Here is a 220,069-nt window from a genome sequence, read left to right on the forward strand (position 1 = left end):
GGATTCCAGCTTCGACCGCCTATCGATTGATTTCCGTCTTCGAGAGCCGAGGCCTTCTTGCGAGGATTGGTTCGGGGAAATACGCCGCCGGCGGAGCGGTGGCACAGGTCGCGGGGCTGACGGATTTCAACAGCCTAGTAGCGGCGATGAGCCGACCGATCCTGCGCAAGTTGGCGTCTCAATTAGCTCGCACCATCCATCTTGGCGTACTTGAGGAGGATATGGTGACATACTTGGTCAAGGAGGGCGTGCATTCAGAACTCCTGTTCACACGGGAAGGTATGCAACTCGAAGCGTATTGCTCTGGTATTGGAAAGATCCTCCTGGCCGATCTACATGAGCAACGCTTATCCCAGTATCTGGGTAGTGGAGAATTTGTGGCTTTAACCAAGCATACGATAACATCGCCTGATCAGATACGTGAAGAACTTGAGACGGTTCGCGCATTGGGCTATGCCTTTGACAATGCCGAAGTGGACGAGGATTTGTACTGCGCCGCCGTGCCCGTGCGAGATGGCAATGGGCGTGTCGTAGCGGCAATCTCGGCTTCCGGTAAGAACACGCGCTGTGATGATCTTGATTTGATCGAGGCGCTTAAGCAGAGCGCCGGAGAAGTTTCGGCGCGCCTGTTGGCGCTAGGCGCGGTTTTTTCACGACACATCGACGATCGAAATGGTTCTGTGGCCGCTGAGTGAACTGATAGATTCCCGCGAGGACCCCGACCGTTGGTCCCGTCTCTTGAGCCCTTGCATGGCTCGTTGAGGGTGAAGATGCGTCGCCGGTCCACCCAGTAGTCCGCGAGCGTCAACGAGGTGATCGCCCACCTTCATTCCATGTGTGTCGCACTCATCGGCTACATGCTTCCAAGGCCCCTTGGCTGCCAATCGGCGCGGCGATCCGGCGAAGCCCGACCGTTGCCGCCCGACGGGTGGACGCAGCCAGCGCACATAGATCGTGGCCGTGGCTCAAGGCGTCCGGCAGGTGAACCACCAGTTGAAGACTGCCAGCCGCAAGCTGCCACCCTCGTGAAACAGCTTGGCCGACCCGAAGCGATGCCGTCCGAGCAGCATCACGCGGGCGATGCCGTGCCTGGAGATGTGTGTCATGCCTGTTGGCGCCATTTGCCATCGACCGGCTATCCCTGGTCCCGCCTCGCCGTGCACCTCCACACGCACGCCAACTTCGCCTGGGGGCAGGCGATCGGCGTCCGGGCTCAGCGGCCCGGTGGGATAGACCTGAACTAGGGGCAGCTTCACAGTGAATCGCGCCGCCGCCTCGAAAAACGCCCGCTGAACGGAACACCGGAAGCAGGAGCGCCGCTCGCCAGGGAGCGACGCCCCTGCGGATCGAAGCCCTAGAATGTCTTTCTGATGCCGACCTCGACCACACGGCCAAGCGGGTTTCCCGAGGTGTAGTCGTAGTTGTACTGGCTCGGAACGTACGGCGGGTCCTTGTCGAAGACGTTCTGGATGCTCGCCGTCACCACCGAGTCCCACGGCGCTTCCCAGCGCACGATCAGGTCGTGCTGCCAGAAGGCCTTTGACTTGCCGACGGGCAGGAGGTCGCGCCCAGCGCACGACGTGGAAGCGCCCGCGCAGGCCGCCGCGCCCGTTGTCGCGGCCGAATTTGGGACGGTGACGAACAGCGGCGATCCGAAGGCAGGCGATGTGCCTTCCGAGAACCGCGTCTGCCAGCGCACCGAAAGCGGCCCCTTCACGAACGCCGCGAAGGCGTTGGCCTTGAGCTCGGGGTAGGAGAAGAAGTCGTTGATCAGGTCGGACAGACCTGCGCGGTCCTCCTCAGGCGAGATAGGGATGTCTGCGCCGAGCATGGTCACTTCGCCGCGCTTATATTCGATGAGGTAGGTGGCCTCGCCTCCAACAGCCCAATGGCCATCGAACCAGCCGTCCCAGTCGTACTGCGCGCGGAACTCCACCCCGGAAGTATCCGTCGTCGGGCCGTTGACCACAAAGCTGCGGAGGCGGGCCACGTTCGCCGCGCCGCAAGCGCCGGCGAACGTAAAGCGGGCTTGCAGCGCTGCGAAGGCCGGATTTCCGCAGTTCACGTTGGACGCGCCCGGGAACATTGTGGCGTACAGGCGAGCGCCACTTTCCTCGATGATCTCGTCCTTGAACTTGAAATTAAAGTAATCGACGGTGGCGGAGAAGCCGCCGATATCCAGGATGGCGCCGACATTGAAGGTGTCGGCCTTCTCGGGCTTCAGGTCGGGATTGCCACAGCTCTGGAAGGCGCGGTAGGCGCTTCCGAGCACGCGCACGCCATTATTGCAGTTGTTGCCAACCAGGCCCGGCCCGGGCGCCCGGAAGGTGGTGCTAGCCGTGCCGCGCAGCGCAAGCCAGTCGACCACCTGCCATTTCAGGGCCACCTTGGGGTTGGTGGTGGAGCCGACGGCGCCTTGGTAGTCCTCGTGGCGGATCGCGAAGTTGACGTTGATGGCGGCCGTGACGGGGAACTGCAACTCAGCGAAGATCGCCTTCACATTCGCGTCGTCGTCGCGGTCGGAATCGGACCCGAAGAACTGTAGGGGCCCACTTTCATCGGCGCACGCCGGGCGGTCCGGGCATGGCGTCTCCGCCGAATTGAAGAGGGCGCCGTACTTCCGAATCTCCTGGGTGTAGCGGTATTGCGCGCCGGCCGCCCAGGCTACGGGGCCGCCGGGAAGCTCGATGCCGCTTTCGCCCGAGAAGACGACGTCGGCCACGAGCAGCCGGTTCGTCAAGACATTGGTGTAGTTTCCGTACAGCCAGGCGACCACCTGCGGGTCGTTCGCCACCGACGGGTTGAAGAACGGATTGGCCGCGCCATTCACCACGCTTGTGGCGACGCCGTTGGTGAACGGATTGAAGTAGTAGCACCCCAACGCGGCGTTGCCGGCGCCGGTCGTGAAGTTGGCGGTCTCGGCCGCGCTACAGCCGCCCGGATCGTCTGCCTTGGCCCCGAAGCCGCGCAGGGCCAGCTGGATATTGCGGACCAGGAGGTCGTTCGTGTTCGAGGTGTTCTTCTGCTCCATATAGGTGAGCGCCGTGTCGTAGTTGACGCTTCCGAACACCTTGCCCTGGAAGCCGCCCGAGACACGGAAGCCGTCGTTCTGGATCGACTGGTGGTCGGCCTTGTCGGGGTTGAGCGGATGGCCGGCGAAGGCGATCGCGCGCCAGCCGAGCTGAACGATATCCACCCCCCGGGCGCCCAGGGGCGCGCCAGGCTGGGCGCCGACGCTGCTGTTGGCGGTGGCGCGGATCGCCGCGCATTGCGCGGCGGTCAACGGCGCGGCGCAGCTGTTCAGCAAGGCCACGAGGCCCGGGTGGTTGGCTGGAATGTTGTACGGAACTGAGAAGTTAGGGCCGTTGGGAGCTGTCGGCGAGAATGAAGTGCCGCCCGCCGAAACTGGCGACGGATATTGGGCAGTCAGGTTCGCAGGCGAAATCCGCTGGACCGGCGTGTCGTTCTTCGTCCAGGCGACTTCCCCGTGGAAGGACATGGTCTCCGAAAGATCGAAGTTCACCTCACCGTAGAGTTGGTAGTGGTCCTCCTCATTGACCAGGTCGTTGAAGTTGGAGAACTGGAACCGGCACGTGGAACTGGATGTCGCTGGATTCTGCGGCCCCGTCGGCACCGCGACCGTGGCTGTGGCGCCCTGTCCTAGCGTGCCGTTCAGCGGATTCTGGTAGGTCACGTTGTTGGTGAGGACGCCGCCCAACTCCTCGCAGCCGTTATCGCGGAAGAGGTTCGCTCCGGCGAGGAACAGGCCGGGGTTCGACGCCCCGGTCCAGCCCCCTGCGCCTGCATAGCCGCCGAAATCAAACGACCGGAGCGCCCAGTCGCGGTCATGGATGTCAAGCCGCGAACGGTGGCGGTACCCGCCAGTGAGCAAGACGTTGCCGTTGTCGAACTGCTTGCCCCACGCCGCGTCGAGCCGGTAGTCGCCGTCCGAGCCGTCGATGAAGGCGTATTCGGCGCTGACCTCGAGGTTGTCGAGATCCTTGCGGGTGATGAAATTCACCACGCCCCCGATGGCGTCGGAGCCATAGGTGGCCGCCGCCCCGTCCTTGAGGATCTCGATCCGCCCGACGGCGGCGGTCGGGATGAAGTTGAGGTTGGCGCCGCCGCCTTGGAAGGCGGCTACGGGGCTGTCAGCGAGCCGACGGCCATTCATCAGGGTCAGCGTCCGTGCCGCACCGAAGCCCCGCAGGTTGATCGTCGCCGTCCCCGCGCCGCCGTTGTAGCGGTTGCTCTCGCCCAGCGCCGATTGCGACGAGGTCACGTTCTTGACGAGCTGGACGACCGTCGGCGAGCCCTGCTCCTCCAGGTCCTCTGCGCTGAGCACGTCGACGGGCAGGGCCGCGTCCTCGGGCGTGCCGGCGATAAAGGAGCCGGTCACGACGACTTCCTCCACTTCGGCCGGTTGGCTGGTCTGGGCCTGGGCGTCCGCCAAGCCCGCGCCCCCGAAGGAGATGGCGATGGAAAGTATCGAACCACCGAATAGGTGACTACGCCTGGTCAAGATAGACTCCTCCCTGTTTTTTCTCACTTCTTTGATTGTGTCTTCTGAGACCGTGCGGCATGGAAGCCGCCGAAATACGAACTGAGTACGATGAAAGGCCGGAGGCTGCGCATTGCAGCGCCCCGAAGGTCCGTGTCCGAAGCCAAGGTACGCGCGAAACGCTCGACACCTTCGCGTCCTCCAGTCGCGACGATGCTGCATCTTCGGCGCAGCAGACGGGACATGTAATCTTCGTTGCTTTAGCTTCGCCGCACTTTCCGGGTCACGCAATGAGAAAAGCGGGGCTGTGAGCTGCGCCGTCGGTGCGGCGGCGAACAAGCGCCCGCGACCAAGGGAGACACGAAGGGGACCGGCGCCGCCAAAGCTGACCTTCCGCACCTCGAGTTTGCGCTGTATGTTACAATCATACTCAGCGTCCTGAGCTGCGGCGTCGGAAATGGAGGGTACAGGGTGAGGTTTCTGAAAGCATCTGTCGGAGGGCTCCTGGCGACGCTCGCAATCGTTGCCGCGGGCCAGGCCGCTGAGCCGGTTGTGGCGCAGTTAGAAACCGCGCTCAAAGAGCCCTTAAAGATCGTCGCTGGCGGCGCTGTGTTCAATTGTCAGGACGCCCGCTGCGTGGCTCGGGCTCGGACCAACCAGACACTGAGCGTAAGCGCCTGCAAGCAACTCGCGAAGCGGGTCGGGGTGATCACTGAGTTCGGCGACTCCCGCGACAAGCTTCCCGCAGAGAAGCTGGCCGCCTGCAGACCCAACCGCTAGCCAAGGCTTCAGACCTCACCCGGACGCTGACGGCTGCTATCCTCTGCCGGCGCTTAGTCCGGCATAGATGCTGATCGGTCGCCCACGCACTGCGGACGGTGCGGCCGGGCGACCGCCGGTCATCTGCTGAAGCCCCTCGGGCGGCGGCGGGTGCGCTGGCCTTTGGGTCCCGCTATTCGCCCGTGAGATAGACGCCGCGGCCGCTGGCGTATAGGTCACCGCCAGCGCTTCGCACCATGCTTTCGGCCACTGACAGCCGCCGCCCAACCTTCACGATCCTTGAGGATGTGAGAATGGGCCCAGCGGTCGCCGGACGGTGATAGTCCACCGAGAGTGTAGCGGTCGCGGTGACCCGATGGCCGTGAACCAGCAGGACGTAGAACCCGGCGAGATCGATCAACGAGGCCAGAACGCCCCCATGGACGGAACCGATGCGGGGGTTGGAGACAATCTCGTCCCGCCAGGGCATCGCGAGTTCGAGGCCGTCGTCCGAGAGTGCCACGATGTCCAGGTCCAGCCAGTTGTGAAAGGGGGCGGCCCGCAATGCCGCCTGCCAGGCCTTGACAGGGGCAGCGCCAGGCAGCTCAGCGTCATCGGTCACCGCACGTCTCCCCAGCCCATCGCCCACTCAACAGAACTGACCGGCTCGCGTGAGGCTCTCCTCCGCGCTCCTGACGAGATCCTCCAGCACTTCACGCGCCGGACGTATCTGCCGGATCAAGCCGAGCCCCTGGCCAGCAAAGCCAGGCGCGATATCCTTGCGTTCCGCCTGGGTGGCGGCTGCGAGAACCGGTCCGGAGATCATCGACTGATAGGGCATCGGGAGGGGCTCCTTGCCGGCGTCGACCCAGGCCTGCGCCCACTTGTTCCGCACAAGCCTCGCGGGCTTGCCGGTCACGGACTTCGACACCACGGTGTCCGTGTCGCCGGATTCCACAAGGGCTTCCTTCTGGAACTGATGGATGCCGGCTTCCTCGGTCGCGAGAAAGGCCGTTCCAATCCAGGCGCCTTCGGCGCCAAGCATCAGCGCAGCGGCGACCCCCCGCCCGTCGGCGATACCGCCCGCACCAAGGACCGGCACGCGGCCCGCGAGCGCATCCACGACCTGCGGGATGAGCGCCATGGTGCCGACCGGGGAGTTATGGCCGCCGCCGTCATGACCTTGTGCGACAACCACATCCACCCCGGAAGCCGCCACCTGCAGAGCGTGCTTCACTGAACCGATGACCGCCATGACCTTGGTGCCGTTCTCGCGCATCCGCTCCATCCACGGGCCCGGATTGCCAAGCCCGGCGGCATAGACGGGGACCCTCTCCTCGACGACCACCTCCATCTGCTCCTCGAAGAATTCCTTCGAGAAGAACATCGGCCCGCCTTGCCCGTCGGCGTTGGACCGCCGTGGCGGCCGCGCCACTTTCGTCAAGCCCTCCTGGCGCATGAACTCGTCCGCGAAGGATTGGTATTCGCTCGCGAGGTCCAGGGGCGACGGCTTCCCCGGCCCCGCGGTGTCCCTCCCATCGCGCCGCACCGACGCCGGCAGAAGGGTGTCGACACCGAATGGCTTATCGGTGAGGGATCGAACCTCGCGGATCCACTCGCGCAGTTCCTCGCGCGAGCAGGCCGCCGCGCCCAGCACGCCAAGCCCGCCTGCATTCGAAACCGCCGCCGCCAGCCGCGGGACGCTGGCGCCGCCCATCCCGGCGAGCACGATCGGATACTGAATGCCGAAGATATCGCAGATGCGGCTATGAAGGGGCATGGGTGACTCCTGTCTGCGAGGGGGCAGTCGACGAACCCTGCGTTCGCCGATCCAACCGGGTCATGTCCGCACCACCCGCCTTGAGGCGCGGTCCGCCGATCCCGAGAGACGGAACCCGCGGTATCCGTCCGCCGCCACGGTGTTGCAGATCTGTCGGTAGTGGCCGCCGACGTAGGGCATGAAGACCCGCGGCTTTCCGGGGATGTTCGCCCCGATGTACCAGCTGTTGGCCTTCGGGAAGAGGGTCTGGTCGGCGGCCTCGTTGACCTTGCGGACCCAGTCCTCTTGGGCCTGCGGGTCGGCCGCGATGGCATCGACTCCGTTGGCGTCCAGCCACGCCAAGCAATCGGTGATCCATTCGACGTGCTGCTCGCAGCTGCTGATCATGTTGGACAGCACCGAGGGGCTGCCCGGACCGGTGATGGTGAAGAAGTTGGGGAAGCCGGCGACTTGCAGTCCCAGGTATGTCTTGGGCCCGTCCCGCCACCCCTCGGACAAGCTGAACCCGCCCTCCCCGCGGATGTCGATGTTCAGTAGCGCCCCCGTCATGGCGTCGAAGCCGGTGGCGTAGACGACGGCGTCGACCGGATACTCCTGCGCCTGCGCCTGCAGCCGCACCCCGGCCCGCGTGATCGCCTCGATGGGCGCCTTGCGCAGGTTCACCAGGGTGACGTTCTCCTGGTTGAACACCTCGTAATAGCCGGTGTCGACGCAAATGCGCTTGGCCCCGATTGGATGATCGTCCGGCAGCAGGGCCTCGGCCACGTCCGGGTCCTTCACGATGTCGCGGATCTTCTCGCGCACAAAGTTCGCCGCCGCGTCGTTCGCGATCGGGTTGGTCAGTAGGTCCGCCAGCGCGCCGAGGTAGCCGGCGCCGCCGATGTTCCAAAGCTCTTCGAACCTGGCGCGCTGCTGTTCGGCTGTTAGGCTGCGAAACGGGCTGCCGCCGGCGATCCCCGCCGTGCCCTCCAGCACCATCTGCCGGTAGGCCGGGTACTGCTCCCAAAACGCGGCGTAATCCTGCTCGGTCAGCGGCGCGTTTCGGGCCGGGACGCTGAAGTTCGGCGTGCGCTGGAAGACGTAGACGTGGTGTGCGGTCTTGGCGATTTCGGTAATCGACTGGATGGCTGATGAGCCGGTGCCGATCACCGCCACCTTCTGCCCCTCAAAGGTGACCGGCTCGTGCGGCCACGTGCCGGTGTGGAAGGTCCGGCCCTCGAAGTTGTCCTCGCCGGGGATGCCCGGCGCGCGAGGCATCGACAGGCAACCCGTCGCCATGATGCAGAAGCGGGCGGAGACGCGATGACCGCGGTCCGTGGTCACCGTCCAATGGCGGGCAGCCTCGTCCCAGACCGCCGACGTCACCTTGGTTTCGAAGGCGAAGGCCCGCTTCAGGTCGTATTTTTCCGCCACGAACTCGGCGTAAGCCAGGATTTCGGGCTGGGCGGCGTACTTCTCGCTCCAGCGCCATTCCTGCTGCACCTCGGCAGACCAGGTGTAGGAGTAGAAGAGGCTCGGGATGTCGCAGCGCGCGCCGGGATAGCGGTTCCAGTACCAGGTGCCGCCAACGCCGCCCGCGGCATCGAAGCCCTGGACGGTCATGCCGAGCTGCCGCAGCCGATGGACCATGTAGAGGCCGCCGAAGCCAGCTCCAACCACCACCGCGTCCACCGCGTCAGTGCTCACAGGCCTTCCTCCCCCGGCCCTGGCGCGCGCACGGGCAAGGTTTTGGCGCCCACGCCCGCGAGAACGACCTCGACGATCGAGTCGATGAAGCCCTCGATCTTCGCCAGCATCGCCTGACGAAGACGGCGGGGCGTCGTCCGGACGTGGTTGGTGACGCCCCCGACCACCAGATCCATGATCAGACCCGGGTTGACTGATGCGGCGAGCTCGCCCCTGGCGATCGCTCGCCGGATGATGTGCCGTCCCTGCGCGATGGTGGCCTCCGCATAGGGACGCAGGAACGCCAGGAGCTCGGGATGTTCGGCCAAGTCCAGGCTGATCCGTGGATGCGCACCGCTGAACGGACCCGTGAGGGTTTGAGCCACCATGCGAGCGAGGGCCCGCAGATCTCCCTGCAGGTTCCCGGTGTCGATTTTCGTGACGGCGAGCCAGCGCGCCTCGAAGGTCTGCCTCAACAGTTCGCCACGGCCAGGCCACCGGCGGTAAAGGGACGCTTTGCCCACCCCCGAGCGACGGGCCACCGCCTCGAACGAGAAGGCGGCCCAGCCGCCCTCCGCATAGACGGCCATCGCCGCGTCGAAGACCCGCGCCTCAATCGAAACGTCTCTTGGCCGTCCGCGGGCGGGCGAATCTGCACTCGACGCCAAAAGGCTCAAAACGTCCGCTCCGGATCGCCCATTCCTGTTTTAGACGAGAACCGTCCGATAATTCCGGCGCCACGTCAACGCGCCCCTCCAATAGCGTCGCCATGTCGCGGCGCATGGGTGCAGCCGAGGACATCAAGCTTGCCGAGCAGTCCTCAATGCTATTTTGTGACGACGGTCGTCTATAAATCAGGCGTGAGCTATGCCGGCTTTGACCATCGAGGAACGCTCGGCCCTGAGGGCGGCCATTGGCAGGCTCCTGGATGACAGGAGCACGCTCGCGGATGTTCGGCGGGTCATGGATAGCCGCGAGGGCTATGATGCCGCTCTGTGGCGTGAGCTGGCCGCTTTCGGCCTGCTCGGATTGGTGATCGACGAGGAATACGGCGGCGCAGGCGCCGGACCCGTGGAACTCGAGTTCATCATGGAGGAAGCTGGCGCGGCGCTGCTTTGCGCGCCCTTCCTGTCGAGCGCGGTTCTGTGCGCGGAGCTTCTACGCCGGCTGGACGACGCCGAAGCGTCGGGCCGACTTCTTCCCGAGATTGCCGCGGGCTCTGTCATCGCCGCAGCCGCCCTGACGGGGCCCCGGGGGTGCTGGACACCTGATGGGGTCGCCGTGATCGCCAGCCCTGACGCCGAAGCCTGGCAACTGGACGGTGAGGCAGCCTTCGTCATCCACGGACACAGCGCAAACGTGCTGCTCGTGGCGGCGCGATCCGCCGGCGGGATCGATGTCTTCGAAGTGGATCCCGGCGCAAGCGGGGTCAGCCTGAAGTTGCTTCCGACTTTCGATAGGACCCTGCGGCTCGCGAATCTGACTTTTGACGGCGCCGCAGCCAGACGGATCGGCGAGAGCGGCAGGGGCTGGCAAGCCATCGAGGCAGCGCTCGATCTCGCCCGCGTGGCGATCACCGGCGAGCAGGCCGGCGCAGGTCAGCACGTCCTTGCTTTCACGGTCGACTACGCCAGGACACGTATCCAGTTCGGACGGCCGATCGGCAGCTTCCAGGCCATCAAACATATGGCTGCGGATCTTCTCCTGGAGTCGGAAAGCGCCATCTCGGCGGCCCGCTATGCCGCCACCCAACTCGCGGCAGCGGCGCCCGACGCCAAGGCGGCCGTGGAGCTGGCGGCCTTCGCCTGTTCCGAGGCCTTCGTGAAGATCTGCGCCGATGCGATCCAGATGCACGGCGGAATCGCCTTCACTTGGGACCACCCGGCTCACCTCTACCTGCGCCGGGCTCGGGCCGACGCGCAGCTGTTCGGCGCGCCGACCCTCCACCGCGACCGCTACCTGCGAGAACTGGAGGCCGCCGATGGCTGACGACGCCGCGCGCTCCGTTGCGGAGGACAACCTGCGGGAGGAAGTCCGCGCGTGGCTGGCGGCCAACTGGACAGGCCCACTGCAAAGCGAGGCAGAGCGCCAGGCCTGGTTGGCCAAGGTCGTCCAGGCTCGCTGGGCCGTCCCCCGATGGCCGGCCGAATGGATGGGCCGGAGCCTGAAGGACGCCCAGGCGCGCATCGTCGAGCAGGAGTTCGCCGCGGTCGGCGCGCCCGGCACGGGTCAGGACCGCACCAACCTATGGGCCAACACCCTGCTCGCGGGCGGAACTCAGGCTCTGAAGGAGAAGCTGATCGTCCCGCTGCTGCGCGGCCAAGTCGGCATGTGCCTGCTCTATTCCGAGCCGGGCGCGGGCTCGGACCTGGCGGGCGTCCGCACCCGCGCCGACCGCGTTGGCGACCACTTCGTGGTCAACGGCCAGAAGGTCTGGACCAGCTACGCCGCCACGGCCGACTACGGCATGCTGATCGCCCGCACGAACTGGGATGTGCCTAAGCACGGTGGGATCAGCTTTTTCTTCCTGCCCATGAAGCAGCTGGGGGTGGAGGTGCGGCCGCTCCGCCAGGTCACCGGGGAAAGCCAGTTCAACGAGGTGTTCATCACGGACGCCGTCTGTCCTGAGGAAAACCTGCTCGGCGAACTCGGCGAGGGCTGGGGCGTGCTGCAAACTGCCCTCGCCTACGAGCGTTCAGCGATGGGCGAAGCCGCGCGCGGCCCTCGCAGCGGCGTGCCCGAAGGCTCAGGCGAGCCGCTTATCGCGCTGGCGCGGGAGGCGGGCATGCTCGGTGATCCGCTGATCCGTCAGGAGATCGCCAGGGTGATCGGCCTCAAAAAACTCAACGCGCTCAACGCCTCCCGGGCGAAGGCGGACTTGAAGCAGGGCACATCCTCTCCGCTCATGAGTCTCGGGAAGCTGGCGATGAGCCGCATCCTCCACGAGGAGGCGCGTGTCCGGACGCTGATTCTCGGCGCCGGCAGCCTCCTGGAGGGGCCCGAGCACCCAAGGGCCGACGACGCCAACTTCCTGACGCTGAACGCCTACTTCACGTCCATCGGCGGCGGCACGGACCAGATCCAGCGCAACATCATCGGCGAGCGGGTCCTCGGCCTGCCGAAGGAGCCGGAGGTCGATCGGCATATTCCGTTCCGCGAGGTTCGCACGAGCTAGGGCCGCCAAGCCCCGGCGGTGACAAAGACACTGGGAGAAGAGAGCGTGGGTTGGAATTTCGGCGACATTCTCGAAGCCGTCGAGCCGGTTTTGCCGGTGGACGCACCAGCCTTCGTTCACGGCGAGCGAACCATCCCCTGGAGCGAGGCAAGCCGGCTCTCCAACAATCTGGCCCGCGCCCTGATCGCCCGCGGCGCGACTCCAGGCGACAAGATCGCCGTCTACATGCGCAACCGGCCGGAATACATGCTGACGGTCGCGGCGGGCTTCAAAGCGCGTCTGACCCACGTCAACGTCAACTACCGCTACACGCCCGACGAGGTCTGGTACATTTTCGACAACTCCGACGCCCAGACCGTGGTCTACGCGCCCGAGTTCCGCGAGGCGGTCGCCCAGATCCGCGAGCGCCTGCCCAAGGTGAAGACCTGGGTCGAGGTCGCGACGAGCGGGCAGACCGCACCCTTCGCCGAAAGCTTCGACGCACTTGCCGGCGAAGGCGAAGGCTCGCCCCTGAACATCGAGCGCTCCGGGGACGATCTGTTCTTCATCTACACCGGCGGCACCACCGGCATGCCCAAGGGCGTGATGTGGCCGCACCACGACCTGCGCGAAATCACCCTCGGCGCCGCTCGCAAGATGGGCCCCGTGCCCGAGACGCTGGAAGCGCTCGCCGAGCACACCCGCAAGGTAGGCCCCGGCGGGCGGGCGCTGATTGCTCCGCCTCTGATGCACGGCACGGGCCTGCTTACCGCCATGGGCGCGCACCTGTCCGGCGGCTGCGTAATCACCCTGACGGGCGAGAGCTTCGATGCGGTCGAGACGCTGGAGGCCATCGACCGCCAGCGCCCACAATCGCTGACCATCGTCGGCGACAGCTTCGCCCGCCCTCTCCTGAACGCCCTCAACGCCAACCCAGGCCGCTGGGACGTCTCCAGCTTGGCGACCGTGGTCTCGTCGGGAGTGATGTGGAGCCTCGAGGTCAAGCGCGGCCTATTAGAGCACATGCCACAGGCGACGCTCAGCGACGCCTTCTCCTCGTCCGAGGCGCTCGGCATGGGCAGCTCGATCATGACCAAAGCCGGCGAGGTGCAGACCGCCAAGTTCATGATCAGCGAGCGCTGCCGCGTGTTCGACGAGAATGACCAGCCGGTGACGCCAGGATCGGGCGTACGTGGACTCGTGGCGCTCGGGCCGCCCAACCCGGTCGGCTACTACAAGGACGAGGAGAAGACGGCGCGCACATTCCGGGTGATCGACGGCGTCCGCTATTCCATGCCCGGCGACTGGTGCATCGTCGAGCCCGATGGCGCGCTTACTCTGCTGGGCCGCGGCAACGCCTGCATCAACACGGCTGGCGAAAAGGTCTTCCCGGAGGAGGTCGAGGAGGTCCTGAAGACCCATCCCAGCATCGAGGACGCCCTGGTGGTGGGCTTGCCTGATGAAAAGTGGGGTCAGGCGGTCACCGCTGTCGTCGACCTCGCCCCTGGCCAGGCGCTGGACGAGGCCGCCCTGAAGGCGCACGTGCGAAGGTCGCTGGCAGGCTACAAGACGCCAAAGCGAATTTTCGTCGCCGACCGATCCCTCCGCGTCAGCAACGGCAAGGCCGACTACGGAGCGGCCAAGGTCTGCGCCGAAGCCGGAGCCCGCGAGGCGGTGAGCGCATGAGCGAAGCCGTCCTCGTCGAGCGTCGTGAAAAGGTGATGATCGTCACCCTCAACCGGCCCGAGGCCCGTAACGCCGTAAACCGCGCAGTCACCGTCGGGGTAGGTGAGGCGCTGGAGGAGGCCGGCCGCAACCCGGAGATCTGGGCGGTGATCATCACGGGCGCCGGGGATCAGTCCTTCTGCGCCGGCGCCGACCTCAAGGCCCTGGCCAACCGAGAGCCGTTCGCCGTGGGCGAGCGCGAGCGGGCCTGGGGCTTCGCCGGCTATGTAGAGCACCACATCTCCAAGCCGACCATCGCGGCGGTGAACGGGACCGCGCTCGGCGGAGGCACCGAGCTGACCCTGGCTAGCGATCTGGCCGTCGCCTCGGAGACCGCCACCTTTTGGTCTGCCAGAGGTCAAGCGCGGCATCCTCGCGGCCGCCGGCGGCGCCTTCCGCCTGGGCCAGCAGCTGCCGCGCAAGATCGCCATGGAGATGATGCTGACCGGCGAGCCGATCTCGGCCCCACGGGCGCTGGAGCTCGGCCTGGTCAACGCCGTCGTGCCGCAGGCGCAAGTGATGGACGCAGCCCTGAAGATGGCGGCGCGGATCACCGCCAACGCGCCGCTGGCGGTGCAGGCCTCGAAGCGGATCGCGCTCGGAATCCAGCACGGCGAGATCGCCTCCGAGGCGGCCGCCTGGGCGCAGACCCGCGCCGAGATCGGGACCGTGATGCGCTCCGAAGACGGTCGCGAGGGCCCGCGCGCTTTCGCCGAGAAGCGCGCGCCGGTTTGGCAGGGCCGCTGAGAATTCAGTTCGAGGTGAGGGACGCAAGATGAGGGACGACGCCGCGCGCATTCCGGTGATCGTGGGGGTGGGCCAGCTCAACGACCGGCCAACGGACCCGCGGCAGGGCCTGGACCCCATCGGCCTGATGGAGGCGGCTCTGCGCGAGGCCGACCGCGACGCCGGGACCGGGTGGATCGCCCGGCTGGACTCCCTGGCCGTTGTCGACCAGCTGTCTTTCCGCGAGCTTGGCGACGTCTCGAGCCCACTCGCGGCCAAGCTCGGGGCGAAGCCGAGGCTCTGCTACAAGAGCTCCTACCCCGGCGGCGACACGCCCATTCTAATGCTCAATGAGGCGGCACGCCGGATCGCCGAAGGCGAGATCCAGGTCGCCGCCGTGGCCGGCGGCGAGGCGCTGCGCACCGCCGCCCAGCTGGCCGCTCTCAGGACCGGAGATGATCCCTCTGCCCACAATCCGCTACGCCAGGCGACCAGCGGCGCCGGCCAGCCCTCCCTGCGCCAGCGTTACGGTCTGACGGCGCCGGTGGACGTCTATCCACTCTACGAGAACGCCGGCCGCGCTGCCTACGGCCAGACCTTCGCGGAAGCCCAGGCCGAGAGCGGCGCGATCTGGTCGCGGTTCTCCGAGGTCGCCGCGGAGAATCCCGGCGCCTGGATCCGCAAGCCGACAACGCCGGAGGCGATCGTGACCCCCTCCGCGGAGAACCGGCCCATCGCCTTCCCCTACAACAAGCTGATGGTCGCCAACTCCTCGGTGAACCAGGGCGCCGGCTTCATCGTCGCCAGCCTGGCCGCCGCCCGCCAAGCGGGCATTCCGGAGGACCGGCTAGTGTACGTCGGCGCAGGCGCAGCAGCCCACGAACCGGGGGACTACCTGAAGCGCGACCGCTACGATCGGTCGGTCAGCATGGCCGTCTCGCTCAGCCGGGCGCTGGACCTGAACGGCGTCACCCCCTCGGACCTGGACCTGGTCGAGCTCTACAGCTGCTTCCCGTGCGTGCCGAAGATGGCGAGGCGGGTGATCGGCTGGCCGGTGGAGAAGCCGGCCACCGTCGTCGGCGGCCTGACCTTCGGCGGCGGGCCGATCGGCAACTACATGAGCCACGCCGTCGTCAGCATGGTGCTGAAGCTGCGTGAGAGGGGCGGCAACGGCCTCCTCTTCGCCAACGGCGGGTACGCGACGAACAATCACACTATCGTCTTGGGGAGAGAGACCTTCCCGCTCGACGTCGTCCGCCGGGACTTCGACTTTCAAGCGGAGGCCGACGCCGCCCGCGGATCGGTCCCCGAGCTCGACGAGACTTACGCCGGTCCCGGGATCATCGAGACCTACACCGTTCTCTATGAACGCGACGGCCGGCCCAAGTTCGGCGTCATCGTCGGGCGGGGGCCGGAGGAACAGCGGTTCCTGGCGAAGGTCCCGCCCTCGGACGAGGCGGGCATCGCCTTCCTCACAGACGGCAAGTTCGAGCCGGTGGGATCCCAGGGCGATGCGGCTCTCGAGCCGGACGGCGACTGCATCTGGAGCATCAGAAGCGCGGCGACTGGGCTTGGCGCCCCGCCCGCGGCCGCGTCGGGAACCGAAGCATGAACGCTCGCCCCCCGGATCCCAGTCAACGACTGATCGACCTCCCCGGCCGGGGCGGGGCCATGGGCGCCCTCGATTTTGGCGACCCGAACCGTCCGGTCGACGTGGTCTTCTCCCACGCCAATGGATTCAACGCCCGCACGTATCGCACCATCCTTGCGCCACTGGCGCTCCGCCACCGGGTTTTGGCGCTGGATTTGCGCGGGCACGGCCGCAGCACGCTTGCGACGCATGCGGAGGGGCGCTCGACTTGGACCGACATCGCCGAGGATCTGCTCGCACTTACGGAGGCCATCGACGCCCGCAACATCGTGCTTTCGGGGCATTCGATGGGGGGGACGGCCAGCCTCCTGGCCACCCACATGGCGTCTGAGCGAATCCGGGCTCTCGTGCTCTTCGAACCCGTCATCCTGTCCCGCGAAGCCGCCGAGCTGGCCCGCAAGGGCCCCGTCAACTCGCCGCTTGCGGACGGCGCGCGCCGACGACGAGCGACATTCGCCTCCCGGCAAGAGGCGCTCGAGGCCTACCGCGGACGGGGAGCGTTCAAGTCGCTCAACGAGGCACAGCTGGAGGATTACGTGGCCGACGCCTTCCGCGACCGGCCGGCTGGTGGTGTTGAGCTCGCCTGTTCGCCGGAATGGGAGGTGAGCAACTTCGTCTCCCACGGGCATGACGCCTGGTCGGCCCTGCTCGCTCCGGGGCCTCCGGTGCGCATCCTGCGGGCCGAGCACGGATCGACCTGCGCGTCACTCGCGGCGGCTGACACAGAGCTGAGCGCGGCCGGCAGAATTTCGATGGACCAGGTGAATGGCGCCACTCACCTGCTTCCCATGGAACATCCCGAGCTTGTTCGGTTCGAGCTCGAACGGGCTGTCGAGACCAGGTGAGCGGCGACAAGCCGCCGACCACTGAAGGGAGGCGCCGACCAGTATCGGCGCAGGGGAGATTCGATCTATGGAAACAACGACCGTCCTGAAGCCAAGACGCATCGACTTCGAGCTCGGAGCGGGGGTCACCCTCGCAGCTGATGTGTTCGGCGCGGATCGGCTCGGCGTGGTCATTCTTGCGCACGGCGGAGGCCAGACCCGCCATTCGTGGGCCGGCGCTGCGCAGAAGCTCGCGGCGGAGGGCTGGGAAGTCATCGCGCTCGATCTCCGCGGTCACGGCGACAGCAGTTGGGCGCCAGGTGGCGACTACGGCATCGAACGGTTCGCCGCCGATCTTGTCGAGGTGGCGAGGCGTCAAAGGAGGGGAGCCCACCTGGTCGGAGCCTCGCTCGGAGGACTTGCCGGACTGGTGGCCGAGACGCAGGTCGCCCCCGGCGTCTTCCGCTCCCTGACGCTGGTCGACATCGTGCCCCGCATGGAGCCCACCGGCGTGGCCAGGATCATGGGGTTCATGGCCGCCAACTTGGAGCAGGGATTCGAGAGCCTCGAGGCCGCGGCTGAGGCCATCGCCGCCTATGTTCCACACAGGCCGCGCCCTACCGACCTTTCCGGTCTGCGCAAGAACCTGCGCCTCGGCGATGACGGCCGATATCGATGGCACTGGGACCCGAGCTTCGCCAGCGGGGTTCGGCGTGATCGGACAGAAGAAGGAATGGCTGCGCTCGAGGAGCGTGCCGCTCGGATCCAGATTCCGGTGCATCTCATCCGGGGCAGGTTGAGCGAGCTGGTGTCCAGCGAGGCTGCCAGAGCGTTTATCGAGCGCATTCCCGGAGGCGTTCTCACCGACGTGGCCGGCGCTGCGCATATGATCGCGGGGGATCGTAACGACCGCTTCACCGACGCTGTGCTGAGCTTTCTCAGCAGGGTGGCGGAGCTCGCCGAGTGAGCGATAGCTCAATGGCGCCGAAGGGACACGGGGCGCCGCCAGCGCGCCCCCGGACAATCGAGGAAGCGCTGCATCAGGCTTCCGCGGCGCTGCTGGAGGGGCGCTTCGAACCGGCCGAACGCCTGGCGGCCGCGGTCGTCCGATCGGCGCCGGGAAACGGGACCGCCGTCCGCCTGCTCGCCCACGCGCTTCTGCTGCAAGGGCGCTACGCTGACGCCATTCCCGCCCTGCAACGCGCGACCCGGCGCAATCCTGACCCGGAGCTCGAGGCGCTGCTGGCGCGGGCGTTCAACGGCGTCGGCCGGGAGGATGAAGCGCTGACCCAACTGCAGCGCGCCGTCACCCGGCGGCCTCCGTTCCCGCTGGCGTTCCTGCAACTGGGTGAGATGCTTGGCGAACGAGGTCGCTTCACCGAGGCGACCGCGGCTTTCGAGGCCGGGCTTGCCGCGATGCCCGGCGAGCCGAGCCTCAGGGTGGGTCTAGCCTACCTCCACCTCAGACGTCAGGACCACGCTGGGGCACGTGCGATCCTCGAAGATCTGCTGGCCGAAACGCCAGACCGACACGACGTCCACCTCGCTCTTGCCCGAACCCTGGCGCTCGAAGGCGACCAAGCCGCCGCGAGCGATCTCTACGAGCGGGCCCTGACCATTGGGCCCGACGATCCCCTCACCCGCCTCGCGTTGGCCAAAAGCCTGCTCGAACAAGGCAGGCGCGCGGCAGGCGAGGCTCATCTTCGTGCGGTCGTTCGAGCCGCGCCCCAGCTGTTGGGCGCTGCGATCACGACTCTATCCAGCGCGCCGCACGGGCGACTCTTCCTGAATGCCAGCACGGCAGCGGCCTTCTTGACGAGCAGGGGCTGATCTCAGGCCCGGAAGCGGCGGCGATAGACCCCGCGCGCGCGCCGAATTGCATCGAGGGTGGCTTGAGCATCGTGGCTTTGCGCCTCGTCCAACGTCGCCATTTCCACATCCCAGCTCTCTCGTTTGACCGGAATGCAGTGCGCGATCGGCGTCCCCTTGGGCAGAACGCCCTTGAACTTCGGGTCACGCCAAAGGGCGGGAAAATGAGTCCCCAGGTTCGAAAAGCGATCGCAGTCCACCAACCCGGTGAGCGTCACGAACGGGAGATCGTGGCGGTTCAGCGGGTGGGTGAACAGCACGGAGTAGCCGGCCGGGACTTCGATGGCCCAGGGGTTGTGGAACTTCACGATGAACTGGTCTTGTTCCGCAAAGGGGGCCCCGGAGATCTGGACAGGGTCGTGGAACAACATCGGCGAGCGCGGGAACTCGACGCTCCGGCCCGCGGGAAGCTCCATATCCCAGGTGAACTCTCCGTCCTCCACCCGCACGTCACACATCAGTGGCATCAGGAACCCCGTGGTCATCGCATCGAGGAGCGGGGGACATCGCTTCGCCGTGTCTTCGTTCCTTCCGAGAAGGGCGCTGAACGCCTCGGCTGGCATAGACTTCAACCAACCGGGAAGACCCTCCGCGGCCGGCACGGGCAACGGGAGCAGATCCTTGAGCTCGCTTGGGCACCGGAAGATCAACCGCACGCACTCAAGTCCTTGCATCTGGGCGCGCCAGGCGCGCGGCGATATCAGCCCAACGCAGTCTGCCCCGCGACGGCGCCCCCCTCAAGGCCTGGATGACGTCCACTGGCTCATCGTGCGGACAAGCCCCGCCCGACGCGTCCGCCAGGGACCCTATTGCCTGTCGTGTTCGAGCACGGCTTGGAAGATTCCCTCAGGGGTCCGACACGGTAGGCCGGCGGCAACTCGCCGATGGTAGACCGCGTGCCCGCCGCGGCGATGCCGATCATCACCGGGTTCTTCAGCGAGCGCTTGCCGACCCGAACCACGGCCTGCAGCACGATGGCCAGGACGGCGGCCTTCAGCCCGAAGAATAGGGCTGAGACCATGCCGACGCCGCCCAGCAGGGCGTGGAGGATGCTCAGGCCCATGATGGCCAGGAAGCCTGGCAGCATGAAGAGGACGCCAGCCAGCAGGCCGCCCGCTGTGCCGTGCATCAGCCAGCCGATGTAGATGGCGAGCTGCTGCGCCTCGGGCCCGGGCAGCAGCATGCAGTAATTCAGGGCGTGCAGGAACCGACGCTCGCCCAGCCAGCGTTTCTCCTCCACCAGGATGCGATGCATCATGGCGATCTGGCCGGCGGGACCGCCGAAACTCAAGGCGGCGACGCGGGCCCAGACCTTCATCGCCTCGCCAAAAGAGACGCCGTGGTGGGTGACCGTAGGCTGCGCCGGGTCGGTCGCGATGCTCATGCGCACTCAGTCCTTCGATGACGGGGGAACACCGACGGGGGCGATGACGCCGGCCTGCCGATAGAACTGCGTGAGATCGGCTGCGAAGCGCCGCCAGTCCCAGGGGACGTCGTGGTCGACGCCCGGATAGCTGATCAGCGTCACATCGCCGGCGGCCTGCCGCGCCAGAGCCTGGACGTGGGTGTGCGGGATGATCTCGTTGCCTTCCCCATGCACAAGCGGGATGGGGCCTGGGTAGCGCTTGACCGCGGCCATGTTGTCGAAGCGGCTGCGGGCCAAAATAGGCGGGATCAGGTAGCGCCCGAACAGGTCGGGGCTCTTGAACGCCGATACCATGACCAGCGCCCGGACGGGCCGCCGGTTGGCGAGGCCGGCGGCGACCGCAGCGCCCAGCGAGTGGCCGTGAGTCGCGATGCGCGCACGGTCGACCTGCGGCTGAGCCGCCAGCCAGTCGAAGAAGGCGTCGGCGTCCTGCGCCAGGGCCGTCTCGCTGGGCTTGCCCGAGGAGCGGCGATAGCCGCGATACTTGACCAGCAGGATCGCCCCCCTGGCCGGTGTAGAAGTCAGCGTACTCGAGCTTGTTCTCGATGAAGTCGGAGTTGCCGTGGAAGAAGAAGACAGCGGGCGACGGCCCCGCCGCGCTCGCGCCAGGCGGCAGGGCGAGCCAGCTCTCGACCCGTGATCCATCAGCCGTCGTCAGCCAGTGCTGGATGGCGTTGGCCGGCGGCGGTCGGTCCATCGCGCCTTCGGCGGCATTGGGGAGACGAACTCGTCTTGGAAGGCGCCGACGGCGGCGCAGCCCGCCAACGCGATGGCCGCCAGAGCAGCGCCCGCGATGAGGCCGAGCCGCCGCACCGTCAGACGACGACCTTGGCGAAGCGGGCGTTGGCCCCCTTCCAGGCGAACGCCTTCATGTAGGCGTCAACGTAGGCGGCGGCCTTGGCGCCGTAGTCCATGTGATAGGCGTGCTCGTACATGTCGAGCGCCAGCAGCGGGCGACCATCGGCCAGGGTCTGGGTGTGGTCGGAAGCCCACTGGTTGACGAGCCGCTGGTCGCGTTCGCTCCAGGTGAGCAGCACCCAACCGGACCCGCCGCCCAGCGCCTTGCCCATGCCGGCAAACTCCGCCGCCCAGCGGTCATGGCTGCCGAAATCCCGCTCGAGCGCGCGCCCCAGCGGGGCCGAAGGCGCGTCGCGTTCGCCAAACCCCTCGAAGTGCACCTCGTGCAGGACCATCGAGTTCCAGGCCAGCAGCTCCTCGCGCTTCAGCCCATTCACCAGGAAGGTGGGCGCCGTCGCCATGTCGAGCTTCGCGAAGTCGGCCTTGATCGCTCCCAGCCGCTTCACCGCGCCGCCGTAGTTGTTGTCGTAGTGGCTGCGGATGAGCTTCTCCGACAGGCCCGGTACTTTGGCCGGGTCGAAGGGCAGCGGCTTGGGGGTGAAGGCCGCCGGAGCAGGCGCTCCACGCTCCCCTTGAGCCGCGGCAAGCGAAGGCGCGGCGGTCGCAAGGCCGGCGGCGGCGGCCAGCAGGGTGCGGCGATCCGGATCGGTCATCATGTCTCTCCTTCAGAGGTCTCGGGGCGCCAGGCATGGCGTTGAGTCTCGGCGGCTGCGGCCGGCGCCGACCGGGTCGGGTCTTGATGAGGAAAGAGTTCAGAAAGGCGACCGTCGGTCCAGCACACGGCGGACTCTGAAGGAGCGGATTTTGGACGGGCGCGCCCCTCTGGCCGGGCGATCCGCGAAGCCCGATCACTTTGGAACGCTTGCCGCAAAATCACCGCACGAGCGCAGGCGTCCTAGAAGGCGCTCGACATCCTCAACGAGCCCTACCGGAGCTTGACCTTACCTCAGGTTTGAGAGGACTCGCTGCCCATCGACCTGGCGGACCGCTCGTAGACTGAGCTCAAGAACGAGCCTTGCCCAAATCGCTTCCTCACGTTGAGTGACCAATCGCGGGGCACACTGGGTTTGGTTTCCAGCCCCCGCGCCCCACGTGGACGGTCTGAAGGTTGCCTTTGCGCTAGGGGACCCCAATTCGCGCGCGAACAGCACCGTTCTTACTACGCGCGCGCGGGCGGCGCGCCTTTGGACACTGGAGCGCCACGCGATGCGCTGTGAGAATTCTACGCTATCCACCTGAACAGACAGGCAAATTCGCAGCCACAGCAAGGCGTGCAGGCTTGGCCACGCACCCGCCTCCGATCCGTCCTCTCAGCCGCTCGTGCTGTCACCCGAACGCTTCGTGCGGGTGAAGGCGCGATCGGTATTCATGAACCTGGACAGCATCGGCACGATCAGCTTTGCGGGTTCGAGCGCGCGACCGCCCTGCGCCGCGAGCGCCTCACCGTAGGCGACCAGGTCACGGTGCACGGCTCCAGGCAATTCGACGGTAAGCTTCACGGGCGTGTCGTCCTGCAGCTCGGCGAGTTTCAGCTTGGCCATTTGCACACCTCTCAGCCTTTGTAGGGTTCAAGAACCAGATCTCGCGTGAGCATGATCCGGATCTCGCTGGGTGATAGCGAGCGATCCTTTGGGGCGAAGGTTGCGATGGAGGCGGGTCCTACCTCGTCGGCAGGGTTTTTGACCTTTTCGCCGTGGAGAATGGCAAAGCCGTAGATCTGCTTGAGGATGTCGCGAACGTGCACCGCCGTCGCCGGTGCGCCTCGTTCCTTCACCTTGGCGCAGACCGCTCGCAGGTCGTCCGGCGTGATCTCCGTAAGCAGCCGGTTCCTGAACACCGGAAGCAGGTCCCGCTCATAGATTGTTCGCCGCATGGCTCGCGTGCTGTCGGCCATCGGCGCTTCCGAGAACCAACGCTCTCCGAATTGGCCGAAGCTCTTGGCCTCCAACAGCCGTCGCTTCTCGCGCTGCTTCTCCTGGGCGGGTGAAAGGCCTTCGGCGACTGCTCGCCTGGCGTCGATACACTTCTCTCGAGCCCGAGCGAGAGAGAGGCCGGATGGGCCATAGCGACCGATCGTCAGTGTCTCTCGGCGGCCGTTCAGGCGATAGTCGTAGCGGAACGTGATCACGCCTGACGGCGCCACGTTGACGTACATGCCGTCACGATCGGCGACCTTGTAGGCCTTGTCCTTGCCCTTGAGGTTGCGAAGCGTGGTGTCGGTCAGCACAGCAGAAACCCTCGATACCGTCACCCCTTTTTCGGGGGTTCGCGGGAGGCATTTCTTTTGTTTTTTCTGAACGTTAGCTTTCAGAAAATACCGTCATCACCGCGAACAGCGATGACGGTATCGTGGGTACCGGCCGCGGACAAGCGCAGCCGATACCGGCAGCGGTGCCGTCAGAACGAAACGCTGCTCACCGATAGTTGGCGATAGACCTCACGAACATTCACGTTTTCGTTCAGTGACTTAGGTCGGAAAAAGGGGGCTCCACGATAGTCCCTGAAGCCTACCGGATCATTCCCACTCGATCGTGCCGGGCGGCTTGGACGTCACGTCGTAGACCACCCGGTTCACGCCGCGGACCTCGTTGATGATCCGGGTGGCGCAGCGGCCCAGGACCTCCCACGGGAACTCGAAGAAGTCGGCGGTCATGCCGTCGGTGGAGGTGACGGCGCGAAGGGCCAGCACGTGCTCATAGGTGCGGGCGTCGCCCATGACGCCCACCGTCTTCACCGGCAGCAGCACGGCGAAGGCCTGCCAGATGCTGTCGTAGAGCCCGGCCTTGCGGATCTCGTCGAGGTAGATGGCGTCGGCCTGCTGGAGGACGGCGACCTTCTCGCGGGTGATCTCGCCGGGGATGCGGATGGCGAGGCCAGGGCCCGGGAACGGGTGGCGGCCGACGAACTGCGGCGGCAGGCCGAGCTCGACGCCAAGCGCCCGGACCTCGTCCTTGAACAGCTCGCGCAGGGGCTCGACCAGCTTGAGCTTCATGTAGTCCGGCAGGCCGCCGACGTTGTGGTGGCTCTTGATGACGACCGAGGGGCCGCCGCTGGCCGAGACGCTCTCGATCACGTCGGGATAGAGGGTGCCCTGGGCCAGGAACTCGGCGCCCTCGATCTTGGCGCTCTCCTTGTCGAACACGTCGATGAAGAGCTTGCCGATCGTCTTGCGCTTGGTCTCCGGGTCGGTGACGCCTTCCAGTTCGCCGAGGAAAAGATCAGACGCATCAACGTGTACGAGCGGGATGTTGTAGTGATCCCGGAACATGGTGACGACCTGGGTCGCCTCGTCCTTGCGCAGCAGGCCGGTGTCGACGAAGACGCAGGTGAGCTGGTCGCCGATGGCTTCGTGGATCAGGACGGCGGCGACCGAGCTGTCCACGCCGCCCGAGAGGCCGCAGATCACCTTGGCGTCGCCCACCTGGGCGCGGATCTTGGCGATCTGCTCCTGGCGGTAGGAGGCCATGGTCCAGTCGCCCTTCAGGCCGGCGATCCGGTGCGTGAAGTTGCGCAGGATCAGCGCGCCGCGCGGCGTATGCGCCACCTCCGGGTGGAACTGGATGCCGTAGAAACGGCGGCCCTCGTCGGCGATCACTGCATACGGCGAGCCTTCCGAGGTGGCGACGACGTCGAAACCCTGGGGGATGGCGGTGATCTTGTCGCCGTGGCTCATCCACACCGTCTCGGAGTGGCCGAGCTCACCCAGGCCTTCGAGCAGCGGGGACTGGTGCTGGATCTGGATCTCGGCGCGGCCGAACTCGCGGTCGTGGCCGCCCTCAACCGAGCCGCCGAGCTGGGCGCACATGGTCATCTCGCCGTAGCAGATGCCCAGCACCGGCACGCCCATCTCGAAGACCTTCTGCGGCGCCCGGGGGCTCTCGTCCTCGTGCACGCTGGCGGGGCCGCCAGAGAGAATGATCGCCTTGGGGCCGAAGGCCTCCAGCCGAGCGTCGTCCACCTTGTCGTAGGGATGGATCTCGCAATAGACGCCGCTCTCGCGCAGCCGGCGGGCGATGAGCTGGGTCACCTGGCTGCCGAAGTCGACGATGAGGACCTTTTCGTGAGCGGCGGTGCTGGTCATGGGGCTCCGTTAGCGGGTCTTCTCCAGCACCGAGACGTAGAAGCCGTCGGTGGCGGAGGTGCGGGGGGTCAGGCGCAGGTCGCCGTCGGCAGTGAGGTGTTCCGCGAGCTTGGGATCGCCGGTCGCGGGGCGGCGCTCGAATTCAGGATGGCGCTCCAGGAAGGCCGCGACGCGGTCCTCGTCCTCTTCGGGCAGCACCGAGCAGGTGACGTAGACGATCCGGCCGCGCGGCTTCACGAAGCCCGCGCCGTCGTCCAGCACCTGGTCCTGGTCGGCCTGGCGCTTGGCCAGCGCCTCCGGCGTAAGCCGCCACTTGGTGTCGGGATGGCGCCGCCACGACCCCGTGCCGGTGCAGGGCGCGTCGATGAAGACGACGTCCATCTTGCCTTCCAGGCCCTTCAGCGGCTCAGGATTCACCGGCGAGCGGACCTGCAGGTTACGGGCGCCGGCGCGATCGCCGCGGCGGATGGTGTCGGTCAGCCGGCGGGCGTCGCTGTCGTAGGCGTAGATCTGGCCGGTGTTGCCCATGGCGGCGGCCAGCGCGAGGGTCTTGCCGCCGCCCCCGGCGCAGAGGTCGAGGACCTGCTTGCCCTTGACCTCGCCGGCCACAGCCGCCGCGAGCTGAGAGCCCAGGTCCTGGACCTCGAACCAACCCTTGGAGAACTGAGGGATGGCCTCGACGGCGCCGCTGCGGGCGCTGGGATCGGGCGCGGCGATGCGGACGGCGTTGGGAAGAAGGCCCGCGGGGCGCGCGTCCACCGAGGCCAGGGCCTTCAGCCCGCGCTCGGGGTCGGTCTTGAGCGTGTTGATGCGCAGGTCGACCGGCGCGCGCTCGGCGAGCGCCGCGCCCTCGTCCGCCCTCGCCTCGCCGAATACGCGGGCGAGCGAGGGGTCCAGCCAGTCGGGGTAGTCGCCGCGGACCGCATCCGGCGCATCGGCAAGGTCGCGCGGATGCTCCAGCGCGCGCCGTTCGTCGTCGGTGAGCGGCCCCGGGCCGTGGGGCTCCTCGGCCGCCGCGTCGGCGATGCGCTCCAGCGGCCAGTCCCACAGGAAGCGCAGCGCGCCTAGCGCGGCGGCGCGCGGCCCCTCCGCGCCCATACGCCAGGCCAGCGACCGCTTGCGGCGCAGCACGTCGAGCACCAGGCCGGAGACGAAGGCGCGGTCCTTGGCGCCCGCGAAGCGCGAGGCGTCGCCCCAGGCCTTCAGGGCCAGGCGGGCCGGACGGTGGCGGCCTTCGATCTCACCGAGGATTTCAATGGCCGCCGAGAGCCGCCCGCCGTCGCGCATGATGGGCCTAGACGGCGCTCGGGTAGTTCGGCGCTTCCCGCGTGATCATCACGTCGTGGACGTGGCTCTCGCGCAGGCCGGCGTTGGTGATGCGGATGAACCGCGCGCGCTGACGGAACTGCTCGAGGTCCCCCGCGCCGACGTAGCCCATGGCCGCGCGGAGGCCGCCGATCATCTGGTGCAGGATGGGCGCGATCGGGCCCTTGTAGGGGACCTGGCCCTCGATGCCCTCGGGGACCAGCTTCAGCGCGTCCTTCACGTCCTTCTGGAAGTAACGGTCGGCCGAGCCCTGCCCCATGGCCCCCAGCGAGCCCATGCCGCGGTAGGCCTTGTACGAGCGGCCCTGGTACAGGAACACCTCGCCAGGCGCCTCGTCGACCCCGGCGAAGACCGAACCCATCATGGCCACCGAAGCGCCCATGGCGAGCGCCTTGGCCAGATCGCCCGAATACTTGATGCCGCCGTCGGCGACGACCGGCACGTCCGACCCCGCCGCCGCGCGCACCGCATCGGCGATGGCGGTGAGCTGGGGCACGCCGACGCCGGCCACGATGCGGGTCGTGCAGATGGAGCCGGGGCCGATGCCGACCTTCACCGCATCGGCGCCCGCATCGATCAGGGCGCGCGCCCCGTCGTAGGTGGCGACGTTGCCGGCGACCACCTGGACGCGGTTGCTCTCGCGCTTCACGCGCTGGACGGCCTTGGCGACCTCGGCGTTGTGACCGTGGGCGGTGTCGATCACCACCACGTCGACGCCGGCGTCCACGAGGGCCATGGACCGCTCGTAGCCGGCGTCGCCCACCGTCGAGGCGGCGGCGACCAGCAGGCGCCCCTGGGCGTCCTTAGCGGCGTGGGGATGGGCCTCAGCCTTCTCCATGTCCTTGACGGTGATGAGGCCCACGGCGCGGTAGTCGTCGTCGACGACGATCAGGCGCTCGATCTTGTGCTTGCGGACCAGCTCGCGGGCCTCGGCCTGGCTGACGCCTTCCTTGACCGTGACCAGGTTCTCCTTGGTCATCAGCACATGGGCCGGCGTGTCGTCGCGGCCCTCGAAACGCATGTCGCGGTTCGTCAGGATGCCGCAGAGCTTGCCGGCCGAGTCCACGACCGGGAAGCCGCTGATCTTGCGCCGCGCCTTGATCTGGCGGATTTCGCCGAGCGTCGTCTCGGGGCCGATGGTCAGCGGGTTGATGACCATGCCGCTTTCGTAGCGCTTCACCTCGCGGACCTGATCGGCCTGTTCCTCGACCGTCAGGTTGCGGTGCAGCACCCCGATGCCGCCCGACTGGGCCATGGCGATGGCCAGCCGGCTTTCGGTGACCGTGTCCATGGCGGCGGACACGAGCGGGATGTTCAGTCTGATCTCTCGCGTGAACCGGGTGGAAACATCCACCTGCGTGGGCATCACATCGGATGCGCCGGGTTCGAGCAAAACATCGTCGAAGGTGAGCCCTTCGCGAATCTCCATGGAGACACCTCGTTTTGCGGCGCGGGTATACGCGGCGCGGTGTGGACTAAGCAAGGCCCGTGACCCTCAGTCGCGGGCGAAAACCAGATAGTCGCCGGTGGTCGGCTTCGGCTGGAGGGTCCCGGCAGATAGGGCCGAGTCCAGCGCGGCGAAACCCTGATCGAGCTCGGCCTCGGTCATATGTTCGAACACCGAGACGGCCCGGAGCTTCAGCTTGGCCACCGCCTCCTCCAGGTCGCCCTCGAAGGGGATCGTCGGCGTCTCCCAGGCGACCGTGGAGAAGCCGCGGTCCTCGAAATAGAGCCTGGCCTCCGCCACCGTCGGGAACATCGCCTCCTCGATCTGCTGGCTGCGCGGGAAGTAGCTGCGCCACCAGTGGTCCGGGATGCGCTCCTTGAAGGTGCTGCGCAGGATGGCCCGGCCGCCGGGCTTCAGGACCCGGGCGATCTCGCGGACCGCCGCCTCCCGATCCGGATAGTGATGGAAGGAGAGGAACATCAGGACGAAGTCCGCCGCGGCGTCGGGCAGCGGGATCGCCGCCGCGTGGCCGGCGAGGTAGCGGACGTTCGGGTGCGCGGCCTGGGCCTCCGCCGTCTCGCGCATCCGGGTCGAGGGTTCGACGCCATACACCGGACCGCCGAACGCCTCGGCGAGGGCCGGCGTGAAGCGGCCCGTGCCGGAGCCGAGGTCGACGCCGACCAGCGGGCGTTTCGGAGGCAGATGGCGGGCGAAGGCGTCCATGTACCACTGGACCGCCTCGGGTCGGAGCGCACGGCCCTTGGCGTAGGCGGCGTGCTGGGCATGGTCGTAGTCGACCCGCTTCAGGAGGGTGGGCTGGGCTTCCATGACCAGCAGATGCCGAGATTGCCGCGCGACGTAAATTGAAATAGCCGCAGGCGTATGTTCGAAAAACTCATAGCGGGACCGCTGCCGTCGCTGAACGCCCTTCGCGCCTTCGAGGCCACCGCGCGGACCGGCAAGGTGACGCTGGCGGCCGAGGAGCTGAGCGTCACGCCGTCGGCCGTGAGCCGCCAGGTCAAGGCGCTGGAGGCGGCGCTGGGCGTGCGGCTGCTGTCGGGACCGAAGCACCGCCTGGAGCTCACCGCTGCGGGCCGGGAGCTGGCGCCGCAGCTCACCGAGGCCTTCCATCGCATCGAGGCGGCGGTGCGCGGCCTGCGCCAGGGCGGCGAGGACCTGCACGTGGCGGTGAACGCCAGCATCTCGGTGAAATGGCTGATCCCGCGCCTCGCCGACTTCCAGGCCAAACACCCCGACATCCGTCTGCACCTGACCGAGCTTGCGTCGCATGCCACCTCCCATCGCGGCGCGGAGGCGGTCGTGCGGATCGTGCCGCTGAGCCGGGTCGCTGATCCGAACTGCACGGCGTTCATCCGCAATGCGCTGGGCGCGGTGATGTCGCCCGAATGCGCCGAGCGCGCCGGCGGCGACCTCATCAAGGCCCCTCGCCTCGCCGCCGTCACCCACCCGGAGGCCTGGCCGGTGTTCGCGGAGCTGGCCGGGCTGGAGTTGCCCAATGTGGCCGAGCGGCCGTTCGCCCACGTCCACTTCGCCATGGACGCAGCCCTGGCCGGGCTGGGCGCGGCGGTGCTGTCCTGGCCGCTGTGCGTGGATGAGGTCCGGTCCGGGCGGCTGGTCGCGCCGCTGGGCTTCCATCGCTCGGCAAGCGCGTTTGCGATGCTGACCCAGCCGGGCGCCGAGAGCCGGGCGCTGCGCCGATTCCGCGACTGGCTGCTGGAAGAAGGCGCGAAGACGCCGGAGCCGGTGGCTAAGGCGCCTGGCGTCCCTTGAACCCGGTGGCGACGAGGAAGACCTCGGAGCTGTCCTGACGGCTGGCCTTGGGTTTCACGTTGCGGACGTCGGTGAAGTGCTGCTTGAGGCGGGCGATGAGCTGGTCGGTGCCGCCGCCCTGGAAAGCCTTGGCCACGAACGATCCGCCGGGCTTCAGCACGTCGACGGCGAAATCCATGGCGGCTTCGATCAGGCCGATGATGCGGAGGTGATCGGTCTCGCGGTGGCCGATGGTGTTGGGCGCCATGTCGGAGAGCACCACGTCCGGCGCGCCGCCCAGCAGTTCGATCAGCTTCGGCCCGCAGGCCGGATCGGTGAAGTCCATCTGCAGGATGTGGGCGGGCGGCAGGGGCTCGACCGGCAGCAGGTCGACGCCTGCGATGTCGGTCACGCCCTTCTGGATGGCGTATTGAGTCCAGCCGCCCGGCGCGAGGCCAAGGTCCACCACCCGTACCCCCTTGCGGAACAGGTGGAAGCGGTCGTCGATCTCGCTGATCTTGAACGTCGCGCGGCTGCGGTAGCCCAAGGCGCGCGCCTTGGCCGCGAAGGGGTCGTTCACCTGGCGCTCGAGCCAGGCCTGCTGGGACGGCGTGCGCTGCTTGGCGGTCTTGAGACGCGCGGGCTTGCCGCGGCCGCCTTCCAGCCCGCCGGTCGGCGGCTTCACCATACGTTTGCGGGGCGGTTCGGTCATTGGGGGCTCCGGCCGTTGCGGCCACGACGACGCTTCCGCCGGCGGCGCGGCCCGCGATCGGACATGAGGGAGAGCAGGATGCCTTCGCGCAGGCCCCGGTCGGCGACCCGGACGCGGGTGCACGGCCACTGTTCCTGCACAGCCTGGAGAATGGCGGCGCCCGCCAGGACGAGGTCTGCGCGGTCGGGACCGATGCAAGGCTCCTCCGCCCGCTCCCGCGCATTCAGCGCGAGCAGCCGGCCGGCGGCGGCGTCGCACTGGTCGCGGGTCATCCAGATGCCGTCGACGCGGTTGCGATCGTAGCGCGGGAGCTTGAGATGCAACCCGGCCAGGCTGGTGATCGCTCCGGACGTGCCGATGAGGTGCGCGCGGTCGGCCTCGAAGATCGGGCGCATCGGCTCGGCGCGGGTGAAGGCGGCGAGCTCGGCCTTCACGGTGTCGACCATTGCCCGGAACCAGGCCTCGGTGGCCGTTTCGCCCTCCGGGAAACGCTCGGCCAGGGTGACGACGCCCATCGGGATCGACAGCCAGGCGCGGATCGGCGGCATGCCGGTGGCCGGCGCGTCCCTGAGATCGACCCAGGAGAGCTCGGTCGAGCCGCCGCCGACATCGACCACCAGCGCCGCGTCGGTGCTGCGGTCCAGCAGGTTGAGGCAGCCGGTGACCGACAGGCGGGCCTCTTCCTGGGGGCTGATCACCTGCAGGCGCACGCCGGTCTCGGCGGCGACGCGATCGACGAAGGCCTGGCCGTTGTCGGCGATGCGGCACGCCTGGGTGGCGATGGCGCGGAAGCGGACCACCCGCCTGCGGCGCACCTTCTCGGCGCTGACCTTCAGGGCGGCGAGCGCGCGATCCATGGCGGCTTCCGAAAGCTGACCGCTCTGGGTCAAACCCTCCCCCAGACGGACGATCCTCGAGTAGGCCTCGACGACGCGGAAGCCGGAGTTCGCGGGGGTGGCGATCAGCAGGCGGCAGTTGTTGGTGCCGAGGTCGAGGGCGGCGTAGCAGGCGTCGCCGCCCTTCTCGCCCCCGGGAGCCCTGGGGAGTTTATCCCCCTCGCGCCCCCGCATCGCGGCTCGGGCGCGAGGCGCACGCGGCGCCTCATCCATGGACCATGTCCGTCCTTGCGCAGGCGGCCCCGCGGGCGGCCTCATTTCCCGGCGACTGTAGCAAGGCCGGGCTGGCGCCGGAAGCAGACCTTTGACCGCCGTGGGCGGAGAGGTACGTTCACCTTCCAGTCAGCAGATGGGATCTAGATTCGACGGCATGGACCCGCGCACCGCCAAATTCACGATCGGCCAGGTCGTCCGGCACCGCGTCTATCCGTTCCGCGGCGTGATCTTCGACGTCGACCCGACGTTCAGCAACACCGAGGAATACTGGCTGTCGATCCCGGAGCACATCCGGCCCCACAAGGACCAGCCGTTCTACCACCTGCTCGCCGAGAACGACGAGAGCGCCTACGTGGCCTACGTCTCCGAGCAGAACCTGCTGCCCGACGACACCGGCCAGCCGGTCGGCCATCCGCAGGCCTCGCTGCTGTTCGAATCCTTCCGCGAAGGCCAGTACACGCTGCGTCCCCGCATCAGCCACTAGGGCGCAAGGTTTTTCCGCCGAACCCTGGAAACGCGGCTCATTCAGAACGGAACTTCCGCGCAAACGGGGCCATTCTGCTCGACATGAGCGCCGACGGCTTTGGAAGCGGCCCGCCGCCCGGCGCGCGGGCCGACTGGACGATCGACCAGAACTGGGAAGGCTATTCCCAGGCCGAGCACGACGTCTGGATCACGCTGTACGAGCGCCAGGCGAAGCTTCTGCCCGGCCGCGCCGCCGACCCGTTCCTGAAGGGCCTCGAGGCGCTGGACCTGCACCGGACCGGCATTCCCGACTTCGCGCGGATCAACGAGGAGCTGAAGCGCCTGACCGGCTGGACGGTGGTGGCCGTGCCGGGCCTCGTGCCGGACGACGTCTTCTTCGACCATCTGGCGAACCGGAGGTTCCCCGCAGGCCAGTTCATCCGCAAGCCGGAGGAGTTGGACTACCTCCAGGAGCCGGACATCTTCCACGACGTGTTCGGCCACGTGCCGATGCTGACCGATGCGGTGTTCGCCGATTACATGCAGGCCTATGGCGAGGGCGGGCGGCGGGCGCTGGGCCTGGGCCGTCTGCACAACCTGGCGCGCCTCTACTGGTACACAGTGGAGTTCGGCCTGCTGGACACGCCCGAGGGCCTCAGGATCTACGGAGCCGGCATCGTCTCCAGCTTCGCGGAGTCGGTCTTCGCCCTGGACGATCCGTCGCCAAACCGCCTGGGCTTCGATCTGGAGCGGGTGATGCGCACGCCCTACCGGATCGACGACTTCCAGCAGGTCTATTTCGTGATCCCGTCGCTGCGGAGCCTGCTGGACGCGACCCTGCAGGACTTCGCGCCGATCTATGAACGCATGGCCCAGGCGACGGACGTGCCGATCGAGGCGGTGCTGCCGCAGGATCGCGTCTTCACCCGCGGCACCCAGGCCTATGCGCTGAAGGGCGGGCGCACCGCCGCCTAGTAGTCGCGCCGCCAGCGCACCGCCAGGCGGTTGTCGCCCTGGCCGGTGATGCGCGAGATGATCGCCAGGTTGCGGCGGATGCGCCATTCGACCTGGGCCGCGCCGCCTTCCCGCCCGCCGCCGGTGAGCTCCAGATAGACGTCGTCGGTGAGGTACTTGCCGCCCGAGACGGTGACGCCCGCCTCGTCGCCGCCGCCGAAGGCCAGGCGGTCGAGGCCCGCGAAGGTGCGCAGGTTGCCGATGACGTCCAGGCCGCCGCCGCCGGTCAGCGATGACAGGGCCGAGGCGAGCTGGGCGGCCTCCACGGGCGAGAGCTGCGAGGCCGAGCGGCCGAACAGCACCTGTGACAGCACCTCGTCGTTGGGCAGGGTCGGCGACGAGGCCAGCGTCACCTCCGGCTCGGCCGCCGTGCCGCGGATGCGGACGGTGACGCGCAGGGTGGGATCGTCGCGGACGGCGTCGAGCTGCAGCCGGATGTTCTGCGGCCGGGTGGCCAGGTAGACCACGCTGGCGTCGTCGAACTCGAAGCGCTTGCCGGCGAACTCGTAGTCGCCGCGGACGACGCGGGCGACGCCTGAGAGGTCCGGTCGCGTGGTGGTGCCGCCGACGTGAGCGTCCAGCGACAGCTCCACGTCGAGGCCGCGGCCGCGCAGGAAGACGCGCCGGGGCGCCCTCAGGTTGACGTCCAGCAGCCAGCCCTGGCCGCGGGTGCGCGGCGGCGGCAGGCCGGTGTCGAGCGTCTGCGGCCGGTTGATCTCCTTCACGTCGAGGGCGACGACGCCGGAGGGCGTCGGCAGGTCGGCGGCCACGTCGGCGCGGTCGATGGCGAGGTCGCCCGACAAGCGCACCTTCCCGTCGGCGGCGCGGGCGATGGTGGCCTGCCCGGTGGCTGCGGCCGTCGCGATCTCATTGTCGATGAGGCGGAAGCCCTGCAGGTCGAGGCGGAAACTGGAGACGCCGTTGCGCGCCAGGCTGATGCGCCCCGCGCCCGAGACCCGGCCGCCGTGGCCGTCGACGCCGGACGCCTGGGTCACGTCCACGCCGTTGCGGGTGAAGTCGGCGTTGAGGCTGACGTCGCGCAGCGACAGGCCGGTGCCGCCATCGTCGAAGCGGCCGCGCTCGACGCTGATCTGGCCTACGGCGCTGGGGTCGGCCAGCGTGCCGCCTAGCGTGCCCTGGGTGCGCACGAAACCGGCCAGCGCGCGCTCGCCGCCGAACAGCAGGTCCCAGAGCGGCCGCACCTCGCCCTCGGCCGAGAAGCGGCCCCGCATCGGGCGCTGGCGGGCAATGGCGACGCGGAACGGGGCGGCCGAGGCCTCGGCCGGCAGCATCACGTCGGCGTCGGCGCGCAGGCCCTGCTCGTTGCGGGTCTGGGCCTGGAGGCGGAGGCTGTCGCCCGCCAGCCGCCCAGTGACCACGCCGTCCATGCCCTGGACCTCGGGCGCGCCGCGGCCGCGCGCATCGGCGAGACGGGCCTCGAAGCCGCCGGACAGCGCGCGGCCGCGGCCCGCGAGATTCAGGGTGGCGTCGATGCGGCCTGCGAGGTCGGGGTCGAACATTTCCAGCGTGACGCCGGCCACTCGGGCCTGGACGTCGGCGGCCTCCCCGCGCAAGGCGCCGTCGAAGTCGATGCGCCCCCCGTCCGAACTCGCCAGCCGCAGCCGCGCGGCGCGCTCGCCCCCGCCGAAACGGAAGACCGCGGTCTCCACTGTCCGCACGTCGCGACGACCCAGGCGGCCCATGCCGTCGAAGCCCAAGGCGTAGCCGGCGTTCGCCTCCGACAGCGTCCCTCGGCCGTCCAGACGCCACGCGCCGCGGCGCGACCCGCCCTCGGCGAGGACCGTGTACGGCAGCCGGTTCAAGGGACCGTCGGCCGTGACCCGCGCGCTGCGGATCGCCAGCGCCGTACCCGCCGGGCGGGCGTTCTCGGCGCGGAGGTCGAGCATGGCGCGGGGCCCGCCGGCGTCGACGATGCGGACGTCGCCCGTGACGCGTCCGGCGTCGAGGAAGGCGCCCTGGGTCACCAGAAGGTCGAGGTCGGCGGCGGAGGGGCTGCGGCGGCGCAGCGACAGGGCGCCCGTCGCCTTGAGGCCGCCGGCGTCCACGGCGAGCTCGGTCAGGTCGACGCCCCCCTCCGGGAAGCGGAAGGCGGACTTGGCGCGGGCGGGACCGTAGGCGCTGTCTGCGGCGATCGCGACGAGCCCGTTCGATCCGTCGGCGCGTCGCAGGAAGCTCAGGGTGACCTTGGCGTTCTTGAGCGGCAGGCGCGGCACGTCGATGGCGTCGACGTCGGCGATGAGGTCGAGGCGCGGCTCGGCCAGGGCTCCGGTCACTGCGCCGGTTCCCTTGGCGCGGCCCGAGATCTCGACGGGACCCGCCCGGAAAGGCCCCTGGGCGCTCCAGTCGGCCTTGAAGGCCAGAGTCCGGTCGCGGCGCAGCGCGCCGGCCACCGTGGCGTCCAAGGCGGCGCCGTCCAGGCTGGCCTTGGCCACGGCCAAGGCGCCGCGGTCCCAGTTGGCCTGGGCCTGAAGGCGGGGCTCGGGCCCGAGCAGGCGGTCCAGCTCGTCCATGCCTGTGGCGAGCCGGCGCCCGCGCGCGTCCACGCTTACGGTCCAGGGCCGGGCGATCCCGCCCTGGGAAGCCTGGAACGTGAGCGCCGCCCCGCCGCCCGCCCCCGGTCTAGCCGCCGCGAGGTTGGAGATGTCGGCGCGACCCTTGAAGGTCAGCGCGCCCAGGATGCTTCGGCCGCCGCTGGCTTCGACCTTCAGACCCTGGCCGGCGACATCCAGGTCCCGCAGCAGCAGACGCCCGTCGGCGAGGCGGGCGCCGTCCAGGCTGGCGACGGGGGTCCCGCCCAGCATGGCGGCCAGGAAGCCCTGCCCTCGCCCGCCGGCGCCCTGGAGCGTGGCCTTGACGGACAGCGCACCCTTGTCGCGGGCGACCTGCAGCGGGCCGGAGATGCGGGCGAGGCCGTAGGCGCCGAGCGCCACGTCCGAGAGCTGGCCGTCGCCTGCGAAGCGCCAGGCCTGCAGCGTCCCGGTCAAGGCGCCCGCTACGCGGGCCGGACCGGCCTGCGGGCCGCCCGCCAGGCGATGGAGGTCGCGGGTGGAGGCATCGACCCTCACGCCCTGCGGACCGAGCCGTCGCTCACCCAGGTTCCCGCGACCCGAGAGGACGACGGCGAGGTTGTCGGCGTAGATCCGGCCTTCCAGCGCATGGAATTCGCGGTCGACGCGACGGCCCGCGAGGCCGAAGCGCAGCTCGGGACCGAACCTGGCCATGTAGGGACTGGTGAGCGACGAGGCGTTCAGCAGGATCCGCCCGCCCGCCGAGCCGCCGTCGGGCCGCCAGGCGCCGCGAGCGATCACCGGCGTGACGCTCCCGGAGCGCGCGACGGCGTTGAACTGGCCCTCGGACGCCTTGCCGGCGGCGCGAACCGTCAGCTCGAAGGGTTGGTCGACCGGCAGCCCGAGGGCTCCGGCCATTGCTCCGCCCTGGGCTTCGATCGCGTCGGCGGTGAGCCGCAGCGGCGTGACCGGGCCGAACGCGAAGTCGACGTTCAGCCGGTCGCCCGGGTGCAGGACGCTGGTGGCCGCCACCTTGCCGCTGCGGCCGCCCGCACGCTCGATGTCCAGATTGGCCGCGAGGTCATAGACGCCCTGCCGGTAACTGAAGCCCTCCTCGAAGATCACCCGCGCCCGCAAGGCGTCGATGTGGAACGAGACCGGAAGGCCGCGGTCCTTGCCCTTGGGTCCCAACGTGGGGCGGCGGACGAGGCGCACGCTCTGGGCTTCGATCACGTCAGCGTCGAAGCGACGCCTCAGGAGTTCGAGGTAGCGCCATTGAACATGAACGTCTTTTGCCTCCAGCCAGACGCCCTTCTCGTCGCGAATGGTCAGCCGGCGAACGCGGACGTCGCGCCAGATGTCGCCGGTGAGGCCCTCCAGCTTCAGGCGACCGATCCGGCCGAGCTTGAGCCCATCGGTGCGCGCCTCGATCAAGAGGCGGGCCTGCGGCGTCAGCACGCCCCAGCGGCCGGTGGCGAAGACGATCGCCAGAACGGCGAGGATCGCCAGGCCGACGGCCGCGATGGCCTTCGGTATCGCCGAGCGCCTGACGACGACCGGCGGTGACGTATCGCCGGCTTCGCTCAAAAGCTCTGTCCGATGCTGATGTAGACCTGGATCGGCGACTCGCCGCGGCGGCGGGTGACCGGGGTCGCGATATCGACCCGGATGGGCGCGAAGCCGAGGTTATAGCGCACGCCGACGCCGGCCCCGACGGCCAGATCGCCGAAGTCGACGGCGCCGCTGGAGCCGACCGAGCCCGCGTCCACGAACAGGGCGAAACCCCACCGGCTGGAGATGTCCCGGCGCAGCTCGGCGGACGCCTCGAACAGCGACGTGCCGCCCCGAGGCGTGCCGTCCGCCAGACGCGGACCCACGCCCTGATAGGGGAAGCCGCGCACCGAGCCGCCGCCTCCGGCGTAGAAGCGTCGTGAGGCGGGCACCTCGGGGATCGTGCCGTTGACGATGCGCCCCACCCGCACACGACCCGCAGCCACGGTGCGGGCGGCCTTGTCGAGCGGCAGGTAGGCGGTCCCCTGCACCTGTACGCGCAGGTACGGCAGGTTCTCCTCGCCCAGGATGACCGTCGGCTCGGCGCGGGCCGACAGCTTCCAGCCCCGACGGGGGTCGAGCGGATCGTTGGAGCGGTCCAGCAGCAGGTCGGCGAGCAACGCGGCCGTAATCAAGTCGCGGCCAAGGCCCGAGAGATCGTCCTCGTCCGTCTCGCGGTTGCGGCTGGCGTCGAGGCTGGCGCCCGCCGTTACGTACGAGGTCTTGCCATAGCGTCGGGTCACGTCACCGCGTACGCCGAAGCCGGTCTCGTCGAAGGCGTCGGTGGTGATGTCGTAGGCCGCCGCGCCCAGGCGCAGGGTCTGCTGGGCCCGGCGCCAGTGCGGCAGGGTCAGCTCGGGCTCGATCCGGCTGTCCTTGTCGGAGAACCGGCCCAGCACCGAGAGCGTGTCGGCCCGACCGAGGACGTTGTAGCGGGTCCAGCGAGCCTCCACCCCGGGCCCGTCGGTCGTCGAATAGCTGGCGCCCGCCTCGATGCTGTGACGCTTGCGCTCGGCCAGGCTGACCACGACCGGCCGCAGGCCCTCGGCCGTCGCCCTGGCGGGCGGGGCGAGCGCCACGGTCACGGAATCATAGACGCCGGTATCCAGAAGACGGCGCTCCAGCTCGGCCACGTCGGCGGGAGCGTAGGTTTCGCCCGCGGTCCAGGGCGCCAGGGCGCGCACCCAGGCGGGACGCGTACGGCCGTCCGTGGTGATCTCCAGGCCGTCCAGCTTCACGAGCGCGCCAGACTGGATCCGGTAGGTGGGCGTGAGCGTCGAGTCGGCGTGGTCGACGATCACCTCCCGCGGCTGCGGCGCAGCGTCCGGATAGCCACGATCCTGCAGCAGGGCGATGACCCGCCCCTCGGCGGCGACCACGTCGGCGGCGCGGCCCGGCCCGCCGGGGCTGAGCTCAATAGCGCTGCGCGCGGCGGCTTCGGTGTCGGGATCGGGCGCCGGGTCCTGCCACTGGATGGCGGGCGCGCCGAGACGAAACCGGACGCCGGGCGTGATCTTCACCAGCGGCCTGGGCGGGTCGGCCTCGCTGACGTCCGGCTCGACCTGATAGGCGTAGTAGCCTTCGGACCGCAGCACGGCGATGGCGTCCTCGGCCGCGGCGCGCGCGCGCCGACGCGCCTCGAAGCGATTCTCGATCTTGTCGTCGGTGTCGCCGATCGCGCGCTGGATGGCCGCGCGCAGATCGCCATCGAGCTCGCCCTCAACGACGGCGCGCGGTTCGGCGGCGACGGCCACACCGTGAACGCACAAGGCCGCGGTTGCGGCGAAGGCGTGGAGCAATCGACCCAAAGCTCGAATCCCCGCGAGCCCCCCCGGGTCGGTGTAGCTGGGCCGCCGAGCCGTGTCACGTGGCCAAGCAATCGTTTTGCGAGTAGACGTTACAGGTTCTCGCTTGCGGCGATTTGCTCCAGCGCCAGCGGCCACGGGAAGACTAGAAAGAGAATACAGAAGTAAACAAGCTCGACCGTTGGAGCGTATTGAGCGTTCCGAATGCGGCAGTAATGCGACGCAACTCTCCACATGCGGCGGCGTGCCGCATGCGTTTCAGATGATCACCAATAACCTTCCAGCTTCACAACAGTATTACGTTGCGAGCCTCGGGCGACGCATCTAAGGCGCTTTATGTCGCGGGGGGACGCCGCGCGGTCGCACGACCGCTCGCCGATCCACCAACAACCCACATCCAAGCGTCGGAGTTCCTTCGATGGGCTATCGCAACGCGTCGGGCGCCATGCTGCCCGATACGAACCAGTACGGCGTCCGCTATGTGAAAGGGACGTGGGCCAGCGAGACGGTCTGGGGCTCGGACGGGCCAGACGAGTTCGAAGGCGGCGGCGGCCGCGACACCCTGGTCGGCGGCGGCGGCGACGACTTCTACTGGGTGCGCGACACCAACGACGTCGTGCAGGAGAACGCCGGCGGCGGCGTGGATACCGTGAAGATCTGGTCGTCCTTCACCCTGCCGGCCAACGTCGAGAACCTGATCGTCTTCGGCGGCGGCAGCTACGCGGCGGGCAACGACCAGGCCAACATCATCCAGGGCCAGGACGGCGACCAGTTCATCTACGGCGGGCGCGGCGAGGACGTCCTTCTGGGCGGCGGCGGCAACGACACCTTCATCGTCGTGAAGGGCGAAGGCTCGAAGGTCATCCAGGACTTCCAGTCCTGGGGCGACAAGGTCCGGCTGGTGGGCGGGAACCTCTACACATTCGACCAGGTGAAGGCGGCCATGAGCCAGGTCGGCTCGGACGTCGTGCTGAACGACGGCGGCATGCAGATCGTGTTTCGCAACGCGACGATCGGCCAGTTCGCCGCCCGCGACTTCCAACTCCCCCTGAACTACGGGAGCCTCGGCTCACAGACCTTCGTCGACAACTTCGACACCCTCCAGACCGGCTCCGTCTGGAAGACGAACTTCGGCTATGCGGGCGACGGGCTGAACAGCTTCACCCTGCCCCGGAACGGCGAGCAGCAGATCTACGTCAGCCCGGAGTTCAAGGGCACGACGGGCGCGCCCCTCGGGCTCAACCCCTACAGCGTGCAGAACGGCGTGCTGACCATCACGGCCCAGCCGGCCGGGTGGCAGTCCCAAAACATGTGGGGCTACCAGTACACGTCCGGGATGCTGGATTCGCACCACGCCCAGACCTACGGCTACTTCGAGATGCGGGCTGACCTGCCGAACGGCCAGGGCCTGTGGCCGGCGTTCTGGCTGTTGGGCGAGAACAACAACGAGATCGACGTCCTGGAGGGGCTCGGCTCGAACACCGCCGTGCCGTACACGGCGATCCACTCCAACTCCGTGCCGGCGCTGGGCCTGCAGAACTACACGCCCAACAGCGAGGGCTTCCACACCTACGGCGCGATGTGGAACCCCTCGGAGATCATCTTCTACGTCGACGGCACGGAAATCTGGCGCACGGCGATGCCCGGCGACATGACCAAGCCGATGCACATGATCGTCAACCTGGCGGTCGGCGGGCATTGGCCCGGATCGCCCGACGCGACGACGCCCTGGCCGGCGGAGCTGAAGGTCGACTACGTCAAGGCGTGGAACCTGCCCGGCGTGGGCGCGCCCCCGCCGGTCACCCCCACGACGCCGCCTCCCCCGCCCCCGCCAAGCAGCGGCGCGGGCGTGGCGCTGACGTCCAAAGGGTTCGGAGACGTGCTGGCCGGCGGCTCGGGCGCCGACACCCTGACGGCGGGCAACGGCGGCGAGCAGATGACTGGGGCCGGCGGCGCAGACGTCTTCGTGTTCGGCCGCGTCCCCTGGTCCCCGACCGAGATCAAGGATTTCCAGCTCGGCAGCGACAAGCTGGACGTTTCAGCCCTTCTGAAAGGCGCCGCGGCGGCGGATCGCGTCATCCTCATGGACGACGGCGCCGGCGGCACGAAGGTGGTGATCGACCCCGACGGGGCGGGCGGAGCCTGGCCCGACTACGTGGCCCATCTGCAGGGCGTGCGCGTGACCAACGTGGCGGACCTGATCGGCGGCGGATCCGCGCCCACGCCCACGCCCACGCCGCCTCCGGCGACCGGCGGCGGCTCGGCCGGCGTGGTCCTCACTTCGGGCTATCCGGGCGACACGCTCCGGGGCGGCGCGGGCGCGGACACCCTGAACGCCAGCCGCGGGTCGGACAGCCTGACCGGTGGCGACGGCGCCGACCGCTTCGTCTTCGCCGACACGCCCTGGAGCCCGGCCACGATCACGGACTTCAAGGATGGCGACGTCCTGGACCTGCGCGGCGTGCTCGACGCGGGCGGAGCCTGGAGCGCCGACCCGGTCCGTGACGGCTACCTGAAGCTGTACGACGACGGCGCAGGCGGGACCAAGATGATCTACGACAGCGACGGTCATGGCGGCGCCGATCCCTGGGGAACCTATTTCCTGCATCTGCCGGGGGTCTCGCCGTCCAGCCTGAACGGCGCCGACTGGATCATCCGCTAGGCGCGAGGGGCCTGCCCAATCGCTGGGCAGGCCCGCCTTCCTCATCGGTCGCGCACGGAATTCGTCTCGCCACCTTCCGGTAAACCCCTAACCGTCCTAGAGGATTGGCGGCAGTGGACTGGAGCGCGTGGTAGCGGACGTGGGGCAACTGGAGAGGGCCGACCAGGCCGAGGCGTCCTTGGCGGCGCGGCCCTATGACGAGGCGCGGGGCGCCGACGGCCAGGTGCGCCCGCACTACGCCGCCCTGCAGGCGAGGCTGGCCACTCTGTCGGCCGACGAGCTCGCCGATCGGCAGAAGACCCAGGAGCGGTTCTTCCTGCTCCAGGGGATCACCTTCACGGTCTACGGCGCGGAAAGCTCCACCGAACGCATCATCCCGACCGACATCCTGCCGCGGATCATCCCGGCCCAGGAATGGGCGAGGATCGAAAGCGGCCTGATCCAGCGCCTGCAGGCGCTGAACATGTTCCTGGCCGACATCTACTCCGAACAGCAGATCCTGATGGACGGGGTCGTGCCGCGCGAACTGGTGCTGACCGCGCCCTCGTACCGGCGCGAGATGCAGAACCTGTACGTACCGCACAAGGCCTACGCCAACGTCTGCGGCTCGGACCTGATCCGCCAGCCCGACGGCAGCTTCGCGGTGCTGGAGGATAACCTGCGGGTCCCCTCGGGCGTGTCGTACATGCTGGCCAACCGCGAGGCGTCGAAGCGGGTGTTCCCGGGCACCTTCCGCGGCGCCGGCGTGCGCTCCATCGACCGCTACCCCGACATGCTGCTGTCGACGCTGAAGAGCATGGCGGCGGACTGGCGGCCGAACCCGCAGGTCGTGGTGCTGACGCCCGGCGTCTACAACTCGGCCTACTACGAGCACGCCTATCTGGCGCGGCTCATGGGCGTGCCGCTGGTCGAGGGCCGCGACCTCGTGGTCCACGACAACCACGTCTACATGCGCACGACGACGGGCCTGCGGCGGGTGGACGTGATCTACCGGCGGGTCGACGACGACTTCATCGACCCCCTCACCTTCCGGCGGGACTCGGCGCTGGGCGCGGCAGGCCTGTTCAATGCCTATCGGGCCGGCAACATCGTGATCTGCAACGCGCCGGGAACGGGCGTGGCGGACGACAAGGCCGTCTATGCCTACGTGCCCGAGATCATCCGCTACTACCTGGGCGAGGAGCCGATCCTGCCCAATATCGAGACCTACCTGTGCCGCGAGCCGGCGCAGCTCAGCCACGTGCTGGCCAACCTCGACAAGCTGGTGGTCAAGGCCGTCGGCGCCTCCGGCGGCTACGGGATGCTCGTGGGGCCCCATTCCACGAAGGCCCAGCAGGCCGAGTTCGCCGAGGCGCTGAAGGCCAGCCCCGACAACTACATCGCCCAGCCGACCATTCAGCTCTCCACCGCGCCCTGCCTCATCGACCACGGGGTCGAGCCCCGGCACGTGGACCTGCGCCCCTTCATCCTGTGCGGCGAGAAGATCGTCGTGACGCCGGGCGCGCTGACCCGCGTCGCCCTGAAGAAGGGCTCGCTGGTGGTGAACTCCAGCCAGGGCGGCGGCTCGAAGGACACCTGGGTGCTGACCGAGCCCAAGGAGGCGCGGCCATGATGCTCGCGCGCGTCGCCGACAGCCTCTACTGGATCGGACGCTACGTGGAGCGGGCCGAGCACATGTGCCGGCTGTCGGACGTGATGCTCTCGGCCTCGCTCGACCGGTCGGAAGGCGCAGGCCAGGTGGCGCGCATCGCCCTGGCGGCCGTGGGCGATGCCGACGAGGCGCGGACCAAGGATCCCTACGAGGCGTCCTATCGCCTCGTGTTCGACCGCGAGGACGCGGGCTCGATCGTCTCCTCCATCAGCCGGGCGCGCGAGAACGCCCGCCAGGTGCGCGACCAGATCACCACCGAGACGTGGGAGCGGCTCAATCTCATCTACCTGCGGATGACCGGACCGGACGCGGCCGCGGCCTACACCGAGGGCTCGCAGGCCTATCTCCACGACATCATCGCCGACCTGCACCTGTTCCGCGGCGCCGCCGACGCCACCATGAGCCACGGCGAGGGCTGGCGGTTCCTGCTGCTGGGCATGTACCTGGAGCGGGCGCAGCTCATCGGCTCCCTGCTGGAGGTCTGCTTCGGCGAGGGCCGGAGGCGCCCGATCAGCGACCACTTCGCGCTGACGAACGTGCTGCGGATGAGCTGTGCGCTGGAGCCCTACCTGCGCGTCTACACCGCCGAGATGCAGCCGCGGTACATCCTGCAGTTCCTGATGCTGGACGAGGACTTCCCGCGTTCGATGCGGTTCTGCACGGCCCAGATCGAGTCGCACCTTGTGGCGATCAGCCGGCATGCCGGGATGTCGTCGGCCGCCGACCCCGAGCGGCTTGCGGGCCGGCTGAAGGCCCGCCTGCAGTACGCCGACCTCAACGAGCTCGAGACCCAGGGGCCGAGCGCCTTCCTGAAGACCGTCCTCGACGAATGCGCCGCGATCCACCGGACCGCATGGGAGACGTTCGTCGCCTATCCCCTGGAAGAACGGCTGCCCGCCTGATGCTGCTCGAGATCCGCCACATCACCCAGTACCATTACGCCGCCCCCGTGCGGGAGAGCGTCATGGAGCTGTGGATGCAGCCGCAGAAGAGCGGCCGCCAGCGCCTCGTCAGCTTCGACCTAGAACTCGATCCGCCGGCCCAGGTGTTCTCGTATGCCGACAGCTTCGGCAACGCGGTCTATCACTTCGACGTGCCCCAGCCGCACGACCGGCTGACCATCACCGCCCGCTCGGCGGTGGAGACCTCCCCGCCCGCCGCCCTGCCCGAGGCCCTGGACATGGGCGAGTGGGACCGGCTGCGGTCGGACTTCGTGTGCGGCGAGCACTTCGACTACCTGCGCCCGCACGGCTTCGCCCGGGAAACCGAGGCGCTGCATGCCTTCATGGCCGAGACGGGCCTCGACGCGCTTCGACGCAGCGACCCGCTGACGGCCGTGCGCGAGCTGTCGCGGGCGATCTACGGCGCCTTCGGCTACGAGGCGGGCGTGACGCGGGCGGATTCGCCCATCGACGACGTGCTGGCGGCCGGCAAGGGCGTCTGCCAGGACTTCGCCCACCTGATGATCGCCATCTGTCGCGCCTGGGGCGTGCCGGCGCGCTACGTGTCTGGCTATCTGTTCACCGACCGCAAGGGCGGCGACCGTTCGGACCCCGATGCGACCCACGCCTGGGCCGAGGTGTTCCTGCCGTCCACCCGCTGGATCGGCTTCGATCCGACCAACAACATCGAGGCGGGCGAGCGGCACGTGACCTGCGCGGTCGGCCGTGACTACTCCGACGTGCCGCCGTCGCGGGGCGTCTACAAGGGCGAGGCCGAGAGCGAACTGTCGGTGGGCGTATCGGTGCGCCGGGCGCGGGCGGCGGTCAGCGAGCCCGAGTTCCTGCGCATCTCGGGTCCTTCGGGACGCAGCGGCCCGCGGCGCCCGTCGAGCTCGGCGCTAGCCGAGCAGCAGCGGCTGCACCACATGCAGCAACAACAGCAGCAGTAGGGGCGCTGCGGCGGGAAAGCGTCCTTGCGGAGCGCTTTGACCCACCGTCCTTGCTGGGGCCCGGAAGCGGGCGCGCCAGTGGGCCGTCGTAGCCCGCCGCAGCTTCTGGAAAGGTAGGCGGTCCGACCGTGTTCGTCATCCCGCCGGGAACGGGGCGACGCCGAGCCGCCGCGGACGCAAATGCCAAAACCTCAGCTTGCGCCCACCCGGAGCGGCGCCTATGGTCCGCGCCGCTTCGCGACCCGCGTGCGGGCCGGTAGCTCAGTGGTAGAGCATTCGACTTTTAATCGAATGGTCCTGGGTTCGAATCCCAGCCGGCCTACCACCGCGAAGCCTTCCGTTCCGCCTTACGCCCGCCGCAAGTCGAGGTATGTTCCTGGCGCCATGCGCGCCACGACCGCCCTCGCCCTGATCCTCGCCGGCCTCGCCTCGACGGCCGCCGCCCAGCCGCAACCCACCAGGCCCCCGGCGAGCGAGCCCCAGGAGCGGGTGAAGACCGCGGACGAGATCAAGCGCGAGAGCGTCCAGGGCGCCGCCACCGCGCCGCTGCGCGACCTGAACGTCATGCGCGCGAAGATCCCGCCGGTGCTGCTGGAAGCCATGGCTGATCCCTACGCCCGGCCGCCGAAGGGCTACTCCTGCCGGGCGCTGATCGCCCTGGTGCAGCCGCTGGAGGACGCGATGGGGCCGGACCTCGACCGGATCGCGGTGGAGGACCAGGACGTGATGGAGCGCAGCCGGGAGACCGCCCTCGGCGCCGCCGCGGACCTGGCGTCCGACGCCATCCCCTTCCGCGGCTGGGTGCGCAAGCTGTCGGGGGCCGAGCGGCATGACCGGCTGGTGCGCGACGCCATCTACGCCGGCGGGGTGCGCCGTGCCTATCTGAAGGGCCTCGGCGAAGCCAAGGGCTGCAACCCGCCCGCGACACCGAGCCACGAGAAGGCGGGTACGCCGCCGCCGGACCCCAGCCGGCGGTTCATTCCGCGCTTCCCGACCCGCCAGCCTGCTGCCGCGCCGCAAAGTCCCGCCGGAACTGCTCCATCCGCCCCTCGGCGATAGCGGCCCGCATCTCGCCCATCAGGGCCTGGAAGAAGGCCACGTTGTGCCAGGAGAGCAGCACCTGGCCGAGAATCTCGCCTGCCTTCACGAGGTGGTGCAGGTAGGCCTTGGAATAGTCGCGGCTGGCGGAGACCGGGATCGTGGGATCGAGCGGGCTCTCGTCCTCGGCGAAGCGGGCGTTCTTCAGGTTCAGCGGCCCGTCCCAGGTCCAGGCCTGGCCGTGGCGGCCGGAGCGGGTGGGCAGGACGCAGTCGAACATGTCCACGCCCCGATAGACCGCCTCGACGATGTCGATCGGCTTGCCCACGCCCATCAGATAGCGGGGCCGTTCGGCCGGCAGCATCCCCGGCGCGAAATCCAGCACCTCGCACATGGCCTGGTGCCCCTCGCCCACCGCCAGCCCGCCGATGGCGTAGCCGTCGAAGCCGATCTCCCGCAGCCGCTCGGCCGATTCCCCCCGCAGAGCCTCGTCCGTGCCGCCCTGCTGGATGCCGAACAGCGCCTGGCTCTCGCGTTCGCCGAAGAACTCCTTGCAGCGCTGGCCCCAGCGGGCCGAGCGGCGCATGGCGGCGGCGGCCGTCTCAGGCGTGGCGGGCAGCGCCACCAGCTCGTCGAGCTGCATGACGATGTCCGAGCCCAGGAGGTCGGCCTGGATCTCGATGGAGCGTTCGGGCGTCAGGACGTGGCGGCTGCCGTCCAGGTGGCTCTGGAAGGTGACGCTGTCCTCGGTGACCTTGGAGATCTGCGAAAGCGACATGACCTGGAAGCCGCCCGAATCCGTCAGGATCGGCTTCTCCCAGCGCATGAACCTGTGCAGCCCGCCCAGGCGGCGCACGCGCTCGGCGGTGGGCCGCAGCATCAGGTGGTAGGTGTTGCCCAGCAGGATGTCGGCGCCGGTCTCGGCCACCTGCTCCACGGTGAGCGCCTTCACCGTGCCGGCAGTGCCGACGGGCATGAAGGCCGGCGTGCGGATATCGCCCCGCGGGGTGGCCAGCACGCCGGTGCGCGCCTTGCCGTCCGTGGCCGAGATCGTGAAGGGGAACGCGGCCATCAGGCTCTCCAGAGCAGCGAGCTGTCGCCGTAGGAATAGAAGCGGTAGCCGGTCTCGATGGCATGCCGATAGGCCGCGCGCATCGTGTCCAGCCCCGCGAAGGCCGAGACCAGCATGAACAGCGTCGACTTCGGCAGGTGGAAATTGGTCATCAGGCCGTCGGCGGCGCGGAAGCGGTAGCCGGGCGTTATGAAGATCGCCGTCTCGTCGCGGAAAGGCCGGACCACGCCGTCCTCGCCCGTTGCGCTCTCCAGCAGGCGCAGAGAGGTGGTCCCGACGCAGACGATCCGGCCGCCGGCCGCGCGCGCCACATTGAGGCGATCGGCCGTGGCCTCGTCCACCTCGCCCCATTCGGCGTGCATCCGATGCTCGGCGACCTCTTCGGTCTTCACCGGCAGGAAGGTGCCGGCGCCGACGTGCAGGGTGACCTTCTCGATGGTCACGCCGGCCTCGGCCAGGCGGGCGAACAGGTCGGGGGTGAAGTGCAGGCCCGCGGTCGGCGCGGCGACCGAGCCGTCCTCCTCGGCGTAGACCGTCTGGTAGTCCGTCAGGTCCTGCTCGTCCTCTCCACGCTTCGCGGCGATGTAAGGGGGCAGCGGCATGGCGCCCCGCTCGGCGATGGCCGCGTCCAGGTCGGGGCCCGAGAGATCGAAGCTGAGCGTCACCTCGCCGCCCTCGCCCTTCGCCTTCACCGTCGCATCCAGGGCGCCCAGCAGGCAGGCGCGATCGTCCATGGCCCCGAAGCTGATGCGGTCGCCCGGCTGCAACCGCTTGCCCGGCCGCATGAAGGCGGTCCAGACGGCGGGCGACTTGCGCTGGTGCAGGGTGGCCTCGACGGCGACGTGGCTCGCGTCCCGCACGCGCACGCCCTTCAGCCGCGCCGGGATCACCCGCGTGTCGTTGAGGACGAGCACGTCGCCCGCCCGCAACAGGCCCGGCAGGTCACGGACGTGCAGATCCTGGAACGGCTGTTCCGACTGGACAAACAGCAGGCGGGCCGAATCCCGGGGATTGGCGGGCCGGAGCGCGATGCGCTCCTCGGGCAGATCGAAGTCGAAATCGGCAAGACGCATGGGCCGCGCTCAAGGCCACGGGGCCGCAGGCGCGTCAAGCTCCGCGCCATGCTAGCCAGATCTGCATGCGTGCCTTGCGAGTCGCCCGGACGGTGCTTCTGGTCCCACCGCTGTTCATCGGAGCGAGTCTCTGCGCGGCGGCGGCGGCGGCCTCGCACCTGGGCCGCGAGAGCCTCAGGTTTGACATCCTGACCCACTTCGCGCCGATCTGGCTGGCCGGCGGGCTGCTGGCCCTGGCCGGCGCCTTCGCCTGCCGCGGCTATACGCGGGCGCTGATCCTGGGCGCCGGAGCAATCGCGGTGCTGTGCAGCGCGGCGCTCATGGTTCCGGAATACCTGCGCGACACCGGGCCAAGGGCGCCCGCCGAGGCCCCAGACCAGCTGAAGATCGTCCAGATCAACGTCTGGCACAGCAGTGCAAATCCGAACCAGACCCTCGATTGGCTCGCCGCCCAGAACGCCGACATCGTCGTCGCCGAGGAGACGACGCCGCCGTTCCGCGCAGCGGCCCGGCGCCTGCGGCTGCACGCCACGTGCGGGCGGTGTGAAGTCGTGATCTACAGCCGCGCGCGGCCGCTGCCCGGCTACTCGCCCCGACCGGCCGGCGAGGACACCGGACCGATCGCCCGGGCGGTTTTCCGCGACGCCCGCGGTCCGTTCCAGGTCATTGGCGTCCATAACGCCTGGCCCACGGACGCCGCGGACCAGCAGACCCAGGAGGCGCGGCTGGCGCGCGCGATCGGTCGGATGCCCCGCGAGCGGACCATCGTCGCAGGGGATTTCAACTCCACCCCGTGGAGCTTCTCGCGGCGGCGCTGGGATGCGGAGTTCGGGCTGATCCGGCGGGACCGGGCGATCTTCTCCTGGCCTGCCCGGCCGTACAAGCGCATGGCCTGGCTAGGTCTGTTCCCGTTCCTGCCGATCGATCACGTGTACGCCGGATCCGCCTGGGCGACGGTCAAGGTCGAGCGCGGCCCGAGGCTGGGTTCGGACCATTACCCGGTGCTCATGACCTTAAGTCCCGTCGCGCGGCGCTGAGCTGGTCGTTCAGGCGGGCGAGCTCAGTTGCGCCCTTCGCCTCGATGTCCCGGCGCTTGCGTTCGAGGTCCTCGAGAGCCTTGGCCTGGGCGGCCTGGGCGGCGGCCAGCCGCTTCTCCAGGTCCGCGACCTTCTTGAGGGCCGCCTTGGACGGGCCCGGCGGCTTCCTGGGCGCGGATTTCTTCGCAGGCTTCAGCCTGGCCAGTTCGCCCCGCGTGCCGGCGGGCCGGCGCAGCACCTCGTCGGGCTGAGCCGTGGCGGCCTTCACCAGTTCCGGATCTTCGGTCTGGTGCGCCAGGCCGGTCTTGAACAGGTCCTGATGGCTGCCCCAGGCGGCGAGCGCCTTCACCTTGGACGATGTGGCGACGATGTAGTCGGTCAAACCGTCCGAGGTGACGAAGACCTTGAGCCTGGCTGCCATCTGCACACCCACCTTTGCTGTGGGTGAAGCGCTCGTTCCGGCGGGCTGTTCCGACGGCCATCCCGGACAGCCGCCCAGGCGGCTGCCGGGATCACGCCGGCTTAGGCGTCGGCGGCGACCTTCATCGACACGATCTTGCCGGGCTCGCGCGGCGGCTCGCCCTTCGGCAGGGCGTCGATGTGCTCCATGCCCTCGGTCACCTCGCCCCAGACGGTGTACTGGCCGTCGAGGAAGGTGGCGTCGTCGAAGCAGATGAAGAACTGGCTGTTGGCCGAGTTGGGGTTCGGCGTGCGCGCCATCGAGCAAACGCCGCGCACGTGCGGCTCGCGGCTGAATTCGGCCTGCAGGTTCGGCTTCTTCGAGCCGCCCGAGCCGGTGCCGGTGGGATCGCCGCCCTGGGCCATGAAGCCCGGGATGACCCGGTGGAAGACGACGCCGTCGTAGAAGCCCTCGCGGGCCAGCTCCTTGATGCGCTCCACATGCTTGGGCGCAAGGTCCGGCCGGAGCTTGATGGTCACCGGACCGCTCTCCAGCGTCATGATCAGGGTGTTTTCGGCGTCCATCACTTCACCTCGACAGGAATGTTCACGTCACAGGCCGAGAAGTTCGACCCTTGCGCCGCCTTGGCGCGGGCCACCTCGGCCTTGAACCACGCGCCGGCGGGGTCGATCACACGGATCTTCGGCCGCTCGGCCTCGGGGATGTCGGAGAGAACGCGCACGCGGTCCATGCGGTCCTGCGGGTCGGGCACGGGCTCGCCGACCTTGATGGCGTTGATCACGTCCTGGCCGACCAGGGCGCGGCCGAACGCCGTGTAGCGCTTCTCCAGCTTCGGGTATCGGTCGCGCATCAGGAAGAACTGGCTGTTGGCCGAGTTCGGCTCCTCGCCACGGGCCATCCCCAGAACGCCCGGGCAATAGAGGCCCCAGCCCTGGACCTTACCGTCGGCCGTGAGCGGGGCCAGCATCATGCTCTGGCTGGTGATCGGCAGGGCCTTCAGGAAGCCGATCTCGGCCACCTGCTGGTTGTCCGCCAGCGCCACGGGCATATCCGGGCCGCGGCGGAAGAAGAACTCGGCGCGGATGTCGGGCAGTTCGGAGCCGCCCGTGCCGTTGTTCTGGGGATCGCCGGTCTGGGCCATGAAGCCTTCGATCACGCGGAAGAACGTCAGGCCGTTGTAGAAGCCGCGCCGGGCAAGGTCGCGCACCCGTCCGGCGGTCTCGGGCGCCACCTCGGGGACGAGCTCGACGATGATGCGGCCCTTGTTGGTGTCGATCACCAGGACGTCGTCGGGATTGGGCGTCCGCCAATCGGCGGCAGTCGGCTTGCCGGAGTTCGAAGGCGGAGCGGCGACGGGCTTGGGCTGGGCCACGGCGGTGGCGGCGCACGCCGCGAGCGTCGCGGCGATGAGAGCGATCTTGCGGTTCATCGGAAGTCCTCGTAGCGGGAGCGCCCGCGCGAGGCCAGCCCCGTTCGTCGCAGCCGGTTCGCCTAGGCCCGACCCACCTTGGCGAGCAGCCGCTGCTGCACGGCGGGGCTCACGAACTTGGACACGTCGCCGCCGAGCTGGGCGATTTCCTTCACCAGCTTGGACGCGATCGCTTGGTGCCGCGGGTCGGCCATGAAGAACACCGTCTCGATCTCGCGGTCGAGCTGCTGGTTCATGGCGGTCATCTGGAATTCGAACTCGAAATCGGCGACGGCGCGGAGGCCGCGGACGATGACGCTGGCGCCCACGTCGCGGGCGAAGTGCATCGTCAGGCCCTCGAAAGGCTGGACGATGATCTCGGCGCGATTGCGGAGGCCGTCGATGGCCTCCTCGACGATGGCGACCCGCTCCTCGAGCTGGAACAGCGGCCCCTTGCCGGCGTTGATGGCCACCCCGATGACCAGACGGTCCACCAGCTTCACGGCGCGGCCGATGATGTCGGTGTGGCCGTTGTGGATCGGGTCGAAGGTGCCCGGATAGAGGCCGACGCGGGTCATTTGGCTCGGGGCTCCCCCTTACTCAACCACCTTCGCCTTTCGCCGCAGCGCAGCAATCTGGCAAGCGAAACTTGCCGAAGGTTACGCTTCGTCAGCCTCGGGAGGCGCTTCGCCGCCGCCGGCCACGTCGCCCGCGTCGGCGTCCAGCTCATCGTCCTCGCCGGTGTCGGCCAGGCGCTCGACCGAGACGACGTGCTCGTCCTTGGCCGTGCGGAAGATGATCACGCCCGAGGTGTTGCGGCCGACCATGCGGACCTGGCTCACCGGCGTGCGGATGAGCTGGCCCTGGTCGGTGACGAGCAGGATCTGGTCGCCGTCGTCCACCGGGAACGAGGCCGCCAGCTTGCCGCCGCGCTTGGTGAGGTCCTGGGCCAGCAGGCCTTGGCCGCCCCGCCCGGTGCGGCGGAACTCATAGGCCGAGGTCCGCTTGCCGTAGCCTTCGGTGGAGACGGTGAGCAGGATCTCCTCGGCGGCGCCGAGCTCGGCGATCCGCTCCGGGGAAAGCGCGGCGTCGCCGGCGGCTTCCTCCTCGTCCTCCGCCCCTGCGACGTCCTCGATGTCCTCGCCTTCGCCGCTGGCGGCGCGGCGCATGGCGTTGGCGTGCTTGACGTAGGCGGCGCGCTCGTCGGCCGTAGCCGCGACGGAGCGCAGGATGGCCATGGAGATGACGCTGTCGCCATCGGCCAGGCGGATGCCGCGGACGCCCGTGGAGTCACGGCCGGCGAACACCCGGACCTCGTCGACGGCGAAGCGGATGCAGCGGCCGAGAGCCGTGGTCAGCAGGATATCGTTCTGCTCGGCGTTGCAGACGCCGACGCCGACGATAGCGTCGCCCTCGTCCAGCTTCATGGCGATCTTGCCGTTGCGCTTGATGCCGATGAAGTCGCTGAGCTTGTTGCGGCGGACGTTGCCCGACTTGGTGGCGAACATCACGTCGTACTGGCCCCAGGTCGCCTCGTCCTCGGGCAGCGGCAGGATCGAGGTGATGCTCTCGCCGGGCTCGATGGGCAGCAGGTTCACGAAAGCCTTGCCGCGCGACGTCGGCGTGCCGACCGGCAGGCGCCACACCTTGAGCTGGTAGGCCTTGCCGCCGCTGGAGAAGAACAGCATCGGCGTATGGGTGTTGGCGGAGAAGACCCGGGTGACGGCGTCCTCTTCCTTGGTCGCCATGCCCGAGCGGCCCTTCCCGCCCCGGTGCTGGGTCCGGTAGAGGCTGAGCGGCGTGCGCTTCACATAGCCGCCGTGGGTGACGGTGATCACCATCTCCTCACGGGCGATGAGGTCCTCGTCCTCGACGTCGGCGTCGCCTTCGACGATGTCGGTGCGGCGCGGCACCGCGAACTGCTCGCGAACCTCGACCAGTTCCTCCCGGACGATGGCCATGACCCGCTCGCGCGAGGCCAGGATCTCGAGGTGGCCGCGGATGACGTCCGCCAGTTCGCGGGCCTCACCGAAGATCTCGTCACGGCCCAGCCCGGTAAGGCGCGACAGCGTCAGCGCCAGGATGGCGCGGGCCTGCTCGTCGGTGAGCCGGATCTTGTCGCCGTCGATCACGCGGGTGCGCGGGTCGGCGATTAGCTCGACCAGGGGCAGCATGTCGCCGGCGGGCCAGTCGCGCGCCACCAGACGCTCGCGCGCCTCGGTCGGGTCTTTCGACGACCGGATGATGTGGATGAACTCGTCGATGTTGGCGACGGCGATGGCCAGGCCCACTAAGACGTGGCCGCGGTCGCGCGCCTTGCCGAGTTCGAACTTGGTGCGGCGGACGACGACCTCTTCGCGGAAGTCCACGAAGGCGGTGACCATCTCCTTCAGGCCCATCTGCTCGGGCCGGCCACGGTTCAGCGCCAGCATGTTGACGCCGAACGACGTCTGCAGGGGCGTGAAGCGGTAGAGCTGGTTGAGGATCACCTCGGCCGAGGCGTCGCGCTTCATCTCGACGACGACGCGCATGCCGTCACGGTCGGATTCGTCGCGCAGGTCGCCCACGCCCTCGATCCGCTTCTCGCGGACCAGCTCGGCGATGCGCTCGACGAGGGCGGCCTTGTTCACCTGGTACGGGATCGCCGTGATGACGATCGCCTCGCGATCCTTGCGGATCTCCTCGATGGTCGCCTTGCCGCGGATGACCACCGAGCCGCGGCCGGTCATCAGCGCCTGACGCGCGCCCGTGCGGCCGATGATCTCGCCGCCGGTCGGGAAGTCCGGGCCCGGCACGATGTCCAGCAGCTCGTCGAGGCCGATCTCGGGATTGTCGACATAGGCCAGACAGGCGTCGACCACTTCGCCCAGGTTGTGCGGCGGGATGTTAGTGGCCATGCCGACCGCGATGCCGCCGGCGCCGTTCACCAGCAGGTTGGGAATCCGCGACGGCAGGACCACCGGCTCCTGCTCGGAGCCGTCGTAGTTGTCCTTGAAGTCGACCGTGTCCTTGTCGAGGTCCGCCAGGATCGCCATGGCGGCCCGGGTCATGCGGCTTTCCGTGTAGCGCATGGCCGCCGGCGGGTCGTTGTCGACCGAGCCGAAGTTGCCCTGGCCGTCGATGAGCAGCAGGCTCATGGAGAACGGCTGCGCCAGGCGCACCAGGGTGTCGTAGATCGCGACGTCGCCGTGCGGGTGATACTTACCCATCACGTCACCGACGATGCGCGCGGACTTCACATAGCCGCGGTCGGGGGTGTGACCCTGCTCGCCCATCGAGAACAGGATGCGCCGGTGCACGGGCTTGAGGCCGTCGCGCACGTCGGGCAGCGCCCGGCTCACGATCACGCTCATGGCGTAATCGAGGTAGGAGCGCTTCAGCTCGTCTTCGATCGCGATAGGGGCGACGCCCCCGCGACGGTCGTCCGGAGGCGGTTGGGTTTCGTCGGTCAAGGGGGATTTGCCGTGAGAATCGGACTGGTTACGTAAGCATTCTCGTTAGCATTTGCACGGGCCCAGCGCCACTTTGCTCGCGCGTACGCGCGCTACGCGCGCATGGGGGCAACAGAGCATCCTGATGACGCCGTGACCGAGGCGGCTTAGGTTGGTCCCATGCCGCTCCAGTTCGGCGAGCCGGCGCCGTGGTTCACGGCGCCCACCGCCTCCAGTCCCGAGTTCCTGTTCGACAGCGCCGCCGGCCGCTACGTGCTGATGCTGTTCCTCCCCGCCGAGCCGCAGGCCGCCGGCGGGGCCCTGAAGGCGCTGGCCCAGCGGCAGCAGCAGTTCGACGACGCCCGCTGCTCCGCCTTCGTGGTCGCCGCCGACCCTGCCCTGCTCGGCGGCCTGCAGGACCTGCACGGCATCCGCTGGATGCCCGACGCCGAGGGCCGCATCGCCGGCGCGTTCCAGGCCGAGGCGCCGCACTGGCTGCTGCTCGACCCGGCGCTGAGGGTGATGGACGTTGCGCCGTTGGCCGACGCCGAACGGATTCTGGCCAGGGTAACGGCGCTCGGGCCGCCCGGCCTGCACGCGGGCGCGGCGGTCCACGCGCCGGTGCTGACGGCGCCGCGCATCTTCGAGCCCGAGCTTTGCGAGGCGCTGATCGGCCTGCATGCCGACACCGGCGGGACCTTCACGGGCGTGATGCGCGACGACGACGACCGCACGGTCCACGTGATGGACGAGCTGAAGAAGCGGCGCGACGTGATGGTCCGCGATCCCGGGCTGGTCGCGGCGCTCCGCGAGCGGCTGGAACGGCGGCTGTTCCCGTTCATCGGGCGGGCCTTCGGCTTCCAGCCCACCCGGATCGAGCGCTACCTGGTGAGCTGTTATGACGAGGCCGACGGCGGCGTCTTCCGGCCCCATCGGGACAATACCACCCAGGGCACCGCCCATCGGGTCTTCGCCTGCTCCATCAACCTGAACGACGACTTCGAAGGCGGCGACCTCAGGTTCCCGGAGTTCGGCCCGGCGACCTACCGGCCGCCGGTGGGCGGAGCGGTGGTGTTCGCCTGCGGGCTGATGCACGAGGCCCTGCCGGTCACGAAGGGACGGCGCTACGCCTTCCTGCCGTTCCTCTACGACGAGGCGGGCGCGGACGTGCTGGCCGCCTACCAGGCGCGAACCGGCGAGACGCCGCGATGACGGTCGGCGCGGCGTGCGCCTATATGCGGTAAGCCGCGGTTCATCCGGCCAACGCCACGATGCCGCCCGACACCTGAGCCAGACCTGACCGCATGACCCGCCCGATCGCCGCCGCCCTGCTCCTCGCCGCCCTGCCCGTCCTCGCGACGTCGGCGGCGCATGCCGCTCCCCAGGCCATCCAGCCCGGTTACTGGGAGTCGACCAACAAGCTTCTCTCCCCGATCCGGCAGACCAAGGTGGAGCGCCGCTGCATCACCCCGGCCGAGGTGGACAAGTTCATGGCCGGGCCTTCGAACCGCCACTACAAGTGCACCTATCCGCACAAGGTAATTGAGGGCGGCAGGATCAGCCTGAAGGGCACCTGCGTCAGCAAGAAGGGCCGCAAGGTCGCCGTCGAGGGTTCGGGGGCCTACACCCAGACGAGCTTCAATCTCACCGCCAGCATCGCCACCGAGTTCCTGGGCCTGGACATCGCCGGCAAGGCCTCGACCGAGGCGCGGCGGATCGGCGACGTCTGCCCCGCGCCCGAGACGCCGCCCGCCGCCAACTAGGCTAGGTTCGACGAAGCGTTAACCGTACGCACCCGATCCTGCCGCCCTCGCTACGGGAAGGATTCGATGGGGCGGCTGGACGTCAGGGAAGGCTCGGCCGCGCTGCTCCGCCGGGCCGCGGACGCCGACCGTCGCAAGGATTTCGCCGCCGCCGCGCAGCTCGCGGGCAAGGCGGCCGCCGTCGATCCGCGGAACGTCGAGGCCTGGCGCATCGCCGGCGCATTCCGGGAGAAGCAGGGCGATCTCGCCGGCGCGCTGGAGGCCTATGAGCAGGCGCTGTCGCTTTCGCCGCAGGACGCCGGCCTGGCGCGGGCCATGGCTCGCCTAGCCAGCTTCCTGGACATCCCGGCGCTGGCCGAACAGTTCCTGCTGCACGCCCGGACGCTGGACCCCGGATCGGTGGAGATCGCCAACGACCTGGCGGTCGCCTGGTGCGCGCAGATGCGCTTCTCCGACGCCGTCGAACTGCTGCGCGAGAGTCTGACCGCCAATCCGGGCGCGGCGCTGCTGTGGAACACGCTGGGCTGTGTGCTCTTCGAGCAGGGCCAGGCCGGCCAGTCGCTGGTGTTCTTCGACGAGGCGATCCGGCTCGAGCCCGGCATGCACACGGCCCACTTCAACCGGGCGAACGCCCGCAAGGCGGCAGGCGACATCGGGGGCGCCTTGGCCGACTGCGAGCGGGCGATCGCGCTCGGCGCCGACAGTCCCGGCCAGGCGGCGATGTATCGCTACGCCCGCGCCTTGCTGCTCCTGAACGCCGGCGAAATCGGCGCCGGCTGGGATGCGTACGCGGTACGACGAGAGGAAGCCTACGCCGAATACGTCCATCATCGCCTGAGCGGTCGTGAGTGGAAGCCGGGGACGCCCCTGGCCGGCAAGCGCCTGCTGGTGATGGGCGAACAGGGCCTGGGGGACGAGGTGCTGTTCGCCAACGTGCTGCCTGACGTCGGCCGCGCGATCGGCGATGAGGGAAAGCTGATCGTGGCGGTCGAGCCGCGGCTCGTCAGCCTGTTCCAACGCTCGTTTCCCGCGGCCCAGGTGCTGCCCTACGAGACGCGCCGCGAGGACGGTCGCACCATCCGCGCGATCCCTGGCCTTGCGGCCGAGGACTACGACGCCTGGGCGCGGATGGGCGATCTCTTGACCGACCGTCGCCGCAGCCTCGGCGACTTCCCGAACGCGGCGGGCTTCCTGAAGGCGGATTCGGCCCGGGTCGCGCACTGGAGCGCCCTGCTGGACGGCTTCGGTCCTGGCCCGAAGGTCGGCGTGATCTGGCGCAGCCTGCTGATCACCTCGCAGCGGCAGAAGTTCTATCCGCCGCTGGAGCACTGGGACGCGCTGTTCCGGACGCCGGGCGTGACCTTCGTCAACCTGCAGCTCGGCGATTGCGCGGGCGAGCTTCGGGCGATCGCCCAGGCCACGGGCGCCGCCATCCGCACCCTCCCCAGCCTGGACCTGCGCGACGACCTGGACGAGATCGCCGCCCTGAGCCTGGCGCTGGACCTGGTGATCGGGCCGGCGACGGCCACCACCAACATCGCCGCCGCCGTGGGCGCGCCGACGTGGTTCGCGACCACGCCGGATGCCTGGCCGAGGTTGGGGACGGCCGCCTTCCCCTGGTATCCGCAGGCCCGCGCCTTCTCGGGCGAGACGGGCTACGACTGGGCCGGCGTGATGGCGGCCATCGCCGAGGCGCTGGCCGCCGAATTCGGCCGAAAGGCCTAGAACGGGATCTCGTCGTCGAGGTCGGCCGAGAACTCCTCGCGCGGACCCGAGCTCTGGGCGCGCGGACCGCCGCCGAAGCCGCCGCCGCCGTAGCCGCCCTCATCCCGGTCGCTCATGCCGCCGCCGGCGCTGTCGCCGCGACCGCCCAGCATGGTCAGTTCGCCGCGGAACTTCTGCAGGACGATCTCGGTGGAGTACTTCTCCTGGCCGGACTGGTCGGTCCACTTGCGGGTCTGCAGCGCGCCCTCGATGTAGACCGTCGAGCCCTTGCGCAGGTAATTCTCGCAGACCTTCACGATGTTCTCGTTGAACACGACCACGCGATGCCACTCGGTCTTTTCCTTGCGCTCGCCGCTGCTGCGGTCGCGCCAGGTCTCGGAGGTGGCGATGCGGAGGTTGGCGACCCGGTCGCCCGACGTGAGGCTGCGGATCTCGGGATCGGCCCCGAGGTTGCCCACCAGAATGACTTTGTTGACGCTGCCCGCCATGTGGATGTCCTAGCTTTACGTGCTCGCGGGCCTTCTCGCCCCGCGCGAAGCTAGCCCGCCGTTAACGGAACATCAAACATTATGTTCCGCTTCCGTTCCGGTCCGTGAGGACCTTTCCACAGCTATTCCGCTACTGCGGCATCGCGCCGGGGATGGCCAGGCGGCCGTCGCCCGTCCGCACCAGGGCCGTGTAGCGCGGGCCCTCCAGCGAGGTGGAGGTGTGGATGCCGTAGCGGTCGATGAAGAGGAAATTGGCCTGGTAGGCCCCCACCAGCTCCTGCTGGTTGCCGCCGAGCGTCAGGAACTTCACGCGCATGGCCTCAAGGTTGGCCGCGCAGACCTCCAGGCTCTTGGCGTTGACCAGCTTGTTGTACTTCAGCGAGCCGTCCTTCTGGAACACCACGTGGTAGCAGACGCCCATGTCGCCCGGCGGCTCAGTGCGCTTCGCGCAGCCGAAGAGCGACAGCGCCGCGACGGCGGCGATCATCGGGACGAGGAACGGCTTCATCGACATGGGCCTCAGCCTAGCAGCGGATCTTACAGCCGTCACCCGAGCGGCGGCACGCTGCAGTTCGGCGCCTGGGTGACCAGCGTGCGGAACGTCTGATTGTCGGAAGAGATCTCCACCCGCCCCGTGACGAGCCGCAGGGTCTGCTGGCCGAAGCGGCCGTAGGTCGCCTGCCCGGGCCGCTCGCAGCGGCCGGCGAACAGCGCCTGGACGCAGCCGTTCAGGTCGGTGTCGACGAGGCGGCGCCACTGTCCGCCCGAGTGGCGGAGGCAGGCGGCCACGGGCCCGACCGCCTCGGGCGGAGCCAGCGTGGGATCGTTCTCCTCGGGGGCCGGTTCGGCGCCCTCCTCCGGCGGCAGCGGCGTCAGCACCACGCCGGCCTGGTCGGCGGCGGCGAGCGCGCCGGTCTCGTCGATGCCGACGTCGAGGGCGTCGGTGGCCACGCCGTTGCGCTGGGCGCATTCGGCCAGGCTGAGTTCGCCCACGAACTGGCCGGCCACGAAGCAGCGCAGGGGACCTGCCGGGTCGAGCCGACCGTCGTCCGGTCCGCTTTCGATGACGAGGCCGGCCTGCGAGGCCGGCGGTGCTTCGGTAGGCGCATCGCCCGAGCGCAGCAGCATCCAGGCGATCACCGCCCCGGCCAGGAGCGCCAGGAGCGCCCCGGCGATCACGAGGCCGGTGCGCCGCGGCGCCGGAGGATGGTCGGGCTCGGTCTCGGGATGCATGGCGCCTCGCTAGACTGCGGCGGGGCGCCTTTCAAGCCGCGTCAGCCGCCGAGACGAGCGAGCGCAGCCTGATAGTTGGCAAGCTGGTTCTGCAGGTAGGCCGGAGCCTGGCCGGCGGCGAGCTCGGCCTTCGCCAGCGGATCCTTGGGCGTCGCGGCGGCGACCAGATCCCGGTAGATCGTGCGGATCGCGGTCTGCGCCTTGGCGAGGTTGGCCAGCGCGTGGGTCACCTGGCTCGCGTCGTCGAGGTTGAGGTGGCTTTCCAGCCCGAGGCCGTAGAACATCGGCTTGCCGTCTGCGGCGACGGTCTTGTCGTTCTTGTCGACCGTGGTCTTGCGGACGACGCCTTCGGGGATCCCAAGGAACTCGAGGGCGTCCTTGTCGGTCTTGCCGGCCGAGAACTCGATGACCGAGCGGTCGCTCACGGGCGTTATGGTCAGCACCTTCGACGCGCCGCTGGACGAGACCTGCACCTTGGCCTGGAAGCCCGCCGCGCGGCGGATCTTGGCCGCGAGGGTATCGAGCGTGTCCTTCGCTTCGATCGTGACGGTGTTCCAGCGCCCCGCCCCCGAGCGGACCTGGAAGGTGTCACCAGGCCGGATCGCTGTCTGGTCGATCACCCGGAGCGAGTCCGTCATGTCGAGCGTGCCCTTGGGCAGGCCAAGCTTGTCCAGCACGCTGGCCCCCTGGGGATCGACGGCGATCGAGGTCGGCGCGGCGAAGCCGTCCTTGCCGGTGAAGCGCCGCTGCCAGTCCACCGCGCCCGTGTCGATGTCGAGGCGGGTGAGGAAGGCGTCCTTCTTGCCGACCGCGGCCGGGCCGGCGCCCGGCGCGCCCACCGCGCCGTCCGGCGGGAGGTCGCTCCCGACCGAGCCCGCGATATAGACCTCGCCTCCAGAGACGGTGAGCGCCGTGGCGCGATCGTCCCCTGCCCCGCCGTAATAGGCGATGCGGTCGCCGGCGCCGGCGGAGAGGTCCGCCGACAGCTTGGCGGCGAAGGCGTCGGTCCCGCCGGCATGGGCCCGACTGACCGTCCCGGCCGACAGGGCGCCGTTGGCGGTGGTCCCGGCGATGACGATCTGCCCGCCGTCGATGGCCAGGCCGGTGATTTCGCCGCCCTGCAGGTCGCCGAGGTCGCGCGTGGAGGTCAAGACCGGCGAGCCGCCCGAGATGTCGAAGCGGCGCAGGATGGCCCGGCCGTTCTCGACGCTGGCGGTGACGACGTTGGTCCCATCGACGACCAGGCCGGCCGGCCTGTCGGCGCCGGCCGTCCCGAAGCTGTAGGTGAAGTTCGCCGCCACCTTCCCCACGCGGTCCTGCGCGGTCGTCACCAGATTGGGCTTGAAGGATTCCAGGTAGCTGTCCCAGTCGCCGACGGCGGTGGCGCCCGGCATGGTCGTCTGGGCTCGCCCCGCCACCAGGACCGAACCGTCCGCCCCGAAGGCGATGTGGGTGGCCTCGTCCTGCTGCCGGGCGCCGCGGCGGGCCGTCCAGACCTCCTCGCCGTCGGCGTTGAACAGCGTGACGAAGCTGTCGGACTGGCCGGCGTAGGCACCGCTCGTCCCGGAATTCAGCGGCCCCTCGGTGGCGCCGCTAAGGGTCCCTTTCACCGAGCCCGCGATCGCGATCTTGCCATCGGCGGAGACCGCCAGCGCGAGGCCGCTCGCCTCGTCGGAAGCCCCGAGGGTGCGCGAGTACACCAGCTGGCCGGCGGCGTCGTACTTGAGCAGCGCGACGTCCTGTTCGCCCTTGATCTCCTGGCCAGCCGTCTTGGCGGTGATGTCGGCCAGCATGTAGACCGACCCGTCCGGTCCGACCTGGGTGGCGCGGACGGTCTTCACCTCGGCGCCGAGCGTCTTGGCGAACTGGCGCCCCTCGACCCAGTAGGACTCGCCGTCCGCCTTGGGCGCATACGGCACGTCGGTGGCGTCGGTCTGGAACTTGAGCAGCTGCTGGCGCAGGACGCCATCGTTCGTCGAGGCCTTGCCGTCCGGGTTCGGGTCGCCGGCGGTCTGCGCCATGTAGACGGCGCTCTCGGTCGTCGGCGCATCGAAGGTGACGAGCTCCCCGACCGAGACCTTCACCTTGAGCGCCCACTGGTCGGGCCCGGTCCCGATGTTGATGGTCTTGCCCCCCGACTCGATCGTCTTCGGCTGGCCCGGGAGACGCTGGGTCGCGAAGCGCGTGTCGACGCCGGCGGCTTGGAGCTGGTCGTTGATGTAGGTGACGACGTTGGCCATCGAGCGGGTGTCCGAGCCCATCCCGGCGAGGTCGACGTTGATGGTGTGGACCACGCCCGCCCGCTTCACCTTGATGTCGAACTTCACGTCGCCCTGGAAGGCGGGCACGGCGTCGGCGCTCGTTCCGGCGAAAATGGGCGGGGTGGCGTATTCCGTCTTGGTCCGCGGCACCGGCGCCGCGGTCTTGGCCCGCTCGGCCGCCGCGCCCTGCGTCAGCCGCAGCTTCTCGAACGCGGCCGCGTCGACGTACTCGCTCATTTCGGACATGCCGCGGGCGAAGGCCCGCTGGATCTGCATCTTGTCGGTGCTGGTCAGGCCCTTGGCCTGCATCCGCTCGGCCAATCCCGAGAGCGTGGAGAGGCCCTGGTACATGGCGAACAGCTTCTTGTAGTCGGCGCTGGCGCCCTGCAGGTCGAGCTGGGCGGCGTTCTCGTCGATGAACTTCTTGCCGCGCAGGGCCGACTTCACCAGCTCGCTGGCCGGCGTCGGCGTGGCCTGGGTGCTCCAGGGCGCGGTCGGCGCGACCTTGGCCCGCGACGCGGCGCTGCCCGTCGAGCCGCCGGCGGCCGTTCCCAGCAACCCCGACGAGCGGGACTGGTAGAGGCCCAGAAGCAGACTGCTATCGACCGAAAGGACCATCGACTCGCACCGCGGGCGAAATCCCGCCCGTCCCTCTTAGTCCGCCAGAGTCTCCAGGCCGTTAACAGGTCGAAAGAAAAGCCCGGAAGCGCGCGCCTCCGGGCCCTTCCCTACGCCCCAACGGAAACCGTCATTCCTAGCCGCCGCGGAACAGCGACAGGATGATCTGCGGCGCCGAGTTGGCGATCGACAGGGCCTGCGCGCCCAACTGCTGTTGCACCTGCAGGGCCTGGAGCCTCGCGCTCTCCTTCGCGAGATCGGCGTCCACGAGGTTGCCAACGCCGCCTTCCAGCACGTCGGTCAGCTTCGAGACGAAGTCGAGGTGGGCGTCGATCTGCTTGCCTTGCGAGCCCAGATTGCCCAGCGCCTGGTTCACCGAGGAGATCGCCAGGGTGAGCTGGGCGAGCGCCGCCGAGGCGGTGGCGACCGTCAGGATGCTGGCGTTGGCGGTGATCGAGATGTTCGGACCGCCCAGCGTCAGGTTCTGGTTCGACAGGGTGATCCGCGAGTTGGCGTCGGCGTTGGCCAGGAACTGGATGTTGCCGCCCGCCAGGCCGTTCAGGAGGTTGGCGCCGTCGAATTCGGCGTTCTGCACAACCTGGCTGATCTGGCGCAGGAGCGCCTTGAAGTCCGAGTTGAGCGCGGTGCGCGAGGAGGCGTCGAGGGAGGAATCCATCGCCGCGACGACCTTCTCCTTCAGCTCTACGAGCAGGTCGGAGACGGTCTGGCCCGCTGTCATCGAGACCTCGGCGATCGAGTGCGCCCGCTCCAGGCTCATCCGCACCGCGCCCAGGGCGCCGATGTCGGCCCGCTGCCCTTGGGCGATGGCCCAGATGGCGGCGTTGTCCTTGGCGTCGGAGATCTTCAGGCCCGTGTTCACACGGTTCTGGACCTCGCTCAGCTCGTCGTTGGTCTTGTTCAGGTTCTGCAGCGCAATCAGGGCGGACTTGTTCGTATGCACGCTGATCGACATGGCGCTCTCCACACTCCGGACGGGCCGCGACTCGCCGTCCGCCCTCGCTCGTGAAGGTGAAGAAACGTGGTGATCAGATCGTTAACGAGCCAAACGGATCGCGCCGCCTCCGGAGGGCTCCGGGGCGGTTGAACGTTCAGGCCCGCGCGTGTGCGGGGGATCAGGCCTTGGTGCGGATGACCGCGCCGGCGACGTAACCGGCTTCTTCCCTCAGCCGCAGGACATCGGCCCTGGGGAGCTGGAGGACGACCTCGCCCGTGCGGCGGTCGACGGTCTTGTACACGTAGCTTCCGCTGGCTTGATCCTCTTCGATGACCAGTCGCAGATCGACCGGATCCGAGTTCGGCGGTCCCGCCTTCGCCTGACCGGCGGGCCGGTTCAGCGTGGACTTGGGCTGGCTGAGGGTCGGATCGGGCGTGGCTGCGAACGGCGCAACCTTGCTTTGCATGTCTCCTGTCGCCGTCGCTTGGGGCGGCGCTCCGATGAAATGCGGAACGGCGGACCGGTCGCCCGGCCCGCCGCAACGCGACGGCCGCGGGGCAGAAACCCCGCAGCCTCAAGGCCTTAGCGGAACAGACCCAGCAGGATCGACGAGGACTGGTTCGCGATCGAAAGGGCCTGGACCCCGAGCTGCTGCTTGGTCTGCAGAGCCTGGAGCTTGGCGCTTTCCTTCGCGAGGTCGGCGTCGACCAGATTGCCGATACCGGCGTCGATGGAGTCCTGCAGCTTGTTCACGAAGTCGATGTGCGATTGCAGCGACTTCGAGCCCGTGCCCAGCTTGGACAGCGCGGTCGAGACGTTGGTGATCGACGTGTTGATCGTGGTGATCAGGGTCGTGGCCTGAGCGGCCGTCGTGAAGGTGGCGGTGGCGCCGACGGTCACGTTGGAGCCGCCGAGCGACAGGTTCTGGGCCGCAACCGTGATCTTTTCAGAGCCGTTCGCGTTCGCGATCGCGGCGATCGTGGTGCCGCCCGACTTGACCATGTTGATGCCGTTGAATTCGGCGTTCTTCACGGCCTTCGACAGCTGGTCGCGCAGCGCCGTGAAATCGGCGGCGAGAGCGACGCGGCTGGTGGTGTCGAGCGACGTATCCGAAGCCGCCAGCGCCTTTTCCTTCATCTGAAGGAGCAGGTCCGAAACGGTTTCGCCGGCCGAGATGGCCACGTCCACGGTCGACTGCGAACGTTGCAGCGACTCACGAACCGCATCCAGCGAACGACTGTTGTTGCGCTGGTTCTGAGCAATAGCCCAGATGGCGCCGTTGTCCTTCGCCGAAGCGACCCGCTTGCCCGTGTTGATGCGGGCCTGGGTCGTCATCAGGTCGTTGTTGGTGGCGTTGAGGTTCTGGAGCGCGATCATCGCGCCCACGTTGGTATTGACGCTATTCGGCATCACTTAGGTCCTTCTTTCGAGGAACCGGCGCCGTTCTGGCGGCCGGGGGCGTTTTGCCCGAAGGACCAGGCAGCAAGGGGCGGGCCAAGCCTAATCACCGCGTCGCGACGCGCAAGCTATTGAAATAGCGTCGTTATAGCCTCGTTAGGCATGCTGACGCCCGGCAATTTCTGCCGAGTGGCGGCCTCGATGGGCAAGGTTTGCCGGGCGCGGGTCGGCAGTTTTCGCCGAGCGCCTCGAAAGGTCACCCGGGCGGGACGAACCCGCCCGGGGATCACGACTTAGCGGAACAGTCCCAGGACCATCGAGGACGACTGGTTTGCGATGCCAAGGGCCTGGACCCCGAGCTGCTGCTTGGTCTGCAGAGCCTGGAGCTTGGCGCTTTCCTTCGCGAGGTCGGCGTCCACGAGGTTGCCGATACCGGCGTCGATCGAGTCCTGCAGCTTGTTCACGAAGTCGATGTGCGATTGCAGCGACTTCGAGCCCGTGCCCAGCTTGGACAGCGCGGTCGACACGTTGGTGATCGACGTGTTGATCGTGGTGATCAGGGTCGTGGCCTGAGCCGCCGTGGTGAACGTGGCGGTGGCGCTGACGGTCACGTTGGAGCCGCCGAGCGACAGGTTCTGGGCCGCAACCGTGATCTTTTCAGAGCCGTTCGCGTTCGCGATCGCGGCGATCGTGGTGCCGCCCGACTTGACCATGTTGATGCCGTTGAATTCGGCGTTCTTCACGGCCTTCGACAGCTGGTCGCGCAGCGCCGTGAAGTCGGCGGCGAGAGCGACGCGGCTGGTGGTGTCGAGCGACGTATCCGAAGCCGCCAGCGCCTTTTCCTTCATCTGAAGGAGCAGGTCCGAAACGGTTTCGCCGGCCGAGATGGCCACGTCCACGGTCGACTGCGAACGTTGCAGCGACTCACGAACCGCATCCAGCGAACGACTGTTGTTGCGCTGGTTCTGAGCAATAGCCCAGATGGCGCCGTTGTCCTTCGCCGAAGCGACCCGCTTGCCCGTGTTGATCCTGGTCTGGGTGGTGTTCAGCTCCGCATTGGTCGCGTTGAGGTTCTGGAGCGCGATCATCGCGCCCACGTTGGTGTTGACCGAGTTCATCGGCATCGTTGAGACCTTCCGTTCTGGAGGTAAGCGCCCGGCTTTTGCCGGGTGAGCGATTTTTCGCCCGCGGAAGGCCACGCAAGCGCCGGGCCAGGCTTAACCATGCGGCCAAGCTGTAGGGCCTTTGTTTTTATTCGGGTTTCCGGGCGATTCGGTGCGATTCGCACACATCGACGCGGGCCAAACCTGCCGGGCGGCAGGAACTGCCGGATCGGCATTGCGCCAACGAAAAAAGGCCGCGGCGAACCGCGGCCTCTGCAAACTGCGAAGCGTGTCCGGTCAGGCGGCTTCGGCCGCGCCCCCGTTACCGGCCAGGCCCTGCATGATCATGCGGTTGATCTCGATGAGCGGCTCGATCTCGTCCTGCTTCCGGATCACCAGGGTGGTGTGCTTGGACACCCAGATGCTGAGGGAAATAATCGAGGCGCGGAGCTGCGGCGGCAGCTTGTTCTCCGGGTTCTGGCAGTCCGACCCGAGCACCGCCCACATGCGGCGGTTCCAGTCCAGGGCGTCCACACGGCCGCGAAGGTCGTCGGGATCGCACCTGGCGGCTTCCATCAGGGCGCGGGTCACCTGCGCGAACAGCCGATATTCCATGTCGCGCGGGCTCTCTGACCGCGCAGCCGCCTGCTGATAGGCGTTAAGGGACATTCCCCAACCTCTCGTCTTCGTACTCGATAAGCCGGCGGCACAGCATCAGCGCCTTGTAGTACTCGCGCGCCATGCAGTGCTTGGAGATGCTCACGCAGTCGGCGAGGACCGTCGGATTGGCGATCACGCCCATGAACTCGGTCATCCGACGGACGAACTCGTCGTAGTAGCGATCGGCGCTGGGCTCATCGAGGTACATCATCATCACGGGGAAATAGATCCGCCGTGCGGGCGTGTTCGCCTCTTCCGCCTGCATGATGTCCTTCTCCCGAAGGACCGACGCCTTGTTCTGGAGGACGAGGACCGACCGGCGGTCGCCGTTCTGCACGACGGCTCCATTGAGGACGAACCTCTCTCCGGGCCTCAGCGACAATTTCAGCGGCAACGACGCCCCCCGAGTCTCACGCGTGCGAACCGGCTTTGCGATTCGAATGGACCATTGTCGCCTTCGGTCGGGCCCAGCGCACGCAAAGCGATAGCCGGGCCGAAGTTAACGGGCCCTTGCCGGAGCGCCTGGAGGGTCGCGCTTAAGTCGCCATTAAGCATATCCGCGCGAGCTACCTCCCTGTCCTCAGGAGCTTTCCCGTATGCCGCGTCAGGCCAGGCCCAGCGCCGATTCCGGACAGGCGCTTCAGATCGCCGCACCGCCGAAGACCGACCTGCTGGGGGGCGTCACGCCGGACGGCTCGCGCCGGACGCTGGAGAGCCTCAACGCCGCCATGGGCGAGCTGAAGGCCATGGCCGTACAGCCGTTCATCCAGCGCGCGGTCGCCGCGATCCAGGCCGAGGACGCCCAAGGCGCCGCCGAATGGGCCCTGAAGGCGCTGGCGACGGACGAGCGCAACGGCTTCGCCTGGTGCCTGCTGGGCATGGCGCGCGAGCGGGCCGGCGACTTCGTCTCCTCGATCACGGCCTATGAATCGGCCCTGCAGCTCCTTCCCGAGCAGGCCGAGATCGCCAATGACCTGGGCCGGCTCGCCATGCGCATGGGTATGCCGCAGCAGGCGGAGGGCTTCTTCCGGCACTTCCTGGCGCATCGCCCCGGTCACGCCGAGGCGGCCAACAACCTGGCCTGCGCGCTGCGCGTGTTGGGCCGCCGGGCCGAGGCGATCGACGTGCTGCGTCCGGCGATCCAGGAAGCGCCCGCCAACGCCATGCTCTGGAACAGCCTGGCCGCCGTGGTCGCAGAAGACGGCGACACGGGCAACGCCGAGCTCTTCTATGCCGAGGCGCTGCGGCTCGATCCCAGGTTCGCCAAAGCCCGCTACAACCTCGCCAACCTCCTGGCCGACCGCGGCGCCGTGGCCGAGGCCCTGCCCCACGTCGAGAAGGCGCTGAAGGCCACCAAGGCCGAGGACGAGCGGCAGATGATGCTGCTGGCGCGCTCCACTCTGCTCGTCGCGCTCGGACGCCTGGCCGAGGGCTGGGACGGCTACGAGGCCCGCCACCACCCGCAGTTCGCCGACACCCTGCAGTTCGCCGTCGAGCGCCCGCTGTGGGGTCCCGGCATGGACATCGCCGGCAAGTCGATGCTGGTCATCGGAGAGCAGGGCCTGGGCGACGAGATCCTGTTCGCCAATGTCTTCCCCGATCTCATCGAACGGCTGGGACCCGAGGGCCGGCTGACGATCGCGGTGGAGCCGCGCCTGGTCCCGCTGTTCGCCCGCAGTTTCCCGCAGGCCGACGTCGGCGCGCACGTGACCATCCAGCACGGGGGCCGCTCGGTGCGCCTGCTGCCGTTCCTGGAGGACGCCTCCGAGACCGATCTCTGGACGCCGATGGGCTCGCTGCTCCGTGAGTTCCGGCGCAGCGTCGCGGCCTACCCCGACCGGCCCCGGTTCCTTACCGCCGATCCCGAACGGGTCGCCCATTGGCGCGGCGTCCTCGAGGCCGCCCCGGCCGGCAAGAAGGTCGGCCTGCTCTGGAAGAGCGGCACGGCCCGCGGCGCGCGCCACCGCTACTTCTCGGCCTTCGAGCAGTGGGCGCCGGTGCTGCGGCAGAGCGGGATCGCCTTCGTGAACCTGCAGTACGGCGACTGCGCCGAAGAGCTCGCCCTGGCCAAGGCCGAGTTCGGCGTCGAGATCTGGGATCCGCCGGGGATCGACCTGAAGCAGGACCTGGACGACGTGGCCGCCCTCGCCTGCGCGCTGGACCTGGTGGCCGGCTTCTCGAACGCGACGTTCAACATCGCCGCCGCGTGCGGCGCGCCCGCCTGGCTGATCACCACGCCGGGCGCCTGGCCGCGGCTCGGCTGCACGGACCGCTATCCCTGGTATCCTCAGGCCAAGGTTTTCGCGCCGGAGACCTACGGCGACTGGGACACGGCGATGGCCCAGTTGGCGGACGCGCTGGGGGCCTGGGCCACCGCCTGAGGAACGGCCGGTTTTCCAAGGGGTTCTGCTTCAGGACGGCGCCGCACGGCGCCCAGCCTGAAGGAGACCCCCATGCCCGGCACGAGCTTCGAATCCGACGCCGACTTCGATCCCCAGGACCAGGCGGAAGCCTTCGACGAGAGCATGACCGTCGGCGGCGAAGGTTCGGTGGCGCTCGGCGGCGACAGCCCGCTGGCCGTCGGCGAGGAGATGCGCACCTTCGAAGAGCTGCCGGACGTCGAGGACCTCACCCAGCTCATGGGCGACCGTGACGACGACGAAGCCGTGGCCCTCGACGCCGACGAGTTCGATCCCGACGCGGTGGACGACCGCGACTTCGAAGAGGACAACGAGCTCGACTATCACGCCGCCACCGAGGAGCACGAGGACGACCTCGACGGCCTTGGCCCGGACGACGGCTTCAACGATCACCGGGTGCTCCGCAGCGAGATCGATGGTCTCGACGAAGTGCGCGATGCGGACGAGGCGGAGGGCGGCGAGGACGACTTCACCGACTTCCAGGCCCGTGACGTCTCCGACGCCGACCTGAAGGACATGGGATACTCGGAAGACCGCGGCGGGGAGACGCGCGCCAAGCCCGACGACTAGCGGCGGCTCCGCCGGACGCTGCGTAAGGCGCGGAACCGGCTTGAATGTCGCGCCGCGCCCTATAGGCTGCCCCCAGGCAAACAAACGTTCGAATGCGGGCCCCGCCCGCCTGGGGACCCTGAATGAGCCAGCGTTTCGAAGGCACCGAGAACTACGTCGCGACCGAGGACCTGAAGGTGGCGGTGAACGCCGCCATCGCCCTCGAGCGCCCGCTCCTGATCAAGGGCGAACCCGGCACGGGCAAGACGGTGCTGGCTTACGAGATCGCCAACGCCCTGGGGTCCGACCTGATCACCTGGCACATCAAGTCGACGACCAAGGCGGTCCAGGGCCTGTACGAATACGACGCCGTCTCGCGCCTGCGCGACAGCCAGCTCGGCGACGAGCGGGTGAAGGACGTCAAGAACTACATCAAGAAGGGCAAGCTCTGGGAAGCCTTCGAGCACGAGGGCCGGCCGGTGCTGCTGATCGACGAGATCGACAAGGCCGACATCGAATTCCCGAACGACCTCCTGCAGGAGCTCGATCGGATGGAGTTCTACGTCTACGAGACGAACGAAACGATCAAGGCCAAGGTCCGCCCGATCGTCATCATCACCTCGAACAACGAGAAGGAGCTGCCCGACGCCTTCCTGCGCCGCTGCTTCTTCCACTACATCCGCTTCCCCGACGCCGAGACGATGAACGAGATCGTCGAGGTGCACTATCCGGGCATCAAGCAGAAGCTGGTCGCCGAGGCGCTGCGCATCTTCTACGACATGCGCAAGGTGCCGGGCCTGAAGAAGAAGCCGTCGACGTCCGAGCTGCTGGACTGGCTGAAGCTCCTGATGGTCGAGGACATCGGCGAGGACGCGCTGAAGGAAAAGGATCCGACCAAGCTGATCCCGCCCCTGCACGGCGCGCTGCTCAAGAACGAGCAGGACGTCCACCTCTTCGAACGCCTGGCCTTCCTGGCCCGTCGCGAAGGGGCGGCGCGTCCGGGGCAATAGCCCCCGTCTTACCGCGAATTCACTCGCCTTTTTCGAGGGCTCCGGCCACGTTCTCACACGAACGGACTGGAGCCCTCGTCACATGAAGCCGCTGCTTCTCCTCGCCGCCGCCTCGGTCATCCCCCTCGCCGCCTGCACGGGCGCCAACCCCCCGCGCGCGGCGCTGGAATGCCCCGCCACCCAGGGCCAGCTCACCCGCACCGCTGCGGCCGCCGACGGCAAGACCTGCACCTACGTCTCCGCGGACGGCGCGGAGGTGACGCTGCGACTGATGCCGGTGTCGGGCGGCGCGTTCGCGACGCTGGACCGCCTGGAAGCCGAACTGCTCGCCCAGGCGGAAACCCAATCGACCGCCGTCGCCAAGGCCGGGGGCGCCATGTCCGACACCCAGCCGTCCGCGCAGAGCGCCGGAGACGCCCGCCGCGTGGCGAGCGAGGCGGCCAAGGACGCCGCCGGCGCCGAACCGGCCTCCGACGAACCTTCCGAGGATGGCGTCGACGTGCACATGGAGGACGGCAAGGTGGTGGTGGCCGAGGGCGGCAGCACGACCCGCGTGAACCTGCCGGGCATCCACATCGAGGCCGACGAGAACGACGACTCGGCGAGCGTCCGCATCGGGCCGCTGCACGTGGACGCCAACGGCGACGAGGCGGTCATGCGGGTGCGCCGTGACGTCCGGCTGAAGGGCGAGGCCCTGTCGCGCGAGAAGCGCGGCGTCCGCGCCACCTACATCGTCGGCGGCCGGAAGGGTGAAGAGCGCTCGGTGATCGGCTACGAGGCGGGCGGACCCAAGACGGGCCCGCTCGCCGTCGCCGTCGTCCGCGCCGACCAGAGCCTGGACCAGAGCGACGACATCTTCGACGACGTGAAGCGGCTGGTCCGGAAGAACGGCGGGGTCTAGCCGGCCGGCTGGACCTCCACGACCTTGTAAGTCAACGGACGGCCGTCCTCGTCGGTGACGGTCACGTACTCGCCCACCGCGAAGCGGTGTTCGCCCAGACGATGGACCGGCTCGTCGTCGGCCGCGTCGTCCTCGTCGTAGTCGAAGAACCAGCGCTGGCCCTTGCGGGCCAGCCGGCCGTCCACGGGATCCTCGTCGGGCGCGAACCGTCGAACGGTGCAGGCGTCCTTCGCCTTGGCGTAGGCGCTTTCGTCGAGCATGCCGTCGGCGGTCAGAGGCGCCGTCAGCGCATAGCCGCGGTGATCGTCGCCGCCGGCGAACTCGGTGCCGGGATTGCGAGCAAGCCGCATCACGATGCGCGACAGGGACATGAGGTCACCTCCAACCTAGTGGGAAAGAAATAGGGACGGCTGATCGGAATTCAGCAAGGTGCGGGTCGTTCCGCCGAAGATGAATTCCTGCAGACGCGGATGGCCGAAGGCGCCGGCCACCAGAAGATCGGCCTGCACCGCGGCCGCGGCATGCAGGAGCGCCGGGGCGGCGTCGCCGCTGTCGGGCAGCACCTGCAGTTCGGATTTCACGGCCCGGGCGGCGTAATAGTCCTGCAGCCGGGCGGGATCGAAGGTGCGCGAACTGGCCTTGGGCGCCGCCAGGATCACGACGCGGCTCGCCTTCTCCAGAAGCGGCAGAGCCAATCGGGCGGCCCGGGACGCCTCCTTGCCGCCGTCCCACGCCACGGCCACGACGCCGCCCACCCTGAGGCCGGCCCGAGCGACCACCACAGGGCGCTGCTCGTCGGCGACCATCTGCTGGAAGGCTTCGGCGAGGGGCCCCCGGCCACGCGCGGGGTCGTCGCCGAACACGATCACGTCGGACAGCCGGCTCTCGGCGGACAGTCCCGCCCACACCGGCGTCTGCAGGGCGATGAAGCGGGCCTTGGCGTAGCCCACGGCCTCGAGCGCGGCGCGCGCGCTCTTCTCGCCGGCGGTCGCGGCCTCCTTCAGGGATTCCAGAGCCGTCGTCTGCACCCCGCCCAGGAAGCCTTCGCCCATCCAGGGCATCACATCGGCCACGTCCGCCGGCGTATAGACGCCGGCCACTTCCGCGCCGAAGGGCTCCGCCAGGATGGCGGCCGCAGCCACCGTCGCGCGGTCGCCCTGCCCGCCCGAGAGCGGCGCCATGACACGGGCCCAGCTCATCCGTTCATCCTTCATCCACGACCGTTTGGACCCTCGCCCGCCGCCCCGGCATTGATCTTTCTCAGGTCCTGGGTCAGTTCACGGCCTGACTGTGGAGGTAATGCGCCGGTGAGAAAAGGGCTGCGCCGAACGGCTCAGGCGCCGAGGGCCTGGCAGCGCATGCTGTCGGGGCGGCGGCTGGACCTGCTCGACCCCTCGCCGCTCGACATCGAGATCGAGGACATTGCCCACGGCCTGGCGCGGGTGGCGCGCTGGAACGGTCAGACGGTGGGCCAACACGCGTTCTCCGTGGCGCAGCATTCCGTCGTGGTCGAGGAGATCGTCGCCCACATCCAGCCCGACATCGAGCCGCGCTGGCGTCTCGCCGCCCTGTTGCACGATGCCTCGGAGTACGTGATCGGGGACATGATCAGCCCGTTCAAGGCGGCGCTGGGCATGGACTACAAGCTGTTCGAGGAGCGGCTCGAGAACGCGATCCACGTCCGCTTCGGCCTGCCGGCCAAGACTCCGCTCGCCGTCAAGAAGCTGATCAAGCAGGCCGACCGCGCCTGCGCCTTCTTCGAGGCGACCCAACTCGCCGGCTTCACCCATGAGGAGGCGCTGGATTTCTTCGGTGCGCCGCCTGCCGGCTATGCGCTGAAGATCGACCCCCAGGCCCCGTTCGACGCCCAGGCGCGCTACCTGCACCGGTTCGAGGTGCTGTCCGAGGCGGCCGGCTATCGCCCGCACGCCCAGGCCTTCGATACGGAATGACGATGGGCGCCAGCATGGTGGTCATCGGGCTCTCGGCGGTGGTCGTCGCCATCCGCGAGGGCGAGGCCGTGGTGCTGACCGTGCGCGATCGGGCCGGCGGCACGGACGCCTGTGGCCTTCCCTTCGGTCCGTTCGATCCCGAAGGCCACCGCACCTTCGAGCTCGCGATGCGGGCCTTCGTCACCGAGCAGACGCGGTTCAACCTGGGCTACGTCGAACAACTGTACACCTTCGGCGACAAGGGCCGCGACGCGCCCCTGGCCGACGTCGGCGTGCCCGAAGGCGCGGGCGGACGAGCGCGGGTCATCTCGGTCGGCTACCTGGCGCTCGCGCCGGCCGCCGTCGACACCCATTTCCAGGGGAGCGAGTGGCGCGCCTGGGCGCGCTTCTTTCCCTGGGAAGACTGGCGGCAGGGACGACCCGCCGCGCTGCAGGCGCTCGAGCCGGCGCTGCGGGCCTGGGCCGCGGGCGGAGGCCAGCGACTGGCGCGCGCGCGCCTGCTCTTCGCCCTCGACGATGCGCCCTGGAACGAGGAGCGGGTGCTGGAGCGCTACGAGCTGCTTTACGAGGCTGGCCTCGTGCAGGAGGCCGCCCGCGACCGGGGCGAGGTCCCGCCGGCCCAGAGCGACGCCCTGAAGGCCGCCATGGGCGAGCCGATGATCTCGGACCACCGCCGGATCCTGGCCACGGCGCTGGGCCGCCTCCGTGGCAAGCTGAAGTACCGCCCCGTGATCTTCGAATTGATGCCGGAGGCGTTCACGCTGTCGGCTCTGCAGCGCACGGTGGAGGCCATCGCCGGCGTGCCGCTGCACAAGCAGAACTTCCGGCGCGCGTTGGAACGGGCGGAGCTGGTGGAGGGTCTTGGCCGCCTGGACGCCGAAACGGGCGGCCGGCCCGCCGAGCTCTTCCGCTTCCGGCGCGAGGTGCTGGACGCCCGCCCCGTCTCGGGCCTGAGCCTGCCGCTGCTGCGGGACTAGGCCGCCTCATCCAGCTTGGGGGCCGGCGTCGCGCGCCGCGCCTCCCACTCGGCCTTGAGCTGGGCGCTCGTCTCGCGGCTGCCGTCAGGGCTCCAGCCGGGCGGACCGAACAGCCAGCCGAGCGCGTGCCGCGGCTGGCGTACGATGTCCTGGGCGATGCCGATCCACTCGTGGAAGGCGACGCGCACGATGTTGAACGTGCCGAGGTTCTTCACCAGGCCGTAGCGGCACGGCTCCTCGTCCAGCTCCGGCTGGAAGGTGCCGAACAGGCGGTCCCAGACGATCAGGATGCCGGCGTAGTTCCGGTCGAGGTAGCGTGGATTACGGGCGTGGTGCACCCGGTGATGCGAGGGCGTGTTGAACACGGCCTCGAACCAGGCCGGCAGGCGGCGGATGGCCTCGGTGTGGATCCAGTACTGGTAGACGAGACTGATGCCCTTCTGGATGGCGATCATCGCCGGCGGGAAGCCGATGAAGGCGAGCGGAAGCCACAGGAGCCAGGTGCCCGCCACGCCGCCGGTCCAGGTCTGCCGCAGCGCCGTCGACAGGTTGTAGTGCTGGCTGGAGTGGTGGTTCACGTGGCTCGCCCACCAGAACCGCCGCTCGTGCGCGAGGCGGTGGAACCAGTAGTAGGTCATGTCCTCGAGGAGGAAGATGGCGACCCAGGCCCAGACCGCCGTCATTGGGATGTCGAACAGGCGATACTGATAGACCCAGAGGCTGGCAGCCGCCGTCGCCCCGCCGATCAGCACGCCGGCGACGGTGGAGCCGAGGCCCATGCCCAGCGAGACGGCGGTGTCCTTGGCCTCGTAGTTGGCGCGCAGCTTGCCGAGGCGGGTCAGCACGATCTCGAGGATGATGGTCAGGATGAAGAACGGGGTCGCGAGCGTGACCGGGTCGAAGGTCTTCATGCGGCTAGGTCCTTCGGCGGCCAGGCCGGCAGATTGAGGAAGGCCTTCGGCGCGGCGACGTCGGCCAGGTCGACGCAGAGGCGGCCGTGCCGGAAGCTGGCCTGCAAGGCCTGGGCCCAGGGGATCTGGCGGGCCACGTAGCCGTCGCCCAGCCGGCAGATCACCAGCGCCAGGCCGCCCGACTTGGCCAGAGCCCCCTGCCCGTCCGAAGCCACCCAAATCGCGTCCAGCCGGCGGCCGGGGAATTCATCCTCCAGCAGCGCGCGGGCCCTGGCGTCGTCCAGCGGGCCTGTCGGCCGGGCGATCCTGGCCCACGCCGCGAGACCGACGAGCAGCGCCACCGCCACGCCCGAGGCGAAGAGCTGGATGAAGAACGCCTGGCCCAAGGGCCTTTCCTCCGTACCCGTTTTCGGAGGAGCGTGGTCGCCGCGGACCGTCCGGTCAAGAAGAAGCCCCCCCGTCGCCGGGAGGGCTTCCATGTGTCACAGCGATCGAAGGCGCCGTTAGAACTTGCGCGTGTAGGCGACCGACCAGACGTCGGCGTTGCCGCCGTCGAAGTCATGGCGGGTCCAGTCGATGCGGACGCCGTTGACGCCGTCGAAGTGGTGCTGGGCGCCGACGCCGTAGTTCCAGGACGAGCCGTCGTCCGAGGCGGAGACGCCGCCGGCGGAGCCCTTGATCTTGGTGGTGCCGTAGCCGAAGCGGGCAAAGACGTCGGTGTTGGCGCCCACGGGCGCGAAGCCCACGACATAGGCGGCGAGCTGGTGCTTCAGTTCGACGTTCACATTCGTGCCGCCGAAGTCGATGTCATCGTCCTTGACGCCAATGGCGGCCTCGCCTTCGACGCCGAGCCAGCTGTTGGCGCGATAGCCGAGGCGGCCCTGCAGGGCGCCCAGGTTCACGCCGTCGCCGTCGACATGGGCATAGCCGGCCGTCGCATAGACGTTGCTCACCGGCGCGCTCTGCGCCTGGGCGATGGCGGGCACGGTGAACGCGAGGGCGGCAGCCGAGGCGGCGGCAAAGAGAGCTTTCATGTCAGGAACTCCACTCAGTTTGGTCTCAGCTCCCCCGAGCCGGGGTTAGGTCGGCGTCAAACGCGGCCCGGTCCGGCCGGTTCTGTGGCGAAGCTTTGTTCCCGGCCCACCTGTGGCCCTGCGGCCACATGGCGGATGCGCGCCCCGATGACCTGAGCGCCCGGCGTGCTATCAGTCGCGCCGCAAGTATCGGGGAAGACTCATGACCGCCGCCGTGATCGCCGCCACCGGCCTCCACACGCCTTCGGAAAGCCTGTCGAACGCCGAACTGGTCGAGACCTTCAACACCTATGTCGAGCGCTTCAATGCGGCGAACGCGGAGGCGATCGCCGCGGGCGAGGTCCAGGCGCTGACGCCCTCGTCCGCCGAGTTCATCGAGAAGGCCTCGGGCATCAAGTCGCGCTACGTCGTGAACAAGGCCGGGCTGGTCGACCCGGAGCTGATGCGCCCGATCATCCCCGAACGCTCCAACGAGGAGCTGTCGATCCTGGCCGAGATCGCCGTCGAGGCGGCCAAGGACGCCCTCGCCCGCTGGGGCAAGCCGGCGTCCGAGATCGACGCGGTGATCTGCGCCGCCTCCAACATGCAGCGGGCCTATCCCGCCATGGCCATCGAGGTGCAGCAGGCCCTGGGCATCGAGGGCTTCGCCTTCGACATGAACGTGGCCTGCTCGTCCGCCACCTTCGGCATCAAGACGGCGGCGGACTTCGTGGCGTCGGGCTCGGCGCGGGCCGTCCTGATGGTCAATCCGGAAATCTGTTCGGGCCACCTGAACTTCCGCGACCGCGACAGCCATTTCATCTTCGGAGACGTGGCGACCGCGGTGATCGTCGAGCGCGCCGATCAGGCCAAGGACGGCTGGGAGATCCTCGGCACGCGGCTGAAGACCCAGTTCTCGAACAACATCCGCAACAACTTCGGCTTCCTGAACCGTGCGGCGCCCGAGGGCGTGGGCCAGCCCGACAAGCTGTTCGTGCAGGAAGGCCGCAAGGTGTTCCGCGAGGTCGTCCCGATGGTCTCGGAGATGATCGTCGACCACGCCACCGACCTGGGGATCGATCCCACGGGGCTGAAGCGCCTGTGGCTCCACCAGGCGAACATCAACATGAACGAGCTGATCGGGAAGCGCGTCCTCGGCCGCGAACCGCAGCCGGGCGAGAACGTCATCATCCTCGACGAATACGCCAACACCTCCTCGGCCGGTTCGATCATCGCCTTCCACAAGGCCAACGACGACTTCCAGGCAGGCGAAACCGGCCTGATCTGCTCGTTCGGCGCCGGCTATTCCGCGGGCACGGTGTTCGTCCGCAAGCGGTGAGGCTAGGCTCCCTCGGTTCGAGAGAGTCTGTTCCACATGCGCAAATTCATCGCCGCCGCCGCCGCCCTGCTGACCGGGGCCGCCGCGTCGCCGTCCTATGATGTCCTCATCCGCGGCGGCGAGATCTACGACGGCACGGGCGCAGGTCCCCTGCGCGGCGACGTGGGCGTGAAGGGCGACCGGATCGTCTGCGTCGGGAGCTGTCCTGCCGGCGCGGCGAAGAAGACCATCGATGCGGCAGGCCAGGCTGTCTCGCCGGGCTTCATCAACATGCTCTCCTGGTCAAACGACAGCCTCATCGCCGACGGCCGCGGCCTGTCCGAGCTGAAGCAGGGCGTGACGCTCGAGGTGATGGGCGAAGGCTCCTCGATGGGGCCCTGGAGCGCGGCCCAGAAGGCCGACGACCTCCGCCGCCAGGGCGACATCAAGTACGACGTCACCTGGACGACCCTCGACGAATACCTCCGCCACCTGGAGGCGCGCGGCGTGTCGCTGAACGTCGCCTCGTTCGTGGGCGCCGAGACGGTGCGGGTGAACGTGCTGGGCGAGGACGACGTCGACCCGACGCCCGAGCAGCTCGCGAGGATGCGCACCCTAGTCGTCCAGGCGATGGAGGACGGCGCCATGGGCGTCGGCACCTCGCTGATCTACGCCTCCGGCAATTACGCCGAGACGGACGAACTGGTGGCGCTGACCACAGAGGCCGGGCGCTGCGGCGGCATGTACATCAGCCACATGCGCTCGGAGGGGAACCGCCTGCTGGAGGCCATCGACGAGCTGATCGAGATTTCCCGCCGTTCGGGCGCGCCCGCCGAGATCTACCACCTCAAGGCCAGCGGCCAGGCCAACTGGGGCAAGCTCGACCAGGCGATCGCCAAGGTCGAGGCCGCGCGCGGCCAGGGCCTGCGGATCACCGCCGACATGTACACCTATCCGGCGGGCTCCACGGGGCTCGACGCGGCGATGCCGGTGTGGGTTCAGGCCGGCGGCGTCGAGAAGTGGATCGAGCGCCTGAAGGACCCCGCCACCCGCGCCAAGGTGAAGGCCGAGATGCTGGCCGACGGCACGAGCTGGGAGAACCTCATGCGGCACGCGGGGCCGGAGGGCACGCTGCTGGTCGGCTTCAAGAACCCGAAGCTCAAGCCGCTCACCGGCAAGACCCTGGCCCAGGTGGCGAAGGATCGCGGAGTCAGCCCGCAGGACGCGGCCATCGATCTCGTCATCGAGGACGGCAGCCGGGTGCAGGTGGTCTATTTCCTGATGAGCGAGGAGAACGTCGCCCGGCAGACCACCCTGCCCTGGATGAGCTTCGGCTCCGACGCCGAGGCCCAGGCGCCCGAAGGGCCGTTCCTGCTCTCCTCCACCCACCCGCGCGCCTACGGCAACTTCGTCCGCGTGCTGGCGAAGTACGTCCGCGACGAGAAGCGGCTGACGCTGGCCGACGCGGTCCGCAAGCTGTCGGGCCAGCCGGCGCACAACCTCGGCCTTCGCGAGCGGGGCCTGCTGAAGCCCGGCTACTTCGCCGACGTCGTGGTGTTCGACCCCGCCAAGGTTCAGGACCACGCCACCTTCGAGAAGCCGCAGCAGCTCGCCACTGGGGTGAACTACGTCGTGGTCAACGGCCAGCTCGCCCTGGAGGACGGCGAGGCCACGAAGGCGCGGCCGGGCCGCGTCGTGCGCGGCCGCGGCTGGAAGGGATGGCCGGACGGCGGCTGTCGCGCCAAGGCCTCCGACTGGAGCTGGTGACAGCGGATTAACTTGGCTTCGGCCCAGGCGGCCGGTTCTCTAGCGCCCATGCGCTCGATTCTGCTCGCCCTCGCCCTTTTCGTCGCCGGCCCGGCGCTGGCGGAAGTCCCGACCCAGCTGCCCCGGACCGCCGATCCGGTCGCCTACGACCTGACGCTGACGCCGGACCTGGCGAAGCTGACGTTCAAGGGCAAGGTGGCGGTGACCTATGAAGCCAAAGCGGCCGGCGACCGGGTCGTGCTGAACGCCGCCGATCTCGACATCGCTTCGGCCGCCATCGACGGCGCGCCGGCCAAGGTCACGCTGGACGCCGCGGCGCAGACGGCGACCTTCGTGGCGGCAAGGCCCCTGTCCGCCGGACGCCACGTGCTCACCGTCGACTATGCCGGCAAGATCCAGGATCGCCCGAGCGGCCTGTTCCACGTGGACTACGAGGGCGGCCGGATGCTGGCCACCCAGTTCGAGCCGGCCGACGCGCGCCGCCTGCTGCCCCTGTTCGACGAGCCCGCCAAGAAGGCGGTGTTCACCGTCTCGGCCGTGGTGCCGCAGACGCTGACGGCGGTCTCCAACATGCCGGAAACCTCCAGCCAGCCGGTGGCCGGCGGGCTGAAGCACGTCCGCTTCGCGCCCTCGCCCAAGATGAGCTCCTACCTGCTGTTCTTCGGCCTGGGAGACTTCGAGCGCATCTCCAGCGACGTCGACGGGACGAAGGTCAGCGTCCTGATGCGGCGCGGCGACGCCGAGAAGGGCCGTTTCGCCCTGAACGCCGCCGCCGAGCTGGTCCGCTACTACAACGACTATTTCGGCGTGAAGTACCCGCTGCCCAAGCTCGATCTGGTGGGCGCGCCCGGCGAGGCGGCCGGCGCCATGGAGAACTGGGGCGCGATCCTCTTCACCCAGACGTACCTCACCGTGGACCCGAAGCTCTCGACCGCGGCCGACCGGCAGACGGTCTACATGGTCGTCGCCCACGAGATCGCGCACATGTGGTTCGGCGACATCGTCACCATGGCCTGGTGGGACGACCTGTGGCTGAACGAGGGCTTCGCGAGCTGGATGGCCTCCAAGGCCACCGACCACTTCCACCCCGAGTGGAAGTACCTGCTGACCGCGCTGGCCGATAAGGACCAGGCCCTGCGGCTCGACGCCCGGAGCGCGACGCACCCGGTGGTCCAGCCGGTCGAGACCGTGGCCCAGGCCGAACAGGCCTTCGACGACATCACCTACATGAAGGGCGAGGCGGTGATCCGGATGCTGGAAGGCTATGCCGGGGCCGACGCCTGGCGCGAGGGCGTGCGGGCGCACATTCGCGACCACGCCTACGGCAATGCCACGAGCGCCGACCTCTGGCGCGCCATCGACAAGGCGGCCGGCAAGCCGGTCTCCGCCATCGCTCACGACTTCACGTTCCAGCCCGGCGTACCGCTGATTTCGGTGTCCGGCGGCACGGCCGCCACCCTTGCCCAGGGCCGGTTCGGCGCGGATGAGGCCTCCAAGACCCCGCAGACCTGGCGCACGCCGGTGCGGCTGCGCCGCCTCGCCGGCGGGGCTGTCCAGGAGCTCGTCGTTTCCGGCGACCGGCCGCAGCCGTCGCCCTTGCCCGGACCCGTCGTCGCGAACGCCGGCCAGACGGGCTACTTCCGGACCCTCTACGACGAGGCCGCTTTCGCGCCCATCGCCGCCCGGCTGGGCGCGCTGCCGGCGGCCGACCAGTTCGGGCTGCTGAACGACGGCTATGCCCTCGGCATGGCCGGCTATGGCCCGATCTCCAACTATCTGCGCCTCGTCGGCGCCCTGCCGGTCGAGGCCGACCCGCTGGTCTGGCGCGAGCAGGCCCGGGTCGTCGCGGGCATCGACGACTACTACGACGCCGGCCCGCGTCGGGACGCCTACCGCGCCTGGGCCACGGGCGTGCTGCACAAGGCTCTGGACCGCGTCGGGCTCGACGCCAGGGCTGGCGAGCCCGACAACGATGCGGTGGCCCGCGAGCGGCTGCTGGAGGCGCTGAGCCAGCTTGGCGACCGCGCCGTCATCGCGGAAGCGCGTCGGCGCTACGAGGCCGTCGGCGGCGAGCTCGGCAGGCTCTCGTCGGCCGTGGAACGCCGCTGGGTGCAGGCGACGGTCGCCCGGGCCGCCACGCCCGCCGAGTTCGACGCCCTGTTGGCCCTCGCCCGCCGCACGTCCGACCCGCTGGAGCGGCAGCGCATCTGGACCGACCTGGCCGCGGTGAACGACCCAGCGCTCGCCCAGCGCATGCTCGAGCTCGCCATCACCGACCAGCCGCCATCGAACACCGGCTCTCGGCTGGTGCAGGCGGTCGCCGCCGGTCATCCAGACCTGGCCTGGCGCTTCAGCCTCGCCAACCTTCCGCAGATCACCCGGAGCACCGACGCCCTGACCCGGTCCAGCTTCGCGCCCAACATCGCCGGCTATTCCCACGATCCGAAGCGCGCCGAGGAGCTGGAAGCCTACGCCAGGCAGAACATCCCAGAGGACGCCTGGGGCGAGGTGCGCGTCGCGCTCTCGCGGATCCGCACGGCCGCCGAAATCCGCGAAAAGCGGCTGCCGGGCGTCGACGCCTGGCTGACCGGGCGCCGCCGCCCGTAGCCTAAGGGCGCCTTCGCGCGTTGAGGCCTCCATGGCTGACGCGCCGAAGGATCTAGAAGGCCTGCTCGACGATCTGAACGAGGTCGCCCGGAGGGCCGGCCCGAAGGTCTCGGTCGAGGAAATCTACTGCGCCGTCGGCGAGCGCTCGTTCGGACCGCTCCTGCTGCTGGCGGGGCTGCTCGGCATGACGCCTGTCTCGGCCATTCCCGGCGCACCCACCGCGCTCGCGATCATGACCCTTCTGATCGCGGGTCAGCTCCTCTTCGGCCGCAAGACGCTCTGGCTGCCCCGCCGCCTGCTGCGGCTCTCGGTTCCGGCGGGCAAGCTGCAGTCCACGGTGAAGGTCGCCCGGCGACCCGCCCGGGTGGTCGACCGGATCGTCCGGCCCAGGCTCGCCTTCCTCACCGGCGGGCTCGCCGACAGGATCGTGGCGGCCGCCTGCATGGTGGTGGCCCTGGCCGTGCCGCCGCTGGAGCTGTTGCCTTTCGTGGCCTTCGTGCCCGCCACCGCCATCGCCGCGTTCGGCCTGGGCCTCGTGGCGCGCGACGGTCTCCTGATCCTCGTCGCGTTCATGGCCAGCGCCGGAACCCTCCTCCTGATCGCCCGGCAGCTGTTCTTCTAGCTCCAGTTGGCGTCCGGGCGCATCTTCATCGCCCGCGCGGCCTCGACGATATCCGCCAGGTCCACCGGATCGCTCAGCGGGTCCTCATCGAGCCGGGTGACGCGGTTCAGCCGCTTCTGCCAGCGACGCAGCTCGTCGCAGTAGGCGACGACAGGCACGCGCCGGAGATCGCCGTCGTCCTCGATGAGGTCGCACAGGCCGTTGTGGACCCAGGTCCCCTTGTGCCAGTCCGGCATGTCCACGGCGGGGAACAGGCAGACGCCGTGCAGATCGATGCCCATGTCGACGGCGGCGAGCGCCTCCTGCACCACGTCGCGCAGCCAGTGGTGGCGGCCCTCCTCGAGCCCGCTGGTCTCGGCCACGATCATCGGCCGGCGGTAGCGCTCGTAGGCGAACTTCAGCAGGTCGCAGAGCGGGACGATCCGGTCGTCGTAGCGCGGCAGGGCGGCGTGAGGGCCGTGCTCGCGATACTCCATCTGACCGAACGAGTAGCAATTGACGCCGACGATATCGAGGATGTCCGGCGTCCCGCCGAGTTCGGGGTGGCGCTTGCCGGCCAGAATGTCCCAGGCCACGAACGTGTCGTCGTAAGTCTCCTTCCACGCCGCCGGCGCCAGGTCGGGCCGATCCCGCGGCGCGACCACGTTGACGAGGGGATCGATGTGGACCATCCGCGCCTCAGGACAGACCTCGCGGATGGCTTTCACCGCCGCGATGTCGGCCGCGCACAGTCGCTTGCGGAATTCGAAGCGCCGTTCGCGGGTCCTGCCCCACGGCGCGGTCCAGGCCCATTCGCCGCCGCAGAAGGCGAAGAACGTGATCTCGTTCACCGGCGTGAAGAAGTGGGGTCCCGGCAGGCGCGGGATCACGTGCTCGGCCACGGCGCGGGCATAGTCGGCGAAGCGCAGGGCGAAGTCGGGCCCGAAGGGATCCGCGTCGTCGGGGTAGCCGTAATGGCAAAGGTCCCAGATGGGCAGCACGTGCTGGGCGTGCATCGCCTCGATCAGCGGCTCGATGGATGAGAAGTCGTAGCGGCCGGCGCCCTTGTCGATGAGCGGCCACGCCGCGCCCTCACGGGCGACGCCGATCCCCAGGTGGCGAAGGAAGGCGTAGTCCTCCTGGGCGTGTTCCCGATGGCGCGTCTCCGCGACGAGATCGCGGCGGCCCTGGTCCTTCCAGACGAAGGTCGAGCATTCGAAGCCGGACAGGAAGAAGGTCGGGAAGATGCCCTCGGAAGCGCCCATGGACGCCTAACCGGCGTGGAGCTTCGCCGTTCCCGGCGATCCGTGCCTTACCTGAAGAGGAGCAGCGCACCGCCTGCCAGCAGGGCCCAGAGCAAGGCCGATCCGAACACCGCGATGGCCAGGCCCGCGACCCGCATCCAGCGGACCCGCACCCGCCGGCGGCGGGGCAGCTCGACGATCGGAACGGGCGGCGGAAGGGCCGCCGGTCGCGGGACGTAGACCATTCGGCGAACCTAGCGGGCGGGCGCGCCAGGCTCTACCGAGCGGCTATCCATTCGTCGCACGCGCGACATCGCCCGTCGCAGCAGGGCGGCCGGCGGCGCGCCGGCCGCGCCCGAGCGCGTCAGCGATCCTTCTCGCGCTCGCCGATGGCCGCCTGGGCGGCCGCAAGGCGTGCGATCGGCACGCGGTAGGGCGAGCAGCTCACGTAATCCAGGCCGACCTTCTCGCAGAACTGGATCGAGGCCGGGTCGCCGCCATGCTCGCCGCAGATGCCCAGCTTCACACCTGGCCGCGCCGCGCGGCCGCGTTCGGCGGCGATCCGGATGAGATCGCCGACGCCTTCCTGGTCGAGGCTGACGAAGGGATCCTTCTCGAAGATGCCCTTCTCGATGTAGTGGCCCAGGAACCGGCCGCTGTCGTCCCGGCTGATGCCGAACGTCGTCTGGGTCAGGTCGTTGGTGCCGAACGAGAAGAACTCCGCGTTCTCGGCGAGATCGGCCGCGCGGATGGCCGCCCGCGGAAGCTCGATCATGGTGCCGACCATGTACTCGATCTGGCGACCCTTCTCGTCCATGACGGTTTTCGCCGTCCGGTCCGTGAGTTCGCGCAGGAACTTCATCTCCTCGCCCTTGGCGACGAGGGGGTGCATGATTTCCGGGATCGGCGCCGGGCGGCCCTCGCCGGCCACCTCGATGGCGGCTTCGAGGATGGCGCGGACCTGCATCTCGTAGATCTCGGGGTAGGCCACGCCCAGGCGGCAGCCGCGGTGGCCCAGCATCGGGTTCACCTCGTGCAGCTCCTGCGCACGGCGCATCAGCTTTTTCGGATCGAGACCGGTCGCCTCGGCCACGGCGGCTAGGTCTTCCTCGGTGTGAGGCAGGAACTCGTGGAGCGGCGGATCCAGCAGCCGGATGGTGACCGGCAGGCCTTCCATGATCTTGAACAGCTCGACGAAGTCCTGCCGTTGCATGGGCAGGATCTTGGCCAGGGCGGTCCGGCGGCCCGCTTCGTCGTCAGCCAGGATCATCTCGCGCACGGCGGCGATCCGGGCGGGATCGAAGAACATGTGCTCGGTGCGGCAGAGGCCGATGCCCTCCGCGCCGAACTGGCGCGCGGCCCCAGCGTCCATCGCGGTTTCGGCGTTCGCCCGCACCTTCAGCCGGCGGAAGCCGTCCGCCCAGCCCATCAGGGCGCCGAAGTCGCCCGACAGCTCGGGCTCGATCATCTTCACGGCGCCCGCCAGCACCTCGCCCGTCGAGCCGTCGATCGTGATGATGTCGTACGTCTTGAACGTCCGGCCGCGGCAGTGGAACTCCTGGGCCTTCTGGTCGATGCGGATCTCGCCGGCGCCCGAGACACAGGGGCGGCCCATGCCACGGGCGACCACGGCGGCGTGGCTGGTCATGCCGCCGCGGGCGGTGACGATCCCGCGGGCGGCGTCCATGCCGCGGATGTCCTCGGGGCTCGTCTCCTCGCGCAGCAGGATCACCGCCTCGCCGGCGCCGCCCAGCTTCTCGGCCTCCTCGGCAGTGAAGACAACCTTGCCGGTCGCCGCGCCGGGCGAAGCCGGAAGGCCCGTGGCGATAACGTCGCGGGGGCTGCCCGGATCGATCGTCGGGTGCAGCAGCTGGTCGAGGCTCTGCGGCTCGACCCGCATCACCGCCTCTTCCTTGGAGATGAGACCCTCTGAGGCGAGATCGACGGCGACCTTGAGGGCGGCCTTGGCGGTCCGCTTCCCGTTGCGCGTCTGCAGCATGTACAGACGGCCCTTCTCCACCGTGAACTCGATGTCCTGCATGTCGCGGTAGTGCTTCTCGAGCTTCTCCACGACGGCCTTGAACTGGGTGAAGACCTCCGGCAGCGCCTCCTCCATGGACGGCGACACGTCGCCCATTTCCTCGCGCGCGGCGCGGGTCAGGGGCTGGGGCGTGCGGATGCCGGCCACGACGTCCTCACCCTGGGCGTTGATCAGGAACTCGCCGTACAGCTTGTTCTCGCCGGTGGACGGATTGCGAGTGAAGGCCACGCCCGTGGCGCTGCTCTCGCCCATGTTGCCGAACACCATCGACTGGACGTTGACCGCGGTGCCCCAGCTTTCGGGGATGTCGTGCATGCGGCGGTAGAACTTCGCCCGGTCGTTCATCCAGCTCGCGAACACAGCGCCGATGGCGCCCCAGAGCTGCTCATGCGGGTCCTGCGGGAACGGCCGGCCCAGCTCGCCTTCCACGGCGCGCTTGTAGTCGGCGACGACGGCTTCCCAGTCCTTGGCGGTCAGGTCCGTGTCGACCCGGGCGTCCAGCCGGTCCTTATGCTCGTCGAGGATCTCCTCGAACATGTGGTGGTCGAGATCGAGCACCACGTTCGAGTACATCTGGATGAAGCGGCGGTAGCTGTCGAAGGCGAAGCGGCGGTCGCCGGAGAGCTTCGCAAGGCCGTCCACCGTCTCGTCGTTGAGGCCGAGATTCAGGACCGTGTCCATCATCCCCGGCATCGAGGCTCGGGCGCCGGAGCGCACCGAGACCAGCAGCGGATTGCCGGCGTCGCCGAAGGTCTTGCTGGTGAGCTCTTCGACCTTCTTGAGGCCCTGGGCGACCTGGTCCTTCAGGTCCGCCGGATAGCTCTTGCCGTTGGCGTAGTAGAAGACGCAGGCCTCGGTCGTGATGGTGAAGCCCGGCGGGACCGGCAGGCCCAGCGACGACATCTCGGCCAGGTTCGCGCCCTTGCCGCCCAGCAGGTTCTTCATCGAGGCGTCGCCATCCGCGCCGCCGCCGCCGAAGGCATAGACCCACCGCGTCTTCACCATCGTGTCGGCCATAACGTCTTCACCTCCACCCGACCGGCTTCAAGCGCCGGAGAAATCAGCCCGTGACCTGCGAGAAGTCCGCGACCCGCCCCATGGCGTCGCGAACCTTGGCCAAAAGACGCAACCGGTTGTCCCGTTCCGCCGGATTATCCGAGTTCACGAGCACCTTGTCGAAGAATGCGTCCACGGGGCCGCGCAGCGTCGCGAGTTCCGCCATGGCGGCCGCGAAGTCTTCAGCCTCGATCAGGCCGTCCAGCATGCCGTCCAGCGCCTCGACAGCGGCGACCAGCGCGACTTCCTCGGCCGGAGCACCGCCCATCTGAGCGGGCTCGCCGGTCGGCAGCGGGCCCTTCTTCTCCTCGGCCTTGAGGATGTTCACCGCACGCTTGTAGCCGGCCAGCAGGTTCGCCCCGTCCTCGGTCCTGAGGAAGGCGTCCAGCGCCTCGACCTTGGCCACGATGCGCACGAGGTCGTCATCGCCCAGGGCGAACACCGCCGCCACGAGGTCATGACGCTTGCCCTGTTCACGCAGGGAGACGGCCAGTCGGTCGGCGAAGAATTCGAGGACTCCGCCAGGGTCGGCGGCCGGCATCCGTGACAGCCACTCTGACTGCCATGCATCGAAAGGCTTTCCGAGCTCGCCGGCGAGCGCACCCCGAAGATCTGATGTGTGCTGTAAGATGCTCTTGAGATGCTCAAGATGATCGGCCTCAGCGTTAATGATGTCTCGGGCTGGGACATCGGGATGCTGATCTGCCAGATGCAAGAGCTGGTCGCGGGTCGCCCGCATGAACTGGCGACCAACGATGGCGCGCAAAGGCAACCGGATTTCGCTCGTGAGTACAATTCGGATAGCCCCGAGCGCGGCGCGACGAAGCGCAAAGGGATCGCGCGAGCCGGTGGGCTTCTCTCCGATGGCGAAGAAGCTCGTCAGCGTGTCCAGCTTGTCCGCCAAGGCCACCGTCGCGGCCACCCTCTCGGTCGGCACAGCGTCATTCGGCCCCTGCGGTCGATAGTGCGAGCGGATGGCCTCGACCACCGCAGCGTCTAGACCTTCGGCCTCGGCGTAGTAGCCGCCCACGATCCCCTGCAGCTCGGGGAACTCGCCCACCACGCCCGAGACCAGGTCTGCCTTGGCGAGCCGCGCGGCCTGCACCGCCTTGTCCTTGTCGGCGCCGACGATGGGCGCCAGCTCGCCGGCGAGCGCCGCAATGCGCTCCACCCGCTCGTACATCGTCCCGAGCTTGGCGTGGAAGGTGACGCCCTTCAGCTTTTCCAGCCGGTCCTCAAGCCGGGTCTTCCGATCCTCGTTCCAGAAGAACCGGGCGTCCGACAGGCGGGCCGAGAGCACCTTGGCGTTGCCCTTGGCGATCACCTGGCCGCCGTCGCGGGCCTGGATGTTGGCCACCGTCAGGAAGTGCGGCGCGAGCTTGCCCGTCTTGGGATCGCGGACGGCGAAGTAGCGCTGGTGGACGCGCATCGAGGTGCGGATCACCTCGGGCGGCAGGTCCAGGAACTCGGGGTCCATGTCGCCCAACACCGGCACGGGCCACTCGACCAGGCCCGCGACCTCGTCCAGCAGGCCGGCGTCCTCGACGAGTTCGAGGTTGCGGGCGAAGCACAGCGTCTTGGCGGCTTCGACGATCCTCTCCTTCCGCTCTTCGACATCGAGCACGACGGAGCGGTGGGAGAGCCCGTGGGCGTAGCCTTCGAAGTCCTTCACGAGGAACGGCTGCCCGTCGCTCATGAAACGGTGGCCTTCGGCGAGATTGCCGCTCGGGATGCCGTCGATCTCGAACGGCACGACCTCGCCGTCGAAGACGCAGAGGATGCGCCTGAGCGGCCGGACCCAGCGCAGCTTGCTGGTCCCGGAGACCATCGACTTCGGCCAGGGGAAGGCGCGGACGATCTGCTCGACCATCTCGGCGACGATCTCGGGCGTCGGGCGGCCGGGCTTGTGGACGTGGGCGAAGAAGACGCCGTCCCGCTCGGTCAGCTGGTCCTGGGTGAGGCCCGTCTTGCGCAGGAAGCCTTCGAGCGCCTGCGGCGGCGCGCCGACCTTGGGCCCCTTCAACTCCTCGTGGCGGTCCTTCTGGGCCGGCGGCAGGCCCTCGGCGACCAGGGTCAGGCGGCGCGCGCCGGCGAAGGTCTTCAGCGCCTCGGGCAGCAGGCCTTCCGCGGCCAGCTTCTCACGCGCCAGGCGTTCCAGGTCACGCGCGGCGGCAGCCTGCATGCGGGCGGGAATCTCTTCCGAGAACAGTTCGAGCAGGAGCTGGGGCATGGCCTAGACGTTCGCCCCTTGGCTTTCGACCCAGGCTTCCGCGCAGAGTTTGCACAGGTCCCGGATGCGGCCGATGTAGCTCTGCCGCTCCGCCACGGCGATGGCGCCGCGGGCGTCCATGATGTTGAACAGGTGGCTGGCCTTCAGCACGTGATCATAGGCCGGAAGCACCAGCGCCTGGCCCTGGCGCCCCCTGGAGCCGACGATCCGGCGGACCTCGGACTCCATCTCCTCGAACTGCTTCTTCAGGATGTCGACGTTGGCCACTTCCAGCTCGAAGGCCGAGAACTGCTGCTCGTTGGCCAGGTAGACGTCGCCGTACTTGAACTCGTCGTTGAACTGGAGGTCGTACACGCTGTCCTTGTTCTGCAGGTACAGCGACAGGCGCTCCAGCCCGTAGGTCAGCTCGCCGGCGACCGGGAACACGTCCAGTCCACCCACCTGCTGGAAGTAGGTGTACTGGGTGATCTCCATCCCGTCACACCAGACCTCCCAGCCCAGGCCCCAGGCCCCAACCGTGGGGTTCTCCCAGTCGTCCTCGACGAAGCGGATGTCGTGCAGCAGCGGATCGATGCCGATGGCTTCCAGCGATCCGAGGTAAAGCTCCTGCAGGTTGGGCGGGTTCGGCTTCAGGATCACCTGATACTGGTGGTGCTGGTGCAGCCGGTTCGGGTTCTCGCCATAGCGGCCATCCGCCGGACGGCGCGAGGGCTGCACATAGGCGACCTTCCAAGGCTTCGGCCCCAGCGTCCGGATCACGGTCATCGGCGAGAGGGTGCCGGCGCCCACTTCGACGTCGTACGGCTGCAGGATCATGCAGCCCTGGCGGGACCAATAGTCGTGCAGTTTCAGGATCAGGCCCTGAAACGTGAGGGGCTCGTCGGACATCGAAAAAGGGGCCGTTCGCAGGCGCAAAAAAAGTCGGCGGACCATAGGGCCCGCCGACCTTCGCTTCAAGCCACGCCCACCGGGTTTCCGGGGGCGCGGAATTCCGGGCGATCAGTTGCCCCGGGCGGCCGTACGCTTGCCGGCCCGCGACATCGGCTGGCCGTACTTCGCGCGGTTCTCGGCGGTGTCCGGAACCGGGCCGTTGGTGACCATCGTGGTCGTCACGCTCGCGCCCTGGCCGAAGCTGGTGGCCGAGGTGGCCGTCGCGCCGGTCGAGGCGGTCGTGTCCGTCGACGTGGACGACGAAACGCTCGCGTCGGTCGACGTGCTGGTGGAACCGACGGTGGAGCCGGTCTCCGTGCCAGTCGCCGAACCGGTGCTGGTCGTGTCGCTCGTCGGGGTCGACGGGCTGGTCGTGGTCGACTGGTCCGGCGTGGCGGACGAAGTCGACTGGGCCATGGCGGCGCCGGCCATGAGGGCCGAGGCCGCCGCGGCGGTAGCAAGGATCTTGAGGTTCATAGCTAGGAACTCCTGTTGCCTGGACGTCCGTCGCCCCACCCCGTTGTGGCGTAAGCTTTACTGCTGAGCCGGCGATTTGGTTCCCGCGGCAGTTGCAGAACTGGCCGAAGCTGCGCCCGTCGCAGCCGCGGGAGCGGCGTCGCCCTGCCCGGCCATCAACACCTTGTCGACCACGTGCAGCAGGCCCGAACCCGTGCGGATGTCGCTCTGCACGATGGTCGCGCCGTCGGCCTTCAGGGCCGCCTCGTCGCTGCCGTCGAGCAGCACCTGGTCGCCCGCGCCCGACGGCACCGGCCCCTTGGCGCCCTTGATCTTAGCCGAGTCCACCGGCGCGTTGATCACGTGGTGCAGGACCAGCTTCTGCATCGCCGTCTTGTCCGCCTGCAGGCGCGACAGCTCGGACGGCGGCAAGGCCGCGAACGCCGCGTCCGTTGGCGCGAAGACGGTCAGATTCTTGTTGGTCTTGAGAAGGCTCGTGAGGTTGGTCGCGTCCGTCGCCTTGATGAACGTCGTGAACTGGCCCGAGGCCTTGAGCGTGTCGATCAGGTCGCCGGCGGGGCTGACCTGCGCGGCCGAGCCCGCCGCCGGGGCGGCCTGGCCCGTCACGGCGGGGGCGGCCTGGCTCACGGCGGCCGCGGTCCCCTGCGTCTGAGTCTTGGCGGGCGCATCGCTGGTCGCCTTGCCGGTCGCGGCCTTCGCCTCCGCCTCGGTCTTGGCGGTGGCGGGCGTCTGAGCCAGCGCCGGAGCGGCGATCAGCGCGGCCGCGGCGGCGGCGGTCAGCAGGCGGGTCATCGACATGCGGTAGAGTCCTCGTATTCAAGAATGCAGGCAGCACAGCGGGCCCGCGCCTCGCGGAGCAGCCCGCCGTGACTACGCACGGAGATTGCGACGGGTTTCTGACCCTCACGGGGTCGTGAACCGCGCCGTACAAGCGTGGACGCCCGCGCGGTCCCCCATGCAGGGCGCCGCCGACGGCCCCTCGGCGGCCCAATCTGCACAATATTGCGGCACCCGACCAAAGCGGCGCCCACCGATCGGGCGCATCCCGCCTTCTTGCGCCGTTCGCCGCCCCGACAGTCCGGTCACCGGGGTCCCGCGGCCTAGCGTCTGGCCGACCGCTGCGAAGGGGATGGGTTCAAGAACGTCCGCAGCGGTCCCGAACCAACAAGAGGGGCAGGCCCGCCCACGAGGGCCGGACGCGGGAGCGAGCGGATGAAACTCATCATGGCGATCGTCAAACCCTTCAAGCTGGACGACGTGCGCGAAGCGCTCGTGGCCGCCGGCGTCGAGGGACTGACGGTTTCGGAGGTCAAGGGCTACGGCCGGCAGAAGGGGCAGACCGAGATCTATCGGGGCGCCGAGTACCAGATCAACTTCCTGCCGAAGGTGAAGCTCGAGGCCGTGGTCGACGACGCCGCGGCCGGCAAGGCGGTGGAAGCCATCAAGGCCGCCGCGTCCACCGGCAAGATCGGCGACGGCAAGATCTTCGTCCTCGACGTCTCGGAAGCCGTGCGCATCCGGACGGGCGAGACCGGCGCGGCCGCGCTCTAAATCGGGATGTGAGGGGAATAATCCGATGAAACTGTTGGGAACGAACAGGCTGGCCGGGCTCGCGCTCGCCGCCCTGATCGCCGGGGCGCCGCTCGCGGCTCCCGCCTTCGCGCAGGAGGCCGCGCCTGCCGCCGCCGCCGCGCCGACCGAAGCCGCGCCGGCCCCGGAGGCCGCCGCTCCTGCCGAGGCCGCGCCCGCCGCGGCCCCGGCCGAAGCCGCCGCCGCGCCGACGCCCGACAAGGGCGACACCACCTGGATGCTGGTCTCCACCATCCTCGTGCTGCTGATGATCCTGCCGGGCCTGGCCCTCTTCTACGGCGGCCTCGTGCGCCAGAAGAACATGCTGTCCATGCTGATGCAGGTGTCGATCGTCACCGTGATCGGCATGATGGCGTGGGCGTTCTGGGGCTACAGCCTGGCGTTCACGGACGGCGGCGGCCTCAACAAGTTCGTCGGCGGCTTCAGCAAGCTGTTCCTGAACGGGGCGCTCTACAACGCCGACGGGGCCTTCACGAACGTCGAGACCTTCTCGCGCGACGTGGTGATCCCCGAGATCGTCTTCGTCTGCTTCCAGATGACCTTCGCCTGCATCACCGCCGCCCTCGTGCTGGGCGGCGTGGCCGAGCGGATGAAGTTCTCCGCAGTGGTCGTGTTCGCCGTGCTCTGGCCGCTGCTCTCCTACTATCCGATGGCGCACATGACCTGGTGGTGGGCCGGGGCGACCTCGGCCTTCGGCCAGACGGCCGACGACCTGGTGGCCGGCGCTGGCCAGATCTGGGCCTTCGGCGCACTGGATTTCGCGGGCGGCACCGTGGTGCACATCAACGCCGGCGTCGCCGCCCTCGTCGGAGCCCTCATCCTTGGGCCGCGCAAGGGCTACCGGTCCGAGCCGATGCCGCCGCACTCGCTGACGCTGACGCTCGTCGGCGCGGGCCTCCTGTGGGTGGGCTGGTTCGGCTTCAACGCCGGCTCCAACCTGGAAGCCAACGGCTATGCGGGCCTGGCCATGGTCAACACCCTGCTGGCCACCGCCGCGGCGGGCTTCTCCTGGGCGGTCACCGAGTGGGTGACGCGCAAGAAGGCGTCGATGCTGGGTCTGGCCTCGGGTCTCGTCGCGGGCCTCGTGGCGGTCACCCCGGCCGCCGGCTTCGCCGGTCCCGTGGGCTCGATCGTGCTGGGTCTGATCGTGTCGCCGATCTGCGTGATCTTCTGCTCGGCCGTGAAGAACGCGCTGAAGTACGACGACAGCCTGGACGCCTTCGGCATCCACGCGGTCGGCGGGATCGTGGGCGCCATCGCCACCGGCATCCTGGTCAACCCGGCCCTCGGCGGCGCCGGCGTGGTGGACTTCACCAACGGCGCGGTCGGCTACGACGCCGGCGTGCAGATCATGGCCCAGGTGAAGGCCGTGCTGCTGGCCATCGTCTGGTCGGCGGTCGCCTCGGGCATCGTCTTCACCCTCATCAAGTTCACCCTGGGCCTGCGGGTCTCGGCGGACACCGAAGAGGAAGGCCTCGACATCGTCGAGCACGGGGAACGGGCCTACCACTCCTGACCTCGGGGGAGAGCTCAGGTCCGGCTTCGCGCCTGACTTGGGATGGAGTGGATGCGGGAGCCCTTCGGGGCTCCCGCTTTCGTTTGGGCTCAGGCCCAGGGACCGCCGAGGCGGCAGCGCCGCACCCACCAGTCCGGCGCCATGGCTTCCAGGCGCTCAGCAAGGCCCTCGGCTTCGATGTCCGACGCGCAAAGGGCGAAGCAGGTGCCGCCCGAGCCCGAGACCCGAGCCAGAAGCGTCTCGGGTTCGGCGCGCAGCGTTTCCAGTACAGCGCCGACCGCGGGCGCGACGGCCACCGCCGGCGCTTCCAGATCATTGCGAAGCACCGATAGCCAGGCCGCCGCCTCCTGCGGCGTCTCGATCGCCTCGGGCATCGGCGGACGTTCTACCGACCCGAACGCGCCCGAGGCGTCCAGCCGGCGGTAGACTTCCGGAGTCGAGACGGCGACGCCGGGGTTGACCAGCACCGCATCCAGCACGGGCAGCGCGGGCGCCGGCGAAAGCCGCTCGCCGTAGCCCTCCGCCAGCGTCGGTCGAGCCCACAGGCAGGCGGCCCCGTCGGCGCCGAGGCTGGCGGCCACCGCCTCAAGGCGTGCGTCGTCGATCGGCAGCCGAAGCGTCTCCCGCATCAGGCGAAGGGCCGCGCCCGCGTCGCCGGATCCGCCGCCCAGGCCGCTGGCCACCGGCAGCCGCTTCTCGAGCCGAAAGCCGACGACGGGCACAGGGCGCCGGGCTTCGGCGATCAGGGCGCGAGCCGCGCGGAGCACGAGGTTGTCGTCGTCACTCGACAGTTCAGCCGCGAAGGGGCCATCGATCACCAGGTCCACCGCCTCGGCCTCGGCGATCGTCACCACATCGCCGTAGTCGGCGAAGGTCATGAGGCTGCAGAGCGGATGGTAGCCGCTGGCGTCCGGCGCGCCGACATGCAGGAACAGGTTGACCTTGGCCGGCGCCAGCGTCGACGCCATGGGCTATTGCGTCGCCAGCTTCGGCGCCAGCGGCCCCTGCCCCGACGCCAGCTTGCGCTCGGCGTCGGCCTTGATCTTGGCGTCGGGCTTGAGCGTCAGGACGCGGCGCCACTGGAACACGGCCTCGTCCTTCCGTCCCACCATCCAGTAGGCGTCGCCGAGGTGGTTGTTGATCTCGGGGTCGCCCGCTTCCAGCTCGACGGCCTGCTCCAGCTTCTCGACAGCGGCCTTGTAGTCGCCGAGCCGATAGTGCGCCCAGCCCAGGCTGTCGATCATGGCGCCCGAACGCGGATTGGAGGCCACCGCCTTCTCGACCATGGCCATGGCTTCCTTCAGCCGCTCGCCACGGTCGATCCAGGTATAGCCGAGGAAGTTCAGCAGTTCCGGCTCGTCGGGCCGCAGCTTCAGCGCCGCCTCGAGATCGGCCTCGGCCTCGCTCCACCGCCCCATCTGCGAAAGCGCGGCGCCCCGGGCGTAGTACAGCCGCCAGTCGGGCGTGCGAGCCTCGCCGATCAGCTCGCCCAGCAGGCGGACGGATTCCTCGTAGTCCTCATTGGCCCGCAGCAGGTCCGAGAGGGTCAGCCGCGCGTCGGCGTCGCCGGTGGCGGCGGCTGCGCGCGCCAGCTTCACGGCCGTCGCCTTGTCCCCTTCCTGCTGATAACTCCAGGCGAGCTTGGCCTGGGCGGCGCCGTACTCAGGCGAACCCGGCTTCGGCCGCGCGTAGGCCGCCCGCGCGCCGGAAACGTCGCCCGCGCCCTGCAGGAAGTCGCCCACCATCAGCCAGGCGTCGTTCCGCTGGGGATCGAGCCGCAGCGCCAGCCGCAGATAGGCCAGGCCGATCTGCCCCTGCTTGGCGGCGATCATCGTCGCGGCCGGGGCCAGCATGGCTAGCGCCGCCCCCTCCTTCACGCTGGGCGCGGCCGGCGCGCTCTTGCCGGCGGCCGCCCGCGCCCGGGCGGCCTTCAGACCGACGCTGGACGGGCTGCGTCCCAGGCCGGCGTCGTAGAGCTTGATCGCGTCGGCGCGGCGGCCGCGCCGCTCCAGGAACCCGCCGTAGGCGAGGACGGTCAGTTCGGAGGGCGACTCGCTGCCGGTGATCGCCTTGAAGTCCGTCTCGGCCTCGTCGTACCGCCTGGCCCGTTCGTACAGGAAAGCCTGACCCAGCTGGCCGAAGTAGTCGACGGTCGGGTCGCCTCGGACTTGCGGGCGAACCAGCGAGGCCTCGACGTCGCCCGCCTGGGCCGCGGCCCAGGGCGCCAGGAGCGCGGCGGCCGAGCGGTGCGGGAAGCCGATCGCGTCGCCGGCCAGCTGCTCCTGGGCGATCTTGCCCTTGCCGGTGGCGATCGATTCCACGGCCTTCGTGAGCCGCCCCATGCGCTTGCCCGGCTCCGAGGCGGCGGGGCCGTCGGGCGCCAGCTGGGCGGCCTTGGAGATCTCTCCGGCCAGAAGCGCGGCGGTGAACGCCCGCTCTGCGACGGTGGACTCGTCGCCGCTTTGGGCCCGCGCCATGTCGAGGAACCGGGCCGCCTCGTCGCTGCGGCCCTCGGCCAGGGCGGCGTTGCCTGCCAGGAACATGCCGTAGGCGGTGTCGGCCGCAGCCGTCGCCACGCCGGGATCGGCCGGCCCTTCGGAGGTGGTGGCGCATGCAGCCAGCAGGACCATGGGGGCGGCGAAGGCGAGGAGACGAAGACGCATGCGCTGAGCTTGGGCGCTCGCGCGGCTCGCCGCAAGGCGGCCGCGCGGCAAAACGGCGCCCTTCGTCTACATGTTCGGGTAGTTCGGCCCGTCCCCGCCCTGCGGTGTTGTCCAGTCGATGTTCTGCGACGGATCCTTGATGTCGCACGTCTTGCAGTGGACGCAGTTCTGGAAGTTGATCTGGAACTTCGGGTTCTGGCCCGCGTCGTCGTACAGCACCTCGTAGACGCCCGCAGGGCAGTAGAGGCGGGCGGGCTCCCCGAACTTCGGCAGGTTCACCGCGATCGGCACGGACGGATCCCGGAGCTTCAGGTGCGCCGGCTGGTTCTCGTCGTGGTTGGTGTTGGACAGGAACACGCTGGAGAGCTTGTCGAAGCTCAGCACGCCGTCCGGCTTCGGATAGACGATCGGCTTGAAGTCCTTCGCCAGGCCGGTGGACTCCGCATCGCCCTTGGTGTGCGGCAAGGTTCCGAAGATCGAGAACCCGCCCAGCAGGTGGGTGGTCCACATGTCGAAGCCGGAGAAGGCGGTGCCCAGGGCCGTGCCGAACTTCGACAGCAGCGGCTTGGCGTTGCGGACGACCTTGAGCTCCTTCTTCACCCAGGACGCGTCGAAGGCCTGCTTGTACTCGACAAGCTCGTCGCCGGACCGGCCGGCGGCGATCGCGGCCGCCGCGGCCTCGGCCGCCATTATGCCGCTCTTGATGGCGTTGTGGCTGCCCTTGATCCGCGGCACGTTCACAAAGCCCGCGCTGTCGCCCATCAGCAGGCCGCCGGGGAAGTAGAGCTGCGGAATCGACTGCAGGCCGCCCTCGCTGATCGCCCGCGCGCCGTAGGCAATGCGCTTGCCGCCCGTGAAGTACTTGGCGACGTCCGGATGGTGCTTCCAGCGCTGGAACTCGTCGAAGGGCGACAGCCAGGGGTTCTGGTAGTTCAGGTGCACCACGAAGCCCACGGCCACGTAGTTGTCGCCGAAGTGGTACATGAAGCTGCCGCCGCCGGTCTTGTCGTCCAGCGGCCAGCCCAGGGTGTGCACCGCCAGGCCCGGCTGGAACACATCGTCCGGGACCTGCCACAGCTCCTTGATCCCGATGCCGTACTTCTCGGGATTGCTGTCCTTGCACAGGCCGTACTTGTGCTTGAGCACCTTGGCGATCGAGCCGCGCACGCCCTCCCCGATGAAGACGTATTTGCCGTGCAGCTCCACGCCGGGCTGGTAGTCCGGACCGGGGCCGTCCTTGGTCATGCCGAAGACGCCGGCGACCACGCCCTTCACCTCGCCGTTCGGGCCGAACACGGCTTCCGAGGCCGCCATGCCCGGATAGATCTCGACGCCCAGACCCTCGGCCTGCTGTCCAAGCCACCGGCAGACGTTGCCGAGGCTGGCGATGTAGTTGCCGTGGTTGTTCATGAAGGGCGGCATCGCCCAGACGGGCAGATCCACGCTGCCCTGCGGGCCCAGGACGGTGAACTTGTCCTTGGTGACAGGCGTCTCCAGCGGAGCACCGAGTTCCTTCCAGTTCGGGAAGAGCTCGCCGATGCCCTTCGGGTCGATCACGGCGCCGGAAAGGATGTGGGCGCCGACCTCCGAGCCCTTCTCAAGCACGGCGACGGTCAGGTCCGGATTGATCTGCTTCAGCCGGATCGCGGCGGCCAGGCCCGAGGGACCGGCTCCGACGATGACGACGTCGTATTCCATGCTCTCGCGTTCGACGCCTTCGCTCATGGCGGCCTGGCTCCTCAATCCCCTTCGCGGCAGGTCCCCTCGCCTGCCGTCTCGTCGCGGGTCTTATCGGGATGTCACGCGGGGGTGGTCAAGCCGGAAGCCGCAGAAAGGCTGGCGCTTTCCCGGCGGACGGACGCCGGCGGCCGAACCGCCGGCGTCGGCTTCAGTAGTAGTCGCTGAGGGTCAGCGGCACAGTCTGGCCGCCCTGCAGCGTAAGCATCAGCGTCTGACCCGCGGGCGCCGTCCGCAAGGCCGTGAAGCCCGCCATGCCCAGCTCGGCGGCCGGCCGCCCGTTCACCGCTTCGATCACCTGACCCGGCTTCAGCCCGGCGGCCTCCGCGGGCGAGCCCGGCGCCACCACCGCAATCTTGAAGGCGCCGTCCACAAAGCGGGCCAGCGCGCCGGTGCGATCCTTGGCGAACGGCGCAGCCGCGGCGTCGAGACGCGGCTTCAGCAGGATCCGGTTGCGGGCATAGTCGGTAGTCAGCTCGAACCGGCTGAGGATCGGCATACCGACGTTGCCGCTTGAGTTGCCGACATTGAACGAGCTGTTGTCCTCGTCGCCGAAGGTGGCGGGAATGTCGTGGAACTCGACGCCTGCCAACGTCAGGCTGCGGACGGTGGCGACGCTCCGGGGCCGCTGTCCGCCGACCCCGCCCGACATGCCCTTCGAGACCTTTCGGTCCGACAGCATGCCGGCCGGCTTCCACAGCCGCGGATAGACCAGCAGGGCCTGGCCGTTGCCGAGGTCGAAGTCCATGAGCACCGGTTCGCCGCCCTCGATTGAGACCGGGATGGCGTGAAGGCCCGCCACGTTCGTTACCGGCACCGGCACGACTCCGGCCGGGGCCCGATAGCGCACCGGATCGTGGAAGGTGATCGTCTGGCCCTGGAAGTCGAGCTGCACCGTCAGGGCGTTAAGCACCTCCTTGCCCAGGATCACCGGCAGCGGCCGGCCGATGACCGCCGCAATCGGCTTGAGGTCCATCAGGGCGACGGTGAGGTCCCTGAGCTCGACGTCCCCCAACCGGATGTCGACCCCGCTGGCCAGTTCGGCGACATCGCGTCCGCCCGTGCCGACCGCAGCGACCATGCCAGAGGGCTTGATGCCGAGGCTCTCGGCATAGGCCTTGTCCAGGACGGTCGCCTCGGCGCCGCTGTCGAGCAGGACGTGCGTCGCCGCGCCGTTCACCGTCGCAGGGATGTTGATGCGCGTGCCGGCGAACAGCTCGAAGGCGAGCGGATCGGTCTGCACGCGGCCTGCAGGGAAGCTGTAGAGCTTCCGCGAAGCCGGCCTCGCGAACGCCGCGGGGTCCGGCTTGGGATTGATGTCGACCTTGGTGAGCACCGTCGTCGTCACGATCGGCTCGCCCTCGGTGCGCTGCACCTGACGGAACGGCATGCGGACGCCCTCCACCATCCGCCAGTCGTCAAAGCGGGTCGTGGTCGTCACGCCCTCCTCGGTCGTGCGGTCGGCGATCAGCGCGCCGTCCGTCGGGTCGAGCAGCAGGTCGTAGCCGCTCTCGCCGGTGAAGCGGATGCGCAGGACTTGCACGGTCCGGCCGTCGAACACCTCGTCCTTCTCGAGCGAGACCTTGCCGTGGCGACCGTCCAGCGCGTCGTCAAAGGCCGTGAGGCGGCGACGCGCGGCCTCTTCGGCGGACGCCTTGCCCGCGTCCTCGACCTGACCGCTGAGGGTCACCGTCCAGCCGCTGTCGCCGACCAAGGCGCGCCGGATGTCGGCCGAGCCCAGGACGATACGTTCAGCCAGGCGACCGGGCTCGATGCGGCGGTCCAGGGTTCCCTTGAAGCGGCCGTTGTCCAGCGTTCCCTGCACCACCACGCCGGCAGCCTTCTCGAAGGCCGGGCCGCCCCGCCAAGCGACATAGCGGCCGACCGCATCGCTTGTCGGATCGGCCCAGGCCAAGCCGGGAGCGGCCAGCGCCAGCGCGGCCGCGGCGAAGAGGGTCTTCATCTATGGTCTCCGGATAAGGGACTGGTCAGGCTCGCGAGGCCCGGCGGCCGCGAACCGAACAGCGAAGGGTCGAAGGGAAGGTCGAAGCCGGTCGCCCTCGCGCCCAGCACGATCTCCGCGGCAAGGCCGCTGTGCTGGAGGCACGCGAGATAGGCGCTGTCGGTCCACACGCCGTGCAGGCGCTGGGCGCCGTCGTGCGACAGGAGCGCGGTGAGATGCTCCTGCCCGTCGCAAACAAGGGTGATCTGCTGGCCCGGCCAGTTGGCAAGCTGCGCCGGGGCGGTGGGCTGGCGGATGCTCGCCAGCGGGGTCTCGACCGCATCGTAGATCTGGCCGGCGACGCGCACGCCGCGGGCCTGGGCCTTGCGTAGCTCCGGCTCGAGCTCGGCGAACGGAAGCGGGAAGAGATCGAACAGCAGGACGTCCGTGGCCGCCTCGATCATCGCGCGCGCTCGGCCGAGGACCTGATCGGCGTCCTTCAGCGCGTACAGACGCGGTTCGCCGGCCCCGGGCTTCAGCGCCTCCAGACCGTCGAGGGCGGCCCGGCTACGCTGGGCGAACCGGCTCTGGAGCGTGGCCATCAGCTCGCGGGCGGGCACGGCGCGCCAGGCGCGGCCATCGACGTCATCGACCAGCACGGCGCCCTTCGCCGAGAGGGACTCCAGCGCCGCATAGGTGTTGGCCGACGCCTTGCCCACCGCCTTCGCCAGGCGGTACCCGGTGCCGGAGCCCATCCGCACCAGTTCGCAGTAGATCAAGGCCTCGGTTTCGGTGAAGCCGAGGTCGAGCAATGCGCCGACAGGTGTCGTAGTAGTCATAGCTGCTACTAGTATCCAGCCGCAGCGCCCGTCCAGTTAAGCTCGCGTAATGTGCGACGCGCTCGAGCGCCGGCTTTCGCGAGCAGGCCGGGCGCCGTAAGCATCGAAAACCGATGCCCGACGCTTCGACCTATGCCGTCGCCGAAAGCCTGCTCGCCTTCTGGGCCGAAGCCGGGGTCGACGCCGTGCTGCTGGACGAACCCCTCGACCGCATCGAGGCCGGCAAGATCCTGCCGCCGCGCCCGGCGCCCTCGCCGCTGGCCGTCGCGACGCCGCCGCCGCGACCCGGCTCCGTCGTCGCCGCTGCGCCGGATGTCTCCGCCGCGGTCGCCCAGGCCCAGGCGCTCGCCGCCGCCGCGCACGACATGGAGGCGCTCGCCGCGGCCATCGCCGGCTTCGAAGGCTGCGGCCTTCGGTTCGAAGGCGCGTCGACTAAGGCGGTCTGCTGGCGCGGGCTCCAGGGCGCGCCGGTAATGGTGATCGGCGAGGGTCCCGGCGCGGAGGAAGACCAGCAGGGCCTGCCCTTCGTCGGCCGCGCGGGCAAGCTGCTGGACAAGATGCTGGCGGCGGCGGGCCTCAGCGACCGGGTCCTGATCACTAATACCGTCTTCTGGCGGCCGCCGGGCAACCGGACCCCCGCGCCGCATGAGCAGGCGATCTGCCAGCCCTTCCTCGAACGGGCCATCCAGCTGACGGCTCCGAAGATGCTGCTGCTCGCCGGCGGCGCGTCGGCCAAGAGCCTGCTGAAGAAGGACGAGGGCATCCTGTCGCTGCGCGGCCGCTGGTTCGAGTGGCGCTCCAGCGACGGCGCGATCGAGCTGCCTGCGATGCCGACGCTGCACCCCGCCTTCCTGCTGCGCCAGCCCGGCGCCAAGAAACGTGCGTGGAGCGACCTTTTGACCTTCACGGAACGACTTGATCGTCCCGAGCGCCCTGCCTAGCCTGAGTGCTTCGATTTTCGGGAAAAAGGGTTCGCGTTTAGGCGACGTTAGACACGCCGGCGCGAATAGGGTCCGCATGACGCTCGCAAAGCGCCTGTGCGTGGGGGCAGCCGCCCTCCTCATGTCCGGCTGGGCCGGACAGGCTCTGGCCGATTCCGCGCGCCCGTTGTCCGATCGCGACGCCCGTGCGTATCGCGCCGCCTTCGCCGCCGCAGACCAGGGCGACTTCGTCGGGGCCCAGCTGGAGCTCGCCGAAGTGAGGGACTCGTCCCTGCTCGGCTACCTCTCGTTCCGCCAGCTCATGCACCCGACCGCCCACAAGGCGAGCTTCGAGGAGCTTTCGGGCTGGCTCGGACGCTTCCGCGATCTGCCGCTGGCCGACCGAGTCTTCTCGCTGGCCAAGCAGCGCAAGCCGGCCGATGCGCCGCCGCCGCCGGTTCCCGCGGTCTCGGGCATCGACAGCAAGCGCAGCGAAGCGACCTTCGCCGCGCGCGACGCCTTCTACTCGGGCGACGCCAGGCGCGCCTACGCCCTCGCCGTCGACTGCGCCGATCGCTGGATCGCCGGGCTCGCCGCCTTCCGCCTGCGCGATTACGCCACCGCCCAGGACTATTTCGCTCAGGTCTCCAGCGACGAGGACGAGGACGTCTGGCAGCGCTCGGCCGCCGCCTATTGGGCCTTCCGCGCCGCCACCGCCGTGGGAGACCCCGCGGCGGGCCAGGCGTTCCTGCGTCGCGCGGCCCTGAACCCGCAGACCTTCTACGGCATGCTGGCGGCGCGCCAGGTGCAGCTCACCACGGCGGCCACCGGCGATATCGTGCTGGCCAGCTTCCGCACGCCGGCCCCGCCATCCGCGCCCCGGACCCACGCCCGGACGACCTCCCCCGAGATGCTGCGCTTCATGGAAGGCCAGCCGCGCGCGCACCGCGCCGCCGCCCTCGTGCAGATCGGCCGGATGGAAGATGCCCGGCAGGAGCTGCGCGTCGGGCTGGCGCTCGCCAAGACGCCGGTCGAGCGCGACAACTGGAAGGCCTTGATGGCCGAGCTGACCCCTGGCTCCGGAGAGAACGTCGGGCCCGGCTACCTGACGCTCGGCGACTATCCGCTCCCGTCGCTGGAGCCGCGGGACGGCTTCACGGTCGACAAGGCGCTGGTCTACGCGATCGTCCGCCAGGAAAGCCGCTTCAACCCGGCCGCCATTTCACCGGTCGGCGCCATCGGCCTGATGCAGGTGATGCCGTCTTCGGCCGCCCTCGCGACGGGGGACGACAAGCTGAAGAGCGACTACAAGCTCCTGCTCGACCCGGCGACGAACCTCAGCGTCGGCCAGGCCTATATCGGGTGGCTCACGGATCGCGGCGTCGGCTACGACCTGCTCCGCATCGTGGCGGCCTACAACGGCGGCCCTGGGGCGGTTCTGAAGACCCTGCGCAACGTGGGCGATGACGATCCGCTGATGATGATCGAGTCCCTCCCCGCGCTGGAGACCCGTGACTACGTCGAGAAGGTGGTCGCCGGCTACTGGGCCTACAAGCGCATGTTCGGCGAGGACACCCGTTCGCTCGACGCCCTGGCGACCGGCGCGCGCACCGTCGACCTGCGCCTCGACCTATCCAACCCGCAGGGGCCGCAGCCCCAGCTGACGGCGAAGACGCTTCAGGTCGGGGTCCTCAAGACGGGCCACGCGGCCGCGCTCGACTAGGACGCCGTAAGGCGGCCGTTTTCCGAACAGCCCGCCGCCGCCCACGCCCTCGACGAGGGCCGAGCCGCCGCCGGACGCGAGGTGTTCGCCCAACGCCTCCACCCAGCCGTCGCGCAACCGAAGCTCGGGCGCGGCCACCAGCACGAGTTCGCTCTTCGCCCAGGCCAACGCCTGCTCGATCGTGTCGGCCGGCTCCGCACCCATCTCCTCGCAGATGGCAGCGACGGCGTCGGAGTGCGGCGCGACGAGGAACACCTCCTTGATCAAGCCCTCCACCGCGGCGGCCGTGAGCTGCGCCAGCAGCGCGGGCAGTCTGCGGGCCTCGCCCCGCGCATCGACGATCACTGAAAGCATGGCCAGACAAGCGCCGCGGATTGGCCGGCCGTCAACTCAGTTCTTGTTATGTTCTAAGCGCGCGGATACATTCGTTCCGTGTCGACCTTCACCCAGCAGATCCGCGGCCGTGGCGCGCGGTCCAACGCCACCGGGCGCTACGAGTCCCAGCTCCGCGAGGCGTTCGACGACGGCTGGACCTCCGACGACGAGGCCTGCGCGCCGCTGAAGACGACCGTCACGCCCGAGAAGGCCAAGGTCATCATCACCCACAACGACAGCCCCGACGTGGGCTTCTCGGCCTCGATCAATCCCTACCGGGGCTGCGAGCATGGCTGCATCTACTGCTATGCCCGCCCCGCCCACGCCTACATGGGCCTCTCGCCGGGCCTCGACTTCGAGTCCAAGCTCTTCTTCAAGCCTGAGGCGGCCCGTCTTCTCGAGCGCGAGCTCTCGAAGCCGAAGTACCGCCCCGAGCTGATCCACATCGGCGGGAACACCGATCCCTACCAGCCCCAGGAACGCCTGCTGCAGGTCACCCGATCGGTGATGGAAGTCCTGGTGCGCTTCCGCCATCCGTTCTCGGTGATCACGAAGTCCGCGCTGATCGTCCGCGATGTCGACCTTCTGGCCAAAGCGGCCAGCCTCAACTTGGTGAGGGCGGCGCTGTCGATCACCAGCCTGGACCGCAAACTCGCCCGTTCCATGGAGCCCCGATGCGCGACGCCCGAGAAGCGGCTGGACGCGGTCAGGCGGCTGTCGGACGCGGGCGTGCCGGTCACAGTGCTGTTCGCCCCCTGCATCCCCGGCCTCAACGACCACGAGATGGAGGCTGTCCTGGAACGCGCCGCCGGGGCCGGTGCGACGGGCGCCGCCTATGTCGCGCTGCGCCTGCCCCTCGAGATCAAGGACCTGTTCCGCGAGTGGCTCGAGAGCGACCATCCGGATCGCGCCCGGCGGGTGATGTCGCTCGTCCGGCAGATGCGCGACGGCAAGGACTATGACTCGCAGTGGGGCAGCCGCATGAAGGGCGAAGGGCCTATAGCCGAGCTCATGGCCAAGCGTTTCGAAGCCGCCAAGAAGCGTTACGGCCTGCACGGCCGATGGGGCGACCTCGACACCTCGCTGTTCCGCGCGCCGCCCAAGCCCGGCGATCAGATCGACCTCTTCGGCGCTTAGACCGCCTCGGCGACGAAGCGCCGCCGCGACGGCTCCAGCCGCCCTTGCCCCGCCAGGCGAACGATGCGGAGGAAGTGCGGGCATTCCATAGGGCTCGACGCCGGACAGGCGGCCGCGTGGCGGAGGCCGTCACGCATGGCGCTGAGGCGGCGGATGGTTCCGTCCAGGTCGTCGGCCTTGGCGAGCAGGCGCCGCCGTTCGATCCGCGGCGCGCCGTCGGGCGCGAACATCTCGGCGATCTCGTCGAGCGAGAAGCCGGCCGCGCGGCCCAGCGCGATCAGCGCCAGCCGCTCCAGAACCTGGGGCTCGAACAGGCGCTTCAGCCCTCGACGCCCGACAGAGGCGATGAGCCCCTTCTCCTCGTAGAAGCGCAGGGTCGAGGCCGGCACGCCGGACCGCTTCGCCACGACGCTGATGTCGAGCTCACTCACCGCTTGACCTCAAGTGCACTTGAACTTGCACACTGCCTGGAACGCCTGCGCCATGCAATGCGAGGAACCCAAGATGTCCGAGACCATCCAGCCCAATCGCGACCAAGCCGCCCAGTGGAACGAGGCCAGCGGGCCCGCGTGGGTCGAGCTCCAGGCGGTGCTCGACCGCATGCTGGCGCCGTTCGTCGACGTGCTGACCGACGAAGCCTTTCCGGGCCCGGGCGGACAGGTCCTCGATATCGGCTGCGGCGCGGGCGCGACCACGCTGGCCATGGCCGGGCGCCTGGGGCCGAACGGCCGGGCGCTGGGCGTCGACATCTCGGGCCCGCTGGTGACCGCCGCCCGCGCGCGAGCCGAGGCCGAGGGCGTCGGCAACGCCGCCTTCGTAGAGGCCGACGCCCAGACCTATCCCTTCGAGGCGGAGGGCTTCGACGCCGTGATCTCCCGCTTCGGCGTCATGTTCTTCGAGGACCCGGAAGCCGCCTTCGCCAACATCCGGCGGGCGGCCCGCAGGGACGCAACGCTCGCCTTCGTCGCCTGGCGCAGTCCGGCCGACAATCCCTTCATGACCGCCGCCTGGCGCGCCGCCGCCCCGTTCCTGTCCGCGCTTCCGACGCCCGAACCGAACGCGCCGGGTCAGTTCGGCTTCGCCGACGGCGAGCGCACCGCAGGCATCCTTCGCGCCGCGGGATGGCGCGACGTGGAGGTTCGGCCGCTGGATGCGGCGGCCGTGGTGGCGGTCGAGGATCTGCGCCGGTATCTCCAGCGCATGGGACCGGTCGGCGCGGCCCTGCGGCTGGCGGACGAGGCGACGCGGACCCGTGTGACGGACGCCGTGGAGGCCGCCTACGCGCCTTTCATCGTGGACGGCGCCGCCCGCTACGTCGCCGCCTGCTGGAAGGTGACCGCCCGCGCCTAGGCGGGCTCCGCCGCCAGGCTCTTCGCCGCCTCCGCCGTGATCTCGAACGAGCGCAGGCGGGCCTGGTGGTCGTAGATCTGGGCGGTCACGATCACTTCGTCCGGTCGGTAGGTCTCGACGAACGTGCGCAACCCGTTCCGCACCGTCTCGGGTCCGCCCACGACCGCCTTGGCGAGCGCGCCCTGCTCGGCGGGCGAGATCCCGACGGCGGCGAGGCGCTGGTCCATGTCGTCGACAGGCGGCGGCAGCGGTGACGGCCTGCCGGTCCTGAGGTTCAGGAAGGCCTGCTGCAGGGACGTGAACAGCCGCCGGGCCTCGGTGTCCGTCTCGGCGGCCACCACGTTGAGGGCCAGCATCAGGTGGGGCTCGGCGAGCTGGGCCGAAGGCTTGAAGCTGGTGCGGTAGATATGGATCGCCTCCTCCATCTGCGCCGGAGCGAAGTGGGACGCGAAGGCGTAGGGCATCCCCAGGAGCGCGGCGAGTTGGGCGCCGAAGGTGCTGGAGCCCAGCATCCAGACCGGCACGTCGAGGCCTGCGCCGGGCACGGCGCGGACGAGCTGGTTCGGCTGGGCCGGCTGGAAGTAGGCCATCAGCTCGACGACGTCCTGCGGGAAACGGTCGACGTCGCCCACCAGCGTGCGGCGCAACGCCCGGGCGGTCATCTGGTCGGTGCCGGGGGCGCGACCGACGCCCAGATCGATGCGGCCTGGGTATAGGCTGGCCAGCGTGCCGAACTGCTCGGCGATCACCAGAGGTGCATGGTTGGGCAGCATGATGCCGCCGGCGCCGACGCGGATGGTGCTGGTTCCGCCCGCCACGTACCCGATGACGACCGCCGTCGCCGCCGACGCGACGCCCGGCATGTTGTGGTGCTCGGCGAGCCAGAACCGCCGGTAGCCCAGCCGCTCGGCGTGCTGCGCCAGGTCGAGGCTGTTGCGGAAGGACTGGGCGGCGTCGGAGCCTTCCAGGATCGGGGACAGGTCGAGGACCGAGAGAGGAACCATGCGCTTGAATATGGGTCCCGCTCAGCGCTGGAACACCCCCACCAATTCTATGTGCGGGGACCAGAGGAACTGATCCACGGGCATCACGGCCTCCAGCCGGAAGCCCGCATCGATGAGGGTTCGTGCATCCCGGGCGAAGGTCGCGGGATTGCAGGAGACGCCGATCACCCGCGGGACGGCGGACCGGGCGAGTTGCGCCGTCTGCTCGGCCGCGCCCGCGCGCGGCGGGTCGAACACGACGACGTCGGTCTTCTTGAGCTCCTCCGCCAGCATCGGGCGTCGCACCAGGTCCCGGGCTTCCGGCGTCACGGCATGCAGCCCCGGCAGGCTGGCCAGCACCGCGCCCAGCGCGGCCACCGCCTCGGGCGCGAAGTCGGCGGCATGGACCGGCGCGATCTCGGCGAGGCGGAAGGTGAAGGTGCCCACGCCGCAGTAGAGGTCGGCGATGCGCGTCGCGCCCGCCGCCGACTTGGCGACGAACTCGGTCATGGCCGCCTCGGCCCCGCGGGTGGCCTGCAAGAAGGCGCCCGGCGGCAGGGCGACGGTGGCGGGCCCGAGGCGCACCAGCGCACTGCGGGCCTGGTAGGCGACCTCCCCCGCCAGGGTGACGCGCGCGAAGTCCGCCTCGGCCGCGCGCTCGGCGACCTGCATGCGGGCGTCCGCCGACAGGCCGCCGCTCTTCGCCTCGACGCCGGTGATGTCGATATCGAGACCGGTGTCGGTGAGCGTCACGTGCAGGGAGGGCGCCGACTTCGGGTGCTCGAACAGCGGCGCGGCGAGGCGCTTCAGCGCCGGGATCGCCGCCTGGATCGCAGGGGCGGAGATCGGGCAGACGGCGATGTCCACCAGGTCCCACGATTTCCGGGCCTTGTAGCCCAGGCGGGCGGCCTCGCGGCTTCCGCGGCGCGCATGCAGCGTGACCCGTCGGCGCGTGCCAGGCTCGGTGGCGTAGGGCGGCAGGAACTCGGTGTCGATATGCTGGCGCGCCAGGGTCGTGCGCAGGCGCTCGACCTTCCAGGCCAGGTACGGCGCATGCGCCCAGTGTTGCAGGGCGCAGCCGCCGCAGGCGAAGAAGTGCGGGCATGGCGGCTCCACGCGCTCGGCGCTGGGCCGGAGCACCTCCAGCAGCTCGCGCCGCTCGCCGCTGCCCTGGACGCGCACGCGCTCGCCCGGGAGGACGAACGGCACGAACACCGGGCCTTCCGCAAGCCCGTCGCCCTCGCCGCCGACGGCCTGGATCTCGAGCTCGACCGGCGGGCCCGGCGGCGGCCTGGGATTGGGTCGGCGTGGACGGGGCTTCATGCGCAGGCCTTGGCGGGCGCCACGGTTAAGTCCCAATGAACGAACATGAACGACATTCTCAACATCCGTTCAGCTTGCGTAGCCCAGCTTCGGTTCCGACATGGCCAAGAGGCCTGCGCAAGATTCGAGAGAGGGATTTCCGGAATGTCCAAGCGTGTCACCATCAGGGCTGGCCTGGCCGCGGTCGCCGGCCTGATGGCCCTGGGCGCGGGTGCGGCCCAGGCCCAGCCCTACGGCTACTACGGCATGGGCTCGGGCGGGTACAGCTACGACGCCTGCAAGCGCGAGAAGACGAGCCGCGGCACGGTGGGCGCGCTGATCGGCGGCACCATCGGCGCGGTGATCGGCTCGAACGCCGCCGCCCGGGGCGTGCGCACGGAAGGTTCGCTGCTGGGCGGCGCCCTGGGCGCAGCCGTGGGCGCCGGCGTCGGCAACTCCAGCGCCGCCTGCACCTCCGGGCAGTACACCGCCCCGCCGCCCCCGCCGCCGCCGATCGAGTCCAGCTACTACGGCCCGCGCGGCGGCTACTACGACCGCGACGACTACGCCTCGTACCGGGACGACTATGCCTACGGCCGCCGCGGCGAACGCTACCGGCTGTCGGGCAACTCGCCGGACGCGGACGGCTGCACCCTGGCGGAGAGCCCGATCTACATGCCCGACGGCCGCACCCAGACCCGCTTCGTGCGCGTCTGCCGCGACAGCTCCGGCCGCTACGCCGTCGTCGACTGATTTCGTCCCAGCATCTGTCCTTCGGGCCGCCCGCCACCCGCGGGCGGCCTATTTTTTTGCCCAGAGCAGGAATTCGCGGTTGCCGTCGCCGCCGGCAATGGGGCTGTCGGCGCTCGCCTGAACCCGCCAGCCGCTGGCCGTCAGGAACCCTTTCACGCCGTCCAGCGCCGCTTCCCGCGCGGCGGCGTCGGTGACGAGACCGCCCTTCCCCACCCGTTCGGGCCCAACCTCGAACTGCGGCTTCACGAGCGCAACGAGATCTGCGCCCTCAGCCGCCAGCGCCAACGCCGCCGGCAAAGCCTTCGCCAGGCCGATGAAGCTTACATCGGTGACGATCAGGTCCGGCGGCTCCGGGATCAGGACCGCCGTAAGGTCCCGCGCGTCCACGCCTTCGAGACTCACGACCCGTGCTTCGTCCCTCAGCCTGGGATGAAGCTGCCCGTGGCCGACGTCCACGGCATAGACCCGCAGCGCGCCGCGGGTCACGCAGACCTCGGTGAAGCCGCCCGTGGACGCGCCGACGTCCAAGACGATCCGGCCTTCGACCGCCACGGGCCACAAATCCAGCGCATGCACCAGCTTCAGCGCGCCCCGGCCGACCCAGGGATGCGCCGCCTTGGCGACGAGCTCCGCACCTTCGTCCAGCAGTTCGGACGCCTTGGCCACCGGCCGGCCGTCGGCGGTGACGCCGCCGGCCTCGATCGCGGCTCGGGCCTTTGCGCGGCTCTCGAAGGCCCCGCGCTCGACCAGCAGGACGTCGGCCCGCTTCTTCAGGCGGCCGCCTCGCCCTCGAAAAGCTTCTTGAGCTCGTTCTTGAGGATCTTGCCGTTGGGATTGCGCGGCAGGGTCTCGCGCCAGAACTTGATCGCCACCGGCACCTTGAAGGCGGCCAGGCGCTCGGCGACGTGGGCCCGGAGCTCGTCCTCGCTGGCTTCGGCGCCCGGCTTGAGCGTCACCACGGCGGCCGGCTCCTCGCCCAGCGTCCGGTGCGGCACGCCAACCACGGCCGCGTCCATAATCGCGGGGTGGTCGTAGAGGACGTTCTCCACCTCGACGCAGTAGATGTTCTCGCCGCCGCGGATCAGCATGTCCTTCGCGCGGTCGATGATGAAGCAGAAGCCCTCTTCATCGATGCGCGCCAGGTCGCCCGTCCGCACCCAGCCATCGACGAAGGTGGTCGCCGTCGCCTCGGGCTTGTTCCAGTAGAGCTTGCAGTTCATCGGGCCGAACGACCACAGCTCGCCGACCTCGCCCGGCGCCAGCACGGTCTTGCCGTCGTTCGGGTCGCGGATCTGGATCTCGGCGACGGCGGCGGCGGGGCCACAGCTGTCCGGGCGGTTGACGTAGTCCTCGGCGCCGTTCGACGTAACCGTGGCGCAGGTCTCCGTCATGCCCCAGCCCTGGCCGGGCTGGGACTTCGGGAACGTCTCGCGCAGGCGCCGGACCAGCTCGGGAGCCGACGGCGCGCCGCCGTAGGAGACGCTCTCCAGCGAAGAGAGATCGAAGTCCTTGCGCGCGGGGTGCTCGATGAGCTGCCAGGCGATGGTCGGCACGCCGCCCGCCAGCATGATCTTCTCACGCTCGATCAGCTCGAAGGCGCGGATCACGTCCCACTTGTACATCATCACCAGCTTGCCGCCGGCGAACAGCGTCGGGTTCAGCACGGCGAAACAGCCGGTGACGTGGAAGAACGGCACCGAGATCAGGGCCGAGCGCTGCGGCGCGTCGGGGTCGGGCGCAGGCGGCGCCTCGCCGCGACGCAGGAACTGCCGGGCCGAGGCGGCCGCGGCCGTCATGATGTTGGTGTTGACGCCACGCTGGGTCGCGAGAGCGCCCTTCGGACGCCCGGTGGTGCCCGACGTGTAGAAGATGGTCGCGTCGTCCTCCGGGCCCACGCCGACGTCCGGCAGCGCCTGGTCAGGCAGCTTCGCCCAGTCGTTGGCGCCGCCGAGCACGCTCTCCAGCGGCGTGACGTAGGGATGCGCCACCTCTTCGTCGCCCAGTCGACTGACGTAGACGCGCACGAGCTCGGGACAATTGGCGAAATGCTCCTTCATCCGCTCGTAGCGCTCGGCGTCCATGACCGCGGCCTTGGTGCCGGAATCTGTGAGGCCGTACTCCAGCTCGGGGCCCGTCCACCAGGCGTTCAGCGGGGTGACGATCGCGCCGATCGAGGCCGCTGCGTAGAAGGCCATCACCCATTCGGGCAGGTTGCGCATGATGATGGCGACTCGGTCGCCCTTCTTCACGCCCTGGCCCTGCAGCTCGCGGGCGAAGACGGAAACCGCGCGGTAGAACGCCTCGAAGCTGACCCGCTCGTCCTCGTACACGAGGAAGATCTTTTCGCCGTGCGCCCGGCTCGCCTCCACCACCGCCCGCAGCGACGGCGGCAGGTTCTTCCACACCTTGGTGCGGACGCCGCGGATGTCGATCTCTTCCACTTCCAGCGGCGTGCCCGGCTGGGTCAGCAGGGCGTGGGCTTGCTGGATCGACATGGCGGGCCAACCGGCGGGCAGCACGGGGTCGGACATACGGCGTTTCTCCTGGCGCGCACGGGTCATGGCTGCCCATGCGTCATGCCAGGTGAACAACCATAACCCAGCGCCGGAGGCAAACCGGCGACGCTGTTACGCGACCGAAGTCAGTCGCGCGAGCGCTCCCTCGAGCTTGGCCTTGGCCGCCTCGGCGTCGGCGAGCCGCTCGCGGTTCTCCTCGACGACCTCCTCCGGCGCTCGGGCCACGAAGTCCGGATTGCTCAGCTTCTTCGAGGTCTTGTCGATTTCGGCGGCGAGGTTGGCGACCTCCTTGGACAGGCGCGCGCGCTCGGCCGCGAGGTCGATGAACTCGGCCACGGGCAGGGCCAGGGTCGCGCCCTCGACCACGTAAGGGATGGCCCCCTCGGGAGCCGCATCGACGAATCGGACCTCGGAGACGCGCAGCAGCTGCGCGACCAGGGGCGCCGAACTTTCGAGCACCTTGCGCTGAGCTTCGGTCGTCTCGACCACCAGCAGCGGCGGCCGGGCCGAGGGCGGCACATTCAGCTCGGAGCGGACGGACCGGCCCTCGGAGATGGTCTCGATGATCAGGCCGATCTCGGCGTCGGCCGCCGGATCGATGAGGCTGTCGGGCAGCTCGGGCCAGCGAGCGGTCATCAGGAAGCCCTCGTGTGCGCGCGCCGCCCCGAGGTCGGCCGTCTGGCCCCACAGCTCCTCGGTGATGAACGGCATGACCGGGTGCAGCAGGGTCAGGATCACGTCCAGGACCCACGCGGCCGTCGCCTGGGTTTCCGCCTTGGCCGCGGCGTCGTCGCCGTTCAGCAGCGGCTTGGCGAGCTCCACGTACCAGTCGCAGAAGCGGTTCCAGATGAAGCGGTAGAGCGCGTTCGCCGTCTCGTCGAAACCGCAGTCTGCCAGGGCCGCCGTCACGGCCCGGGCCGTACGAACCGTCTCGCCGACGATCCAGCGATTCAGCGGCGCCTTCACGTGGGCGGGGTCGAACCCTTCGGCCCGGGCGCACCCGTTCATCTGGCAGAAGCGCGTCGCGTTCCACAGCTTGGTGCCGAAATTCCTATACCCTTCAATGCGCTGGCGCGCCAGCTTGATGTCGCGCGCCTGGCCCGACATGGCGGTCAGGGTGAAGCGCAGGGCGTCGGCGCCGAAGTCGTCGACCAGCTCCAGGGGGTCCATGACGTTCCCCTTGGACTTCGACATCTTGGCCCCGCTGGCGTCGCGCACCAGGGCGTTGATGAACACCCGCTTGAACGGGACCTCACCCGTGAAGTGGATGCCCTGCATCATCATCCGGGCGACCCAGAAGAAGATGATGTCGAAGCCGGTGATCAGCGTGTGGGTCGGATAGAACCGCTCCAGGTCGCGGGTCTTCTCGGGCCAGCCGAGGGTCGAGAACGGCCACAGGCCCGACGAGAACCAGGTGTCGAGGACGTCCTCGTCCTGCTTCAGGTCGACGTCGCGGCCATAGACCTCTCGGGCCTCCCGCTGCGCCTCGTCCGCGGTCTCGGCGACGAAGCACTTGCCGTCCGGCCCGTACCACGCGGGGATGCGGTGGCCCCACCAGAGCTGGCGCGAGACGCACCAGGGCTGGATGTTCCGCATCCACTCGAAGTAGGTCTTCTCCCAGACCTTCGGCACGAAGACGGTGTCGCCCTCCTCCACCGCCTTGATGGCGGGTTTGGCCAGCACATCGGCGGCGACGTACCACTGGTCGGTCAGGTAGGGCTCGACGACGACCCCTGAACGGTCGCCGTGCGGGACGACGTGACGCGTCTTCTCGATGCCGCGCAGCAGGCCCAGGGCCTCGAACTCGGCGACCACCTTCTCGCGGGCCTTGAAGCGGTCGAGGCCGCGGTACTCCGGCGGGACGTTGTCGTTCAGCCGCGCGAAGTCGTCGAAGATGTTGATCATCGGCAGGTTGTGGCGCTTGCCGACGGCGAAGTCGTTGAAGTCGTGCGCCGGCGTGATCTTCACCGCGCCCGAGCCCTTCTCAGGGTCCGGGTACTCGTCCGCGATGATCGGGATCGGGCGGTTGACGATCGGCAGGCGCACGGCCTTGCCGATCAGGTGGGTGTAGCGCTCATCGCTGGGGTGCACCGCGACGGCGGTGTCGCCCAGCATCGTCTCCGGACGGGTGGTTGCGACGACGATCTCGCCGGAGCCGTCCTCCAGCGGATAGGCGAAGTGCCAGTAATGGCCGTCCACCTCGCGCTGCTCGACCTCAAGGTCGGAGATCGCGGTCTGGAAATGCGGATCCCAATTCACCAGCCGCTTGTCGCGGTAGATGAGCTTCTGCCTGTAGAGCGTGACGAACACCTTGCGGACAGCGGCGCTCAGGCCCTCGTCCAGAGTGAAGCGCTCGCGGCTCCAGTCGCAGCTCGCGCCCAGCCTACGGAGCTGGTGGACGATCGTGCCGCCCGATTCCGCCTTCCATTCCCACACCTTCTCGACGAAGGCCTCTCGGCCGAGCTCGCGCCGGCCGGCGTTGCCCTGCTGGGCGAGCTGGCGCTCCACGACCATCTGGGTGGCGATGCCGGCGTGATCGGTGCCGGGCAGCCACAGCGCCGCCTTGCCGCGCATCCGCTCGAAGCGGATCAGCACGTCCTGCAGCGTATTGTTCAGCGCGTGCCCGATGTGCAGGGAGCCTGTCACGTTCGGCGGCGGGATCACGATGGAGAACGGCTCGGCGATCGGGTCATCGATCGGCGCGAACGCGCCCGAGTTCTCCCAGGCCTCGTAGAGGCGCGGTTCGACGGTCTTGGGATCGAAGGTTTTTTCAAGCATGGCGATAAGCGGCAAAGCGCGCCCGATATGGGCGCGCCGCCGGCGTCTTACAGGGGTTGAGACCGAACGCGAAGCGGCTGGCGCAGGCCGGGCCCGCGCTATGACCGCTAGCCTACTCGGCCGCGAGCGATGCGGGAGACCTCGGCCTCCACCGACTCCTGGACGATGCGGGGCAGGTTCTCGTCCAGCCACTGCTGCAGCAGCGGCGTGAGCAACTCGCGCACCACGTCCTCGAGGGTGCGGCCTTCGCGCGGCATGGCGATGGCGGCCGAGAGCTGTCCGAACGCGGAGGCGGCGGCGGTAGCGGCGCGTTCGCTCACGAGACTGGCGACCGGGGCCGCGGCCGCGACCGCGGCGACCGGCGGCGGTTCCGGCGCTTCAGGCGGAGTGAAGACGTCGAGATCGCCGACGCTTTCCACCTTCTGGGTCAGCTCGAGCGCATCGTCGTCGTCGGCCTCCACCGCCTGCGCCGCGGGCTCGGGAGCCGGAGGCGGCGGAGCCTCGGCTTGGACGGGCTCGGGTTCAGGAGCCGGCGCGGGCGCCGGCGGAGCCTCGGCGGCGGGCGCAGCGCCTTCGGCCGGCGCCTCGTCCTCGGAGATGATCCGCCGGATGGAGGCGAGGATCTCCTCCATCGTGGGTTCCTGGGACGTCTGCTCGGACATGGACCTGCCGCCAAAGAGGAATCTTCGAAGCGCAGCCTAAGCGCACCTCGGCGATCCTGCAATTTCCGCTCGCGGAGAGGCCTGCGCTTCCCCTGGCGGGCGAGCCGCAGGCCTTTGGCGAGCTACCGCGGCGCGCCCTGGACCGGAACGGCCGGCGGCGGCTGCAGGCCGGGGGAGATCGGCGCCTCGGCCGGCTTGGCGTCGGGGGTCGGAGCCGGCCACGGCGTGAGGAAGTGATCCACGATGCCGATCGGCTCTTCCCACGGCACCCAGCCCCAGGTCATCCGCAGCTTCCGGAAGTTACGGGTCGGATCGTACTGCGGCACGGATGGGGTCAGGTTCTTCGCTTCCAGGCGTCCCATCTGGGTCAGGACGGTGGCGGCGGCCACGTATTCGTCGCGACGGGCCGTCACCTGATTGAGTTCGGCCTGACGGAGCTCCTGCTCGGCGTTCAGGACGTCGATGGTGGTGCGCAGGCCGACCTGCTGCTCCTGGCGCGTGCCTTCGGCGGCGATGCGCGCCGCCCTCACCTGCTCTTCGCTGGACGCGATGTTGGCGCGCGCGGCGATGAGCTGGCTCCAGGCGCCGGTGATGCTCTGCAGCACGCTGCGGCGGACGATCTCGGTCGTCAGCCGGTCGGTGTTGTTGCGCTCCACCGCCTGGCGGATACGGGAGCTGACCAGGCCGCCGGAGAACAGCGGAACGGTTACGTTGACCGTCGCCGTGAACTCCCGGTCGTAGAGATCGCGCTCATAGGGTTCGTCCCGCGCGCTGTTGAAGCGCAGCGAGCTCTGGGCCGAGACGTTCGGCAGACGCTCGGCACGGGCGCCGGCGACACGGGCTCGGCTGGCCTGCTCGGTGAACTGCTGGGCCCGGAGCTGCGGATTGTTCTGGTCGGCGATCGCGAACGCCTGATCCGGATCGGCCGGCATCATGTAGGCCAGCGACGGCTCGGGGGCGAGGTCGCCGGGGTTCTGGCCGACGACCTGGGCGTAGGTCGCCCGGCTGATGGCGAGCTGGGCCTGCGACTGCTGGAACAGCGCCCGGGCCTGGGCCAGACGGGCCTGCGACTGCGCCACGTCGGTACGGGTCACCTCGCCCACGTCGAAGCGGGCCTGGGATTCCTCGAGCTGCCGGGTCAGGACCTTGACGTTCTCCTCACGGATCGCGAGCGCCGCCTGGTCGCGACGCACATCGGCGTAGGACTGCACGACCTGTCCGAGGATCTGGGCCTCCAGGCGCCGCAGGTTCTCGCGACCCGCCAGGATGTCGGCCTGCGCGGCCGAGACCTGGGCGGCGACGCGGCCGCCAGTCCACAGCGGTTGCGAGAAGGTCAGGCCCGCGCCGGCGCCGTTGCCGTTCACGATCGTGGGTTCCACCGGACGCCCGAGCACGTCGCGCTGGATCGCCGCCAGCGGCGTGCGGTTCTCCTGCCAGGTGGCCGAGCCGCTCAGCGACAGCGTCGGACGCCAACCGCTCCGGGCCTGAACGTAGTTCTCGTCAAGCGCGCGCTGGGTCGCCCGCTGCGCCAGGATCGTCGGGTTGTTCTGATAGGCCAGCGCAATGGCGTCGGCGAGGGTTTCGGCGGCCGCCGGCCCCGCGACCAGCGCCCCGCCCAGGGTTGCGCTGAAGATCGCGGCCAGAAGCCGGCCACGGGCAGTCATCGACATTCGTTATCCCCGATCGTGCGAGAGACGTCGCGCCTTATATGCGGTGGTGTGCCGCCAGGGCCAAGCTGCGTCACCTTAAGCTTTTTTCACCCCTACCGTTTCGCTCCGGTTTCAGGGCCGTTTCAAGGCCTCGTCAGAAGGCGAAGCCGCGCTCGGCCTCGAAGCCGGCCAGCACCGGCGGCGTGGCGTCGAACAGCTCGCGGCGGCCGACACCGTCCTCGGCGCGGAGGTAGAGCACGGCTTTGCCCACCGGCCCGTCCCGCTCGATCACGGCCAGACGGCCCCCGAGGGCGAGCGCGGTCACCCACGCATCCGGCGCACGCGACACCGCGCCCTCGCAGATGATCAGATCGAACTCGCCGCCGGGCGCCTGCTTGAGGTCCTCGTCCAGACGCGTGACCGTAACGTCGAGAGCCTCCAGGACCGCCGCTGCGTACGGCGCGGCGATCGCGAGGGCCCGCTCGCCCGGCATGGCGCGCGCCGCTTGCAGCAGCTTGGCCACGTCGCGCGGCTTCAGCAGCCAGCGGCCCGGGGCGTACTCCACCTCGACGTCGGCATAGGCCAGATAGGCCTTGCCTTCGGGGACGAACCGCTCGCGGGGCAGCTCACGCATCGCGTCGTGCAGACGGACATCGGTGACGTCCTGGGTCCGCACCTGGCTTTCCACCATGTTCAGGCGGGCGGCGGCGAAGTCGGCCATAGAATCCCTCGGGTACGCGAGAAGGTGAGCTCAGAGCCGCGGCTTATAGGCCGACCCTTACGAAACGCAATTGCGGCGCCTCACGGCCGTTGCCCCCGACAAAGCGTTCTGGTAGCCCTCGCGCCCTCCACACGGGGCCCAACTGCCCCGCCGGCGGCCTGATGGCGGAGTGGTGACGCAGCGGACTGCAAATCCGTGCACCCGGGTTCGATTCCCGGTCAGGCCTCCAACTTTCCCAGGATGATGCGCAGCGCAGCCTCGAGAACGGGCCGCTGGCCCTTGTGCAGCTTCCAACGCGCGGTCTCGGCGTCGAACCACCCTGCCCGGTCCACTTCCGGGAAGCTGGCGCGGCGGCCGGACCTGGGCGGCCACTCCATCTCGAAGGTGTTGCTGCGGATCCCCGAAACGTCGATCTCGGCTTCGACGAGCCAGGCGTGGATCACCTTCCCGCCGGGCGTCTTCACGGCGGGCAGTTCGACCGCCTGCCCGACCATCGGCGCGCCCAGCTCCTCCTCGAACTCGCGGCGGGCGGCGGTCCAGCCGTCCTCCTCGGGCTCTACCAGACCCTTGGGGATCGACCAGGCGGCCTCGTCCTTGTTCGCCCAGAAGGGGCCGCCAGGGTGGACCAGCAGGAACTCAGGCCCCTCAGCGCCGGCGCGCCACGCGAGCACTCCGGCGCTGATCTCGGGCATCAGTCCATCAGCCGCTGCATCAGGTAGGTGTATTCCAGCGCCTGGCGCAGGGCCCGCTCGTTGAGATTGGCGGCGGCCGCGTGACCGCCGTCGATGTTCTCGTAATACAGGTAGTCGTAGCCGTACTCCTTGAGCCGCGCGGCCGCCTTGCGAGCGTGAGCCGGGTGCACGCGGTCGTCCTTGGTGGAGGTCTCGAGGAACACCAGCGGGTACTTCTGGCCGGGCTTCAGGTTCTGATACGGCGAATAGCTCTCCAGCATCGTCCGCTCGGCCGGGATCGCCGGATCGCCATACTCGCCGACCCACGACGCGCCGGCGCCGATGTGCGTGTAGCCGATCATGTCGAACAGCGGCACCTGGATGACGACGGCGTTGTAGAGGTCGGGCCGCTTCGTCAGGGCCACGCCCATCAGAAGGCCCCCGTTGGAGCCGCCCATGATGCCGAGACGGCGCGGGGTGGTGATCTTGCGGCGGATCAGGTCCTCGGAGACGGCGAAGAAGTCGTCATAGACCCGCATGCGGTTCAGCTTTAGCCCGGCGTTGTGCCAGCGCGGGCCGAACTCGCCGCCGCCGCGGATGTTGGCGATCACGTAGACGCCGCCCTTCTCCAGCCACAGCTTGCCGACCGTCTGGGCGTAGGCCGGCGTCTGGCTCACCTGGAAGCCGCCGTAGGCGTAGAGCAGCGTCGGGTTCGAACCGTCGAGCTTCAGGTCCTTCTTCGAGACCACGAAATACGGAACCTTGGTTCCGTCCTTCGAGGTCGCCCAGAACTGGTCCACCTTCATGCCGGAGGCGTCGAAGCGCTCGGGCATGACGGCGAGGCGCTCCGGCGCGCCCGTCGCGGCGTCGGCGAGCCATTGGCTGGAAGGCGTCAGGAAGCTGGTGACGTTCAGGATCAGCCGGTCGTCACGGTCCGACGCCGAGCTGACGCCGATGCTGGAATCCTTCGGCAGGTCGAGCTTGGTCGACGTCCAGCCGTCGCCCTTGCGCGCGAAGCTCAGCACCTGGCCCTTCACGTTGTCATAAAGCGCGACCACCAAGCGATTCTTCGTCGTCGCCACCTGCTCGACGGCCTGGCTCTGCGTGGGCCGGAGGACCAGCGAACCGGCGAGCGCCGTAGGCTTGGCCTTCACCGCCGCGAGGTCGAAGTCGACGAGGTCTCCCTCCTTGAAGCCGCCGGCGGGCCAGTCCTGCTCGAGGCTGACGATGAGGCGCCCGGCCACATAGCCCTGGATGGTCGACTTGGTCGGCAGGTCCAGCTTCACGGCCCCCTGAGGCGTGAGCAGGTGATACTCGCTGTTGAAGAAATCGAGGCCGCGGGCCGCCAGTACCGCGGCCACCCGGCCGTCCGCTTCGCGCAGGACGATCGGCGAGACCGAGACGTCCGCCTTCTGACCGCGGAAGACCTCCTGCGCCTGGCCAAGTTGCTGACCACGCTTCAGGGTCTTGAGAATGTACGGATAGCTCGAGGCGGTGAGGTCGCCGGGCGTCCACTCCGTGGCCACGACCAGGGTGTCCCGGTCGATCCAGGCGTAGTTGGCTTTCGCCTCGGGGAGGTGGAAGCCGCCCTCGACGAACTTGCCGGCGACGGAGTCGAACTCCCGCACGACGGCCGCGTCCTTGCCCCCGTTCGACAGCTCGACGAGGCAGAGCCGCTCCTCGGGCGGCAGGCAGGTGGCGCTATGCCAGACCCAGTTGGCGTTCTCGGCCCTCGCCAGCGCGTCGAGGTCGAGGATGGTCCGCCACTCCGGCTTGCCTGACCCATAGCTGTCGATGCTGGTCCGCCGCCAGATTCCACGGACATGGTCGGCGTCCTGCCAGAAGTCCCAGAGCTCGCCTTCCGCTCCGAAATGGACGCTCGGAATACGATCCTTGGCCGTCGCGATCTTCAGGGCGTCCGCGTAGAGGCCGGCGTAGCGTGGATCGTTCTGCAGCTTGGGCAGCGACCGGGCGTTCTCGGCCTTGGCCCATTCCAGGGCGCGCGTACCCTCGATCTCCTCCATCCAAGCGTAGGGATCGTTGTCGGCGGGCGCGGCCCCCATAAGGAAAACTCCGGCGAAAAGCGTGGCGAGCAGGCGCGACTTCATGTGGCGAAACCCCAACTTGAGCGGTCGATAGTCCCTGCCGCGGACGGAACCTCAAGGTATTTCGTCGTTCGACGAACGCGCGCGCCTGGGTTGTTATCAGGTACAGTTCGTGCTGAGGTACACATGGAAACCGGGGGGTTTTGCCATGAAATCGACAGTACTCGCCGCGTGCGTGGCGTTGGCCACCAGCGGCTGCGCGGCCATCAACGGGGCCCGTCTCGACAGCGCCGGCGTGCCCGTGAAGAGCGAAGACGGGTTCCAGTCCGTCGACCTGGCGCTGGCGCTCAACCCTCTCAACCACGACGGCGCGAGCGAGCAGGTAAGAACGTGCATCGAGAACGGCGGCGTGGCGACGCAGTGCAAGGGACTCGCGCGGCTCGACAGCAGTTCCCTCGGCGTGACCAACCGGCGTGTCGATGTGCGCGGCGAAGCCGAAAGGGCCGAAGAGGTGGTCGAGCGACTCCGGCTCGAGACGGCCTACTATCACTTCTACAGCTCGCCCGTTCCCGGCCAGAAACTGGAGGACCGCCGCAATCGGGTGCAGCAGCGCCTGATGGGCGCTTCGGACATGAACTGCGGGATATTCACGCAGCGCGTCTACGGCATCCAGGCGAGCGGCAACTTCGCCCTGGGGTCCTTCGCTACCGCCGTGGGAGGCGCAGGCGCCATCGTCACCGATGTGAATTCGGCCCGCCTTCTTTCAGGGCTCTCGGCGATTACCTCCGGCATCCGCGCGGAAATGAACGAGGACTTCTTCCGCAAGCAGTGGATCGAGGCCCTGGTCAAGGCGATCGAGAACGAGCGCAACCGTCTGCGCGCGGCGATCGAGACGCGGACCACCAAGACGATCTCCGAGTATCCGGTGGAAGCCGCGGTTGCGGACGCCATCCGATACAACGACGCCTGCAGCCTGGTTTCGGGCCTCAAGGAAGTGAACCGGGCTGTGGCGATCGCGGACGATCCCGCGGGCTTGCGCGCCTTCCGCGAGACCTACGCCCGAGCCGGCTTCGACGCCAAGTTCAGCGCCACCGTCACGTCCTCGGACGACGAGACCAGCAACCGGCTGCGGCCCTCAACGCACGCGACGGCCAGCGTGGCGCTGGGAGAAATTGCCGGCGATGTGGCGGAGTTGCGGGTGGTCGTCTCCAAGACCAAGGCGCGGCTCGACTTGCTCGAGCTGCCGGCAGCGGACCTTGCGGCCGCCAATCAGGAAATCGACGGTCTGCTGGCCGAGATCTACAATGGGCAGACGAAGGCGTATGGCGACGATCTCAAGCCGCTGACGGACAAGTTGGCGTCCTACGCCACCGACCACGCGGCGCTTCGCGACTCGCTCGCCCAGGCGGCGGACGAGAACAAGCAGCGGCAGATCGCCGACCTGATGAATGCGAATGACTCGGCGTCGGAAATCCTGCGCCGCGCAGCGCGCTCCATCGTGAGCGATGTCCAGAGCCGGATCGTGACGGTGGCGAACAAGCGCCAGCCTTTGCCGGTCAATGCCGCCGGCAACTAACGGTCTCGCCAGATCGAGAGCGCCAGGCCTGGGCGGATGACGAACAGGCCAGCCAGCAGCACGCGTGCGACGGCGCGGCGGAGGCGCCGGCGGGGCCGAAATTCGCTTTCGAACAGGTTTGCGTAGTCGAGGGTCGCGGTCATCAGGTGTCTCCTTGCAGAGAGACCCTCGGGCGCCTATGCGTCAGTTCCGGACGTGGGCTCGGCTGGCGGCTTCGAGTTCGCCCAGCATCATCTCGTGCAAGGCCTGAGGCTCGACGATCTCGACCTTCTCGCCCCAGGTGAAGAGGTGCCAGGCGAGTTCGCGCATGCCGCTGGCGCGGAAGCGGACGAGCACCGTTCCGTCCTCCTGTGGCTCGATGGACTGGCGGGCATGAAAGCGCCAGCGCAGCGCGTCCTCGCGGCCCGGGGGCAGGATACGAAGGACCACATCGTGGATGTCGTCCTGGTAGATGCCGAAGCTCTCATCGGCATAAGCCTGCAGCGAGAAGCCTTCGGGCCGTTCCCCGGGGCGGCCGGTGACCTCCACGTCGAAGATGCGGTCCAGGCGCCAATTGCGCGGGCCCGTCTCGGCGCTCTCGGCGGCGACCAGGTAGTTCGACCGGCCGAAGAGGATGCCGTAGGGCGTAACCTCGCGCGTGCGGCCGGGGCTCGAGCCGCCCTCGTAGCGGAACCGCAGCGTGGACAGGCCCTTCAGAGCGTCGCGGATCGCCTGCAGCACCTCTTCGTCTTCAAACGGGCGCGGCCCGGCGCTGACGCCGATGGTCTCGGCCTGAAGCAGCGCCTCGAGGTCGGGGGCGAGCTTGCGGCGGGCGGCGGCGCGGGTCGCCGAGAGCACCTTGGTTTCGAGGGAGCGGAGCGCGGCCGCCCGCGCCTGTGCGCCCTGCTGCTCGAAGGCGGCTCCAGCAGCGGTGAGCGCGGCGAGCTCTTCCGCGGTCGGGGCCTGGAAGAGACCGTCGAGACCGGACGGGATGCGGAAGCGCTTGGTCGGCGGGTCGTCCACAGCCTCCAGCTGGGGAAAAACCTCCCAGATGGCGTCGCGCATGCGCTCGGCCGTGCGACGACCGACGCCGATACGCTCGGCCATCTCGTCCAGCGTCAGCCCTTCGGCCGAACTCGCCAGCAGGCGCGCCAGCTCCAGAAGCCGACCGGCTTTTTCGTGGCGCATTTCTTACGTCCGTTTTTGTCGCACCTCCGATCCATAACGGGAACATCAAGAACCGACAACACGGAGATGGTCGATGGCCTCTCAGTTCCGCGCCCGCCGCAACCGCTTCAGCCCCCGCCCCGCGAAGGCGCCTCGTCCGGCCGCGCGGTCCGCGCAGCCCTCCGGCGATCTGATCAACGGCATCCTGCGCTACCACGACGTGGTGCGCGAACAGGGGTCGGACATCGCCCTTCTGCGGGTGTCGGAAGACCGCCTGCGCGAGCCCGAGGTCCGCGCCTGGTTCGGCGAACACGCCGCGACCGCCGCCGGCGTGTCGATCCTCTACAACCAGCGCGAGGACGAGATCATCCGCGTCCTGGCCGCCTAGGCGATCTCGGGCTTGTACTTGGGCTGGTCGATGGCGAGCTGGTCGTGGGCCATGGTCCCGAGGGCTTCGAGCAGGCCCGGCGTCTCAACGGTGAGTTCGCCAGAGCGGATCTTGGCGCACAGCTCGGCATTGAGGGCCGCGAAGTCGCCCTCGTGGCCCAGCAGGCCGGCCATGGCGGCCCGGGCCCGGGCCTCGGCGGCCGGGCCTTGCGCCAGCTCCCGCTCCACCACCGACAGGACGTTGACCGCCACGCGGGCCAGGAAGGCGCTGCGCGGATCCAGGCTGGGCCGGATCTGATCGATCCAGAGAGCGACCGCCTGGACCAGTTCTTCGGTTCTGGGATGGGTGATCAAAGGCCCTGCTCCAAAAGGACGATCAGGTCGGCTTCGGTCTCGGACACGCGCCGGCCGATCATCGGCCGCTCGACCGACGTCTCGATGCCGGTCTGCCAGCTCATGTACATGGTCAGGCACATGACGCCCCAGCGGAGCGAGCCCAGCACCTGCCAGAAGCGCACGCGCTCCAAGGGAATCGCTCGCCCACCGGCCGCCTCGTAGCCGGCCAGGAGGTCGGCGTATTCACCAAAGCCGCCGACGGGCTTTTCCGGCCGCCCGAAGCGCCAGGAATTGGTGCAGATCCAGCCCATGTCCTCCGCCGGATCGCCGATGTGGGCGAGTTCCCAGTCCAGGACGGCGGCGACCCCGCTCTGCGGGTCGAACATGATGTTCCCGTTCCGGAAGTCGCCGTGCAGCAGCACCGCCTCCACCGGCTCGGGCGTGCGCTGGCGCAAGTACTGGAAGGCGAGCTCCAGGATCGGCCGCTGGGCGCCCGTGGCGCGATAGACCTCCTCGTACCGGTCGAGTTCCTGCACGGCGTCGACGGTCTTCAGGCCGAGTTCGGGCGGCGGCGGCGTGGCATGGATCCTCGCCAGCACCTCGCCGCACTGGCGGGCAAGCGTCGGGCGGACGGCGTCGAAGCCCGGGTCGGAGACAATTTTGCGCCCCAGGGTTTCACCCGGCACCGCGCCCATGATGTAGGCCTCGCCGAGGCCGTCCTCGTCGTCGCAGACGTGCAGCACCGGCGGCGCGAGGGCCCCGTTGGCGCGGGCGGCCTTGATCAGGGCGGCCTCGGTGGCGAGCGGCACGGAGCGGGCGTTGTCCGGATCGAACGGCGCCGTCCGGCGGCGCATGATCATCCGGTCCGTGGCCCGAGGCCCTTCGACCTCGAAAGCCCAGGTCTCCATGCTGGCGCCGCCCGACAGCCGGCCGGCCTGGACGACGCGCGCGCCCTTCCCTTCCAGCCGTACGGCCAGGCGATCCAGGGCCGCGCGAACATCCACTTCCATGACCCGACGGCATATCCCGATTGATCTAAGGTGACGCCGATCTGGCGGGGCCGCGGGCGGCTTGTAAATGCCTCCGCAACGTCACCCTCGCCCAGGAACCGGTAAGAGTGTCTGCGAGGGAACGCCGCCATGGACTTCGATCTGCCCCAGGATCTCGTCGACTATCTGAAGGAGCTGGACGACTTCATCGAGCGCGAGATCAAGCCGCTTCAGGCGCAGGACGACAACGAGCGCTTCTTCGACCACCGGCGCGAATACGCCCGAACCGACTTCGAGAACGGCGGCCTGCCCCGCCCTGAGTGGGAGGAGCTGCTGGCCAAGGCGCGGAAGCTGGCGGACGACGCCGGCCACTACCGCTACGCCTGGCCCAAGGAGATGGGCGGCAAGGGCGGCAGCCAGCTCGCCATGGCGGTCATCCGCGAGCACCTGGCGGCGAAAGGCCTGGGCCTCTTCAACGACCTGCAGACCGAGCACTCGATCGTCGGCAACAACCCCTTCGTGCTGATGTTCAAGGAGTTCGCCACGAACTGGCAGTACGAGCGCTACGCGGACAAGCTGCTGAACGGCCAGATGCGCACGGGCTTCGGCCTAACCGAGCCCAACCACGGCTCGGACGCCACCCACATGGAGACACGCGCGGTCCGCGAGACCCGCGACGGCAAGCCCGGCTGGCGGATCGACGGCGCCAAGATGTGGACGACCGGCATGCACGTAGCCAGCCACTGCATGGTCTTCGCGAGGACCTCGGGCAAGGACGGCGACGCCGCCGGCATCACCTGCTTCATCGTGCCGAAGGAGACGCCGGGGTTCGTGATCGAGGAGTACCTGTGGACGTTCAACATGCCCACGGACCACCCGCGGATCTCGATCACCAACTGCTGGGTTCCCGAGGACAGCTACTGGGGTGAGATCGACAAGGGCCTCGGCCTCGGCCAGTCGTTCGTCCACCAGAACCGCATCCGCCAGGCCGCCTCGTCGCTGGGCGCGGCCACGTTCTGCATCGAGGAGAGCGTGAAGTACGCCCGCGAGCGCAAGCCGTTCGGCAAGGCGCTCTCCGAGAACCAGGCGATCCAGTGGCCGCTGATCGAGCTGCACACCCAGTGCGAGATGCTGCGCCAGCTCATCCGCAAGACCGCCTGGGAAATGGACAAGATGGACCACAAGACCATCGAGAAGACGATCTCGGACAAGGTCTCCATGTGCAACTACTGGGCGAACCGGCTGGTCTGCGAAGCCGCCGACCGGGCGATGCAGGTGCACGGCGGCATCGGCTATTCACGGCACAAGCCGTTCGAGCATATCTACCGCCATCACCGCCGCTACCGCATCACCGAGGGCTCGGAGGAAATCCAGATGCGGAAGGTCGGGGCGTATCTGTTCGGCTATCTCGGCCCCCGCAAACAGATGTTCAAGGATCGCGAGAGCCAGGGCGACCAGTACGTCCAGCCGATCCCAGCGCCCCGGTAGGCGGCGTTCAGGCGGCCGCAGCCTTGGCGTAGAGGCGGTCGAACACCGGCGGCAGGCTGTCCGGGAGGCCCAGCAACGGGCCCGAGGACAGCAGGAGCACCACTTCGTCGCCGGCGAGGCCGCTGAGCGCGGCGGTCGCTTCGTCGGCCGTGCGGACGCCCTCGACCGGCACGCCGGCGGCGGCGATACGGGCGGCGATCTCCTCGAAGGTGGACTGCTGGTGGCTGGCCGCCCCGTGGCTGGGCGGCGGCACGAGCAACACGCGGGCCACGCCTTCGAACACCGTGTCGTACCAGGGCAGCGCCTCGCGGTTGCGCCACGAGAAGGTGTGCGGCTCGAACACCACCGTCAGCGGCCGCGTCGGATAGTGCAGCTGCATCGCCTCGATCGCCGAGCGCGCCTTTTCGTAGGACGAGCCGAAACCTTCGATCACCGGCACGCGGCTGGCCTTGGTCAGGCGGTCGAGCCGGCGGCGGATGCCCTGGAAGCTCTCGATGGCGGCGGCGAGCTGGCTCTCGCTGACCATGCCGCGCTCCAGGACGTAGGCGCTGACGCCCACGATGTTCTCGATGTTGTGCTCGCCCAACAGGGTGGTGGCGAGGCGCAGGCGCCGGCCGTTCGGACCCGTCAGCACGAAGCGCGTGACGTCGCCGAACACCACCTCCTCAGCGCTCCAGTCGCCCTGCTCCACGTCGTACCAGACGATGCGGCAAGCCGCCTCGCCGGCGATGGCGCGGATGGCCGGATGCTCGCGCGCGACCAGCAGGCCGTCGGCCGGCAGCAGCCGAAGCAGCTCGCGGAACGGCGCCTCGTAGTCGGCGAAGGTCGGGAAGACGTTGACGTGGTCGTGGACCAGCGAGGTCAGCATGACATCGCGCGGGTGGTAGAGCACGAACTTCGAGCGCCGGTCGGCGGGGCCGACGATGTACTCGTCGCCCTCCAGGATCACCTCGGCGGCCCGCCCCCAGTGGCCGGTGTCGCGCAGCGATGGCGAGATCGCCCCGATCATCCAGCCCGCGTCCCGCCCGGCCTCCCGGAGCACGTGGGCGAGCAGCGCCGTGCAGGTGGACTTGCCGAACGAGCCGGCGACGACGGTGTTCAGCCGGCCTTCCGTCGCCTCGCCCACCATTTCGGGAAAGGTGGTCACGCGCACGCCGCGGGCCCGCGCCGCCTGCACCTCCGGATTGGCCTCGCCGCCCAGCTTGGCCGAGGCGCCCAGAACCAGCACGTCCAGGTTGGCCGGCAGGTTGGCGGCGTCGAAGCGGCGGAAGAACGGGAAGCCCAGGCCTTCGACATAGGTCGACATCGGTGGGAAGACGTCCTCGTCCGAGCCGGAGACCTGGTGGCCGGCCTCGCGCATCATCAGAGCGGCTGCGCTCATGCCGGCGCCGGCGATGCCGGTGAAGTGGATGCGCATGGGGCCTTCCGCGTCGGGAGAATCTCAACCTGCTGGTTAGCTCATCCGCGGCGTTCGTCCAGCCCGCTGCGGCCCTGCGCCCTCGCCCGCGACGATGCGGCGCTGGCCGCTCGCGAATTCGTCAAATGAGCAGCCGGGCGCCGAATGGCCTAGCCGTGCGTTGGCAGGAGGTGACGGCGGCGAGTGGCCGCCATCCGAGGAGAGTTGAAAGTCATGAGCAGCGCCTTCGTGCGTGAGCCTGACGACCTGCGGCCCGAGAGCCCGCCCGAGCGCGTCGTCAGCCAGCATCCCAATTTCGTCACCTCGCGCGGCTTGAAGCTGATCGAGCGGACCCTGGCCGAGCTGGACGGCCGGATCGGAGCTTGTGAGGACGAGGCGGAACTCGCCTGGCTGCGGCGGGACCTGCGCTACTGGTCGGCCCGGCACGCGAGCGCCCAGATCCTCGAATCGCCCGACGCGCCCGAGGAAGTGGCGTTCGGAACCCGCGTGACCTTCCGCCGCGAAGGCGGACAGGCAGAGACCGTCGAACTGGTCGGCGAGGACGAAGCCGATCCCGCAGAAGGGAAGCTGAGCTGGGTCTGTCCGCTGGCGCACGCGATGATGGGCGCCATGGCCGGCGAGACGGTGGAGCTGGAGGCGCGGGGCGCCGCGGTGGAGATTCACATCCTCGCCGTGGAGCCGATCCGACTGCTCAACTGAGGCCTGATAACGGTCGGAAATCCGTTTACCCGCGCTTAACCAACGCAGCCGACGTTCCCCTTGTCTTCCTTGAAGACACCCCACCATCACCGACTATTTTTCAGCCCGGCGCGCATGCGCCGGGCTCTTTTTTCGTCCGCCGCCCCGCCTCAGGCGTTTGGTCCCCATGGACGACGATCTCGAAGGCCTGAGCCGCGAAGAACTGCTCGCCGAAGTGAGGCGGCTGCGCGCCGGCATCCGGGCGCACCGCGATTCCAGCGGCCACGAGCTGTGCTGGCATCACCCGCAACTCTGGGGTCTGCTTCCGGAAAAGGTTGACCCGGCCATCGCCGTTCCGCCCTGGCCCAAGTTCCTGCGCGGCTGCGTCGCCTATCGGGAATCGCTGGAGCGCCAGGCGCCCGAGGCTCCCACGCATGACGCCGAATATGACGGCGGGCGGGGCTGATCTCCGGGACTTCGTCTCGACGGCGCGGGAGTTTCGCGAAGTTCGCGATGGCTCCCCGGGCAGGACTCGAACCTGCGACCCGGCGGTTAACAGCCGCCTGCTCTACCAACTGAGCTACCGAGGATCAGGCCGTCGAGGGCCGGCGATATACGCGGCGTCGTTCGGCGGCGCAAGCGGTACGGCCGGCTGGCGCGTCAAAATGCAAAAGCGGCTGTGGACACTCTTCCCCGCCGAAGCGGAAAGCCGTTCGATCACGGAGGCTTGCGGCAACGGCCGGAGAGGATCAGAGTTGAGTTCCAGAGCCCGCCAGAGGCTCGGGAGGAGACTAGAGATGATCGACATGTCCCGGCCGCCCGAGCGGCTGCATTCCCAGTGCGCCGTGATCCTGGCGCCCTTCGTGGCCATCGGCGCGGGCTTCGTCGCCTTGGCGTTCGTCCTGGACAAGATCTTCGGCTGACGCCGCCCCCGCGCGGGTCGCCACTGAGTCGCACGGGAACGGAGGTCCCGTCCCGGCCGTTCGGGCGCCAAGCTCGACCGTCGGGAGACCGCTATGCGCGCCCTTGTGCTCAACTGCACCCTGAAGCCGTCCCCGGAGACTTCGAGCACCGAGGCCCTCGCCCGGGTGCTGATGGCCGAATGGGAAGAGGAGGGTGTCGAGGCCGAGCTGGTCCGGCTCGTCGACCTCGACATCAAACCCGGCGTGAAGTCCGACATGGGCGGCGGCGACGACTGGCCCAAGGTGCGGGAGAAGATCCTCGCCGCCGATATCCTGCTCATGGCGACGCCCACCTGGATGGGCCAGATGTCCAGCGTGTGCCAGCGGGCGCTGGAGCGGATGGACGCCCTCTTCGGCGAAACCGACGACCAGGGCCGCAGCCCTGCCATGGGCAAGGTCGCCGGCGTCGTCGTCACCGGCAACGAGGACGGGGCCCACCACATCGTCGCCACGGTGTGCCAGCCGCTGATCGACCTCGGCTTCACCGTGCCGGGCCAGTCATGGACCTACTGGCACCTGGGCCCCGGCCCGGGGCCGGACTACGTCGACACCCAGCAGGCGCACGACTATTCCGACCGTGTGGGCCGCAACGCCGCGCGCAACCTGCTGTTCATCGCCAACCTGCTGTCGGGCCGGACCTTCCCTCCCCAGGAGAGCGGCGGGTAGCCGCTACCAGACCCCGACGTTGGGCATCGACGCCCAGGGTTCCGCCGGCGGCTTGGCGTCGCCGGCCTGCAGCAGCTCGATGGAGATGTTGTCCGGCGAGCGGACGAAGGCCATGCGCCCGTCGCGCGGCGGCCTGTTGATGACCACCCCGCCGTCCTTCAGTCGCTGACAGGCGGCATAGATGTCGTCGACCTGATAAGCCAGGTGGCCGAAGTTGCGGCCGCCCTCGTAGGCCTCCGGATCCCAGTTGAAGGTGAGTTCGACGAGCGGCGCCTTCCGCTGCTGGGCCAGCTCCTCGTCGCCCGGCGCACAGAGGAACACCAGCGTGAAGCGACCGGCCTCATGCTCGCTCCGGTACAGTTCCTTAAGCCCGAGCTTGTTCACATAGAAGTCGAGCGAGGCGTCCAGGTCGGCGACCCGGACCATGGTGTGAAGGTAGCGCACGCGAGGTCTTTCCTATACTCTGTAAATCGTTGGAGCACGTTCGCGCTCTGCGAGTGTTGCGGCAGGACCACAATCCAGCGGCGGTCCTGCGACCAATAGTTCAATGTGCTCGGCGTGACCGCAAATTCATTTGCGCTCGCATAACGGCGGCATCACAAGCGGCAGGTCGGAGAACGGCCGCCGAACAAGAGGGGCGGCCCGCGGGGCCCGGGGAGACGACGTGCTAGGACGCCTGAAGCCGCAGTACCTTTTCATCCTGGTCGTCATCGGGCTGCTCGCCCTGTACTTCCTCTTCGGATCGCTCTTTGGCGGCAAGAAGGCGCACAACGTCGCCGAGGCCAAGACCACCGCCGACACCCAGCCCAGCGTCCAGGTGAAGCTCGCGCCCGAGACCGTGCGCCAGGTGGACGTCGTGCTGCGCGGCCGCACAGAGGCGGCACGCGCGGTGGTGGTGCGCTCCGAAACTGCCGGCGTGGTGGCGGCCACCCCCGCTGCGGAAGGCTCGTTCGTCCGCCGCGGCCATGTGCTGTGCCGACTGGCGGTCGACGCCCGCCAGGCCAGCGTCGACCAGGCCCGCGCGATGCTGCGCTCGCGCCAGCTCCAGCGGCAGGCCGCGGCCCAGCTCGCGGAAAAGGGTTACCGCTCGCAGACCCAGGTGCTCGAGGCCCAGGCGGCCCTGGACGCCGCCCAGGCCCAGGTGCGCCAAGCCGAGATCGCGCTGGCGCAGGTGAATATTCGCGCTCCCTTCGACGGCGTGTTCGATAAGCGCGACGCCGAGATCGGGACCTACCTCGCGCCGGGCCAGGCCTGCGGCACGATGATCGAGCTCAATCCGCTGCTGGTGGTGGGCGACGTGCCCGAGACGGACGCAGCGCGCCTGCGCGTCGGAGCGCCGGCCACCGCCAAGCTGGTGGGCGGCCAACTCCTGAACGGACGGGTCCGCTATGTGGCCCAGGACGCAGATCCGCAGACGCGCACCTATCACCTGGAGGTCGCGGTGCAGAACCCGGCCAATGTCGTCCGGTCGGGCCTGTCGGCCGAGCTGCGCATCGGCGCGGGCGCCGGCGCGGCCCACCTGGTGCCGGTCTCGGCGCTGGTGCTGGACGCCGCGGGCCGCCAAGGCGTGCGCTACGTGCTCGCCGACAATCGCGTCGCCTTCGCGCCGGTGACGGTGCTGGAGGAGACCGGCGACGGCATGTGGGTGACCGGGCTGGCTGGCGCTGTGCGCGTGATCACGGTCGGCCAGTCGTTCGTCGCCGACGGCCAGAAGGTTCGGGTGGCCGCCGCGCGCTAGCGCAACGGCCCCCGGGGAGAGCTGAAGCATGGTCGGCGCGCTGATCGAGGGAGCCCTGAAGCGGCGCAAGGTGGTGCTGGGCGTGACGCTCATCGCCGCCCTGTTCGGGTTCTTCGCCTACCTGGGCATGCCTCGCGAGAGCGAGCCCGACATCGACCTGCCCTACATCTCGGTGGTGGTCCCCTACCCCGGCGTCTCGCCCGAGGACGCCGAGCGGCTGCTGGTGAAGCCCCTGGAGGTGGAGCTGCAGACCATCCAGGGCATCAAGTCGATGAACGCGGTGGCGCGCGAGAGCGTGGCCGTGGTGACGCTGGAATTCGAGGCCGACTTCGACAAGGACAAGGCGCTGGAGGACGTCCGCGCCAAGGTCGACCTGGCCCGCGGCGAGTTCCCGCCCGACGCCGAGGAGCCGATCATCGAGGAGATGAACTTCTCGGGCGAGCCGGTCATCGGGATCGTCATCTCGGGGGCCGCCCCCGAGCGCGAGCTGCATCGGGTCGCGCGCGGCCTGAAGGAGCGCCTGGAAGGCACAGAGGGCGTGCTCGAGGTCTTCATGAGCGGCGCCCGCGAGGAGGTGCTCGAGGTCGTCATCGATCCGCTCCGGATGGAGGCCTACAACGTCACCACGGGCGAGCTGGCCCAGGTGATCGGGCGCAACAACCAGCTGGTGCCCGCAGGCTCCCTGCGCTCAGGCGCGGGGCAGTTCGCGGTGAAGGTGCCGGGCGTCGTCGAGGATCCGTCCGACATCCTGGCCCTGCCGATCAAGAAGAACGGCGACAGGCTGGTCACCGTCGGCGACATCGGCGACGTGCGCCGGACCTTCAAGGATCCCAGCTCGATCAGCCGCTACAACGGCCATCAGGCCTTCATCCTGGAAGTCTCCAAGCGCGGCGGCTCGAACATCCTGGAGACCGTCCAGACCATCAAGAAGGTCACCGAGGCCGAAGCCAAGCGGTGGCCGTCGACGGTGCAGCTCAACTACATCTACGACGAGAGCGAGTTCATCGGCCGGACGCTGGTGGTGCTGGAGAGCGGGCTGCTCTCGGCGAGCCTTCTCGTCATGCTGATCATCGTCGCCAGCCTCGGCATACGCCAGGGCCTGATGGTCGGCGCCTCGATCCCGATCTGCTTCATGCTGGCCTTCCTGATGCTGAACGGCATGGGCATCACGCTGAACCAGATGGTGATGTTCGGCATGGTGCTGGCGGTCGGCATCCTGGTCGACGGCGGCATCGTGGTAGTCGAATACGCCGACCGGAAGATGGCCGAGGGGCTGTCAAAGGCCGAAGCCTTCGCCGCCGCCGGCAAGCGGATGTTCTGGCCGGTGGTCAACGGCACGCTGACGACGCTCTGCGCCTTCGTGCCGTTCATGTTCTGGAACTCGATCAGCGGGAAGTTCATGAGCTTCCTGCCGCTCACGCTCTTCTTCGTCTTGGGCGCCTCGATCTTCGTGGCCCTGATCTTCACCCCGGCCTTGGGCTCGATCTTCGGTCGCGCCGCGGCGGTCGACCAGGAGCACCTGGCCGAGATCATGAAGTCCGAGCACGGCGACCCGCGCGAGATGAAGGGCTTCATGGGCTGGTACGCCCGGGCGCTTACGACCCTTGGACGGCATCCCACCCGGGCCATGGCCCTGGGCGTGGTGATCGTGGTCGCCATCTTCATGTGGTTTGGCAAGACGCCGCACCGCACCGAGTTCTTCATCGAGGAAGACCCGGAATTCACCCAGGTCTACGTCAAGGCGCGCGGCAACCTCTCGCCCGAGGCGCAGAACGCCCTGGTGGCGCAGGTGGAGCGGCGGCTGGACGGCCTGAAGGGCGTGGAGTCGCTCTACGTGCGCTCGGGCGGCTTCACCTCGAACGGCGGGCCGAACTCGGCGCCGAACGACACCATCGGCCGCATCCGCGTCGACTTCCTCGACTTCGAGGGCCGACAGGCGCTGGGGATCCGGGGCCGCGACATCGAGGCCGAGGTGCGCAAGCGCGTCTCCGACATCCCGGGCATGCAGATCGAGGTGCGCGGGCCGCAGAACGGCCCCCCGATCGGCAAGGACGTGCAGGTCCAGCTCCGCAGCCATGACCCCGCCGCCCTGAACGCCGCGGCCGAGATGGTGAAGGCCAAGCTGGCGTCCGACCCGCAGCTCATCGAGCTCGAGGACAACCGCACCTCGCCCGGCATCGAGTGGAACCTCGCGGTCGACCGCGAGGCCGCCGGCCGCTACGGCGTCGACGTGCTGTCGGTGGGCCAGACGATCCAGTTCCTGACCGGCGGCGTGCTGATGGGCCGCTTCCGGCCGGACGACGCCGAGGACGAGCTGGACATCCGCGTCCGCTTCCCGCCCGAGGCGCGGAACGTGGCGGCCTTCAACCAGCTCAAGATCACCACCCCGCAGGGGCCGGTGCCGGTCAGCTACTTCATCAAGCGCGTGCCGACCCAGCAGGTCACCCAGATCCAGCGCCGCGACGGCCAGCGTCTGGTGATGGTGCAGGCCAACGCCGCCGAGGGGGTGGCGGCGAACCTGAAGATCACCGAGATCCGCAAGTGGCTTGAAACCTCGCCGCTGGATCCCGCCGTGACCTGGAAGTTCACGGGCGCCGACGAGGAAGGCCAGGAGGCGGCGCAGTTCTTCGCCGCGGCGATGGCGGCGTCGATCTTCATGATGTTCGTGATCCTGCTGTGGCAGTTCAACAGCTTCTACGGCGTGGTGGTGACGCTCTCCGCGGTGATCCTGTCGACCGTCGGCGTGCTGCTGGGCATCCAGGTCAACCTCGCGGGCACGTTCGACTACATCTCGGTGATCATGGTGGGCACCGGCGTGGTCGCGCTGTTCGGCGTGGTGGTGGGCCACAACATCGTGCTGGTGGATACGTTCTATCACCTGCGCCACGAGGGCTACGCGGCCGACGAGGCGGCGGTGCGGGCGGCGGCCCAGCGGTTCCGGCCGGTGCTGCTGACCACGCTCGTGACGGTCGTCGGCCTTCTGCCCCTGATGTTCCAGGTGCACCCGAACTTCCGGGCCGGACATATCGAGTTCGCCGCGCCGGGCTCGGAGTGGTGGGTGCAGCTCTCGGCCGCGGTGGTCTGGGGCCTGTCGTTCGCCACCTTGCTGACCCTGGTGCTGACGCCGGTGATGCTGGCCGCTCCGAAGGTCTATTCCGCCCGCTTCGTGCGGCTGCGCGACTGGCTCTACGAGCGAACCGGCTGGCCGCCCTTGCGGCGGGCTCGGCGCCAGATCGCCGAGCCGCCCTACCCGAAGGCTGCGGAGTAGCGTGCCGCTGACGCACCGGGTCGCTCAGGCCGCGGACATCCCGACGCTGGAGGCGGTGATGGACGCGGCGATCGGCGAGCTCCAGCGGGGCTTCCTGACGCCGGAGCAGATCGCATCCAGCCGGATGATCATGGGCCTGGATCGGCAGCTCATCGCCGACGGGACCTATTTCGTCGTCGAAGAGGACGGCCAGGTGGCGGGCTGCGGCGGCTGGAGCCGGCGCGCGACCCTCTACGGCGGCGATCATACGCCTGGCCGCGACGCGGCCCTGCTGGACCCCGCGACCGAAGCCGCCCGGGTTCGGGCGATGTACACGAGCCCGGCCTTTGCGCGGCGCGGCGTGGGGCGGCTGATCCTGCGGCTGTGCGAGGACGCCGCCCGCGCCGAGGGGTTCACCAGGCTGGAGCTGATGGCCACGCTATCGGGGCAGCCGCTCTATGCAGCGGCGGGCTTCGAGCCGGTCGAACAGATCTCAGACGACCGAGGCGGCGTGGCGGTGCCGCTGGTGCGGATGCGCAAGGCGATCTGACCTCCCCGCTCGATGGGCAGGAAATCAGCCGCGGGTCTGCCGCCGCCAGAGCGCCGCGTATTCCGCCCCCTTGGCCAGCAGCTCGTCATGCGCGCCGCGTTCGACGATCCGGCCTCGGCGCAGCACCAGGATCTGGTCGGCGTCGGCGATCGTCGACAGCCGGTGGGCGACCACGAGCGTCGTGCGCCCCGCCCTCACCTTGCGCAGGGTCTCCTGGATCGCAGCTTCCGTCGGGCCGTCGAGGGCGCTGGTGGCTTCATCCAGGATCAGCACGCGGGGATCGGCCAGCAGGGCGCGGGCGATGCCAACGCGCTGGCGCTCGCCACCCGAGAGCTTCAGGCCGCGCTCGCCGACCCGGGTCGCCATCCCATCGGGCAGACCGTCGATGAAGGGACCGAGCTCGGCCGCGTCGGCGGCGGCGCGGACCTCGGCCGGCGTGGCGTCGGGCCGCGAGAAGGCGATGTTGGCGTAGAGGCTGTCGTTGAAGAGCGCCACGTCTTGCGGCACCAGGGCGACGGCGCGGCGGATGTCGGCCAGCTTCACCCCGCGCATGTCCAGGCCGTCGATGGTGACCCGCCCCTCCTGCGGATCGATCAGGCGCATGGCCAGCCGGATGGCGGTGGTCTTGCCGGCGCCGGAGGGGCCGACGAGGGCGACGGTCTGGCCGGGCCGGGCCTCGAAGCTCACGTCCAGCAGCCCCGTCGAACGGGCGTCGTGCCGGAAGCTGACCCCTTCGAAGGCGATGGCGGCGCCTTCCGCCCGGGCCGGCGGCAGGCTCACCGCGTCCGGGGCGTCGGTGATCTCGGGGCGGATGTCGCGCAGGGCGACCATCTGCTCCATGTCGATCAGCCCCTGGCGGATCTCGCGATACTGGAAGCCCAGCATGCCCAGCGGCGCGTAGAGGCCGGACAGCAGGAAGATGGCCGTGGTGATGTCGCCGATCCGCAGCTCGCCGCCGGCCACCTGCATGCCGGCCATCACGGTCAGGGCGGCGAGGCCTACGTTGAGGATCAGGGCCTGGGCGGCGTTCAGCAGGTTGAGCGAGCCGTTGGCGCGGGCGCTGGCGTCCACGTAGTCTCCCATCGCCCCCGCGTAGGAGTCGACCAGCCGCGGCTCGGCCCCGAAGGCCTTCAGCGTCTCGTAGTTGATCAGGGCGTCGGACGAGAGGCCCGCCGCGCGTGTCTCGGCCTCGTTCAGCTCGCGCCGATGGGACAGCCGCCAGTCGGTGATCTTGAAGGTGATGACGGCGTAGAGGACCAGGGTCGCGAACGCCGTGAGCGCGAACCGCCAATCCAGGCGCAGGGCCATCACGATCATGGCCAGCACCAGCTCGACCGCGGTCGGGCCCAGGCTGAAGATCAGGCTGCGGATCAGGAAGTCGGTGGCGCGCGCGCCGCGGTCGATCACCCGCGACAGCGCCCCGCTCTGCTTGGTCTGGTGGAAGTCGAGCGACAGCGACAGCGCATGGCCGAAGCTCTCCACCGCCGCCCGCGCCATGGTGGACTGCGAGACCCGGGTGAAGATCGCGTCGCGGGCATAGGGCGCGACAGCCGCCACGAGCCGCAGGGCGGCGAACCCGATCGCGAGGCCCACGAAGGTCGTCCCCACAAGCACCGCGCCCTGGCCGACCGGGCTCAGGGTGTTGATGGCGTCGCCCAGCAGGACGGGGGCGAGCACGCCCGCCAGCTTGCCCGCGAAGACCAGCACGAGGGCAGCGGCGATCCGCAGGCGAAGCTGCGGCGCGCCCGAGCGCATCACGAGCCGGCCGAGGCCGGTCATCGAACCCCAGAAGTCGAACTTCGCGTCGGCGGGGGCGACCGCGCCGACGCCGCCGCCGTGGCGGACGCGGGCCATGTGGGCGTGGACCAAGGCGGCTACGCCTCGCCTGCGACGCTAAAGGACACTTCCGGGAACACGGCTTGCTTGAATCTCCTTAACCCTGGCCATAGCTACTTGGGGCCTCGGTGCGCGCGAGCCAAGCGCGAGTCGTCGATGGCTCTTCCTTCTGGAGTGGATGTTCATGGGGCGTGACAACGGACGCCTGCAATCCGTCTGCGTCTTCTGCGGCTCGTCCGAGGCGGCCGATCCGGCCTTCCTGCGAGCGGCCGGCGATCTCGGCCGCGCACTGGCCGACGCCAGGCTGCGCCTGATCTACGGCGGCGGCGGCGTCGGGCTGATGGGCGCCACCGCGCGCGGCGCGCACGACGCCGGCGGCGACGTTCTGGGCATCATCCCCGACTTCCTGGTGGGCCGCGAACGCGCCCTCGACAGCGTCGAGCACGTGGTGGTCACCTCGATGCACGAGCGCAAGTCGATGATGTTCGAGGAGTCGGACGCTTTCGTCATCCTGCCCGGCGGCATCGGCACTCTGGAAGAGGTGGTGGAGCTGCTGTCCTGGCGCAGGCTGGACCTGCACAAGAAGCCGGTCGTCTTCTACAACCCCGGCGACTTCTGGAAGACGCTTTTCGACCTCTTCCAGCACACGGTCGACGCCAAGCTCACCCCGCCCGAGTTCATGGACGCCTGGCGCGCCGTCGAAACGGTGCAGGAGATCGTCCCGGCGCTCTACGCCCAGGCCGGCGAGCCGATGCCGAACATCGACGAACAGCGAATGCTGAAGGTCACCTAGGCGGCTTCGGCGCCAAGTCTGGCCAGCACCTTCTGGGCGAAGGGGTCGTTCGCGACCTCTTCCAGCAGCCACTCGCGGAAGGCGGCGATCTTGCCGGCCCGCCGGCGGTCCTGCGGATAGACGAGCCAGTAGCTGCTCTCTCCGAAGTAGATCTCGAACGGCTGGACGAGCCGCCCGGCGGCGAGGTCGCGCCCGAACATCACTGGCGAGCCAATGGCCACGCCGTCGTTGGCGAGCGCCGCGGCCACCTCCAGCGTCTGGGTGTCGGCGGTGATGCGCGGCGCCGCCGGGCGCTCGACTCCATCGGCGATCACGCCCGCGGCCTGGAACCAGGCCGTCCACTCCAGGTCCGAGCCGATGCGGGGCACGTCCATGAGCCGGGCGGGCGTCGGGCTGTCGCCGAGGCTGGCCATGGCGGCGGGCGTGCACAGCACCGTCTGGGCCGCCGGGAACAGGCGCAGCGCCTCCATGCCCGGCCACACGCCGCGGCCGGTGCGGATCGCCACGTCGAAGTCCTCGCGGTTGAGGTCGACCATGCGGTTGCCGGTGTCGAGGCGCACCGCGATCTTCGGGTGCGCCACCTGGAAGGCGCCCAGCCGGCCCGCCAGCCAGTGGGTGGCGAAGGTCTGCAGGGTGGTGATGCACAGCACGCCCTCGCCCGTCTCGGAGAGATCGGTGATGGCGCTGCGAAGCCCCGCCATGGCCTCGCCGGCGGCCCGGGCGAGCCGCTCGCCGGCGGGCGTGAGGATCACTTCGCGCGGGCGCCGCACGAACAGCTTGCGATCCAGCCGCTCCTCCAGCGCCTTCACCTGCCAGCTCACCGCCGCCTGGGTGATGCCGAGTTCCTCGGCCGCGCGCGTGAAGCTGCCGAGCCGCGCGGCGGCCTCGAACACGCGGATGGCGCTGAGCGGAATCCTGGCGAGAACGTCAGACATAAGTTGCGCTTATAGGTACAGCAGGAGGCCGCGTTTGTCGACCGACGTTCGCGGAGGCACTTTCTCTCGTGACGGACAACCTTCGCTACGGGAGACGGACATGGAAGAGCTGCACAAGATCCATAAGGATGTTCCCTTCGGCTACTGGGTGCTGTGGGTGCGGCCCGCGCTGAAGGCGTGGTCGCGGCGCCGGCACGCGGCCCAGGATGCGCGGGCGGCGCTTCCCCGCGGTCTGCGGGCCTCTCGGTGACGGCCCGGCCTCCCCCGCGGGAGACGGGCGGCTCAGGGCACGTTCGCGTCCAGCTCTTCCAGCCATACCTTGGCCGTGCCGTCCGAGGGCGCACGCCAATCGCCGCGGGGGCTGAGATTGCCGCCCGAGATCACCTTCGGTCCGTTCGGCATGGCCGAGCGCTTGAACTGGCTGATCTCGAAGAAGCGGAAGAGGAAGACCTGCAGCCAGCTCTTGATGGTCGCCAGGTCGTAGGCGTTCCGCGCCTCCTCCGGGAAGTGCGGCGGCCATGCGCCGGCGGCCGCGTCCTTCCAGGCGTGCCAGGCCATGAAGGCCACCTTCGACGGCGGCAGGCCATAGCGGGTGATCCAGTAGAGATTGAAGTCCTGGAGCTCGTAGGGCCCGACCTTGGCCTGGGTGCTCTGGATCGCGCCTGAGGCGTCGGCCGGCACCAGCTCGGGCGAGATCTCGGTGCCGAGCACCGACAGCAACACCTCGGACGCGGCGGTGTCGAACTGCCCCGTCTTCGCCACCCAGCGGATCAGATGCTGGATCAGCGTCTTCGCCACCGAGCCGTTGACGTTGTAGTGGCTCATCTGGTCGCCGACGCCGTAGGTGCACCAGCCCAGTGCGAGCTCGGAGAGGTCGCCGGTGCCCAGCACGAAGCCGTGCCGCTGGTTGGCCAGCCGGAACAGGTAATCGGTGCGCAGACCGGCCTGCACGTTCTCGAAGGTGACGTCATAGACCGGCTCGCCGCGGCCGAACGGATGGCCCATGTCCTTCAGCAGCTGGGTCGCGGCCGGACGGATGTCGATCTCCTCGCCCGTCACGCCCAGGGCGTTCATCAGCTTCCAGGCGTTGGACTTGGTGCCCTCGCTCGTGGCGAAGCCCGGCATGGTGAAGCCCAGGATGTCGGACCGCGGCTTGCCCAGCAGGTCGAAGGCCTTGGCCGCCACGATCAGGGCGTGGGTCGAGTCCAGGCCGCCTGAAACGCCGATGACGAGGTGCTGGGATTTCGTCGATTGCAGCCTTTTTACAAGGCCTTGCACCTGGATGTTGAAGGCCTCGTAGCAGTCCTGATCCAGGCGCGCCGCATCGTCGGGCACGAACGGGAAGCGGTCCACCGCGCGCTGCAGGCCCACGTCCTTGAAGTGGGGCTGGTGCTCGAAGCGCACGCGCCGGAAGAACTGCTCGGGATGGCTGTTGGCCACCGCCGCGTCGTTGAAGGTGGGCGAACGCATCCGTTCCAGGCGCAGCTTCTGGACGTCGATGTCGGCGACCGCCATCTGGGCCTGCGTCGGGAAGCGGTCGGTGCAGGCAAGTTCGCGGCCGAGCTCGTGGATGGAGGCCTGTCCGTCCCAGGCAAGATCCGTGGTGCTCTCGCCGGGTCCGGCGGCCGAATAGAGGTAGGCCGCCTGGCAGCGGCTGGACTGGGAAGCGCAGAGCAGCGCCCGCTCGTCGGCCTTGCCCACGACGATGTTCGAGGCCGATAGGTTGCAGAGGATCAGCGCGCCGGCGAGCGCCCCCTGCGTCGACGGCGGAGCCGGCGCCCAGAAGTCCTCGCAGATCTCGGCGTGGAAGACGAAGTCCGGCAGGTCGGCGGCCTCGAACAGGAGGTCCGTGCCGAACGGGGCGACCTGACCCGCCAGCGCGACCTCCAGGCCCTCGACGCCGTGCCCCGGCGCGAACCAGCGTTTCTCGTAGTACTCACGGTAGTTGGGCAGGTAGCTCTTCGGGACCACGCCCAGGACGCGGCCGCGGGCGATGACGACGGCGCAGTTGTAGAGGCGGCCGTTGTGGGCGACGGGCGCGCCGACCAGCAGAACGGGACTGAGCTTGGCGCTGGCCTCCACCAGGCCGGCGATCTCGGCCTCCACCCGCTTCAGCAGCGCCTCCTGCAGGAACAGGTCGTCGATGGCGTAGGCGCTGATGCCGAGCTCCGGGAACAGCATCAGGTCGCACCCGGCGGCGTCGCCCTCCCGGGCCATGCGCAGAGTCTCGGCGGCGTTGAAACCCGGATCGCCCACCGCGACGCGAGGCGTGCAGGCGGCGACGCGGACGAATCCGTGGGCGTGGATGGCGTAGAACGACTTCGACACGACAGCTCCCGTTTCCCGCGCCCCAGATCGACCAGGGAAATGCTCACTTTGAGCATATATAGCGTCGCCCGCGGGGTACGGCAAAGCCGCTGGGCCGCCGATCCCGTCGGGCCCGTTGTGAACGCGGCAGAAACGAAAACGGCCCCGTTTCCGGGGCCGTGTCAGCTATTCGTCGCGGTGGACACGTTCGCGGCGCTCGTGCCGCTCTTGAGCCTCGAGACTGAGGGTGGCGATCGGCCGGGCCTCCAGCCGGGAAACGCCGATCGGCTCGCCGGTCTCCTCGCAGTAGCCGTAAGAGCCATCCTCGATGCGGCGCAGCGCCTCGTCGATCTTGGAGATCAGCTTGCGCTGACGGTCCCGCGTGCGGAGTTCGAGAGCCCGATCGGTTTCGGAAGACGCTCGATCGGCAACGTCGGCGTGGTTCTCGGTTTCCGTCTGCAGGTGGGACAGCGTCTCACGAGATTCGCGAAGGATGTCCTCTTTCCACTTCAGAAGCTTCTGCTTGAAATACTCAAGCTGACGCTCGTTCATGAACTCCTCGTCCTCGGCAGGACGATACTGAGGACTGTCAGCCAGAACTGCGGCTGTTTTCATGGATACCTCACGCCCCCTGGACGCCCTGAGACACGCGGTGGGTGTATAGCAAATCGAACCGTGGTTTCAACGCACTCAGATTCGAGGCGCGATTACGCCGCACGCGCCCCGACCTCAAGCTTCGCAAGCTCTACCGCGGCGCGAGTCTCGATCTCGTCGAGCACGCCTTCAAGCTTCGGGTCGTCGGTCGCCTGCCGCTCGTCCTGAATGGCGCGGCGCAGACGGTCCAGGTCGCCCGCCCCAAGGTCGCCGCCGAGCAGCGCCACCTTGAGGCCGTCAAGGACATCGAGAATCTGACCGGCCCGGCGGACCGAGCGGCGTTTTCGCTCCAACGGCCCGCCCACGTCCTGCAGCGCCAGGAGGGCTTCAACGCCCATGACCGCTGAAACGCCGCCGACCGCCGCCGGCCGCTCCACGGCCGCGCCCGGCGCAGGCCCAGCCAGGCGAAAGCCCTCGCCACCGCTGCGCGAGGCGGTCTTGCCCGCCCCTTGCGCCTGGGAAACGCCGCCTGTCCCGCTGACCTTCATGGCGCTCACGCCGCCCCCTCTGCACTCGAGGGTAAGCTTCGCCGGCCAAACTTGCAGCATGGTTAACGGGCGGCAATTCCTGCCGGGAAAAAGGCGCCGCATTAACCATGCCTAGCTTTGTAATCATTGCGCTTTCTCGACGCTTACGGTCTGGCACGCTCCTCGCATGCGATGTGCGCGAAGCAGCTAGTGAGCGCCTATGCGTCCGGTCCGAGCCATCACCGCCCTCCTCTTCGCCGCGCCGCTGGCCTTCGGCGCGCTTGCGGCGGAGCCCGTGGCGGCCAAGTCGCGCATCAAGGACATCGTCGAGTTCGAAGGCGTCCGCGAGAACATGCTGGTCGGATACGGGATCGTGGTCGGCCTGAACGGCACGGGCGATGCGCTGCGCAACGCGCCTTTCACCAAGCAGAGCCTGGAGGCGATGCTGGAGCGCCTGGGCGTCAACACCCGCGACGCCCAGCTCAACACCAAGAACGTCGCCGCAGTCATGGTGACGGCCAAGCTGCCGCCGTTCGCCGCCCCGGGCTCCCAGATCGATGTCAGTGTCTCGGCCCTGGGCGACGCCAAGAGCCTGCAGGGCGGCTCGCTGCTGGTGACCCCGCTGCTGGGCGCCGACGGGCGCGCCTACGCCCTGGCTCAGGGCACTGTGCAGACCGGCTCGATCAGCGCCTCGGGCGCCTCGGGCTCGTCGGTATCGAAGGGCGTGCCGACCGCCGGCCGCATCGCCGGCGGCGCCTCGGTGGAGTTGGAGACCGGCTTCCAGCTCGCCAGCATGGGCCAGATGCGCATGACCCTGCGCAATCCCGACTTCACCACCGCACGCCGGATCGCCGAGGTGATCAACCAGCGCTACCCCGGCGCGGCGATCGCCGAGAACCCGACCATCGTCACGGTGCGGCCGAGCGGCGGCGACATGATGGGCTTCCTGGCGCAGGTCGAGAACCTCGCCGTCGAGCCCGACGCCCCGGCCAAGGTGGTGATCGACGAGGTCGCCGGCGTGATCGTCATGGGCGAGGCGGTGCGCGTCTCCACGGTGGCGATCCAGCAGGGCAACCTGACGATCACCGTGCGCGAGCAGCCGGCCGTCAGCCAGCCGGCGCCCTTCGCCCGCACCGGCGAGACCGCTGTCGTGCCGCAGACCGACATCTCGGTGGACGAGGAGCGCGGCCGGCAGTTCCTGACCGTGAAGTCGGGCGCCTCGCTAGCGACCCTGGTGGCAGGACTGAATGCGCTCGGCGTCACGCCGCGAGACATGATCTCCATCCTGCAGACGATCCGCGCGGCGGGCGCCCTGCAGGCCGAAATCGAGGTGATGTGATGGTCGACTTCGCGATCACCCCGGCCCTTCTCGCCCAGCCCGCGACACCGTCGGCCGCTGAGCTCGCCAAGCGCACCAAGATCCGCGAGGCCGCCGAGCAGTTCGAGGCCCAGTTCCTGTCGGTGATGCTGCAGCCGATGTTCGAGGGCACGGATGTCGAGGGCCCGTTCGGCGGCGGCGCCGGCGAGACCATGTTCCGCTCGCTCATGACCGAGGCCATGGGCAAGCAGATGGTGAAGTCGGGCGGGGTCGGCCTGGCCGACACCGTTCAGCGTGAAATCCTCAAGATGCAGGGGCTCCAGTAATGGCCATCGCGGCGCAGAACCCGCAGGACCGGGTCGAGCAGCTCATCCTGCTGACCGAGCGGCTGACCGAGCTGATGGCCGAGCAGGCCGTTGCCTTCGAGAGCCGCCGGCCGCAGGACGCCGCCGCCAAGCTGGAGGAGACCAGCCGTCTGGCCAACCTCTACCGTCACGAGTCCGCCCGGGTGCGCGCCCAGCCGGACCTGGTGTCCAGCGCGCCGTTGGATCTGCGCACGCGCCTGGTGCGGGCGACCGAAGCGTTCGACGCGGTGTTGGCCCGCCAGGGCCGGGCGCTGAACGCCGCGCGCACCGTGACCGAAGGCCTGGTCAAGGCCATCGCCGACGAGGTCGCCAATCAGCGCGGCAAGGGCGTCTCCTACGGCGCGACCGGCCGAGCCTCCACGAACGGCACGGCGACCGCGATCACCCTGAACCGGCGGGCCTGATTCAAACGCTTGTTTGACGTTGCGGAACCCGCCTAGCTTGATCGACGCCGCCTGAGTCTCAGGCGGTCTACGTTCTCAGGGCGGGGTGAAATTCCCCACCGGCGGTAATGCCTTCCAAAGCCTCTGGCGAGGAGGGACGAGCCCGCGGGCGCCCTGCGAAGCTCTCGCGAGCCAAGCAGGGGACGAGCAGACACCGGTGCGATCCCGGGGCCGACGGTTAGAGTCCGGTTATGAGAACGGTCGTGTCGTGGACGGGCGGGATTCCGCCCTGCCCGCGTGCGCGGCCTCTCCCTGAGTCGTGGTTCCTTCAGGCCCGGTCAGGGAGAAGACCATGACCCAAACTGCTTCCATCCAGGAATACCGCACCGCCAACGGCGCCTTCCGCGCCGCGCGGATCGCCTTCATCCACGCGCTCTGGCACGAGGAGATCGTCCGCGAAGCCTACGTCGGCTTCCTCGACGAGATCGTCAGCCTCGGCTTCGAGGAGAGCGCGATCGAGCGCTTCGAGACCCCCGGCTCGTTCGAGATCCCGCTGCACGCCCAGACCCTCGCCCGCTCCGGCCGCTACGCCGCGATCGTGGCGGCAGGCTTCGTCGTCGACGGCGGCATCTATCGCCACGAGTTCGTCGCCGAGACGGTGATCCGGGCGCTGATGCAGGTGCAGCTCGAGACCGAGACGCCGGTGTTCTCGGTGGTGCTGATGCCGCATCACTTCCACGAGCACGAGACGCACCAGCGCTTCTTCCAGGGCCATTTCCGGCTGAAGGGCGCCGAGGCGGCGCGCGCCTGCCACGGCACGCTGCAGAGCCTGGCCCGCATCGCGGAGGCGGCGTGATGACCGTGCTCGACATACCCGCCGGCTTTGCGCCGCACTTCCGGTCGAGCCCGCTGACCAAGCCCTGGGAGCCGCTCTACAGCCGCGCGGCGGGCGAGACCGTGGTGATCGGCCTGCGGGCCGGCGAGGCCCACACCAACAGCCGCGGCTTCGTGCACGGCGGCCTCATCACGGCGCTGGCCGACGTGGCCATGGGGCTCTCATGCTCGCGGCGGCTGGGCGACATGCCGAGCCTGGTGACGGTGAACCTCAACGTCGACTTCCTGGGTTCGGCGCTGACCGGGCAGTGGCTGGAGTTCGACACGGTCTTCGTGCGGCCGGGCTCCACGCTGTGCTTCGCCCAGGCGTTCGTCACCGCAGACGGCCAGCCGTGCGCGCGCGCCAACGCCGTGTTCCGCGTCGTGAAGCGGAGGCCGCAATGACCTGCTACCTCGTTGGCCGGATCGCCATACACGACCGCGAGCGCTACGGCCGGTACGCCGCCGCGTTCATGCCTGTGCTCAAGCAGTATGGCGGCCGCCTGCTGCTCTCCGAGGAGAACCCGGAGCCGCTCGAGGGCGACTGGGACGGCCGCAAGCTGGTGGTCCTGGCCTTCGACAGTCGTGAGGCGGCGCTGACCTGGGCAAACTCACCCGAGTACCGGAAGATCGCCGTCGACCGCGACGCCGGGGCCGACGTGATCGCCGTGCTGACGGAGGGCTTCGGTTAGAGGCCGACGGTCCGGCCCACGCCGACGGCCTGCAGGAAGTCGGCGTCGTGGCTCACCATCAGCAAGGCGCCGTCGTAGCCGGAGAGTGCGGCTTCGACGGCGCCGATGCTGTCGAGATCCAGGTGGTTGGTCGGCTCGTCGAGGATCAGCAGGCCCGGCGGGCGGTCGCCCATCAGCACGCAGGCCAGCGCGGCCCGCAGGCGCTCGCCGCCGCTCAGCGCCGAGAGCGGCTTGTCGGCGGCGGTGTTGCGGAACAGGAAGCGGGCGAGCGCCGCGCGCGCCGCATTGGGCGTCGCCTTGGGGTTCAGGCGTACGAAGGCGTCGACGAGGCTGCCCTGCTCGCCGAGCAGCGCCGTCTGCTGGTCGAGGAAGGCGGGCGCCACGCCCCGGATGACGCGGCCCGCGGTCGGCTCCAGTTCGCCGGCGGCGAGCTTCAGGATCGTCGTCTTGCCCGCGCCGTTCGGGCCCACGAGGGCGACCCGCTCGCGTCCGGCAAGACGCAGCGAGAGGCTGCGCACGACCGGCGGTGCGCCAGGATAGGCGAAGGTCACATCCTCCAGGCTCAGCACCGGCTTGCCCGCGGCGACGCCGGACGGCGGAAGCTCGAAGGCCAGGCGGCGCACGCGCTCCACGCGGGCTTCGGCCTTGGCCAGAGTCTCGGCGGCGTCGGCCTTCAACCGCTCGGCCAAGACCTGCCCGCGGCCGGCGCTCTCCTCGGCGCGGCGCTTCAGGCCGCCGGCGACGATGCGCGGCATCGACCCCGAGGCGCCGTGGCGCTTGCCGGCGGCGTCACGGCGGGCCTTCCGCTCGGCGGCCGTCTGGGCGTCGCGGGCGACACGGGCGCTCTCCTTCTGGGCGTCGGACAGCGCCCGCTCCGCGGCCGCCTCGGCCTCGGCCTTGCGCTCGATGTAGACGTCATAGCCGCCGCCATGGACCTCCGCGCCCAAGGCGCTCAGTTCGACGATGCGGTCCATGCGCCGCAGCAGCGCGCGGTCGTGGCTGACCACAATGGCCCCGCCTTTCCAGCGGCCGAGCGTCTCGGCCACCAGCTCGCGCGCCTCGACATCGAGGTTGTTGGTCGGCTCGTCCAGGATCAGCAGGTCGGGTTGGGCGGCAATGAGGCCCGCCAGCGCCGCGCGCGTCGTCTGCCCACCGCTCAACGCCGCGGCGGGACGCTCGAGGTCCAGCCCCTCCAGGCCGACGCCGGCCAGCGCTTCCGCAAGGCGCGCCTCCAGCGTCCAGTCGGCCTCGGCCAGGTCGTCGGGCGTCCCCTCGCCCGCCTCGATCCGGCGCAGGCGGGCGAGCATCTCCGAGACGCCCAGGAGATCTCCGACACTCGCGCCCGGCGGCGGCCGGAGCGCCTGGCGGAGCACGCCGACGCGGCCCTGCACGCTGACCGAGCCCGCGAACGGCGAAAGCTCGCCCAGGATCAGCCGGACAAGCGTCGTCTTGCCCACGCCGTTGCGGCCGACGAGACCGGTGCGCTCGGCGCCGAAGCTGAGGGTCAGATGGTCGAGGAGGACGCGCCCGTCAGGGGCGGCGAAGCTCAGGGAGTCGAGGGTGACGAAGGAAGGCATGGGGGACCGTGTGCGCGGGGACGTGGCGGGCGGAGCGGTTGTCCGTCGTCAGGCGCATGGTCGTGGCACTCCTTCGCTAGAGCTCCTGATCTAGGGGCCGCGTCGGCGGAGGCCAAGGGTTGGCGTGTTTCGGACCCGCCATCCAGGCTGCATCTTGAGGCGGCGCACGGCATCGCCGACTTGCGGCGCATGAAATCGCCCGACACCCTCGACTGGACCGCGCTGGCGGCCGAGCTCGACGCCCACGGCTGCGCCGTCGTCCCAGACCTGCTGGACTCCGCCGAATGCTCGCAGGTCGCCGGCTGGTATGACGAACCCGATCGCTTCCGCAGCACCGTGGTGATGGCTCGGCACGGCTTCGGACGGGGCGAGTACCGCTATTTCCGCTACGACCTGCCGCCGCTCGTGCAGACGCTGAGGGCCGAGCTGTATCCGCGACTGGCGGCCATCGCCAACGCCTGGAACGGCGCCCTGGGCGAGGACGTCCGCTTCCCGCCGGATCACGCGGCCTATCTCGCCCGCTGCCATGCGGCCGGCCAGACGCGGCCGACCCCGCTGCTGCTGCGGTACGGCGTGGGCGACTACAACTGCCTGCACCAGGACCTCTACGGCGAGCACGTCTTCCCGCTGCAGGTCGCGGTGCTGCTTTCGGAGCCCGGGCGTGACTTCGAAGGCGGCGAGTTCGTCCTGACGGAGCAGCGGCCACGGATGCAGTCTCGGGCCGAGGTCGTGCCGCTGCGCCAGGGCGACGCCGTGATCTTCCCCGTCCATCATCGGCCGGTGCGGGGCGCCCGCGGCCTTTACCGCGTGAACCTGCGTCACGGGGTGAGCCGGCTGCGCAGCGGCCGACGCCACACGCTCGGAATCATCTTCCACGACGCGGCGTGAGCTCGGGCGCGAGGCGGGCTTGCAGGCCCAGGGCGTTGGCCATGGCCGCGCCGGACGTGGTGTTGTCGAACACGCACCAGGCCTCCGCCGCGCCGGACGCCTCGATGGCCCGCGCCAAGGCGTCGAGCGCAGCACCTTCGTAGGCGGAGTAGTACATCCGGGGCGAGCCGTGCAGCCGCCAGTAGGCCAGTTCCGGCCAGCCGCCGGGCGCCGCCGCCAGCGGGTGGCGGGCCGGGTCGGCGGCGACGCGGGCGATGCGGTGCGCCTTGAGCCGTTCATCGGCGTCGGCTGCGAACCATGTCGGGTGCCGGGGCTCGCAGACTGCCGCACCCGGCCACACGTCGCGAAGCGCGACGAAGAACGCCTCCGCGACCTCCACCTCGTAGGCCAGGCTGGGCGGCAGCTGGACCAGCAAGGGCCCGAGCTTGTCGCCAAGCTGTTCCGTCTCCGCGCGGAACGCGGCGAGCGGCTCCGCGGCGTCCTTCAGGCGCGCCTCGTGGGTGATCCGGCGCGGCAGCTTCACGGCGAACCGGAAGTCCGCCGGCGTCGTCTCGACCCAGCGAGCGTAGGTGGCCGGCCGATGGCTGCGATAGAAGGTGCTGTTGATCTCCACCGCGTCGAAGCGGGCCGCGTAGCGTTGCAGACCGCTGCCGTCCGTGGGGAACGCCTGCGCCACCGCGCGCGGGATCGTCCAGCCGGCGGTGGCGATGTGCAGCCTCGTCATGGCGGCGCCAACGCGCGGCGCAGGTCTCGGTTCGCGACTTTCGGACTTGTGTTGCGGAAGCAGCATTGGCCCGCGATCGGGCTCCGACGATGTTCCGGCCACGCAAAAGGAGCCCGATCATGTCCTTCATCGTGTCCGGCCTCGACGCCGGCGAGTTCCAGCCGCTGTTCGGCCTGTCCGACGTCGAGCTCGCCGCTCGCGGCGTGAAGCGGATGACCGTGACCGCACCGCTGGGTTTCCCCTGCCGCATCAGCCTTGAGGACCGTCCCGTCGGCGATACGGTGCTGCTGCTGAACTACGAGCACCAGCCGGCGGACACGCCTTTCCGCTCTCGGCACGCGGTGTTCGTCGGCGAGCAGGCCGGCCCGACGAGGCAGTATGTGGACGAGCTGCCGCCGGTGCTGGCGGCGCGGCCGTTCAGCTCGCTGCGTGCGTTCGACGCCGCAGGGATGATGACCGACGGCGTTCTCGTGCCGGTGCGCGAGCTGCCCGACGCCATCCGGCGGATGCTGGAGACGCCCGGGACGGCCTATCTGCACGCGCACTATCCGGGCCGCGGCTGCTACGCCGCTCGCATCGACCGGGGCTGAGCGGCGCACGGGCGTGTGATGCCCGGCCGCGCAACCATCTATTCGCAAACGGGTTTCCGCCTCCGACCGATACGGAGGAGACGAAGAAGCCTTGCGCCATCCGCTGAAGCTGCTGGGGGTGATGACGATCGTGGGCGCCGGCCTGAGCGCAGCCCCTGCCCTCGCCCAACCCGGCTGGACCACCGTCGCCAACGGTGTCGCGGGTCAGGTGGCGATGCAGACGCCGGCGCGCGCCGAACCGGTCAGTCTGGCCGCCAGGCAGGCGGTGCAGGCAGCACCGTTCGAGAAGCCCGGCCCCCGGAAGCTCGATCTCACCGTCCGTGGCGACGACAAGCTGCGCGGCGACGTTGAGCTCCGCCAGAAGGACGCATGGAACGAGGCCGATGGCTTCCAGTTCAGGATGACGAAGGTCGCCTACACGCGGCGCTTCTGACCCGCATCTCGCCCAGAGGCCGCATGATCCGCTCGTTCCTCATCGGTTTCGCCACGGGACAACGCTCGCTCACGCCGCTCGCCATCGTCAGCGAGGCCGCCCGTCGCGGCCGGCTGGATGATGGCGGCGCCCCTCGCCTGCTGGCCTCGCCGTGGGTGACGGCCGCCGTCGGCGCGCTGGCCGCCGGCGAGATCGTCGGCGACAAGCTGCCCTCGGCCCCGGACCGGATCGTGCCCGCCGGCATGGCCGTTCGCCTGGTGACCGGCGGCCTGGTCGGCGCGGCGCTGGCCGACCGCGAGCAGCGCTACCTCGGCGCGGCGCTCGGCGTCGCCGGCGCGGTGATCGGCGCGCATCTGGGATGGCGGGCGCGGATGTGGGCTCTCCGCCGCTGGGGTCAGACCCCGACCGGCCTGGTCGAGGATGCGCTGACGGCTGGAGCCGCCGGCTGGCTGGTCGCGGGCCGCGCGCGCGCCGCCTGATCGATCCCCGCGCGCGGAGCCAGCCTCCTGCTGACAGCGTGGTGTCAGCAGCGCTGCGGCCTGCCGTCGCGGACGGGCTATGTTCGCCTTGCGTTCCCGTGTTATCGATGACTCGCGTTACCTACATTCAGCGGTCTCGCCGCCGGGCTTCTGCATCAGGACCTTCCGCGGCGCTTTGCGTGTTTCCGGGACAGAATGGCCGACAACCAGAACTTCATCCGCGTGCGTGGCGCGCGCGAGCACAATCTCAAGGACGTCAACGTCGACATCCCGCGCGGCGAGCTGGTGGTGATCACCGGCCTGTCAGGCTCGGGCAAGAGTTCGCTCGCCTTCGACACCATCTACGCCGAGGGCCAGCGCCGCTACGTCGAGAGCCTATCGGCCTACGCACGCCAATTCCTGGAACTGATGAGCAAGCCGGACGTGGACCTCATTGAGGGCCTGTCGCCGGCGATCTCCATCGAGCAGAAGACCACCAGCCGCAATCCGCGCTCGACGGTCGGCACGGTCACCGAGATCCATGACTACATGCGCCTGCTGTGGGCGCGGGTCGGCGTTCCCTATTCACCCGCAACCGGTCTGCCGATCGAGAGCCAGACCGTCAGCCAGATGGTCGACAAGCTGGCCGCCGTCGACGAAGGCACGCGCCTCTATCTGCTGGCCCCCGTCGTCCGCGGCCGCAAGGGCGAGTACCGCAAGGAGATCGCCGAGTGGCAGAAGGCCGGCTTCCAGCGGCTGAAGATCGACGGCGAGTTCTATCCGATCGAGGACGCGCCCACGCTCGACAAGAAGTTCAAGCACGACATCGACGTCGTCGTGGACCGGCTGGTGACGAAGCCCGGTCTCGAGAGCCGCTACGCCGACAGCCTCGAGACGGCGCTGCGCCTGGCCGACGGCATCGCGGTGGCCGAATGGGCTGACGTCGCCGAGGGCGAGAAGGAGCCCCGGCGGCTGATCTTCTCGGAGAAGTTCGCCTGCCCGGTCTCAGGCTTCACGATCAGCGAGATCGAGCCGCGGCTGTTCTCGTTCAACAATCCCTACGGCGCCTGCCCGGTCTGCGACGGCCTGGGCGCGAAGCTCGCCTTCGACGCCGACATGGTCGTGCCGGACAAGGACAAGAGCCTGCACAAGGGCGCGATCTCGCCCTGGGCCAAGGGCCCCTCGCCGCTCTACATCCAGACGCTGCAGGCGCTCAGCCGCCACTACGACTTCTCGATGGACGAGCCGTGGTGGAAGCTGCCGGAGAAGGCCCGTCAGGTCGTGATGCACGGCTCGGGCGACGAGAAGATCCGCTTCGTCTACGACGACAACGCCCGCAAGTACGAGGTCAACAAGACATTCGAGGGCGTGCTGCCGAACCTTGAGCGCCGCTGGCGCGAGACCGACAGCTCGTGGGTGCGCGAGGAGCTGGGCCGCTACCAGTCGGAGACGCCCTGCGAGGCCTGCAAAGGCTATCGCCTGAAGCCGGAAGCGCTCGCCGTGAAGATCGGCGGCAAGCACATCGGCGAGGTGTCGACGCTCTCGATCCGCCACGCGGGCGAGTGGTTCCAGGCGCTGGAGGGCGAGCTCACCGACAAGCAGATGGAGATCGCCCGGCGCATCCTGAAGGAGATCAACGACCGCCTGCGGTTCCTGGTGAACGTCGGGCTCGACTATCTGAACCTGTCGCGCGGCTCGGGCACGCTGTCGGGCGGCGAAAGCCAGCGGATCCGCCTGGCCAGCCAGATCGGCTCGGGCCTCACGGGCGTGCTCTATGTGCTGGACGAGCCGTCGATCGGCCTGCACCAGCGGGACAACACCCGCCTGCTGACCTCGCTGAAGGGCCTGCGCGACCTCGGCAATTCGGTGCTGGTGGTCGAGCACGACGAGGAGGCGATCCTCACCGCCGACTACGTTATCGACATGGGACCGGCGGCTGGCGTCCACGGCGGCGAGATCATCGCCCAGGGGCGGCCCGAGGAGATCCAGGCCAACCCCAAGAGCATCACCGGCCAGTACCTGTCGGGCGCCCGCGAGATCACGGTGCCGGACGAGCGGCGGCCGTTCTCGAAGAAGAAGATGCTCCGCGTGATCGGCGCCCAGGGCAACAACCTGAAGAACATCACCGGCGAGATCCCGGTGGGCACCTTCACCTGCATCACGGGCGTGTCCGGCGGGGGCAAGTCCACCTTCACCATCGAGACGCTGTACAAGGCGGCGGCGCGCCGGCTGCACAACGCCTCGGACGCGCCGGCGCCGCACGAACGGATCGAGGGGCTGGAGAACTTCGACAAGGTCATCGACATCGACCAGTCGCCGATCGGGCGCACGCCGCGATCGAACCCGGCCACCTACACCGGCGCCTTCCAGCCGATCCGCGACTGGTTCGCCGGCTTGCCCGAGGCCAAGGCCCGCGGCTATGGCCCGGGACGGTTCTCGTTCAACGTGAAGGGCGGCCGCTGCGAGGCCTGCCAGGGCGATGGGCTGATCAAGATCGAGATGCACTTCCTGCCGGACGTGTACGTCACCTGCGACGTCTGCCACGGCCGCCGGTACAATCGCGAGACGCTGGAGGTGATGTTCAAGGGCAAGAACATCGCCGACGTCCTCGACATGACCGTCGAGGAGGCGGCCGACTTCTTCAAGGCGGTGCCGCCGATCCGCGAGAAGATGGAAACGCTGAAGCGTGTCGGGCTCGGCTACGTGAAGGTCGGCCAACAGGCGACGACGCTATCGGGCGGCGAGGCCCAGCGCGTGAAGCTGTCGAAGGAGCTTAGCCGCCGAGCGACCGGCAAGACGCTCTACATCCTCGACGAGCCGACCACTGGCCTGCACTTCGAAGACGTGAAGAAGCTGCTCGAGGTGCTCCACGAACTGGCCGACCAGGGCAACACGGTCGTGGTCATCGAGCATAATCTCGACGTCGTGAAGACCGCCGACTGGATCGTCGACTTCGGCCCCGAAGGCGGCGACGGCGGCGGCGAGATCGTGGCCCAGGGTAGTCCGGAGGCCGTCGCGGCGAACGAGCGCAGCTGGACCGGGCGCTACCTCGCCGAACTGCTCGAGCGTCACCGCGAACGGAAGGGCGCGCGCAAGAAGAAGCTGGTGGGGGCGTAGGCCGACGGCCTACCCTTCCCTTCAAAGAGGGGGAAACTCATGAAGCTCTATGGCGCGCCGATGCCGGCGCCGAACCCCAGGCGCGTCCGGATCTTCCTCGCGGAGAAGGGCATCGATCTGCCCGAGACGCCCGTGAACATGATGCAGCGGGAGCACAAGAGTCCCGACCACAAGGCGCGCAACAGCCTGGGCCAAGTTCCGACGCTGGAGCTGGACGATGGGACCTGCATCTCCGAGACGGTCGCGATCTGCCGCTACTTCGAGGAAACCCAGCCGGACCCGCCGCTGTTCGGCCGCACGCCGGTGGAGAAGGCGCTGGTGGACATGTGGGTGCGGCGGACCGAGTTCACGGTGATGATGCCGGTGGGCGCTTTCTGGCGGCACGCGCATCCGTTCACGGCGAAGCTGCTGACCCAGTTCAAGGACTACGGCGAGAGCAACCGCGAGACCTATGCGGGCGCACAGCGCTGGCTGGACCGGGAGCTTGCGGGCCGGTCGTACGTCGTGGGCGGCGACTACACGGTGGCCGACATCTGCCTGCTGACGACGGTGGATTTCGCCGATTGGATCGGCCTGCCGCTGCTGGACGACGTCCAGAACCTCCGCGCTTGGCACGGAAGGGTCTCCGAGCGGCCGAGCTCCAAAGCTTAGGCCTGGCCGTGCGTCAGCGCGCGGTAGGCGTAGGCCCCGGGCGCGGCGATGACGGCGTACCAGAAGGCGCTGAACAGGCTGGACACCACCATGTACGCGACGCGCAGCGGCTGGAAGTAAGCTGCCAGGGTGGGCTCGTCCGGGACCGCGAAGATCTGGAAGATCTCGCCGAAGCTGCCGCCGGTTATGACCACGGCGATCCCGGCGGCCGGCAGGAACAACAGGATCGTGACGACGAACGCCAGGATGACCAGGGCTATCATCAGCACGTAAGCGCCCGTGAGCCGCCAGAACTGGCCCCGGGTGACGTTCCAGGAATCGAACAGCGCCAGCTTGTCCCGGTCGAACGTGATCACAGGGGCCAGCGACAGGCGAACGCCCAGGACGATCACCAGGGCGACGGCGCCCACCCAGCAAAGGAAACTGACGAGGACCAGGACGCCCTCGCCCAGCCCCGAGGCCACCGCCGCAAGGACGAAGCCCACCACGGTGATCGCGGCCATCAGCAGGGCGAAGAGCACGACGTAGATCAGCGCCAACGCCATGAGGCGGAACTCGGCCGGCCCGACGCGGAAGAGCCGGATGGAGCCGGTCTGGCCCCGCAGCAGGATGCGGTAGATGGCGGCCGCCATCATCGACTGGATCAGCAGGCCCAGGAGCAGCAGAGGCGACAGGATGGCCAGTGCTTCCAGCAGGGCGCCGGTCGCAAGCGTATCCTCACTGCCGAGCGCGGCGAGCGCAGCGCGCGCCTCGTCCGGCATGCTCACCTCGATGAACACCTGCAGGACGCTGACCAGGAACATGAAGATGGCCGCAGCCAGCAGCTTGCGCGGCCGCTCCTTGGTGATGCGGAATCCCTCGAGCGCCGCGTCAGTCGGCGAAAACCCAGCCATTCTCGTCCCTTGGCCCGAGGGCTTCATGCCGATTCGGACCGCCCCTTCGTCAACGCGCAAAGTGCCGTGTCGGAGGCAGGCGATGCAAGGCCCCGCTCGCGGTCGGCGCGGTTCGTTGCTAATCAGCCGCCATGACGATGACCCCTATTCACGTCGTGGGCGGCGGCCTGGCCGGCTCCGAGGCCACGTGGCAGATCGCCGAGGCCGGCGTCCCCGTGGTCCTGCACGAGATGCGTCCCGTCCGCGGCACCGACGCCCACCAGACCGACAAGCTCGCCGAGCTGGTCTGCTCCAACTCCTTCCGCGCCGACGACTGGGCCGGAAACGCCGTGGGGCTGCTGCACCATGAGATGCGGCGGCTGGGCTCGATCATCATGGCCTGCGGCGACGCCCACCAGGTTCCGGCCGGCGGGGCGCTGGCGGTCGACCGCGAGGGCTTCTCGGAGGCCGTCACCGCCAGGCTGGAGGCGCACCCGCTCGTCACCATCTCCCGCGAGGAGGTCGCCGGCCTGCCGCCGGCCGAGTGGGACAGCGTGATCCTGGCGACCGGCCCCCTCACCTCGCCGGCGCTGGCCGAGGCGATCCTGAAGCTGACGGGCGAGGACCAGCTGTCGTTCTTCGACGCCATCGCCCCGATCGTGAACTTCGATTCGATCGACCTGGACGTGGCCTGGCGCCAGTCGCGCTACGACAAGGTCGGCCCGGGCGGCGATGCGGCCGCCTACATCAACTGCCCGATGGATCAGCCTCAGTACGAGGCCTTCATCGACGCCCTGCTCTCCTCGCCAAAGTTCGAATTCAAGGATTGGGAGCACGTTCCCTACTTCGACGGCTGCCTGCCGATCGAGGTGATGGCCGAGCGCGGCCGGGAGACTCTCCGGCATGGTCCGATGAAGCCGGTCGGCCTGACCAACGCTCACAATCCCGAGGTGAAGCCCTACGCCGTCGTCCAGCTCCGCCAGGACAATGCGCTGGGCACGCTCTGGAACATGGTGGGCTTCCAGACCAAGCTGAAGCACGGCGCCCAGACCGAGGTCTTCCGCATGATCCCGGGCCTGGAGAAGGCGGTGTTCGCAAGGCTTGGCGGCCTGCACCGCAACACCTTCATCAACAGCCCCCGGCTGCTGGACCGCACGCTGCGGCTGAAGGCGGAGCCGCGCCTGCGGTTCGCCGGCCAGGTGACGGGCGTGGAAGGCTATGTGGAGAGCGCCGCGGTGGGCCTGATGGCCGGCCGTTTCGCCGCGGCCGAGCGCCTGGGCCGGGCCGCCGTCCCGCCGCCGGAGACGACCGCCCTGGGCGGCCTGATCGGCCACATCACGGGCGGCCACCTGGAAGGCGGAGCAGGCTCGTTCCAGCCCATGAACATCAACTATGGCCTCATCCCGCCGATCGCCCCGCCCAAGCGCGACGCCGAGGGCCGCCGGCTGGGGGCCAAGGAGAAGACGCGCCTGAAGAAGCAGCTGGTGGGCGAGCGCGCACTGGCCGACCTGGAGGCATGGCGGGACCGGGCGCCGGCGCTCGCGGCGGAATAGCTAGATCCGGCCGCAGGCGACGGCCCAGATCAGGCGCAGGCGGTCCAGTACGGGCGCGCCGCGCCGGGCGGCCAGAGCCGCGTGCGCGACGGCCGGAAAGGCGCGGGCGTCCAGCGACCGCACCGCCTTGCGCGCGCCCCCCAGCGTCTTCTCGGCCATCGGCGCGAGCGCCGGCGCGGTCTCAGCCCGGCGCGACATCGACCACGCGGTCCCGGCGGCCCTGGCCGGGCCGGCCTCGGCCCCCGGCGCCAGGATCATGGCGGCGAGCTCGGCCGCTCGGCCGCCCGTGTCGCGAGCCCAGGCCAGGGCCTCCGACGGATCCATAGGGGCGGCATCCAACTCGCGGTATCGCGCGTCGATCATCGCCTCCAGCGGCTCCCGCGGCAGGCCATGGCGGCGCACGACGTCGGCCAGCGCCTGGGCCGTCGGATGGCGGCGGACAGGTCGGCCTTCGAACACCTCATCCAGAACCTCACGCCACCACGTCAGGCGGATCTCGCCCAGCAGCGAGTTGGAGGCGACCTTGGGCGCGCGGGCCAGTTCGTAGTCGTAGGCGTAGAGCGCGATCACGTCGGCGCGGGCGGCCGCGTCCCCGATGAACCGGCTGGAGAGCCAGCGGTCCGGGTCGGTACGGCGGATGAGGTCGTCGAGGTCTTCGGTCATCGGAAAACAAAAAGGCCCGCCGCTCGGGCGGGCCTTCTCGCAGAGATACCCTCCGGCGTCAGCCGAAGATCGTCTGGTTCATGGTCATGGTCACCAGCATCGGCACCGACAGCAGGGTGTTGGTGCGCGAGAACAGCATGGCCTTGCGACCCGCCGCGGCCTTGGCGTCGGCGTCGCCCTCGACGATGCCCAGCGCGATCTTCTGCGCCGGCCAGATGAAGGCCCAGACGTTGATGAACATGATCGTGGCCAGCCACATGCCCAGGCCGATGAAGGTGTGCTGCGGTACTTGGAAGCCATCGAGGGCGCCCAAGGTGATCGCCTGCGGCAGGTAGCCCCGGCTCCAGGCCAGGATCAGGCCCATGATCCAGGTGGCGAGCGCCGCCCAGCGGAACCAGAACAGCGCCTCGGGCGCGATGTACTTCGACACGCCCGGCTTCAGCTCGGCGGGGATCTCCGGCATTTTCCGGATCTGGACGAAGTTGAAATAGTACAGCAGCCCGATCCACAGGATGCCGAACAGCGTGTGCAGCCAGCGGAACACGCCCTGCCAGAAGATCTGGTCCCAGGCGGCGTTGTGCATGCCGTAGCCGGCCACGATGACCAGCGCGAGCAGGAAGCTCAAGATCAGCGTGTTCCGGAGATTGGCGAGAAGTCCAGCCATCGTAAGCCCCTCAGATGTCCTACCCTGGGACTCGGTATAGGGCGTTTTGCCGCAGGCCGAAAGGTGACCCTTCGAGAGCTCAGACCGCGATGAAGGCGGCCGCCAGGCGGCGGCCTTCGGCGGTGAGCACGTTGTAGAGCCGCGCCGCCGCGGGCGTGTCCATGAACTCCAGCCCGATGCCGGCGCCCCGCAGGGCTTCTCGCACCTCACGCGGCGGCTGGGCGTTCCGGAAACCCACGCCCAGCAGCAGGAACTCCACCTCGGCGCGGCCGGCCTGCAGTACGGGAGCCAGGCTCTCGACCGTCAGCTCCGCGAGGCTGGCGACGGGCCAGGTCCGGGGCTCGTCGCCGAGGATCAGCACCGATCCGTCATGCCGGACGCCGCCCAGGCGGAAGCCGCCGTCGCCGTAGGCGTCCACCGAAGGGGCGTTGCGAGCCACCGACTCAGGTCCGAGCGGACGCCGGCGGCTTCAGCGGCTCGGCCTCTTCCTGGCCGCGCTTGACGCCGAACAGCAGCAGCACCGGGGCGGCCACGTAGATCGACGAATAGGTGCCGATGACGATGCCGAAGATCAGCACGAGCGACATGTCGAGCAGGGTGGAGCCGCCGAACACCGCAAGCCCCGTCAGCGCCAGCACGGCGGTCAGGCCGGTGATGACCGTCCGCGACAACGTCTCGTTGATCGACAGGTCGATCAGCTCGCGCAGCGGCATCCGCTTGTACTTCCGGAGGTTCTCCCGCAGGCGGTCGAAGACCACGACCGTGTCGTTCATCGAGTAGCCGATCACCGTCAGCACGGCGGCCACGGTGTTCAGGCTGAACTCGAGCTGGAAGAAGGCGATGATGCCGAATGTCAGGATCACGTCGTGGAACAGGGCCACGACGGCGCCGATGCCGAACTGCAGTTCGAACCGGAACCAGATGTAGACCATCATCAGCAGGATCGCGAGGCCGAGCGCCATCAGACCGCTCTGGAAGAGCTCGCCGGAGACCTTGGCCCCGATCACGTTCGGCGATTCGAAGCTCACCTGTCCCAGCGCCTTCGTCAGCGCGGCGCGCACCTCGTCGCCCACCTTGTCGGCGCTGGCGCCGGCCGGCGGCTGGTAGCGGACCATGGCCTTCGTGCCGTCGCCCACGCCCTGCACCTGCGGATCGCCGACATTCAGGGCGTTCACCGCCGCGCGCGCCGCGGCAAGGTCGACCTGCTTCGGGGCCGTGGACAGCTCGATCATGGTGCCGCCGGTGAAGTCGATGCCGCAGTTCAGGCCGCCGCACGGGGGCTCGAACGGGAACATGGCGCGTCCCAGCGAGGCGAGGATGCCCACGATGGAGATCACGGCGGCGAGCTTGGCGAAGCGGACGAACTGGAAGTTCGTCTTCATCGGAAGCAGCTTGATGAGGGGCCACATCGCTTAAGGCCCTCCTTAGACGATCGGCAGGGTCTTCGGGCGGGCGGCGCGGAGCCAGACGGCCAGAAGAACCTGGGTGATGAGGACGGCGGTGAACACCGAGGTGACCACGCCGATGGAGAGCGTCCAGGCGAAACCCTTCACGGGCCCCGCGCCGAACTGGAACATCAGGAGCGCCGCGAGCAGCGTCGTGAGGTTTGCGTCGATGATGGTGCTCATGGCGCGGGAGAACCCCGCATCCATCGAGGCGATCACCGAGCGGCCCGCCCGGATCTCGTCGCGCATGCGCTCGTAGATCAGCACGTTGGCGTCGACGGCCACGGCCAGCGTCAGGATCAGGCCGGCGATGCCCGGGAGGGTCAGGGTGGCCTGGGTGACGCTCATGGCCGCGATGATCAGCAAGCCGTTGACGACCAGCGCGACCACCGAGATGCCCCCGAAGAGGAAGCCGTAGGCCAGCACCATGAACACCACGATCGCGACGAAGGCGACGATGGTCGAGATCTGGCCGGCCTTGATGGCGTCCGCGCCCAGTTCTGCGCTGACCGTCTGCTGCTGCTCGACGTTCAGGCGGGTCGGCAGGGCGCCGCCACGCAGCAGCACGGCGAGATCGTTGGCGCTTTCGGTCGTGAAGTTGCCCTCGATGTAGCCCGAACCGCCGGTGATGGCGGAATTGATCACCGGCGCCGAGATCACCTTCTCGTCGAGCACGATCGCGAAGCGCTTGCCGATGTTCTGGGTGGTGGCGTCACCGAAGCGGCGGGCCCCCTGACCGTTGAAGCGGAATTCGACGATCGGGGTGCCGTTCTGCGGATGGAAGCCCGCGTTGGCGGTGGTCAGCATCTCGCCGGTGACCACCGCGCGGCGCTTCACCACGATCGGCTGGCCGTTCTCGTCCGGCAGCACCATCGAGCCGGGCGGCACGCGACCGGCGGCGGCCTCGGCCGGGGCGACGCTGTCGTCGACCATCTGGAAGGTCAGTTTGGCGGTCTGGCCGATGACGTTCTTCAGGCGCTCCGGATCGCTCTCGCCCGGCGCCTGGACCACGATGCGGTCCACGCCCTGGCGGACGATGGTGGGTTCGCGGGTGCCGAGCTCGTCGATCCGGCGGCGGATGATCTCGATCGACTGCTCCACCGCCCGCCGGGCCTCCGCCTCCATGGCGTCGGCCACGAAGCCGATGCGGATGCGCTGGTCCGGCTGGGTGGTGATGGTCACGTCCCGCCCGCCGGCGGCGCCCTGCAACGGCGCGCCCAGGGTGTTGCGCAGCAGGCGGGTGGCCTCCTGCACCTGGCCCGGATTGGTGATCCGGACGTTGACCGCCTCGCCCACGGCGCCGAGGTCGGTGAAGGCGATCTGCGCCTCACGTAGCGTCGTACGGGTGTCCTCGACAGTGTTGGTCACGCGCTGAGCGCGCAGGGCGGGAAGATCCACCTCGAGCAGGAGGTAGGAGCCCCCCTGGAGGTCGAGGCCGAGGTTCAGGGTCTGCTTCGGGAAGAAGCCCGGCAGGCCGTTCCGCGTCTGCTCCGGAATCACGTTCGGCAGCGTGAACAGCACGCCGAAGATCACCGTAAGGACGACGAGGAGGACCTTCCAGCGGGAGAGGTTCAGCATCGAGGTGGGGCTTTTCCGATCAGGCCTTGGCGTCGTTGGCGGCCGCGGGCTCGCCGCGCGCGCGGACGTCGGCGATCATCGACTTCACCACCTTCGCGGTGACGCCCGGGGCGATCTCCAGGCCCACTTCCTTGTCCTCGACGCGGACGATCTTGCCGATCACGCCCGAGGACAGGACGACGGTGTCGCCGCGCTTCAGGGCGCCCAGCATCTGCTGGTGCTGCTTCATGCGCTTCTGCTGCGGCCGGATCATCAGGAAGTAGAACAGCACGACCAAGGCGATCAGCGGCAGAAACTGGACCAGCATGCCCATGGGCTCGGCGGAAGCGCCGGCGGCGGTCTGGGCGTAGGCAGGGGTGGCGAACATGGCCTCTCCGGATTGCGGGCGCGCCGTCTCGAGGCCGCCCCGTGCGTAAAGTCGGCGGAAGCTATGCGCAGCGTCCCGCTTTTGCAATGGAACCTGGGGGCGGCTAAGGCTCCGCCCCATGGACGCCGAGCTGAAGCCCCTGTTGCAGCGCATCGCCGAGGCGCTTGAGCGCCTCGCCCCGCCCGCCCTTGCCGCGGCGAGGTTCGAAGGCGCACGCCTCTTCCGGCACGATCCGGAGAGCGGCGGGTTCCATCCGGCCCCCGACTATCCCCTAACCCTTGAGAGCCTGGTCGGCGTAGATCGCCAGAAGGCGAAGGTGCTGGAGAACCTGCGCCGTTTCGCCGCCGGCCTGCCCTACAACCACGTTCTGCTGTGGGGCGTGCGCGGCACGGGCAAGAGCTCCATCGCCAAGGCGGCGTTTATGGCGGTCGCCGCCGACTGCGCCGATTTGAAGCTGGTGGAGGTGGACCGCGACCAGGTGACCGCCCTGCCCGCGCTGTTCGACGACCTGCGGGTTCGGGCCGAGCGGTTCGTGGTGCTGTGCGACGACCTCTCGTTCGAGGAAGGCGCGGCGGCCGCCAAGGCGCTGAAGTCGGCCCTGGAGGGCGGCGTCTCGGGTCCACCCGCCAATGTGCTGTTCACCGCCACCTCCAACCGACGCCACCTGATGCCCCGCGGCCATCAGGAGGACCGCGGCCTGGTGGCCGCCCACGAGGACGCCGAGGAGGAAGTCAGCGTCTCGGACCGCTTCGGCCTGTGGATCGGCTTCCCGCCCATGGACCAGGCGACCTATCTGGCGGCGGTCCAGGGCTATGCGGAACGATATGGCCTCGCGATCGAGGACCTGGATCGCCGCGCGCTGCAGTGGGCGCAGATGCGCGGCGGCCGCTCGGGCCGCGTGGCCTGGCAGTTCATCCGCGACCTGGCGGGGGAGCTGGGCAAGCCGCTCCCCCTCTGAACTAGCGCGGCAGGACGAGCGCCGGATCGATCGGGCGGGCCCGCTCCTCCGGCGTGGGCGCGTAGCGCACCTCGAAGTGGAGCTGCGGCGCGGCGACGCCGCCGGTGGTCCCCACCTGACCGATCTGCTGCCCCTGGGCGACCTTCTGCTGCATCTTCACGTCGACGCGGCCGAGGTGGCCGTAGGCCGTGACCCAGCCGTCGGCATGCTTGATCAGCACCAGGTTGCCGAAGCCGGGCACCTGGTCGCCGGCGTAGACGACATCCCCGGCCGCGGCGGCCCGGACCGCCTCGCCCGCCGGAGCGCCGATGTTGACCCCGTCGTTGCGCTGGCTGGTGCCCTTCGGGCCGAAGCTGGAGAGCAGGTCGCCGCGCACCGGCCAGACGAACCGGCCGCGGCCGAGGCTCGAGACCTGGCTGTCGCTGACCGGCGGCGATGCGACGGGTGCGCCCGGGATCACCGGACGGCTGGCCGAGGGCGCGACGCTGGAGGCCGGCGGCGGGCTGCTGGGCCGCGGCGTGGAGCCGCTGGGCCGATAGGGCTGGGGCCGCGAGGGAAGCGGTGGCGGCGTCTCCTCGCGAACCGGTGGCGGGCTGGTCCGCACCGGCGCCTCGGGCGCGGGCGTGGCGGTCCGCGGCGGCTGGCTGCCGATGGCCGGCAGGGTCGAGCGCGGCGGCGGAGCGGCCGGACGCGTCGGCTGGGGCGCGGGCGCCTCGACCTGCACGCGGCTGGTCGTCACCGTCGGGCCCTTGTCCTTGTAGCCCTTGGGCAGGCGCAGCTTCTGGCCGGGGCGCAGGCTGGCGTTCTTCTTGAGATCGTTCTCTTCGCGCAGCGCGTCCGCGGTGACGCTGAACCGGCGCGCGATGGAGAACAGCGTGTCGCCCGAGCCCACGGTATAGGCTTTGGCCGTCGTCTTCGGCCCCTTCAGGTCGTCGCCCGGATGGATGACGTAGGGCTTCTTGAGCTTGTTGTCCTTGGCGAGCTGCTCGACCGTGGTGTCGAGCTTCTTGGCGATCTCCTCGAGATTGTCGCCCTTCTTGACCGTGTAGCTCTTGGCCGGCCCTTCCACCTCCACGACCTTGCCGGTCACCGACCGGGTGGTGACGGTGCGATAGGTCGGCGCGGGCGGCGGGACATAGGCCGGCCGGATCGGCGGCTCGGCGGCGCGCGGCGCGGCCGGCGGCGCGCTGTCGAGCGGGCGGGACTCCACGCTTTGCGTCGGGCGCGGGACTTCCGGTGCGGGTTCGGCCTCGCGGACGGGCGGCGCCTCGACGGGCGCCTGCGGGCGGGCCGCGGGCGGCGGATCGATGACCGTCGGCTCGATCGGGAAGTTCGGGCTCGCGCAGGCCGCCAGGCTCGCGGCGAGCGCGCTCGTCGCCAGCAGGGTCAGGATGGGGCGCGTGGGGGAATGCGTCATCGCCGCTCCGGGTCGGTGCAAAGAATCATCGGGGCGTGGGGGGAGATCATGGCGGCGGGCCGACGCCCCCGCCAACCCGCAATCCGCCGCAGCCTGTGGACGGCCTCAGAGTTCCTTGGCCACGCCGTCCAGGAGCGGCACGAAGCGGACGTCGATGAGGTCTTCGACCTCGAAGCCGCCCTTCCCGTCGCCGACATAGCGGCGAAGGCTCTGCACCGGTCCCTTGCCCACGGGCGCGACCAGGATCCCGTTCGGCTTGAGCTGCGAGAGCAGAGCCTTGGGCTCGCCCGGCGCCGCCGCCGTGACCATAATGCGGTCGAAAGGCGCCTGCTCGGGCCAGCCCTCCCCGCCGTCGCCGAAGCGCGTGATGACGTTGGTCAGGCCCAGTTGCTTGAAGCGGCCCTCCGCTTCGCGCATCAGCGTGCGGTAGCGCTCCACGGTGTAGACCAGCCGCGCCACCTTCGAGAGGATGGCGGTCTGGTAGCCGCTGCCGGTGCCGATCTCCAGGACGCGGTCGCGGCGATCGACCTTCAGCGCCTGGGTCATCAGGCCGACGATGAACGGCTGGCTGATCGTCTGGCCGCAGGCGATCGGCAGGGCCGAATCCTCGAAGGCGCGCTCCTTGAACAGCTCGGGCGTGAACAGTTCGCGCGGCGTGGTCTCGATGGCGTTCAGCACCTTGGCGTCGCTCACGCCCTGCGAGCGGAGCGCGAGGATCAGCCGGGCCATGCGGGTCTCGGCGGTGTCTTCAGGCTCGGCCATCGCTCAGACCTTGGGCGGGGCCCCGCCCAGCTTGCCCTTCAGGTCGTGGACCGCGGACATGTGGGAGAGGTCGATGTGCAGCGGGGTCACCGAGATCTTGCCCTCGTAGAGCGCGCGCAGGTCGGTGCCCTCGGGCGGGCTGGAGCGCTCCTGGCGAAAGCCGATCCAGTAGTAGTCCTTGCCCCGCAGGTCGGTGCGCTTCTCGGCATGGCGCACGTGCACGTCGCGGAAGCCCTGCTTGGTGACTTCCACCTCCGTGATCTGATCGACCGGGGTGTTCGGGAAGTTGATGTTGATCACCACGTCCGACGGCCAGCCGATCTCCACGAGGCGCTTGATGATCCCCGGACCATAGGCCTCGGCGGGCTCGAAGCTGTTGCCGGGCTCGTAGAAGCCCATCTGGCTCAGGGCGATGGACGGCACGCCCAGGGCCATCCCCTCGATAGCGCCGGCCACCGTGCCGGACATGGTCACGTCCTCGGCCAGGTTGGCGCCGCGGTTCACGCCGGACAGCACGAGGTCCGGCTTGCCGCCTTTCACCAGCTCATGGACGCCTAGCATGACGCAGTCCGTCGGCGTGCCCGTGGTGGCGAAGCGGCGCTCGCCCAGCGTCCTCACCCGGATCGGCTCGGCCAGCGTCAGGGCGCGGCTGGCGCCCGATTGCTCGTACTCCGGCGCGCAGATCCAGATGTCGTCGGTGAGCTCGGCGGCGATCCGCTCCAGAGCGGCCAGGCCGTCGGCGTGAATCCCGTCGTCGTTGGTGATCAGGATCCTCATTGCGCGCCGCCGATGTGGGTGATGCCTGGCAGGTAGGGCTTCAGCGCGTCAGGCATCGCGATGCGGCCGCCCTCGTCCTGGTAGTTCTCAAGGATGGCCACCAGCGTGCGGCCGACGGCCAGCCCGGATCCGTTCAGCGTGTGGACGAACCGGGTGCCCTTCTCTCCCGCCTTCTTGGCGCGGGCGTTCATCCGACGCGCCTGGAAATCGCCGGTGTTCGAGCAGGAGCTGATCTCGCGGTACTTTTCCTGCGACGGCAGCCAGACCTCGAGGTCGTAGGTCTTGCGCGCCCCGAAACCCATGTCGCCCGTGCACAGCAGCATGGTGCGGAACGGCAGCTCCAGGCGCTTCAGCACGGCCTCGGCGCACTCGGTCATACGCTCGTGCTCGGCCTCGGACTGCTCGGGCGCCGTCACGGAGACCAGCTCGCACTTGATGAACTGGTGCTGGCGGATCATGCCACGGGTGTCGCGGCCGGACGCGCCCGCCTCCGACCGGAAGCAAGGCGTCAGCGCGGCGAAGCGCAGCGGCAGTTCCTCCTCCGCGATGATCTGGTCCATGACGAGGCTCGTCAGCGGGACCTCCGCCGTCGGGATCAGCCAGCGGCCGTCGGTCGTCTGGAACAGGTCCTCGGCGAACTTCGGCAGCTTGTCGGTGCCGTACGCGGCCGCATCGTTGACCAGCAGCGGCGGGGCGACCTCGGTGTAGCCGTGCTCCCCCGTCTGCAGGTCCAGCATGAACTGGCCCAGCGCCCGTTCGAGCCGGGCGAGCTGGCCCTTCAGCACGACGAAGCGGGCGCCGCTCATGCGGGCGGCGGCCTCGAAGTCCATCAGGCCCAGGCCCTCGCCCAGGTCGACGTGATCCTTCGGCGCGGCGATGGCCCGGGGGTGGCCCCAGCGGCGGACCTCGACGTTGTCGTGCTCGTCGCCGCCTTTCGGCACGTCGGGGAACGGGATGTTCGGCAGGGACGACAGGATGGCCTTCAGGGCCTCTGAAGTCTCGCGCTCGACCTCGGCCTGCTCTTCCAGCGTCCTTTTCAGGCCTTCCACCTGCGCCATCAGGCGCTGGGCTTCCGCCTCGTTCTTCTGGGCCTTGGCCTGGCCGATCTTCTTGGACGCGTCGTTGCGCTCGGCCTGGGCGGTCTGCAGCGTCGTCTGGGCGGCGCGCAGCCGCGCGTCCAGTTCGAGGATCTCGGCGACCTTGCCCGACGAGCCTTTCTGCGCCCACGCGGCTTCGTAGAGCTCGGGGTTTTCGCGGATGGCTTTCAGGTCGTGCATGGGGCCCGCTTGTCGCTTGAGCGGCCCTGTCTAGAGCGCGTCGATACGGGCGCCAAGTTTAGGTGGCGACGATGTCGCGGCTTTCGTCGTCCCTGGCGCGGCGCAGCTCGATCAGCTTCACGCAACCGATGGACACGAAGTAGAGGGCGACGATCGGTAGGGCGAGCAGGAGCTGGCTGATCGGATCGGGAGGCGTGACGATCGCCGCCACGACGACGACGGCGAAGACGGCGTAGCGCCAGCCCTTCCACAGCATCGAGGAGTTCACCAGCCCCGCCATACCCAGGAGGGTGAGCACCACGGGCAGCTGGAAGCACAGGCCGAAGGCCAGGAGCAGCGTGGTCACCAGCGTCAGGTAGTCCGACACCTTGGGCAGCAGCTCCACCGCCACGCCCGCCGCGCCGACGATCTGCTGGCTCAGGGAGAACCACAGGACGAACGGCAGGATGATGAAATAGACGAGCGCCGCCCCCATCAGGAACAGCAGGGGCGCAGCCAGCAGGAACGGCAGGAAGGCGCGACGCTCACGCTTGTAGAGACCCGGCGCGACGAAGGCGTACACCTGCCAGGCCAGCACCGGGAACGTCAGCACCACCGCGCCGAAGCCGGCCAGCTTCAGCTTGGTGAAGAAGAACTCCAGCGGGGCGGTGAACACCAGGCGCAGGTTCTCGCCGTCGACAGCGGGCGCGTCCTTCAGGCCCACGAGCACGAACAGCAGGTCGAACGGCCCCGCCGAATGGCCGCCCTTGGACGCCGCGAACATCTCGGCCGCGACCTGGAAGGGGTGCAGAAGCACCGTGTAGATCTGGGTCGAGAAGCCGAAGCAGATCGCGAAGCCCGCCACGACGGCCAGCACGCAGATGATCAGGCGCTTGCGCAGCTCGATCAGGTGGTCGAGCAGCGGGGCGCGCGAGGCCTCGATTTCGGACTCGTCGTCGTAGCTCATTCGACGATCTTCTTGGCGCGCGGGCGGGCCTTGGCCTTCGGCTTGGCCGGAGCCTTCGCGACGGCGGCCGCGCCCTTGGGCTTCGCGGGCGCACGCTTGCGCGTCGGCTTGGCCGGCTCAGGGGGCGCGTCGGGCTCGGGCAGCGGCGGCTCGGAGGTCTGAGCGTACTGGTAGCTCATGGGCGGGTGCATCTGCACGCCGACGTCCGACAGACTGTTCTCGATGTCGCTGACGGTTTCCCGATAGCTGTTGTCGCTGATCGACAGATCGGCGAACTGGCCCCGCCGCATCGCTTCGACTTCCTTGCGCAGGTCGTCCAGCTCCGACTGCCGGGCCATCTCGTCGAAGCTGGCGCGGAACTCGTTCGCCATGCCGCGCACCTTGGCCATGAACTGGCCGAAGCGGCGAAGCAGGACCGGCAGGTCCTTCGGCCCGACCACGATCAGCGCCACGATGGCGATGACCAGCAGCTCGGAGGCGCCAATCTCGGGAAGCATGCGGGTGGCCTAAACGGATGCGCCGGCCGCGATCAAGCGGGCCGGCGCGGAAAAGTCGAGAACCGCGTCAGCGTCAGCCTGCCGCGCTGTCCTTCTTGCGGGTCTTCGGCAGCGGCTTTGCCTCGGCCTCTTCGGTCTCGTCAGCCTCGCCTTTCAGGCCCTCCCGGAAGGCGCGGATGCCCTTGGCGGTGTCGCCCATGAGCCCGGAGATCTTGCCGCGGCCGCCGAACAGCAGCGCAGCGACGACCACGATCAGAAGGATGTGCCAGATGCTAAGGGCGCCCATGCGCGAAAACTCCCTGAACGGCTCCGCGGCCCCGACGCCGCCCGTTCGCCAATCTCAGGCGGGTATATAGTCCGAGGCGGCCCGCCACGCCAACGGCGACGAAAGCGCCTATGTCTCTTCCTCGTCCTCGCCCACGAAGTCCACGTGGAATTCGGGCGGCTCGCCCAGGTCCAGCAGGTCCTCGTCGGGCGCCGGATCGGCCGGGTTCGGCACGGTGAAGTCCGCCGGGATGTCGAGACTGAGGAGCCCGGCGGCCTTCATCTCGGCCATGCCGGGAAGATCGGCGAGGTTCGCCAGTCCGTAGTGCTCCAGGAAGGCGTCCGTCGTGCCGTAAGTCACCGGCCGGCCCGGCGTGCGCCGGCGACCGCGCATCCGCACCAGCCCGAGCTCCAGCAGCACGTCGAGGGTGCCCTTGCTCGCCTGGACGCCGCGGACCGCTTCGATCTCGGCCCTCGTCACCGGCTGGTGGTAGGCGATGATGGCCAGCGTCTCCTGGGCGGCCTTGGAGAGACGGCGCGGCTCGTCCCGCTCCTCGGTCATCAGCCAGGCGAGGTCTTCCGCCGTCTGGAAGCGCCAGCCGCCGGCGATGTTGGCCAGCACGACGCCGCGGCCGTCGTAGAGGGTCGCCAGCGCCTCCAGCGCGCCGGCTACATCGGCGCCCTCAGGCAGCCGACCGGACAGATCCTCCAGCGTCAGCGGGCCGGCGGCGGCGAACAGCAGCGCCTCGACCTCGCGCGCGGTCTCGCGGCGGTCGGTCATGCGCGCGCCTCCGCCCCGCCCTGCCGGGCCCGGAGGTAGATGTCGGCAAAGGCTTCGAGCTGCTTGGCCTCCAGCGCGCCCTCCTTCACGAGCTCGAGGCTCGCCGACAGCGTCGACGCGACGTAGGAGGCGCGGCTCGGCATGTTCTCGATCGCCGGCCCGAACGGCGCCACGCCCGTCAGCGGCGTCCAGCGCTCCAGGTCGGGCAGCAGGCGGCGCAGGCGCTCGCGGGCGTCTTCCAGCGGATACGCCTTGGGGACCATGGGCGTGTAGTGCCGCTGGGTCTCCTTCTTCCGCTGCTCGATATAGGCGCTCATCAGCGAGTAGAGGTCGCCCTCGATCTTGCCGGACGGAATCACCTTGATGGCGTCGGGATCCCCACGCGCGAAGACCTGCTGGCCGAGCTGCGGCCGCATCTTCAGCGCCTCGGCGGCGTTGCGCATGGCCTCCAGCTTGGCCAGGCGGAAGGCGAGCCGCGCGGCCATCTCCTCGGCCGGCGGCTCCTCGGCCTTAGGCCGGTCCGGCTTGGGCAGCAGCAGGCGCGATTTCAGGTAGGCCAGCCACGCCGCCATCACGAGATAGTCCGCGGCGAGGCTGAAGCGACGCCGGCGGGCCTCCTGCACGAACGCCAGGTACTGTTCGGCGAGCTTGGTCACCGACAGCTTCAGCAGGTCGACCTTCTGGCTTCGCGCCAGCGCCAGCAGGACGTGCAGGGGGCCTTCATAGCCCTCGATGTCGACGATCAGGGCCTCGCCGTCCTCCACCGCCTGGTTGACGGCCGCGAAGTCCAGGCTCGGCTGGAAGCCCTTGGCGCTCACCGGAACGCGTCCTCGAAGCGGGCGACGGCTTCGGCGTGGTCCAGCGGCTCGGGCGCGCCGGGGATGCGCGACAGCGCCGCCCTCGCCCGCTCGGCCGCCCGGCCTGAAAGCTCGCTGGTCCCGTCGATCACCGCCCGCATCTCGGCCATATCGCCGTTGCAGTGGAGCACGACGTCGCAGCCGGCCGCCAGCGCCTGGGCGGCGCGGTCCTCCAGCGGCCCCGACAGCGCCTTCATCGAGAGGTCGTCGCACATGACTAGGCCGTCGAAGCCGATGGCGCCGCGGATCACCGCCTCGAACACCGCCTCGGACGTGGTCGCCGACTGGCTGGCGTCGACCGCCGCGTAGATGACGTGCGCCGTCATCGCCATCGGCATGTCCGAGAGCGCCCGGAACGGGGCGAAGTCGCGGGCGTCCAGCTCGGCGAACGAGGCCTCAACCACCGGCAGCTCCAGATGGCTGTCCGCCCTGGCGCGGCCGTGGCCGGGTATGTGCTTGACGATCGGCAAGACGCCGCCGGCGATCAGGCCTTCGCAGGCCGCGCGGCCCAGCAGGGCCACGTCTTCGGGCGTGTCGCCGTAGGCCCGGTCGCCGATGATCTCGTGGCCGTGCGGATCCGGCACGTCCAGCACCGGCACGCAGTCGACATTGATGCCGAGCGCCGCCAGGTCGTGGGCGATCAGGCGGGCGCCGAGGCGGGTCATCTCGCGCCGCTGCGGATGCGGCAGCGCGCCATAGGCGCGGCCGGTGGGATAGGCGCGCCAGTGCGGTGGTCCCAGACGCTGGATGCGGCCGCCCTCCTGGTCGATCAGGATCGGAGCGTCGGCGCGCCCGACCGTCTCGCGCAGAGCTGCGGTGAGCCGCTTCACCTGGGCCGGCGTGTCGATGTTGCGCGCGAAGAGGATGAAGCCCCAAGGCCGTACGTCGCGGAAGAAGGCGACCTCCTCCGCGGTCAGCTCCAGGCCCGAACAGCCGAGGATCGCGGCCGAGACGCTCACCGGACGAAGCAGCTCTTCCCGGCGGCCTTCAGGCGGTTGCAGAAGGCCGCGGCGTCCTCGCGGCTGGCGAAGCCGGTCACGGCGGTGCGGTACAGCGTGCCGCCGTTGCGCTCGATCTTCTCGACGCTCTTGCCCTTGCCCGAGCCGCCCGCGATGCCGACGGCCTCGCTCCAGGCCTTGTCGGCCAGGGCGATGGACGACACCGCGCCGATCTGGACGACGGCCCCGCCCGACTTCGCGGCCGGCGCGGCGGCGGCCTTCGTCTCCGGAGCCTTGGGCGCCGGAGCCTTGGCCACCGGCGCGGGCGCGGCAGGCGTCGGCGTGGGCGCGGCCTTCTGGGCCGGCGGCGGCGCAGGCTGCTGCGCCGGGATCGTCGGGCGCATGGCCGGCGGCGGCGCGGCCTGCTCCGTCACCACCACCGGCGTCGTCGGCGCGGGACGCGGCTGGGGCTCCTCGGGCGGCGGCGTGAAGGTCGGCGGCGCCGCCTCGGCGGGGCCGGACCCGTCCGAACGGTAGATTTGGAGGCCGGCCGCGGGATCGGTCGGCTGGGCGCCGGCAGGCGCGGCCTCCTTCATTCCGGCGACGGGCACGCCCACCGTCTGCGGCGCATCGCCGGCCTGGCGCACGCCCGAGCGGTAGAAGACGAAGATCGCCGCGACGAGGCCCGCGAGGACCAGGACGCTGATGATCAGCGTGAGCGGAACCGGCCGCGCGCCGCGCACCGGCTGGCGGGCGTCGAACGACAGGGGCGCGTCGGTGGGAGGCGTATAGGCGCCGCGCTCGTGGTCGGACATCGCGTGAGGCTCCGAGAATCTTGGCGCGACCCGAATCGCGCGGAATCAACGGCAGTCTAGCGAAGCCTGGGCTCCGCAAGCGCCTGCGGGAGCCATTTTCTGTGGGCGATGCGCGGCGGGAATGCGGCGGCTAGCCCCAGACCTCCAGGTGGAAGAGCTTGCGGTGCTCCTCGATGGCGAAGCGGTCCGTCATGCCGGCGATGTAGTCGCAGACCACCCGGGCGCGTCCGGCCTCGTCGCGGCCCTCGGTCTTGGCCTGCCATTCGGTGGGCAGGACATCGGGCTCGGCCATGAAGAGCTGGAACATTTCGGCCAGGATGCGGCGCGCCTGGCTGCGCGTGCGGTTGACGCGCCAGTGGCGGTACATGCGGTCCATCAGGAAGGCCCGCAGCACCGCCAGGTCCTCGACCATGTCGCGCGAGAAGGCGACCGTGGCCTGGCCGAGGTTGCGGACGTCCTCGGCCGACCTGATGCCGCCCTCCTCCACCCGGCGCCGGGTTTCGACCATCACGTCGTCGACCATGGCTCCGATCATCCGGCGGACGGCTTCCAGGCGAATGATCGACTGGTCGCAGTCGGGATAGTCTTCCATCGCCGAGCGGACGTGCGGTCCGATGAGCGGCACGTCCAGGAGTTCCTTCAGGAAGAACAGGCCGGCCGAGACCCCGTCGTCCACGTCGTGGTTGTTGTAGGCGATGTCGTCGGCGAGCGCCGCGACCTGGGCCTCCGCCGACGCCCAGCCCGAGAGGCGCAGATCGTACTCGCCGTCGAACTCGGCGATGGCCCGCCAGGACGGCTTCTCCAGCTTATCGGTCACCGGACCGTTGTGCTTGATGACGCCTTCCAGGGTCTCCCAGGTCAGGTTCAGGCCGTCGAAGCGCGGGTAACGCCGCTCCAGCTTGGTGACGACACGGAAGGTCTGAACATTGTGGTCGAAACCGCCGAAGCCGCGCATCTGGATCTGCAGTTCGTCCTCGCCGGCGTGGCCGAACGGCGGGTGGCCCAGGTCGTGGGCCAGCGCGATCGTCTCCGCCAGGTCCGCATCGAGCCCCAGAGCCGTGGCGATCGAGCGGGCGATCTGCGCCACCTCCAGGCTGTGGGTCAGCCGAGTGCGGAAGTGATCGCCCTCATGGGCCACGAAGACCTGGGTCTTCTCCTTCAGGCGACGGAAGGCCGTGGCGTGGATGATCCGGTCCCGGTCGCGGGCGAAGGGCGTGCGCGTGCGGCTCTCCGCCTCCGGGACCTTCCGGCCGCGGGAGCGCGTCGGATCTTCGGCGAAAGGAGCCGTCGGGGGATTTGTGGCGGCCATCAAACCGTTCTTGAAACTCTGGCCTCTTGGTCGAGACCGCACGAAACCTCATATAGTCCAGGCCGCTATATCGTTTAACAGGCGATGACCACGAGGCTCATGACCACCCAGGACGTCACGCTCTCCCCCGCCGCCGCCGAGCGGATCCGCGCGATCGGCCAGGCCGAGGGCCGGCCTCTGATGCTGCGCGTGGCCGTGGAAGGCGGCGGCTGCTCAGGCTTCCAGTACCAGTTCGAACTGACCGAACAGCCGCAGGAAGACGACCTGAAGGTCGAGCGGGACGGGGCCGCCGCCCTTGTGGACGTAGTCTCGATGGCCCTGCTGAAGGGCTCGGAGATCGACTTCGTCGACGAACTCGCCGGCGCGGAGTTCCGCATCCGCAACCCCAACGCCAAGTCGAGCTGCGGCTGCGGCGTGAGCTTCTCGATCTAGACCAGCACGGCCCCGAGCTTCTCCATCAGCCAGCGGGTGCCCTCCTCGCGGCTGCCGGCGTCGTCGTAGCCGTCGAGGAACGCGCCCTGCTCCGTCATGACGAGCCGCGTCCCTTTCCCGTCCGGGTGGAACTCGATGGTGGCGAGCGAGACCGACAGCTTCACGCCATTCATCCACATGTCGTAGGCGTAGATGATCCGTTCGTCCGGGATCACTTCGAAGTAGCGGGCCTGGAAGTCCGAGACCTTACCGCCGGGGTGCTTGCCCCACAGGCGTTCCGAGCCGCCCGCACGGAAGTCCATCGAGCGCTCATAGATCTCCGTGCCCTCAGGTCCATCGAACCATTGGGCCTTGGCCTCGGGCGTGGCCCAGGCTGCGAAGACGCGCTTCGGCGCCGCCGGATAGCGGCGCTCGATGCAGAAGGTCGCGTGGACGACGTTGCGTTGGCTCATGAGGGCTCCTCCGGCATGTCGGGGTTGGCGGCCAGATATCCGCCGAGGCGGTCCAGCCGCTGCTCCCAGGCGGTGCGGCGCGCGTGGATCCATTGCTCGGCGCGACTGAGCGCGGTGGGCTCGATGCGGCAGGTCCGCACACGGCCGACCTTCTCCGAGGCGACGACGCCCGCGGCTTCGAGCACGCCCAGGTGCTGCACGACGGCCGGCAGGCTCATGTCGAACGGCCGAGCCAGGTCGCTGACCGAGGCCGGCCCGCGGCTCAGGCGCTCGACGATGGCCCGCCGCGTGGGATCGGCCAGCGCCTGGAACAGGGTGTCGAGGTTCGGGGTCACGCCGCCTTCCGGCCCGGGAACATGTGCCAGACGGGTTGGGCCTCCTCCAGCGTGCGGGCGAAGGACGGCCGCGCCTCCAGACGGTCGAGATAGGCCGCTAGCGTCGGATGGGTGGCGCGGAACGGCAGAACCTTGTCGGCATAGAACAGGGAGGGCGCGGCGGCGCAGTCGGCCAGGGTGAAGCCATCGCCCGCAGCCCAGGTCCGGCCGGCGAGCTCGCCTTCCAGCCAGTCGTAGCTCTTGGCCAGCAGCGCGTCGGCCTGGGCGACGCCCACCGGATCCTCGCCCCCGCGGAAGTTCTCGGCCACAATCCGGGACATCGGCTCCATGACGTAGCTGTCGAACACGCGATCCAGAAGCCGCACGCTCAGCGCCGCCTCCGGGTCCGCCGGAATGAAGCCGGCCTCCGGCGCGTGGAAGGTCTGCAGGTATTCAATGATGACGCTGGTCTCGGCGACCACCCGGTCGCGACTCGTGTCCTCCAGCACCGGGATCTTGCCCAGCGGCCAGCGGGCGTAGTGCGCCGCCCGCGAGGCCTCCTCGTAGAACGCGACCAGCTTCGCCTCGAATGGCAGGCCCGTCTCGTAGAGGGCCACCTTGGCCTTCCAGCAGAACGACGACAGCGGGTGCTCGTGCAGGATCAGGGTCATGGCGGCTCTTTCACTTAAGTCATTGCTTAAGTATCAGCGGACGGCGGGCCGCGCAAGCCATTGAGCCGAAGCGCCCGCGCCACTAGCTTCCGCTCCACCTGAGCCGGAGCCCCTGATGCGCATCGCCACCTGGAACGTGAACTCGGTCAACGCGCGCCTGGAGACGGTGCTGCGCTGGTTCGAGGAGGCGAAGCCGGACGTCGCCTGCCTGCAGGAGATCAAGTGCGTCGACGAGAAGTTCCCCGCCGAAGCCTTTGAACGGCTTGGCTATAACATCGCCGTCCATGGCCAGAAGAGCTACAACGGCGTGGCCATCCTCTCGAAGCAGCCGCTGGAGGACGTGACCCGCGGCCTCCCCCATTTTCCCGACCTGGGTGAAGAGACCGACGAACAGGCCCGCTATCTGGAAGCTGTCGTGTCGGGACCCCAGCCGGTTCGGGTGGCGTCGATCTACCTTCCGAACGGCAATCCCGTGGGGACCGAGAAGTACGCCTACAAGTTGGCCTGGATGGCCCGCCTGCACCGCCACGCCCAGCACCTTCTGGCGCTGGAGGAGCCGTTCGCCCTGGTCGGCGACTACAACGTCATCCCCGAACCGCGCGACGCCGAGTTCCCGAAGAACTGGGTCGACGACGCTCTCTTCCAGCCTGAGAGCCGCTCAGCATTCCGGGCGCTCAAGAACCTGGGCCTGACCGAAGCCTACATGCAGGCCGACGGGGCGCCGGGCGCCTACACGTTCTGGGACTATCAGGCCGGCGCCTGGCAGCGGAACAACGGCATCCGCATCGACCATGCCCTGCTCTCGCCCCAGGCCGCCGACCTGCTGCGGGGCGCATCGATCCATCGGGACGTCCGGAGTTGGGACAAGCCCTCGGACCACGTGCCTCTGGTCATCGAACTGGACGTCTGAAGCTCGGCCATAGGCCGACTCGCCCGTTCGGGCTTACGCTGTCGCCATGGACGACATCGGGCGGCTCATCGCGCTGATGGCGATCGCGGGCGCAGCCTTCACGGTGCTGGGCGCCGCGTTCGTCTGGTACCTGGAGGACGGCCGCCGGATTCGCCGCAGCCTCAAGAAGGTCCTGCGCGCCGAGCCGCACGCCCTGCTGATCGGAGGCGGAAAAGGCGTCGGTTTCGACTTCGGCGCGAACGTCGTGGCTGTCACCTGGGATACCGGCGCCTGGTGCCTGGAGTATCGGATCGACGAGCTGATGGGGGCCGAGCTGATCGTCGACGGCCAGGTGGCCGCCCGCACCCATCGCGGCGAGCAGCGCCGCCCGCTGGACCAGTTCTCTGGCGCGCAGGAGCACGTCCGCCTGCGCTTCGTCTTCGACGACACCGCCTATCCCGACTTCATCCTCGACCTCTGGACGGCGGCCGATCAGAGCCGGCGCAAGGCGGCGACCGCTGCCGAGACGGTCCAGGAGGGAAATCGGTGGATCGCCCGCATGGAGTCCCTGCTCCGCCGCCCCGCCCCGCGCCGCGGTTCGACGCTCGCGGTCGAGACGCCGAAGGTCCAGGCCGCCGCGCCGCCGCCGACCGCGGACGCCGCCTTCGATGACGACGTGGATGACGAAACGCCGGACCACGCTGCATAAGTTGACAGTGTAAATTTAAGACGTCACCTTCCGGCCGAAACGGGAAATCGCCATGACCAGCCTGATCGCCGCCGCTGTCGTCTTCGTGCTTATCCACCTCCTGATCTCAGGCACGCGGGTCCGCGACGCGCTGGTGCTGAGGATGGGCGCCGGCCCCTACATGGGCCTCTTCTCCCTCGCCTCGGCGGCGGTGCTGGTCTGGCTGGGCTTCGCGTTCGGCGAGGCCCGCGTCTCGCCGGTGAACGAGGCGCTGTGGGGGGTGACGCCCGCGACGCGGCACATCCAGCTCCTGATCCAGCTCGTCGCCGTGCTGTTCATCGTGGTCGGCCTCACCACGCCCAATCCCACGAGCGTCCGGCAGGAGGGCGCTCTGGATCGCCCCGACGTCGTGCGCGGCATGCTGCGCGTCACCCGCCATCCCTTCCTTTGGGGCGTGGCCATCTGGGCGCTTGGCCATCTGCTGGTGAACGGCGACGCCGCGAGCCTCGTGCTGTTCGGCTCCATGCTGGCGCTGGCGCTGTTCGGCACGGCTAGCATCGACGCCAAGCGCAGGCGGGTGCTGGGCGCCAAGTGGGACGCGTTCGCCGTGCAGACCTCGAACGCGCCGTTCCTGGCCATCGTCCAAGGCCGTCAGCGGCTGAGCCTTGGCGAGATCGGCTGGTGGCGGATCGCGCTGGGCGTCGTCATCTGGGCCGCCCTGCTTTGGGGCCACCCGTACATCACCGGCGTCGCCGCCCTGCCCTAGCTCAGCGCGAAGTCCACGGCGGTTTCGCAGTGGACGAGGGTCGTATCGACCGTGGGCACGTCCAGATCGTCCTGGCTGAGCAGCAGGCCCACCTCGGTGCAGCCGAAGATGACGCCGTCGGCGCCCGCGGCGCGGCCCTTGGCGACCATGGCGAGCGCCTCGGCCTTCGACTCCGGTCGGATCACCCCCTGGCAGAGCTCGTCGTAGATGATGGCGTGCAGCCGCGCGCGGTCGGCCTCGTCGGGCGTCAGGGGCTCGAGGCCCGCGGCGACCAGGCGGTCCTTGTAGAACGCCTGCTCCATGGTGAAGCGCGTGGCCAGCAGCAGCGGGCGGCGCACGCCCCTCGCCTTCAGCGCCTGGGCCGTCGCGTCGCCGATATGCAGGAACGGGACCGAAACCGCGCCCGCGATCACCGGCGCGTTCAGGTGCATGGTGTTCGTGCAAAGCACGATGGCGGCGGCTCCCGCCTGCTCCAGGCGCCGCGCGCCGTCGGCGAGGATGCGGCCGGTCTCGTCCCACTGACCGTCGGCCTGCAAGGCCGCGATCGGCGCGAAGTCGACCGACCAGATCAGCAGGTCGGCCGAGTGCAGCCCGCCCAGCCGTTCCCGGACAAGGCGGTTGAGCTCGCGGTAGTAGATCGCCGTGCTCTCGGCGCTCATCCCGCCGAGCAGACCCAGCGTCTTCATCCGGCAGATCCTAGGACAGCTTGCTCACGTCGCGCACGGCGCCCTTGGCGGCGCTGGTGGCGAAGGCGGCATAGGCCTTCAGCGCCGTGGACACCTTCCGCGGCCGCGGATTGGCGGGCTGGAAGCCCTTCGCCGCTTGCGCCGCGTGGCGTCGGTCCAGCTCGTCCTGCGGCACGGCCAGATGGATCGTGCGCCTGGGGATGTCGATCTGGATCCGGTCGCCGTCCTGCACCAGCGCGATCAGCCCGCCCTCGGCGGCTTCCGGCGAGACGTGGCCGATGGAGAGGCCCGAGGTGCCGCCCGAGAACCGGCCGTCGGTGATCAGCGCGCAGGCTTTGCCGAGACCCTTCGATTTCAGATAGCTGGTCGGATACAGCATCTCCTGCATCCCCGGCCCGCCGCGCGGCCCCTCGTAGCGGATCACCACCACGTCGCCCGCGACCACCTTGCCCGTGAGGATCGCCGAGACGGCGTCGTCCTGGCTCTCATAGACCTTGGCCGGGCCTTCGAAGACCAGGATGGATTCGTCGACGCCCGCCGTCTTCACGATGCAGCCGTCGAGGGCGATGTTGCCGCTGAGGACGGCCAGGCCGCCGTCCTGCGAGAAGGCGTGCTCGGCGTCGCGGATGACGCCGGCCTCCCGGTCAAGGTCCAGGTCTTCCCACCGGCGCGACTGGCTGAACGCCGTCTGGGTGGGCACCCCGCCCGGCGCGGCCTTGAAGAAGGTTGCGACCGTCTCGCTGTTGGTCTGGCGGATGTCCCAGCGGGCGATCGCCTCGGCCAGGCTCGGCGTGTGCACGGTCGGCACGTCGGTCTGCAGCAGGCCAGCGCGGTCCAGTTCGCCCAGGATGGCCATGATGCCGCCGGCGCGATGGACGTCCTCCATGTGGACGTCGTTCTTGGCGGGAGCCACCTTGCAGAGGCAGGGCACGCGCCGCGAAAGCCGGTCGATGTCCTCCATCGTGAAGGGCACTCCGCCCTCAGCCGCGGCGGCCAGCAGGTGCAGCACGGTGTTGGTGGAGCCGCCCATGGCGATGTCCAGGCTCATGGCGTTCTCGAACGCCTTGAAGCTGGCGATGGAGCGCGGCAGCACGCTCTCGTCGCCCTGCTCGTAGTAGCGGCGGGTGATGTCGACGATCAGGTGGCCGGCCTCGAGGAACAGGCGCTCGCGGTCGGCGTGGGTGGCCAGGACCGAGCCGTTGCCAGGCAGCGACAGGCCCAGCGCCTCGGTCAGGCAGTTCATCGAATTGGCCGTGAACATGCCCGAGCAGGAACCGCAGGTCGGGCAGGCCGACCGCTCGATGGTCTTCACCTCCTCGTCCGAGACGCTCTCGTCGGCGGCGGCGACCATGGCGTCGATCAGGTCGAGGGCGACCTCCTTGCCCTTGATCACCACCTTGCCGGCCTCCATCGGCCCGCCCGAGACGAACACCGAGGGGATGTTCACCCGCATCGAGGCCATCAGCATGCCGGGGGTGATCTTGTCGCAGTTGGAGATACAGACCATGGCGTCGGCGCAGTGCGCGTTGACCATGTACTCGACGCTGTCGGCGATCAGTTCACGGGACGGCAGGCTGTAGAGCATCCCGTCGTGGCCCATGGCGATGCCGTCGTCGACGGCGATGGTGTTGAACTCCTTGGCGACGCCGCCGGCCCGCTCGATCTCGCGGGCGACGAGTTGGCCCAGGTCCTTCAGGTGGACGTGGCCCGGGACGAACTGGGTGAAGGAGTTCACCACCGCGATGATCGGCTTGCCGAAGTCCGCGTCCTTCATGCCCGTGGCGCGCCACAGGCCGCGGGCGCCGGCCATGTTCCGGCCGTGGGTGGAGGTGCGGGAGCGGTACGCGGGCATGCTTAGTCCTGGCGGCGACGTGTCGAAGCTGGGTTCCCATACGCCGACCGGCCGGCGGTGGCCAGTCGACGGCCCCGCCCCGCGACGCATTCGTTGCGCGTGCGAGCCGGGAGGGCGGACCTAATAGCGCCGACCGCGACAGGAAAGGGGCCGCTTTGGAAAATCATGCCCCTTTTGCGATCAAAGCGTCGATGCGCCGCAAGCGCTCGTCCCACGCCGCCTGGGTTTCCGCCGTCCAGCCGTCAGCCAGGATCTCCCGGCAGGTCTCCATCACGACGGGGAAGAACCGGCCGAACGCCTCGGGCGGCACGTCGAAGCCCTCGTGGCTCACGCGCTCGGCGCGGATGAAGTTCTCGGCGTAGGCCCCGTCGAGGTCGAGCAGGCACTGGATCGCCACCGCCAGCATCTCGCCACGGATGGAGCCGTTGGCGTCCCGCCAGAACAGCGGCTCCACCTCCGGGAAGGCCGCGAACAGGCGGGCGTAGATCTGGGGCGCGGGATCGCCGACCCGCTCCGCCACCTGCTCCAGAGACTCGGCGACCGGGTCGCTCAGAGGGATTTCTCGATGGCGTCGGCGCCCTGCGAGTCCAGCGGATCGGTGCGCACGATGGTGTTGTGAGCGCGGGACACGGCGGCTTCCTCCGGATGCGAACGCTAACGCCCTTACGCCGCGTCTTCCAACGCCTGTTCCACGGCGATGGCGAGATCCAAGGCGCGGATCGCGTCCTCGGCCGTGACCACCGGGCGGGGCGCCTCGCCACGCACCGCCTGAAGGAACGCCTCGACGCTGGCGCCCAGCGGGTCGGCCGCGGCAGGCGTGTCGGCGAAATCCGGATTCAGGGCGAAGGGCGTGGTGTTGCGGAAGGTGCGGGCCACGAAGTCGATCTCGACCTCGCCCGAGGGATAGACCACCCGCATCGTACGCTTGCGGGCCCCGGCCACGCGCGAGACGTCGAACAGGGCCGTAAGGCCGCTGTCGAAGCTGACCTCGGCCCGGGCCTGGTCCCAGACGCCGCTTGCGCCCAGGCGCCCCTCGCCTTCCGCAGTCACCGGCTCGGCCGTGGTGATGGCGAGCGCCAGATCGATGTCGTGGACCATCAGGTCGAGGATCGCCGAGACGTCGCGGCTGCGGTCGGACGGCGGCCCGTGGCGGAGGGCTTCAAGCAACACCGGCTGTTCCGGCACGTCCAGCAGGCCCATGGCGCGGAACACCACCCGCTCCTGGTGGCCGCAGGCGACGACGAGGCCCTGCTTCGCCGCCGCCGCGCGGACCTTCTCCGCCTCGGCGACGCTGACGGCGATCGGCTTCTCGATATAGACCGGCTTGCCCGCCGCCAGCACCGCCAGCGCCTGCTCGGCGTGGAACGTGGCCGGCGACGCCAGCGTGACCACGTCCACCGCATCGAGGAAGGCTTCCAGCTCGTGAAAGGCGCGTCCGCCCAAGGGAACGGCGACCTGGGCCGCCCGCTCCGGGTGCGAGTCCAGCACCGCCGACAGCGTCACGCCCGGCAGGCGCGCGTACTGGCGGGCGTGGTAGCCGCCGAACACGCCGGCGCCGATCACGCCGCCTCTCAGGGTCTCAGTCATGGACTCCCCTTCGTCTGGGCGCGGCGGGCCTAGCATGCTCCGGCGGCTCGACGCCACCCGGCCGCCCGGCTAAACAAGCGTTTGAACCAGACGGATGGGAGGAAACCATGACCGCCGCACGCGAGATCCGGCTGAAGAGCCGCCCCAAGGGCCTGCCCACTCACGACAACTTCGAACTGGTCAGCGTCGACCTGCCGCCGCCGGGGCCCGGCCAGGCGCAGGTGCGGAACCTCTGGATGACGGTCGACCCGTACATGCGCGGCCGCATGAACGACGTGAAGAGCTACGTCCCGCCGTTCGCCCTGGGCGAGGCGCTGCAGGGCGGCGCGGTCGGCGAGGTGGTGGAATCCAACGATCCCAGCCTGAAGCCGGGCGACCTGGTGCAGTCCATGCTGGGCTGGCGCGAAGCGTTCAACGCCCCGGTCGGCGCGCTGCAGAAGCTGGATCCCCAAGGCCTGCCGGTGCAGGCGTTCCTGGGCGTGGCGGGCATGCCGGGGCTGACCGCCTACGCCGGCCTGCTACGGGTCGCCAGTCTGAAGGACGACGACGTGGTGTTCGTCTCGGGCGCCGCCGGCGCCGTGGGCTCGCTGGTCTGCCAGATCGCCAAGGCCAAGGGGAACACGGTGATCGGCTCGGCCGGCGGACCTGAGAAGGTGGCGTTCCTGAAGTCGATCGGGGTGGACCATGCCATCGACTACAAGGCCGAGCCCGACCTGACGGCGGCTCTGGCCCGCGTGGCGCCGCAGGGCATCGACGTCTATTTCGACAACGTCGGCGGCGATCACCTGGAAGCCGCCCTGAACGCCGCCCGGCCGTTCGCCCGCTTCGCCGAATGCGGGATGATCTCGATGTACAACGCCAAGGAGCTGCCGCCCGGGCCGCCGAACCTGGCGCTGATCGTCGGCAAGCAGATCCGCATCCAGGGCTTCATCGTCTCTACCCACGCCGATCTGCAAGGCGACTTCCAGCGCGACCTCGTGGGCTGGATCCGCGATGGCAAGGTGACGTGGAAGGAGACGGTGTTCGAAGGGATCGAGCGCGCGCCCGACGCTTTCCTCGGTCTCTTCACCGGCGAGAACCTCGGGAAGATGCTGGTCAAGCTCGCGTAAGGACGGCGGACGGCGTAGAACGGCGGCTCCAGCTTCCAACCGGAGTCCGCCGTGCCGCGCCTGTTCAGCGCCTATGTGATCGTCGACTGGAGCGCGGCGGCCAAACCGACCACCGGGGCGGACTCCATCTGGATCGGCGTGCTCAAGCGCGACGTGCGGTTCCGGCTGGCCTTCGAGAGCTACAACCCGCCGACCCGGGCCGAGGCCGAGAAGCGGCTGACCGCCATCCTCGACGACCGCAAGAAGCACGGCGAGCGCGTGCTGCTGGGCTTCGACTTCCCCCTGGGCTTCCCGCGCGGCTTCGCGGCGGCGCTGAACCTGCCGGGCGACCAGCCCTGGCGCGCGGCCTGGGACCAGCTCGACAAGATGGTCAAGGACAAGGCCGACAACACCAACAACCGTTTCGGCGTCGGCTCCGAGATCAACCGCCGCCTGACCGGCGGCCCCTTCCCGTTCTGGGGCTGCCCGCCCAAGGACGCGCTCACCACCCTGCAACCCAAGCGCACCCGGGCTCACGGTCCCGACGACCTGCCGGAGTTCCGGCATGCGGACTTGGCGGCCAAGGGCGCGGCCTCGATCTGGAAGCTCTACTACAACGGCTCCGTCGGCGGTCAGGCGATCCTGGGCATCCCCTTCGTGCGGCGGCTGAAGCTCGCGCGCGGCGAGGCCGTCCGCGTCTGGCCGTTCGAGACCGGCTTCAAGGCGCTCACCGAGGCCGATCTTGCAGGCGTCGACGTGGTGGCGGCCGAGGTCTATCCCTCGCTGCTGAAGGTCCAGCCTGGGCCCGGCGAGGTGAAGGACCTGGCGCAGGTGCGGGCGACCGCCGAGCACTTCGCGAGACTGGACGAGCAGAACAAGCTGGCTGCCCTCTTCGGCCCGCCGAAGGATGCCGCCGCCGACGTCGTCCTGGACGCCGAACGCGAGGAAGGCTGGATCCTGGGCGCCGGAGCCTAGCGGCCCCTCAAAGGCCGCGGCGGCTCAGCAGCCAGAAGCGGCCGAGCAGCAGGCCGCCCGAGACGAAGCTCGCCACGATCACCGCCCAGACGATGCCGTTGATGCCCAACTTCAGCGGGATGGCCAGCCAGTAGGCCAGCGGCATCATGATCAAAATATAGCTGGCGAGGTGCGTGAACGTCGGCAGCCAGACGTCGCCCCGCGCCCGCAGCGCCTGGGCGGCCACCACCTGCAGGGCGTCCGGGAAGAAGAACAGGCACGACAGCACCAGCGCCGGCGCCGCCATGGCGATCGTCGCCGCATCCTTGGTGTAGCCGTGGCTGATCAGGTCCGCAGTCGGCCAGATGACCAGCGAGACGATCAGGCCGAAGACGGCGGTGACGGCGAACGAGACCGCCCCGCCCCGGGTCACGGCCGCGGGATCGCGCGCGCCATAGGCCTTGCCCACCAGCACCGCCGCGCCGGTCGCCAGGCCCAGCGGGACCATGAAGACGATGGCCGCGACGTTCAGCACGATGGCCCAGGCGGCGACCGCCAGGCCGCCGATCCAGCCGGCGATGACGTTCATGCTGGCGAAGGCCGAGACCTCGAGGAAGTTGGACGCTCCCGCGCCATAGCCGATGCGCCGCTGCTCCGCCTCCGCCGCCCGGTCGCGCTCGGGCTTGGCGAAGACGCCGAGCGCCCTCGCTTCGGGCAGGGTGGCGATGAAGGCCAGCATGGCGAGCGCCAGGAAGGTCCGCGCGCCGAAGGTGCCCCACGCCGCGCCGACCGCGCCCATGGCGGGCAGGCCGAAGGTCCCCGGCACGAACAGCAGCACGAGACCGAGGTTCACGACGTTGGCCGCCCACATGGCCCAGGCGGCGGGGCCCGGCCGCTGCAGGCCCTCCAGCCAGAAGCTGGCGGCCACGCTCACGGCGTAGGGCGTCAGCGACAGCGAGAAGACCATCAGGGCGCGGGTGGCGCCGTCGGCCAGGTCCTTCTCCAGGCCGATCACGTGCAGGAACGGCGGGCCGACGATCGCCAGGAGCACGGTCGAGGCGACGCCAAGCCAGAAGCTGTAGGCGAGACCCCGGCGCAGCACTGCGCCGGTGCGCTCGCGACGTCCCTCGCCGATGGCGCGCGCGGTCATCACCTGCACGCCGATCAGCAGGCCCACCAGTGCGGTCAGCACGACGCTGGTCGGCGCCCAGCCGAGCGCGTGGTAGCCGAGCTGCCGCGCCGAGAACCGGCCGACGACCACGGCGTCGGTCAATCCCATCGTCATGATGCCCAGGCGCGCGAGCACCACCGGCCCCGACAGCTTCAGGAGCTGGGTCAGGTCGGCGCGGACGAGCGAAGGGTTCTGGGCCGCGGCGCGGTCCATGACGAGGTTCCGGGATGTCAAAGAGGCGCGGACACTGCGCCGCCCTGCCCGGCTGGGCAAGAGCGGCGGCAGCGCCGTTAACCGTCTGTGCGCAAGCGTGGCCGTGGGGCCACGGCCCTAGATGTTGACCGCCGCTCGCTTCGAGAGGTCGACCCGGTCTTCCTTCAGCTTCTCGGCCACCAGGAAGGCCAGCTCCAGCGCCTGCTCGCCGTTCAGCCGCGGGTCGCAGTGCGTGTGGTAGCGGTCGGCTAGGTCGCCTTCGGTGAGCGCGCGGGCGCCGCCCAGGCACTCGGTGACGTTCTGGCCGGTCATCTCCAGGTGCACGCCGCCGGGGTGGACGCCCTCGGCCTTGCAGGTGTCCACGAAGCTGCGGACTTCCGACAGGATGCGGTCGAACGGCCGGGTCTTGTAGCCGGTCGCCGCCGTCAGCGTGTTGCCGTGCATCGGGTCGATCGCCCAGACCACGTTGCGGCCGCCCGACTTGGTGGCGCGCAGAAGGCGCGGCAGGCGGTCCTCGATCTTGTCGTAGCCGAAGCGGCCGTAGAGCGTCAGCCGGCCGGCCTCGTTCTTCGGATTGAGCACGTCGATCAGGCGCAGCAGCTCGTCCGGTTCCAGCGTCGGGCCGACCTTCAGGCCGATCGGGTTCTTGATGCCGCGGAAGAACTCGATGTGGGCATGGTCGAGCTGGCGCGTGCGCTCGCCGATCCACAGCAGGTGGGCCGAGGTGTCGTACCATTCGCCCGAGGTGCTATCGACCCGGGTCATGGCCTCCTCGTAGCCCAGCAACAGGCCCTCGTGGCTGGTGAAGAACTCCACCCGGTGCATCTCGGGATGGGTCTCGGGCGTGACGCCGATCGCCGCCATGAAGGTCAGCGACTCCGAGATCTTCTCGGAAAGCTCGCGGTAGCGCGCGCCCTGCGGGCTGTCGTTCACGAAGCCCAGGGTCCAGCGGTGGATGTTGTAGAGGTCGGCGTAGCCGCCGCCCGCAAAGGCGCGCAGCAGGTTCAGGGTCGCCGACGACTGGCCGTAGGCCTGGATCAGCCGCTGCGGGTCCGGCATCCGGGCCTCAGGCGTGAACTCCATGCCGTTGATGTTGTCGCCGCGGTAGCTCGGCAGCTCGACGTCGCCGATCTTCTCCACCGGCGAGGAACGCGGTTTGCCGAACTGGCCGGCCATGCGACCCACCTTCACCACCGGCTTTCCGCCGGCGAAGGTCAGCACCACCGCCATCTGCAGGATCAGGCGGAAAAGGTCGCGGATGTTGTCCGCGTGGAATTCCTTGAAGCTCTCAGCGCAGTCGCCGCCCTGCAGCAGGAAGGCGCGGCCCTCGGCCACGTCGCCGAGAAGGCTCTTCAGTCGCCGCGCCTCGCCCGCAAACACCAGCGGCGGCATCTTGCGAAGGGTCTGCTCGACACGCGAAAGCTCGGCCGCATCCGGATAATCGGTCGGCACGTGCTTGGCGGGTTTCCCTCTCCAGGATGCGGGCGTCCAGTGTTCGGTCATGGCTCCTACTCCGCGCCGCGGAACATCAGGCGCGCTCGCCCCCGCGACGGAAGCGGGCTTCTACCCTGAGAAGGCGGGCCGGGTCGACGTTTTTGCTGCGGTGCGGCGAATTTCACCGGTCTGCGGGGCAGGATTCACCCCGCTCGCGAGCCCTACGACGGCGCAGGCCAAGGCGCCGAGGCCCAGCCACCACTCCTGCCAGACCCCGAAGTTCACCGCCCCGAACAGCAGGTAGACGGCGGCCGTCGCGCATCCCGCCGTCGCCACGAGGTCGGCGCGCTCGCGGCTGAGGCGGCGAAGCAGGAAGGCCCAGAACAGCGCCGCCGTCGCGCCGCCCAGCAGGCCGAGCTCCAGCCAGAGCTGCAGCGCCCCGCTGTGGGGGTGCAGCACGATGCCCGGGCTGAAGGCGCGGCTGGCGTCCAGGCCCCACCCGCGGATCGGATGCCAGGCGATGGCGTCGAGCGCATGGCTCCAGTAGCCCAGGCGCTGGGCCCAGGACTCCGGTGGCGCGATGTCGAGCTTCAGGCTCCGCGTGAGGCTGCGAACTCCCAGAGCGATCGCCGGGAACAGGATGAAGAATGCGGCGGCGATCAGGGCGAGGCCCTTGGGCGTCGAGTGCGGCAGGAGCCAGGCGGCGACGCCGACGAGCAGGACCAGGCCCAGCGCCAGCACCGGCGCGTCAGAGAGGAAGAGATAGGCGAGCAGCGCCGAGCCGGCCGCCATCGGCACGGCCAGCCACCACGGCTGGCCCGCCCGCACGCCGCCCGCGGCGACCACCGGCCACAGCAAGGCCACTGCGAAACTCCCCTGGGCCAGGTTCTTGCGTGCGAGATCGGCCCGCGTCGGGTCGCCGATCGCCGCGCGCAGAGCCTGGTAGATGGCGCCGCCGGTCACCGCCTCCACCAGCAGGATCGCGCCCACGATCCCGAAACCCCAGGCGAGGATCGTCAGCGCCAGGCGCTGCAGCGCCGGGTCCGCCCGCCGGGCGCCGCACCATGCGGCCCAATAGAGCGGGAGTTGCAAGGCGAGCTTCAGCGCCACGCTGCCCTCCAGGTCGTCCGGCCGGTAGGGGCTCCACGACGCGCTCATTCCGGCCCAGACCAGGGCGAACAGCAGCGGCACGGCGACCGGCCGGTCCTCCTCCGAGATCCGCAGCGCAGGCAGGCAGAAGAGCCCGACGAGGCCCATCAGCGGCGCGAAGGCCAGCGGTCCCACCCAGGCGATCAGCGGCGCCAGTACGGCCGCGCCGACGAAGGCCCAGCCTGCTATGCGACCTGCGAGGCCGCTTCGACGATCATGTCCTGCGGAGCCTTGGCGAAGCAGGATCAAGCGACCTGGCCCAGGGCGGGCGGCGTATGCTTCTCCCGCATGGTCACCAGCTCTTCGGCCAGCGTCGGGTGCACGGCGCAGGTGGAGTCCCACTGCGGCTTCGTCACGCCCATCTTCAGCGCGATGGCGGCCATCTGGATGATCTCAGGCGCATCCGGACCGACCACGTGGCAGCCGAGGATCTTCTCGGTCCCCTGCTCCACCACCAGCTTGATCAGGCACCGTTCGTCGCTGCCGACGAACGTGTATTTCATCGGCCTGAAGCGCGAGAGGTAGATGTCGACCTTGCCGCCAAGCCGATGGCGGGCGTCGGCCTCGGAGAGGCCCACCGAGCCGATCGGCGGCTGCGAGAACACGGCCGAGGCCACGGTGTCGTGGTCGAACTTCGACGGCCGCTTGTTGAACTCGGTATCGGCGAAGGCGTGGCCCTCGCGGATCGCCACGGGCGTCAGGTTTATGCGGTCGGTGACGTCGCCCACCGCCCAGATGTTGTCGACGTTGGTCCGGGAATACTCGTCGACCTTCACCGCGCCGCGCTCGTCCAGCGCCACGCCGGCGGCGTCCAGGCCCAGGTTCTGGACGTAGGGGATGCGGCCGAGGGCGAACAAGACCACATCGCTTTCGCAAGGCGAGATCCCGTTCGACAGCCGGCTGACGAGCCCCGCCTCGGTCTTCTCGATCGCAGTGTGCTGGGCGCCCAGCAGCACCTTGATGCCGCGCTTCTCCATTTCCTCGGCGACGTGGGCGCGCACGTCGTCGTCGAAGCCGCGCAGGATGTTGGGGCCGCGGTGCACCAGCGTGGTGTCGACGCCCAGACCGTTGAAGATGCCCGCGAACTCCACGGCGATGTAGCCGCCGCCGGCGATGACGATCCGCTTCGGCAGCTCCTCCAGATGGAACGCCTCGTTCGAGGTGATGGCGTGCTCGATCCCCGGCAGCTCGCTCGGCATCCATGGCGTCCCGCCGGTGGCGATCAGGATCCTCTCGGCGGTGACGCGGCCGCGGTTCTCGACCTCGACGGTGTGCCGGTCGATCAGGCGCGCCTTGCCGTGGACCAGCTCGGCGCCGGCGTTCTGCAGGTTCCGGACGTAGATCCCCGACAGCCGGGCGATCTCCTTGTCCTTCTCGCGCAGGAACTCGGTCCAGTCGAAGCGGGCGTTCTCGATCGTCCAGCCGTAACCGTCGGAAACCTTGAAATGGTGAGCAAATTCCGACGCGTAGACCATGAACTTCTTGGGCACACAGCCGCGGATGACGCAGGTGCCGCCGACGCGGTGCTCCTCGGCCACCAGCACCCGCGCGCCCGAGAGCGCCGCGATCCGCGCGGCGCGGACGCCGCCCGATCCCGCGCCGATGACGAAGAGGTCGTAGTCGTAATCCGCCACTCGGGACTCCTTTGCTCAGGGCTCCAGCGTGCGTACGCCGGCGTCCGTGCCGATCAGCGCCTGGTCGGCCAGGTCGAGGAACAGGCCGTGGTCCACGACGCCGGTCACGCTCTTCAGCGCCGCCGCCAGGGCCGCCGGCTCCTCGATCCGCCCGCAGGCTGCGTCATAGATAAGGTTGCCGCCGTCGGTTCTCACGGGCTGGCCGTCCTTCATGCGCATCCGGGGCGCGATGCCGATGTCGCATTCGGCCAGCGCATCGCAGATCCTCAGCGACGTCGTCTTGTGGCCGAACGCCACCACCTCGATCGGCAGGGCGAACTTCCCCAGCGTGTCCACGACCTTGGCTGCGTCGGCGATGACGACGCAGCGTTTCGAGGCTTCCCAGACCAGCTTCTCGCGCAGCAGGGCCGCGCCGCCGCCCTTGATCAGCGACAGTCCCGGGCCGATCTCGTCGGCCCCGTCGACGGTCAGGTCGATTTCGCGCGTCTCGCCGAGCTCGGCCACCTTCATGCCGAGGCTGGTCGCAAGGTCCGCCGTCGCCTGCGAGGTCGGCACCCCGACGATGTCCAGCCGGCGCGCCGCCAGCGCCTTCACGAACCAGGCGGCGGTGGAGCCCGTCCCCAGGCCGACCACCATGCCGCTCTCGACCAGGGCCGCGGCCGCTTCGCCGGCGGCCTGCTTCTGCGCGTCCGCGTCGCTCATTTCTTCTTCGCCGCCTTTTCCGCCGACTTCTTCTCGCGGAAGGCCTTCGCCCAACCCGCCTTGTCCGACTGCGCGTTGCGCTCCAAGGCCAGCGCATCGTCGGGCACGTCGCGCGTGATCACCGAGCCCGAGCCGGTCATGGCGCCGGCCCCCACCTTCACCGGCGCGACGAGCGCGGTGTTCGAGCCTACGAAGGCGCCCTCGCCCACTTCGGTGCGGTATTTGAAGAAGCCGTCGTAGTTGCAGAAGATCGTGCCGGCGCCGATGTTCGCGCCCGCGCCCACCGAGCCGTCGCCCAGGTAGGACAGATGGTTGGCCTTGGCGCCCTTGCCCACGGTCACGTTCTTCACCTCGACGAAGTTGCCGATGTGGGCGTCCGGGCCGATGTCCGCGCCCGGCCGCAGGCGGGCGTAGGGACCGACCAGCGCGCCGGGGCCGACGCGAGCCCCTTCCAGGTGGCTGAAAGCCCGGATCACGGCGCCGGTCTCCACCTTCACGCCCGGGGCGAAGACGACGAACTGCTCGATGGTCACGCCGGGCTCGATCTCGGTGTCCCAGGCGAAATGCACGGTTTCCGGCGCCAGCATCGTCACGCCGTCGGCCAGGAAGTGTGCGCGCCGGCGCTGCTGCCAGATGGCCTCGGCCTGGGCGAGCTGGGCGGGAGTGTCGCAGCCCATGACGGCGGACTCCGGCGCGAGGCTGGCGCGGACGAGGCCGCCTTCGTGGACGCAGATGCCCACGATGTCGGTCAGGTAGTACTCGCCCTTGGCGTTGGCGTTGCCGACCTTGTCCAGCCAGTCGAACAGCCGCGCCCGGTCCGCGGCCATCATGCCCGCGTTGCAGATCTTCACCGCCTTCTCGGTCTCGGTGGCGTCGCGGGCCTCGACGATGCGGATGACGTGGCCGTCGGCGCCCTTGATCACCCGGCCGTACAGCAGCGGATCGGCGGCCTCGAACGCCAGCATGGCGAGATCGACGCCCTTGGCCCGCAATTCGAACAGCGGCGACAGGTCCTCGGCGGTCAGAAGCGGGGCGTCGGCGTAGGTGATCAGCACGTCGCCGTCGAAGTCTGCGAGGTTGGCCCTGGCGGCGAGCACGGCGTGAGCCGTCCCCAGAGGTTCGGTCTGGACGGCGACCGCGGCCGCGCCCAGACGCTTCTCCACCGCCTCGCGCACCGCCGGGCTGTGCGTGCCGACCACGACCACGATCCGCTCGCAACCCGTCGCCTGGACGGTGTCGATCATCCGGTCCAGGTGGCTGCGACCGCCCACCTTGTGCAGCACCTTCGGGAGCGGCGACTTCATCCGCGTCCCCTGTCCGGCGGCCAGGATCACGGCGGCTCTGGCGGTCATTCAGCGAAGCTCCTGGGCAAGCGAGTCACGGATGCCGGAAACGCCTTAGCAAGCCTTGTGGCCCCGCGCGAGAAGCGGGTAGCGTCGCCGCACCTGTGGGGGAGCTTCCATGAAATCGTCTCAGCGTCTCACCGCCCTTCTGGCCGCCTGCGCGGCCGCGGCCCTGTCCATCGCGCCCGCAGCTCAGGCCGCGCCGGACCGAGCCCTGGAAGAGCGGTTCAAGGCGGGGCTCGACAACGCCGAGATGGGCGCCTGGCTGAAGACCATGTCGGCCCTGCCGATCCACGTGGGCGCGCCGCATAACAAGGCGAACGCCGAGATGACCTTGAAGCAGTTCAGGGACTGGGGCTGGGACGCCAGGATCGAGACCTTCTGGGTGATGTATCCGACCCCGCAGGAGGTGAGCCTGGAGCTGGTCAGCGGCGCCGGCGCGCCGTTCAAGGCCACGCTCACCGAGCCGCCGATCGCCGGCGACGAGAGTTCCGCGCGCCAGCAGGGCGGCCTCCCCGCCTACGTGGCCTTCCAGGGCGACGGCGACGTCACCGCCCCGCTGGTCTATGTGAACTACGGCATGCCCGCCGACTACGACGCCCTGGAGCGCATGGGCGTCTCGGTGAAGGGGAAGATCGCCATCGCCCGCTACGGCCAGGGCTGGCGGGGGCTGAAGCCCAAGCTCGCCCAGGAGCACGGCGCGGTGGGCGCCATCATCTATTCCGACCCACGCGACGACGGCTATGCCGCCGACGACGTCTATCCGAAGGGCGCGGCGCGGCCGCCGACCGGCTTCCAGCGCGGCTCGGTCGCCGACATGACCTTCGCTCCGGGCGACCCGACGACGATCGGCTACGGTTCGACCAGGAACGCCAAGCGCACGTCGCGCGAGGAGTCGCCGACCATCCTCAAGATCCCGACGCTGCCGATCTCGTACGGCGACGCCCAGGTGCTGCTGAAATCTCTGGACGGCCCGGTGGCGCCGGCGTCGTTCCGCGGCAGCCTGCCGATCACCTATCACGTGGGTGGAAACGGCGGGCAGGTGCGGCTGAAGGTGAAGTCCGAGTGGACGCCCAAGCCGGCGTACAACGTCATCGCCATGCTGAAGGGCTCGGAGAAGCCCGACGAGTGGGTGGTCCGTGGCAACCACCGCGACGGCTGGGTGTTCGGCGCCACCGACCCGATCTCGGGCCACGTGGCCATGATGGGCGAGGCCAAGGCCCTGGGCGCCCTGAAGAAGGCCGGTTGGCGGCCGAAGCGGACCATCGTCTACACGAGCTGGGACGCCGAGGAGCCGATGCTGCTGGGCTCGACGGAATGGGCCGAGCAGCACGCCGCCGAGCTGAAGAAGAAGGCGGTCATCTACATCAACTCCGATTCCAACGCGCGCGGCTTCCTGGACGTGGGCGGCAGCCACGCCTTCCAACACTTCGTCAACGAGGTCGCCGCCGACGTGAAGGATCCGCAGACGGGCGCTTCGGTCCGTGATCGCCTGCGGGCGCGGCTGGCCGTCGCGGGCTCGGCCCCGGGCGCATCGGAGACGGCGAAGGCGGCCGCCAAGGTCGCGCTCGACCCCGCCCGCGACCTGCCGCTTGGGCCCCTCGGCTCCGGCTCCGACTATTCCAGCTTCCTGCAGCACCTCGGCCTGCCGGCGCTCAACGTCGGCTACGACGGCGAGGGCGAGTCGGGCGGCGTCTATCACTCGGCCTACGACACCTACGAGCACCACAGCCGCTTCGTGGACCCGGGCCACGCCTACGCCGGAGCGCTGGCCGACACCATCGGGCGCATGGTGATCCGCATCGCCGACGCCGACCGGCCGGTGCAGCGCTACGGCGACTTCGCCGACACGGTCGAGGGCTACCTTGGCGAGGTGAAGAAGCTGGACGCCGCCAAGCGCGAGGAAGCCCAGGCCCAGGCCAGGCTGCTCGCCACGGGCGCCTACAAGCTGGCGGACGACCCGACCCTGCCGCGGGGCGACCCCACGCCGTTCGCGGCCTCGCCGACCCTGGACTTCCAGGCGATGGACGCCGCCGTCGTGAAGCTCAAGGCCAGCGCGAGCGCCTTCGATCAGGCCCTCGCCGCCAAGGGCGACAGCCTCACTCCCGCCCAGCGCAAGAAGCTGGACGCCATCACGCTGACGCTCGAGCAGCGCCTGCTGCGGGACAAGGGCCTGCCCTTCCGGCCCTGGTACAAGAACATGATCTACGCGCCCGGCCGTTTCACCGGCTACGGCGCCAAGACCCTGCCGGGCATCCGCGAGGCCATCGAGGAGCGCCGGTTCGACGACGCCAAGGTCTATGTCGGGCTGACGGCCGAAGCCCTGATGGACTACGCTTCGGGTCTCGACGAGGCGAGCGCGGTGATCAATGGCGGCTGACGCACTCGACGGCGCGGTGATCGCCTTCGACCTCGACGGCACGCTGGTCGACACCGCGCCCGACCTGATCGGCACGCTGAACGAGCTGCTGAGCGCCGAGGGCGTGCGGCCCTTCCCGCTGGAGGAGGCCCGTCCTTTCATCGGCAAGGGCGCGCGCTGGCTCATCCAGCGCGGCTTCGCCGAGGCCGGCGCGCCGCTGCCCGACGAGCGCGTGCCGCCGCTGTTCGACCGCTTCATCGCCCGCTACCTCGAGCGGATCGCCGACGAGAGCCGCCCGTATCCCGGCTGCGTCGAGGCCCTGGACGCGCTGAAGGCGGGGGGCGCCAGGCTGTGCGTCTGCACCAACAAGCTCACGGGCCTTTCGGCCTCCCTGCTCCAGGCCCTGGGCATTGCCGACCGTTTCGAGGCCATCGTCGGCGCCGACTCCGTGCCGGCTATCAAGCCCGACCCGCGGCATCTCACGACGGCGGTCGAGGCCCTTGGCGGCGACATCTCGCGGACGATCATGGTGGGCGACGCCGCCACCGACGCGGGCGCCGCCCGGGCCGCCGGCGCCGGCCTGATCCTCGTCAGCTTCGGCTACACCGAGACGCCGGCGGCGCAACTCGACCCCGACATCCTGGTGGACCATTTCCACGAGCTGCCCGAGGCCTGCAAAAGGCTGTTGGGCGCTTGCGGGGCGTAAGCCTTCCGGCTATACGCCCCCTCCTCCCGCGCGACCTGCTTCAAGGTCGCGCTCCGGCGGATGCGTAGCTCAGCGGGAGAGCACCTCGTTCACACCGAGGGGGTCACAGGTTCAATCCCTGTCGCATCCACCATCGTTTTCCTCAACTTTGCTAGTTACTTAGGCGATAGACCCCGATTGCTGTGTTCGGCGACCACCCAGATTGCCACCCAGTAACGCCGCCACCGCCACAGTCGGCTTCCAGTTCACTCGGCAATCCTCACCGCGGGTGCGAGCAACAAGCACCCTTTCGCTTGAGATCGTCCGCAGCTCGAAGCACCTGGCATCAGAAGCGGGGAAGCGCCCTCGGCGTCTATCGCGGAGCGACGCGCAGACGGGGCGGCAGACGGAGGAATTCGAACCCCTGTGGCTCTTCGGCAGCAATGGGCTGCGCACCGAAGGGGAGTTAGACTGCTGACCCCGTCTAACCCACCAGTTCCCCAGAATTGTCCATGGCTTCAGCTCAGCGCCAACGGCGGAAGTTGCGCTGCGGCCGGAGAGCAGACCTGAGGCCGGCCTTCTTATCACCGCCGCCATGGCGCGTTCAGACCTTCTGCCACGAGCCGGCCTCCGGACCGCAACCCGACCGCAGAGGCAGCATCGCTCCCCTGACTTTTGGGTGCTGAGCGCTACGGACACCAGCGGCGACCCGCCATCGTTTCGAATCGTTCACAGCGCCAGTGGCTACAGCCAGCGGTCGCCTCGCGGCACCTTCTTGGTGCTAGCGGTGTGCTGGACGTTCCAGCCGAGGCTGTAGTGAGCGTTCAGCACCGCGTCGTTGGGATGACGATACTTGTTGGGCAGTCCGTAGGAAGCCACGGCCTCGCCACCACCTCCCGCGGGTGTTGGCGGCTTCGTGCCTCCGGACCCCGCATGGTGGGGAATATAGACGCCCGCCAAGTTGGCGAGCGCGCCGGGGGGAACGTGCCGATAGTCCACATCGCCGGCGAGCAGGCGTCCGTGTCCTTCCCTTTCAAATCGCAGCACATAGCCTGTGGCGTTGCGATCGTCCGGAACGCCGTTCTGAGCCCCCAATCCTCGAAAAAGTTGGACGTTCGGCGGTCCGTAAGTGGGCTGAGATAGGTAGGTGAGCCTGTCACCGAGGCTGTCCGCGAACGCCTTGGTGTTCGGTCCTACAGCCTGATGAGGCGCATACCAGCGGAGCTTTCTAAGGCCCGGCTCCTTCCAGAGCGCCATGGCGAAGTGATCGAAGTCCCAGTGTGACAAGATCACGAAGCCATCTCCGTCGGGCGCCAGCTTCAGCTTCGTCCAGGCCTTTGGCAGCGAGCCACTGTGGAACCAAAGGGGCCAGCCGACATCGAAAAAGCCTAGGATTCTGGCGGCCGACGATTTCTCGTTGCACAGAGCGATTGCGCAAGCCTGCCCGACGTCGAGAACTCGCGCGTGCAGCCCCGACTTCGCGGCGACGTCAGCGAACAGGGCATCGAAGGCCACCCGTTCGTCGCGGTCGCCGATTGGCGGAGAGACCATGAACTGAAGCGCCACCATCTGTCGTTCCGGAAGCGTCGCGGCTTCAGGATCCTTCGCTGCCAGACCAGGTTCGCGCTCCGAAGGTAGGAAGCGCAGGCCGACGAGATAGAGACGCTCGGCGGGCCCCTGATAGTTGTTCCGCGCCGAAAGGCACCACGCCAGCGGTTGGTTTCCGGGATTGTCCGAGAGCATGATCTCGAGCCAGTCCCCCTCCGTCGGCAGACGCGGGAGTTCGAACAGGTCCAGCAGCCGCCGCGGAGTGCTGAGGATCCGGACTAGAGCGAGGGCCTCGTGATCCTCGAAGCGGCCTTCCTGAAAGGCGACGCTCTCTACACAGTCTAGAACGAACGTGATCCGACTAGGCGGCACACCGTCGAGGGGCTCGGCCTTGTTCTCCACGAAAGCGAGGTATCGGCGTTGCTTCGGCGTATCAGGTTCACTCATCTCGGATACCTAGAGAAGTCTTGTTGCCTCGGGGACAAGCCGCGACCAGAGATAGCGGCCGCCTCACCTCGAGGCTGGTGCATAGCCAGCTCTATGGGCGAAGCCATCCGGGGTATTTTGGCTCGCCTCACTGCTATGAGCCAGAAGCATGCGTAATCGGGCAGCCCTGCGAGGGGTGAGCTCCCAGTAATGTCTCGGCGGGACCGAGGCAGAGGGAGACGAAGATGTTCTACGTTGCACTGGATGTGTCGCTGCGGACGGTGGCGATCTGCATCATCGACGAGGCCTGCAAGGTTCGGCTGGAGCGGTCGACCTCGTCCGAGCTGCCGGACCTGATTCACTGCCTGCAGGAGTTCGGTTGGCCGAGCAGCATGTTCTCGCTTTAGATACCTCCGTCCTCGCCCACGTCCGCAACGGTCTCGGTAAAGGATTGACCTTGAAGCTCAGTCGCGCTCGGGGCTGTCGAACTTGCGGGCATCGATAACCCGCAGAAGGTAGCTCGCCAGCATGATGGCCGCCGCGGCGTCGGCCGGGTCGTTCAGCTGCACGCTTCGATGCGAGTGGGGGTTCTTCAGCGTGCCGAGTGCGCCGGTGAACAGGTCCATCATAGCCTGCCGCTCGCCGCCTTCAGCGCTGACATCCGTCAACGGCCCGTTCTCGGTGTGGAAGGACCGCCGGGCGAGCTTCACGCCCGAAGTCTCTTCGGTGAACCCGCTCGCATCGCGAAGCGCGATCTCAACCTGGCGCATGGCCTGGAAGACGGCGGTGTCGTAGTCCCCGCGCAGAAAACTCGGCCAGACCGTCGCCGGGATGGACGCGTGCAGCATCTCCCTGGGGAGCAGGCTGCCCAGCCGATAGCCTGTGTAGGCTTGGGGCGTCGTCAGGCTCCGGCCGCGCCGGCTGATCACCCGCCATGGCGCATGGCCGATCTGGGATCGGGCAGGCACGAGGAGCGCCTCGCTTTCGAGCCAGGCCCAGGCCTCCGCGACGAGATCCATCGCTACGCCCTGCCGGTCAGCCGGATAGCCAGCTACCAGGGCCTGCAGCGAGTTCGTCAGGATGTGCATGCCCTGTTGGCCTGGATCATCGCGCAGGATAGCCAGAAGGTGCATGCCCAGCTCCTCAGGCTCCAGGGCCTCCAGCAGCTCGACGCTCTCAATGCGTGACGCGAAGCTCTTCATCGGACTCTCACGGACGGACACAAGGCGAGCCCAAGAGTTCGAGCGACCCGAGGGGAAGAGCGGCGCCGATCGGAACCGATGGCGACTCGATCCCCTGCTACTTTAGCCTTCCGGCGATGTCCAAAGACGACCCCGACAAGATCATCCGCTACCCGAGCAACCGGGCCATCGTGTTGAGGAACCTCAACTGCGTTTACTGCGGGCGACGGTTCGGAGACGGCCTGAACGCGACGAAGGAGCACGTAATCGGCCGGCGCTTCGTCCCGCGAGGCTGCTTCGATGGCCAGTGGAACCTCATCGCGAATGCCTGTGGCGGCTGCAACGGCGACAAGTCCGACCTAGAGGACGACATCTCGGCCATCTCGATGCTGCCCGACCTGGGCGGGCGCTACGCCATCGACGATCACCGGCTCGTGGCCGAAGCCGCACGCAAGGCCGCCAACGCGCGCAGCCGGCGAACCAAGAAGGTCGTGGCCGACAGTCAGGAGGAGATCAGTTTCCAGCAACAGTTCGGCGGGGGAACATTCACGTTCAACTTCACTGCTCCGCCGCAGGTCACCGACCAGCGGATCTTCAAGCTCGCCCACTATCACTTCCGGGGCTTCTTCTTCCTCATCACCTACCAGGAAGAAACCCGCCTTGGCGGCTTTGTGCCGGGGCAGTTCATCCCTTTGGTCGCGGTGCGGCGGAATGACTGGGGCAACCCGCAGATGCGCTGGTTCATGGACCTTGTGCGCGACTGGGACCTTCGACTTCACGCCATAGGGGCTGACGGCTTCTTCAAATTCTTCATCCGGCGCCACCCGGAGGGCCACGAGGTCTGGGCCTGGGCTGCTGAATGGAACCACTGCATGCGCGTGGTGGGCTTCGTTGGAGACGAGACCATTATCCGAGAGCTCGTCAGGTCTCGCCCCGAAATCCTCTTTGACACCGTCCATCAGGACGCCAAGCGCACCCTGCGCATGCGGATCGACCAGGCGCTCAGCGAGGAAGAGGACGACCTCTTCTCCGGCAGTTACGAGGACGAAGAGGCCGGCTGAAGCTGGTCAAACATGACCGCTCTGCGTGCTGGGACTAAACAGCCGGCGCGGTGCCTCATGACTACCGTTGGGTTCGCACACACGGGGCTGGAATTGGCTAAGTCGAACAAGAAGCAGACCGCTGCGAGCGCCCCGCCGTCTTGGGCTCAACTCGACGATCACTCCAAAGCCCTCATCAAGCGCATCGGCGGCGATCAATTCACCCAGACGCTGCTCACAGGCGCCTTTCAGGTGGCGCAATCGACGAACCCAATCCGGGGAAACTTGTTCGCTGGCGTCATGCGCGAACTGATCACTGTCATCCTCCACGAACTGGCGCCAACGGCGGAGGTCACAGCCTGCGCTTGGTATCGGCAGGACCCGAACGCGAACGGGCCGACCAGGGGCCAGCGGGTGCGGTTCATCGCTATGGGAGGGCTCGGCGACAACTACGTCCGCGGAAAGCTCAAGATCGATCCTGCGGATGTCGCCCGACCGCTCATTCAAGCGGTTGATGCGCTCCACAACCGAACACATGTTCGGCCTCTTACGGTACTGTTTGACGACATCGAAGTTCGTCGCCTAGCACACGACGCGCTCGAGGCGGCCGCTAGCGTCTTGGACGCCGCGGAGGAAAGCCGCGAACTCATCGGCGACCGCCTGGCCGGGCAACTCAATGGCGTCGTGTTGGAGCACATGATCTCCGAGGTCATCCCGGACCTCGACGAACTATCGACGCACACCCAGTACGACCAGCATCAAATCGACGGTATACGTATCACCAAGCTTGGTCCCAAGACCGCCACCTACTTGGTCGAGGGCACGGTCTTCGTGAGCCTGCAATACGGCTCCAATTCAGACGTCCGGAACGACCGAGGCGCGGTGATGAGCGACGACTACCCGTTCGAGGCGACCATCTCAGCCGCGATTGGTCGCCCCGAACAGCTGTTGCGCGACACGCTGAAAGTGAAGGTGGACACCAGCAGCTTCTACGAATGATCGTCGCTGTCTGCCCAGTGCGGCTGCCCTCCCCGCTCCCTTGTCAGGACCGCACTTCCGCCATCACCGCTTCCAGGCGCGCAAGTTCGTCTTCCAGCGCAACCCGACGACGCTCGAGATGGCGGAGCGCCAGCGCGCGACCGCGGCCGCCCTCCTGCTCCTCCGCCCGGAGCACTTCGGCGATGTCGTGCAGTGGCACGAAGCGTTTCAGCCGCGCGATCCATTCGAGACGGCGACGTCCTACGGCGTCATACCAGCGGACGTTGTTGCTGTTGCGGTGGGCCACGATGAGCCCAAGCTCTTCGTAGTAGCGGAGGGCGCGTCCGGTCAGCCGGAACAACCGACGCGCCTCGGTGACGGCGAGCCGATCCGGCTCACGGATGACTTCGTGCTTCATGTCGCGCTCGCCGCCAGATCAGTGCTGATGCTCAGGCAGCTGGACCACAAGGCCGTCGAGGGACTCGTCGAGCCGGATCTGGCAGGCCAAGCGCGAGTTCTCCTGCACGCCTTCCGCAAATTCGAGCATGGCCTGCTCCATGTCCGTGCGCGGGCCGACCGTCTGCAGCCACTCAGGGCTCACATAGACGTGGCAGGTGGCGCAGGCGCAGGCGCCGCCGCAGTCCGCGTCGATCCCCGGGACCGCGTTCCTGACCGCCACTTCCATGACGCTCGCGCCGGGACGGGCGTCCTCGATCCTGTCCACGCGGCCGTCGTGTTGGATGAAGCTGATGGTCGTCATGGTCGAACCTCTGCACCTCGGAGAGTTGAAGCCACGACGCCGCGGACTTAGGCGGCGTCGCGCGGGAGGAAGTCGGCGGCGCGGCGACTAGAAGCGGCGCGGGATCACCGTCTCCATGGCGGCGTAGCCATGGATGAAGGCCGAGGGGACGCGCGACAGGCTGAGCACGTTGATCTCGGGGAAGCGCTTCATGATCTCCTCCCAGAGGATCTTCAGCTGCAGCTCCGCGAGGCGGTTGCCGACGCACCGATGGATGCCGAACCCGAACGAGAGGTGATGGCGTGGGTTCGCGCGGTCGATGATGTAGCGGTGCGGATCCTCGATGACGGTCTCATCTCGATTGCCGGACAAGTACCACATGACGACCTTGTCGCCCTTGGCGATCGACCGGCCGCGGAACTCGACGTCTCGCGACGCCGTCCGGCGCATGTGGGCGAGCGGCGTCTGCCAGCGGATGGTCTCTGACACCATCGAGGGGATCAGGCCCGGGTTCGCGTAGAGCTTGGCCCGCTCCTGCGGATTGCGGTCCATCAGCCGCACCGAGCCCGACATCGAGTTGCGGGTCGTGTCGTTGCCGCCGACGATGAGAAGGAGAATGTTCCCGAGGAAGGTCTGGGGGTCCATGTCCCTGGTGGCGGGATTGTGGGCCAGCATGGAGATGAGGTCGCCCCGCGGCTCGGCGTTGACGCGCTCGTTCCACAGGGCCGTGAAATACTCGGCGCAGTCGGTCATGACGCCGACCCAGGCCTCGTCGAAGTTCTCCGCCGGCAGCAGGCCGGCGTCCGGCGAGGTGGAGGCGACATCCGACCAATAGGTGAGCTTCCGACGATCCTCCAAGGGCACGTCGAAGAGCGTCGCCAGCATCTGCGCCGTGAGATCGATGGAGACGCGATCCACCCAGTCGAAGGGCTCGCCGACCGGCAGCTCGTCGAGCGTCGCCTGGATGCGGGAGCGGATTAGCGGTTCGAGGATCGCCAGGTTCGCCGGCGAAACGATCGGGCTGACGGCCTTCCTCTGCTCATCGTGCTTGGGGCGATCCATGGCGATGAACATCGGCAGGTCGAAGCCCTCCAGCGGGTCGTCGATCGTGATCGCCGGCTCGGACGAGAAGGTCTCGTGGTCGGTGTCCACGGCCACGATGTCTTCGAAGCGGGTGACGGACCAGAACGGACCGTCGCGGTGATGATCGGCAGGATGCAAGTGGACGGGATCGTCACGCCTCAGCCGCTCGAAATACGGATAGATCGTGTCGGTCCGCCAGAGCTCGAGATCGAGAAGGTTGATCTCCTCGAGAGGCACGGCGTTCGCACGTTCCCTCGCCCCGTCAGCCAGTTCGCCGGCGCCGTCAGCCATGACTGCATCCTCTAGGGTTGGACCGGAGCCCGCCCGCCTCGGCGCTTGCCAGCCCTCCGGCGGCTCAGCTCAGAGCGGGATCACCGATCCCCGTTCTTCGATAAAAATCGTATATGCCGGAATCGACTGGGTGTGTGAACCCAGAAGATTCGGCCCACCTCCCCCGTTGACATCTATGCGCGAACCTCAATTCTGGATTTTCATTGAGAATGAGAGGCGACTATGGCCAACCCCGCTGCAACGATGTCGAAGGCCGCCGAGCTGGCCCGCCTCCCCTTTGGAACAGATCCTGACGAGGTGAAGCGGGTTCTGGATCGGGACGGGGGCCTGGTTCTCACTGGATGCCTGAGCCGCGAGCAGGTCGACGCGATCAACCGCGATCTCGATCCACTCATCGGCCCGCTGCGCCAAGGCAACTTCGGGGTCGGCGAAGACAATTTCGTGGCTGAGTTCTATGGCGGGAAGACCAAGCGCCTGCAGCACTGCGTGAAGTACAGCCAAGTCTATCGTGAGGCGTTCCTGGCCAGCCCCATCCTGGCCGAGTACGTCGCCGCGATCCTGCCCGGCCGCCCCGGTCGGCACTCGCTATTTGCATCGCAAGCGATCGACATCTACCCGGGTGAGACAGCACAGGCGCTCCACCGCGACGGCGGCACAATCGCCCCGACGTTGGGCATCAACAGGGCCGACAGTGTGGAGCTTGTCGCCAATACGCTGCTGGCGCTCACAGACATCACCGAAGAGATGGGCGCGACCCGTGTGATCCCCGGGAGCCACGCCTGGCAGGATTTCGAGAACGTCGGGGCCCCAGAGCAGACCATCCCGGCGACCATGAACGCCGGCGATGCGTTGCTGCTGACCGGCAAGCTCTCGCATGGCGGCGGCGCCAATTCGACGACCGACCGCTCGCGACGCGTGATCTCGACGTCCTTCTCCATCAGCTTCATCACGCCGGAAGAGGCCTGGCCGTTCGCCATCACAATCGAAGAGGCGAAAAGCTACCCGCCCATCGTCCAAGCGATGCTTGGCTTCCATTCTGTGCCGATGCGCGGCGAGGAGCCGGGTTTTCTCTGGCGCCTCGAGGCGCGGCCGCTCGAAGACAAGCTCAAGCTTGGCCGCCTTCCGCTCGACATAGCTTAGGCCCCTCCTCCCAGCCTAGACGAGCCCGCTGCACCACGGGCTCGTCCAGGTCGAGAGTCCGCGCAGGGACTTCGTCTGAGCGAGGAGGAGACCGGACGCCTCGTCCGCAGGCGTGATGGCCGAGGCTTCCGCCCAACGGACAGATCCCGCCGGCTGCCTGGTCGCTGACGAAGCGCTGCGGGTCATGGTCCCTCCATTCCGCTCCACGAAAGGCGCTCAGCCGCCCAGGCGTGAGCATGTTCGCGGACGACCGGAGCGGCATGATCACCTCTGCGAACGCATCTCCGGGTCAACAGGGCGCGCTCAGCTGGGAGCCTCAGCGCAGCTGCGTGTTGTGGGGTGAACGGTAAGGCTGCCCCGGCGTTAGCGATAGGTCGTTCAGGGTGCTCGTGTCGTAGCCGTAGTTGGAGGGCCCCGTCGGCACGGGGCGATAGAAGGCTTCATCACCATAGAAGCGATACACGAGCGTGTGCCGGTCGGGGCACTCAGGGCTCACCGGGGCGCCGCCGTGAAGGATCCCGGAATGGAAGACGAGCGCGTCGCCCGGCTCAAGGGCCCACGTGAAGACATCCCAGGAGGCGGGGTCCCTCGCCCGATCGGCCTCGATGTCGGGCAGACGCGGCCACTCAGTCTCCAGCCACAGCGGCTTGGTGGGGTCCTTGGGGTCGTTGTACGAGCTGCCGTTGTATTGCACGCCCCTGTGCGAGCCCCGGACGAACTCGAGCGAATTGCGCTCAGGGATCGCCTCGAAGCTGGTCCAGATGTTCAGCATGTGCGGTCCGGAGATCGCCATGTAGGAGGTATCCTGGTGCCACGGCGAACGTCCCGCGCGGCCACCCTTCTTGATGAACAGTTCTTCGCCCATGAACCAGACGTGCTCCGAGCCCCACAAAGAGGCGACGAACTCGTCCAGGTCCAGTTCGCGCACCGCGGCGATGTGCACATCGCGGTTGGCCGGATTGCCGTAGTCGTTGAAGTGCTCGTCCGGCGTGCCCGCATAAGCCAACCCGTGCTGGGGGCTGGGATGCGCCACCGCGTAGTCGAAGGCCGCGCGCATCCGCGCCAGACGCTCGCCTGAGAACAGGCCTCGCACCACAATGGCGCCGTCATCCGCCAACGCGCGCTTCTGCTGCTCGGTCGCCTTCATGTGATCCTCCTTTTGAACGCCAGCTTGGTGGTCATGCCTCGCACTCGCGACGGGCTTCGATTTCCGCGGCGGCGCGCCCTCTCAGCGCCAAAGCTCCGGCTCGCTCAGCGAGCAGCAGGCAGACGGCGGACGCGGTCAGCGCCGCGGCGCTGAAGAGGATCAGTGCGGTGTAGCCGCCGCGCTCGATGACGGGCCCTGCGACGATGCCCGTCAGAACGCCGGCAACGCCTCCAGCCGCGGGGGCCGCCACGAAGAGACGGCCGGTGGCGTCCACCTTCCGGATGATCGTCCAGTAGCCGGGCTGCGCCAGGCCCCAGCCCATCGCAAAGAGGATCGTGGTGGCGATGAAGGCCAGGTCGCCGTCCAGGATGAGGCACGCGTAGCCGGCGAGGAGCACAACGTTGCCGATGCCGACGAACGCCAAGCTGGGCAGGCGCCCGCCCAACCACGCCACGATGCCGGCCGTCACCACGGTGGCGAGCGCGCACAGGCTCACTGCAGCCCCGACGACACCGGGCGGAACGCCCCGCGCGACGCCGATACGCTCGACGAAGTACCAGAAGCTGAGGATGCCGCAGACGAACAGACCGAGCGCGAACAGTCCAATGACGGGCGCGACGATCCCGCGCGTCAGCAGCGCCGCCTTCGGCGCCTGGGCGACCTCCGACGCCGGGACCGCGCCGGCCGCAGGAAGCCACCTCGCGGCCACGAGGCCCGTGGCGGCGATGGCCGCCAGCCCCAGGAACAGGCCCACGACGCCGTGCTGCGGGATCAGCCATTGGGCGACGGGCACCGCCGCCGCGGCCGCGAGAAGGCTCTGGGAGATCAGCGAGGCGGCATAGCTTCGATCAGGATTGGCGGTGTCGCCCAGCGAGGCGAAGGACGGCGCCCCCAACGTCCCCTTGAGAACACCAAGCACGGCGAAGAGGAGCAGGATTGCCGGCAGCGTCGAGAGCGCCGCGCCTGCTGCGAGCGCCCCCGCCGCTAGCGCCACGACGGCCGCCGAAATGGTCCGCCAGTTCACGCGACGGACCCAGACCGGAGCGCTCAGCACCGCGAGGGTGTTGAAGCCGATGAAGATCGCGCTGACATGGCCAAGTTGCGTGTCGCTCAAACCGTACGCGTCGGCCAAGGCCCCGAGGATCAGAGGCTGAAGGTTCGAGATGAGCTGATTGATCCCGATGAGGTACGAAGCCGCCGCAACGGCGCTCGGCGCATCGACGGCCGCGCGGCCGGACACGTGGGGAGCTGTCATCGCGACGCCGCCTGTTCAAGGGCCGCAGGGCGCCAGCGGGCCGCCCGCAGTGCGAGGCTGACCAGCGTCGGTGTCAGGTAGAGCGCCGCTAGCAGCAGGAGGAAGCCCTTGGAGCCCAGGTGCTCCGTGGTCCAACCGGCGACGCCGCCGCCGAGGGCGTAGCCGAGCTGCAGCGCGAAATACCAGCCGCCATAGGTCAGCGGGAACAGCCCCTCGCCGAACTGACGCTTCGTGAAAGTCAGCCAGAGCACCTCGCCTGCGCCGAACCCGTACCCAAGGGCGAGTGCGCCGACGGCGGCGATGAGGACGCTCGGGTGACCGGGGAGCACGGCGAGCGTGAGCACGCCGACGTAGACCGCGCCGGCGACAAGCGCCGCGCTCCACCAGCCGCGGAAAGTATCCAGAAGCCAGCCAATGGAGGCGGACCCCACCAGCGAGCCCGCCGCCGTCAGACCCAGGAGCGTGGCGGCGATCGGCCCGGACAGGCCTGCGCTCTGCAGGAATGCGGGCTGCTGCGAGAAGGTGGCGATGGCGGTCATGCCGATCCCGACGATGCTCAACACCATGAGCAATGCGGGGGCCTTGCCGATCTGCGCCCAGGCCGCGCGCCCGCTCGAGGCCGCCGGCCCTTCAGCGGATGTGAGCACGCCTTCCGGATCGTGGGCCAGTTCGTGCGGCCCTCTCGGCCCTCGGGCGAGCAAGGCGACGCTGAGGGCGATCGCCAGCACGGCCAGGGTCAGCATCCCTGAGGCCGGACGCCAGCCGAACGCCTGGACCAGCGCCTCGGTGAGGGGTGCCAGGACCAGGCCCCCGGCCGCGCCGCCGGCCCAGACGATCGCGACCGCCGTGGCGAACCGGCGCGAAAACCAGCGGGCGACGATCAGCGGCGCGGACATCGCCGTCATGATCTTGCCCAGGCCCATGCCGATCCGCAGGAGGTAGAGCTGCCAAAGCTCGGAGATGTGCCCAAGCGCCAGCAAGGCGACGGCCTGGATGCATAGTCCGAGGATCACCAGCCGCCACGGGCTCACGTGCGCGGTGATCGGGCCCGCGAACAACGCCAGCGGCGCCACGAGCCACATGGCCGACACGAGCGAGCCCATCTGGGCGGCCGACCAGCCGTATTCCTCGGCGAGCGGCGCGGTGAAGATGATGAAGGAAAAGATGCTCACGCCGAAGAGGGCGAAGATGGCTAGGAAGAGCGCACACACAATCCGCCAGCCGAAGTAAGGGCGCGCCGCAGACGACGCCGCTGGAGCGTTGTCAGAGCCCCCCCTCAGCCGCACACCGCCTTCGCCACTGGTCGTCACAAGAGTCGACTTTCGTCTGCCATTCACAACCGTTCTAGGCAGACAGAACACGCCGACGCAGGGCGCTCGTCAACATTAATCGATTTTTATTGACCTCGGCCCGTCGGACAGGCTGCATTGGACGCAACGAACACCCCTGCCCCGGAGCTTCCCAAAGTGCCCACTTCCGCGACCATCCAGTACGCGCCTGCACCGAACGACCTGCGCGGCAAGACGGTGCTGGTGACGGGCGGCACGCGCGGGATCGGCCGCGGGATCTCGCTCGCGCTCGGCGCCGCCGGCGCGCGCACCATTGTCTCAGGGCGCGATCGCCAGAGTGCGGAAGATGTTGCTGCGGAGATCGTCGCCGAGGGCGGCGCCGCCGAAATCCTGACCGCCGATCTGCTGGACGACGGAGCGGTGGCCGCGCTGGTCGGAGACGCCGTGTCGCGCTTCGGCAAGCTTGACGTTCTGGTCAACAACGCCGGCATCGACGCCGACGCCCCCGCCATCGACTACGAGCTCGAGACCTGGCGGCGGGTGCTGCGCTTCAATCTCGAAGTGCCCTTCCGTCTGGCGCAGCAGGCCGCCCGGCATTTCGTGGGCGCGGGAAGGCCCGGGGCGATCGTCAACATCGCATCGGTCCTAGGCCATGTCGGGACTGCAGAAGCCTGCTCCTATGTGGCGGCGAAACACGGCCTCGTCGGCCTCACGAAGTCCCTGGCCATCGAATGGGCGAGCCGTGGGGTACGCGTGAACGCCATTGCGCCCGGCCTGATCCAGACTGACATGACGTCGTACCTCTGGAACAGCGACGTCGCAGACGCCTATGTGAAGGGCCGGATCCCGCTCGGCCGCATCGGCCAGCCGCGCGACATCGGCGGGGCCGTGGCGTTCCTGGCTTCAGACGCCGCCGATTTCATCCACGGCGAAACCCTCGCCATCGACGGCGGCTTCCTCGCGACCTGAGTCTCGTCTGTCAATTGCGAGCGGCCCATCGAAAGGCCGGATGCGCCAGCTTGTCGTCCGCCTACCCCGCCGCAATGCAAGCCAGAAGATCGTGGCCGCCCACCGATCCGCGGACGGCCACAGTTGGAGGTTCGGGGTAGCGGCTCGCGCCGGCCGGCGGATCAGGCGGTGACGGCCGCCCGATTGGGGTATTCGATGGCGAAGCTGTAGTTGGGATCGTAGTGGGCTGCCCAGTAGGCCTCCCAGATCTCGCGCGTGATCGGCCCCACCTGTCCGCCGCCGACCGGCTGCCCGTCGAGCGTGGTGATGGGCATCACGCCGCCCGCCGTCGTGCAGATGAAGAGCTCGTCGGCGTGATATAGGTCGTCGACGGGCACGAACTCGAGCTTCGCTTCCAGTCCCTTCTGAGCCGCGATCTCGAGCACGGTCCGTCGCGTGACGCCTTCCAGGACGCCCCGCGCGGGCGTGGTCAGCACCCGGTCCTTCACACAGAAGATGTTGTAGCCGCCGCCTTCCGTGATGTTCCCGTCGCCGTCCGGAAGCAGCGAATAGACCGCGCCGCGATCCATGGCCTCGAGCCAGCCGCGCACGAAGTCGCCCCACTGGAGATTCTTGATCGTCGGGTCCATGGCGCCGGGGGGCGTCCGCCGCACGGTCCGGGTCACGACCGCGGCGCCGCCGGTGACCTGCACCGCCGGGGGCATGGCCCACACGTACGGCATCACCATGAGGTAGAGGTTGTTCTCGTAGCTCTGATACTCGCGGACGAACTTCAGGCCGCGGGTGCAGATCAGTTCCACATAGGCGTCGCGAATGCCGCTCTTGGCGACCATGTCGATCAGCGTCCGCCGCAGCACCTCGCGCTCCATCGGGATGCGGAAGCGCATCTTGGCGCAGGCGCCTTCAAACCGGTCGAGGTGATCGTCCAGGCGGAAGAAGCGGCCGTCCCAGACGCCCGGCACGTCGTAGGTCAGGTCGCTGCGGAGGAAGCCCTGATCAAGGATCGGGATCCGAGCCTCCTCAAGAGGGGAGAGCTCCCCAGCGATCCAGGCCACACCGCCGGCATAGGGATTACCGCTTCGTTCCAGCTCGGCCTTGCGCTGCTCATGGGCCCCGAGGACCGTTTCCATCGAAAAATCGGACATTGTCGCCTCTGACTGGCTGCCCCGCCTCGGCGGGAAAAATATGGCTAAGCATCGCCGCCGGCGCCTGGGAGGCGCCGGCGGCGCGCGTCACCAGCGGTATGCGAGCTCCACACCGACCGTCCGGGGGCGGCCGACCGTCTCGTAGAGGTCGATGGGCGCGTAGGGGGTGATGCGCGTGTTGATCGCGGATTCCGCGCGCGCGTCGAACAGGTTGCGCGCGAAGAGCGACGCCGTGACGGGCCCGCGGTTCCATCCGGCGTAGGCGTTCACCAGCCAGTAGGACGGGATGGTCGGATACCTGGCCCCGACCGTCGGCAGGTTCATCCGGGTCTTGCCTTTGTAGTTGGCGTTGATCGAGGCAACGATCGAGTTCTCGTTGTTGAGCTCACGCTCGTAGTCCAACGAGAACGTCCCGCTATGCCGCGGCGCGGACGGCAGCGGCGTGCCCTTTGCGCCTGAGATCGCGCAAGGGATGTCGCCGTTCGGCGCGCCGCTGCCATCCCCCGAAGCGACGCAGAAATCCTCGGTGAGCGTCGCCTTGGTGTAGGCATAGCCGCCTTGGAAGCTCAGCTCGTCGGTGATGTCGCCCGAAAGCTCGAACTCGAAGCCCTTGCTCTCGGCCTTCTCACCATTGAAGACCGCCGGCCAGAAGAGGACCGCGGTGAACCCGCCGATCTGCGGATCCTTCCACTCGGCGAAGAAGACGTCGGCGGTGTACCGCCAGCCGTTGGCGAACCGCCCCTTCACCCCGAGCTCATAGTTGTCGACGGAGTCGGGCTGGTAGCGCAGGAGCGACTCCGGTTCGCGAAGGAAGCCCGTGAGCGCGAACGCGTTCGCGCCGCCACGCCTGAAGCCTTGCGAGAACGTCGCGTAGGCACGGTGCCCAGGCATGTACTCGTAGGTCGCGTTGAAGCGGAACTTGGCGTCCGAGAAGCTGGCCTTGTTGGTGCTGTTTTCGACCAAGCCGTAGAGCGGCACGAGGTTGCTCACGTCGCGCCGCAGCTTCTGCTTGAACACGCGAACGCCGCCGCTCAGCTCGAGCCGGTCGATGGGGCGCCAGGTCAGTTCGCCGAAGATAGCCTTCTCGGTGAAGTGGTTGACCCCCGACACGTCGAACAGGACCTCATCGGCGCCGCCGGGACCGAAGCCCGGGAAGGTGACGCCAGGGAGCTGGTTGTAGGCGCTCTGGCCCGGCGCGTAGCCGACCCAGGCCGACGGATTCTTCTCCTTCTGGTAGTAGAGGCCCACCGTGTAGTCGAACGACCCCTCGCCGTTGGAAACCAGGCGGAATTCCTGCGTCTTGGAGGTGGTCTCGTCCCCGAACCGGTAGACGGAATTGTATCGGGGGTTCACCGGCGTGCCGGTGTAGTAGGGCAGCACCGAAGCGGGCAGCGCGAGATTGCCCCACGTTCCGTCGACGAAAACGTCGCCCTCGGTTTCGAAATAGCTCGACGTCGATGACAGGGTCGCGAAGCCCATGTCGTAGCTCGCGTCGAGCGTCGTCATGTTCGACGTGCGGTCGAAGGGATGCAGGCTGCGCGACACAAGCTCGTACTCGCCGGTGTCAGGATAGCTGATCGAGGGGGCGAGCGGATCGGGGCCCCCGTCGTATTCGGGCGTGTCGTACGAGGGCCCGAACCCCTTGATGCGCGAATAGTTGTGCGCCAGCGTCAGGTCGAACGCCTCGACCGGCTCCCAGCGAACCGCCGCGCGGACGTTCGTGGCGCGCGAAGAATTGACGTCTTTCTTGTCGTACATCGACGCCGGGCTGGTCAGCGGCGAACCGGGATTGGCGAGGATCGGATCGCTGAGGGGGCCATCGCCGTCGCGCGCGAAGATGCCGTACTGGTTGATGAACCCGGCTTCGCGGTCGTGGCTCGCCGATAGGCGTACGGCCAGGGTTTCGCCGACCGGGATGTTGACGACGCCAGAAAGGCCGTAGTCGTACTCTTCAGAATGGGCCACGTCGGCGGCGCTGGCCTTGATGCGTCCCTCGAAGGCTCCGAGCTTCGGCGCCTGCGGGATCAGGCGGATCGTGCCGCCGAGCGCGCCCGAGCCGTAAAGCGTGCCCTGCGGGCCGCGGAGCACCTCGACGCGCTCGATATCCTCGACTTGGAAGTAGTTGGCGTAGGGCGCGTTGCCGAGATAGGTGCTGACCGGGTTCTGCTCGAGCGCGACACCGTTGCGGTTGTTGGCTGAGGCGTTCAGGCCGCGCATGATCTGCCGCTGCGCGCCGAGGAACTGGTTTCCGCTCGAGGTCACCACGAGGTTGGGCACCTGGCGCGAAAGATCCTCGATGCTCGCCACACCCGCGCGCTCGATCGACTGCGCCGACACCGCGGTGATGTTGTACGGGATCTCCGTGACGTCCTGCGCTCTGCGGGTGGCGGTAACGATCAACTCGTCGAGTTCCGCGGGCGCCTGCTGAGCCGCCGACGGCGTTGCGCCGACGAGGGCGGAGAGCCCCGTGAGCGCCGTCGCGGCGAGAAGCTGGCCGATCCTGGCCGATTGTTTCCTGCGCATCTGACTCCCCTTGAAGTGGTCGTTCAGCGCGGAGCGCGACTGCGTCCCGCGGCTCATCGAGCGGCCGGCGACGGGTTCGGCCTGACCAACCTTGTTCTTCCCGCGCCAGAAAACGGTAACCGATATTTCTCGGCTTTCACAAGCCGTTTGTCGCGAGTTAGCCGACAGGTATCGGTTTGACCTGTCCGTCGCCCAATGGACGCCTTGGCGCCTTGAATTCAGGCAGGCGGGCGGCTGAAGGGGAGAGTCGACGCGTTTGCGGCAGAGATGAGCCGCGACTCTGGGGTCGGCGCTAACGGGCGCTGCGGGCGATCTACCGACTATTTTCGAGTTCAGAGCCGATTAGCATCGACTCGTCCGATCGTTGGCCGCTGCGCCGCCGAGCGGCGGCGCAGCGGGCGCAAGCTCTCTCGGCCGTAAGCCGGCCCGAAGCGGACTTCGACGCGATCAGCGCGCGGCGATGACGATGATCTCGACCTTGTAGTCCGGGGTGGCCAGCCGGGCTTCGCTCGTGGCGCGGGCCGGCGCGTCCCGCCCGCCGACCCAGGCGTCCCAAACCGCGTTCATTTCGCCGAAGTCCGCGATGTCCGCGAGCCAGATCGTGGCGCTGAGGATCTTCGACTTGTCGCTCCCGCACTCCGCCAGAAGCTCTTCGATGGCGGCGAGGATTTCACGGGTCTGTTCGGTCACGCTGCGGCCGGGCGCACCGACCTGCCCGGCCAGGTAGATCGTATCGCCATGGACGACGGCCTGGCTCATGCGCTGGCCGGATCGGATGCGTTGGATGGTCATCTGTCCTCCTGTTCGTCGTCAGGCCGCCGCATACCGCGAGATCGCCAGGTCGGCGGATTCAATATCGGGGGTCGCACCGCTGACCAGATCGGCGACGAGGCGTCCCGAGCCGCACGCCATCGTCCAGCCGAGCGTTCCGTGTCCCGTGTTCAGGAACAGATTGGCGAAGGGGGTGGCGCCGACGATCGGCGTGCTGTCAGGCGTCATCGGTCGAAGGCCGGCCCAATATTCCGCCTCGGAGAGATCCGCCGCCCCCGGAAACAGGCTCTCGAGGCAATAGTCGAGCGTGCTGTGACGGCGCGTTTCCGGATCGCAATCATAGCCGGAGACCTGCGCCATGCCGCCCACCCGGATGCGATCGCCGAGACGCGTCACCGCAATCTTGAAGGTCTCGTCGAGCAGGGTTGATTGCGGCGCACGGTCCACCGCCTTGATCGGCGCGGTCAGCGAATAGCCCTTCACGGGGTACACCGGGAGGCGCAGCCCCAACGGGCGCAGCAGGCCGGGCGAGTAGCTCCCCAAGGCCACGACGAACGCATCTCCGCTGATCGCGCCTTTTTCCGTGCGCGCCGCGCGGACCCCGCCGCCGTCACTCTCGAGGGCAAGGATCCGTTGGCCGAACTCGAAGCGCACCCCCTGGGCGGCGGCGAGCGTCGCGAGCGCGTTCGTGAACTTGAAGCAGTCGCCGGTCTCATCACGCGGCAGCCGCAGGCCGCCCACGATCACGTCGCGCGCGTACGCCAGTCCAGGCTCGACGGCCAGGCAACCAGCGCGGTCAAGCACCTCGAAGGGGACCCCGTAGCTCTGCAGGACCTCGATGTCCTTGGCCGCGGCGTCGAGCTGCGCCTGGGTGCGGAACAGCTGGAGCGTACCGAGGCTGCGTTCGTCGTACGCGATCCCGGTCTCCGAGCGCAGCGCCACCAGCTGATCTCGGCTGTACTCCGCGAGGCGGACCATCCGCCGCTTATTGATGGCGTAGCGCTCCGCGGTGCAGTTCCGCAGTGTCGCTAGCAACCAGGCGACCATCGCGGGATCGAGCTTCGGGCGAAGGATCAGCGGAGCATGCCGCATCATGAGCCATTTCACGGCCTTGCCGGGAACCCCAGGCGAAGCCCACGGCGAGGCGTAGCCGGGCGAAATCTCGCCGGCGTTGGCGAAACTTGTTTCGAGCGCGACTCCGTCCTGGCGCTCGACGACCGTCACCTCGTGCCCCGCCTTCGCCAGGTAGTAGGCGGTGGTGACGCCGATGACGCCGGCGCCCAGCACAACCACTTTCAAGAGACGCTCCCCGGGCAGAGCGTTGCGCGCCGCCATGCTTCGGCATCCATCAACGTGTCAGCCATCATCGGACCCGCCTCTCCGTGTCGCTGCGGCACCCGCAAGCCGCTCGAGCTCCCCCGCGACTTGACAGATTGTCGATCATTATCGAGTTTCTTGCGCCATACGTGATCGAGGCAGGCGAAGCAATGGGCACGAAGCGAGGCGCTTGGGGGAAGAGGCGCGTTCTCCGCGCCCGCTCCGCACTGCGCAGCGCGCCGACGCCCCGCGGGGGCGCCGAATCCCGATCAGAATCCCGATGACGGCCGAGATTCACGCGACAGCGCGTCGCCTTCTCGCCGAAGGCCAAGTTGACCGCGCGTTGGAGATGCTGCGCCCCGAGCTTCAGCAGGCCCGCGCGGTGGACGCCCGTCATTCACTGGCCCTGGAGGCCTTGCTTCGGTCGGGGCGGCGGCTGGAGGCCGTCGAACTCTTCGAGGCCGCACGCGCCCTCGAGGCCCCCTCGCCCGACGCCCTCGACGCGCTTGCCTTCTACGCACGCCGCCTCGATCGCCACGAGCTTTCGAACGCCCTCTATCGCCGCGCGGCGGAGACCGCGCAGGACGACGCGCAGCTCTGGTACAATCTGGCGACCAGCGAGCGCAGTCTCGGGCGATTGGCGGCCGCCGCCGAAGCCTGCAACCGTGCCCTCGCGCTCGAACCTCAACGGTTCGGCGCGGTGCTCCTGCGGTCCGAGCTCGTCCGCGCGACGCCCGAAGCCAATCACGTGCACGAGTTGCAGGCGAAGCTCGCGGCAGAAGCCGGCAGCGCGGGTCGCATGTTCCTGGCCTACGCCCTGGGCAAGGAACTGCACGATCTCAGCCGATACGACGAAGCCTTCGAGGCTTTCGCCCTCGGCGCCCACACGCGCCGCCGAGGCCTCCGCTACGAGGTGGCGGAGGACGAACGGAAGCTCGCGCGCATTCAAGCCGCCTATGCAGCTCAGGCGCCCAGCAGCACGGCGCCTTCAAGTCCGGCCCGGCATGTGTTCATCGTGGGCCTGCCCCGCTCAGGCACGACGCTGACGGAACGGATTCTCGGCGGGCTGCCCGGCGTGCATTCCAATGGCGAGACCGACAACTTCGCCGCCGCGCTGCTTCGGTCCGCCCCGGCCGGGGACGGCGACATCTTCGACCGGTGCGCCCGGGCGAATGGCGGTCAGGTGGCCAAGACCTATGAGGCGCTTGCTGCGCCGGACCGGCGTGCGGGCACGATCCTCGAGAAACTGCCGATGAACTACCTCTACCTCGGCGCGATCGCTCGTGCGCTGCCTGAGGCACGCATCGTCTGGCTGAGGCGCCACCCCCTCGACAGCTGCTTCGCCATGTTCCGGACGCTCTTCGGCGAGGCCTACCCGTTCAGCTACGACTTCCACGATCTCGCCCGCTACTACGCCGCCTACGCCAGGCTCATGACGCATTGGCGCGCCACCCTGGGGGAGCGCCTCCTCGCCGTCGACTACGAAGCGCTTGTCGAGACCCCAGCCGCCGTTGCGCCCACGCTTGCTCGCCACTGCGGCCTTCCCTGGGCCGAGGCTGCGCTGGAGATCACGAACAATCGGAGCGCCTCACTCACGGCCAGCGCCGTCCAGGTCCGCGAGCCGATCCACGGCCGCTCCGCCGGCCTCTGGCGACGGTACGAGCGGCATCTGCAGCCTCTCGAAATGCATCTTCGAAGCGCAGGCGTCGCCCTTTAGCGGCCGATGCGGAGCTCCGCGGTCGGACCACACTCGTCGAACCGGCCGAGGCTCAGGCCGCAGCCTCTTCCTCGTCCTCGAAGGCGAAAGACAGGCTCAGGGTCCCGCCGCGGGCCGCGGTTTCGGTGAGGAGGTCGCGCGGCTGCAGGAACTCCGGCATGTAGAGCCGCCGGTAGGCGGTGCAGGCGCTCAGCGCTTCCTGGTAATATTCCTCCGTGATCCTGCCGTGCAGCCGCACGGAGATCGTCCAGATGGCGTCGAGGATGCCAAGGGCGATCTGCGCCTTGGTCTCCTCGCCGGGCAGATGGGGCACGTGGAAAATCCGGTTCAGACGCCGGTACGCCGCCTTCGCCAGCTTCTCGTTCGTGAGGAGGTCGATGTTCCGCGCGCCGACGCCGCCGTAGCCGCCGTAGAGGATCTTCAGCATGGGCGGCCGGGCGTTGTAGTAGTCCATCGCCCGGCGCATATCGATGGCCGACAAGTCTTGCCAGTTCCGGATCCGCGCCGCCTCGATCGGCTCGCTGTGCATCCGGAGGAGCCCTTCAAGGTAGCGTTCGGCGAGGGCCTGGTACGCCGCCTCCTTGGTCGGGAAGAAGTGGTACACCGAGGCCGGCGGAACGCCCGCCTTCTCCGCGATCTGATACAGGCCGATGACATCGGGGTCGGCCTCGAGCAGCAGCGCCTCGGTGGCCTCCAAGAGCGCTTGGTAGCGAAGGACCCCACGTCCGCGTGACGGGCGTCTCAGACCCGCCGGGCGCGGACGCTTCGTTGTCTTCTCGGCATTCATCCCGGGCACTCGATAGGGTTGAGTCGGGGATAATCCACTAACATGTCGCTTGTCACCATTGGCCAGCACGGACCCGCCCGCATCGTCGTATAGGCGGGCGCTTTCTATATTCGATAAATAACGATTGGCGTTGACAGCTGAAGACGCTTGGCAGCAATTCTTACGAGCGGGCTGACCAGCCCGGCTTCCGGAGGAGCGCGACCATGGCGGCAACGGGTCTGACGAGGCTGACGCGGGAGGCGGAGGTCGCACAGGTCATCGAGGTCATTGAACGCGACGGTGGCGTGATCATCGAGGGCATGCTGCGCTCCGAGACGCTGGAAGGCCTTCGCAGTGATCTGCTGCCCCTGCTCGAGAAGACGCCGACGGGTAAGGACGCCGTCTTCGATGGTCAGAAGACACGGCGCCTGAGCCGGCTGTTCGCGCGCACGCGCCACGTCGCCGACATCGCCATGGACCCGCTTTTCTATGACGCGGCCATGCACTTCGTGTCCCGACCGATGGAGACCTGGCACGGCGGCCAGATGCACACGGCGGCCCCCGGCCTTCAGCTCGGCATGACCCAGGCCATCCAGATCGCCCCTGGCGAAGGCAATCAGCCGTTGCACCGGGATGACGGCGTCTGGAGCTGGCGGCACCCCTGCGAGCGGCAGGCGCGCCTGCAGATCATGGTCGCCGTGTCGGAGTTCACCGCCGAGAACGGGGGGACGCTCGTCGTTCCGGGCAGTCACAAGTGGGACGACCGGCGCAAGCCCGAACTGAGCGAGGCGATACCGACGGAGATGTCGGCCGGCTCGGCCTTGCTCTGGATCGGCTCGACCTTCCACGCCGGCGGGACCAACCGGACGGCCGACCAGTTCCGGACCGGACTGACGATGTCGCTCGACAACGCCACCCTACGCCAGGAGGAGAACCACTACCTCTCCCTCTCGCCCGATGTCGTCCGGAGCTATCCCGAGCGGATCCAGCGTTTGCTGGGTTGGGCGTCCGGCGCCAACCACATGGGCTGGGTCGAGATCGCTGGCCAGATGGCGGACCCGAACGAACTGCTGCACGGCGCGACCTTCGACTGAGGTCGCTCCGTCCTACGTGGTTATCGGCAGCCCGCTGAAAATCGAGACCCCGAGGTCAGGGCGGCGCAGCCCGGGCTCTCTCCCGAAAAGCGCACACGCTGGAGGATGAATAGATGGGCGATCCGGGAATTGGGTTCGAAGCGATCTTGCCGGCCGGATGGACGCCGCCGCGCGGGTTCTCCCAGGCTGTAAAGTATGCCGGGTCTGTCGGGGTACGGGTGTCAGGACAGCTCGGTCGGGCGCCTGGCACGTCAGGCGTGGAAGCAGGGTCGTCGCTGGGGAGCCAGTGGCGCCTGGCGCTCGAAAACCTGATCGCCGTGGTGCGCGCTTCGGGTGGCGATATCGGCAACATCGTGATGCTGCGCATCTATGTGACGGATATGGCCGAGTTCAACGCCGGCGGCGCGGAGGTGGGTGAAGCCTGGGCCGCAACGCTCGGGGAGCACTATCCTGCGGCGACCTTGGTCGGCGTGACGGGCCTGGTCGATCCGAACGCTCGAGTGGAGATCGAGGCAGAGGTGGTTCTCGCGTGAGTGAGACGGTGTCCCCGCGCCGGCGGCGGCAGTCTGATCCGCGAGTCCCACATGCGCGCTGACCTGTCCGGTCGTACCGCCCTCGTCACGGGCGCCTCCAGTGGCTTGGGGCGTCAATTCGCGTTCACGCTCGCCCAGCGCGGCGCCGCAGTCATCGTCGCGGCTCGCCGTCAGGCCGAGCTCGAAGACCTGGTGGATCAGATCAAGGCCGCGGGCGGGTCTGCTGAAGCTCGAGTGCTGGATGTGACCGACGTCGATGCGGTCACGGCAGCATTCGCGGATCTCACGTCCTTGGACGTCGTCGTGAACAACGCAGGCGTCGCGGGGGCAAGTCCGGCTCTCGAGTGCACGGCTGACGAATGGCGCTGGACCTACGAGATCAACGTGCACGGCGCGTGGTTCGTCGCCCAGCAAGCCGCGAAGAAGATGGTCTCGAACGGCGCCGGCGGATCGATCATCAACATCGCCTCGATCACCGGCGAGCGCCCCGGAGGCTCCACGGCTGCGTACGCCTCATCGAAGGCGGCGGTCATCCACATGACCAAAGCCTTGGCGATGGAGTGGGCGCGCTATGGCGTTCGCGTGAACGCGCTGGCTCCCGGCTATTTCACCACGGATCTCAATCGGGACTTCCTGGCATCCGGATACGGGCAGGCCATGCTCAAGCGGATCCCGCAGCGACGCTTCGGCGAGCTCAGCGACTTGGATGGTCCGCTACTGCTCCTGGCCTCCGACGCCTCGCGCTACATGACGGGGGCTGTCCTGGCGGTCGATGGCGGGCATCTGTGCAGCCCGTTGTAGAGGTGGGCATTCACGGAGTCCGCGCCGACATGAATGAGGACGGTGTTTTGGCGGAGTGTGAACCTAGCTGGCAGTCCCCTGACTGAGCCGCTAACGACCGAGGCAGTGGAAAAACGTCAAAAGATGAGAAATCAGTCCAGCAACTGGAGTGAAATCTCGGCTTCGCTCTGACGCGCGCGGAGCCGTGGCCCGCCCCCCCAATCGTTTCGCCCACGCTAGGTAAAGCTGGTGAGTTTTTGCCCAGCCTGGACCCATGTCGGATATCCGCGATAGTGGCCGAGAGTACGGCTTGCTGACAAATTCGCTCACTGCTGACAAACTCACTTCGTGTTGACGTTTGCTCAATTTTGCCAGACCAATGGTTGGCGGCAACACGGAGCGCACATGATTCCCGACCTCCCCTGGGAAGTTCACCCCGATCTGACGAAGGATCGGCTCGTCCACATCGGTCAGCTGATCGCGAAGGGGCGGCATGACGCAGTCCTGTTCCAGAACGAGGAGATCGGCGACGACACCTGGGTTCTCGGCTGCCGCGCCTTCCAAGCGACAAGGCATCAGATCCTGACGGCGGCGGCGAGCGAGGATTTCCCGTGGCTGGAGATCATCGACAGCTCCAAGCACCTGGTGTTCAAGATCGGCGCGGTCCCGGTGAGGTTCTACAAGGGCGCGCCTGAGGAGCCGACCGTTCGCACGCTCCGTCAGACCTATCCAGAACTCAGCCAGCTTGGCCTCATCTTCGGCGATGAGCGGGAGCATTTGGTCTATCGGTTCGCGGTGGAGACCGACTTCGACGGCACCGTGGCCGCTATCAAGTTTGTGGGCTTGCTAGGTGAGGCACCGGCGTTCTGCTGGGACGTGCCGCTTACCCCTGCCATGCCTTCCATTTTCCCCGTCTCGCCGCCGGTCGAAGGGGTCGATCTCGGCGCTCCGCTTGTGCGAATCTCGCGGGACGACCAGGAGCGTGGCCAGTCGGAAACGGGCTAGCCCGCGACCTGAGGGGGACAGTTGCTTAAGGGGAGCCCGGCCTCGGCCGGGCAGGACCTATGGACGGAACGAAATTCATCGGCGACCACCTTCGGCTCGCCCGCCTGACGCACGGCATGTCGCTCGAACAGATCGCGGAATCTGTCGGCGCCACCCGCCAGTACATTCACCAAATCGAGAACGGCACTCGGAGCCCCGCGCCCGATCTGACGCAAGCCCTCGCCGATGCGCTAGGCGTCCGGACTGATTTCTTCCAGCGGGGCAACTCGTCAGGCGTGCGACCCGAGCAGTGCCATTTCAGGAAGCAACAGACGACGCCGATCTCCGTGACGAGCCAGGTGCTTGCGCGCGGGACCATGCTGGATCGCTTGGCCGCTGCGCTCGATGCCACCCTCGGCTTGCCCCGGGTCAACTTCCCTGACTACCCAGTCAGCAATCTACTCGAGGCGGAGTTGGCGGCCGAGAAGGCGCGGGAATACTGGGGCCTGGGACGTGACGGCCCGATCACGAACATGACCCGGGTTGTGGAGAACGCTGGCGCGATCGTCACGGAGTTCAAGGGACTGTCGGAGAGGGTCGACGCACTGTCGATGGATAGGCCTCGCCCGATCATCGTGCGGAATGACGCGAAGGCAAGCTTGTGCCGCCAACGTTTCGACTTGGCGCACGAATGCGGCCACTTGGTTATGCACCGCGGCGTCGAAACCGGAGACAAGACGACAGAGGACCAGGCCCATCGCTTCGCAAGCGCGTTCCTACTGCCTCGGGC

General features: G+C 68.9%; 206 protein-coding genes, 4 tRNA genes, 2 pseudogenes and 1 riboswitch (2 of these 213 cut by a window edge). Of the genes and pseudogenes, 88 read left to right on the forward strand and 124 right to left on the reverse strand.

Annotation, left to right across the window (positions count from 1 at the left end):
* Positions 1–695: the 3' portion of an IclR family transcriptional regulator gene (locus ACO2Q0_RS00580; protein ID WP_423349535.1), read on the forward strand. It extends 136 nt beyond the left edge of the window; 695 of the gene's 831 nt are visible here — the last part of the coding sequence; its start codon lies beyond the left edge, outside the window; it ends in the stop codon at positions 693–695.
* A gap of 659 nt (positions 696–1,354) precedes the next feature.
* Here ACO2Q0_RS00580 and ACO2Q0_RS00585 read toward each other — a convergent pair.
* Positions 1,355–4,840 carry a TonB-dependent receptor domain-containing protein gene (locus ACO2Q0_RS00585; RefSeq protein ID WP_423349536.1) on the reverse strand — a complete coding sequence of 1,162 codons (3,486 nt, stop codon included), beginning with the start codon at positions 4,838–4,840 and terminating at the stop codon, positions 1,355–1,357.
* 132 nt (positions 4,841–4,972) lie between these two features.
* On the opposite strand from ACO2Q0_RS00585, the gene ACO2Q0_RS00590 reads away from it, so the two are divergent.
* Positions 4,973–5,281, forward strand: coding sequence for a CC_3452 family protein (locus ACO2Q0_RS00590; protein WP_293467481.1), 309 nt, complete (start codon positions 4,973–4,975; stop codon positions 5,279–5,281).
* A gap of 172 nt (positions 5,282–5,453) precedes the next feature.
* On the opposite strand, the gene ACO2Q0_RS00595 is transcribed toward ACO2Q0_RS00590, so the two are convergent.
* The 4 genes from ACO2Q0_RS00595 to ACO2Q0_RS00610 are packed head-to-tail and all read right to left on the reverse strand — an operon-like array spanning position 5,454 to position 9,295.
* Positions 5,454–5,882, reverse strand: a complete 429-nt coding sequence (locus ACO2Q0_RS00595) for a PaaI family thioesterase (protein WP_257817783.1) — start codon at positions 5,880–5,882, stop codon at positions 5,454–5,456.
* A 27-nt stretch (positions 5,883–5,909) separates the two neighbouring features.
* Positions 5,910–7,040 carry an NAD(P)H-dependent flavin oxidoreductase gene (locus ACO2Q0_RS00600; RefSeq protein ID WP_423349537.1) on the reverse strand — a complete coding sequence of 377 codons (1,131 nt, stop codon included), beginning with the start codon at positions 7,038–7,040 and terminating at the stop codon, positions 5,910–5,912.
* Between the two features lie 60 nt (positions 7,041–7,100).
* Positions 7,101–8,726, reverse strand: a complete 1,626-nt coding sequence (locus tag ACO2Q0_RS00605; protein WP_423349538.1) for a flavin-containing monooxygenase — start codon at positions 8,724–8,726, stop codon at positions 7,101–7,103.
* Positions 8,723–9,295 carry a TetR/AcrR family transcriptional regulator gene (locus ACO2Q0_RS00610; RefSeq protein ID WP_257838496.1) on the reverse strand — a complete coding sequence of 191 codons (573 nt, stop codon included), beginning with the start codon at positions 9,293–9,295 and terminating at the stop codon, positions 8,723–8,725. Before ACO2Q0_RS00610 ends, ACO2Q0_RS00605 begins: the two co-directional genes overlap by 4 nt.
* Positions 9,296–9,572: 277 nt before the next feature.
* On the opposite strand from ACO2Q0_RS00610, the gene ACO2Q0_RS00615 reads away from it, so the two are divergent.
* The 9 genes and pseudogenes from ACO2Q0_RS00615 (at position 9,573) to ACO2Q0_RS00655 (ending at position 18,615) form a co-directional block, all read left to right on the forward strand.
* Positions 9,573–10,694 carry an acyl-CoA dehydrogenase family protein gene (locus ACO2Q0_RS00615; protein ID WP_423349539.1) on the forward strand — a complete coding sequence of 374 codons (1,122 nt, stop codon included), beginning with the start codon at positions 9,573–9,575 and terminating at the stop codon, positions 10,692–10,694.
* Entirely contained in the window at positions 10,687–11,880 is a 1,194-nt protein-coding gene (locus tag ACO2Q0_RS00620) for an acyl-CoA dehydrogenase family protein (RefSeq protein ID WP_423349540.1), read from the forward strand. The genes ACO2Q0_RS00615 and ACO2Q0_RS00620 overlap by 8 nt, the downstream gene beginning before the upstream one ends.
* A 45-nt stretch (positions 11,881–11,925) precedes the next feature.
* Positions 11,926–13,545, forward strand: coding sequence for an acyl-CoA synthetase (locus tag ACO2Q0_RS00625; protein ID WP_257817776.1), 1,620 nt, complete (start codon positions 11,926–11,928; stop codon positions 13,543–13,545).
* A gap of 35 nt (positions 13,546–13,580) precedes the next feature.
* Positions 13,581–13,868 (forward strand): annotated as a pseudogene (locus ACO2Q0_RS00630) (enoyl-CoA hydratase/isomerase family protein); the annotation flags it as partial.
* A gap of 85 nt (positions 13,869–13,953) precedes the next feature.
* Entirely contained in the window at positions 13,954–14,331 is a 378-nt protein-coding gene (locus ACO2Q0_RS00635; RefSeq protein ID WP_423350504.1) for an enoyl-CoA hydratase-related protein, read from the forward strand.
* A gap of 28 nt (positions 14,332–14,359) precedes the next feature.
* Positions 14,360–15,922 carry an acetyl-CoA acetyltransferase gene (locus tag ACO2Q0_RS00640; protein ID WP_423349541.1) on the forward strand — a complete coding sequence of 521 codons (1,563 nt, stop codon included), beginning with the start codon at positions 14,360–14,362 and terminating at the stop codon, positions 15,920–15,922.
* Positions 15,923–15,981: 59 nt separating this feature from the next.
* Positions 15,982–16,806 carry an alpha/beta fold hydrolase gene (locus ACO2Q0_RS00645; RefSeq protein WP_423349542.1) on the forward strand — a complete coding sequence of 275 codons (825 nt, stop codon included), beginning with the start codon at positions 15,982–15,984 and terminating at the stop codon, positions 16,804–16,806.
* Positions 16,807–16,873: 67 nt separating this feature from the next.
* Positions 16,874–17,752, forward strand: a complete 879-nt coding sequence (locus tag ACO2Q0_RS00650) for an alpha/beta fold hydrolase (protein WP_423349543.1) — start codon at positions 16,874–16,876, stop codon at positions 17,750–17,752.
* On the forward strand, positions 17,749–18,615 hold the full coding sequence (locus tag ACO2Q0_RS00655; RefSeq protein ID WP_423349544.1) for a tetratricopeptide repeat protein: 867 nt from the start codon (positions 17,749–17,751) through the stop codon (positions 18,613–18,615). The genes ACO2Q0_RS00650 and ACO2Q0_RS00655 overlap by 4 nt, the downstream gene beginning before the upstream one ends.
* A 2-nt stretch (positions 18,616–18,617) precedes the next feature.
* On the opposite strand, the gene ACO2Q0_RS00660 is transcribed toward ACO2Q0_RS00655, so the two are convergent.
* The 10 genes and pseudogenes from ACO2Q0_RS00660 to ACO2Q0_RS00705 form a co-directional block, all read right to left on the reverse strand.
* Positions 18,618–19,310 (reverse strand): hypothetical protein, encoded by a 693-nt coding sequence (locus tag ACO2Q0_RS00660; RefSeq protein WP_423349545.1) that lies wholly within the window; start codon positions 19,308–19,310, stop codon positions 18,618–18,620.
* 107 nt (positions 19,311–19,417) lie between these two features.
* Complete coding sequence (locus ACO2Q0_RS00665) at positions 19,418–20,038, reverse strand: chromate transporter (RefSeq protein ID WP_423349546.1); 621 nt, start codon at positions 20,036–20,038, stop codon at positions 19,418–19,420.
* A gap of 6 nt (positions 20,039–20,044) precedes the next feature.
* A complete protein-coding gene (locus tag ACO2Q0_RS00670; protein WP_423349547.1) occupies positions 20,045–20,725 on the reverse strand; it encodes an alpha/beta hydrolase in 681 nt (226 codons plus the stop codon).
* 170 nt (positions 20,726–20,895) lie between these two features.
* Positions 20,896–21,591 (reverse strand): superoxide dismutase, encoded by a 696-nt coding sequence (locus ACO2Q0_RS00675; RefSeq protein ID WP_423349548.1) that lies wholly within the window; start codon positions 21,589–21,591, stop codon positions 20,896–20,898.
* 657 nt (positions 21,592–22,248) lie between these two features.
* Positions 22,249–22,479, reverse strand: a complete 231-nt coding sequence (locus ACO2Q0_RS00680; protein ID WP_423349549.1) for a DUF2274 domain-containing protein — start codon at positions 22,477–22,479, stop codon at positions 22,249–22,251.
* Between the two features lie 47 nt (positions 22,480–22,526).
* A pseudogene (locus ACO2Q0_RS00685) lies at positions 22,527–23,165 on the reverse strand (tyrosine-type recombinase/integrase); the annotation flags it as partial.
* 288 nt (positions 23,166–23,453) lie between these two features.
* Positions 23,454–25,019, reverse strand: coding sequence for a glutamine-hydrolyzing GMP synthase (gene guaA, locus ACO2Q0_RS00690; RefSeq protein ID WP_423349550.1), 1,566 nt, complete (start codon positions 25,017–25,019; stop codon positions 23,454–23,456).
* A gap of 9 nt (positions 25,020–25,028) precedes the next feature.
* The gene (locus ACO2Q0_RS00695; protein WP_423349551.1) at positions 25,029–26,306 is read right to left on the reverse strand and encodes an RsmB/NOP family class I SAM-dependent RNA methyltransferase; all 1,278 of its coding nucleotides are present in this window, start codon (positions 26,304–26,306) and stop codon (positions 25,029–25,031) included.
* Positions 26,307–26,313: 7 nt separating this feature from the next.
* Complete coding sequence (guaB, locus tag ACO2Q0_RS00700) at positions 26,314–27,774, reverse strand: IMP dehydrogenase (RefSeq protein ID WP_423349552.1); 1,461 nt, start codon at positions 27,772–27,774, stop codon at positions 26,314–26,316.
* Positions 27,775–27,840: 66 nt separating this feature from the next.
* Positions 27,841–28,620: a class I SAM-dependent methyltransferase gene (locus tag ACO2Q0_RS00705; protein WP_423349553.1), complete on the reverse strand. Its 780-nt coding sequence runs from the start codon at positions 28,618–28,620 to the stop codon at positions 27,841–27,843.
* Between the two features lie 54 nt (positions 28,621–28,674).
* On the opposite strand from ACO2Q0_RS00705, the gene ACO2Q0_RS00710 reads away from it, so the two are divergent.
* Positions 28,675–29,583 (forward strand): LysR family transcriptional regulator, encoded by a 909-nt coding sequence (locus ACO2Q0_RS00710; RefSeq protein WP_423349554.1) that lies wholly within the window; start codon positions 28,675–28,677, stop codon positions 29,581–29,583.
* On the opposite strand, the gene ACO2Q0_RS00715 is transcribed toward ACO2Q0_RS00710, so the two are convergent.
* Together ACO2Q0_RS00715 and ACO2Q0_RS00720 are read right to left on the reverse strand one after the other, a co-directional pair.
* Positions 29,561–30,274 carry an RlmE family RNA methyltransferase gene (locus ACO2Q0_RS00715; protein ID WP_423349555.1) on the reverse strand — a complete coding sequence of 238 codons (714 nt, stop codon included), beginning with the start codon at positions 30,272–30,274 and terminating at the stop codon, positions 29,561–29,563. The genes ACO2Q0_RS00710 and ACO2Q0_RS00715 overlap by 23 nt on opposite strands.
* Positions 30,271–31,344: a Ppx/GppA phosphatase family protein gene (locus ACO2Q0_RS00720; RefSeq protein WP_423349556.1), complete on the reverse strand. Its 1,074-nt coding sequence runs from the start codon at positions 31,342–31,344 to the stop codon at positions 30,271–30,273. The genes ACO2Q0_RS00715 and ACO2Q0_RS00720 overlap by 4 nt, the downstream gene beginning before the upstream one ends.
* Positions 31,345–31,540: 196 nt before the next feature.
* Here ACO2Q0_RS00720 and hspQ point away from each other — a divergent pair, with 196 nt between their 5' ends.
* Both hspQ and phhA read left to right on the forward strand, forming a co-directional pair.
* The gene (gene hspQ, locus ACO2Q0_RS00725; RefSeq protein WP_423349557.1) at positions 31,541–31,870 is read left to right on the forward strand and encodes a heat shock protein HspQ; all 330 of its coding nucleotides are present in this window, start codon (positions 31,541–31,543) and stop codon (positions 31,868–31,870) included.
* A gap of 83 nt (positions 31,871–31,953) precedes the next feature.
* A complete protein-coding gene (gene phhA / locus ACO2Q0_RS00730; RefSeq protein ID WP_423349558.1) occupies positions 31,954–32,826 on the forward strand; it encodes a phenylalanine 4-monooxygenase in 873 nt (290 codons plus the stop codon).
* Here phhA and ACO2Q0_RS00735 read toward each other — a convergent pair.
* Positions 32,823–36,980: a translocation/assembly module TamB domain-containing protein gene (locus ACO2Q0_RS00735; protein WP_423349559.1), complete on the reverse strand. Its 4,158-nt coding sequence runs from the start codon at positions 36,978–36,980 to the stop codon at positions 32,823–32,825. The genes phhA and ACO2Q0_RS00735 overlap by 4 nt on opposite strands.
* A complete protein-coding gene (locus ACO2Q0_RS00740) occupies positions 36,977–38,698 on the reverse strand; it encodes an autotransporter assembly complex protein TamA (protein ID WP_423349560.1) in 1,722 nt (573 codons plus the stop codon). Before ACO2Q0_RS00740 ends, ACO2Q0_RS00735 begins: the two co-directional genes overlap by 4 nt.
* A gap of 469 nt (positions 38,699–39,167) precedes the next feature.
* Between ACO2Q0_RS00740 and ACO2Q0_RS00745 the strand changes: the two genes are divergently transcribed.
* The 6 genes from ACO2Q0_RS00745 (at position 39,168) to ACO2Q0_RS00770 (ending at position 46,012) form a co-directional block, all read left to right on the forward strand.
* Complete coding sequence (locus ACO2Q0_RS00745) at positions 39,168–41,411, forward strand: family 16 glycosylhydrolase (protein ID WP_423349561.1); 2,244 nt, start codon at positions 39,168–39,170, stop codon at positions 41,409–41,411.
* 178 nt (positions 41,412–41,589) lie between these two features.
* Complete coding sequence (locus tag ACO2Q0_RS00750; RefSeq protein WP_423350505.1) at positions 41,590–43,023, forward strand: circularly permuted type 2 ATP-grasp protein; 1,434 nt, start codon at positions 41,590–41,592, stop codon at positions 43,021–43,023.
* The gene (locus ACO2Q0_RS00755) at positions 43,020–43,964 is read left to right on the forward strand and encodes an alpha-E domain-containing protein (protein WP_423349562.1); all 945 of its coding nucleotides are present in this window, start codon (positions 43,020–43,022) and stop codon (positions 43,962–43,964) included. The genes ACO2Q0_RS00750 and ACO2Q0_RS00755 overlap by 4 nt, the downstream gene beginning before the upstream one ends.
* Positions 43,964–44,953: a transglutaminase family protein gene (locus tag ACO2Q0_RS00760; protein ID WP_423349563.1), complete on the forward strand. Its 990-nt coding sequence runs from the start codon at positions 43,964–43,966 to the stop codon at positions 44,951–44,953. Before ACO2Q0_RS00755 ends, ACO2Q0_RS00760 begins: the two co-directional genes overlap by 1 nt.
* 250 nt (positions 44,954–45,203) lie before the next feature.
* Positions 45,204–45,278 (forward strand) — tRNA-Lys (locus ACO2Q0_RS00765).
* 59 nt (positions 45,279–45,337) lie between these two features.
* Positions 45,338–46,012, forward strand: coding sequence for a hypothetical protein (locus ACO2Q0_RS00770; protein ID WP_423349564.1), 675 nt, complete (start codon positions 45,338–45,340; stop codon positions 46,010–46,012).
* Here ACO2Q0_RS00770 and tgt read toward each other — a convergent pair.
* Positions 45,930–47,063 carry a tRNA guanosine(34) transglycosylase Tgt gene (gene tgt, locus ACO2Q0_RS00775; protein ID WP_423349565.1) on the reverse strand — a complete coding sequence of 378 codons (1,134 nt, stop codon included), beginning with the start codon at positions 47,061–47,063 and terminating at the stop codon, positions 45,930–45,932. The two genes, ACO2Q0_RS00770 and tgt, sit on opposite strands and share 83 nt — an antisense overlap.
* On the reverse strand, positions 47,063–48,136 hold the full coding sequence (gene queA, locus ACO2Q0_RS00780) for a tRNA preQ1(34) S-adenosylmethionine ribosyltransferase-isomerase QueA (protein ID WP_423349566.1): 1,074 nt from the start codon (positions 48,134–48,136) through the stop codon (positions 47,063–47,065). Before queA ends, tgt begins: the two co-directional genes overlap by 1 nt.
* Before the next feature lie 65 nt (positions 48,137–48,201).
* On the opposite strand from queA, the gene ACO2Q0_RS00785 reads away from it, so the two are divergent.
* The gene (locus ACO2Q0_RS00785) at positions 48,202–49,173 is read left to right on the forward strand and encodes an endonuclease/exonuclease/phosphatase family protein (RefSeq protein WP_423349567.1); all 972 of its coding nucleotides are present in this window, start codon (positions 48,202–48,204) and stop codon (positions 49,171–49,173) included.
* Here the strand turns inward: ACO2Q0_RS00785 and ACO2Q0_RS00790 are convergent.
* From ACO2Q0_RS00790 to gyrA, 5 genes are all read right to left on the reverse strand, one after another.
* The gene (locus ACO2Q0_RS00790; RefSeq protein WP_423349568.1) at positions 49,142–49,594 is read right to left on the reverse strand and encodes a hypothetical protein; all 453 of its coding nucleotides are present in this window, start codon (positions 49,592–49,594) and stop codon (positions 49,142–49,144) included. The genes ACO2Q0_RS00785 and ACO2Q0_RS00790 overlap by 32 nt on opposite strands.
* 101 nt (positions 49,595–49,695) lie before the next feature.
* A complete protein-coding gene (locus ACO2Q0_RS00795; RefSeq protein WP_423349569.1) occupies positions 49,696–50,157 on the reverse strand; it encodes a peptidylprolyl isomerase in 462 nt (153 codons plus the stop codon).
* On the reverse strand, positions 50,157–51,023 hold the full coding sequence (locus ACO2Q0_RS00800; RefSeq protein ID WP_423349570.1) for a peptidylprolyl isomerase: 867 nt from the start codon (positions 51,021–51,023) through the stop codon (positions 50,157–50,159). The genes ACO2Q0_RS00795 and ACO2Q0_RS00800 overlap by 1 nt, the downstream gene beginning before the upstream one ends.
* Positions 51,024–51,085: 62 nt before the next feature.
* A complete protein-coding gene (gene coaD, locus ACO2Q0_RS00805; protein WP_423349571.1) occupies positions 51,086–51,580 on the reverse strand; it encodes a pantetheine-phosphate adenylyltransferase in 495 nt (164 codons plus the stop codon).
* 81 nt (positions 51,581–51,661) lie between these two features.
* Complete coding sequence (gene gyrA, locus ACO2Q0_RS00810) at positions 51,662–54,454, reverse strand: DNA gyrase subunit A (RefSeq protein ID WP_423349572.1); 2,793 nt, start codon at positions 54,452–54,454, stop codon at positions 51,662–51,664.
* A 159-nt stretch (positions 54,455–54,613) separates the two neighbouring features.
* On the opposite strand from gyrA, the gene ACO2Q0_RS00815 reads away from it, so the two are divergent.
* The 3 genes from ACO2Q0_RS00815 to ACO2Q0_RS00825 all read left to right on the forward strand — a co-directional run bounded on the left by ACO2Q0_RS00815 (position 54,614) and on the right by ACO2Q0_RS00825 (position 57,921).
* On the forward strand, positions 54,614–55,645 hold the full coding sequence (locus tag ACO2Q0_RS00815; protein ID WP_423349573.1) for a 2OG-Fe(II) oxygenase: 1,032 nt from the start codon (positions 54,614–54,616) through the stop codon (positions 55,643–55,645).
* A gap of 92 nt (positions 55,646–55,737) precedes the next feature.
* Positions 55,738–56,196, forward strand: a complete 459-nt coding sequence (locus ACO2Q0_RS00820; protein ID WP_423349574.1) for a DUF3617 domain-containing protein — start codon at positions 55,738–55,740, stop codon at positions 56,194–56,196.
* Positions 56,197–56,262: 66 nt separating this feature from the next.
* Positions 56,263–57,921: a tetratricopeptide repeat protein gene (locus ACO2Q0_RS00825; protein WP_423349575.1), complete on the forward strand. Its 1,659-nt coding sequence runs from the start codon at positions 56,263–56,265 to the stop codon at positions 57,919–57,921.
* On the opposite strand, the gene ssb is transcribed toward ACO2Q0_RS00825, so the two are convergent.
* From ssb to flbT, 10 genes are all read right to left on the reverse strand, one after another.
* On the reverse strand, positions 57,918–58,409 hold the full coding sequence (gene ssb / locus ACO2Q0_RS00830) for a single-stranded DNA-binding protein (RefSeq protein WP_423349576.1): 492 nt from the start codon (positions 58,407–58,409) through the stop codon (positions 57,918–57,920). The two genes, ACO2Q0_RS00825 and ssb, sit on opposite strands and share 4 nt — an antisense overlap.
* Positions 58,410–58,539: 130 nt before the next feature.
* Positions 58,540–58,923 (reverse strand): hypothetical protein, encoded by a 384-nt coding sequence (locus tag ACO2Q0_RS00835; protein ID WP_423349577.1) that lies wholly within the window; start codon positions 58,921–58,923, stop codon positions 58,540–58,542.
* 32 nt (positions 58,924–58,955) lie between these two features.
* Positions 58,956–59,642, reverse strand: coding sequence for a hypothetical protein (locus ACO2Q0_RS00840; RefSeq protein ID WP_423349578.1), 687 nt, complete (start codon positions 59,640–59,642; stop codon positions 58,956–58,958).
* Positions 59,643–59,683: 41 nt separating this feature from the next.
* On the reverse strand, positions 59,684–62,521 hold the full coding sequence (locus ACO2Q0_RS00845) for a hypothetical protein (protein WP_423349579.1): 2,838 nt from the start codon (positions 62,519–62,521) through the stop codon (positions 59,684–59,686).
* A gap of 136 nt (positions 62,522–62,657) precedes the next feature.
* Positions 62,658–63,494: a flagellin gene (locus ACO2Q0_RS00850; protein WP_423349580.1), complete on the reverse strand. Its 837-nt coding sequence runs from the start codon at positions 63,492–63,494 to the stop codon at positions 62,658–62,660.
* Between the two features lie 160 nt (positions 63,495–63,654).
* Entirely contained in the window at positions 63,655–63,942 is a 288-nt protein-coding gene (locus ACO2Q0_RS00855; protein WP_423349581.1) for a hypothetical protein, read from the reverse strand.
* A 116-nt stretch (positions 63,943–64,058) separates the two neighbouring features.
* Complete coding sequence (locus ACO2Q0_RS00860; RefSeq protein WP_423349582.1) at positions 64,059–64,886, reverse strand: flagellin; 828 nt, start codon at positions 64,884–64,886, stop codon at positions 64,059–64,061.
* Between the two features lie 281 nt (positions 64,887–65,167).
* Entirely contained in the window at positions 65,168–65,998 is an 831-nt protein-coding gene (locus tag ACO2Q0_RS00865; protein WP_423349583.1) for a flagellin, read from the reverse strand.
* 276 nt (positions 65,999–66,274) lie between these two features.
* The gene (gene flaF / locus ACO2Q0_RS00870) at positions 66,275–66,646 is read right to left on the reverse strand and encodes a flagellar biosynthesis regulator FlaF (protein WP_423349584.1); all 372 of its coding nucleotides are present in this window, start codon (positions 66,644–66,646) and stop codon (positions 66,275–66,277) included.
* Complete coding sequence (gene flbT, locus ACO2Q0_RS00875; protein WP_423349585.1) at positions 66,636–67,031, reverse strand: flagellar biosynthesis repressor FlbT; 396 nt, start codon at positions 67,029–67,031, stop codon at positions 66,636–66,638. Before flbT ends, flaF begins: the two co-directional genes overlap by 11 nt.
* 202 nt (positions 67,032–67,233) lie before the next feature.
* Here flbT and ACO2Q0_RS00880 point away from each other — a divergent pair, with 202 nt between their 5' ends.
* The 4 genes from ACO2Q0_RS00880 (at position 67,234) to ACO2Q0_RS00895 (ending at position 71,517) form a co-directional block, all read left to right on the forward strand.
* Positions 67,234–69,018, forward strand: coding sequence for a tetratricopeptide repeat protein (locus ACO2Q0_RS00880; RefSeq protein ID WP_423349586.1), 1,785 nt, complete (start codon positions 67,234–67,236; stop codon positions 69,016–69,018).
* Between the two features lie 72 nt (positions 69,019–69,090).
* The gene (locus ACO2Q0_RS00885) at positions 69,091–69,627 is read left to right on the forward strand and encodes a hypothetical protein (RefSeq protein WP_423349587.1); all 537 of its coding nucleotides are present in this window, start codon (positions 69,091–69,093) and stop codon (positions 69,625–69,627) included.
* Between the two features lie 122 nt (positions 69,628–69,749).
* Positions 69,750–70,616 (forward strand): AAA family ATPase, encoded by an 867-nt coding sequence (locus tag ACO2Q0_RS00890; RefSeq protein ID WP_423349588.1) that lies wholly within the window; start codon positions 69,750–69,752, stop codon positions 70,614–70,616.
* 82 nt (positions 70,617–70,698) lie between these two features.
* On the forward strand, positions 70,699–71,517 hold the full coding sequence (locus ACO2Q0_RS00895; protein WP_423349589.1) for a hypothetical protein: 819 nt from the start codon (positions 70,699–70,701) through the stop codon (positions 71,515–71,517).
* Here the strand turns inward: ACO2Q0_RS00895 and ACO2Q0_RS00900 are convergent.
* Positions 71,514–71,888: a hypothetical protein gene (locus ACO2Q0_RS00900; protein WP_423349590.1), complete on the reverse strand. Its 375-nt coding sequence runs from the start codon at positions 71,886–71,888 to the stop codon at positions 71,514–71,516. The two genes, ACO2Q0_RS00895 and ACO2Q0_RS00900, sit on opposite strands and share 4 nt — an antisense overlap.
* Before the next feature lie 15 nt (positions 71,889–71,903).
* On the reverse strand, positions 71,904–72,716 hold the full coding sequence (locus tag ACO2Q0_RS00905; RefSeq protein WP_423349591.1) for a universal stress protein: 813 nt from the start codon (positions 72,714–72,716) through the stop codon (positions 71,904–71,906).
* A gap of 108 nt (positions 72,717–72,824) precedes the next feature.
* On the opposite strand from ACO2Q0_RS00905, the gene ACO2Q0_RS00910 reads away from it, so the two are divergent.
* A complete protein-coding gene (locus ACO2Q0_RS00910; protein WP_423349592.1) occupies positions 72,825–73,469 on the forward strand; it encodes a YfbR-like 5'-deoxynucleotidase in 645 nt (214 codons plus the stop codon).
* A complete protein-coding gene (locus ACO2Q0_RS00915; RefSeq protein ID WP_423349593.1) occupies positions 73,466–74,446 on the forward strand; it encodes an NUDIX hydrolase in 981 nt (326 codons plus the stop codon). The genes ACO2Q0_RS00910 and ACO2Q0_RS00915 overlap by 4 nt, the downstream gene beginning before the upstream one ends.
* Here ACO2Q0_RS00915 and ACO2Q0_RS00920 read toward each other — a convergent pair.
* The 3 genes from ACO2Q0_RS00920 to ACO2Q0_RS00930 form a co-directional block, all read right to left on the reverse strand.
* Positions 74,443–75,357, reverse strand: a complete 915-nt coding sequence (locus ACO2Q0_RS00920) for a sterol desaturase family protein (RefSeq protein ID WP_423349594.1) — start codon at positions 75,355–75,357, stop codon at positions 74,443–74,445. The two genes, ACO2Q0_RS00915 and ACO2Q0_RS00920, sit on opposite strands and share 4 nt — an antisense overlap.
* Positions 75,354–75,743: a hypothetical protein gene (locus ACO2Q0_RS00925; RefSeq protein WP_423349595.1), complete on the reverse strand. Its 390-nt coding sequence runs from the start codon at positions 75,741–75,743 to the stop codon at positions 75,354–75,356. Before ACO2Q0_RS00925 ends, ACO2Q0_RS00920 begins: the two co-directional genes overlap by 4 nt.
* Before the next feature lie 117 nt (positions 75,744–75,860).
* Positions 75,861–76,391 carry a porin family protein gene (locus ACO2Q0_RS00930; RefSeq protein WP_423349596.1) on the reverse strand — a complete coding sequence of 177 codons (531 nt, stop codon included), beginning with the start codon at positions 76,389–76,391 and terminating at the stop codon, positions 75,861–75,863.
* Between the two features lie 202 nt (positions 76,392–76,593).
* Here ACO2Q0_RS00930 and ACO2Q0_RS00935 point away from each other — a divergent pair, with 202 nt between their 5' ends.
* From ACO2Q0_RS00935 to ACO2Q0_RS00950, 4 genes are read left to right on the forward strand one after another with little or no spacing between them, the layout of a single operon-like run.
* The gene (locus tag ACO2Q0_RS00935) at positions 76,594–77,709 is read left to right on the forward strand and encodes a beta-ketoacyl-ACP synthase III (RefSeq protein ID WP_423349597.1); all 1,116 of its coding nucleotides are present in this window, start codon (positions 76,594–76,596) and stop codon (positions 77,707–77,709) included.
* A gap of 36 nt (positions 77,710–77,745) precedes the next feature.
* Positions 77,746–79,455 carry an N-acyl-D-amino-acid deacylase family protein gene (locus tag ACO2Q0_RS00940; RefSeq protein WP_423349598.1) on the forward strand — a complete coding sequence of 570 codons (1,710 nt, stop codon included), beginning with the start codon at positions 77,746–77,748 and terminating at the stop codon, positions 79,453–79,455.
* A 48-nt stretch (positions 79,456–79,503) separates the two neighbouring features.
* The gene (locus tag ACO2Q0_RS00945; RefSeq protein ID WP_423349599.1) at positions 79,504–82,062 is read left to right on the forward strand and encodes a M1 family metallopeptidase; all 2,559 of its coding nucleotides are present in this window, start codon (positions 79,504–79,506) and stop codon (positions 82,060–82,062) included.
* Positions 82,063–82,093: 31 nt separating this feature from the next.
* On the forward strand, positions 82,094–82,684 hold the full coding sequence (locus tag ACO2Q0_RS00950; protein WP_423349600.1) for an exopolysaccharide biosynthesis protein: 591 nt from the start codon (positions 82,094–82,096) through the stop codon (positions 82,682–82,684).
* Here ACO2Q0_RS00950 and ACO2Q0_RS00955 read toward each other — a convergent pair.
* The 7 genes from ACO2Q0_RS00955 to ACO2Q0_RS00985 all read right to left on the reverse strand — a co-directional run bounded on the left by ACO2Q0_RS00955 (position 82,681) and on the right by ACO2Q0_RS00985 (position 91,439).
* A complete protein-coding gene (locus ACO2Q0_RS00955; RefSeq protein WP_423349601.1) occupies positions 82,681–83,928 on the reverse strand; it encodes a hypothetical protein in 1,248 nt (415 codons plus the stop codon). The two genes, ACO2Q0_RS00950 and ACO2Q0_RS00955, sit on opposite strands and share 4 nt — an antisense overlap.
* A 47-nt stretch (positions 83,929–83,975) precedes the next feature.
* Positions 83,976–84,152 (reverse strand): hypothetical protein, encoded by a 177-nt coding sequence (locus tag ACO2Q0_RS00960; RefSeq protein WP_423349602.1) that lies wholly within the window; start codon positions 84,150–84,152, stop codon positions 83,976–83,978.
* Between the two features lie 119 nt (positions 84,153–84,271).
* On the reverse strand, positions 84,272–86,965 hold the full coding sequence (ppdK, locus tag ACO2Q0_RS00965; RefSeq protein ID WP_423349603.1) for a pyruvate, phosphate dikinase: 2,694 nt from the start codon (positions 86,963–86,965) through the stop codon (positions 84,272–84,274).
* 43 nt (positions 86,966–87,008) lie between these two features.
* Complete coding sequence (glyS, locus tag ACO2Q0_RS00970) at positions 87,009–89,234, reverse strand: glycine--tRNA ligase subunit beta (RefSeq protein WP_423349604.1); 2,226 nt, start codon at positions 89,232–89,234, stop codon at positions 87,009–87,011.
* A 3-nt stretch (positions 89,235–89,237) separates the two neighbouring features.
* Positions 89,238–90,122 (reverse strand): glycine--tRNA ligase subunit alpha, encoded by an 885-nt coding sequence (locus ACO2Q0_RS00975; RefSeq protein WP_423349605.1) that lies wholly within the window; start codon positions 90,120–90,122, stop codon positions 89,238–89,240.
* A gap of 111 nt (positions 90,123–90,233) precedes the next feature.
* Entirely contained in the window at positions 90,234–90,641 is a 408-nt protein-coding gene (locus ACO2Q0_RS00980) for a hypothetical protein (RefSeq protein WP_423349606.1), read from the reverse strand.
* A gap of 57 nt (positions 90,642–90,698) precedes the next feature.
* Complete coding sequence (locus ACO2Q0_RS00985) at positions 90,699–91,439, reverse strand: fasciclin domain-containing protein (protein ID WP_423349607.1); 741 nt, start codon at positions 91,437–91,439, stop codon at positions 90,699–90,701.
* Between the two features lie 414 nt (positions 91,440–91,853).
* On the opposite strand from ACO2Q0_RS00985, the gene ACO2Q0_RS00990 reads away from it, so the two are divergent.
* The gene (locus ACO2Q0_RS00990; RefSeq protein WP_423349608.1) at positions 91,854–92,192 is read left to right on the forward strand and encodes a P-II family nitrogen regulator; all 339 of its coding nucleotides are present in this window, start codon (positions 91,854–91,856) and stop codon (positions 92,190–92,192) included.
* 25 nt (positions 92,193–92,217) lie between these two features.
* Positions 92,218–93,747, forward strand: coding sequence for an ammonium transporter (locus ACO2Q0_RS00995; RefSeq protein ID WP_423349609.1), 1,530 nt, complete (start codon positions 92,218–92,220; stop codon positions 93,745–93,747).
* Positions 93,748–93,836: 89 nt separating this feature from the next.
* Here the strand turns inward: ACO2Q0_RS00995 and ACO2Q0_RS01000 are convergent, their stop codons facing one another.
* The 5 genes from ACO2Q0_RS01000 to ACO2Q0_RS01020 form a co-directional block, all read right to left on the reverse strand.
* The gene (locus ACO2Q0_RS01000; protein WP_423349610.1) at positions 93,837–94,715 is read right to left on the reverse strand and encodes a 4-(cytidine 5'-diphospho)-2-C-methyl-D-erythritol kinase; all 879 of its coding nucleotides are present in this window, start codon (positions 94,713–94,715) and stop codon (positions 93,837–93,839) included.
* Between the two features lie 3 nt (positions 94,716–94,718).
* The gene (locus ACO2Q0_RS01005) at positions 94,719–96,410 is read right to left on the reverse strand and encodes a tetratricopeptide repeat protein (protein WP_423349611.1); all 1,692 of its coding nucleotides are present in this window, start codon (positions 96,408–96,410) and stop codon (positions 94,719–94,721) included.
* Positions 96,411–96,476: 66 nt separating this feature from the next.
* Positions 96,477–98,135, reverse strand: a complete 1,659-nt coding sequence (locus ACO2Q0_RS01010) for an electron transfer flavoprotein-ubiquinone oxidoreductase (RefSeq protein ID WP_423349612.1) — start codon at positions 98,133–98,135, stop codon at positions 96,477–96,479.
* 163 nt (positions 98,136–98,298) lie between these two features.
* Entirely contained in the window at positions 98,299–100,110 is a 1,812-nt protein-coding gene (locus ACO2Q0_RS01015) for an aspartyl protease family protein (protein ID WP_423349613.1), read from the reverse strand.
* Complete coding sequence (locus tag ACO2Q0_RS01020) at positions 100,107–100,928, reverse strand: TrmB family transcriptional regulator (RefSeq protein ID WP_423349614.1); 822 nt, start codon at positions 100,926–100,928, stop codon at positions 100,107–100,109. Before ACO2Q0_RS01020 ends, ACO2Q0_RS01015 begins: the two co-directional genes overlap by 4 nt.
* A gap of 113 nt (positions 100,929–101,041) precedes the next feature.
* Here ACO2Q0_RS01020 and ACO2Q0_RS01025 point away from each other — a divergent pair, with 113 nt between their 5' ends.
* Together ACO2Q0_RS01025 and ACO2Q0_RS01030 are read left to right on the forward strand one after the other, a co-directional pair.
* A complete protein-coding gene (locus ACO2Q0_RS01025; RefSeq protein ID WP_423349615.1) occupies positions 101,042–101,869 on the forward strand; it encodes a uracil-DNA glycosylase in 828 nt (275 codons plus the stop codon).
* 76 nt (positions 101,870–101,945) lie between these two features.
* Positions 101,946–103,571 (forward strand): lytic transglycosylase domain-containing protein, encoded by a 1,626-nt coding sequence (locus ACO2Q0_RS01030; protein WP_423349616.1) that lies wholly within the window; start codon positions 101,946–101,948, stop codon positions 103,569–103,571.
* On the opposite strand, the gene ACO2Q0_RS01035 is transcribed toward ACO2Q0_RS01030, so the two are convergent.
* A complete protein-coding gene (locus ACO2Q0_RS01035; protein WP_423349617.1) occupies positions 103,479–103,925 on the reverse strand; it encodes a cell wall biosynthesis glycosyltransferase in 447 nt (148 codons plus the stop codon). The genes ACO2Q0_RS01030 and ACO2Q0_RS01035 overlap by 93 nt on opposite strands.
* A 78-nt stretch (positions 103,926–104,003) precedes the next feature.
* Here ACO2Q0_RS01035 and ACO2Q0_RS01040 point away from each other — a divergent pair, with 78 nt between their 5' ends.
* On the forward strand, positions 104,004–105,083 hold the full coding sequence (locus ACO2Q0_RS01040) for a PA0069 family radical SAM protein (RefSeq protein WP_423349618.1): 1,080 nt from the start codon (positions 104,004–104,006) through the stop codon (positions 105,081–105,083).
* Here the strand turns inward: ACO2Q0_RS01040 and ACO2Q0_RS01045 are convergent.
* Positions 105,080–105,514 (reverse strand): helix-turn-helix domain-containing protein, encoded by a 435-nt coding sequence (locus ACO2Q0_RS01045; RefSeq protein ID WP_423349619.1) that lies wholly within the window; start codon positions 105,512–105,514, stop codon positions 105,080–105,082. The genes ACO2Q0_RS01040 and ACO2Q0_RS01045 overlap by 4 nt on opposite strands.
* A gap of 73 nt (positions 105,515–105,587) precedes the next feature.
* On the opposite strand from ACO2Q0_RS01045, the gene ACO2Q0_RS01050 reads away from it, so the two are divergent.
* Positions 105,588–106,433: a class I SAM-dependent methyltransferase gene (locus ACO2Q0_RS01050; RefSeq protein ID WP_423349620.1), complete on the forward strand. Its 846-nt coding sequence runs from the start codon at positions 105,588–105,590 to the stop codon at positions 106,431–106,433.
* On the opposite strand, the gene ACO2Q0_RS01055 is transcribed toward ACO2Q0_RS01050, so the two are convergent.
* The gene (locus tag ACO2Q0_RS01055) at positions 106,430–107,437 is read right to left on the reverse strand and encodes an LLM class flavin-dependent oxidoreductase (protein WP_423349621.1); all 1,008 of its coding nucleotides are present in this window, start codon (positions 107,435–107,437) and stop codon (positions 106,430–106,432) included. The two genes, ACO2Q0_RS01050 and ACO2Q0_RS01055, sit on opposite strands and share 4 nt — an antisense overlap.
* 21 nt (positions 107,438–107,458) lie before the next feature.
* Complete coding sequence (locus ACO2Q0_RS01060) at positions 107,459–108,739, reverse strand: class I SAM-dependent RNA methyltransferase (RefSeq protein ID WP_423349622.1); 1,281 nt, start codon at positions 108,737–108,739, stop codon at positions 107,459–107,461.
* 144 nt (positions 108,740–108,883) lie between these two features.
* Here ACO2Q0_RS01060 and ACO2Q0_RS01065 point away from each other — a divergent pair, with 144 nt between their 5' ends.
* On the forward strand, positions 108,884–109,471 hold the full coding sequence (locus tag ACO2Q0_RS01065) for a hypothetical protein (protein ID WP_423349623.1): 588 nt from the start codon (positions 108,884–108,886) through the stop codon (positions 109,469–109,471).
* A gap of 48 nt (positions 109,472–109,519) precedes the next feature.
* Here the strand turns inward: ACO2Q0_RS01065 and ACO2Q0_RS01070 are convergent, their stop codons facing one another.
* The 6 genes from ACO2Q0_RS01070 to ACO2Q0_RS01095 form a co-directional block, all read right to left on the reverse strand.
* Complete coding sequence (locus ACO2Q0_RS01070; RefSeq protein ID WP_423350506.1) at positions 109,520–110,245, reverse strand: TlyA family RNA methyltransferase; 726 nt, start codon at positions 110,243–110,245, stop codon at positions 109,520–109,522.
* Positions 110,242–112,002: a class I adenylate-forming enzyme family protein gene (locus tag ACO2Q0_RS01075; RefSeq protein WP_423349624.1), complete on the reverse strand. Its 1,761-nt coding sequence runs from the start codon at positions 112,000–112,002 to the stop codon at positions 110,242–110,244. The genes ACO2Q0_RS01070 and ACO2Q0_RS01075 overlap by 4 nt, the downstream gene beginning before the upstream one ends.
* 96 nt (positions 112,003–112,098) lie before the next feature.
* Complete coding sequence (locus ACO2Q0_RS01080; RefSeq protein WP_423349625.1) at positions 112,099–114,765, reverse strand: valine--tRNA ligase; 2,667 nt, start codon at positions 114,763–114,765, stop codon at positions 112,099–112,101.
* Positions 114,766–114,872: 107 nt separating this feature from the next.
* A complete protein-coding gene (locus tag ACO2Q0_RS01085; RefSeq protein ID WP_423349626.1) occupies positions 114,873–115,427 on the reverse strand; it encodes a DUF2497 domain-containing protein in 555 nt (184 codons plus the stop codon).
* Positions 115,428–115,549: 122 nt separating this feature from the next.
* Positions 115,550–117,097, reverse strand: a complete 1,548-nt coding sequence (locus ACO2Q0_RS01090) for a TolC family outer membrane protein (RefSeq protein ID WP_423349627.1) — start codon at positions 117,095–117,097, stop codon at positions 115,550–115,552.
* Positions 117,098–117,230: 133 nt separating this feature from the next.
* The gene (locus ACO2Q0_RS01095) at positions 117,231–117,797 is read right to left on the reverse strand and encodes a protein-L-isoaspartate O-methyltransferase family protein (protein ID WP_423349628.1); all 567 of its coding nucleotides are present in this window, start codon (positions 117,795–117,797) and stop codon (positions 117,231–117,233) included.
* 155 nt (positions 117,798–117,952) lie between these two features.
* On the opposite strand from ACO2Q0_RS01095, the gene ACO2Q0_RS01100 reads away from it, so the two are divergent.
* Positions 117,953–118,026, forward strand: a tRNA-Cys gene (locus ACO2Q0_RS01100).
* Here ACO2Q0_RS01100 and ACO2Q0_RS01105 read toward each other — a convergent pair.
* Positions 118,016–118,489 carry an NUDIX domain-containing protein gene (locus ACO2Q0_RS01105; protein WP_423349629.1) on the reverse strand — a complete coding sequence of 158 codons (474 nt, stop codon included), beginning with the start codon at positions 118,487–118,489 and terminating at the stop codon, positions 118,016–118,018. The genes ACO2Q0_RS01100 and ACO2Q0_RS01105 overlap by 11 nt on opposite strands.
* Entirely contained in the window at positions 118,489–120,576 is a 2,088-nt protein-coding gene (locus tag ACO2Q0_RS01110; protein ID WP_423349630.1) for a prolyl oligopeptidase family serine peptidase, read from the reverse strand. The genes ACO2Q0_RS01105 and ACO2Q0_RS01110 overlap by 1 nt, the downstream gene beginning before the upstream one ends.
* A gap of 145 nt (positions 120,577–120,721) precedes the next feature.
* On the opposite strand from ACO2Q0_RS01110, the gene ACO2Q0_RS01115 reads away from it, so the two are divergent.
* Positions 120,722–122,089 (forward strand): hypothetical protein, encoded by a 1,368-nt coding sequence (locus tag ACO2Q0_RS01115; RefSeq protein WP_423349631.1) that lies wholly within the window; start codon positions 120,722–120,724, stop codon positions 122,087–122,089.
* Here the strand turns inward: ACO2Q0_RS01115 and ACO2Q0_RS01120 are convergent.
* Together ACO2Q0_RS01120 and ACO2Q0_RS01125 are read right to left on the reverse strand one after the other, a co-directional pair.
* A complete protein-coding gene (locus tag ACO2Q0_RS01120; RefSeq protein ID WP_423349632.1) occupies positions 122,086–122,232 on the reverse strand; it encodes a hypothetical protein in 147 nt (48 codons plus the stop codon). The genes ACO2Q0_RS01115 and ACO2Q0_RS01120 overlap by 4 nt on opposite strands.
* 40 nt (positions 122,233–122,272) lie before the next feature.
* Positions 122,273–123,256 carry a WYL domain-containing protein gene (locus ACO2Q0_RS01125; RefSeq protein ID WP_423349633.1) on the reverse strand — a complete coding sequence of 328 codons (984 nt, stop codon included), beginning with the start codon at positions 123,254–123,256 and terminating at the stop codon, positions 122,273–122,275.
* 73 nt (positions 123,257–123,329) lie between these two features.
* Here ACO2Q0_RS01125 and ACO2Q0_RS01130 point away from each other — a divergent pair, with 73 nt between their 5' ends.
* The gene (locus tag ACO2Q0_RS01130) at positions 123,330–123,623 is read left to right on the forward strand and encodes a hypothetical protein (protein ID WP_423349634.1); all 294 of its coding nucleotides are present in this window, start codon (positions 123,330–123,332) and stop codon (positions 123,621–123,623) included.
* Here the strand turns inward: ACO2Q0_RS01130 and ACO2Q0_RS01135 are convergent.
* Both ACO2Q0_RS01135 and ACO2Q0_RS01140 read right to left on the reverse strand, forming a co-directional pair.
* A complete protein-coding gene (locus ACO2Q0_RS01135) occupies positions 123,620–123,976 on the reverse strand; it encodes a DUF6285 domain-containing protein (RefSeq protein ID WP_423349635.1) in 357 nt (118 codons plus the stop codon). The genes ACO2Q0_RS01130 and ACO2Q0_RS01135 overlap by 4 nt on opposite strands.
* Entirely contained in the window at positions 123,973–124,968 is a 996-nt protein-coding gene (locus ACO2Q0_RS01140) for a phosphotransferase family protein (RefSeq protein WP_423349636.1), read from the reverse strand. Before ACO2Q0_RS01140 ends, ACO2Q0_RS01135 begins: the two co-directional genes overlap by 4 nt.
* A gap of 129 nt (positions 124,969–125,097) precedes the next feature.
* Here ACO2Q0_RS01140 and ACO2Q0_RS01145 point away from each other — a divergent pair, with 129 nt between their 5' ends.
* Positions 125,098–126,435 (forward strand): acyl-CoA dehydrogenase family protein, encoded by a 1,338-nt coding sequence (locus ACO2Q0_RS01145; RefSeq protein WP_423349637.1) that lies wholly within the window; start codon positions 125,098–125,100, stop codon positions 126,433–126,435.
* A 7-nt stretch (positions 126,436–126,442) separates the two neighbouring features.
* Here the strand turns inward: ACO2Q0_RS01145 and ACO2Q0_RS01150 are convergent, their stop codons facing one another.
* On the reverse strand, positions 126,443–127,852 hold the full coding sequence (locus tag ACO2Q0_RS01150) for a Mur ligase domain-containing protein (RefSeq protein WP_423349638.1): 1,410 nt from the start codon (positions 127,850–127,852) through the stop codon (positions 126,443–126,445).
* 213 nt (positions 127,853–128,065) lie between these two features.
* Between ACO2Q0_RS01150 and ACO2Q0_RS01155 the strand changes: the two genes are divergently transcribed.
* Complete coding sequence (locus ACO2Q0_RS01155; protein WP_423349639.1) at positions 128,066–128,551, forward strand: GreA/GreB family elongation factor; 486 nt, start codon at positions 128,066–128,068, stop codon at positions 128,549–128,551.
* Between the two features lie 166 nt (positions 128,552–128,717).
* Complete coding sequence (locus ACO2Q0_RS01160; protein WP_423349640.1) at positions 128,718–128,996, forward strand: hypothetical protein; 279 nt, start codon at positions 128,718–128,720, stop codon at positions 128,994–128,996.
* A gap of 48 nt (positions 128,997–129,044) precedes the next feature.
* Here ACO2Q0_RS01160 and ACO2Q0_RS01165 read toward each other — a convergent pair.
* Positions 129,045–129,120 (reverse strand) — tRNA-Asn (locus tag ACO2Q0_RS01165).
* 207 nt (positions 129,121–129,327) lie between these two features.
* Between ACO2Q0_RS01165 and ACO2Q0_RS01170 the strand changes: the two genes are divergently transcribed.
* Positions 129,328–129,453 carry a hypothetical protein gene (locus ACO2Q0_RS01170; protein WP_423349641.1) on the forward strand — a complete coding sequence of 42 codons (126 nt, stop codon included), beginning with the start codon at positions 129,328–129,330 and terminating at the stop codon, positions 129,451–129,453.
* Between the two features lie 93 nt (positions 129,454–129,546).
* Positions 129,547–130,158, forward strand: a complete 612-nt coding sequence (locus tag ACO2Q0_RS01175; RefSeq protein ID WP_423349642.1) for a flavodoxin family protein — start codon at positions 129,547–129,549, stop codon at positions 130,156–130,158.
* 3 nt (positions 130,159–130,161) lie between these two features.
* On the opposite strand, the gene ACO2Q0_RS01180 is transcribed toward ACO2Q0_RS01175, so the two are convergent.
* A complete protein-coding gene (locus ACO2Q0_RS01180) occupies positions 130,162–130,602 on the reverse strand; it encodes a VOC family protein (protein ID WP_423349643.1) in 441 nt (146 codons plus the stop codon).
* 220 nt (positions 130,603–130,822) lie between these two features.
* Here ACO2Q0_RS01180 and ACO2Q0_RS01185 point away from each other — a divergent pair, with 220 nt between their 5' ends.
* The 3 genes from ACO2Q0_RS01185 to ACO2Q0_RS01195 are packed head-to-tail and all read left to right on the forward strand — an operon-like array spanning position 130,823 to position 135,693.
* Positions 130,823–131,896, forward strand: a complete 1,074-nt coding sequence (locus ACO2Q0_RS01185; RefSeq protein ID WP_423349644.1) for an efflux RND transporter periplasmic adaptor subunit — start codon at positions 130,823–130,825, stop codon at positions 131,894–131,896.
* Positions 131,897–131,924: 28 nt separating this feature from the next.
* Positions 131,925–135,164: an efflux RND transporter permease subunit gene (locus tag ACO2Q0_RS01190; RefSeq protein WP_423349645.1), complete on the forward strand. Its 3,240-nt coding sequence runs from the start codon at positions 131,925–131,927 to the stop codon at positions 135,162–135,164.
* Position 135,165: 1 nt separating this feature from the next.
* Complete coding sequence (locus tag ACO2Q0_RS01195; RefSeq protein ID WP_423349646.1) at positions 135,166–135,693, forward strand: GNAT family N-acetyltransferase; 528 nt, start codon at positions 135,166–135,168, stop codon at positions 135,691–135,693.
* Between the two features lie 24 nt (positions 135,694–135,717).
* Here the strand turns inward: ACO2Q0_RS01195 and ACO2Q0_RS01200 are convergent, their stop codons facing one another.
* The gene (locus ACO2Q0_RS01200; RefSeq protein WP_423349647.1) at positions 135,718–137,547 is read right to left on the reverse strand and encodes an ABCB family ABC transporter ATP-binding protein/permease; all 1,830 of its coding nucleotides are present in this window, start codon (positions 137,545–137,547) and stop codon (positions 135,718–135,720) included.
* 166 nt (positions 137,548–137,713) lie between these two features.
* Between ACO2Q0_RS01200 and ACO2Q0_RS01205 the strand changes: the two genes are divergently transcribed.
* On the forward strand, positions 137,714–138,322 hold the full coding sequence (locus ACO2Q0_RS01205; RefSeq protein ID WP_423349648.1) for a TIGR00730 family Rossman fold protein: 609 nt from the start codon (positions 137,714–137,716) through the stop codon (positions 138,320–138,322).
* Here the strand turns inward: ACO2Q0_RS01205 and ACO2Q0_RS01210 are convergent.
* Complete coding sequence (locus tag ACO2Q0_RS01210) at positions 138,319–139,257, reverse strand: LysR substrate-binding domain-containing protein (RefSeq protein ID WP_423349649.1); 939 nt, start codon at positions 139,255–139,257, stop codon at positions 138,319–138,321. The two genes, ACO2Q0_RS01205 and ACO2Q0_RS01210, sit on opposite strands and share 4 nt — an antisense overlap.
* Positions 139,258–139,357: 100 nt before the next feature.
* Here ACO2Q0_RS01210 and ACO2Q0_RS01215 point away from each other — a divergent pair, with 100 nt between their 5' ends.
* Complete coding sequence (locus tag ACO2Q0_RS01215) at positions 139,358–139,507, forward strand: hypothetical protein (RefSeq protein ID WP_423349650.1); 150 nt, start codon at positions 139,358–139,360, stop codon at positions 139,505–139,507.
* A gap of 32 nt (positions 139,508–139,539) precedes the next feature.
* On the opposite strand, the gene ACO2Q0_RS01220 is transcribed toward ACO2Q0_RS01215, so the two are convergent.
* The 3 genes from ACO2Q0_RS01220 to ACO2Q0_RS01230 all read right to left on the reverse strand — a co-directional run bounded on the left by ACO2Q0_RS01220 (position 139,540) and on the right by ACO2Q0_RS01230 (position 142,808).
* Positions 139,540–141,585, reverse strand: coding sequence for an NAD(+) synthase (locus ACO2Q0_RS01220; protein ID WP_423349651.1), 2,046 nt, complete (start codon positions 141,583–141,585; stop codon positions 139,540–139,542).
* Positions 141,586–141,750: 165 nt separating this feature from the next.
* Entirely contained in the window at positions 141,751–142,179 is a 429-nt protein-coding gene (dksA, locus tag ACO2Q0_RS01225) for an RNA polymerase-binding protein DksA (protein WP_423349652.1), read from the reverse strand.
* Between the two features lie 92 nt (positions 142,180–142,271).
* Entirely contained in the window at positions 142,272–142,808 is a 537-nt protein-coding gene (locus tag ACO2Q0_RS01230) for a flagellar assembly protein FliX (RefSeq protein ID WP_423349653.1), read from the reverse strand.
* A gap of 97 nt (positions 142,809–142,905) precedes the next feature.
* Here ACO2Q0_RS01230 and ACO2Q0_RS01235 point away from each other — a divergent pair, with 97 nt between their 5' ends.
* The 6 genes from ACO2Q0_RS01235 (at position 142,906) to ACO2Q0_RS01260 (ending at position 146,316) form a co-directional block, all read left to right on the forward strand.
* Positions 142,906–144,024, forward strand: a complete 1,119-nt coding sequence (locus tag ACO2Q0_RS01235; protein WP_423349654.1) for a flagellar basal body P-ring protein FlgI — start codon at positions 142,906–142,908, stop codon at positions 144,022–144,024.
* Positions 144,024–144,329, forward strand: a complete 306-nt coding sequence (locus ACO2Q0_RS01240) for a rod-binding protein (protein WP_423349655.1) — start codon at positions 144,024–144,026, stop codon at positions 144,327–144,329. Before ACO2Q0_RS01235 ends, ACO2Q0_RS01240 begins: the two co-directional genes overlap by 1 nt.
* Complete coding sequence (locus ACO2Q0_RS01245) at positions 144,329–144,772, forward strand: flagellar basal body protein (RefSeq protein ID WP_423349656.1); 444 nt, start codon at positions 144,329–144,331, stop codon at positions 144,770–144,772. Before ACO2Q0_RS01240 ends, ACO2Q0_RS01245 begins: the two co-directional genes overlap by 1 nt.
* A gap of 67 nt (positions 144,773–144,839) precedes the next feature.
* A riboswitch (FMN riboswitch) is annotated at positions 144,840–145,014 on the forward strand.
* Positions 145,015–145,103: 89 nt separating this feature from the next.
* Entirely contained in the window at positions 145,104–145,607 is a 504-nt protein-coding gene (locus ACO2Q0_RS01250) for a 6,7-dimethyl-8-ribityllumazine synthase (protein ID WP_423349657.1), read from the forward strand.
* Positions 145,607–146,029, forward strand: coding sequence for a PaaI family thioesterase (locus tag ACO2Q0_RS01255; RefSeq protein WP_423349658.1), 423 nt, complete (start codon positions 145,607–145,609; stop codon positions 146,027–146,029). Before ACO2Q0_RS01250 ends, ACO2Q0_RS01255 begins: the two co-directional genes overlap by 1 nt.
* Entirely contained in the window at positions 146,026–146,316 is a 291-nt protein-coding gene (locus tag ACO2Q0_RS01260) for a DUF1330 domain-containing protein (RefSeq protein ID WP_423349659.1), read from the forward strand. The genes ACO2Q0_RS01255 and ACO2Q0_RS01260 overlap by 4 nt, the downstream gene beginning before the upstream one ends.
* Here ACO2Q0_RS01260 and ACO2Q0_RS01265 read toward each other — a convergent pair.
* Entirely contained in the window at positions 146,313–147,893 is a 1,581-nt protein-coding gene (locus ACO2Q0_RS01265; RefSeq protein ID WP_423349660.1) for an ABC-F family ATP-binding cassette domain-containing protein, read from the reverse strand. The genes ACO2Q0_RS01260 and ACO2Q0_RS01265 overlap by 4 nt on opposite strands.
* A gap of 189 nt (positions 147,894–148,082) precedes the next feature.
* Here ACO2Q0_RS01265 and ACO2Q0_RS01270 point away from each other — a divergent pair, with 189 nt between their 5' ends.
* Positions 148,083–148,781, forward strand: a complete 699-nt coding sequence (locus ACO2Q0_RS01270; protein ID WP_423349661.1) for a 2OG-Fe(II) oxygenase — start codon at positions 148,083–148,085, stop codon at positions 148,779–148,781.
* On the opposite strand, the gene ACO2Q0_RS01275 is transcribed toward ACO2Q0_RS01270, so the two are convergent.
* On the reverse strand, positions 148,759–149,505 hold the full coding sequence (locus ACO2Q0_RS01275; RefSeq protein WP_423349662.1) for a DUF72 domain-containing protein: 747 nt from the start codon (positions 149,503–149,505) through the stop codon (positions 148,759–148,761). The two genes, ACO2Q0_RS01270 and ACO2Q0_RS01275, sit on opposite strands and share 23 nt — an antisense overlap.
* Positions 149,506–149,624: 119 nt before the next feature.
* Between ACO2Q0_RS01275 and ACO2Q0_RS01280 the strand changes: the two genes are divergently transcribed.
* From ACO2Q0_RS01280 to ACO2Q0_RS01300, 5 genes are all read left to right on the forward strand, one after another.
* On the forward strand, positions 149,625–150,095 hold the full coding sequence (locus ACO2Q0_RS01280; RefSeq protein WP_423349663.1) for a DUF1203 domain-containing protein: 471 nt from the start codon (positions 149,625–149,627) through the stop codon (positions 150,093–150,095).
* 91 nt (positions 150,096–150,186) lie between these two features.
* Positions 150,187–150,528 carry a hypothetical protein gene (locus ACO2Q0_RS01285; protein WP_423349664.1) on the forward strand — a complete coding sequence of 114 codons (342 nt, stop codon included), beginning with the start codon at positions 150,187–150,189 and terminating at the stop codon, positions 150,526–150,528.
* 23 nt (positions 150,529–150,551) lie between these two features.
* Complete coding sequence (locus ACO2Q0_RS01290; protein ID WP_423349665.1) at positions 150,552–151,007, forward strand: DUF4126 family protein; 456 nt, start codon at positions 150,552–150,554, stop codon at positions 151,005–151,007.
* 195 nt (positions 151,008–151,202) lie between these two features.
* On the forward strand, positions 151,203–154,103 hold the full coding sequence (gene uvrA, locus ACO2Q0_RS01295) for an excinuclease ABC subunit UvrA (RefSeq protein WP_423349666.1): 2,901 nt from the start codon (positions 151,203–151,205) through the stop codon (positions 154,101–154,103).
* Between the two features lie 39 nt (positions 154,104–154,142).
* Positions 154,143–154,754 carry a glutathione S-transferase family protein gene (locus ACO2Q0_RS01300; RefSeq protein WP_423349667.1) on the forward strand — a complete coding sequence of 204 codons (612 nt, stop codon included), beginning with the start codon at positions 154,143–154,145 and terminating at the stop codon, positions 154,752–154,754.
* Here ACO2Q0_RS01300 and ACO2Q0_RS01305 read toward each other — a convergent pair.
* Complete coding sequence (locus ACO2Q0_RS01305; RefSeq protein ID WP_423349668.1) at positions 154,751–155,647, reverse strand: hypothetical protein; 897 nt, start codon at positions 155,645–155,647, stop codon at positions 154,751–154,753. The genes ACO2Q0_RS01300 and ACO2Q0_RS01305 overlap by 4 nt on opposite strands.
* Positions 155,648–155,778: 131 nt before the next feature.
* On the opposite strand from ACO2Q0_RS01305, the gene trmFO reads away from it, so the two are divergent.
* The gene (trmFO, locus tag ACO2Q0_RS01310; protein ID WP_423349669.1) at positions 155,779–157,179 is read left to right on the forward strand and encodes a methylenetetrahydrofolate--tRNA-(uracil(54)-C(5))-methyltransferase (FADH(2)-oxidizing) TrmFO; all 1,401 of its coding nucleotides are present in this window, start codon (positions 155,779–155,781) and stop codon (positions 157,177–157,179) included.
* On the opposite strand, the gene ACO2Q0_RS01315 is transcribed toward trmFO, so the two are convergent.
* From ACO2Q0_RS01315 to yajC, 6 genes are all read right to left on the reverse strand, one after another.
* The gene (locus tag ACO2Q0_RS01315) at positions 157,180–157,842 is read right to left on the reverse strand and encodes a squalene/phytoene synthase family protein (RefSeq protein WP_423349670.1); all 663 of its coding nucleotides are present in this window, start codon (positions 157,840–157,842) and stop codon (positions 157,180–157,182) included. It abuts the gene before it with no gap.
* A gap of 58 nt (positions 157,843–157,900) precedes the next feature.
* Positions 157,901–158,506, reverse strand: a complete 606-nt coding sequence (locus ACO2Q0_RS01320) for a urate hydroxylase PuuD (protein ID WP_423349671.1) — start codon at positions 158,504–158,506, stop codon at positions 157,901–157,903.
* Between the two features lie 79 nt (positions 158,507–158,585).
* Positions 158,586–158,945 (reverse strand): Mth938-like domain-containing protein, encoded by a 360-nt coding sequence (locus ACO2Q0_RS01325; protein WP_423349672.1) that lies wholly within the window; start codon positions 158,943–158,945, stop codon positions 158,586–158,588.
* Between the two features lie 4 nt (positions 158,946–158,949).
* Positions 158,950–159,915, reverse strand: coding sequence for a protein translocase subunit SecF (gene secF, locus ACO2Q0_RS01330; RefSeq protein WP_423349673.1), 966 nt, complete (start codon positions 159,913–159,915; stop codon positions 158,950–158,952).
* Positions 159,916–159,930: 15 nt separating this feature from the next.
* Entirely contained in the window at positions 159,931–161,529 is a 1,599-nt protein-coding gene (secD, locus tag ACO2Q0_RS01335; protein ID WP_423349674.1) for a protein translocase subunit SecD, read from the reverse strand.
* A 19-nt stretch (positions 161,530–161,548) separates the two neighbouring features.
* Positions 161,549–161,842, reverse strand: a complete 294-nt coding sequence (yajC, locus tag ACO2Q0_RS01340) for a preprotein translocase subunit YajC (RefSeq protein ID WP_423350507.1) — start codon at positions 161,840–161,842, stop codon at positions 161,549–161,551.
* A gap of 172 nt (positions 161,843–162,014) precedes the next feature.
* Between yajC and ACO2Q0_RS01345 the strand changes: the two genes are divergently transcribed.
* On the forward strand, positions 162,015–162,854 hold the full coding sequence (locus ACO2Q0_RS01345; protein WP_423349675.1) for an ATP-binding protein: 840 nt from the start codon (positions 162,015–162,017) through the stop codon (positions 162,852–162,854).
* A gap of 1 nt (position 162,855) precedes the next feature.
* On the opposite strand, the gene ACO2Q0_RS01350 is transcribed toward ACO2Q0_RS01345, so the two are convergent.
* The 12 genes from ACO2Q0_RS01350 to ACO2Q0_RS01405 all read right to left on the reverse strand — a co-directional run bounded on the left by ACO2Q0_RS01350 (position 162,856) and on the right by ACO2Q0_RS01405 (position 173,494).
* Positions 162,856–164,271 carry a peptidoglycan DD-metalloendopeptidase family protein gene (locus tag ACO2Q0_RS01350; RefSeq protein WP_423349676.1) on the reverse strand — a complete coding sequence of 472 codons (1,416 nt, stop codon included), beginning with the start codon at positions 164,269–164,271 and terminating at the stop codon, positions 162,856–162,858.
* 105 nt (positions 164,272–164,376) lie between these two features.
* Complete coding sequence (locus ACO2Q0_RS01355) at positions 164,377–165,033, reverse strand: protein-L-isoaspartate(D-aspartate) O-methyltransferase (protein ID WP_423349677.1); 657 nt, start codon at positions 165,031–165,033, stop codon at positions 164,377–164,379.
* Positions 165,034–165,036: 3 nt separating this feature from the next.
* Positions 165,037–165,810 carry a 5'/3'-nucleotidase SurE gene (gene surE / locus ACO2Q0_RS01360; RefSeq protein WP_423349678.1) on the reverse strand — a complete coding sequence of 258 codons (774 nt, stop codon included), beginning with the start codon at positions 165,808–165,810 and terminating at the stop codon, positions 165,037–165,039.
* Positions 165,807–167,087: a serine--tRNA ligase gene (gene serS / locus ACO2Q0_RS01365; RefSeq protein WP_423349679.1), complete on the reverse strand. Its 1,281-nt coding sequence runs from the start codon at positions 167,085–167,087 to the stop codon at positions 165,807–165,809. The genes surE and serS overlap by 4 nt, the downstream gene beginning before the upstream one ends.
* 58 nt (positions 167,088–167,145) lie before the next feature.
* Positions 167,146–168,033, reverse strand: coding sequence for a twin-arginine translocase subunit TatC (tatC, locus tag ACO2Q0_RS01370; RefSeq protein ID WP_423349680.1), 888 nt, complete (start codon positions 168,031–168,033; stop codon positions 167,146–167,148).
* Complete coding sequence (gene tatB / locus ACO2Q0_RS01375; protein WP_423349681.1) at positions 168,030–168,530, reverse strand: Sec-independent protein translocase protein TatB; 501 nt, start codon at positions 168,528–168,530, stop codon at positions 168,030–168,032. The genes tatC and tatB overlap by 4 nt, the downstream gene beginning before the upstream one ends.
* A gap of 73 nt (positions 168,531–168,603) precedes the next feature.
* On the reverse strand, positions 168,604–168,816 hold the full coding sequence (tatA, locus tag ACO2Q0_RS01380) for a twin-arginine translocase TatA/TatE family subunit (protein WP_423349682.1): 213 nt from the start codon (positions 168,814–168,816) through the stop codon (positions 168,604–168,606).
* Positions 168,817–168,924: 108 nt separating this feature from the next.
* Entirely contained in the window at positions 168,925–169,575 is a 651-nt protein-coding gene (gene scpB, locus ACO2Q0_RS01385) for an SMC-Scp complex subunit ScpB (protein ID WP_423349683.1), read from the reverse strand.
* A complete protein-coding gene (locus ACO2Q0_RS01390; RefSeq protein WP_423349684.1) occupies positions 169,572–170,393 on the reverse strand; it encodes a segregation and condensation protein A in 822 nt (273 codons plus the stop codon). Before ACO2Q0_RS01390 ends, scpB begins: the two co-directional genes overlap by 4 nt.
* Positions 170,390–171,391 carry a beta-N-acetylhexosaminidase gene (gene nagZ / locus ACO2Q0_RS01395; protein WP_423349685.1) on the reverse strand — a complete coding sequence of 334 codons (1,002 nt, stop codon included), beginning with the start codon at positions 171,389–171,391 and terminating at the stop codon, positions 170,390–170,392. Before nagZ ends, ACO2Q0_RS01390 begins: the two co-directional genes overlap by 4 nt.
* Positions 171,388–172,185, reverse strand: coding sequence for an SPOR domain-containing protein (locus ACO2Q0_RS01400; protein ID WP_423349686.1), 798 nt, complete (start codon positions 172,183–172,185; stop codon positions 171,388–171,390). The genes nagZ and ACO2Q0_RS01400 overlap by 4 nt, the downstream gene beginning before the upstream one ends.
* 130 nt (positions 172,186–172,315) lie before the next feature.
* The gene (locus tag ACO2Q0_RS01405; RefSeq protein WP_423349687.1) at positions 172,316–173,494 is read right to left on the reverse strand and encodes a deoxyguanosinetriphosphate triphosphohydrolase; all 1,179 of its coding nucleotides are present in this window, start codon (positions 173,492–173,494) and stop codon (positions 172,316–172,318) included.
* Positions 173,495–173,593: 99 nt separating this feature from the next.
* Here ACO2Q0_RS01405 and erpA point away from each other — a divergent pair, with 99 nt between their 5' ends.
* The gene (gene erpA, locus ACO2Q0_RS01410; protein ID WP_423350508.1) at positions 173,594–173,926 is read left to right on the forward strand and encodes an iron-sulfur cluster insertion protein ErpA; all 333 of its coding nucleotides are present in this window, start codon (positions 173,594–173,596) and stop codon (positions 173,924–173,926) included.
* On the opposite strand, the gene ACO2Q0_RS01415 is transcribed toward erpA, so the two are convergent.
* From ACO2Q0_RS01415 to ACO2Q0_RS01425, 3 genes are read right to left on the reverse strand one after another with little or no spacing between them, the layout of a single operon-like run.
* Positions 173,923–174,378, reverse strand: coding sequence for an SRPBCC family protein (locus tag ACO2Q0_RS01415; RefSeq protein ID WP_423349688.1), 456 nt, complete (start codon positions 174,376–174,378; stop codon positions 173,923–173,925). The genes erpA and ACO2Q0_RS01415 overlap by 4 nt on opposite strands.
* Positions 174,375–174,713, reverse strand: a complete 339-nt coding sequence (locus tag ACO2Q0_RS01420; RefSeq protein WP_423349689.1) for an ArsR/SmtB family transcription factor — start codon at positions 174,711–174,713, stop codon at positions 174,375–174,377. Before ACO2Q0_RS01420 ends, ACO2Q0_RS01415 begins: the two co-directional genes overlap by 4 nt.
* Complete coding sequence (locus tag ACO2Q0_RS01425) at positions 174,710–175,363, reverse strand: glutathione S-transferase family protein (protein ID WP_423349690.1); 654 nt, start codon at positions 175,361–175,363, stop codon at positions 174,710–174,712. Before ACO2Q0_RS01425 ends, ACO2Q0_RS01420 begins: the two co-directional genes overlap by 4 nt.
* Positions 175,364–175,478: 115 nt before the next feature.
* On the opposite strand from ACO2Q0_RS01425, the gene xth reads away from it, so the two are divergent.
* The 3 genes from xth to ACO2Q0_RS01440 are packed head-to-tail and all read left to right on the forward strand — an operon-like array spanning position 175,479 to position 177,706.
* Positions 175,479–176,273 (forward strand): exodeoxyribonuclease III, encoded by a 795-nt coding sequence (xth, locus tag ACO2Q0_RS01430; RefSeq protein ID WP_423349691.1) that lies wholly within the window; start codon positions 175,479–175,481, stop codon positions 176,271–176,273.
* Between the two features lie 46 nt (positions 176,274–176,319).
* Positions 176,320–176,961, forward strand: coding sequence for a hypothetical protein (locus ACO2Q0_RS01435; RefSeq protein ID WP_423349692.1), 642 nt, complete (start codon positions 176,320–176,322; stop codon positions 176,959–176,961).
* 52 nt (positions 176,962–177,013) lie between these two features.
* Complete coding sequence (locus tag ACO2Q0_RS01440; RefSeq protein WP_423349693.1) at positions 177,014–177,706, forward strand: NnrU family protein; 693 nt, start codon at positions 177,014–177,016, stop codon at positions 177,704–177,706.
* Here the strand turns inward: ACO2Q0_RS01440 and ACO2Q0_RS01445 are convergent.
* The 4 genes from ACO2Q0_RS01445 to ACO2Q0_RS01460 form a co-directional block, all read right to left on the reverse strand.
* Positions 177,703–178,392, reverse strand: a complete 690-nt coding sequence (locus ACO2Q0_RS01445; protein WP_423349694.1) for an aspartate/glutamate racemase family protein — start codon at positions 178,390–178,392, stop codon at positions 177,703–177,705. The two genes, ACO2Q0_RS01440 and ACO2Q0_RS01445, sit on opposite strands and share 4 nt — an antisense overlap.
* Before the next feature lie 10 nt (positions 178,393–178,402).
* Complete coding sequence (gene ilvD / locus ACO2Q0_RS01450; protein ID WP_423349695.1) at positions 178,403–180,244, reverse strand: dihydroxy-acid dehydratase; 1,842 nt, start codon at positions 180,242–180,244, stop codon at positions 178,403–178,405.
* Positions 180,245–180,407: 163 nt separating this feature from the next.
* Positions 180,408–180,764 (reverse strand): globin, encoded by a 357-nt coding sequence (locus tag ACO2Q0_RS01455; RefSeq protein WP_423349696.1) that lies wholly within the window; start codon positions 180,762–180,764, stop codon positions 180,408–180,410.
* A 143-nt stretch (positions 180,765–180,907) separates the two neighbouring features.
* On the reverse strand, positions 180,908–181,831 hold the full coding sequence (locus ACO2Q0_RS01460; RefSeq protein ID WP_423349697.1) for a Gfo/Idh/MocA family protein: 924 nt from the start codon (positions 181,829–181,831) through the stop codon (positions 180,908–180,910).
* A gap of 107 nt (positions 181,832–181,938) precedes the next feature.
* Between ACO2Q0_RS01460 and ACO2Q0_RS01465 the strand changes: the two genes are divergently transcribed.
* Positions 181,939–182,940, forward strand: a complete 1,002-nt coding sequence (locus ACO2Q0_RS01465; RefSeq protein WP_423349698.1) for an NADP-dependent oxidoreductase — start codon at positions 181,939–181,941, stop codon at positions 182,938–182,940.
* 51 nt (positions 182,941–182,991) lie between these two features.
* The gene (locus ACO2Q0_RS01470; RefSeq protein WP_423349699.1) at positions 182,992–183,894 is read left to right on the forward strand and encodes a cobalamin biosynthesis protein CbiG; all 903 of its coding nucleotides are present in this window, start codon (positions 182,992–182,994) and stop codon (positions 183,892–183,894) included.
* 7 nt (positions 183,895–183,901) lie between these two features.
* Here the strand turns inward: ACO2Q0_RS01470 and ACO2Q0_RS01475 are convergent, their stop codons facing one another.
* The 6 genes from ACO2Q0_RS01475 to glmU form a co-directional block, all read right to left on the reverse strand.
* A complete protein-coding gene (locus ACO2Q0_RS01475) occupies positions 183,902–185,257 on the reverse strand; it encodes an MATE family efflux transporter (protein WP_423349700.1) in 1,356 nt (451 codons plus the stop codon).
* Positions 185,258–185,374: 117 nt separating this feature from the next.
* The gene (locus tag ACO2Q0_RS01480) at positions 185,375–186,760 is read right to left on the reverse strand and encodes a class II 3-deoxy-7-phosphoheptulonate synthase (RefSeq protein ID WP_423349701.1); all 1,386 of its coding nucleotides are present in this window, start codon (positions 186,758–186,760) and stop codon (positions 185,375–185,377) included.
* 60 nt (positions 186,761–186,820) lie between these two features.
* Entirely contained in the window at positions 186,821–188,089 is a 1,269-nt protein-coding gene (locus ACO2Q0_RS01485) for an O-antigen ligase family protein (RefSeq protein WP_423349702.1), read from the reverse strand.
* Positions 188,086–189,474 (reverse strand): glutathione-disulfide reductase, encoded by a 1,389-nt coding sequence (gor, locus tag ACO2Q0_RS01490; RefSeq protein ID WP_423349703.1) that lies wholly within the window; start codon positions 189,472–189,474, stop codon positions 188,086–188,088. The genes ACO2Q0_RS01485 and gor overlap by 4 nt, the downstream gene beginning before the upstream one ends.
* Before the next feature lie 15 nt (positions 189,475–189,489).
* Positions 189,490–190,176 carry a ribose-5-phosphate isomerase RpiA gene (gene rpiA / locus ACO2Q0_RS01495; protein WP_423349704.1) on the reverse strand — a complete coding sequence of 229 codons (687 nt, stop codon included), beginning with the start codon at positions 190,174–190,176 and terminating at the stop codon, positions 189,490–189,492.
* Complete coding sequence (gene glmU, locus ACO2Q0_RS01500) at positions 190,173–191,528, reverse strand: bifunctional UDP-N-acetylglucosamine diphosphorylase/glucosamine-1-phosphate N-acetyltransferase GlmU (protein WP_423349705.1); 1,356 nt, start codon at positions 191,526–191,528, stop codon at positions 190,173–190,175. Before glmU ends, rpiA begins: the two co-directional genes overlap by 4 nt.
* Positions 191,529–191,637: 109 nt before the next feature.
* Here glmU and ACO2Q0_RS01505 point away from each other — a divergent pair, with 109 nt between their 5' ends.
* The 3 genes from ACO2Q0_RS01505 to ACO2Q0_RS01515 all read left to right on the forward strand — a co-directional run bounded on the left by ACO2Q0_RS01505 (position 191,638) and on the right by ACO2Q0_RS01515 (position 194,717).
* Positions 191,638–193,899 (forward strand): transferrin receptor-like dimerization domain-containing protein, encoded by a 2,262-nt coding sequence (locus ACO2Q0_RS01505; RefSeq protein ID WP_423349706.1) that lies wholly within the window; start codon positions 191,638–191,640, stop codon positions 193,897–193,899.
* Positions 193,889–194,584: a phosphoglycolate phosphatase gene (gene gph, locus ACO2Q0_RS01510; protein WP_423349707.1), complete on the forward strand. Its 696-nt coding sequence runs from the start codon at positions 193,889–193,891 to the stop codon at positions 194,582–194,584. Before ACO2Q0_RS01505 ends, gph begins: the two co-directional genes overlap by 11 nt.
* Before the next feature lie 58 nt (positions 194,585–194,642).
* Positions 194,643–194,717 (forward strand) — tRNA-Val (locus ACO2Q0_RS01515).
* 590 nt (positions 194,718–195,307) lie between these two features.
* On the opposite strand, the gene ACO2Q0_RS01520 is transcribed toward ACO2Q0_RS01515, so the two are convergent.
* Positions 195,308–196,558, reverse strand: coding sequence for a hypothetical protein (locus tag ACO2Q0_RS01520; protein WP_423349708.1), 1,251 nt, complete (start codon positions 196,556–196,558; stop codon positions 195,308–195,310).
* A 224-nt stretch (positions 196,559–196,782) separates the two neighbouring features.
* On the opposite strand from ACO2Q0_RS01520, the gene ACO2Q0_RS01525 reads away from it, so the two are divergent.
* Positions 196,783–196,944 (forward strand): hypothetical protein, encoded by a 162-nt coding sequence (locus ACO2Q0_RS01525; RefSeq protein WP_423349709.1) that lies wholly within the window; start codon positions 196,783–196,785, stop codon positions 196,942–196,944.
* Positions 196,945–197,001: 57 nt separating this feature from the next.
* Here ACO2Q0_RS01525 and ACO2Q0_RS01530 read toward each other — a convergent pair whose 3' ends face one another.
* Positions 197,002–197,739: a TIGR02391 family protein gene (locus tag ACO2Q0_RS01530; protein ID WP_423349710.1), complete on the reverse strand. Its 738-nt coding sequence runs from the start codon at positions 197,737–197,739 to the stop codon at positions 197,002–197,004.
* 116 nt (positions 197,740–197,855) lie between these two features.
* On the opposite strand from ACO2Q0_RS01530, the gene ACO2Q0_RS01535 reads away from it, so the two are divergent.
* Together ACO2Q0_RS01535 and ACO2Q0_RS01540 are read left to right on the forward strand one after the other, a co-directional pair.
* Positions 197,856–198,779 (forward strand): HNH endonuclease, encoded by a 924-nt coding sequence (locus ACO2Q0_RS01535; RefSeq protein WP_423349711.1) that lies wholly within the window; start codon positions 197,856–197,858, stop codon positions 198,777–198,779.
* Between the two features lie 93 nt (positions 198,780–198,872).
* The gene (locus ACO2Q0_RS01540; RefSeq protein ID WP_423349712.1) at positions 198,873–199,757 is read left to right on the forward strand and encodes a hypothetical protein; all 885 of its coding nucleotides are present in this window, start codon (positions 198,873–198,875) and stop codon (positions 199,755–199,757) included.
* 43 nt (positions 199,758–199,800) lie between these two features.
* Here ACO2Q0_RS01540 and ACO2Q0_RS01545 read toward each other — a convergent pair whose 3' ends face one another.
* From ACO2Q0_RS01545 to ACO2Q0_RS01555, 3 genes are all read right to left on the reverse strand, one after another.
* Complete coding sequence (locus tag ACO2Q0_RS01545; RefSeq protein ID WP_423349713.1) at positions 199,801–200,154, reverse strand: MerR family transcriptional regulator; 354 nt, start codon at positions 200,152–200,154, stop codon at positions 199,801–199,803.
* A gap of 18 nt (positions 200,155–200,172) precedes the next feature.
* Positions 200,173–200,496 (reverse strand): 2Fe-2S iron-sulfur cluster-binding protein, encoded by a 324-nt coding sequence (locus ACO2Q0_RS01550; RefSeq protein WP_423349714.1) that lies wholly within the window; start codon positions 200,494–200,496, stop codon positions 200,173–200,175.
* A gap of 87 nt (positions 200,497–200,583) precedes the next feature.
* Positions 200,584–201,849: a cytochrome P450 gene (locus tag ACO2Q0_RS01555; RefSeq protein ID WP_423349715.1), complete on the reverse strand. Its 1,266-nt coding sequence runs from the start codon at positions 201,847–201,849 to the stop codon at positions 200,584–200,586.
* A gap of 222 nt (positions 201,850–202,071) precedes the next feature.
* Here ACO2Q0_RS01555 and ACO2Q0_RS01560 point away from each other — a divergent pair, with 222 nt between their 5' ends.
* Positions 202,072–202,989, forward strand: a complete 918-nt coding sequence (locus ACO2Q0_RS01560) for a phytanoyl-CoA dioxygenase family protein (RefSeq protein WP_423349716.1) — start codon at positions 202,072–202,074, stop codon at positions 202,987–202,989.
* 316 nt (positions 202,990–203,305) lie between these two features.
* Here the strand turns inward: ACO2Q0_RS01560 and ACO2Q0_RS01565 are convergent, their stop codons facing one another.
* From ACO2Q0_RS01565 to ACO2Q0_RS01575, 3 genes are read right to left on the reverse strand one after another with little or no spacing between them, the layout of a single operon-like run.
* The gene (locus ACO2Q0_RS01565) at positions 203,306–204,136 is read right to left on the reverse strand and encodes a phytanoyl-CoA dioxygenase family protein (RefSeq protein ID WP_423349717.1); all 831 of its coding nucleotides are present in this window, start codon (positions 204,134–204,136) and stop codon (positions 203,306–203,308) included.
* A 31-nt stretch (positions 204,137–204,167) separates the two neighbouring features.
* Positions 204,168–205,391, reverse strand: coding sequence for an MFS transporter (locus ACO2Q0_RS01570; protein WP_423349718.1), 1,224 nt, complete (start codon positions 205,389–205,391; stop codon positions 204,168–204,170).
* Positions 205,388–206,752 (reverse strand): MFS transporter, encoded by a 1,365-nt coding sequence (locus ACO2Q0_RS01575; protein ID WP_423349719.1) that lies wholly within the window; start codon positions 206,750–206,752, stop codon positions 205,388–205,390. Before ACO2Q0_RS01575 ends, ACO2Q0_RS01570 begins: the two co-directional genes overlap by 4 nt.
* Positions 206,753–206,818: 66 nt before the next feature.
* On the opposite strand from ACO2Q0_RS01575, the gene ACO2Q0_RS01580 reads away from it, so the two are divergent.
* Positions 206,819–207,649: an SDR family NAD(P)-dependent oxidoreductase gene (locus ACO2Q0_RS01580; protein ID WP_423349720.1), complete on the forward strand. Its 831-nt coding sequence runs from the start codon at positions 206,819–206,821 to the stop codon at positions 207,647–207,649.
* Between the two features lie 161 nt (positions 207,650–207,810).
* Here ACO2Q0_RS01580 and ACO2Q0_RS01585 read toward each other — a convergent pair whose 3' ends face one another.
* The 4 genes from ACO2Q0_RS01585 to ACO2Q0_RS01600 all read right to left on the reverse strand — a co-directional run bounded on the left by ACO2Q0_RS01585 (position 207,811) and on the right by ACO2Q0_RS01600 (position 213,423).
* On the reverse strand, positions 207,811–208,794 hold the full coding sequence (locus tag ACO2Q0_RS01585; RefSeq protein WP_423349721.1) for an aminotransferase class IV: 984 nt from the start codon (positions 208,792–208,794) through the stop codon (positions 207,811–207,813).
* A gap of 87 nt (positions 208,795–208,881) precedes the next feature.
* Positions 208,882–211,317 carry a TonB-dependent receptor gene (locus tag ACO2Q0_RS01590; protein WP_423349722.1) on the reverse strand — a complete coding sequence of 812 codons (2,436 nt, stop codon included), beginning with the start codon at positions 211,315–211,317 and terminating at the stop codon, positions 208,882–208,884.
* Between the two features lie 447 nt (positions 211,318–211,764).
* Positions 211,765–212,109 (reverse strand): RidA family protein, encoded by a 345-nt coding sequence (locus ACO2Q0_RS01595; protein ID WP_423349723.1) that lies wholly within the window; start codon positions 212,107–212,109, stop codon positions 211,765–211,767.
* Positions 212,110–212,127: 18 nt separating this feature from the next.
* Complete coding sequence (locus ACO2Q0_RS01600) at positions 212,128–213,423, reverse strand: D-amino acid dehydrogenase (protein ID WP_423349724.1); 1,296 nt, start codon at positions 213,421–213,423, stop codon at positions 212,128–212,130.
* Positions 213,424–213,754: 331 nt separating this feature from the next.
* On the opposite strand from ACO2Q0_RS01600, the gene ACO2Q0_RS01605 reads away from it, so the two are divergent.
* A complete protein-coding gene (locus tag ACO2Q0_RS01605; RefSeq protein ID WP_423349725.1) occupies positions 213,755–215,122 on the forward strand; it encodes a sulfotransferase in 1,368 nt (455 codons plus the stop codon).
* 52 nt (positions 215,123–215,174) lie between these two features.
* Here the strand turns inward: ACO2Q0_RS01605 and ACO2Q0_RS01610 are convergent, their stop codons facing one another.
* Complete coding sequence (locus ACO2Q0_RS01610; protein ID WP_423349726.1) at positions 215,175–215,819, reverse strand: TetR/AcrR family transcriptional regulator; 645 nt, start codon at positions 215,817–215,819, stop codon at positions 215,175–215,177.
* Between the two features lie 293 nt (positions 215,820–216,112).
* On the opposite strand from ACO2Q0_RS01610, the gene ACO2Q0_RS01615 reads away from it, so the two are divergent.
* From ACO2Q0_RS01615 to ACO2Q0_RS01635, 5 genes are all read left to right on the forward strand, one after another.
* Positions 216,113–216,982: a phytanoyl-CoA dioxygenase family protein gene (locus ACO2Q0_RS01615; protein WP_423349727.1), complete on the forward strand. Its 870-nt coding sequence runs from the start codon at positions 216,113–216,115 to the stop codon at positions 216,980–216,982.
* A gap of 113 nt (positions 216,983–217,095) precedes the next feature.
* On the forward strand, positions 217,096–217,515 hold the full coding sequence (locus ACO2Q0_RS01620; RefSeq protein ID WP_423349728.1) for a RidA family protein: 420 nt from the start codon (positions 217,096–217,098) through the stop codon (positions 217,513–217,515).
* A 51-nt stretch (positions 217,516–217,566) separates the two neighbouring features.
* Positions 217,567–218,316: an SDR family NAD(P)-dependent oxidoreductase gene (locus ACO2Q0_RS01625; RefSeq protein WP_423349729.1), complete on the forward strand. Its 750-nt coding sequence runs from the start codon at positions 217,567–217,569 to the stop codon at positions 218,314–218,316.
* Between the two features lie 384 nt (positions 218,317–218,700).
* On the forward strand, positions 218,701–219,300 hold the full coding sequence (locus ACO2Q0_RS01630) for a hypothetical protein (protein WP_423349730.1): 600 nt from the start codon (positions 218,701–218,703) through the stop codon (positions 219,298–219,300).
* Between the two features lie 59 nt (positions 219,301–219,359).
* A protein-coding gene (locus tag ACO2Q0_RS01635; RefSeq protein WP_423349731.1) for a helix-turn-helix domain-containing protein crosses the window boundary here: on the forward strand, positions 219,360–220,069 show its 5' portion. The gene runs 397 nt beyond the window's last position; the window shows 710 of its 1,107 coding nt (coding positions 1–710); it begins with the start codon at positions 219,360–219,362; the stop codon falls past the right edge of the window.

It is taken from the genome of Phenylobacterium sp. VNQ135, from assembly GCF_049445735.1.
Classification (GTDB): Bacteria; Pseudomonadota; Alphaproteobacteria; order Caulobacterales; family Caulobacteraceae; genus Phenylobacterium.

What these genes read in the sequence shown, in the direction of transcription:
- ACO2Q0_RS00600 (WP_423349537.1), bottom strand. Translation starts at nt 7,040, where the DNA reads ATGCCCCTTCATAGCCGCATCTGCGATATCTTCGGCATTCAGTATCCG.
- ACO2Q0_RS00610 (WP_257838496.1), bottom strand. Translation starts at nt 9,295, where the DNA reads ATGGCCGTCTATGCGGAGGGCGGCTGGGCCGCCTTCTCGTTCGAGGCG.
- ACO2Q0_RS00615 (WP_423349539.1), top strand. Translation starts at nt 9,573, where the DNA reads ATGCCGGCTTTGACCATCGAGGAACGCTCGGCCCTGAGGGCGGCCATT.
- ACO2Q0_RS00620 (WP_423349540.1), top strand. Translation starts at nt 10,687, where the DNA reads ATGGCTGACGACGCCGCGCGCTCCGTTGCGGAGGACAACCTGCGGGAG.
- ACO2Q0_RS00640 (WP_423349541.1), top strand. Translation starts at nt 14,360, where the DNA reads ATGAGGGACGACGCCGCGCGCATTCCGGTGATCGTGGGGGTGGGCCAG.
- ACO2Q0_RS00645 (WP_423349542.1), top strand. Translation starts at nt 15,982, where the DNA reads ATGGGCGCCCTCGATTTTGGCGACCCGAACCGTCCGGTCGACGTGGTC.
- ACO2Q0_RS00650 (WP_423349543.1), top strand. Translation starts at nt 16,874, where the DNA reads ATGGAAACAACGACCGTCCTGAAGCCAAGACGCATCGACTTCGAGCTC.
- ACO2Q0_RS00665 (WP_423349546.1), bottom strand. Translation starts at nt 20,038, where the DNA reads ATGAGCATCGCGACCGACCCGGCGCAGCCTACGGTCACCCACCACGGC.
- ACO2Q0_RS00670 (WP_423349547.1), bottom strand. Translation starts at nt 20,725, where the DNA reads ATGGATCACGGGTCGAGAGCTGGCTCGCCCTGCCGCCTGGCGCGAGCG.
- ACO2Q0_RS00675 (WP_423349548.1), bottom strand. Translation starts at nt 21,591, where the DNA reads ATGACCGATCCGGATCGCCGCACCCTGCTGGCCGCCGCCGCCGGCCTT.
- ACO2Q0_RS00680 (WP_423349549.1), bottom strand. Translation starts at nt 22,479, where the DNA reads ATGGCCAAGCTGAAACTCGCCGAGCTGCAGGACGACACGCCCGTGAAG.
- guaA (WP_423349550.1), bottom strand. Translation starts at nt 25,019, where the DNA reads ATGACCAGCACCGCCGCTCACGAAAAGGTCCTCATCGTCGACTTCGGC.
- ACO2Q0_RS00695 (WP_423349551.1), bottom strand. Translation starts at nt 26,306, where the DNA reads ATGCGCGACGGCGGGCGGCTCTCGGCGGCCATTGAAATCCTCGGTGAG.
- guaB (WP_423349552.1), bottom strand. Translation starts at nt 27,774, where the DNA reads ATGGAGATTCGCGAAGGGCTCACCTTCGACGATGTTTTGCTCGAACCC.
- ACO2Q0_RS00705 (WP_423349553.1), bottom strand. Translation starts at nt 28,620, where the DNA reads ATGGAAGCCCAGCCCACCCTCCTGAAGCGGGTCGACTACGACCATGCC.
- ACO2Q0_RS00710 (WP_423349554.1), top strand. Translation starts at nt 28,675, where the DNA reads ATGTTCGAAAAACTCATAGCGGGACCGCTGCCGTCGCTGAACGCCCTT.
- ACO2Q0_RS00715 (WP_423349555.1), bottom strand. Translation starts at nt 30,274, where the DNA reads ATGACCGAACCGCCCCGCAAACGTATGGTGAAGCCGCCGACCGGCGGG.
- ACO2Q0_RS00720 (WP_423349556.1), bottom strand. Translation starts at nt 31,344, where the DNA reads ATGCGGGGGCGCGAGGGGGATAAACTCCCCAGGGCTCCCGGGGGCGAG.
- hspQ (WP_423349557.1), top strand. Translation starts at nt 31,541, where the DNA reads ATGGACCCGCGCACCGCCAAATTCACGATCGGCCAGGTCGTCCGGCAC.
- phhA (WP_423349558.1), top strand. Translation starts at nt 31,954, where the DNA reads ATGAGCGCCGACGGCTTTGGAAGCGGCCCGCCGCCCGGCGCGCGGGCC.
- ACO2Q0_RS00745 (WP_423349561.1), top strand. Translation starts at nt 39,168, where the DNA reads ATGGGCTATCGCAACGCGTCGGGCGCCATGCTGCCCGATACGAACCAG.
- ACO2Q0_RS00755 (WP_423349562.1), top strand. Translation starts at nt 43,020, where the DNA reads ATGATGCTCGCGCGCGTCGCCGACAGCCTCTACTGGATCGGACGCTAC.
- ACO2Q0_RS00760 (WP_423349563.1), top strand. Translation starts at nt 43,964, where the DNA reads ATGCTGCTCGAGATCCGCCACATCACCCAGTACCATTACGCCGCCCCC.
- ACO2Q0_RS00770 (WP_423349564.1), top strand. Translation starts at nt 45,338, where the DNA reads ATGCGCGCCACGACCGCCCTCGCCCTGATCCTCGCCGGCCTCGCCTCG.
- tgt (WP_423349565.1), bottom strand. Translation starts at nt 47,063, where the DNA reads ATGGCCGCGTTCCCCTTCACGATCTCGGCCACGGACGGCAAGGCGCGC.
- queA (WP_423349566.1), bottom strand. Translation starts at nt 48,136, where the DNA reads ATGCGTCTTGCCGATTTCGACTTCGATCTGCCCGAGGAGCGCATCGCG.
- ACO2Q0_RS00785 (WP_423349567.1), top strand. Translation starts at nt 48,202, where the DNA reads ATGCGTGCCTTGCGAGTCGCCCGGACGGTGCTTCTGGTCCCACCGCTG.
- ACO2Q0_RS00790 (WP_423349568.1), bottom strand. Translation starts at nt 49,594, where the DNA reads ATGGCAGCCAGGCTCAAGGTCTTCGTCACCTCGGACGGTTTGACCGAC.
- ACO2Q0_RS00795 (WP_423349569.1), bottom strand. Translation starts at nt 50,157, where the DNA reads ATGGACGCCGAAAACACCCTGATCATGACGCTGGAGAGCGGTCCGGTG.
- ACO2Q0_RS00800 (WP_423349570.1), bottom strand. Translation starts at nt 51,023, where the DNA reads ATGAACCGCAAGATCGCTCTCATCGCCGCGACGCTCGCGGCGTGCGCC.
- coaD (WP_423349571.1), bottom strand. Translation starts at nt 51,580, where the DNA reads ATGACCCGCGTCGGCCTCTATCCGGGCACCTTCGACCCGATCCACAAC.
- ACO2Q0_RS00815 (WP_423349573.1), top strand. Translation starts at nt 54,614, where the DNA reads ATGCCGCTCCAGTTCGGCGAGCCGGCGCCGTGGTTCACGGCGCCCACC.
- ACO2Q0_RS00820 (WP_423349574.1), top strand. Translation starts at nt 55,738, where the DNA reads ATGACCCGCCCGATCGCCGCCGCCCTGCTCCTCGCCGCCCTGCCCGTC.
- ACO2Q0_RS00825 (WP_423349575.1), top strand. Translation starts at nt 56,263, where the DNA reads ATGGGGCGGCTGGACGTCAGGGAAGGCTCGGCCGCGCTGCTCCGCCGG.
- ssb (WP_423349576.1), bottom strand. Translation starts at nt 58,409, where the DNA reads ATGGCGGGCAGCGTCAACAAAGTCATTCTGGTGGGCAACCTCGGGGCC.
- ACO2Q0_RS00835 (WP_423349577.1), bottom strand. Translation starts at nt 58,923, where the DNA reads ATGTCGATGAAGCCGTTCCTCGTCCCGATGATCGCCGCCGTCGCGGCG.
- ACO2Q0_RS00840 (WP_423349578.1), bottom strand. Translation starts at nt 59,642, where the DNA reads ATGCATCCCGAGACCGAGCCCGACCATCCTCCGGCGCCGCGGCGCACC.
- ACO2Q0_RS00845 (WP_423349579.1), bottom strand. Translation starts at nt 62,521, where the DNA reads ATGGTCCTTTCGGTCGATAGCAGTCTGCTTCTGGGCCTCTACCAGTCC.
- ACO2Q0_RS00850 (WP_423349580.1), bottom strand. Translation starts at nt 63,494, where the DNA reads ATGTCGATCAGCGTGCATACGAACAAGTCCGCCCTGATTGCGCTGCAG.
- ACO2Q0_RS00855 (WP_423349581.1), bottom strand. Translation starts at nt 63,942, where the DNA reads ATGCAAAGCAAGGTTGCGCCGTTCGCAGCCACGCCCGATCCGACCCTC.
- ACO2Q0_RS00860 (WP_423349582.1), bottom strand. Translation starts at nt 64,886, where the DNA reads ATGCCGAATAGCGTCAATACCAACGTGGGCGCGATGATCGCGCTCCAG.
- ACO2Q0_RS00865 (WP_423349583.1), bottom strand. Translation starts at nt 65,998, where the DNA reads ATGCCGATGAACTCGGTCAACACCAACGTGGGCGCGATGATCGCGCTC.
- flaF (WP_423349584.1), bottom strand. Translation starts at nt 66,646, where the DNA reads ATGTCCCTTAACGCCTATCAGCAGGCGGCTGCGCGGTCAGAGAGCCCG.
- ACO2Q0_RS00880 (WP_423349586.1), top strand. Translation starts at nt 67,234, where the DNA reads ATGCCGCGTCAGGCCAGGCCCAGCGCCGATTCCGGACAGGCGCTTCAG.
- ACO2Q0_RS00885 (WP_423349587.1), top strand. Translation starts at nt 69,091, where the DNA reads ATGCCCGGCACGAGCTTCGAATCCGACGCCGACTTCGATCCCCAGGAC.
- ACO2Q0_RS00890 (WP_423349588.1), top strand. Translation starts at nt 69,750, where the DNA reads ATGAGCCAGCGTTTCGAAGGCACCGAGAACTACGTCGCGACCGAGGAC.
- ACO2Q0_RS00895 (WP_423349589.1), top strand. Translation starts at nt 70,699, where the DNA reads ATGAAGCCGCTGCTTCTCCTCGCCGCCGCCTCGGTCATCCCCCTCGCC.
- ACO2Q0_RS00900 (WP_423349590.1), bottom strand. Translation starts at nt 71,888, where the DNA reads ATGTCCCTGTCGCGCATCGTGATGCGGCTTGCTCGCAATCCCGGCACC.
- ACO2Q0_RS00905 (WP_423349591.1), bottom strand. Translation starts at nt 72,716, where the DNA reads ATGAGCTGGGCCCGTGTCATGGCGCCGCTCTCGGGCGGGCAGGGCGAC.
- ACO2Q0_RS00915 (WP_423349593.1), top strand. Translation starts at nt 73,466, where the DNA reads ATGACGATGGGCGCCAGCATGGTGGTCATCGGGCTCTCGGCGGTGGTC.
- ACO2Q0_RS00920 (WP_423349594.1), bottom strand. Translation starts at nt 75,357, where the DNA reads ATGAAGACCTTCGACCCGGTCACGCTCGCGACCCCGTTCTTCATCCTG.
- ACO2Q0_RS00930 (WP_423349596.1), bottom strand. Translation starts at nt 76,391, where the DNA reads ATGAAAGCTCTCTTTGCCGCCGCCTCGGCTGCCGCCCTCGCGTTCACC.
- ACO2Q0_RS00935 (WP_423349597.1), top strand. Translation starts at nt 76,594, where the DNA reads ATGACCGCCGCCGTGATCGCCGCCACCGGCCTCCACACGCCTTCGGAA.
- ACO2Q0_RS00940 (WP_423349598.1), top strand. Translation starts at nt 77,746, where the DNA reads ATGCGCAAATTCATCGCCGCCGCCGCCGCCCTGCTGACCGGGGCCGCC.
- ACO2Q0_RS00945 (WP_423349599.1), top strand. Translation starts at nt 79,504, where the DNA reads ATGCGCTCGATTCTGCTCGCCCTCGCCCTTTTCGTCGCCGGCCCGGCG.
- ACO2Q0_RS00950 (WP_423349600.1), top strand. Translation starts at nt 82,094, where the DNA reads ATGGCTGACGCGCCGAAGGATCTAGAAGGCCTGCTCGACGATCTGAAC.
- ACO2Q0_RS00955 (WP_423349601.1), bottom strand. Translation starts at nt 83,928, where the DNA reads ATGGGCGCTTCCGAGGGCATCTTCCCGACCTTCTTCCTGTCCGGCTTC.
- ACO2Q0_RS00960 (WP_423349602.1), bottom strand. Translation starts at nt 84,152, where the DNA reads ATGGTCTACGTCCCGCGACCGGCGGCCCTTCCGCCGCCCGTTCCGATC.
- ppdK (WP_423349603.1), bottom strand. Translation starts at nt 86,965, where the DNA reads ATGGCCGACACGATGGTGAAGACGCGGTGGGTCTATGCCTTCGGCGGC.
- glyS (WP_423349604.1), bottom strand. Translation starts at nt 89,234, where the DNA reads ATGCCCCAGCTCCTGCTCGAACTGTTCTCGGAAGAGATTCCCGCCCGC.
- ACO2Q0_RS00975 (WP_423349605.1), bottom strand. Translation starts at nt 90,122, where the DNA reads ATGTCCGACGAGCCCCTCACGTTTCAGGGCCTGATCCTGAAACTGCAC.
- ACO2Q0_RS00980 (WP_423349606.1), bottom strand. Translation starts at nt 90,641, where the DNA reads ATGAACCTCAAGATCCTTGCTACCGCCGCGGCGGCCTCGGCCCTCATG.
- ACO2Q0_RS00985 (WP_423349607.1), bottom strand. Translation starts at nt 91,439, where the DNA reads ATGTCGATGACCCGCCTGCTGACCGCCGCCGCCGCGGCCGCGCTGATC.
- ACO2Q0_RS00990 (WP_423349608.1), top strand. Translation starts at nt 91,854, where the DNA reads ATGAAACTCATCATGGCGATCGTCAAACCCTTCAAGCTGGACGACGTG.
- ACO2Q0_RS00995 (WP_423349609.1), top strand. Translation starts at nt 92,218, where the DNA reads ATGAAACTGTTGGGAACGAACAGGCTGGCCGGGCTCGCGCTCGCCGCC.
- ACO2Q0_RS01000 (WP_423349610.1), bottom strand. Translation starts at nt 94,715, where the DNA reads ATGGCGTCGACGCTGGCGCCGGCCAAGGTCAACCTGTTCCTGCATGTC.
- ACO2Q0_RS01005 (WP_423349611.1), bottom strand. Translation starts at nt 96,410, where the DNA reads ATGCGTCTTCGTCTCCTCGCCTTCGCCGCCCCCATGGTCCTGCTGGCT.
- ACO2Q0_RS01010 (WP_423349612.1), bottom strand. Translation starts at nt 98,135, where the DNA reads ATGAGCGAAGGCGTCGAACGCGAGAGCATGGAATACGACGTCGTCATC.
- ACO2Q0_RS01015 (WP_423349613.1), bottom strand. Translation starts at nt 100,110, where the DNA reads ATGAAGACCCTCTTCGCCGCGGCCGCGCTGGCGCTGGCCGCTCCCGGC.
- ACO2Q0_RS01020 (WP_423349614.1), bottom strand. Translation starts at nt 100,928, where the DNA reads ATGACTACTACGACACCTGTCGGCGCATTGCTCGACCTCGGCTTCACC.
- ACO2Q0_RS01025 (WP_423349615.1), top strand. Translation starts at nt 101,042, where the DNA reads ATGCCCGACGCTTCGACCTATGCCGTCGCCGAAAGCCTGCTCGCCTTC.
- ACO2Q0_RS01030 (WP_423349616.1), top strand. Translation starts at nt 101,946, where the DNA reads ATGACGCTCGCAAAGCGCCTGTGCGTGGGGGCAGCCGCCCTCCTCATG.
- ACO2Q0_RS01035 (WP_423349617.1), bottom strand. Translation starts at nt 103,925, where the DNA reads ATGCTTTCAGTGATCGTCGATGCGCGGGGCGAGGCCCGCAGACTGCCC.
- ACO2Q0_RS01050 (WP_423349620.1), top strand. Translation starts at nt 105,588, where the DNA reads ATGTCCGAGACCATCCAGCCCAATCGCGACCAAGCCGCCCAGTGGAAC.
- ACO2Q0_RS01055 (WP_423349621.1), bottom strand. Translation starts at nt 107,437, where the DNA reads ATGGTTCCTCTCTCGGTCCTCGACCTGTCCCCGATCCTGGAAGGCTCC.
- ACO2Q0_RS01060 (WP_423349622.1), bottom strand. Translation starts at nt 108,739, where the DNA reads ATGAAGCCCCGTCCACGCCGACCCAATCCCAGGCCGCCGCCGGGCCCG.
- ACO2Q0_RS01065 (WP_423349623.1), top strand. Translation starts at nt 108,884, where the DNA reads ATGTCCAAGCGTGTCACCATCAGGGCTGGCCTGGCCGCGGTCGCCGGC.
- ACO2Q0_RS01075 (WP_423349624.1), bottom strand. Translation starts at nt 112,002, where the DNA reads ATGTCCGACCCCGTGCTGCCCGCCGGTTGGCCCGCCATGTCGATCCAG.
- ACO2Q0_RS01080 (WP_423349625.1), bottom strand. Translation starts at nt 114,765, where the DNA reads ATGCTTGAAAAAACCTTCGATCCCAAGACCGTCGAACCGCGCCTCTAC.
- ACO2Q0_RS01085 (WP_423349626.1), bottom strand. Translation starts at nt 115,427, where the DNA reads ATGTCCGAGCAGACGTCCCAGGAACCCACGATGGAGGAGATCCTCGCC.
- ACO2Q0_RS01090 (WP_423349627.1), bottom strand. Translation starts at nt 117,097, where the DNA reads ATGTCGATGACTGCCCGTGGCCGGCTTCTGGCCGCGATCTTCAGCGCA.
- ACO2Q0_RS01095 (WP_423349628.1), bottom strand. Translation starts at nt 117,797, where the DNA reads ATGGCCGACTTCGCCGCCGCCCGCCTGAACATGGTGGAAAGCCAGGTG.
- ACO2Q0_RS01105 (WP_423349629.1), bottom strand. Translation starts at nt 118,489, where the DNA reads ATGCCCGAGATCAGCGCCGGAGTGCTCGCGTGGCGCGCCGGCGCTGAG.
- ACO2Q0_RS01110 (WP_423349630.1), bottom strand. Translation starts at nt 120,576, where the DNA reads ATGAAGTCGCGCCTGCTCGCCACGCTTTTCGCCGGAGTTTTCCTTATG.
- ACO2Q0_RS01115 (WP_423349631.1), top strand. Translation starts at nt 120,722, where the DNA reads ATGAAATCGACAGTACTCGCCGCGTGCGTGGCGTTGGCCACCAGCGGC.
- ACO2Q0_RS01120 (WP_423349632.1), bottom strand. Translation starts at nt 122,232, where the DNA reads ATGACCGCGACCCTCGACTACGCAAACCTGTTCGAAAGCGAATTTCGG.
- ACO2Q0_RS01125 (WP_423349633.1), bottom strand. Translation starts at nt 123,256, where the DNA reads ATGCGCCACGAAAAAGCCGGTCGGCTTCTGGAGCTGGCGCGCCTGCTG.
- ACO2Q0_RS01130 (WP_423349634.1), top strand. Translation starts at nt 123,330, where the DNA reads ATGGCCTCTCAGTTCCGCGCCCGCCGCAACCGCTTCAGCCCCCGCCCC.
- ACO2Q0_RS01140 (WP_423349636.1), bottom strand. Translation starts at nt 124,968, where the DNA reads ATGGAAGTGGATGTTCGCGCGGCCCTGGATCGCCTGGCCGTACGGCTG.
- ACO2Q0_RS01145 (WP_423349637.1), top strand. Translation starts at nt 125,098, where the DNA reads ATGGACTTCGATCTGCCCCAGGATCTCGTCGACTATCTGAAGGAGCTG.
- ACO2Q0_RS01150 (WP_423349638.1), bottom strand. Translation starts at nt 127,852, where the DNA reads ATGCGCATCCACTTCACCGGCATCGCCGGCGCCGGCATGAGCGCAGCC.
- ACO2Q0_RS01155 (WP_423349639.1), top strand. Translation starts at nt 128,066, where the DNA reads ATGAGCAGCGCCTTCGTGCGTGAGCCTGACGACCTGCGGCCCGAGAGC.
- ACO2Q0_RS01160 (WP_423349640.1), top strand. Translation starts at nt 128,718, where the DNA reads ATGGACGACGATCTCGAAGGCCTGAGCCGCGAAGAACTGCTCGCCGAA.
- ACO2Q0_RS01170 (WP_423349641.1), top strand. Translation starts at nt 129,328, where the DNA reads ATGATCGACATGTCCCGGCCGCCCGAGCGGCTGCATTCCCAGTGCGCC.
- ACO2Q0_RS01175 (WP_423349642.1), top strand. Translation starts at nt 129,547, where the DNA reads ATGCGCGCCCTTGTGCTCAACTGCACCCTGAAGCCGTCCCCGGAGACT.
- ACO2Q0_RS01190 (WP_423349645.1), top strand. Translation starts at nt 131,925, where the DNA reads ATGGTCGGCGCGCTGATCGAGGGAGCCCTGAAGCGGCGCAAGGTGGTG.
- ACO2Q0_RS01200 (WP_423349647.1), bottom strand. Translation starts at nt 137,547, where the DNA reads ATGGCCCGCGTCCGCCACGGCGGCGGCGTCGGCGCGGTCGCCCCCGCC.
- ACO2Q0_RS01205 (WP_423349648.1), top strand. Translation starts at nt 137,714, where the DNA reads ATGGGGCGTGACAACGGACGCCTGCAATCCGTCTGCGTCTTCTGCGGC.
- ACO2Q0_RS01210 (WP_423349649.1), bottom strand. Translation starts at nt 139,257, where the DNA reads ATGTCTGACGTTCTCGCCAGGATTCCGCTCAGCGCCATCCGCGTGTTC.
- ACO2Q0_RS01215 (WP_423349650.1), top strand. Translation starts at nt 139,358, where the DNA reads ATGGAAGAGCTGCACAAGATCCATAAGGATGTTCCCTTCGGCTACTGG.
- dksA (WP_423349652.1), bottom strand. Translation starts at nt 142,179, where the DNA reads ATGAAAACAGCCGCAGTTCTGGCTGACAGTCCTCAGTATCGTCCTGCC.
- ACO2Q0_RS01230 (WP_423349653.1), bottom strand. Translation starts at nt 142,808, where the DNA reads ATGCGGCGCCTTTTTCCCGGCAGGAATTGCCGCCCGTTAACCATGCTG.
- ACO2Q0_RS01235 (WP_423349654.1), top strand. Translation starts at nt 142,906, where the DNA reads ATGCGTCCGGTCCGAGCCATCACCGCCCTCCTCTTCGCCGCGCCGCTG.
- ACO2Q0_RS01240 (WP_423349655.1), top strand. Translation starts at nt 144,024, where the DNA reads ATGGTCGACTTCGCGATCACCCCGGCCCTTCTCGCCCAGCCCGCGACA.
- ACO2Q0_RS01245 (WP_423349656.1), top strand. Translation starts at nt 144,329, where the DNA reads ATGGCCATCGCGGCGCAGAACCCGCAGGACCGGGTCGAGCAGCTCATC.
- ACO2Q0_RS01250 (WP_423349657.1), top strand. Translation starts at nt 145,104, where the DNA reads ATGACCCAAACTGCTTCCATCCAGGAATACCGCACCGCCAACGGCGCC.
- ACO2Q0_RS01255 (WP_423349658.1), top strand. Translation starts at nt 145,607, where the DNA reads ATGACCGTGCTCGACATACCCGCCGGCTTTGCGCCGCACTTCCGGTCG.
- ACO2Q0_RS01260 (WP_423349659.1), top strand. Translation starts at nt 146,026, where the DNA reads ATGACCTGCTACCTCGTTGGCCGGATCGCCATACACGACCGCGAGCGC.
- ACO2Q0_RS01265 (WP_423349660.1), bottom strand. Translation starts at nt 147,893, where the DNA reads ATGCCTTCCTTCGTCACCCTCGACTCCCTGAGCTTCGCCGCCCCTGAC.
- ACO2Q0_RS01270 (WP_423349661.1), top strand. Translation starts at nt 148,083, where the DNA reads ATGAAATCGCCCGACACCCTCGACTGGACCGCGCTGGCGGCCGAGCTC.
- ACO2Q0_RS01275 (WP_423349662.1), bottom strand. Translation starts at nt 149,505, where the DNA reads ATGACGAGGCTGCACATCGCCACCGCCGGCTGGACGATCCCGCGCGCG.
- ACO2Q0_RS01280 (WP_423349663.1), top strand. Translation starts at nt 149,625, where the DNA reads ATGTCCTTCATCGTGTCCGGCCTCGACGCCGGCGAGTTCCAGCCGCTG.
- ACO2Q0_RS01290 (WP_423349665.1), top strand. Translation starts at nt 150,552, where the DNA reads ATGATCCGCTCGTTCCTCATCGGTTTCGCCACGGGACAACGCTCGCTC.
- uvrA (WP_423349666.1), top strand. Translation starts at nt 151,203, where the DNA reads ATGGCCGACAACCAGAACTTCATCCGCGTGCGTGGCGCGCGCGAGCAC.
- ACO2Q0_RS01300 (WP_423349667.1), top strand. Translation starts at nt 154,143, where the DNA reads ATGAAGCTCTATGGCGCGCCGATGCCGGCGCCGAACCCCAGGCGCGTC.
- ACO2Q0_RS01305 (WP_423349668.1), bottom strand. Translation starts at nt 155,647, where the DNA reads ATGGCTGGGTTTTCGCCGACTGACGCGGCGCTCGAGGGATTCCGCATC.
- trmFO (WP_423349669.1), top strand. Translation starts at nt 155,779, where the DNA reads ATGACGATGACCCCTATTCACGTCGTGGGCGGCGGCCTGGCCGGCTCC.
- ACO2Q0_RS01315 (WP_423349670.1), bottom strand. Translation starts at nt 157,842, where the DNA reads ATGACCGAAGACCTCGACGACCTCATCCGCCGTACCGACCCGGACCGC.
- ACO2Q0_RS01320 (WP_423349671.1), bottom strand. Translation starts at nt 158,506, where the DNA reads ATGGCTGGACTTCTCGCCAATCTCCGGAACACGCTGATCTTGAGCTTC.
- secF (WP_423349673.1), bottom strand. Translation starts at nt 159,915, where the DNA reads ATGTGGCCCCTCATCAAGCTGCTTCCGATGAAGACGAACTTCCAGTTC.
- secD (WP_423349674.1), bottom strand. Translation starts at nt 161,529, where the DNA reads ATGCTGAACCTCTCCCGCTGGAAGGTCCTCCTCGTCGTCCTTACGGTG.
- yajC (WP_423350507.1), bottom strand. Translation starts at nt 161,842, where the DNA reads ATGGGCATGCTGGTCCAGTTTCTGCCGCTGATCGCCTTGGTCGTGCTG.
- ACO2Q0_RS01345 (WP_423349675.1), top strand. Translation starts at nt 162,015, where the DNA reads ATGGACGCCGAGCTGAAGCCCCTGTTGCAGCGCATCGCCGAGGCGCTT.
- ACO2Q0_RS01350 (WP_423349676.1), bottom strand. Translation starts at nt 164,271, where the DNA reads ATGACGCATTCCCCCACGCGCCCCATCCTGACCCTGCTGGCGACGAGC.
- ACO2Q0_RS01355 (WP_423349677.1), bottom strand. Translation starts at nt 165,033, where the DNA reads ATGGCCGAGCCTGAAGACACCGCCGAGACCCGCATGGCCCGGCTGATC.
- surE (WP_423349678.1), bottom strand. Translation starts at nt 165,810, where the DNA reads ATGAGGATCCTGATCACCAACGACGACGGGATTCACGCCGACGGCCTG.
- serS (WP_423349679.1), bottom strand. Translation starts at nt 167,087, where the DNA reads ATGCACGACCTGAAAGCCATCCGCGAAAACCCCGAGCTCTACGAAGCC.
- tatC (WP_423349680.1), bottom strand. Translation starts at nt 168,033, where the DNA reads ATGAGCTACGACGACGAGTCCGAAATCGAGGCCTCGCGCGCCCCGCTG.
- tatB (WP_423349681.1), bottom strand. Translation starts at nt 168,530, where the DNA reads ATGCTTCCCGAGATTGGCGCCTCCGAGCTGCTGGTCATCGCCATCGTG.
- tatA (WP_423349682.1), bottom strand. Translation starts at nt 168,816, where the DNA reads ATGGGCGCCCTTAGCATCTGGCACATCCTTCTGATCGTGGTCGTCGCT.
- scpB (WP_423349683.1), bottom strand. Translation starts at nt 169,575, where the DNA reads ATGACCGACCGCCGCGAGACCGCGCGCGAGGTCGAGGCGCTGCTGTTC.
- ACO2Q0_RS01400 (WP_423349686.1), bottom strand. Translation starts at nt 172,185, where the DNA reads ATGTCCGACCACGAGCGCGGCGCCTATACGCCTCCCACCGACGCGCCC.
- ACO2Q0_RS01405 (WP_423349687.1), bottom strand. Translation starts at nt 173,494, where the DNA reads ATGGCCGCCACAAATCCCCCGACGGCTCCTTTCGCCGAAGATCCGACG.
- erpA (WP_423350508.1), top strand. Translation starts at nt 173,594, where the DNA reads ATGACCACCCAGGACGTCACGCTCTCCCCCGCCGCCGCCGAGCGGATC.
- ACO2Q0_RS01415 (WP_423349688.1), bottom strand. Translation starts at nt 174,378, where the DNA reads ATGAGCCAACGCAACGTCGTCCACGCGACCTTCTGCATCGAGCGCCGC.
- ACO2Q0_RS01425 (WP_423349690.1), bottom strand. Translation starts at nt 175,363, where the DNA reads ATGACCCTGATCCTGCACGAGCACCCGCTGTCGTCGTTCTGCTGGAAG.
- xth (WP_423349691.1), top strand. Translation starts at nt 175,479, where the DNA reads ATGCGCATCGCCACCTGGAACGTGAACTCGGTCAACGCGCGCCTGGAG.
- ACO2Q0_RS01435 (WP_423349692.1), top strand. Translation starts at nt 176,320, where the DNA reads ATGGACGACATCGGGCGGCTCATCGCGCTGATGGCGATCGCGGGCGCA.
- ACO2Q0_RS01440 (WP_423349693.1), top strand. Translation starts at nt 177,014, where the DNA reads ATGACCAGCCTGATCGCCGCCGCTGTCGTCTTCGTGCTTATCCACCTC.
- ACO2Q0_RS01445 (WP_423349694.1), bottom strand. Translation starts at nt 178,392, where the DNA reads ATGAAGACGCTGGGTCTGCTCGGCGGGATGAGCGCCGAGAGCACGGCG.
- ilvD (WP_423349695.1), bottom strand. Translation starts at nt 180,244, where the DNA reads ATGCCCGCGTACCGCTCCCGCACCTCCACCCACGGCCGGAACATGGCC.
- ACO2Q0_RS01460 (WP_423349697.1), bottom strand. Translation starts at nt 181,831, where the DNA reads ATGACTGAGACCCTGAGAGGCGGCGTGATCGGCGCCGGCGTGTTCGGC.
- ACO2Q0_RS01465 (WP_423349698.1), top strand. Translation starts at nt 181,939, where the DNA reads ATGACCGCCGCACGCGAGATCCGGCTGAAGAGCCGCCCCAAGGGCCTG.
- ACO2Q0_RS01475 (WP_423349700.1), bottom strand. Translation starts at nt 185,257, where the DNA reads ATGGACCGCGCCGCGGCCCAGAACCCTTCGCTCGTCCGCGCCGACCTG.
- ACO2Q0_RS01480 (WP_423349701.1), bottom strand. Translation starts at nt 186,760, where the DNA reads ATGACCGAACACTGGACGCCCGCATCCTGGAGAGGGAAACCCGCCAAG.
- rpiA (WP_423349704.1), bottom strand. Translation starts at nt 190,176, where the DNA reads ATGAGCGACGCGGACGCGCAGAAGCAGGCCGCCGGCGAAGCGGCCGCG.
- glmU (WP_423349705.1), bottom strand. Translation starts at nt 191,528, where the DNA reads ATGACCGCCAGAGCCGCCGTGATCCTGGCCGCCGGACAGGGGACGCGG.
- ACO2Q0_RS01505 (WP_423349706.1), top strand. Translation starts at nt 191,638, where the DNA reads ATGAAATCGTCTCAGCGTCTCACCGCCCTTCTGGCCGCCTGCGCGGCC.
- gph (WP_423349707.1), top strand. Translation starts at nt 193,889, where the DNA reads ATGGCGGCTGACGCACTCGACGGCGCGGTGATCGCCTTCGACCTCGAC.
- ACO2Q0_RS01520 (WP_423349708.1), bottom strand. Translation starts at nt 196,558, where the DNA reads ATGAGTGAACCTGATACGCCGAAGCAACGCCGATACCTCGCTTTCGTG.
- ACO2Q0_RS01525 (WP_423349709.1), top strand. Translation starts at nt 196,783, where the DNA reads ATGTTCTACGTTGCACTGGATGTGTCGCTGCGGACGGTGGCGATCTGC.
- ACO2Q0_RS01530 (WP_423349710.1), bottom strand. Translation starts at nt 197,739, where the DNA reads ATGAAGAGCTTCGCGTCACGCATTGAGAGCGTCGAGCTGCTGGAGGCC.
- ACO2Q0_RS01535 (WP_423349711.1), top strand. Translation starts at nt 197,856, where the DNA reads ATGTCCAAAGACGACCCCGACAAGATCATCCGCTACCCGAGCAACCGG.
- ACO2Q0_RS01545 (WP_423349713.1), bottom strand. Translation starts at nt 200,154, where the DNA reads ATGAAGCACGAAGTCATCCGTGAGCCGGATCGGCTCGCCGTCACCGAG.
- ACO2Q0_RS01550 (WP_423349714.1), bottom strand. Translation starts at nt 200,496, where the DNA reads ATGACGACCATCAGCTTCATCCAACACGACGGCCGCGTGGACAGGATC.
- ACO2Q0_RS01555 (WP_423349715.1), bottom strand. Translation starts at nt 201,849, where the DNA reads ATGGCTGACGGCGCCGGCGAACTGGCTGACGGGGCGAGGGAACGTGCG.
- ACO2Q0_RS01560 (WP_423349716.1), top strand. Translation starts at nt 202,072, where the DNA reads ATGGCCAACCCCGCTGCAACGATGTCGAAGGCCGCCGAGCTGGCCCGC.
- ACO2Q0_RS01565 (WP_423349717.1), bottom strand. Translation starts at nt 204,136, where the DNA reads ATGAAGGCGACCGAGCAGCAGAAGCGCGCGTTGGCGGATGACGGCGCC.
- ACO2Q0_RS01570 (WP_423349718.1), bottom strand. Translation starts at nt 205,391, where the DNA reads ATGACAGCTCCCCACGTGTCCGGCCGCGCGGCCGTCGATGCGCCGAGC.
- ACO2Q0_RS01585 (WP_423349721.1), bottom strand. Translation starts at nt 208,794, where the DNA reads ATGTCCGATTTTTCGATGGAAACGGTCCTCGGGGCCCATGAGCAGCGC.
- ACO2Q0_RS01590 (WP_423349722.1), bottom strand. Translation starts at nt 211,317, where the DNA reads ATGCGCAGGAAACAATCGGCCAGGATCGGCCAGCTTCTCGCCGCGACG.
- ACO2Q0_RS01595 (WP_423349723.1), bottom strand. Translation starts at nt 212,109, where the DNA reads ATGACCATCCAACGCATCCGATCCGGCCAGCGCATGAGCCAGGCCGTC.
- ACO2Q0_RS01600 (WP_423349724.1), bottom strand. Translation starts at nt 213,423, where the DNA reads ATGGCGGCGCGCAACGCTCTGCCCGGGGAGCGTCTCTTGAAAGTGGTT.
- ACO2Q0_RS01605 (WP_423349725.1), top strand. Translation starts at nt 213,755, where the DNA reads ATGCTGCGCCCCGAGCTTCAGCAGGCCCGCGCGGTGGACGCCCGTCAT.
- ACO2Q0_RS01615 (WP_423349727.1), top strand. Translation starts at nt 216,113, where the DNA reads ATGGCGGCAACGGGTCTGACGAGGCTGACGCGGGAGGCGGAGGTCGCA.
- ACO2Q0_RS01620 (WP_423349728.1), top strand. Translation starts at nt 217,096, where the DNA reads ATGGGCGATCCGGGAATTGGGTTCGAAGCGATCTTGCCGGCCGGATGG.
- ACO2Q0_RS01625 (WP_423349729.1), top strand. Translation starts at nt 217,567, where the DNA reads ATGCGCGCTGACCTGTCCGGTCGTACCGCCCTCGTCACGGGCGCCTCC.
- ACO2Q0_RS01630 (WP_423349730.1), top strand. Translation starts at nt 218,701, where the DNA reads ATGATTCCCGACCTCCCCTGGGAAGTTCACCCCGATCTGACGAAGGAT.